This is a genomic window from Novosphingobium sp. (assembly GCF_965214355.1).
GTDB lineage: Bacteria > Pseudomonadota > Alphaproteobacteria > Sphingomonadales > Sphingomonadaceae > Novosphingobium.
On sequence record NZ_CBDCBI010000002.1, the window covers coordinates 2159035 to 2389720 of the forward strand.

203 protein-coding genes, 3 tRNA genes and 1 pseudogene (2 of these 207 running past the window's edge) are annotated in these 230686 nt (G+C 63.7%); 90 read left to right on the forward strand and 117 right to left on the reverse strand.

Annotation, left to right across the window (positions count from 1 at the left end):
- The 8 genes from ACOOE2_RS10225 to lpdA all read left to right on the forward strand — a co-directional run.
- Positions 1-11: the final stretch of an iron-sulfur cluster assembly scaffold protein gene (locus ACOOE2_RS10225; RefSeq protein ID WP_420382904.1), read on the forward strand. The gene continues 430 nt to the left of window position 1, outside the view; only the last 11 of its 441 coding nucleotides appear in the window; its start codon lies off the left edge, out of view; it ends in the stop codon at positions 9-11.
- An 8-nt stretch (positions 12-19) separates the two neighbouring features.
- Positions 20-1069: an alanine racemase gene (locus tag ACOOE2_RS10230; RefSeq protein ID WP_420382905.1), complete on the forward strand. Its 1050-nt coding sequence runs from the start codon at positions 20-22 to the stop codon at positions 1067-1069.
- Positions 1070-1145: 76 nt separating this feature from the next.
- Entirely contained in the window at positions 1146-1700 is a 555-nt protein-coding gene (phaR, locus tag ACOOE2_RS10235) for a polyhydroxyalkanoate synthesis repressor PhaR (RefSeq protein WP_420382906.1), read from the forward strand.
- Between the two features lie 45 nt (positions 1701-1745).
- Positions 1746-3302 (forward strand): aminoacyl--tRNA ligase-related protein, encoded by a 1557-nt coding sequence (locus ACOOE2_RS10240; RefSeq protein ID WP_420382907.1) that lies wholly within the window; start codon positions 1746-1748, stop codon positions 3300-3302.
- A 143-nt stretch (positions 3303-3445) separates the two neighbouring features.
- Positions 3446-4726, forward strand: coding sequence for a M28 family peptidase (locus ACOOE2_RS10245; RefSeq protein WP_420382908.1), 1281 nt, complete (start codon positions 3446-3448; stop codon positions 4724-4726).
- A gap of 265 nt (positions 4727-4991) precedes the next feature.
- Positions 4992-7316, forward strand: coding sequence for a ribonuclease R family protein (locus tag ACOOE2_RS10250; protein ID WP_420382909.1), 2325 nt, complete (start codon positions 4992-4994; stop codon positions 7314-7316).
- Positions 7317-7506: 190 nt separating this feature from the next.
- Positions 7507-8808: a pyruvate dehydrogenase complex dihydrolipoamide acetyltransferase gene (locus ACOOE2_RS10255; RefSeq protein WP_420382910.1), complete on the forward strand. Its 1302-nt coding sequence runs from the start codon at positions 7507-7509 to the stop codon at positions 8806-8808.
- A 133-nt stretch (positions 8809-8941) separates the two neighbouring features.
- Complete coding sequence (gene lpdA, locus ACOOE2_RS10260) at positions 8942-10354, forward strand: dihydrolipoyl dehydrogenase (protein ID WP_420382911.1); 1413 nt, start codon at positions 8942-8944, stop codon at positions 10352-10354.
- 125 nt (positions 10355-10479) lie between these two features.
- Here the strand turns inward: lpdA and ACOOE2_RS10265 are convergent, their stop codons facing one another.
- The 4 genes from ACOOE2_RS10265 to ACOOE2_RS10280 all read right to left on the reverse strand — a co-directional run bounded on the left by ACOOE2_RS10265 (position 10480) and on the right by ACOOE2_RS10280 (position 14046).
- Positions 10480-10893 carry a Spy/CpxP family protein refolding chaperone gene (locus tag ACOOE2_RS10265; RefSeq protein WP_420382912.1) on the reverse strand — a complete coding sequence of 138 codons (414 nt, stop codon included), beginning with the start codon at positions 10891-10893 and terminating at the stop codon, positions 10480-10482.
- 22 nt (positions 10894-10915) lie between these two features.
- Positions 10916-11389 carry a hypothetical protein gene (locus ACOOE2_RS10270; RefSeq protein WP_420382913.1) on the reverse strand — a complete coding sequence of 158 codons (474 nt, stop codon included), beginning with the start codon at positions 11387-11389 and terminating at the stop codon, positions 10916-10918.
- Positions 11390-11591: 202 nt separating this feature from the next.
- On the reverse strand, positions 11592-13784 hold the full coding sequence (locus ACOOE2_RS10275) for an EAL domain-containing protein (RefSeq protein ID WP_420382914.1): 2193 nt from the start codon (positions 13782-13784) through the stop codon (positions 11592-11594).
- 172 nt (positions 13785-13956) lie between these two features.
- A tRNA-Ser gene (locus ACOOE2_RS10280) sits at positions 13957-14046 on the reverse strand.
- Between the two features lie 113 nt (positions 14047-14159).
- Here ACOOE2_RS10280 and ACOOE2_RS10285 point away from each other — a divergent pair.
- From ACOOE2_RS10285 to ACOOE2_RS10325, 9 genes are read left to right on the forward strand one after another with little or no spacing between them, the layout of a single operon-like run.
- A complete protein-coding gene (locus ACOOE2_RS10285; RefSeq protein ID WP_420382915.1) occupies positions 14160-15230 on the forward strand; it encodes a lytic murein transglycosylase in 1071 nt (356 codons plus the stop codon).
- On the forward strand, positions 15214-16239 hold the full coding sequence (locus ACOOE2_RS10290; protein ID WP_420382916.1) for an SPOR domain-containing protein: 1026 nt from the start codon (positions 15214-15216) through the stop codon (positions 16237-16239). Before ACOOE2_RS10285 ends, ACOOE2_RS10290 begins: the two co-directional genes overlap by 17 nt.
- Before the next feature lie 25 nt (positions 16240-16264).
- Entirely contained in the window at positions 16265-17458 is a 1194-nt protein-coding gene (locus tag ACOOE2_RS10295; RefSeq protein ID WP_420382917.1) for a D-alanyl-D-alanine carboxypeptidase family protein, read from the forward strand.
- Positions 17455-18072 (forward strand): dTMP kinase, encoded by a 618-nt coding sequence (tmk, locus tag ACOOE2_RS10300; protein ID WP_420382918.1) that lies wholly within the window; start codon positions 17455-17457, stop codon positions 18070-18072. Before ACOOE2_RS10295 ends, tmk begins: the two co-directional genes overlap by 4 nt.
- Positions 18069-19043 (forward strand): DNA polymerase III subunit delta', encoded by a 975-nt coding sequence (locus tag ACOOE2_RS10305; RefSeq protein WP_420382919.1) that lies wholly within the window; start codon positions 18069-18071, stop codon positions 19041-19043. The genes tmk and ACOOE2_RS10305 overlap by 4 nt, the downstream gene beginning before the upstream one ends.
- 55 nt (positions 19044-19098) lie before the next feature.
- A complete protein-coding gene (gene metG / locus ACOOE2_RS10310; RefSeq protein WP_420382920.1) occupies positions 19099-20682 on the forward strand; it encodes a methionine--tRNA ligase in 1584 nt (527 codons plus the stop codon).
- Complete coding sequence (locus tag ACOOE2_RS10315) at positions 20682-21458, forward strand: TatD family hydrolase (protein ID WP_420382921.1); 777 nt, start codon at positions 20682-20684, stop codon at positions 21456-21458. Before metG ends, ACOOE2_RS10315 begins: the two co-directional genes overlap by 1 nt.
- Positions 21455-22222, forward strand: a complete 768-nt coding sequence (locus tag ACOOE2_RS10320) for an MBL fold metallo-hydrolase (RefSeq protein WP_420382922.1) — start codon at positions 21455-21457, stop codon at positions 22220-22222. Before ACOOE2_RS10315 ends, ACOOE2_RS10320 begins: the two co-directional genes overlap by 4 nt.
- On the forward strand, positions 22219-22428 hold the full coding sequence (locus ACOOE2_RS10325) for a hypothetical protein (protein WP_420382923.1): 210 nt from the start codon (positions 22219-22221) through the stop codon (positions 22426-22428). Before ACOOE2_RS10320 ends, ACOOE2_RS10325 begins: the two co-directional genes overlap by 4 nt.
- Positions 22429-22649: 221 nt before the next feature.
- Here ACOOE2_RS10325 and ACOOE2_RS10330 read toward each other — a convergent pair whose 3' ends face one another.
- The 4 genes from ACOOE2_RS10330 to ACOOE2_RS10345 form a co-directional block, all read right to left on the reverse strand.
- Entirely contained in the window at positions 22650-23129 is a 480-nt protein-coding gene (locus ACOOE2_RS10330; RefSeq protein ID WP_420381024.1) for a hypothetical protein, read from the reverse strand.
- Positions 23126-25258: a tyrosine-type recombinase/integrase gene (locus tag ACOOE2_RS10335; protein ID WP_420381023.1), complete on the reverse strand. Its 2133-nt coding sequence runs from the start codon at positions 25256-25258 to the stop codon at positions 23126-23128. Before ACOOE2_RS10335 ends, ACOOE2_RS10330 begins: the two co-directional genes overlap by 4 nt.
- Positions 25249-26523: a tyrosine-type recombinase/integrase gene (locus ACOOE2_RS10340; RefSeq protein WP_420381022.1), complete on the reverse strand. Its 1275-nt coding sequence runs from the start codon at positions 26521-26523 to the stop codon at positions 25249-25251. Before ACOOE2_RS10340 ends, ACOOE2_RS10335 begins: the two co-directional genes overlap by 10 nt.
- Positions 26524-26698: 175 nt before the next feature.
- Positions 26699-29047, reverse strand: coding sequence for a TonB-dependent receptor (locus ACOOE2_RS10345; protein WP_420382924.1), 2349 nt, complete (start codon positions 29045-29047; stop codon positions 26699-26701).
- A 173-nt stretch (positions 29048-29220) separates the two neighbouring features.
- Between ACOOE2_RS10345 and ACOOE2_RS10350 the strand changes: the two genes are divergently transcribed.
- Together ACOOE2_RS10350 and ACOOE2_RS10355 are read left to right on the forward strand one after the other, a co-directional pair.
- Positions 29221-30147, forward strand: a complete 927-nt coding sequence (locus ACOOE2_RS10350; RefSeq protein ID WP_420382925.1) for a LysR family transcriptional regulator — start codon at positions 29221-29223, stop codon at positions 30145-30147.
- A 403-nt stretch (positions 30148-30550) separates the two neighbouring features.
- Positions 30551-31369, forward strand: coding sequence for a hypothetical protein (locus tag ACOOE2_RS10355; protein WP_420382926.1), 819 nt, complete (start codon positions 30551-30553; stop codon positions 31367-31369).
- Positions 31370-31462: 93 nt separating this feature from the next.
- Here ACOOE2_RS10355 and ACOOE2_RS10360 read toward each other — a convergent pair whose 3' ends face one another.
- The 3 genes from ACOOE2_RS10360 to ACOOE2_RS10370 all read right to left on the reverse strand — a co-directional run bounded on the left by ACOOE2_RS10360 (position 31463) and on the right by ACOOE2_RS10370 (position 33559).
- Complete coding sequence (locus ACOOE2_RS10360; protein ID WP_420382927.1) at positions 31463-32413, reverse strand: haloalkane dehalogenase; 951 nt, start codon at positions 32411-32413, stop codon at positions 31463-31465.
- 59 nt (positions 32414-32472) lie between these two features.
- The gene (locus tag ACOOE2_RS10365) at positions 32473-32673 is read right to left on the reverse strand and encodes a hypothetical protein (RefSeq protein ID WP_420382928.1); all 201 of its coding nucleotides are present in this window, start codon (positions 32671-32673) and stop codon (positions 32473-32475) included.
- Between the two features lie 127 nt (positions 32674-32800).
- Positions 32801-33559 carry a class I SAM-dependent methyltransferase gene (locus tag ACOOE2_RS10370; protein WP_420382929.1) on the reverse strand — a complete coding sequence of 253 codons (759 nt, stop codon included), beginning with the start codon at positions 33557-33559 and terminating at the stop codon, positions 32801-32803.
- Positions 33560-33655: 96 nt separating this feature from the next.
- Here ACOOE2_RS10370 and ACOOE2_RS10375 point away from each other — a divergent pair, with 96 nt between their 5' ends.
- Both ACOOE2_RS10375 and mazG read left to right on the forward strand, forming a co-directional pair.
- Positions 33656-34474, forward strand: coding sequence for a helix-turn-helix transcriptional regulator (locus tag ACOOE2_RS10375; protein ID WP_420382930.1), 819 nt, complete (start codon positions 33656-33658; stop codon positions 34472-34474).
- A 46-nt stretch (positions 34475-34520) separates the two neighbouring features.
- Positions 34521-35306, forward strand: coding sequence for a nucleoside triphosphate pyrophosphohydrolase (gene mazG, locus ACOOE2_RS10380; protein ID WP_420382931.1), 786 nt, complete (start codon positions 34521-34523; stop codon positions 35304-35306).
- Here the strand turns inward: mazG and hflX are convergent.
- The 7 genes from hflX to dusB form a co-directional block, all read right to left on the reverse strand.
- Positions 35295-36635, reverse strand: a complete 1341-nt coding sequence (gene hflX / locus ACOOE2_RS10385; RefSeq protein WP_420382932.1) for a GTPase HflX — start codon at positions 36633-36635, stop codon at positions 35295-35297. The two genes, mazG and hflX, sit on opposite strands and share 12 nt — an antisense overlap.
- 218 nt (positions 36636-36853) lie before the next feature.
- Positions 36854-37489, reverse strand: coding sequence for an RNA chaperone Hfq (gene hfq / locus ACOOE2_RS10390; protein WP_420382933.1), 636 nt, complete (start codon positions 37487-37489; stop codon positions 36854-36856).
- 194 nt (positions 37490-37683) lie between these two features.
- Positions 37684-39075 carry a sigma-54-dependent transcriptional regulator gene (locus ACOOE2_RS10395; RefSeq protein WP_420382934.1) on the reverse strand — a complete coding sequence of 464 codons (1392 nt, stop codon included), beginning with the start codon at positions 39073-39075 and terminating at the stop codon, positions 37684-37686.
- 12 nt (positions 39076-39087) lie between these two features.
- Positions 39088-41322 carry an ATP-binding protein gene (locus ACOOE2_RS10400; RefSeq protein ID WP_420384591.1) on the reverse strand — a complete coding sequence of 745 codons (2235 nt, stop codon included), beginning with the start codon at positions 41320-41322 and terminating at the stop codon, positions 39088-39090.
- 110 nt (positions 41323-41432) lie between these two features.
- Positions 41433-42917 (reverse strand): sigma-54-dependent transcriptional regulator, encoded by a 1485-nt coding sequence (locus tag ACOOE2_RS10405; RefSeq protein ID WP_420382935.1) that lies wholly within the window; start codon positions 42915-42917, stop codon positions 41433-41435.
- Positions 42914-44023, reverse strand: a complete 1110-nt coding sequence (locus ACOOE2_RS10410) for a two-component system sensor histidine kinase NtrB (RefSeq protein WP_420382936.1) — start codon at positions 44021-44023, stop codon at positions 42914-42916. Before ACOOE2_RS10410 ends, ACOOE2_RS10405 begins: the two co-directional genes overlap by 4 nt.
- A 26-nt stretch (positions 44024-44049) precedes the next feature.
- Complete coding sequence (dusB, locus tag ACOOE2_RS10415) at positions 44050-45075, reverse strand: tRNA dihydrouridine synthase DusB (RefSeq protein WP_420382937.1); 1026 nt, start codon at positions 45073-45075, stop codon at positions 44050-44052.
- A gap of 82 nt (positions 45076-45157) precedes the next feature.
- On the opposite strand from dusB, the gene ACOOE2_RS10420 reads away from it, so the two are divergent.
- The 3 genes from ACOOE2_RS10420 to ACOOE2_RS10430 are packed head-to-tail and all read left to right on the forward strand — an operon-like array spanning position 45158 to position 47454.
- Positions 45158-46321: a bifunctional 2-C-methyl-D-erythritol 4-phosphate cytidylyltransferase/2-C-methyl-D-erythritol 2,4-cyclodiphosphate synthase gene (locus ACOOE2_RS10420; RefSeq protein ID WP_420382938.1), complete on the forward strand. Its 1164-nt coding sequence runs from the start codon at positions 45158-45160 to the stop codon at positions 46319-46321.
- Positions 46318-46911: a hypothetical protein gene (locus ACOOE2_RS10425; RefSeq protein WP_420382939.1), complete on the forward strand. Its 594-nt coding sequence runs from the start codon at positions 46318-46320 to the stop codon at positions 46909-46911. The genes ACOOE2_RS10420 and ACOOE2_RS10425 overlap by 4 nt, the downstream gene beginning before the upstream one ends.
- A gap of 15 nt (positions 46912-46926) precedes the next feature.
- On the forward strand, positions 46927-47454 hold the full coding sequence (locus ACOOE2_RS10430) for a CinA family protein (protein WP_420382940.1): 528 nt from the start codon (positions 46927-46929) through the stop codon (positions 47452-47454).
- On the opposite strand, the gene ACOOE2_RS10435 is transcribed toward ACOOE2_RS10430, so the two are convergent.
- Entirely contained in the window at positions 47406-47885 is a 480-nt protein-coding gene (locus tag ACOOE2_RS10435) for a type II toxin-antitoxin system RatA family toxin (protein ID WP_420382941.1), read from the reverse strand. The two genes, ACOOE2_RS10430 and ACOOE2_RS10435, sit on opposite strands and share 49 nt — an antisense overlap.
- A 1-nt stretch (position 47886) precedes the next feature.
- Complete coding sequence (lipA, locus tag ACOOE2_RS10440) at positions 47887-48843, reverse strand: lipoyl synthase (protein WP_420382942.1); 957 nt, start codon at positions 48841-48843, stop codon at positions 47887-47889.
- Between the two features lie 111 nt (positions 48844-48954).
- Here lipA and ACOOE2_RS10445 point away from each other — a divergent pair, with 111 nt between their 5' ends.
- Positions 48955-49608: a carbonic anhydrase gene (locus ACOOE2_RS10445; protein WP_420382943.1), complete on the forward strand. Its 654-nt coding sequence runs from the start codon at positions 48955-48957 to the stop codon at positions 49606-49608.
- Positions 49609-49655: 47 nt separating this feature from the next.
- Here the strand turns inward: ACOOE2_RS10445 and ACOOE2_RS10450 are convergent, their stop codons facing one another.
- Positions 49656-50954, reverse strand: a complete 1299-nt coding sequence (locus tag ACOOE2_RS10450; protein WP_420382944.1) for a hypothetical protein — start codon at positions 50952-50954, stop codon at positions 49656-49658.
- Between the two features lie 381 nt (positions 50955-51335).
- Here ACOOE2_RS10450 and gyrA point away from each other — a divergent pair, with 381 nt between their 5' ends.
- From gyrA to trmFO, 3 genes are read left to right on the forward strand one after another with little or no spacing between them, the layout of a single operon-like run.
- The gene (gyrA, locus tag ACOOE2_RS10455; RefSeq protein ID WP_420382945.1) at positions 51336-54095 is read left to right on the forward strand and encodes a DNA gyrase subunit A; all 2760 of its coding nucleotides are present in this window, start codon (positions 51336-51338) and stop codon (positions 54093-54095) included.
- Positions 54092-54427 (forward strand): DUF952 domain-containing protein, encoded by a 336-nt coding sequence (locus tag ACOOE2_RS10460; protein WP_420382946.1) that lies wholly within the window; start codon positions 54092-54094, stop codon positions 54425-54427. Before gyrA ends, ACOOE2_RS10460 begins: the two co-directional genes overlap by 4 nt.
- 37 nt (positions 54428-54464) lie before the next feature.
- On the forward strand, positions 54465-55799 hold the full coding sequence (gene trmFO, locus ACOOE2_RS10465; protein WP_420382947.1) for a methylenetetrahydrofolate--tRNA-(uracil(54)-C(5))-methyltransferase (FADH(2)-oxidizing) TrmFO: 1335 nt from the start codon (positions 54465-54467) through the stop codon (positions 55797-55799).
- Here trmFO and ACOOE2_RS10470 read toward each other — a convergent pair.
- The 7 genes from ACOOE2_RS10470 to ACOOE2_RS10500 form a co-directional block, all read right to left on the reverse strand.
- Positions 55783-56292: an EF-hand domain-containing protein gene (locus ACOOE2_RS10470; protein WP_420382948.1), complete on the reverse strand. Its 510-nt coding sequence runs from the start codon at positions 56290-56292 to the stop codon at positions 55783-55785. The genes trmFO and ACOOE2_RS10470 overlap by 17 nt on opposite strands.
- Positions 56293-56537: 245 nt before the next feature.
- Positions 56538-57098 (reverse strand): hypothetical protein, encoded by a 561-nt coding sequence (locus ACOOE2_RS10475; RefSeq protein WP_420382949.1) that lies wholly within the window; start codon positions 57096-57098, stop codon positions 56538-56540.
- A gap of 13 nt (positions 57099-57111) precedes the next feature.
- A complete protein-coding gene (locus ACOOE2_RS10480; protein WP_420382950.1) occupies positions 57112-58461 on the reverse strand; it encodes a pyruvate dehydrogenase complex E1 component subunit beta in 1350 nt (449 codons plus the stop codon).
- A gap of 1 nt (position 58462) precedes the next feature.
- A complete protein-coding gene (pdhA, locus tag ACOOE2_RS10485; protein WP_420384592.1) occupies positions 58463-59530 on the reverse strand; it encodes a pyruvate dehydrogenase (acetyl-transferring) E1 component subunit alpha in 1068 nt (355 codons plus the stop codon).
- A 374-nt stretch (positions 59531-59904) separates the two neighbouring features.
- Positions 59905-59981, reverse strand: a tRNA-Arg gene (locus ACOOE2_RS10490).
- Between the two features lie 67 nt (positions 59982-60048).
- A tRNA-Arg gene (locus ACOOE2_RS10495) sits at positions 60049-60125 on the reverse strand.
- 51 nt (positions 60126-60176) lie between these two features.
- On the reverse strand, positions 60177-60611 hold the full coding sequence (locus ACOOE2_RS10500; protein WP_420382951.1) for a (deoxy)nucleoside triphosphate pyrophosphohydrolase: 435 nt from the start codon (positions 60609-60611) through the stop codon (positions 60177-60179).
- Between the two features lie 84 nt (positions 60612-60695).
- On the opposite strand from ACOOE2_RS10500, the gene ACOOE2_RS10505 reads away from it, so the two are divergent.
- Positions 60696-60878, forward strand: coding sequence for a Flp family type IVb pilin (locus ACOOE2_RS10505; protein WP_420382952.1), 183 nt, complete (start codon positions 60696-60698; stop codon positions 60876-60878).
- Between the two features lie 135 nt (positions 60879-61013).
- On the opposite strand, the gene ACOOE2_RS10510 is transcribed toward ACOOE2_RS10505, so the two are convergent.
- The 4 genes from ACOOE2_RS10510 to ACOOE2_RS10525 are packed head-to-tail and all read right to left on the reverse strand — an operon-like array spanning position 61014 to position 65003.
- On the reverse strand, positions 61014-61970 hold the full coding sequence (locus ACOOE2_RS10510) for an acetyl-CoA carboxylase carboxyltransferase subunit alpha (RefSeq protein WP_420382953.1): 957 nt from the start codon (positions 61968-61970) through the stop codon (positions 61014-61016).
- Between the two features lie 32 nt (positions 61971-62002).
- Positions 62003-62911, reverse strand: coding sequence for a tyrosine recombinase (locus ACOOE2_RS10515; RefSeq protein WP_420382954.1), 909 nt, complete (start codon positions 62909-62911; stop codon positions 62003-62005).
- Positions 62911-64821 (reverse strand): hypothetical protein, encoded by a 1911-nt coding sequence (locus tag ACOOE2_RS10520; protein ID WP_420382955.1) that lies wholly within the window; start codon positions 64819-64821, stop codon positions 62911-62913. The genes ACOOE2_RS10515 and ACOOE2_RS10520 overlap by 1 nt, the downstream gene beginning before the upstream one ends.
- Positions 64821-65003 carry a hypothetical protein gene (locus tag ACOOE2_RS10525; RefSeq protein ID WP_420382956.1) on the reverse strand — a complete coding sequence of 61 codons (183 nt, stop codon included), beginning with the start codon at positions 65001-65003 and terminating at the stop codon, positions 64821-64823. The genes ACOOE2_RS10520 and ACOOE2_RS10525 overlap by 1 nt, the downstream gene beginning before the upstream one ends.
- A gap of 99 nt (positions 65004-65102) precedes the next feature.
- On the opposite strand from ACOOE2_RS10525, the gene ACOOE2_RS10530 reads away from it, so the two are divergent.
- Complete coding sequence (locus ACOOE2_RS10530) at positions 65103-65675, forward strand: shikimate kinase (protein ID WP_420382957.1); 573 nt, start codon at positions 65103-65105, stop codon at positions 65673-65675.
- Complete coding sequence (gene aroB / locus ACOOE2_RS10535; protein ID WP_420382958.1) at positions 65666-66790, forward strand: 3-dehydroquinate synthase; 1125 nt, start codon at positions 65666-65668, stop codon at positions 66788-66790. Before ACOOE2_RS10530 ends, aroB begins: the two co-directional genes overlap by 10 nt.
- Positions 66791-66812: 22 nt before the next feature.
- On the opposite strand, the gene ACOOE2_RS10540 is transcribed toward aroB, so the two are convergent.
- From ACOOE2_RS10540 to zwf, 5 genes are all read right to left on the reverse strand, one after another.
- On the reverse strand, positions 66813-67595 hold the full coding sequence (locus ACOOE2_RS10540; RefSeq protein WP_420382959.1) for an enoyl-CoA hydratase-related protein: 783 nt from the start codon (positions 67593-67595) through the stop codon (positions 66813-66815).
- Positions 67596-67666: 71 nt separating this feature from the next.
- Positions 67667-68638: a glucokinase gene (locus ACOOE2_RS10545; protein ID WP_420382960.1), complete on the reverse strand. Its 972-nt coding sequence runs from the start codon at positions 68636-68638 to the stop codon at positions 67667-67669.
- A gap of 25 nt (positions 68639-68663) precedes the next feature.
- Positions 68664-70484, reverse strand: a complete 1821-nt coding sequence (gene edd / locus ACOOE2_RS10550) for a phosphogluconate dehydratase (protein WP_420382961.1) — start codon at positions 70482-70484, stop codon at positions 68664-68666.
- Positions 70484-71104 carry a 6-phosphogluconolactonase gene (locus ACOOE2_RS10555; protein ID WP_420382962.1) on the reverse strand — a complete coding sequence of 207 codons (621 nt, stop codon included), beginning with the start codon at positions 71102-71104 and terminating at the stop codon, positions 70484-70486. The genes edd and ACOOE2_RS10555 overlap by 1 nt, the downstream gene beginning before the upstream one ends.
- Positions 71097-72545 (reverse strand): glucose-6-phosphate dehydrogenase, encoded by a 1449-nt coding sequence (zwf, locus tag ACOOE2_RS10560; RefSeq protein WP_420382963.1) that lies wholly within the window; start codon positions 72543-72545, stop codon positions 71097-71099. The genes ACOOE2_RS10555 and zwf overlap by 8 nt, the downstream gene beginning before the upstream one ends.
- A gap of 242 nt (positions 72546-72787) precedes the next feature.
- Between zwf and ACOOE2_RS10565 the strand changes: the two genes are divergently transcribed.
- From ACOOE2_RS10565 to ACOOE2_RS10575, 3 genes are read left to right on the forward strand one after another with little or no spacing between them, the layout of a single operon-like run.
- Positions 72788-74566: a hypothetical protein gene (locus ACOOE2_RS10565; RefSeq protein WP_420382964.1), complete on the forward strand. Its 1779-nt coding sequence runs from the start codon at positions 72788-72790 to the stop codon at positions 74564-74566.
- Positions 74567-74572: 6 nt separating this feature from the next.
- A complete protein-coding gene (locus tag ACOOE2_RS10570) occupies positions 74573-75514 on the forward strand; it encodes a glycosyltransferase family 2 protein (RefSeq protein WP_420382965.1) in 942 nt (313 codons plus the stop codon).
- 1 nt (position 75515) lies between these two features.
- Complete coding sequence (locus ACOOE2_RS10575; protein WP_420382966.1) at positions 75516-76985, forward strand: oligosaccharide flippase family protein; 1470 nt, start codon at positions 75516-75518, stop codon at positions 76983-76985.
- 23 nt (positions 76986-77008) lie between these two features.
- Here the strand turns inward: ACOOE2_RS10575 and ACOOE2_RS10580 are convergent, their stop codons facing one another.
- The gene (locus tag ACOOE2_RS10580; protein WP_420382967.1) at positions 77009-78136 is read right to left on the reverse strand and encodes a glycosyltransferase family 4 protein; all 1128 of its coding nucleotides are present in this window, start codon (positions 78134-78136) and stop codon (positions 77009-77011) included.
- 50 nt (positions 78137-78186) lie between these two features.
- The gene (locus ACOOE2_RS10585) at positions 78187-79443 is read right to left on the reverse strand and encodes a glycosyltransferase family 2 protein (protein WP_420382968.1); all 1257 of its coding nucleotides are present in this window, start codon (positions 79441-79443) and stop codon (positions 78187-78189) included.
- Between the two features lie 357 nt (positions 79444-79800).
- Here ACOOE2_RS10585 and ACOOE2_RS10590 point away from each other — a divergent pair, with 357 nt between their 5' ends.
- A complete protein-coding gene (locus tag ACOOE2_RS10590) occupies positions 79801-81315 on the forward strand; it encodes a CpaF family protein (RefSeq protein WP_420382969.1) in 1515 nt (504 codons plus the stop codon).
- 88 nt (positions 81316-81403) lie between these two features.
- On the opposite strand, the gene ACOOE2_RS10595 is transcribed toward ACOOE2_RS10590, so the two are convergent.
- The 7 genes from ACOOE2_RS10595 to ACOOE2_RS10625 form a co-directional block, all read right to left on the reverse strand.
- Positions 81404-82114 carry an NAD(P)H-binding protein gene (locus ACOOE2_RS10595; RefSeq protein WP_420382970.1) on the reverse strand — a complete coding sequence of 237 codons (711 nt, stop codon included), beginning with the start codon at positions 82112-82114 and terminating at the stop codon, positions 81404-81406.
- Positions 82107-83279, reverse strand: a complete 1173-nt coding sequence (locus tag ACOOE2_RS10600; RefSeq protein WP_420382971.1) for a deoxyguanosinetriphosphate triphosphohydrolase — start codon at positions 83277-83279, stop codon at positions 82107-82109. Before ACOOE2_RS10600 ends, ACOOE2_RS10595 begins: the two co-directional genes overlap by 8 nt.
- A gap of 9 nt (positions 83280-83288) precedes the next feature.
- A complete protein-coding gene (locus tag ACOOE2_RS10605) occupies positions 83289-84806 on the reverse strand; it encodes an NAD(P)(+) transhydrogenase (Re/Si-specific) subunit beta (protein ID WP_420382972.1) in 1518 nt (505 codons plus the stop codon).
- Positions 84806-85090: a proton-translocating transhydrogenase family protein gene (locus tag ACOOE2_RS10610; RefSeq protein ID WP_420382973.1), complete on the reverse strand. Its 285-nt coding sequence runs from the start codon at positions 85088-85090 to the stop codon at positions 84806-84808. The genes ACOOE2_RS10605 and ACOOE2_RS10610 overlap by 1 nt, the downstream gene beginning before the upstream one ends.
- A 1-nt stretch (position 85091) precedes the next feature.
- Positions 85092-85436, reverse strand: coding sequence for an endonuclease domain-containing protein (locus ACOOE2_RS10615; protein ID WP_420382974.1), 345 nt, complete (start codon positions 85434-85436; stop codon positions 85092-85094).
- A 104-nt stretch (positions 85437-85540) separates the two neighbouring features.
- On the reverse strand, positions 85541-86659 hold the full coding sequence (locus ACOOE2_RS10620; protein ID WP_420384593.1) for an NAD(P) transhydrogenase subunit alpha: 1119 nt from the start codon (positions 86657-86659) through the stop codon (positions 85541-85543).
- A gap of 22 nt (positions 86660-86681) precedes the next feature.
- Positions 86682-86804: an aa3-type cytochrome c oxidase subunit IV gene (locus tag ACOOE2_RS10625; protein WP_420382975.1), complete on the reverse strand. Its 123-nt coding sequence runs from the start codon at positions 86802-86804 to the stop codon at positions 86682-86684.
- 193 nt (positions 86805-86997) lie between these two features.
- Here ACOOE2_RS10625 and ACOOE2_RS10630 point away from each other — a divergent pair, with 193 nt between their 5' ends.
- Positions 86998-88428, forward strand: coding sequence for a sigma-54-dependent transcriptional regulator (locus tag ACOOE2_RS10630; protein ID WP_420382976.1), 1431 nt, complete (start codon positions 86998-87000; stop codon positions 88426-88428).
- Positions 88429-88505: 77 nt separating this feature from the next.
- Here ACOOE2_RS10630 and ACOOE2_RS10635 read toward each other — a convergent pair whose 3' ends face one another.
- The 4 genes from ACOOE2_RS10635 to ACOOE2_RS10650 form a co-directional block, all read right to left on the reverse strand.
- Positions 88506-88889 carry a pentapeptide repeat-containing protein gene (locus ACOOE2_RS10635; protein WP_420382977.1) on the reverse strand — a complete coding sequence of 128 codons (384 nt, stop codon included), beginning with the start codon at positions 88887-88889 and terminating at the stop codon, positions 88506-88508.
- A 24-nt stretch (positions 88890-88913) separates the two neighbouring features.
- Positions 88914-90011: a dihydropteroate synthase gene (gene folP, locus ACOOE2_RS10640; RefSeq protein WP_420382978.1), complete on the reverse strand. Its 1098-nt coding sequence runs from the start codon at positions 90009-90011 to the stop codon at positions 88914-88916.
- A 48-nt stretch (positions 90012-90059) separates the two neighbouring features.
- Positions 90060-91199, reverse strand: a complete 1140-nt coding sequence (locus ACOOE2_RS10645; RefSeq protein ID WP_420382979.1) for a site-specific DNA-methyltransferase — start codon at positions 91197-91199, stop codon at positions 90060-90062.
- Positions 91200-91310: 111 nt separating this feature from the next.
- A complete protein-coding gene (locus ACOOE2_RS10650; protein ID WP_420382980.1) occupies positions 91311-91928 on the reverse strand; it encodes a ribonuclease HII in 618 nt (205 codons plus the stop codon).
- Between the two features lie 65 nt (positions 91929-91993).
- Between ACOOE2_RS10650 and ACOOE2_RS10655 the strand changes: the two genes are divergently transcribed.
- The 9 genes from ACOOE2_RS10655 (at position 91994) to ACOOE2_RS10695 (ending at position 100222) form a co-directional block, all read left to right on the forward strand.
- A complete protein-coding gene (locus tag ACOOE2_RS10655) occupies positions 91994-92674 on the forward strand; it encodes a pyrimidine 5'-nucleotidase (RefSeq protein WP_420382981.1) in 681 nt (226 codons plus the stop codon).
- Between the two features lie 184 nt (positions 92675-92858).
- Positions 92859-93695: a 2,3,4,5-tetrahydropyridine-2,6-dicarboxylate N-succinyltransferase gene (gene dapD / locus ACOOE2_RS10660; RefSeq protein WP_420382982.1), complete on the forward strand. Its 837-nt coding sequence runs from the start codon at positions 92859-92861 to the stop codon at positions 93693-93695.
- Between the two features lie 213 nt (positions 93696-93908).
- On the forward strand, positions 93909-94196 hold the full coding sequence (locus ACOOE2_RS10665) for a hypothetical protein (protein ID WP_420382983.1): 288 nt from the start codon (positions 93909-93911) through the stop codon (positions 94194-94196).
- A gap of 151 nt (positions 94197-94347) precedes the next feature.
- On the forward strand, positions 94348-95541 hold the full coding sequence (crtY, locus tag ACOOE2_RS10670) for a lycopene beta-cyclase CrtY (protein WP_420382984.1): 1194 nt from the start codon (positions 94348-94350) through the stop codon (positions 95539-95541).
- Positions 95542-95605: 64 nt separating this feature from the next.
- The gene (locus ACOOE2_RS10675; RefSeq protein ID WP_420382985.1) at positions 95606-97084 is read left to right on the forward strand and encodes a phytoene desaturase; all 1479 of its coding nucleotides are present in this window, start codon (positions 95606-95608) and stop codon (positions 97082-97084) included.
- The gene (locus ACOOE2_RS10680) at positions 97081-97662 is read left to right on the forward strand and encodes a TIGR00730 family Rossman fold protein (protein ID WP_420382986.1); all 582 of its coding nucleotides are present in this window, start codon (positions 97081-97083) and stop codon (positions 97660-97662) included. Before ACOOE2_RS10675 ends, ACOOE2_RS10680 begins: the two co-directional genes overlap by 4 nt.
- Before the next feature lie 4 nt (positions 97663-97666).
- Positions 97667-98617, forward strand: a complete 951-nt coding sequence (locus tag ACOOE2_RS10685) for a phytoene/squalene synthase family protein (protein WP_420382987.1) — start codon at positions 97667-97669, stop codon at positions 98615-98617.
- 31 nt (positions 98618-98648) lie between these two features.
- Positions 98649-99470 (forward strand): cytochrome b/b6 domain-containing protein, encoded by an 822-nt coding sequence (locus ACOOE2_RS10690; RefSeq protein ID WP_420382988.1) that lies wholly within the window; start codon positions 98649-98651, stop codon positions 99468-99470.
- A gap of 5 nt (positions 99471-99475) precedes the next feature.
- Entirely contained in the window at positions 99476-100222 is a 747-nt protein-coding gene (locus ACOOE2_RS10695) for a molybdopterin-dependent oxidoreductase (protein ID WP_420384594.1), read from the forward strand.
- Between the two features lie 34 nt (positions 100223-100256).
- Here ACOOE2_RS10695 and gorA read toward each other — a convergent pair whose 3' ends face one another.
- On the reverse strand, positions 100257-101615 hold the full coding sequence (gene gorA, locus ACOOE2_RS10700) for a glutathione-disulfide reductase (RefSeq protein ID WP_420382989.1): 1359 nt from the start codon (positions 101613-101615) through the stop codon (positions 100257-100259).
- 63 nt (positions 101616-101678) lie between these two features.
- Positions 101679-103196 carry a glucose-6-phosphate isomerase gene (gene pgi / locus ACOOE2_RS10705; RefSeq protein ID WP_420382990.1) on the reverse strand — a complete coding sequence of 506 codons (1518 nt, stop codon included), beginning with the start codon at positions 103194-103196 and terminating at the stop codon, positions 101679-101681.
- Between the two features lie 323 nt (positions 103197-103519).
- On the opposite strand from pgi, the gene lepB reads away from it, so the two are divergent.
- The 7 genes from lepB (at position 103520) to ACOOE2_RS10740 (ending at position 110923) form a co-directional block, all read left to right on the forward strand.
- Positions 103520-104305, forward strand: coding sequence for a signal peptidase I (gene lepB / locus ACOOE2_RS10710; protein ID WP_420384595.1), 786 nt, complete (start codon positions 103520-103522; stop codon positions 104303-104305).
- The gene (rnc, locus tag ACOOE2_RS10715) at positions 104278-104994 is read left to right on the forward strand and encodes a ribonuclease III (protein WP_420384596.1); all 717 of its coding nucleotides are present in this window, start codon (positions 104278-104280) and stop codon (positions 104992-104994) included. Before lepB ends, rnc begins: the two co-directional genes overlap by 28 nt.
- Positions 104991-105908, forward strand: coding sequence for a GTPase Era (era, locus tag ACOOE2_RS10720; protein ID WP_420382991.1), 918 nt, complete (start codon positions 104991-104993; stop codon positions 105906-105908). Before rnc ends, era begins: the two co-directional genes overlap by 4 nt.
- A gap of 273 nt (positions 105909-106181) precedes the next feature.
- On the forward strand, positions 106182-107636 hold the full coding sequence (locus ACOOE2_RS10725) for a hypothetical protein (protein ID WP_420382992.1): 1455 nt from the start codon (positions 106182-106184) through the stop codon (positions 107634-107636).
- A 55-nt stretch (positions 107637-107691) separates the two neighbouring features.
- The gene (locus ACOOE2_RS10730; protein ID WP_420382993.1) at positions 107692-108117 is read left to right on the forward strand and encodes a GtrA family protein; all 426 of its coding nucleotides are present in this window, start codon (positions 107692-107694) and stop codon (positions 108115-108117) included.
- A gap of 73 nt (positions 108118-108190) precedes the next feature.
- On the forward strand, positions 108191-109255 hold the full coding sequence (locus tag ACOOE2_RS10735) for a glycosyltransferase (RefSeq protein ID WP_420382994.1): 1065 nt from the start codon (positions 108191-108193) through the stop codon (positions 109253-109255).
- A 57-nt stretch (positions 109256-109312) separates the two neighbouring features.
- Positions 109313-110923, forward strand: coding sequence for a hypothetical protein (locus ACOOE2_RS10740; protein ID WP_420382995.1), 1611 nt, complete (start codon positions 109313-109315; stop codon positions 110921-110923).
- 1 nt (position 110924) lies between these two features.
- Here ACOOE2_RS10740 and topA read toward each other — a convergent pair whose 3' ends face one another.
- From topA to plsY, 3 genes are all read right to left on the reverse strand, one after another.
- On the reverse strand, positions 110925-113513 hold the full coding sequence (gene topA, locus ACOOE2_RS10745; RefSeq protein ID WP_420382996.1) for a type I DNA topoisomerase: 2589 nt from the start codon (positions 113511-113513) through the stop codon (positions 110925-110927).
- A 92-nt stretch (positions 113514-113605) separates the two neighbouring features.
- On the reverse strand, positions 113606-114739 hold the full coding sequence (gene dprA / locus ACOOE2_RS10750) for a DNA-processing protein DprA (protein WP_420382997.1): 1134 nt from the start codon (positions 114737-114739) through the stop codon (positions 113606-113608).
- Entirely contained in the window at positions 114736-115341 is a 606-nt protein-coding gene (plsY, locus tag ACOOE2_RS10755; protein ID WP_420382998.1) for a glycerol-3-phosphate 1-O-acyltransferase PlsY, read from the reverse strand. Before plsY ends, dprA begins: the two co-directional genes overlap by 4 nt.
- Before the next feature lie 360 nt (positions 115342-115701).
- Here plsY and murI point away from each other — a divergent pair, with 360 nt between their 5' ends.
- The 3 genes from murI (at position 115702) to ACOOE2_RS10770 (ending at position 121276) form a co-directional block, all read left to right on the forward strand.
- Positions 115702-116502 carry a glutamate racemase gene (murI, locus tag ACOOE2_RS10760; RefSeq protein WP_420384597.1) on the forward strand — a complete coding sequence of 267 codons (801 nt, stop codon included), beginning with the start codon at positions 115702-115704 and terminating at the stop codon, positions 116500-116502.
- A 140-nt stretch (positions 116503-116642) separates the two neighbouring features.
- Complete coding sequence (hemA, locus tag ACOOE2_RS10765; RefSeq protein ID WP_420382999.1) at positions 116643-117863, forward strand: 5-aminolevulinate synthase; 1221 nt, start codon at positions 116643-116645, stop codon at positions 117861-117863.
- A 326-nt stretch (positions 117864-118189) separates the two neighbouring features.
- On the forward strand, positions 118190-121276 hold the full coding sequence (locus ACOOE2_RS10770) for a TonB-dependent receptor domain-containing protein (RefSeq protein ID WP_420383000.1): 3087 nt from the start codon (positions 118190-118192) through the stop codon (positions 121274-121276).
- Positions 121277-121323: 47 nt separating this feature from the next.
- On the opposite strand, the gene katG is transcribed toward ACOOE2_RS10770, so the two are convergent.
- The 5 genes from katG to ACOOE2_RS10795 form a co-directional block, all read right to left on the reverse strand.
- Complete coding sequence (gene katG / locus ACOOE2_RS10775; RefSeq protein WP_420383001.1) at positions 121324-123552, reverse strand: catalase/peroxidase HPI; 2229 nt, start codon at positions 123550-123552, stop codon at positions 121324-121326.
- A 305-nt stretch (positions 123553-123857) separates the two neighbouring features.
- Positions 123858-125069, reverse strand: coding sequence for a type III PLP-dependent enzyme (locus ACOOE2_RS10780; protein ID WP_420383002.1), 1212 nt, complete (start codon positions 125067-125069; stop codon positions 123858-123860).
- A 160-nt stretch (positions 125070-125229) separates the two neighbouring features.
- On the reverse strand, positions 125230-126450 hold the full coding sequence (locus ACOOE2_RS10785) for a serine hydrolase domain-containing protein (protein WP_420383003.1): 1221 nt from the start codon (positions 126448-126450) through the stop codon (positions 125230-125232).
- A 196-nt stretch (positions 126451-126646) separates the two neighbouring features.
- Positions 126647-127828, reverse strand: a complete 1182-nt coding sequence (locus tag ACOOE2_RS10790; RefSeq protein WP_420383004.1) for a carboxynorspermidine decarboxylase — start codon at positions 127826-127828, stop codon at positions 126647-126649.
- The gene (locus ACOOE2_RS10795) at positions 127828-129033 is read right to left on the reverse strand and encodes a saccharopine dehydrogenase family protein (protein ID WP_420383005.1); all 1206 of its coding nucleotides are present in this window, start codon (positions 129031-129033) and stop codon (positions 127828-127830) included. The genes ACOOE2_RS10790 and ACOOE2_RS10795 overlap by 1 nt, the downstream gene beginning before the upstream one ends.
- Positions 129034-129113: 80 nt before the next feature.
- On the opposite strand from ACOOE2_RS10795, the gene ACOOE2_RS10800 reads away from it, so the two are divergent.
- Both ACOOE2_RS10800 and ACOOE2_RS10805 read left to right on the forward strand, forming a co-directional pair.
- Positions 129114-130103: a threonine ammonia-lyase gene (locus tag ACOOE2_RS10800; RefSeq protein WP_420383006.1), complete on the forward strand. Its 990-nt coding sequence runs from the start codon at positions 129114-129116 to the stop codon at positions 130101-130103.
- 282 nt (positions 130104-130385) lie between these two features.
- Entirely contained in the window at positions 130386-130841 is a 456-nt protein-coding gene (locus tag ACOOE2_RS10805) for an MAPEG family protein (RefSeq protein ID WP_420383007.1), read from the forward strand.
- Here the strand turns inward: ACOOE2_RS10805 and ACOOE2_RS10810 are convergent.
- The 7 genes from ACOOE2_RS10810 to ACOOE2_RS10840 form a co-directional block, all read right to left on the reverse strand.
- On the reverse strand, positions 130838-132043 hold the full coding sequence (locus ACOOE2_RS10810; RefSeq protein WP_420383008.1) for a class I SAM-dependent RNA methyltransferase: 1206 nt from the start codon (positions 132041-132043) through the stop codon (positions 130838-130840). The two genes, ACOOE2_RS10805 and ACOOE2_RS10810, sit on opposite strands and share 4 nt — an antisense overlap.
- Positions 132044-132051: 8 nt before the next feature.
- On the reverse strand, positions 132052-133458 hold the full coding sequence (locus ACOOE2_RS10815) for an NAD(P)H-hydrate dehydratase (RefSeq protein WP_420383009.1): 1407 nt from the start codon (positions 133456-133458) through the stop codon (positions 132052-132054).
- Positions 133442-133789, reverse strand: a complete 348-nt coding sequence (locus tag ACOOE2_RS10820) for a hypothetical protein (protein WP_420383010.1) — start codon at positions 133787-133789, stop codon at positions 133442-133444. The genes ACOOE2_RS10815 and ACOOE2_RS10820 overlap by 17 nt, the downstream gene beginning before the upstream one ends.
- A 3-nt stretch (positions 133790-133792) precedes the next feature.
- Entirely contained in the window at positions 133793-135652 is a 1860-nt protein-coding gene (ilvD, locus tag ACOOE2_RS10825; protein WP_420383011.1) for a dihydroxy-acid dehydratase, read from the reverse strand.
- Between the two features lie 42 nt (positions 135653-135694).
- The gene (locus ACOOE2_RS10830; protein WP_420383012.1) at positions 135695-136429 is read right to left on the reverse strand and encodes an N-formylglutamate amidohydrolase; all 735 of its coding nucleotides are present in this window, start codon (positions 136427-136429) and stop codon (positions 135695-135697) included.
- Positions 136426-137289 (reverse strand): 4-(cytidine 5'-diphospho)-2-C-methyl-D-erythritol kinase, encoded by an 864-nt coding sequence (locus ACOOE2_RS10835; protein ID WP_420383013.1) that lies wholly within the window; start codon positions 137287-137289, stop codon positions 136426-136428. The genes ACOOE2_RS10830 and ACOOE2_RS10835 overlap by 4 nt, the downstream gene beginning before the upstream one ends.
- Before the next feature lie 119 nt (positions 137290-137408).
- Positions 137409-139055, reverse strand: coding sequence for an electron transfer flavoprotein-ubiquinone oxidoreductase (locus tag ACOOE2_RS10840; protein ID WP_420383014.1), 1647 nt, complete (start codon positions 139053-139055; stop codon positions 137409-137411).
- Positions 139056-139194: 139 nt separating this feature from the next.
- Here ACOOE2_RS10840 and ACOOE2_RS10845 point away from each other — a divergent pair, with 139 nt between their 5' ends.
- From ACOOE2_RS10845 to ACOOE2_RS10870, 6 genes are all read left to right on the forward strand, one after another.
- A complete protein-coding gene (locus ACOOE2_RS10845; RefSeq protein ID WP_420383015.1) occupies positions 139195-139935 on the forward strand; it encodes a uracil-DNA glycosylase family protein in 741 nt (246 codons plus the stop codon).
- A gap of 94 nt (positions 139936-140029) precedes the next feature.
- Positions 140030-141808, forward strand: coding sequence for a lytic transglycosylase domain-containing protein (locus ACOOE2_RS10850; RefSeq protein ID WP_420383016.1), 1779 nt, complete (start codon positions 140030-140032; stop codon positions 141806-141808).
- Positions 141798-142325: a molybdenum cofactor biosynthesis protein B gene (gene moaB / locus ACOOE2_RS10855; RefSeq protein ID WP_420383017.1), complete on the forward strand. Its 528-nt coding sequence runs from the start codon at positions 141798-141800 to the stop codon at positions 142323-142325. Before ACOOE2_RS10850 ends, moaB begins: the two co-directional genes overlap by 11 nt.
- Positions 142326-142417: 92 nt before the next feature.
- Positions 142418-142741 carry a ribonuclease E inhibitor RraB gene (locus tag ACOOE2_RS10860; RefSeq protein ID WP_420383018.1) on the forward strand — a complete coding sequence of 108 codons (324 nt, stop codon included), beginning with the start codon at positions 142418-142420 and terminating at the stop codon, positions 142739-142741.
- 105 nt (positions 142742-142846) lie between these two features.
- The gene (locus ACOOE2_RS10865) at positions 142847-143143 is read left to right on the forward strand and encodes a hypothetical protein (RefSeq protein ID WP_420383019.1); all 297 of its coding nucleotides are present in this window, start codon (positions 142847-142849) and stop codon (positions 143141-143143) included.
- 38 nt (positions 143144-143181) lie between these two features.
- A complete protein-coding gene (locus ACOOE2_RS10870; RefSeq protein ID WP_420383020.1) occupies positions 143182-144243 on the forward strand; it encodes a PA0069 family radical SAM protein in 1062 nt (353 codons plus the stop codon).
- 186 nt (positions 144244-144429) lie between these two features.
- On the opposite strand, the gene ACOOE2_RS10875 is transcribed toward ACOOE2_RS10870, so the two are convergent.
- The 6 genes from ACOOE2_RS10875 to ACOOE2_RS10900 form a co-directional block, all read right to left on the reverse strand.
- On the reverse strand, positions 144430-146031 hold the full coding sequence (locus ACOOE2_RS10875) for a long-chain fatty acid--CoA ligase (protein ID WP_420384598.1): 1602 nt from the start codon (positions 146029-146031) through the stop codon (positions 144430-144432).
- Positions 146032-146141: 110 nt separating this feature from the next.
- A complete protein-coding gene (gene dnaE, locus ACOOE2_RS10880) occupies positions 146142-149732 on the reverse strand; it encodes a DNA polymerase III subunit alpha (RefSeq protein WP_420383021.1) in 3591 nt (1196 codons plus the stop codon).
- Positions 149733-149936: 204 nt separating this feature from the next.
- On the reverse strand, positions 149937-150425 hold the full coding sequence (locus tag ACOOE2_RS10885) for a glutathione peroxidase (protein WP_420383022.1): 489 nt from the start codon (positions 150423-150425) through the stop codon (positions 149937-149939).
- Between the two features lie 13 nt (positions 150426-150438).
- Positions 150439-151113, reverse strand: coding sequence for an ABC transporter ATP-binding protein (locus tag ACOOE2_RS10890; protein WP_420383023.1), 675 nt, complete (start codon positions 151111-151113; stop codon positions 150439-150441).
- Complete coding sequence (locus ACOOE2_RS10895; RefSeq protein WP_420383024.1) at positions 151106-152347, reverse strand: lipoprotein-releasing ABC transporter permease subunit; 1242 nt, start codon at positions 152345-152347, stop codon at positions 151106-151108. Before ACOOE2_RS10895 ends, ACOOE2_RS10890 begins: the two co-directional genes overlap by 8 nt.
- A gap of 79 nt (positions 152348-152426) precedes the next feature.
- Complete coding sequence (locus tag ACOOE2_RS10900; RefSeq protein WP_420383025.1) at positions 152427-153902, reverse strand: diguanylate cyclase; 1476 nt, start codon at positions 153900-153902, stop codon at positions 152427-152429.
- Positions 153903-154167: 265 nt separating this feature from the next.
- Between ACOOE2_RS10900 and purF the strand changes: the two genes are divergently transcribed.
- From purF to ACOOE2_RS10915, 3 genes are all read left to right on the forward strand, one after another.
- On the forward strand, positions 154168-155631 hold the full coding sequence (purF, locus tag ACOOE2_RS10905; RefSeq protein WP_420383026.1) for an amidophosphoribosyltransferase: 1464 nt from the start codon (positions 154168-154170) through the stop codon (positions 155629-155631).
- On the forward strand, positions 155628-156347 hold the full coding sequence (locus ACOOE2_RS10910; RefSeq protein ID WP_420383027.1) for an SDR family NAD(P)-dependent oxidoreductase: 720 nt from the start codon (positions 155628-155630) through the stop codon (positions 156345-156347). Before purF ends, ACOOE2_RS10910 begins: the two co-directional genes overlap by 4 nt.
- Positions 156348-156461: 114 nt before the next feature.
- Positions 156462-156836: a PilZ domain-containing protein gene (locus ACOOE2_RS10915; RefSeq protein WP_420383028.1), complete on the forward strand. Its 375-nt coding sequence runs from the start codon at positions 156462-156464 to the stop codon at positions 156834-156836.
- A 75-nt stretch (positions 156837-156911) separates the two neighbouring features.
- On the opposite strand, the gene ACOOE2_RS10920 is transcribed toward ACOOE2_RS10915, so the two are convergent.
- The gene (locus ACOOE2_RS10920; RefSeq protein WP_420383029.1) at positions 156912-157886 is read right to left on the reverse strand and encodes a GlxA family transcriptional regulator; all 975 of its coding nucleotides are present in this window, start codon (positions 157884-157886) and stop codon (positions 156912-156914) included.
- Between the two features lie 123 nt (positions 157887-158009).
- On the opposite strand from ACOOE2_RS10920, the gene ACOOE2_RS10925 reads away from it, so the two are divergent.
- Genes ACOOE2_RS10925 through ACOOE2_RS10935 form a run of 3 tightly spaced genes read left to right on the forward strand, consistent with a single transcriptional unit; the run spans position 158010 to position 160417 of the window.
- The gene (locus ACOOE2_RS10925; RefSeq protein ID WP_420383030.1) at positions 158010-158690 is read left to right on the forward strand and encodes an alpha/beta fold hydrolase; all 681 of its coding nucleotides are present in this window, start codon (positions 158010-158012) and stop codon (positions 158688-158690) included.
- Between the two features lie 49 nt (positions 158691-158739).
- Positions 158740-159627 carry an alpha/beta fold hydrolase gene (locus ACOOE2_RS10930; protein WP_420383031.1) on the forward strand — a complete coding sequence of 296 codons (888 nt, stop codon included), beginning with the start codon at positions 158740-158742 and terminating at the stop codon, positions 159625-159627.
- A 31-nt stretch (positions 159628-159658) separates the two neighbouring features.
- Complete coding sequence (locus tag ACOOE2_RS10935) at positions 159659-160417, forward strand: MBL fold metallo-hydrolase (protein ID WP_420383032.1); 759 nt, start codon at positions 159659-159661, stop codon at positions 160415-160417.
- 25 nt (positions 160418-160442) lie between these two features.
- On the opposite strand, the gene ACOOE2_RS10940 is transcribed toward ACOOE2_RS10935, so the two are convergent.
- Genes ACOOE2_RS10940 through ACOOE2_RS10950 form a run of 3 tightly spaced genes read right to left on the reverse strand, consistent with a single transcriptional unit; the run spans position 160443 to position 164780 of the window.
- Positions 160443-161804, reverse strand: coding sequence for a cryptochrome/photolyase family protein (locus tag ACOOE2_RS10940; RefSeq protein WP_420383033.1), 1362 nt, complete (start codon positions 161802-161804; stop codon positions 160443-160445).
- A 54-nt stretch (positions 161805-161858) separates the two neighbouring features.
- Positions 161859-162875 (reverse strand): 2-oxoacid:ferredoxin oxidoreductase subunit beta, encoded by a 1017-nt coding sequence (locus ACOOE2_RS10945; protein WP_420383034.1) that lies wholly within the window; start codon positions 162873-162875, stop codon positions 161859-161861.
- A gap of 12 nt (positions 162876-162887) precedes the next feature.
- Positions 162888-164780, reverse strand: a complete 1893-nt coding sequence (locus tag ACOOE2_RS10950) for a 2-oxoacid:acceptor oxidoreductase subunit alpha (RefSeq protein WP_420383035.1) — start codon at positions 164778-164780, stop codon at positions 162888-162890.
- Between the two features lie 230 nt (positions 164781-165010).
- Between ACOOE2_RS10950 and ACOOE2_RS10955 the strand changes: the two genes are divergently transcribed.
- Positions 165011-165967 carry an alpha/beta hydrolase gene (locus tag ACOOE2_RS10955; RefSeq protein ID WP_420383036.1) on the forward strand — a complete coding sequence of 319 codons (957 nt, stop codon included), beginning with the start codon at positions 165011-165013 and terminating at the stop codon, positions 165965-165967.
- Entirely contained in the window at positions 165968-166486 is a 519-nt protein-coding gene (locus ACOOE2_RS10960; RefSeq protein WP_420383037.1) for an RNA pyrophosphohydrolase, read from the forward strand.
- A 94-nt stretch (positions 166487-166580) separates the two neighbouring features.
- On the opposite strand, the gene ACOOE2_RS10965 is transcribed toward ACOOE2_RS10960, so the two are convergent.
- Complete coding sequence (locus ACOOE2_RS10965; RefSeq protein ID WP_420383038.1) at positions 166581-166940, reverse strand: hypothetical protein; 360 nt, start codon at positions 166938-166940, stop codon at positions 166581-166583.
- A 58-nt stretch (positions 166941-166998) separates the two neighbouring features.
- Between ACOOE2_RS10965 and ACOOE2_RS10970 the strand changes: the two are divergent.
- Positions 166999-167256 (forward strand): annotated as a pseudogene (locus ACOOE2_RS10970) (IS5 family transposase); the annotation flags it as partial.
- Positions 167257-167357: 101 nt separating this feature from the next.
- On the opposite strand, the gene ACOOE2_RS10975 reads toward ACOOE2_RS10970, so the two are convergent.
- The 4 genes from ACOOE2_RS10975 to ACOOE2_RS10990 all read right to left on the reverse strand — a co-directional run bounded on the left by ACOOE2_RS10975 (position 167358) and on the right by ACOOE2_RS10990 (position 172246).
- Positions 167358-167864 (reverse strand): tetratricopeptide repeat protein, encoded by a 507-nt coding sequence (locus ACOOE2_RS10975; protein WP_420383039.1) that lies wholly within the window; start codon positions 167862-167864, stop codon positions 167358-167360.
- An 80-nt stretch (positions 167865-167944) separates the two neighbouring features.
- On the reverse strand, positions 167945-169126 hold the full coding sequence (locus tag ACOOE2_RS10980; RefSeq protein WP_420383040.1) for an RsmB/NOP family class I SAM-dependent RNA methyltransferase: 1182 nt from the start codon (positions 169124-169126) through the stop codon (positions 167945-167947).
- Positions 169127-169144: 18 nt separating this feature from the next.
- A complete protein-coding gene (guaB, locus tag ACOOE2_RS10985) occupies positions 169145-170602 on the reverse strand; it encodes an IMP dehydrogenase (RefSeq protein ID WP_420384599.1) in 1458 nt (485 codons plus the stop codon).
- Between the two features lie 129 nt (positions 170603-170731).
- Positions 170732-172246 (reverse strand): M28 family metallopeptidase, encoded by a 1515-nt coding sequence (locus tag ACOOE2_RS10990; RefSeq protein ID WP_420383041.1) that lies wholly within the window; start codon positions 172244-172246, stop codon positions 170732-170734.
- Between the two features lie 426 nt (positions 172247-172672).
- On the opposite strand from ACOOE2_RS10990, the gene ACOOE2_RS10995 reads away from it, so the two are divergent.
- The gene (locus ACOOE2_RS10995) at positions 172673-173170 is read left to right on the forward strand and encodes a hypothetical protein (protein ID WP_420383042.1); all 498 of its coding nucleotides are present in this window, start codon (positions 172673-172675) and stop codon (positions 173168-173170) included.
- 68 nt (positions 173171-173238) lie between these two features.
- On the opposite strand, the gene sdhA is transcribed toward ACOOE2_RS10995, so the two are convergent.
- Genes sdhA through sdhC form a run of 3 tightly spaced genes read right to left on the reverse strand, consistent with a single transcriptional unit; the run spans position 173239 to position 175901 of the window.
- Complete coding sequence (sdhA, locus tag ACOOE2_RS11000) at positions 173239-175044, reverse strand: succinate dehydrogenase flavoprotein subunit (RefSeq protein WP_420383043.1); 1806 nt, start codon at positions 175042-175044, stop codon at positions 173239-173241.
- Between the two features lie 3 nt (positions 175045-175047).
- Positions 175048-175431: a succinate dehydrogenase, hydrophobic membrane anchor protein gene (gene sdhD, locus ACOOE2_RS11005; RefSeq protein ID WP_420383044.1), complete on the reverse strand. Its 384-nt coding sequence runs from the start codon at positions 175429-175431 to the stop codon at positions 175048-175050.
- Between the two features lie 41 nt (positions 175432-175472).
- Positions 175473-175901: a succinate dehydrogenase, cytochrome b556 subunit gene (gene sdhC / locus ACOOE2_RS11010; RefSeq protein ID WP_420383045.1), complete on the reverse strand. Its 429-nt coding sequence runs from the start codon at positions 175899-175901 to the stop codon at positions 175473-175475.
- Between the two features lie 205 nt (positions 175902-176106).
- On the opposite strand from sdhC, the gene ACOOE2_RS11015 reads away from it, so the two are divergent.
- Entirely contained in the window at positions 176107-177099 is a 993-nt protein-coding gene (locus ACOOE2_RS11015; RefSeq protein ID WP_420383046.1) for a 50S ribosomal protein L11 methyltransferase, read from the forward strand.
- Positions 177100-177169: 70 nt separating this feature from the next.
- Here the strand turns inward: ACOOE2_RS11015 and ACOOE2_RS11020 are convergent, their stop codons facing one another.
- The 5 genes from ACOOE2_RS11020 to ACOOE2_RS11040 form a co-directional block, all read right to left on the reverse strand.
- Positions 177170-177346 (reverse strand): hypothetical protein, encoded by a 177-nt coding sequence (locus ACOOE2_RS11020; RefSeq protein WP_420383047.1) that lies wholly within the window; start codon positions 177344-177346, stop codon positions 177170-177172.
- An 80-nt stretch (positions 177347-177426) separates the two neighbouring features.
- Positions 177427-178128, reverse strand: coding sequence for an SDR family NAD(P)-dependent oxidoreductase (locus ACOOE2_RS11025; RefSeq protein ID WP_420383048.1), 702 nt, complete (start codon positions 178126-178128; stop codon positions 177427-177429).
- Between the two features lie 106 nt (positions 178129-178234).
- Positions 178235-179128, reverse strand: a complete 894-nt coding sequence (locus ACOOE2_RS11030) for a haloalkane dehalogenase (RefSeq protein ID WP_420383049.1) — start codon at positions 179126-179128, stop codon at positions 178235-178237.
- A gap of 39 nt (positions 179129-179167) precedes the next feature.
- A complete protein-coding gene (locus ACOOE2_RS11035) occupies positions 179168-180187 on the reverse strand; it encodes a zinc-dependent alcohol dehydrogenase family protein (protein ID WP_420383050.1) in 1020 nt (339 codons plus the stop codon).
- Between the two features lie 53 nt (positions 180188-180240).
- Positions 180241-180987, reverse strand: a complete 747-nt coding sequence (locus tag ACOOE2_RS11040) for an SDR family oxidoreductase (RefSeq protein ID WP_420383051.1) — start codon at positions 180985-180987, stop codon at positions 180241-180243.
- Positions 180988-181273: 286 nt separating this feature from the next.
- Here ACOOE2_RS11040 and ACOOE2_RS11045 point away from each other — a divergent pair, with 286 nt between their 5' ends.
- Both ACOOE2_RS11045 and blh read left to right on the forward strand, forming a co-directional pair.
- Positions 181274-181993: a TetR/AcrR family transcriptional regulator gene (locus ACOOE2_RS11045; RefSeq protein WP_420383052.1), complete on the forward strand. Its 720-nt coding sequence runs from the start codon at positions 181274-181276 to the stop codon at positions 181991-181993.
- A 79-nt stretch (positions 181994-182072) separates the two neighbouring features.
- Complete coding sequence (blh, locus tag ACOOE2_RS11050) at positions 182073-183398, forward strand: bifunctional sulfur transferase/dioxygenase Blh (protein ID WP_420383053.1); 1326 nt, start codon at positions 182073-182075, stop codon at positions 183396-183398.
- A 49-nt stretch (positions 183399-183447) separates the two neighbouring features.
- Here the strand turns inward: blh and ACOOE2_RS11055 are convergent, their stop codons facing one another.
- The 6 genes from ACOOE2_RS11055 to recN form a co-directional block, all read right to left on the reverse strand.
- Complete coding sequence (locus tag ACOOE2_RS11055; protein WP_420383054.1) at positions 183448-184032, reverse strand: SOUL family heme-binding protein; 585 nt, start codon at positions 184030-184032, stop codon at positions 183448-183450.
- Positions 184033-184109: 77 nt separating this feature from the next.
- Positions 184110-184613, reverse strand: coding sequence for a CinA family protein (locus ACOOE2_RS11060; protein ID WP_420383055.1), 504 nt, complete (start codon positions 184611-184613; stop codon positions 184110-184112).
- Positions 184610-185245, reverse strand: a complete 636-nt coding sequence (locus tag ACOOE2_RS11065) for a LysE family translocator (protein WP_420383056.1) — start codon at positions 185243-185245, stop codon at positions 184610-184612. Before ACOOE2_RS11065 ends, ACOOE2_RS11060 begins: the two co-directional genes overlap by 4 nt.
- A 6-nt stretch (positions 185246-185251) precedes the next feature.
- Positions 185252-187312 (reverse strand): NAD-dependent DNA ligase LigA, encoded by a 2061-nt coding sequence (gene ligA / locus ACOOE2_RS11070; RefSeq protein ID WP_420383057.1) that lies wholly within the window; start codon positions 187310-187312, stop codon positions 185252-185254.
- On the reverse strand, positions 187312-188010 hold the full coding sequence (locus ACOOE2_RS11075; RefSeq protein WP_420383058.1) for a GNAT family N-acetyltransferase: 699 nt from the start codon (positions 188008-188010) through the stop codon (positions 187312-187314). Before ACOOE2_RS11075 ends, ligA begins: the two co-directional genes overlap by 1 nt.
- 17 nt (positions 188011-188027) lie before the next feature.
- Positions 188028-189692 (reverse strand): DNA repair protein RecN, encoded by a 1665-nt coding sequence (recN, locus tag ACOOE2_RS11080; protein ID WP_420383059.1) that lies wholly within the window; start codon positions 189690-189692, stop codon positions 188028-188030.
- Positions 189693-189968: 276 nt separating this feature from the next.
- Between recN and ACOOE2_RS11085 the strand changes: the two genes are divergently transcribed.
- Both ACOOE2_RS11085 and ACOOE2_RS11090 read left to right on the forward strand, forming a co-directional pair.
- Positions 189969-190874 carry a UDP-2,3-diacylglucosamine diphosphatase gene (locus tag ACOOE2_RS11085; RefSeq protein ID WP_420383060.1) on the forward strand — a complete coding sequence of 302 codons (906 nt, stop codon included), beginning with the start codon at positions 189969-189971 and terminating at the stop codon, positions 190872-190874.
- Positions 190871-191941 (forward strand): glycosyltransferase family 4 protein, encoded by a 1071-nt coding sequence (locus ACOOE2_RS11090; protein ID WP_420383061.1) that lies wholly within the window; start codon positions 190871-190873, stop codon positions 191939-191941. The genes ACOOE2_RS11085 and ACOOE2_RS11090 overlap by 4 nt, the downstream gene beginning before the upstream one ends.
- Positions 191942-192169: 228 nt before the next feature.
- Here ACOOE2_RS11090 and ACOOE2_RS11095 read toward each other — a convergent pair whose 3' ends face one another.
- The 7 genes from ACOOE2_RS11095 to ahpC all read right to left on the reverse strand — a co-directional run bounded on the left by ACOOE2_RS11095 (position 192170) and on the right by ahpC (position 199447).
- On the reverse strand, positions 192170-192988 hold the full coding sequence (locus tag ACOOE2_RS11095) for an outer membrane protein assembly factor BamD (protein WP_420383062.1): 819 nt from the start codon (positions 192986-192988) through the stop codon (positions 192170-192172).
- 77 nt (positions 192989-193065) lie between these two features.
- Entirely contained in the window at positions 193066-193518 is a 453-nt protein-coding gene (locus tag ACOOE2_RS11100) for an RrF2 family transcriptional regulator (protein ID WP_420383063.1), read from the reverse strand.
- Positions 193519-193548: 30 nt separating this feature from the next.
- A complete protein-coding gene (locus ACOOE2_RS11105; RefSeq protein WP_420383064.1) occupies positions 193549-194862 on the reverse strand; it encodes a sugar MFS transporter in 1314 nt (437 codons plus the stop codon).
- A gap of 107 nt (positions 194863-194969) precedes the next feature.
- Positions 194970-195350 carry a c-type cytochrome gene (locus tag ACOOE2_RS11110; protein WP_420383065.1) on the reverse strand — a complete coding sequence of 127 codons (381 nt, stop codon included), beginning with the start codon at positions 195348-195350 and terminating at the stop codon, positions 194970-194972.
- A gap of 78 nt (positions 195351-195428) precedes the next feature.
- Positions 195429-196898, reverse strand: coding sequence for an ATP-binding protein (locus ACOOE2_RS11115; protein ID WP_420383066.1), 1470 nt, complete (start codon positions 196896-196898; stop codon positions 195429-195431).
- Positions 196899-196960: 62 nt separating this feature from the next.
- Positions 196961-198517: an alkyl hydroperoxide reductase subunit F gene (ahpF, locus tag ACOOE2_RS11120; RefSeq protein ID WP_420383067.1), complete on the reverse strand. Its 1557-nt coding sequence runs from the start codon at positions 198515-198517 to the stop codon at positions 196961-196963.
- Positions 198518-198883: 366 nt separating this feature from the next.
- Positions 198884-199447, reverse strand: a complete 564-nt coding sequence (gene ahpC, locus ACOOE2_RS11125) for an alkyl hydroperoxide reductase subunit C (RefSeq protein WP_420383068.1) — start codon at positions 199445-199447, stop codon at positions 198884-198886.
- A 306-nt stretch (positions 199448-199753) separates the two neighbouring features.
- Here ahpC and ACOOE2_RS11130 point away from each other — a divergent pair, with 306 nt between their 5' ends.
- From ACOOE2_RS11130 to ACOOE2_RS11150, 5 genes are all read left to right on the forward strand, one after another.
- Entirely contained in the window at positions 199754-200899 is a 1146-nt protein-coding gene (locus tag ACOOE2_RS11130) for an HlyD family secretion protein (RefSeq protein ID WP_420383069.1), read from the forward strand.
- Complete coding sequence (locus tag ACOOE2_RS11135; protein WP_420383070.1) at positions 200896-202506, forward strand: MDR family MFS transporter; 1611 nt, start codon at positions 200896-200898, stop codon at positions 202504-202506. The genes ACOOE2_RS11130 and ACOOE2_RS11135 overlap by 4 nt, the downstream gene beginning before the upstream one ends.
- Positions 202506-203945 carry an efflux transporter outer membrane subunit gene (locus ACOOE2_RS11140; RefSeq protein ID WP_420383071.1) on the forward strand — a complete coding sequence of 480 codons (1440 nt, stop codon included), beginning with the start codon at positions 202506-202508 and terminating at the stop codon, positions 203943-203945. The genes ACOOE2_RS11135 and ACOOE2_RS11140 overlap by 1 nt, the downstream gene beginning before the upstream one ends.
- 111 nt (positions 203946-204056) lie before the next feature.
- Entirely contained in the window at positions 204057-204248 is a 192-nt protein-coding gene (locus ACOOE2_RS11145) for a hypothetical protein (protein WP_420383072.1), read from the forward strand.
- A gap of 40 nt (positions 204249-204288) precedes the next feature.
- The gene (locus tag ACOOE2_RS11150; protein WP_420383073.1) at positions 204289-204981 is read left to right on the forward strand and encodes a helix-turn-helix domain-containing protein; all 693 of its coding nucleotides are present in this window, start codon (positions 204289-204291) and stop codon (positions 204979-204981) included.
- A 73-nt stretch (positions 204982-205054) separates the two neighbouring features.
- On the opposite strand, the gene ACOOE2_RS11155 is transcribed toward ACOOE2_RS11150, so the two are convergent.
- A complete protein-coding gene (locus tag ACOOE2_RS11155) occupies positions 205055-207508 on the reverse strand; it encodes a TonB-dependent receptor (protein WP_420383074.1) in 2454 nt (817 codons plus the stop codon).
- A gap of 361 nt (positions 207509-207869) precedes the next feature.
- Between ACOOE2_RS11155 and ACOOE2_RS11160 the strand changes: the two genes are divergently transcribed.
- Positions 207870-210104, forward strand: a complete 2235-nt coding sequence (locus ACOOE2_RS11160; RefSeq protein ID WP_420383075.1) for an RNA degradosome polyphosphate kinase — start codon at positions 207870-207872, stop codon at positions 210102-210104.
- A gap of 13 nt (positions 210105-210117) precedes the next feature.
- A complete protein-coding gene (locus ACOOE2_RS11165; protein WP_420383076.1) occupies positions 210118-211593 on the forward strand; it encodes an exopolyphosphatase in 1476 nt (491 codons plus the stop codon).
- A gap of 1 nt (position 211594) precedes the next feature.
- On the opposite strand, the gene ACOOE2_RS11170 is transcribed toward ACOOE2_RS11165, so the two are convergent.
- Entirely contained in the window at positions 211595-212887 is a 1293-nt protein-coding gene (locus ACOOE2_RS11170; RefSeq protein ID WP_420383077.1) for a dipeptidase, read from the reverse strand.
- A 170-nt stretch (positions 212888-213057) separates the two neighbouring features.
- Between ACOOE2_RS11170 and ACOOE2_RS11175 the strand changes: the two genes are divergently transcribed.
- Both ACOOE2_RS11175 and ACOOE2_RS11180 read left to right on the forward strand, forming a co-directional pair.
- On the forward strand, positions 213058-213375 hold the full coding sequence (locus ACOOE2_RS11175; protein WP_420383078.1) for a PilZ domain-containing protein: 318 nt from the start codon (positions 213058-213060) through the stop codon (positions 213373-213375).
- Positions 213376-213426: 51 nt separating this feature from the next.
- Complete coding sequence (locus tag ACOOE2_RS11180) at positions 213427-215055, forward strand: NAD(P)/FAD-dependent oxidoreductase (RefSeq protein WP_420383079.1); 1629 nt, start codon at positions 213427-213429, stop codon at positions 215053-215055.
- Positions 215056-215340: 285 nt separating this feature from the next.
- Here ACOOE2_RS11180 and ACOOE2_RS11185 read toward each other — a convergent pair whose 3' ends face one another.
- Positions 215341-216264 carry a LysR family transcriptional regulator gene (locus tag ACOOE2_RS11185; protein WP_420383080.1) on the reverse strand — a complete coding sequence of 308 codons (924 nt, stop codon included), beginning with the start codon at positions 216262-216264 and terminating at the stop codon, positions 215341-215343.
- 177 nt (positions 216265-216441) lie between these two features.
- Between ACOOE2_RS11185 and ACOOE2_RS11190 the strand changes: the two genes are divergently transcribed.
- Together ACOOE2_RS11190 and ACOOE2_RS11195 are read left to right on the forward strand one after the other, a co-directional pair.
- The gene (locus ACOOE2_RS11190; protein WP_420383081.1) at positions 216442-216777 is read left to right on the forward strand and encodes a hypothetical protein; all 336 of its coding nucleotides are present in this window, start codon (positions 216442-216444) and stop codon (positions 216775-216777) included.
- A gap of 86 nt (positions 216778-216863) precedes the next feature.
- The gene (locus tag ACOOE2_RS11195) at positions 216864-217268 is read left to right on the forward strand and encodes a PilZ domain-containing protein (RefSeq protein WP_420383082.1); all 405 of its coding nucleotides are present in this window, start codon (positions 216864-216866) and stop codon (positions 217266-217268) included.
- A 1-nt stretch (position 217269) separates the two neighbouring features.
- On the opposite strand, the gene ACOOE2_RS11200 is transcribed toward ACOOE2_RS11195, so the two are convergent.
- From ACOOE2_RS11200 to ACOOE2_RS11240, 9 genes are all read right to left on the reverse strand, one after another.
- Positions 217270-218673, reverse strand: coding sequence for an MFS transporter (locus tag ACOOE2_RS11200; RefSeq protein ID WP_420383083.1), 1404 nt, complete (start codon positions 218671-218673; stop codon positions 217270-217272).
- A gap of 100 nt (positions 218674-218773) precedes the next feature.
- Positions 218774-219253, reverse strand: coding sequence for a sarcosine oxidase gamma subunit (locus ACOOE2_RS11205; RefSeq protein ID WP_420384600.1), 480 nt, complete (start codon positions 219251-219253; stop codon positions 218774-218776).
- A 1-nt stretch (position 219254) separates the two neighbouring features.
- Complete coding sequence (locus ACOOE2_RS11210) at positions 219255-222116, reverse strand: 2Fe-2S iron-sulfur cluster-binding protein (RefSeq protein ID WP_420383084.1); 2862 nt, start codon at positions 222114-222116, stop codon at positions 219255-219257.
- Positions 222113-222352 carry a sarcosine oxidase subunit delta gene (locus tag ACOOE2_RS11215; protein WP_420383085.1) on the reverse strand — a complete coding sequence of 80 codons (240 nt, stop codon included), beginning with the start codon at positions 222350-222352 and terminating at the stop codon, positions 222113-222115. The genes ACOOE2_RS11210 and ACOOE2_RS11215 overlap by 4 nt, the downstream gene beginning before the upstream one ends.
- An 11-nt stretch (positions 222353-222363) precedes the next feature.
- Positions 222364-223626 carry a sarcosine oxidase subunit beta family protein gene (locus ACOOE2_RS11220; RefSeq protein ID WP_420383086.1) on the reverse strand — a complete coding sequence of 421 codons (1263 nt, stop codon included), beginning with the start codon at positions 223624-223626 and terminating at the stop codon, positions 222364-222366.
- A gap of 3 nt (positions 223627-223629) precedes the next feature.
- Positions 223630-224766 (reverse strand): NAD(P)/FAD-dependent oxidoreductase, encoded by a 1137-nt coding sequence (locus tag ACOOE2_RS11225; RefSeq protein ID WP_420383087.1) that lies wholly within the window; start codon positions 224764-224766, stop codon positions 223630-223632.
- Entirely contained in the window at positions 224763-226301 is a 1539-nt protein-coding gene (locus tag ACOOE2_RS11230) for an FAD-dependent oxidoreductase (RefSeq protein ID WP_420383088.1), read from the reverse strand. The genes ACOOE2_RS11225 and ACOOE2_RS11230 overlap by 4 nt, the downstream gene beginning before the upstream one ends.
- Complete coding sequence (locus ACOOE2_RS11235; protein ID WP_420383089.1) at positions 226298-227557, reverse strand: cystathionine gamma-synthase family protein; 1260 nt, start codon at positions 227555-227557, stop codon at positions 226298-226300. The genes ACOOE2_RS11230 and ACOOE2_RS11235 overlap by 4 nt, the downstream gene beginning before the upstream one ends.
- Complete coding sequence (locus ACOOE2_RS11240) at positions 227547-228779, reverse strand: aromatic ring-hydroxylating oxygenase subunit alpha (RefSeq protein WP_420383090.1); 1233 nt, start codon at positions 228777-228779, stop codon at positions 227547-227549. Before ACOOE2_RS11240 ends, ACOOE2_RS11235 begins: the two co-directional genes overlap by 11 nt.
- Before the next feature lie 207 nt (positions 228780-228986).
- On the opposite strand from ACOOE2_RS11240, the gene ACOOE2_RS11245 reads away from it, so the two are divergent.
- On the forward strand, positions 228987-229934 hold the full coding sequence (locus tag ACOOE2_RS11245) for a LysR family transcriptional regulator (protein WP_420383091.1): 948 nt from the start codon (positions 228987-228989) through the stop codon (positions 229932-229934).
- Between the two features lie 193 nt (positions 229935-230127).
- Here ACOOE2_RS11245 and ACOOE2_RS11250 read toward each other — a convergent pair whose 3' ends face one another.
- Together ACOOE2_RS11250 and glpK are read right to left on the reverse strand one after the other, a co-directional pair.
- Positions 230128-230256, reverse strand: a complete 129-nt coding sequence (locus ACOOE2_RS11250; protein WP_420383092.1) for a hypothetical protein — start codon at positions 230254-230256, stop codon at positions 230128-230130.
- Positions 230257-230306: 50 nt separating this feature from the next.
- Positions 230307-230686, reverse strand: partial view of a glycerol kinase GlpK gene (glpK, locus tag ACOOE2_RS11255; protein ID WP_420383093.1) — the 3' portion only. 1111 nt of this gene lie beyond the right edge of the window; 380 of the gene's 1491 nt are visible here — the last part of the coding sequence; its start codon lies beyond the right edge, outside the window; its stop codon occupies positions 230307-230309.

Sequence of the window (230686 nt, forward strand, 5' to 3'; positions counted from 1 at the left end):
TTTCGGCATAAGGGTGACGATGCGCGTAGATCCGTGCCCGGCCGCGCCCTTGCGCCTGCGCCTGAATGGCGATGCGCTCGCCGGCAACTGGCAGGCGTTGAACCGCATCAGCGGACGCGCGGGCGCCGCCGTAAAGGCCGACGCCTATGGATTGGGCGCCGCGCAAGTCGTGCCGGTGCTGGCGCGCGCGGGATGCCGCGACTGGTTTGTCGCGCACTGGTGCGAAGCGGCCGACATCATGGAGCATGTACCCGCTTCCTCCATCGCGGTGCTGCACGGGCCGCTCGATCATACCGACGTCGCGTTCGCCGTCTCGAGCGGCGTGCGCCCGGTGCTCAATTCGCTGGCGCAGGCGGCACGCTGGATCGCGGGCGGGGGCGGGGTGTGCCATGTGATGGTCGATACCGGGATCAATCGTCTCGGCCTGGCCATGGCAGATCTGGCCGATCCGCTGCTGGCCCGGCTCGATATCGATCTGTGCCTCAGCCACCTGGCCAGCGCGGATGAAGACAGCGCGCAGAATGCCGAGCAACTGGCCCGGTTTGCCGCGGTGCGTGCAGTGGTGCGCGCGCGGCGTTACAGCCTGGCCAACAGCGCCGGCATCGCGCTGGGCGCGGCCTATCATGCCGACCTCACCCGGCCCGGCATCGCGCTGTATGGCGGCATCGTCCGTCCAGAGCTTGCCGGCGTGGTGCGTGCCGTCGCCTCACCGCAAGCGGCCGTCATCCAGGTGCGCGATCTGGCGCCGGGCGACCGGGTCGGGTACAATGGGACATTCGTGGCGCCGCACGCGATGCGCCTTGGGGTCATCGCGCTGGGCTATGCCGACGGATATCTGCGCTGCTGGTCCGATTGCGGCGGGATGGCGCATGGCGGAACGTCCTTGCCCGTCGTCGGGCGCGTGTCGATGGATCTGACCGCGATCGACATTTCTGCTGCGCCGCAAATTCGCGAAGGCGACTGGGTGGCCGTGGACTATGATCTGCCAACTGCAGCCGCAAAATCAGGTTTGTCGCAATACGAGCTGCTCACTCTGCTTCATCGCCGTTTTGCCCGTTCGGCCCTGTAATACGACTTGTGTTGCAATGCACATGCTGCGCCTGCTAATCATGCAGGCAAGGCTAGGGCAAAAGGGGGTTTGAGCGATGGCACATGCGGCAAAAGAGGGCGAGATCGTCATCATCAAGAAATACGCCAACCGGCGTTTGTACAACACCCGCACCAGCAGCTATATCACGCTCGATCACCTGGCCGAGATGGTCAAGGAAAACGTCGAATTTCAGGTGATCGATGCCAAGACCGGCAGCGATCTGACCCACACGATCCTCACCCAGATCATCATGGAGGAAGAGGCGACCGGCACGCAGATGCTGCCGACCAATTTCCTGCGCCAGCTGATCTCGATGTACGGCAATTCGATGCAGGCGCTGTTGCCGGGCTATCTCGACGCCTCGATGGATCATTTCCGCGAAAACCAGGCCAAGCTGCGCAAGGCGATCGAGGAAAGCATCGGCGCCAATCCGCTGGCGCAACTGGCCCAGCGCAACATGGAAATCTTCAAGGCGGCGGCATCGGCGTTCGTGCCGGGCGGCGCGGCGGCTGTGGTGGAAAAAGCCCCGGTCAGCGACCATGACGAACTGGTGAATTTGCGCCAGCAGGTCGAGGATATGCAAAAGAAGCTCGAAAAACTGGTCAAGTAACCAGCGATCTTGCCCGAATCTGCATGTGCCCCTAACCGGGGGCGCATGAGCAATATCAAACACGCGCCGATCAAACACGCTTTGCCGGTCACCCGGACCGAAGACTTCGCCCAATGGTACCAGGCGGTGATCGCCGAAGGTGAGCTTGCCGAGGAATCGGGCGTGCGCGGCTGCATGGTGATCAAGCCGTGGGGCTATGGCATCTGGGAACGCATCCAGAAGCTGATGGACGAACGGATCAAGGATGCCGGCGTCGACAATTGCTATTTCCCGCTGTTCATCCCGCTGTCGTTCTTCACCAGGGAGGCGGAGCATGTCGAAGGCTTTGCCAAGGAAATGGCGGTGGTCACGCACCATCGCCTGATCAGCGATGGCAAGGGCGGGCTGATGCCGGACCCGGAGGCCAAGCTGGAAGAACCGCTGATCGTCCGGCCGACATCCGAAACCGTGATCGGCGCGGCGATGGCGCGCTGGATCCAGTCCTGGCGCGATCTGCCGATGCTGACCAACCAGTGGGCCAATGTCGTGCGCTGGGAAATGCGCACGCGCATGTTTTTGCGCACCAGCGAATTCCTGTGGCAGGAAGGGCATACCGCGCATGCCGATGCCGCAGATGCGATGGTCGAAACGCTGCGCGCGCTGGAGATGTACCGCGAATTTTCCGAAAACGTGCTGGCCATGCCGGTGTTTGCCGGCGCCAAGCCCGAAAACGAACGTTTCCCCGGCGCGGTCGAGACCTATTCGATCGAAGCGATGATGCAGGATGGCAAGGCGCTGCAGGCGGGCACGTCGCATTACCTGGGCACCACGTTCTCCACGGCTGCGGGCATCCGCTATCAGGACAAGCAGGGCCAGCAGGCGCTATGCCACACCACCAGCTGGGGCGTGTCGACCCGGATGATCGGCGGGGTGATCATGACCCACGGTGATGACGACGGGTTGCGCACACCGCCGCAGATCGCGCCGCACCAGATCGTGATCCTGCCGATGCTGCGTGAAAACGATGGCGACGAGGCGTTGCTGGCGTATTGCGAAACCTTGCGCAAGGGCCTGGCCGCGCAGACTGTCTATGGCGAGCGCGTGCGCGTTCTGCTCGACAAGCGCGCAGGCAAGGCGGCCACGAAACGCTGGGCCTGGGTCAAGAAAGGCGTGCCGCTGGTGCTCGAAATCGGCGGGCGGGATGCGGAAAACGGCCAGGTTTCGGTCGTGCGCCGTGACCGCCTGTGGCGCGAAGATGGCAAGGTCAATTTCGTCGGCATGGCGCAGGATGATTTTATCGCCGGCGTCGCTGCGCAGATCGAGGCGTATGGCACCGCGCTGCACGAGCAGGCGATTGCGTATCGTGATGCACGAATTGAACGCGGGATCACCGACCTGGCGGGACTTTCGGCATATTTCGCCGAAGACAAGGCGATGCCGGGCTGGGTCGAAATGGGCTGGTCGCGCCCCACCGGCCCTGCGCTCGATGCGGTGGTCGAACAGTTGAAAGCGCTGAAGCTGACAATCCGCAACACCCCGCTCGGGGCTCCGGCACCGGGCGGCACGTGTGCGTTCACGGGCGAACCGGCGGTAGAAACCATTTACGTCGCCCGGTCGTACTAAACCCCACACCCACGCCCACACCCCTCGTCATCTCGGACTTGGGATGAAGGTGGACATGGGGTGGGGGCGGACTGCCCACCGCTTTGTTTGCACATACCAAACTGCCGCCTTGCCCGTACGCCGGACCGCGTTAGTCTGCCCCGATGAAACACCTCCTCTACACCGCCGTTCTGCTCGCCGCCCCAGCCCTGGCCGCGCCCGCAGACGATGTCTCGCAGGCGCGCCTGAAGGCCAAAGTCGAACGCCTGGCGGCGTTTGGCACGCGCCATACGCTGTCGTCGCAGACCGACCCCAAACGCGGCATCGGCGCCGCGCGGACCTGGGCAGAGGGTGAATTCCGCTCGGCGTGCGGCAACGCGGTCGAGATCGTGAAGCCCGAGACCATGGTCAGCGGCGCGCGTATTCCCCAACCCACGCGTCTGGTCGATGTCGTTGCGATACAGCGCGGCACCCTGCGGCCCGATGAAGTGGTGATCGTCCAGGGCCATATCGACAGCCGCCGCAGCGACGGAATGGATGCCACCGGCGACAGCCCCGGCGCCAATGACGATGGCTCGGGCGTGTCGCTTGTGCTCGAATCCGCGCGGGTCCTGTGTCACAGCCATTTTGCCGGGACGATCGTCTATGCGGTGTTGTCGGGTGAAGAGCAGGGCCTGTACGGCGGCAAACTGCTCGCCGACTATGCCCGGGCGCAGCACTGGACGGTCAAGGCCGTGTTGAACAACGACATCGTCGGCAATTCGATGGGGTCCGACGGCCTGGTCGATGACAGCCACGTCCGCGTATTTTCCGAAGGGCCGCGTGCCAATGCCGATGCCGGGCTGACAAAATCGCAGCGCCTGATGGGCGGCGAAAACGACAGCCCTTCGCGCAATCTTTCGCGCTATATGGCAGGGCTGGCCGAACCGGGGCTGGCCGTGCGACAGGTCTGGCGCGCAGACCGCATGGGGCGCGGCGGCGACCATGCCCCGTTCCAGGAGGCGGGCTATCCCGCGGTGCGCCTGACGGTCGCACTCGAAAACTACGACGCGCAGCACCAGGACCCACGGGTCGAGCGTGGCAAGACCTATGGCGATACGATCGACCGGATGGACCTGGCCTATCTGACGCGCGTCACGCGGCTCAATGTCCGCGCAGCGGCGGCTTTGGCCGCAGCGCCGATGCCGCCTGCGGCCGATATCAAGGGTGCGGTTTCAACGTACACGACACTCGGATGGAAACCGGTGCCGGGGGCCGCGAGTTACGCGATCTGGCGCCGCCGCACCGACGCGCCGATGTGGGAGGAAAAGGTGGTGACCACGACCGCGACCACCGCCGTCCTCGACGGTGTCCGCGCCGACGACTGGTTCTTCGGCGTCAGCGCCATCGCCGCCGACGGCAGCGCCAGTCCGATCGCCTCAGCATTGCCCGGCGGCGGCTTCTAAAAAATCCTCCCCGGAACGGGGAGGGGGACCACGCGAAGCTGTGGTGGAGGGGCGGTGCGGCCGGACGCAACCTCGCCAAGTCGCGCCCCGAACCGGTGCGACGACGCGCGCCTGGCAGCATGAGGCACTGCCCCTCCACCCCCCTGCGGGCGGTCCCCCTCCCCGGAACGGGGAGGATTTCGTCTCGCACACTCCTGGGAATTGCTGACAAGACCAGCACGCCCAAAGGTTGCATTCCCCCCCGCCAAAGCGCATTGCGCAAGCAATGGTCATCCACAACCCAGCAAAGCCGCGCGCCGAAAAGTCGCACCAGGGCATGCCCTCTCGCCAGCAAGTGCTCGACTTCATCGCACAATCCGAAGATAGCGCGGGCAAACGCGAAATCGCGAAGTTTTTCGGACTGAAAGGCACCGAAAAGATCGCGCTGAAAGCGCTGCTTAAAGACATGGCCGAAGAGGGCCTGATCGACGGCAACCGCACCGCGTTTCACCGCATGGGCGGGGTGCCTCGCGTCACGGTGCTTCGCGTCGTTGAAATCGAGGACGGTGATCCGATTGCGGTACCCGACACTTGGGAACCTGACGATGCCACCCCCGCGCCCCGGTTGCGCGTGATCGAAATGCGCGGGCGCGGCGCTGGCCGCGCGCCGAACAAGGACAATATCGCGCTGCGTGTCGGCGATCGCGTGCTGGCGCGCACTGAACAGAATGACCTCGAATGGGTCGCGCATCCGATGAAAAAACTGCCCGCGATGGACGAGCAGGTGCTGGGCGTCGTGGAATTCGATGGCGCAGGCAAAGGCTGGCTCGCCCCGGTGGACAAGCGGGTACGCAGTGCCGTGCCGATTTCGGACCTTGGCGGGGCGGAGGCCGGGCAACTGGTGCTGGCCGAGCCGGCGGGCCGATCACCGCGCGTCGGCGTGCGGGTCACGTCGGTGCTGGGCGATCCGCTGGCGCCGCGCGCGTTCAGCCTGATCGCGATCCACAAGCACGGTATTCCCACCGTGTTTTCGCCCGAGGCGCTCGACGAAGCACAACGCGCGGCACATCTGCCGCTGTCCGAAGACACCCGCGAAGACCTGACGCATCTGCCGATCGTCGCGATCGACCCCAGCGACGCACGCGACCACGATGACGCGATCTGGGCCGAACCCGACGGGCAGGGCGGGTACACCGCCGTCGTGGCGATTGCTGATGTCAGTTTCTATGTCCGCCCCGGTGGTGCGGTCGATCGCGACGCGCGCAAGCGCGGCAATTCGGCGTATTTCCCCGATCGCGTCGTGCCGATGCTGCCCGAAATCCTCAGCGCGGATGTGTGTTCGCTCAAAGTCGGCGCAACGCGCGCGGCGATGGCGTGCCACCTGACGATCGACAGCCAGGGCCGGATGACTGCGTTCCGGTTTGCGCGGGCGCGGGTGCAGATTGCCGAAGTCATTGCCTATGAAGATGCGCAAGGTCGCATCGATGCCGGCAGCGCCGCCCCGCATCTGCAGCATCTGTGGGGTGCATGGCGCCTGCTCGATCGGGCGCGCAAGGATCGTGATCCGCTTGACCTGGATTTGCCCGAGCGCCGCGTCGTGCTCGACGAACGTGGCCGGATTGCCGAAATCGCGTTGCGTGAACGGCTCGACGCGCATCGCGTGGTCGAGGAATTCATGATCACCGCCAATGTCGCCGCCGCCAAGGCGCTGGAGGCAAAAACCGCACCCGTGGTCTATCGCATCCACGAGCCGCCGAGCCGCGAAAAACTGATCGCGCTGAAGGATTACCTGGCGACCTTTGGCAGAAAGCTGGCGATGGGGCAGGTGATCACGCCTGCCATATTCAACCGTATCCTGAAAGACGTAACCGACGAAACCGAAAAGGCGCTGGTGATGGAGGCGGTGCTGCGCAGCCAGACGCAGGCCTATTACGGCCCGCGCAACGCCGGGCATTTCGGGTTGTCACTGGGCAGCTATGCGCATTTCACGTCGCCGATCCGGCGCTATTCGGATCTCCTGGTGCATCGCGCGCTCGTCGATGCCTATGGCCTGCAACAGCCCCGGCCGCCGGCAGATGCCGATGTGCCGGCATCGACCGGTCTGTCCGATCGTGACAGGTCGGACCTGGGCAAGATCAGCGAGGCGATCAGCAACACCGAGCGCCGCGCGATGATCGCCGAGCGCGAAACGACCGACCGCTATGTCGCGGCCTGGCTGTCGGTGCGCGTGGGCGAAGTGTTCGACACGCGCATTACCGGCGTGCAGAAATTCGGCCTGTTTGCCACGATCATCGGGTTGGGCGGCGATGGCCTGGTCCCCGTCTCGACGTTGGGCGCGGAACGGTTTGGCCATGACGAAAAAGGCCAGCGGCTGATCGGCGAGCAGACCGGCGAGACGTTTTCCATCGGCATGATCCTGAAGCTGCGTCTGGCCGAAGCCAATCCGCTGACCGGTGCGCTGAAATTCGAGCCTGTCGAATTGCACGAGGGGGCGAACACGGTCGAGCGACGAGGCGGCTTTGCACCGGCGCCAAGGCGCGAGGGCAACCACATCGTCGGCAAGCGCGGCCGTCCGGGCAATGTACGGCACCAGGGGCGGGGCAAGCGGTAACCACTGAACGGACAAACGTATCGCGCCATGCCGCAATTGCATGCGACTGCCACAGATCAACGCTTGACCTGCACGCGATCGATGGTGAGATGGTGTCGCGCCTGAATCGGTAAGTATTTAACCTTTCGGGTTATATCGCGGAAGTCTAAACGCCAAATTGGCAAATTTTGCACCAGAACGGAATACTGCCATGCCAATCGCCATAAAGATGCCCGCCCTGTCGCCCACCATGGAAGAGGGCACGCTTGCCCGCTGGCTGGTCAAGGCCGGTGATACGGTCAAGTCAGGCGACATCATGGCCGAGATCGAGACCGACAAGGCGACGATGGAATTCGAAGCGGTCGATGAAGGCGTGATTGCGTCGATCGACGTGCCCGAAGGCAGCGAGGGCGTCAAAGTCGGCACCGTGATTGCCATGATGGCCGTTGATGATGAGGCGCCGGCCGCTGCGCCCGTGAAAGCACCCGAGCCTGCGAAGGCACCCGAAAAGGAACAGGCGCCTGCGCCACTGGCAGCAGCGCCAGCGCCAGCACCGGCGTCAGCCGCACCAGCGCCGGTGTCCGCACCAAAGGGCGACCGTGTGATCGCCAGTCCGCTGGCCAAGCGCCTGGCCGCCGCAAAGGGCATCGACCTTGGCACGATCAAGGGCACGGGACCCAATGGCCGCATCGTCAGCGCCGATCTGGATATCGCGCCCGCTGCGAAAACCGCAGCGCCGGTCGCAGCACCCGCAGCCGCAGCGGTCGCCGAGCCCGCCGCAAAGGCCGCGCCGGCACCTGCCGCGGCCATCCCCGACTTCGGCATTCCATTCGAAGCGTCCAAGCTCAACAACATCCGCAAGACCATCGCGCGTCGCCTGACCGAAGCCAAGCAGACGATCCCGCACATCTATCTCACGGTCGACGTCCGGCTTGACGCGCTGCTCAAACTGCGCAGCCAGCTGAACGCCGCGCTGGAAAGCCAGGGCGTCAAGCTGTCGGTCAACGACCTGCTGATCAAGGCGCAGGCCAAGGCGCTGGTGCAGGTGCCCAAGTGCAATGTCAGCTTTGCCGGTGACGAATTGCGCACGTTCAAGCGCGTCGACATCTCGGTCGCGGTTGCCGCGCCCTCGGGCCTGATCACGCCGATCATCGTCGATGCCGGGGCAAAATCGGTTTCGGCGATCGCCGGCGAAATGAAGGCACTTGCCGCAAAAGCGCGCGACGGCAAATTGCAGCCGCACGAATACCAGGGCGGCACCGCCAGCCTGTCGAACCTGGGCATGTTCGGCATCAAGCAGTTCGATGCGGTGATCAATCCGCCGCAGGCGATGATCCTGGCGGTCGGTGCGGGTGAGGCGCGGGCCTATGTGGTCGATGGCGCGCTGGCGATCGCCACGGTGATGTCGGCGACCGGCAGTTTCGACCATCGCGCGATCGACGGGGCCGATGGCGCGGAATTCATGCAGGCGTTCAAGGCGCTGGTCGAAAATCCGCTTGCGCTGATCGCCTGAGCGGGCGGGCGACATTTCGGCAGGCGGCTGATGGTGCACAGGGCAATGACTACCCACATCTGATGCCGCGGCCCGGTTCGCCTTTTCATGAGGGTGACCCGGCACAAGCCAAACCAGACGAAGGAATTTGAGCATGGCTGAAACCTATGACGTGATCGTGCTCGGCTCGGGCCCGGGCGGCTATGTTGCGGCGATCCGCTGCGCGCAGCTGGGCCTCAAAACCGCGATCGTGGAACGCGAAGTGCTGGGCGGGATCTGCCTCAACTGGGGCTGCATCCCGACCAAGGCGCTGTTGCGCTCGGCCGAAGTGTTCCACCAGATGCAGCATGCCAAAGCTTATGGCCTGGCCGCCGACAATGTCCGTGCCGATCTGGGGGCAGTCGTGGCACGCTCGCGCGGCGTGGCCAAGCAGCTGAATCAGGGCGTCACGCATCTGATGAAGAAGAACAAGATTGCCGTGCATATGGGCAATGGCGTCCTGAAGGGCCCCGGCAAGCTTGAAGTAACCGGCGAAAAGGGCGTCGAAGTGTTGAGCGCAAAGCACATCATCGTGTGCACCGGCGCGCGCGCACGCGACCTGCCGTTTGCCAAAGCCGATGGCGAACGGGTGTGGACCTATCGCCACGCGATGACGCCAAAGGAATTGCCGACCAAGCTGCTGGTGATCGGGTCGGGCGCGATCGGGATCGAATTTGCCAGTTTCTACAATGACATGGGTTCGAAGGTCACAGTCGCCGAAATGATGGACCGCGTCGTCCCGGTCGAGGACGCAGACGTGTCGGCGTTTTTGAACAAGGCCCTGGTCAAGCAGGGCATGACCATACTGACCAGCACCGGTGTCGACGGCCTGGAAGTGGGCAAGGACGGCGTGAAGGCGAAAATCAAGGGCAGGGACGGCAAGATCGTCGAAGACACGTTCAGCCATGTGATCGTCGCGGTCGGCGTGATCGCCAACACCGAGAACATCGGGCTCGACACGGTCGGCGTGACGCCCGAGCGCGGGATCATCGCCATCGATGATTATGGCCGGACATCAGCCAAGGGCGTGTGGGCGATCGGCGATGTCACCCCCGGACCGTGGCTGGCGCACAAGGCCAGCCATGAAGGTGTGACCGCGGCCGAGGCGATTGCTGCCGAATTAGGCAACAAGGATGTTCATCCCCATGCGATGGATCGCCGCAATATCCCTGGCTGCACATATTGCCACCCGCAGATTGCCAGCGTCGGCCTGACCGAAGCAAAAGCGAAAGAGGCAGGGTATGAGGTGCGCGCGGGCACGTTCCCGTTCATCGGCAATGGCAAGGCCATTGCGCTTGGCGAGCCGGAGGGTTTCGTCAAGACGGTGTTCGACGCCAAGACGGGCGAACTGCTGGGCGCGCATATGATCGGCGCAGAAGTTACCGAGATCATCCAGGGCTATGTCGTGGGCAAAACGCTGGAAACGACCGAGATCGAGCTGATGCAGACGATCTTTCCACATCCCACGGTCAGCGAGGCGATGCATGAGTCAGTGCTCGCCGCCTATGGCCGGGCGATCCACATCTGAGACCAGAAACGGGAGATCAGAAATTCGCACTGACCTTGCGTCATCCCGGACTTGATCCGGGATTGTGCTTCTTCGTTGCGAAACAAGAAGCACAGTCCCGGATCGAGTCCGGGACTGCCTTTGCATCAATACTGCTGCTGGTTTTCCACCGGGGGCAGGGTGCGCGCGTCGAATATACGCCTCTGGTCCGGCGTCAGACCGGCGTAAAACGCTTTCAGCGCCTGTGACTGGCGTTGCAGATCATCGAGTTCCTGCCGCATTTCCGCCTCGACCAGATCCATCCGGTGCGGGGCATCGAGCGTCCGGAACAGGCTCGATGCCGAACGGCGGCGCGCCTGCGCCTTGTCTGGCGCGTCGGCGCCGCTGCGGTACAATTGCCAGGCGCCTTCCTGCATCGCGGTCAGATGCAGTGCCTGGTGGAGCTGTTCGATTTGCGACGGTCCGCTTGTCTGGCCGCCCTGTTGCCCATAGCCCTGCGCATCCGCCGCGCCGGAGGCCAGCGCGAGGCTGGCCCCCATTGCCAATATGATCATTTTCATAAAATTCTTTCCGGTACGCCTGTCAGCAGCCGTTGGTCATCCAGTGATACTGGTTTTGCCCGGCATCCCACTGCCAGCTGCCACAAGTCTGCGGTGCCGCAGCCTGCGGAGCCTGGGGCGATTGCGAATACTGCATCGGAGGTGCTTCATTCGAGCCGGCATCGTAGGTCGGGTAATAGGGATAGCCATAATAGTCGTACGGATAGCCCCACAGCCACGGGTTTGCATAATAGCCCAGGTACAAGCCGAACGCCGGGCCATAGCCCCAGCCGCGACCGCCATAATACCCGCCGTAGCCGCCGCGATAACCACCCCGATAGCCGCCGCCACGATAGGCGCCGCCTCCGTGAAATCCGCCGCCACCGCCGTGAAAGCCACCGCCGCCGCCGCCATGGAAGCCGCCGCCACCCCCACCGCCGCCGTGCGACGATGCGTTGGCGATCGCAGGGGTCAGGGCGAGCGCCGCGCCTGCCAATATGCTGGTGAGAAGTTTCATTGCTCTGTTCCTTTTCCCATCGGCGCCAGTCAAGCTGATCGTCCCTTCCGGGTCCCTGCCTGACAAATGATGGCAAGAAGGCGGAAAAGGCAAGGAAAAACCTTGCGTTACGGCACCGGTCACAGAGGCCGTTATGCCATATTTACCTGAACGCCGGCTGACCGGGAGGTCAGCGCAGGTCGCAATTTGGCGCTAAATCGTATCAGCTGCGCTTGCGCTGTCCATCGCTGTTCCGTGCGACGACCGAAAACCGGGGCAGGCTGATGATGCCGTTTGCCAGCATGCTCGCCTGTTTGGTCTGAAATTCGTCGGCATTGCGCGGAACGCCCGCGGCCGCGAGGTGATGCGCGAGGAACCGGTGGCGCGTGCACAGCCCGCCGTTGCCGTCGCTGACCAGCTCGCGATCAAACCCCAGCCCCTGGTGGGATTCCCGCGTGCGCACCACGGTCGACAGTTCGAATTGCCCGTCGCCGAGATCGATCATCAGGCGCGTGCCCAGCGGCACGTCGATCAGCCCTTCGATCAGCGCGCCCGATGCCGACAGATTGCGCAGCATGACCGGATAATAGTGGTCTTCGTGGATCACGCCGATTGTGCGGTACATCGCGCGGCGTTCGTGGCGCTGGCGCGCGGGGCCGCTGGCCTCGATCTTCCAGTCGGCGGCGTCCACGTCCTTGAACAGGTCCTCGACCGGTACCGGGCGGCTGTAAAGATACCCCTGAACATGACCGATCTTGAGCTCGCGCACCATGGTTAACTGGTCGAACGATTCCACCCCCTCGGCGATCGTTTCCATGTCGAGCGCCTCGGCCAGGGTGACGATCGCGGCGATGATCGCGCGGTTGCGATCGGCATTGCTGGTGGCGCCGCGCACAAAGCTCTGGTCGATCTTGATCTTGTCGAACGGCGCAGTCTTCAGATAGGCCAGACTGGAATAACCGGTACCAAAATCATCGAGCACGAGCCGCACGCCCAGGCCCTTCAGAGTCTTGAACATGGCATCGGTCGCAGCGGTTTCCTGCAGGAACACGCTTTCGGTGATTTCCAGCTCGAGCCGGTCGGGGTCGAGGCCGGTGGCGTTCAACACCATCGACACCAGTTTGGGAAACGATGGGTCGGCAAACTGGATCGGCGACACATTGACGGCAACGCGGGTGCCGGCAGGCCATTTGATCGCGTCTTCGCACGCCTGGCGCAACACCCATTCGCCGATGCGACAGATCATCTGCGAATCTTCGGCGATCGGGATGAACACGGCGGGCGAAATCAGCCCGCTTTCGGGATGGTTCCAGCGGATCAGCGCTTCGGTGCCGACCACGACCCCGGTTTCGGCCTTGACCAGCGGCTGATACAGCAGCTGAAATTCGCCATTGGCCAGCGCATCGTGCATCGTTTCTTCGAGATGGCGGCGCTGTTCGGCAGTTTCCAGCAATTCGCGCGAATAGAACCGGTAGCGCCCGCGCCCCGAATGCTTGGCCGCATACAGCGCCAGGTCGGCATTGCGCACGATGTCATCAGCGGTTTCACCATCGTAGGGCGAAACCGCGATACCGACGGAAGTGCCGATCGTGCAGCGGTTGGTTTCGATCGTATAGGGCTCCGACAGCGAACTGATGATGCTGCCGGCCAGATCGCCGAGCCGCCCGCGATCATCGACATCGGGCACGATCACCTGGAATTCGTCACCGCCAAGGCGAAAAATACGCTCCCTGTCGCCGACAACCCTGATCAGCCGCTGTGCAACCTGTTTCAGCAGGGCATCGCCGACCGCATGGCCGAGCGTGTCGTTGACCTGCTTGAACCGGTCCAGATCGATCAGCAGGACAGCGCAGGCGCGACGCTGCGGCGCAAATGCGCTGACCGTACGTTCGAGCAGGACACTCATCGCGCGGCGATTGCTCAGCCCGGTCAGTGCATCGGTCGTCGCCATCTGCGACGCTTCCTCGGCATTCTGGCGATCGCTGGTCACATCGAGGATATGCCCGCGAAACCCGTTAAAACCGCTGTCGCCAGTCGCGATCGGCTCGCCCGATATCTGCCAGAAAGTTTCGGTATTGCCGGCGATGCTGCGCGCGATCACGCGTTCGAACTTGCCCTTGCGGGCAAATACGAACGGCATCGTGCGCTGTCCGTCGATTCCGGGTCGCGGGCTGGCAAACAAACCCAGGAAATCCTCGCCCCGGGCATCGTCGTCATGGACCAGCGGGCGCACAAGCCCTGGCGAAAGATACGAAATCCGACCTTCGCCATCGGTCGACCAGAACCCGCCAAGGCCAAGTGTCTCGAACGAGGCAAGCATCTGATCAGCCGCGGCTCCGCGAAGTGTCCTGACCGGCGCGGCTGCGCCCTGCGCATCTGCCATCTGGGTTTTCAGGCGGTTGTAAATACTGCGCACGAGGATCCTGACCGACAGCTTGAGCAATTCAAGGCATCCGAATACGTGCAGCGAGCTTACAATTTGGTAAAATACACCCGATGGCTAACGGTGGATCACGATATCACCCTGGTTTTACGCCATTTTTTACATCCTGCATGCGCGGTTATGGTGCACATCCGGAAACATGAAATGGCGGACAGGGTGGGATTCGAACCCACGGTGAGCTTCCACCCACGGCGGTTTTCAAGACCGCTGCCTTAAACCACTCGGCCACCTGTCCGCACCCGCGATACACGGGGAGGGGGCCGTCGATAGTGCGGCGAAGCACGATGGCAAGTATTTTTCGCCGATGGGGATACACAAGCGGGGTCGCGCTGTGCGACAAGCGCGGCGATGACACGGATATCACGACCCTTGGTGCTGGCGCTGGCGCTTGCTGCCGGATTGGCGCAGACGCCCGGCGCGGCTGTCGCCCAGAGCTACCCTGCGCCAGTTTATGCCGCGCCTGTGCCCGGGCAGGGCGGCTTTTCCGCATTCATGCAAACGCTGGCGGCCCGTGCGCGGGCGCAGGGCGTGCGCGATGCGACGATCCGTGCGGTGGTCGACACGTTGACCTATGATCCCGATGTCGTTCGCCATGATCGCAGCCAGCCCGGCGGCCCGGCCGGATCCAGCCCGCCATTCGCGCCCTATCGGCGGCAGCACGTCGATGCCGGGCGGATAGCCAAGGGCCGCGCGATCTATGCTGCGTCGGGATCGCTGATTTCCGGAATCGAGACGCGCTATGGTGTGCCGGGACCGATCATCCTGGCGATCTGGGGGCATGAAACCAATTACGGCAGCTACACCGGGTCGTACGATCTGCCACGCTCGATCGCGTCGCTGGCGTACGAAGGCCGGCGGCGAGAGCTGTTTTCGCAGGAATTCATCGCGCTGCTGAAAATGATCGACCGGGGCGTGCCTCGGTCGAAACTGGTCGGCAGTTGGGCCGGTGCCTTTGGCAATCCGCAGTTTCTACCCAGCGTCTATCTGCGTGTGGCGCAGGATGCCGATGGCGATGGCTATGCCGATATCTGGTCGAGCCGCGCCGACACGCTGTCATCGATTGCGAATTATTTTCGCGACGCGGGCTGGCGCCGGGGTGAGCCGTGGGGGCTGGGCGTAACGGTTCCGGCCGGCTTCGATCGCACGTCGATCACCACCCGGCTGGTCAGTCCGCGCTGTCCGCAAGTGTTTTTACGCCATTCTCGCTGGCGCACGATTGCCGAATGGCGCGCGGCGGGTCTGATCCCCACGCGCGGAATCTGGCCCGATCCACGCACGCAGGCCACGCTGATCGAGCCCGACGGGCCCGGCAGCCCCGCCTGGCTGCTAACCGGAAATTATCGAGTCATCCTCGATTACAACTGTTCGAACTTCTACGCCCTCTCGGTAGGACTGCTCGCCGATGAAATCAGCCGCTAAAGCACGCCTTGCATTGCTGGCGCCGCTCGCCCTTGGCATCGCCGGCCCCGCGTGCGCCCGCGCGCCGGTTCCCGCCGCAGTTGCGCCCTATGGCCCGGAAGCGGATTACCCGGTGACGATCGGCGATCCGTATGTGATCGGCGGAACGACCTATACCCCGTCGGATACGCTCAATTACGACGCGGTCGGTTATGCCCGCGCCGGCGCCGCAGGATCGGGCATCAGCGGGGCGCATCATACACTACCCTTGCCGTGCTATGTCGAAGTCACCGCGCTCGACACCGGGCATACGATCCTGCTGCGGCTCGACCGGCGCGGGCCGATGGGTGGCAAGCAACTGATCGAACTATCGCCCGATGCCTGGGCGCAACTGGGATTTACCGGCGGCAGCGATGTGCCGGTGCGTGTGCGCCGGGTCAATCCGCCCGAAACAGAGCGCGCACGGTTGCGCACCGGCAGCCGCGCACCTGATCGCATGGAGACGCCGGTTGGCCTGCTGACCGCGCTGCGCCGCAAGCTCGTCGTGGCGACACCCACAGCGCCCGACGAACCGCCATCGGCGCTGCTGACGGGGGCGGGACAGAAACCGATTGCGCGAGGGCTGCCCGTCGCGCCCCAGCCGGTGACGCATGCCATACCGCCGGCAAAGCCCATGCCGCCTGCCATGGTCGCGCCGCTCAAGCCTGCATTGCCGCCGCCTGTTGTTGCCAAACCGGCACCGAAGCCGCCCGAGCCAAAGCCCGCGCCAAAGGTCGAACCGAAACCCGCCGAACCGAAACCCGCCGAGCCGAAACCTGCCGCCGCGGCCCGCATGTCTGTTCAAGTCGCCGCGTTTTCGACCCGGGACCATGCGGAAAAGGCGGCCGCGCAAGTCGGCGGCAAGGTCGAGCCCGCAGGCAAGTTTTGGCGTGTGCGTATTCCGGCAAACGGCGAGGAACAGGCCAAGGCAGCACTGGCGAAGGCGAAACAGGCGGGCTATGCAGGGGCGCTTATCCTTCACCACGATTGAGTGCTGTACCCCGTTGATGCCAAGCATGAATTTTCGCCGTACCGTCCTGGCTCTGGCACTCGCCGGTGGCTGCATGCCCGCCACGGCGCGCACGCATGCGCCCGTCGATCCGACGGTCATGCCCGAAATCACCGCGCCGACCGCGTACATGATCGACGTTGATTCGGGCCGCGTGCTCTATGCGCGCGATGCGCAGCGCCGGTTCGTGCCCGCCTCGCTGACCAAGATCATGACCAGCTATGTCGCGTTCGAATTGATCGCCCAGGGCAAGCTGCGCCTCGACCAGCGGTTCACGATGACGCCCGACACGTTTCGCCAATGGCATGGCGTGGGCAGTACGATGTTCCTGGGCAACAACAGCAGCACGACCGTTGCCGAACTGCTCGACGGCATCGTGACGGTTTCGGCCAATGACGCCTGTGTCGTGCTGGCGCAGGGCATAGCCGGGTCGGTGCCAGGGTTCACCGCTATGATGAACGAGCAGGCCCGGCGCCTGGGCATGCGCAACACCCATTACAACACACCCAATGGCTGGATGGACCAGGGCCAGACTTATGTCTCGGCGCAGGACCTGGCGATCCTTTCAGACGCGCTGATCACGCGCCATGGCGACCTGTACCACCAGTTCTACGGTCACGAGCACGGCAAATTCAACGGCATAGAGCAGAATAATCACAATCCGCTGTATGGCCACGTACCCGGCGCGGACGGGGTTAAGACCGGGTTTACCGGCGAAGCGGGGTACGGTGTCGTCGGCTCGGTGCTCCGCAACGGGCGCCGGGTGATCCTGGTGCTGGGGGGCTATCCGCGCCCAAAGGAACGCGCCGACCAGTCGCGCGAATTTGCCGAATGGTATTTTGCCGCGTGGGATTCGCATCCGATCGCAGCCTCGGGCGTGAAACTGGGCAGCGCGACGGTGCAGGGCGGCACCGCGCGCTCGGTCGACCTGGTCACGCCGCACGCGATTGCCTTGACGGTGCCGCATGGCCAGACCCCGCAGTATACGATGACGATCCGCTACAAGTATCCATTGGTCGCACCGATCGCGATGGGCGAGGAAGTGGCGACGCTGATCGTGCGCGCGCCGGGGCAGCCGATCGAGCATAGGCCGCTGGTGGCGGCGCACGCGGTCGGCACGGGCACGATGTCCGACCGCGTGCGCGATGGCCTGGCCACGCTGGCGCAGCGCTTGCCGGCAGGAATGCGGCCGGCGCTGTGACACGCGGGCGGTTCATCGCGCTCGAAGGCGGCGAGGGCGTCGGTAAATCCACGCAATTACGCCTTCTGGCCGAAGCCTTGCGCACGCGCGGGGTGGCCGTCGTTACCACACGTGAGCCCGGCGGCACGCCCGGTGCCGAAGCGATCCGTGCGATGCTGCTCGATCCGGCGGGCGAGGGCTGGGGCCCGCGCGCCGAGGCGCTGTTGTTTGCCGCCGCGCGCGCGGACCACGTCGATCGCCTGATCGGCCCGGCACTGGCGCGCGGCGACTGGGTGCTGACCGATCGCTACCTGGACTCGAGCCGGGCCTACCAGGGCGGCGGCAGCGGGCTCGACGATGCCCAGATCATGACGCTGCACCGGATCGGCAGCGGCGGATTGCTGCCGGATCGCACGGTGCTGCTGGAATTGGCACCCGACCTGGCGGCGCAGCGACTGGCCGCGCGCGATCTAGGGCAAACCGACCGCATCGGCGGGCGCGACGCCGGGTATCACGCGCGTGTCGCCAGCGCATTCCGCCAATTTGCGCAGGACGATCCTGCGCGATTCGCGCTGGTCGACGCCGATGGAACGCCCGGGGCGGTGCATGCCCGCGTGTTGGCAGCAATCGCGTGACGCCCGAAACGCTGATCGGGCATGACGCGGCGTGGCACGAATGGCACGCCGCGCGATCGAGCAAACGCATGCACCATGCATGGATGCTCACCGGGCTCGAAGGGCTGGGCAAGGCCGGCTTTGCCCGCGCCGCCGCCGCCGAACTTGTGGCCGAGCCGGGCGTGTCGCAGCCACCGACCGATCGCCATCCCGATATCCTGTGGCTGACGCGCCTGCCCGCAAGCGAAGACGACGTGAAAAAGCGCGACGATGGCAAACCCTACGCAACCAAGCGCAATATCAGCGTAGACCAGGTGCGCGCGATGCAGCGGCGTCTGGTCACCCGGCCAACTTTGGGCGCGCGCCGCGCGGTGATCATCGATGCGGCGGATGTCCTGGAAAAATCGTCGGCGAATGCTCTGCTCAAAAGCCTGGAAGAGCCGCCGCAGGGCACGTTTTTTCTGCTGGTCGTGCATCAGCCGGGGCGGCTCTTGCCCACGATCCGTTCGCGGTGTCAGGTCCTGCGGTTTCATCCGCTCGGGCCGGCGGACCTGGGCGCTGCACTCGATAGCGGCGTGCCCGGGCTCGATACCGTGACGCGCGAGGCGGCGATTGCGGTGGGGGCAGGCGCGCCCGGCGCGGCGATTGCCTTTGCCGAGCAGAACCTGGGCCGCGTGTGGCAGATCATGCAGCAGATTGTCGCGCATGGCGATCACGACATGGCGCTGCGCGGTGAATTGTCCGCCGCAATCGGCCAGCGCCCCGATCGCGATCGGCAAATGGCCGCGCTGACCGCTGCGCGCCTGGTGCTGGTCGATGTCATGGGCGATGTCGCCTCGCCGCGCTATCCCGCGCTGGCCGATGCCCATGCGGCGCTGGTCGGCCTGTCGCGTGAGGCGCCGATCTACAACTACGACGCCGGCTTGTTAATGCTGGAAATCGGGGCCTTGCTGGCCAGTGTCGCAAGCGGCCCAATCTCTGGCGTCTCCTGACGGTTTGATTTAGGGAGGGCGCGCAATTCACCCGAACAAGGAAGCACGTGTCGCGATGGGCGAACCGTATTACATCACCACCGCGATTTCGTATCCGAATGGCCGGCCGCATATCGGCCACGCCTATGAAGCGATTGCCGCCGACACCATCACCCGTTTTATGCGCGCGATCGGGCGCGACGCCCGGTTGCAGACCGGCACCGACGAACACGGCCTCAAGATGGCGCAAAAAGCGCGCGAACTGGGAGTCACCGCACGCGCCCTCGCCGACGAAATGTCGCAGCACTTCAAGGATATGTGCGCCGCATTGAACATCCAGTACGATGTGTTCATCCGCACGACCGAACCGCGCCACCACGAGGCCACGCAGGAATTGTGGCGGCGGATGAAGGACAATGGCGACTTGTATCTCGATCGCTACGAAGGCTGGTATTCGGTCCGCGACGAAGCCTATTACGACGAAAGCGAACTGGTCGCCGGCACCGATGGCCACAAGCTGTCCCCGCAAGGCACGCCGGTCGAATGGACCGTCGAGGAAAGCTGGTTTTTCCGCCTGTCGGCTTATGCCGAGCGGCTGACCGCGCTCTATGCCGACCATCCCGAATTCATCCGCCCGGAAAGCCGCCGCAACGAGATTGCGCGCTTTGTCGAAGGCGGTTTGCGCGATCTGTCGGTGTCGCGCACCAGTTTCGACTGGGGCATCAAGGTTCCGACCGACAATGGCGAAAACGACAGCGGTCACGTTATGTACGTATGGGTCGACGCGCTTGCCAATTATCTGACCGGCCTGGGCTGGCCCGGCGAAAACCCCGGAGCGTTCCAACGCTACTGGCCTGCCGATCTGCATCTGATCGGCAAGGACATCATGCGGTTTCACACGGTTTATTGGCCCGCATTTCTGATGAGCGCAGGCCTGCCCGTGCCCAAACAGGTATTCGGCCACGGTTTCCTGCTCAATCGCGGGCAGAAGGAATCCAAATCGCTCGGTAATGTGACAGATCCGATCGAACTGGCAACGCGGTTCGGGGTCGACCCGCTGCGCTATTTCCTGATGCGCGAGGTCGTGTTCGGGCAAGACGGATCGTATTCGCCGGAAGCGATTGCAACGCGGTGCAACGCTGAACTGGCCAACAGCTACGGAAATCTGGTGCAGCGCACATTGTCGATGATATTCAAAAATCTCGGTGGCGAACTTGCGACGTTTTCTAGCGCGCCCGCCGACGACGCACTGTTGGCAATCGTGGCCGAAGCGACCCGCGACGAATTGCCGCGCGAATTCGCCGCGTTGAATTTTTCAGGCGGTATCGAGGCATGGATGCGCGCTGTGTTTGCCTGCAACGCCTACGTCGATGAGCAGGCGCCCTGGGCCTTGCGCAAGACCGATCCGGAACGGATGCGCGCGGTGTTGTACACGCTCTTCATGGCCATCCGCGACCTCACAATCGCGATCGCACCCGTTGTGCCACAAACCGCTGCCAAAGTGCTTGATCAATTGGGAATTCCCGAAGACCAGCGCGCGATTACCGATCTTGCGCGCGCCGACTGGTATATGGCGCGCGTCGCCACCGGCGAACGGCTGAGCGCGCCGGTCGCCGCGTTTCCGCGCATCGAAATTGCCGCAGAAGAGGTCGTGCACTGATGCTGATCGATTCGCATTGCCACCTGAATTACAAGGGCCTGATCGAACAGCAGGGCGAAATCCTGGCGCGCGCGCGTGATCGCGGCGTGCGCGGATTTCTCAACATATCCACGCGGCAGAGCGAATGGGACGCGGTAATCGCGACCGCGCATCGCGAACCCGACGTGTGGGCCAGCGTCGGCATCCATCCGCACGAGGCTGATGGCCACGCCGATCTCGGCGCGGCAGTGTTGAGCGCGGCGACAGCGGACCCGCGCGTGATTGCGATCGGCGAAACCGGGCTCGATTACTACTACGACCATTCCGATCGCGATGTGCAGCAGGCGCTGTTTCGCACGCATATCGGCGTCGCGCGCGAAACGAAGCTGCCGATCATCATCCACACGCGTGATGCCGAAGACGATACGCTGCAAATCCTGACCGACGAAATGGGGAAGGGGGCCTTCCCCGCGCTGATCCACTGTTTTACTGCGACGGCAGAATTTGGCCGCGCGGTGCTCGATCTGGGTCTGACGATTTCGCTGTCGGGCATCGTCACGTTCAAGAATGCCAGGGACTTGGCAGCCTTTGCAGCAGAAATACCTGAGGATCGCGTGCTGGTCGAAACCGATGCGCCGTTCCTGGCGCCGATCCCGCATCGCGGCAAAACCTGCGAACCGGCGTTCGTGGCCGATACACTGGCGCACGTTGCCGCCTTGCGCGGCACCAGCGCCGAGGCTTTGGCCGAAACCACCGGAGCCAATTTCCGAAAACTGTTCTGGAAAGCCGACCTGTGAAACTGACCATGCTGGGTTCGGGCACGTCGACCGGCGTGCCGCGCATCGGCAACGACTGGGGCGACTGCGACCCGACCGAACCGCGCAACCGGCGCACGCGCGTCGCGATCATCGTCGAAGGCGACGATGGTTCGCGCCTGCTGGTCGATACGCCGCCCGATCTGCGCAACCAGCTGCTGACCGCAGACATCGGCCGGATCGACGGCGTGTTGTGGACCCACGACCACGCAGATCACACCCATGGCATCGACGATTTGCGGCCGCTGCGCATGGGCCGCACCGGGCCGATCGCGGCCTATGCGGCGGATGAAACCGTGCGGCGGTTGCGCATGCGGTTCGGGTATGTCTTTGCGGGTGAATTCGGCTATTCGACGATCTGTAATCTTGCAAATCTCGATCGCGTGCGCCTGGTTGCCGGCATGGCAATCAGCCATTGCCAGATGCCGCACGGGCCCGCGCAATCGACTGCGTTCCGCTTTGATCAGGGCGGAAAATCAATCGGTTATGCGACGGACTTCAGCGAAATCACAGCTGAAATGGTCGACTTGTTCTATAAAGTCGATGTGCTCGTCGTCGATGCGCTGCGCCGCGACCCACATCCCACGCACGCCCATCTCGCGATGGCGCTTGAATTGGCCGAAAGCACACGCGCCGGCCACGCAATCCTGACACATCTCGACAAATCAATGGATTATCGCACGCTGTGCGCCGAACTGCCGGCCGGTATCGAATGCGGTTATGACGGACTGGAACGCATGGTATGAGCAGCCTGGCGCAGTTTACCGCCGACGACTGGGTTCGCGTGATCGCGATCCTGATGGTCCTGACGCTGATCCTGGGTCGCGGTGTAACACGTGGTTTTGGCGTGTCGCGCCGATCATGGCCGACGCTGATCTGGATGGCACTGGTCTGGGCCACGATCATCGCGATCGCCGCGCTGGCATTTCAACACTTCCGGCCGGGCGGCTGATCGGCCTGGAGACCATGACCACAAGCCTGTTGCCTAGTTTCATTTAACATATATCAGCACCAGGTCGCGTCTTTTATAGTAATTTCAATCGGTTGATAGCAGAACGTGTGTCAACTGTGTTTCGCCCATAATTTGGACGCCCAAGGGAGTTGGAAGTGCAAGACGCCGCAGGCGGCTCACTTCAAACTCCCTTGAGCGTAACTCGATCGATGCGCGACGGTTTAATCTTCGGCCGGCGGCGGCGGAGCAGGCGCATTTCCCGCCGATACGCGCGTCAGGACGACTGTGTAGAGCTGGTGCCAATGCTCAGCCTTGCCGCGCTCGCGTTCGGCTGTTCGGTCCGCCTTGGCTTTTTCGGCGCGCGCGTCGCGGAGCTCGGTTTCAAGGCGATCGATCTTGTTGCGAAGCGCGGCTTCGATGTGCCGGTATTCCTCGGGCGTTCGCAGCGGGACCTTCTTGCCGTTAATTACTTCGGTTTCCGCACGGGTTTCGACGCGTTCCTCTCCGATCTCGTCGACGAAGTTGTTATAGAGGTATTGGCGGCTGACCTTGGCCTCGCGGGCCACCGACACGAACGTCACGACCTGCTTCGTTTCGCGCAGGCGCATGATGGCATCCTCGACCGCGGCGCGCTTTTCTGCACTGCGGCGGCTGCGGGCATCGTTGAGTGTTGCGATCCGCAGATCGGGTCCCATGGTCATGATTTCGCGTCTTCCCGAGCAGAGGCTGGCTTGTAGCGCTGCTTTTCGCCCTTGTAGTGGCCGTGCTCCTCGATGGAACGGACGATGGTGTCGGTGTTGTGGACAGCGTCTTTGTTCCGCTGCAACCGCTTGCGAGCGATGTCTGCCAAGCGGGTTTGGCCGCCCTCCTCGTAATTCTGGGCTTCCTGCTCGAGCCCTGCGATCGCGACGTAAAGTCCGGCGCGTTCGCCGCGGAAGTGCTCGAGGTCGTCACCATCGGCGCGGAAGAACCGGCAGGTCAGACAGGCATGGGCATGCTCGCACCATTCGCCAAGCTGGCCCGGCAGGGTGCAGGCACCGCCGCAAACCCGTGTGGCCAGCATGGTTTCCTTGCGCAGCAGGAGATCGCCGACGGCCTCGTCGACCTTGCCGGCAATCGTGAAGAACTGCCCGCCGCCTTTGCGCAGCAAGGTGTTCTTTTTGAGGTCGAGGCGCTTGTTGACGTACATCGAGGCCATGTCGGGCGAAGCATGGCCGAGCTCGAACATGATGCTCAGGATGTCGTGCCCTTCGGCTGCCATCTGTGTCCCGCGATGGTGGCGCAGCGGATGCCACGAGAAGTCGAACGGATTGCCTTCGCCATCGACGATCCCGTGCCTGAGGCTCAGCATTCTGAGCTCCTGCAAAGTCCAGTTGTTGCCGAGGAACGATTCCCGTTTCCCATAAAAGACCGGGAACAGGTACTTGGTGGCGTGACCATACCGCGCCCGGATACGATGTTGCTGGGCTTCGATCAGCTCGATCATGGTCCGGTGCGCTGGATCGGTTGCCAGCAAAGGCTTGGTGTTCCAGCGACTGACCTTGTTCTGCCAGAACGTGAACAGCATGAATCGCTTGTCGTGCGGATCGGGCCGCAGGCAGTCGAAGAGCAGGGCATGCAGGTCTTCCGCTCGTGCCCCGGTTGTGATCCCGATCATGAAGATCGCAGGGATGGGCGCGGGCAGTTCATCGAGCCTGGCCACCATGGCGGCCAGGGCCTCGGGAGGCGCCGCCCGGTTGGCGCCTTCACGCGAAGCGTAGAGCCGGTTGCGGGGGTCATCTGGCGCCTGCTTGTAGCGGATGCGCCGTGCCGCGCGCTTGTCGAGCGCAATCCGAGGCCACTGCCCCGGCAGCAATACCGGCGCCGCGCGCAGGAGTTGGACGATATCGGTGTACCAGTTTTTGCCGGCGGTGTGCCGCGTGTTCCCCCAGGCCAGGTAGCGCTCCATCAGCGGCTCGTTGATTTGTCCGGCGGCGGCAATTTCCTGTTCGCACAGGAACCGCGCGAACAGACGCAAGCGCGAGATCAACGTCACCATGGTGGCCGGCGCCAATTCGCCATGCGCGACCTTGTCGAGCAGGAAGCCGCGCATCAGCGGGCGAAGCCACGGCTCGAAGTTCAGCAAGCTGATATAGGTGTCGTTCAACCGCTGCCGATCACGGAAGCGCGTGTCGTCTTCGCTGTAGAGATCGTTGAGCAGGATGATGTCACGGTCATGCATCGGCGCCATCTGCGCCCGGTTGATGATCGCGAAGCGATGGATATCGCCGAACAGCTGTATTTCCGGTGAGCGGTACTGGGTGGTGACGATTTCGCCATCCCGGATCCACTGGCGGGTCTGGCTTTGCCTGCGCTGCCCATAGTTCGTGCCATACCAGGCGGCGTAAAGCGCCAGCACTGCATCGCTGTGCTGGTTCGATTTGCGCGCTCCCGCGTTATCGGATGGCGCGAAGCCCGGGTGAGGGATGTCGGCAAGGCAGGTCGCCTCAAAGTGGCGAAGCAGGTCCGCACCTTCCTCGACGAGATAGCGGATCACCGGGATGCGGCGCTGGAACCAGTGGGCGTCCGCCTTGCGATCGTCGAGCACGGATGCCGCCAGGTACGTCTTGATCTCGTTGGTCAGGACCGGAACCGCAGCGCCAAGCGGCAGGCTTGCATATGTCTGGCTCAACCAGGGATGGCCGAACACCTCTCGCATTACGGCGTCCGACCAGATGGTATTGGTGACGAGGAGGGGGGATATTTCAGCAAGACGCCCTTCAAGCCAGTTGCTGTAGCGATCGGTATCGTGCGGTGTGCCGCCGACTACCGCCAGCGGCGTCATGCCCATCGCAAATCCTTCCCGAGCAGTTCCGCCTCACGAAGTTTCCCAAGTCTTTCATGCACCTCGTTGGGACCTGTGAGATAAAGTCTGCGGATTTCCGAGGCGAACAGGTGCTGGTAGAACGCTGCGGTCGTCTGCGGGCTGGCATGCCCAAGGCGATCAGCCACTTCGAGCAGGCTGTATCCCGCCGCGATCGCTTCGGATGCATGGCTGTGGCGGAACATGTGCCAGCTGAAGGCGATATGGGTGCGCTGCCTCAGCATACCCGCGAGCTTCTGCGCGTAAGACAGGCCCATGGCATGGCCGATGGCGCCGGCTTTGACATTGGCAAAGACATATTCCGCGCCGGCCTCGAACGCCGGCAGATATTCGTTGCTGGTGAGGTAATCGACGTACATGTTCAGCACGTATTCGTGCACCGGCACACCGCGCGTGCGCCCGGATTTCGCGCGGGCCTCATTGGCATTGTCTTCGCGCGGAACGACCCAGATGACCCTTTCGGCAAGATCGATGTCAACGTGGCGCAAGCCCAGCGCTTCACCGATCCTGAGGCCGGTGTTGTAGAGCAGCACAATCAGGAACGCGTCGCGCGCGAGCCCGCAAGCCTCGATTAGCCGCAACACCTCGCCTGGCGTCAATCGCTTCTTGAGCACCTGCTGCTGAACCTTGCCGGGATCGCCTGACAGATAGCGGTCCTTGCGCCGCGTCGTGCGGCGCTGGCTGATATGTTCCAGGAACGGCTTGTAAAGTCGGTGCCCGTCATAAGCCCTGGCAACATCACGGGTGTCGACCGCGAAGTCGTCGGTGCCATTGTAGAAGCGATAAAACGATTTGACCGCGAGCTGGATCTGATTGCGCGTCGATGGCGCCAGAATTCGCGTTTTCTGCTTGTTCAGCAGGATCAGCCGCGGGCTCGGCAATGCATCTTTTCGCCGCGCAAGCCGCCAGGCCAGGAAACTGTCATACAACGCTACCGTGGCTTCACCGATGCCGGCGCCATTGGCGACGATGAAGTTCGCGAAGTCGACAACGTGGCGAACATACGCACGGATCGTGTTCGGCGAAGTGCTGGTTTGTTCGAGATGCACGATCCAGTTACGAAGGCTTTCGACGACATCGCCATCGTCATTCACAACCGTCCACGCCCTGCGACCGCCGGGCATTTCGATGCGTGCAGCCTGCCAAGGCGTTGTGGCGAACGAAGTGGACACGGTCGCAGATACTGTTGAAGGAAACCGGATACCGCAAGCGATTCCCATCACACTGGACACAGATTACATGGACACTCGTGGTGTCGCTATTAACATAATTAATATTATCAAACCCGCGCATTGTAAGCATCGTCGCGCTGATCCCTCCATACCGATGCAGCGCGGTCCCGCGCTCGCGCACGTCATTTCCGACGCACGAACGGCGGATCGGAAATGACGTGCCGGCGAACCTGTTCTAGAATTTCACGCCGACGCGCGCGCCATACGTGCGCGGCGGGCGCAACGATGTCGCGGTGTAAAACGAAAACGGCACAGGTCCCGAATTGGCGATCACTGTCTTGTTGAAGGCATTGTTCAGATACCCGGTTATCGTGATCCGGCTGTCGGCAAAGGCATACGTCACATCGCCATCGACCAGCCAGTATGCTGACTGGTTTTCCGACGGCAGGAATTCGAGCCCGGTCAGGGTGTTGGTCTGGTAATGGCTACGCGCGCCGATCATGAATTTGCTGCCATCGCTCAGCGGGATAGTCTGGCGGGCACCAAGGTTGATTGTCCATTTGGGCGCATAAGGCGGGGTCTGTCCCGAGCAATTGAGCGTATAGTTGGCCGCTGGCGCGCCGACATTGGGGCAAGCCGTGCCATTGCCCTGCCCGCCATTCTGGTTCGGCGTTGCATAGGTAAATGCATCGTATTTTGCATCGAGATACTGAATATCGGCATTCAGCTCGGTGGTCGGCGTCGCCAGGAACCGCGTTTCGATTTCAAAGCCCTTGTAGGACGCGCGGCCGACGTTTTGCGTGCCAAAAACCGCATTCCCTGCAGAATCGAGGATCAGGTGCGTGATCTGCTGGTTGGTATAACGCCAGTAAAACGCCTCGCCATTCAATTGCAACCGGTTGCCCATGAAGCGGTTTTTCGATCCGATCGTCCATGCGTCGATATGTTCGGGCTGGAACACGCCATTGTCCGACGTGAAGTAAAATCCGCCCGATTTGAACCCGGTTTCATAACTGGCATAGGCCAGGTTGCGCGGGCTGATGTCCCAGTCGGCGGCCAGTCGATATGTCACCTTGCCGACACTGTTGTGCAGCGCATTGGCACCGGAGTTGTCGACCGCACTGGGGATGGTCACCGTGCCATCGACGAACGGGTTGAAATTGGGCGGCGGCACGGACGCGGCCAAAGGCATCGCCATGGCATTGGGGCATCCGGGGGTATAAGTCGGGAAATAGCCTGTCTGGCCGGTACATATACGGACCGCGCCTTGCAACGTGCCGTCCAGCGCTTTGGTCTCATGGGTATAACGCGCGCCGGCTGTAAACCGCAGCGCCGGTGTCACAGCATATGTCAGGCGGCCGAACACAGCCTCGCTTTCGTCGCGCTGCCGGTACTGATCCAGGTTTACATTGGATTGCTGATTGACATAAAATTCGGGCACGTCATTGATTTCATGATAATAAAATGCGCCCAGCAGATACCGCAGCGGGTGACTTTCCGATGACGCAAGCCGTGCCTCGAGGCTGGCCTGGCTATCCTTTTCGCGTTGGCGCAGATAAAACCCGGGCGTTTCGCTCAGGAATTGCAAATTGCCTTCGCGATAGGCCGGGACGATCGTCAAGGTGCCAAGGCTGGTGCGCCAGTCGATCGTGCCCGACAGGCCCCAGTAATTGTCATCGAGATGAGGCCGCATGGTCAGCGGCGTAAACGTCGTGCCAAGCGCCGTGTTGGGCTGGTGCGCCATGAACGCCTGGCCCTGCGGCGAGAGGAAACCGTCGCGGCTATCCACGCCGAGTTCTACGGGAGTACCGCCCTGCCCGTTGCCGCGCTGACGGAAAAAGTCGGCGACCAGAGTGATTTTCAGCGTGTCGTCCGGTTCTGCCAGCAGCGACAACCTTCCGCCGCCATCCTTCTGGTCGTCGGTGCCGTCTTTCATATAACCGTCGTGCGAGACATACGTCCCCGCCGCACGCAGCGCGACTTTGTCACCCAGCGGCACATTGATCGCGCCCTCGCCGGTTACCGCATTGTAGTTGCCGTATTCGATCGAGGCATTGCCGCCGAGCTGGCCCAGGATCGGACGCTGGCTCAACACGTTGATCGCGCCGCCGGTCGCATTGCGACCGTACAATGTGCCCTGCGGCCCCTTGAGCACCTCCACCCGGTCGATATCGTAGAAAAAGCCGGATGTGGCCGATGGCCGCCCGACATAGACCCCATCGAAGTTGAAGGCGACAGCGCCATCGGACAAGGCATTTCCGTTGAAATTTCCAACGCCGCGCAGATAGAAGAGATTGTAAGGCCCCGACGCCGGTTGCACTTGCAGCGCCGGAACCAGCGCAGTCAATTCCGCCGGTTTGGAAACCCCCGCAGACACCAGCGCATCACCCGTAACCGCGGTGACCGCCACTGCCGCTCTCTGCAGGTTTTCGGATCGGCGCTGCGCGGTCACAACGATATCGGTCAAACCGGCAGGCGCAGACGCGGGCGCTGCAACCGGCGCGGCCGGATCGGCTTGTGCCTGCGCCGGCGAAGCGCTCAGGATAGCTGCAAGCGCAGTGCTGCGCAGGAATACGAATTTCATAGCGTCCCTCCCCCCATCGGCGGCCATGCGTTTATTGCGCAATATCTCGCCAAGATGGTGTTTTACAAAAAGTCTGATTTTCAAACGTATTTTGGGTATGAACGGGATCGAGGCATTTGAAAAATCATTTAAAGCTATTGCCTACTACTTATAAATCAAATAGCTTATGTGTCATGAGGTTCAAAGGTCTCGATCTCAATCTGATTGTTGCGCTCGACGTCTTGCTGGAATTGCGCAGCGTTTCGCGTGCTGCTGATCGCCTGCACATGAGCCAGCCGGCGATGAGTGCAGCGCTGGGACGGTTGCGCGATTATTTCCATGATCCGATCCTCACCGCGCATGGCAAACGCATGGCCCCGACCGCGCATGCGCTCAGCTTGCGCCCGATGATCACCGCGCTGCTCGCCGATGTCGATGCGATGGTGTCGGCCTCGACCCTGTTCGATCCGGCCATTGCCAACCGGCGCTTCCGGATCGGGACATCGGACTATCTGGCAGCAGTCTTGTTCGCGCGGCTGATCCCGCTGTTGCAGCATATCGCGCCGCAGGTAACGGTCGAGCTCGTTCCGCCATCGGATCGGCTGTCGATCGAATTGAGCCAGGGCGATCTCGATCTGGTGATCACACCGGCCGAATATACCTCGCCCGACCATCCCTGCGAATTCCTGTTTGACGAGCGGCATGTCGTGGTCGGTTGCGCCGCCAATCCAGTGTTTGCGCGGACGATGACCGAACGCGATTTTTTCGACGCAGGGCATGTGGTGGCAGAAATGGGCAATGCCCGGCCAGGATCGTTCGGCGAAAATCGGCTGCGCGAACTTGGCCGGGTCGGGCGGCGGATCGAGGTCCGGGTGTTTTCGTTCCTGCTCGTCCCGGAAATGCTGGTCGGAACAACCCGTCTGGCGCTTATGCACGAACGGCTGGCGCGGGTTTTTGCCGGACGTATTGCCATCGCGCATGTTGCGCCGCCGTTTGATTTTCCGATCATGCGCGAAATGCTGCAATACCATCGTGCGCGCGAGCAGGATGCTGGCCTGCGCTGGCTGATGGACCAGTGCAAGAATATCGTGGAAATCGACAAACCCGATCCAGAACGATAATCTCGATCGTTACCGGGTTGGCGTTGTCCAACGCTTGTCGTGCGGTTTTGGGCCAGCTTGCGATACAGCGGCCGACGCCGTAGCAGCCAGAAAGTTCCCCGGCCCGACCGGGAGCACGGCCCGCGTGTCCGAACCGCGCTTGCCATCGTGCGGCGGTGTAAGGCACCTTTGTATGAGGCATCCGGGTTCTGCGATGTGTTGGCGAAGGTAACAATCCATGGGTACGGGACACACGAGCACAGGTCTGGACGCAGGCGCGGGGCGCGCGCGACTGCTGGCACGCTTGGCCGGCGTGGCGTTATCGGCCTTCGTCCTCAGCTTGCAAACCGGTGCCGTGCAGGCTCGGGCCACACACGGAGCCGGGGCTGCTTCGGCGACCCCGCGAACGCCGGAAGCCAGGGAAGTGTTTGCCGAGCAGATGAGCGGGGCGCCGTCTCCCGACGATCTTGGTTCGACGCTACCGCCGGGAATCACGGCGTCGGCAGTCGCGCGGCTCGTCGTACCGGTCGCCGACACAGGGGCGGTCGGCATGGTCGGCCTGAAGCCGTGGGCAGCGCGGACCGGATCCTTCGTCGCGCTCGTTTGCACAGGCGGCAACGGCCCGAGCAAGGTCAAAGCAGACGGGTGTTCGGGCGGTGGATCTTCCGCACCGCTGCATGCCTATGTCGCGCTTGTCATGATCGATGGCGCGGGGCGACCGAAGCTCGTGGCCCGGCCGATCGAGGTCGAGGCGAATGTGGATTGGGACAGGTCACTGTTACCAAGCCGTCCCGAGGCCGCCGAGGACTCGGTGTCGAACGGCGGACACGCGGCCCCGCCGTCCGCTTATGATCGGCTTGATCTCGCTCCTTACCGGATAGCGCCCGGCGTGACGGCCTTCGGCATCCGCGCGTCATGGTCCGACGGTTACGCGGGCGGGTTTGGCTGGCACAGCGCAACGCTGCTCTATGCAGTGATCGACGGCCAACTACGGCAGGTTCTGGCGGTGCCGACGATCGCGCTGACCTTCCTTGCCGGCGATTGGCATCGCAACGGCATGCGCGACCACGAGATCGAAGACGGTGCAAACGTTATCGTCGTCACTGAAACGCTGAACGCCGGCCACGCTGATGTGATAGTCAGGAGCAGAATCCAAAGGGGCGCGCGATTGTTTCGGTGGGACGCAGCCCGTATGCGTTACAAGGAACTATCCGAGCGCGTTCAGGCACCCAAAAGTCGCTGATACGAGTGTGGGCGATCCGGGTGTGGGCGCTTGGCAGCGCTCGACCTTTCCAGGTTTCGACGACCGGCGCTGCGAGCGATACAGCACAGGCCCTCACCTGCTTTGCAGAAACGCGATCAGCACGCGCGCAAGGTCTTCGCCGCGGTCTTCCTGGACGAAATGGCCCGCGCCGATGACGCGGGTGTGCTGCTGTCCGACGGCTCCGGCGACGCGGCGCTGAAACACGGCCTCCCAACCGATCGTTGCAGGATCGCTATCGCTGAACGCGGTCAGGAACGGACGGTGCCATTGCTCCAGCAACCGCCAGGCCGCACGGTTGGCCTCCAGGCCTTCGGCGGCCTCGTCCACGGGAATGCCGCAGGTTATTTGCAGCACGCCCGATTTGTACCGGGCATCTGGAAATGGCGCATCGTAGGCCGCCAGGATTTCGGGCGACGGCCGGGTCACACAGGCGCCGGCGACCAGTTCTGCGACAGGCAGGTCATCGCTGGTCCGGCAGGTTTCGATCCAGGCAGCGATGCCTGCGCCAGGCCAGTCGGCCACCCCCAATGGCGGCGGGTCGCAGTTCTGCAGCAGCGTATTCGTCGCAAGCACCGCGGCAAACCGATCGGGTTGGGCGGCCAGCACGCGCAGGCCGATCGGCCCGCCCCAATCCTGGCAGACAAGCGTGATCCCTTGCAGATCCAGCCCCTCGACGAACGCTGTCATCCACGCCACAAACCTGTCGAAGCCATACATCGCGCGCGCGACCGGCTTGTCCGACCGGCCAAAGCCGATCATGTCGGGCGCGATGACCCGGTAGCCTGCCGCAACGACGGGCCCAATCATATGCCGATAGAGGTAACTCCAGGTCGGATTGCCATGCAGCATCAACACGATCGGGGCATCGCGCGGCCCCTCGTCGATGTAATGCATGCGAAGCGTGCCCGCCTCCGGATCTTCTATCATCCGATAATGGGGCGCAAAGGCATAGTCCGGCAGCCCCGCGAAACGCTCATCCGGTGTGCGGAGAACGCCGGAGCTATTTTCGTTTTTAACTATCACAACAACTCCGCATATTGCGGTAAAAATCAGTTGTTAATGGCTATTCGCGTATAGTTCAATCAAATAGACTGTTGTACGTCGATATGGCGACATTGCCCGGGACCAGCAAAGTCGCGCAAGGCCGATCGAACCTCATCAATCTTTGCTGCCGCAATCAACAGGTTTTCGCGGTCGAGAATGGACAGGGCCTGGCCCAGCAGATCGAGCACACGCTCGACCGTATCGTTGCCGCCGTCAAACGCTGCCGCATCGAAATGCATTGCCCGGTCCCGTCGCATCGCTTTCTCCTGGCCCGCCAATCACCCCGAAACAGGGTGAATGGCGAGCCAAACAACCGCCAAAATGAGGCCGATTCGCAGGTGTTGACTCCATTCCGGTGCAGCCGCTTCAGCGCGCTTCGATCAGCATTACGTCGATCGTGAACGAACCGTCTGGTTCCAAAGCGAAATGCCGCGCGACTTCATCGCCTGCCATGCCTTGTAAGGCCCGAATGGCCGCGACATGCAGATCGGGCGTGCGCATCCGCGCGGTCCAGGTGGGAAAATCCATGCGCAAACGCGACATTGTCATGGCGGTCACGGCAAACCCCGCTGCACCCAGCATCGCTTGCCATTCGCGAACGGTAAAATCGCGGCCATGCGATGGATCGCGCAACAGTTCCACGGCTTGCAGATGCGTATCGGCGGCCGGTTCGGGCGGAGCGATCACATCGATAAAGACCGCAGGCGCGCGCGGCTTCAGCACGCGGCGCGCTTCGGCCAGGCCCGCCGCCGGGTTGCGCCAGTGATGCAGCGTAAACCGGCACGCAAGCATGTCGCAACTGGCATCGGCCAGCGGCAGCGCCCCCGCCTCTGCGGTCAGCGTGACGATATTGGCCAACCCGCGTCGCGCGGCCTCGGCCGCAACGGCGTGCAGCATATCCTCTGACAAATCGGTTGCGATGACCTGTCCGGCGTGCGGCGCCATCGCATAAGTGACGTGCCCGCCCCCTGCACCCAAGTCGAGCGCGGTGGCTGGCGCACAAAGCCTTGCGATTTCCGCGATCCGCGCCAGATCGGCGCCGGTGGCGTGAACGAGGCTGCTCACATAGTCGGCAGCGACATCGCCGAATTGGTGTCGGATTACGGTATTTTGATCTTGTGTCATCTGCGTGCTTCCCTGCCGTCAATCTCGGTCGACGGCGTGATGCTGGTATAAATACCCTGTTACAATGGACAAACGTATCATGGTATAACCGTACCCATGATGGATCACGAACAGGATGAACACGGCGAACACACTGAACACGCCGGGCAGCAGCGCCGCGAACTGGGTGCATTCGTGCGTGCGCGCCGCGAAAATCTCAGCCCCGACACACCGGGAACGCGCCGCCGCACGCCGGGCCTGCGCCGCGAAGAGCTTGCCGCGCGCGCCGGTATCGGGGCGACCTGGGTGACGTGGATCGAACAGGGCCGCGCCGTGCGGCCATCGGCGGCAACGTTTGCGCGGCTTGCCGATGCCCTCGGGCTGGGGCAGGCGGAACGGGCGTATCTGTTTGCGCTGGCCGCGCGTCACGATCCTGCCGATCTGTCGATGCGGGCCGGTGCTGGCGCGCCGCCCGCCATCGCGGCGATTGTCGCGGCCCTGCCCCACCCCGCCTATGCCATCGATCCCGCCTGGGATGTCATTGTCGCCAATACCGCCGCGCAGCACCTGTTCGCCGGGCTGTTCGATCACCGCAATCCCGGCGTTCCCAATCTGCTGCACTATGTGTTTACCGATCCCGCGGCGCGGGCGCTGTTGCCCGATCATGAAGCGCGGTGCGCGCGCGCGATGGCCGAGTTCCGCCGCGATTACGGTCGGGGCATGCACGATCCACGCGTGCGCAGCGTGGTCGAAGCGTTGCAGGGCAACAGTCCGCTGTTCGCCCGGCTGTGGGCGCAACAGGGCGTTCTGGGGCGCGAAGGCGGCCCGCGCCGGTTCGACCATCCGCAAGACGGCGCGCTGTTTTTTATGCAACATGTGCTTGCCGACGTCGATCGCGGCGATTTTCGCCTGATTGCGCTGATCCCCGCGCAGTGACCCTTCGGTCTTGCCAGCCAAAGCGGAATTGCGCATCACGCGGGGCATGACGTCACTTTCGAATACCCGCGCCATGGACCGGCTGATTGCGATCATGGCGCGACTGCGCGATCCGGTCGGCGGCTGCGAATGGGACCTGGCACAGGATTTTGCCTCGATCGCGCCTTATACGATCGAGGAAGCCTACGAAGTCGCCGACGCGATCACGCGCCAGGACATGCCTGCGCTGCGCGAGGAACTGGGTGATCTGTTGTTGCAGGTCGTGTTCCATGCCCGCATTGCCGAGGATGCGGGCCAATTCGCGTTTGCCGACGTGGCAAACGCGATTTCGGACAAGATGGAAGCGCGTCACCCGCACATTTTCGGCAGCGAAGATCCGGACGGGCAATCACGGCAGGACCGCTGGGAAAACGCCAAGGCCGCCGAACGCGCGGCCAAAGGCGCAACCAGCGCACTCGAAGGCGTAGCGCTGGCCCTGCCCGCCTTGATGCGCGCGGAAAAATTGCAGAAACGCGCAAGCCGTGTCGGGTTTGACTGGCCCGATCCTGCCGGCCCCACCGCCAAGGTTGTCGAAGAAACTGCCGAACTGGCCGCCGCGACGACCGATGCCGAACGCCTCGAGGAAGCCGGTGATTTCCTGTTTGCAGCAGCAAACCTCGTGCGCGCCTATGGCATTGCGCCCGAAGACGCGCTGCGCGCCGCCAATGCAAAATTCGAGCGCCGGTTTCGGGGCATGGAGGCGCTGGCGGGCGGCTCCATCGCGGGCCGCGACCTGGCAGCGCAGGAAGCGTTGTGGCAGGCAGTCAAATCGGACGAAAAATCACAGGCTTGAGAACCGCCCCAGTTCACGCGGCGTAAGGCGGACGCGGATGCGCGAGGCGGGCGCGCCTAGCGAATCCTCGATATCGTGTTCCGACAGGATCTCGCCGTGCGCGTGCAGCCAGGCCAGCTTCTGGCCCTCGGCCATCGGCACGGTGATGTCCAGCGTCTGCGCTTCACCGGTCAGTATGATGCCAACGCGTTCGATCAGCGCATCGACCCCCTCGCCCGTCACCGCCGAGATCGGCACTGCGACGCGGTCGGGCACATGGTGCGCGATCAGATCGGCGCGCATCGCGCGATCGTCGGCGGACAGCATGTCGATCTTGTTCCATGCTTCGATGATCGGCACGCTCGCACCTTCGGCATCGATCACGCCCAGATCGGTCAGGATCATTTCGACTTCGCGCTTCTGCTCGGCGCTGGCGGGATTGGCGACATCGCGCACGTGGATGATCACGTCGGCCGCGGTCACCTCTTCCAGTGTCGCGCGAAACGCCGCGACCAGTTGCGTCGGCAACTCGGAAATGAAACCCACCGTGTCGGACAGGATCGCCTTGTCCACCGCCGGCAGACGGATCGCGCGCATCGTCGGGTCCAGCGTCGCGAACAGCAGGTCTTCGGCCATGACCGTCGCGCCGGTCAGCCGGTTGAACAGCGTCGATTTGCCCGCATTGGTATAGCCGACCAGCGCAATCACCGGCCACGGCGCACGCTGGCGCCGCTCGCGATGCAGCCCGCGCGTCTTGCGCACCTGGTCCAGCTCGCGCCGGATGCGCGCCATCCGGCCACGGATCAGGCGCCTGTCGGCCTCGATCTGCGTTTCGCCGGGGCCGCCCAGAAAGCCGAAGCCACCGCGTTGCCGCTCAAGGTGAGTCCACGACCGCACGAGCCGCCCAGCCTGGTAATCGAGATGCGCCAGTTCGACCTGCATCCGCCCTTCGGCGGTCGCCGCGCGCTCACCGAAAATTTCGAGAATCAGCCCGGTGCGGTCGATCACCTTGCGACGCAATTTGTCTTCGAGATTGCGCTGCTGGATCGCCGACAGCGCACCGTCGACGATCACCAGTTCCGCGCTCGATTGCTCGCACGCGACGGCGATCCGCTCGACCTGGCCTTCGCCGAACAATGTGGCAGGCCGCACCGCACGGATCGGCAGGATAAAGGCATCGGCAATCTCGATGCCGATGGCGCGTGCCAGACCCAGCGCCTCTTCGAGCCGCGATTCGGCATCAAGCGCGTTTTTCTGCCGCATGTCGGGCAGGACCACGAGCGCCTTCGCGCCACGCGTCACTTCGCCCATCAGGTCGTCGGGATTACGTCCAAATTCAAATCCGGTCATCGTCCGGGGGTTAGACTATCGCGGGGTGGGTGGGAACCAAAATCCTCCCCGGCACGGGGAGGGGGACCGCGCGAAGCAGCGGTGGAGGGGCGGTGCCTCATGGCGCTAACCGCGCGATGACGGGCCGTTGGTTCGGGCGATATCGTGAGGGTCTCCCCCGGGGCGAGGCCCCTCCACCACGCTTCGCGTGGTCCCCCTCCCCGTGCCGGGGAGGATTTTTAGACCGTCTCGCCGTCCCAGTCGCCCGAGAGGTCGACATGGCCGGCGGGCTGGATCGTCGAAACCGCGTGCTTGTACGCCAGCTGCACATAGCCTTCGCGCTCGAGCAGCATGCAGAACAAGTCGTACGCAGCGACTTTGCCCTGCAACATCACGCCATTGACCAGGAACATCGTCACTTGCACGCCGGCGTCGCGGACACTCGACAGGAACACTTCCTGCAGCAGGCGTTTCTTGGTGGTCTCGTCACCGCCGGACTGGAAATGCGCGACCGAGAGTTGCTGGCCGGGCATGATCGTGCTGATCGCGTGTTTGTAGACCAGTTGCGACTGGCCATCGCGCCGCAGCAGGATCGAGAAATTGTCGAACCAGGTAACGATGCCCTGCAGCTTGACGCCCTTGACCAGGAACATCGTGACAGGAATCTTGTTTTTGCGCAGATGGTTGAGAAACACATCCTGCAGGTTCTGGCCCTTGCCTCCGGTGGGAATCGCAGAGGGAGCCGCCGTTGGCGCGGCAGCGGGGGCCTTTGCCGGGGCCGCTGACGGTGCGGGCGACTCAGCGTGCGAAGCAGCGTCGATATCCTCATCATCCTTGGCGGAGCGAGGGCGTGCAGACAAAGTGCGACCTGCCATGTTTTGAATCCTTGGCGTTTTATATTGGCTCGATTGCCGGTTTAACGGTCAATTTTCGCGATCTGGCATGGCTTGCGCCGCGCCGGTGAGGGACTCGGACAATACCGGCCTCCTCCCTCGCCGTAAACCCGCCGTTTTGCGTATGCGCCACCTTTGCCCCAAAAACCCGGGTCAATTTGCAGTGATAGCAAGGATCAGCTTGCCTCTTCGTCCTCGTCTTCGCGGCGTTCGACCATGCCGAGCAATTTCAGTTTGCGATGCAAGGCGGAGCGTTCCATCCCGATAAAGCTCGCGGTCTTCGAAATGTTTCCCGAAAACCGGCGGATCTGGACGCGCAGATATTCGCGTTCGAAATTTTCCCGCGCCTCGCGCAAGGGTACACCCATCAGCGATGCGGTGTTGTTGTCGCCTGCCATCGGTGTGGCGATGATTTCGGTGGGCAGCATGTCGCTCTCGATCCGCGCGAGACGTCCGCGCGGGACCAGGATCATCGTGCGCTCGACCACATTGCGCAACTGGCGGACATTGCCCGGCCAGTCATAGCTTTGCAGTGCGGCCATGGCTTCGGATGCGACGCCCGGCGCAGGCAGGCCCTGTTCGGTGGCAAACCGCGCAAAGAAATGGTCGATCAGCGCCGGAATATCCTCGCGCCGGTCGGCCAGTTGCGGGATCGCCACGGGCACGACATTCAGCCGATAGAACAGATCCTCGCGGAAACGGCGCTCGGCAATCTCGTGTTCGAGCGGGCGCGAGCTCGACGATACCACGCGCACATCGACGCGGATCTGGCGAAACCCGCCGACGCGCACGAACGCCTGTTCGGTCAGCACGCGCAGGATCCGCGCCTGGCTCGATGCGGGCATATCGGCCACCTCGTCGAGAAACAGCGTGCCACCATCGGCCATTTCGAGCAGCCCTGCCCGCACCAGCTTGCCGTCGATTTCCTCGCCGAACAGCTCCTGTTCAAACCGTTCGGAGGTGATCCGCGCCGAATTGACCGTGACGAACGGGCGATCGACGCGGTTGCTCCAGCTGTGCAGCAACCGCGCCGCAACTTCCTTGCCCGATCCGGCCGGGCCCGTGATCAACACCCGGCTGCCGGTATGCGCGACGCGTTTCAAGGTGGCACGTACCGTGTTGATCAGCGACGAATTACCGGTAAATTCGTCGGCCATGCCGAAATCGCGACGCAGGCGCGCGTTTTCGCGGCGCAGCTGTTCGGTTTCGGTCGCGCGTTCGACCAGCAGCAGCAGGCGCTCGGCCTCGAACGGTTTTTCGATGAAATCCATCGCGCCGCGGCTGATTGCCGAAACCGCGGTATCGATATTGCCGTGGCCCGAAAATATCACGACCGGCAATTCGGGTTCGCGCTTCTTGATTTCATCGAGCACTTCGAGCCCGTCCATCGGGCTGCCGTGGAGCCAGACGTCGAGCAGCACCAGGCTGGGGCGGCGTTCGTCGATTGCGGCGAGCGCGGCGGTGCTGTCGCCGGCGACGCGGCACATATAGCCTTCGTCGCTCAGCACGCCTGCGACGAGTTCGCGGATGTCGCGTTCATCGTCGACGATCAGGATATCAAGAGCCATCGGGGTAATCCTTCACCGTGCGCTTTGGCGCACGGCCTTTTCGGGGGACGTTGCGCCAGGAGGCGAGGGAGCGGGGCGCAACGCATCAGTCTGATCGGGGTTTTCGTGGGCTTGCGACCGGGCAAAGCGCATCGTGACTTGTGCGCCGCCACCGGAAATCGGTGCAAAGGCCATTTCGCCGCCGTGTTCCTCGACGATCTTGTTGACGATCGCCAGGCCCAGGCCGGTGCCTTTTTCGCGCGTCGTTACATAAGGTTCAAGAATGCGGTCACGCTCTGCGGGCAGGCCGACACCGTTGTCGGCGACGCAGATCGTGATCGATGCCGCATCACTGTCGAGCGACACGGCGATGCGCCCCTTGTAGTCGATGTCTTCCAGCTTGGCGCGCGCCTCGATGGCTTCGATCGCGTTTTTCAGCACATTGGTCATGACCTGGCTGAACTGGTGGCGGTCGGCCTCGAACGGTTCGTTGGTCGATCCGCTGAACGAAAACGCGATGCCATTGTGCGCGACTTCCTGCAGGAAGATCGCCTGGCGCGCGAGTTCGCCGGCATCTTCGGCGCGGAACACCGGTTTGGGCAGGCGCGCGAATTCGGAAAACTCGTCGACCATTTTGCGCAAATCGCCAACCTGGCGAATGATCGTTGCGGTCAATTCCTCGAACAGTTCGGGATCGGTGGTGATCTGGCGCAGATAGCGGCGTTTCAACCGTTCGGTCGCAAGCTGGATCGGGGTCAGCGGGTTCTTGATTTCGTGCGCGATACGCCGGGCAACGTCGGACCAGGCAGCGCGGCGCTGGTCGATCAACTGCCGCGTAATATCTTCGAACGTGACGACGTGTCCATTCGCGTCCTGTGTAACCTTGACTGCCAGAGTCAGCAGGTCGCCGCCCTTGGCATAATGCACCAGGCCGCTGGCGTCGCCGCTGATCACCAGCTGGTGCAGTTGCGGCGCGACGTTCTGCAGTTCGGCGCCGACCAGATCACCGCTGGTGTTTTCGTCGAGCAACTTTTGCGCCGAGCTGTTGATCAGGCGGATCGTGCCCTCGCGATCGATCGAGACGATGCCCGCGGTAATCGATTCGATCACCGCCTCGATAAACGTCCGGCGCACGCCCAGCAGCGTGTTGGCGCTGACCAGCGCCTGGGTCTGGGTCTCAAGCTGCGCGGTCATGCGGTTGAACGCGCGCGCCAGCATCCCGACTTCGTCCGACGCCTTGCCATGCGCGACGCGCATCGCGAAATTGCCGCTGCCGACCTTGCGCGCGGCCACGACCAGCTCGACCAAAGGCGCGACCTGCCGGTCAGCCAGGCGCAAGGCGGCCCACACCGCCAGCATGACCAGCGACAACGATATGCCCAGCAACGCCAGATTGAACCGCACCTGCAACGCACGCGCGCGCCGGGTCAGCATATCATAGGCGCCAAGCACGGATTCGGCGCGTTTCCACTGGCTGAAGGCCAATTGATCGGAATTGCGCGCGACATAAAGATAGATGCCGCGCGCGCGGTCGATCGGTGCGACCGATTCGATTTTTTCGGCCGAGGCGTTGACGACATAAGGCTCGCCCTTGGCCATGCGCTGCAATTCATCGGCGCTCACGCGTTGACGCGTGTCGTTGCGATTGGGGTCGACAATGGCTGCAGTACGCAGATTGCCGTCCTCGCCGCGCTCGATGATCGCAGATTCGTCCAGCTTGCGGCTGATCACCTGCCAGGCATAGCCTTCGCGGAATTCGCGGCTGGCGATCGGCGCCTGGACCAGATAACTGCGCATGTCGCCCGCCATCGCGACGTTTTCCTTGCCCACGTCGCGCAATTTGTCGGCGTAATAGCCTTTGGCCAGACTGTTGGCGTTGTCGAGCATGCCGCGCGAATTGTCGGAAAACCAGAATTCGACGCCCGATTGAAACAGCAGCGAGGCAAAGATCACCACCAGCAGCGTCGGCACCGCCGCGATCATCGAAAACAGCCAGACGAGGCGAACATGCAGCCGGCCGCTGGTGCCCATGCCCGAATGCTTGGCCCGCGCCAGCGCAATGCGCCGGCCCGCAAGCACGACCAGCGTCATCGCCGGGACCAGTGACCCGATCAGCAACGACGTGGTCAGTTTTGCCGGCAACAGCTGATCGCCGGCAGCCTCCGGATTCAATTTGATCCAGCTGAGCGTGACCATCATCACCAGCGAAATGGCGGTAATCGTTTCGAGCAGGAGGAAAACGTTGGCGCGGCGCAGCAAGATCAACAGGCGCCGCCACCAAATGGGCAAACGACGGGCTCGACTGGATCGTTTAGCGGCGATTGGTGCGACCATAGTTGCTGTCTGACAACACCCCTGTTGCCCAAATGCAAGCATTATTACGCCGACTGTGGCTCACCTGCGCCGGGCCGAAAGGGCAATCCGCCGGATAACGCACGAATCGCGGCATCTTCGGGGTGAATGCCCAGTTCCTGCAGCCGTTTGCGCAATGTGTTGCGGTTGATCCCCAGGATCTGTGCGGCACGCAACTGGTTGCCCGCCGTCTGCGCCAGCACATGCAGGAACAGCGGACGCTCGAACATCGCCAGCGCGTCATCGTAGAGCTGCCCGGGCACGCCAGGATTTTCGATCAGCCATTGGCCCAGCACAGCCGCAAGATCGCCAGGCGCTCGCGGCTCGGGCGCGCGGGTTGGCGCCTCACCTGCCAGCATCGGTTCAATCGCGGCCACGTCGATCACATCGTCGCGCGCCATCAAGGCCAGACGATAGATCAGATTGCGCAATTCGCGGACATTGCCGCGCCATGGCTGGCGCGCGAGCAACGCACTGGCGGCGGCAGTCAATTGCCGGCGCGGCAGGCCTTCGTTGGCGGCGCAAGTCAGGAAATGGTGAGACAGCGCGGCGATATCGTCGGCGCGATCGCGCAGCGGCGGCAGTTCGATCGGCACCACGGCCAGGCGATAATACAGGTCTTGGCGAAACGTGCCCGCCGCGATCATCGGCATCAGATCGCGGTTGGTCGCCGCAATAATCCGGCAATCGAGCACGATGTCTTCGGCCCCGCCGACGCGGCGGATGCGCCCAGATTGCAGCGCGCGGAGCAGCCGCGTCTGGGCCTCGATCGGCATGTCGCCGATTTCATCGAGGAACAACGTGCCACCGGCGGCAAGTTCGAATTTGCCAAGATGCCGCGCGGTCGCGCCGGTGAACGCGCCCTTTTCGTGCCCGAACAGCTCGCTTTCGATAAGATCGTGCGGGATCGCGGCGGCGTTGACCGCGACGAACGGTCCGCTGCCGCGGTTGCCAAGCTGGTGGATCGCTTCGGCCACCAGTTCCTTGCCCGTGCCCGATTCGCCCAGGATCAGCACGGTCAGGTCGTTGCGCAGCACGCGTGTGATCATCCGGTATACCGCCTGCATCGGCGCGCTGCGCCCGACCAGCGGCAGACCCGGCGGAATGGGTTCGGCAGTCGGTTCGGGCGCGCGCGCGCGGTCGAGGCCCTGACCGATGCCGTGGTGCACGGCGCCGACCAGTTCATCGAGATCGAAGGGCTTTGGAAAATACTCGAACGCGCCGGTGTCGCTGGCGCGCACCGCGGTATCGAGCGTGTTCTGCGCCGAAAGGATGATCACCGGCAGATGCGGATAGCGCTCGCGCACGGCGGGCAGCGTTTCGATGCCGTCGCCATCGGTCAGCATCACATCGGTCAGCATGATCGCGAATTCGCCGCGCGCGAGCAGGCGATCGCGCCCGGCGATGCTGTCGCTGCACGTGACGACATAGCCCTCTGCGTTCAGCGCAGCGGTAATCACCGTCGCGACCGACACGTCGTCCTCCACCAGCAGGACCGCGCGGGCCGTCATGGCCTTGCCTCTCTACTCGGCGCCGATCCCGCGACGGGCAGATGCAGCCGGAAATGCGTGAGGCCCTTCGCCTCGTCGCGATCATGCGTAACGCGCCCGTTCATATCGCGCACCAGCTTCTGCACGAGCGCCAGGCCCAGCCCCTGCCCGTTTTTCTTGCTCGATACGAACGGTTCGAAAATATGATCGCGCAGCGCAACCGGCACGCCGCCGCCATTGTCACTGACGCGCAATTCAATCGGCAGCCGCAGCGGCTTGCCGCCAGTGGCCTGATGCACCTGAATGCCGCTGGCAAACCGCGTGCGCACGATGATGCGCGGGTTTGGCAGCCCGGCGCAGGCATCGCGGGCGTTGGCCATCAGGTTGAGCAACACTTGCACAAGTTGATCGGGGTTGGCGCTGATCGGAGGCAGGCTGGGGTCGAATTCCTCTTCGACGACCATCCGCGATGCACCCCCTGCGGCCAGGATCGCCTGCGCATGGCGCGACGCCTCGTGCAAGTTGCATTCGGCCTCGGGCTCGGCGCCGCGGCGGCTGAGCGATTGCATCTGGTCGATCAGTTTGGCGATACGATCGACTTCACGCGTGATCAGCCCGGTCAGCGCGCGGTCGGCCTCGCTGGCGGTGCGATCCAGCAATTGCGCGGCGCCGCGAATGCCCGCGAGCGGGTTCTTGATTTCATGCGCCAGCACTTCGGGCGCGCGCAGCACGGCATTGCCCGCACCATCGTCGCCCGCCATGCCCAGGGTCAGCGCCTCGACACCGACGGGTTCCTGCAACACCAGCATCTGCCAGCCCGGAAAATGCGCCACCGGCGCGGTCATCAGGTCGATCGGTCGCGCGGGCTGATCAAGGATCCGCACGAGGGTGCCTCGCGCCACGAGATTGGCCTCACGCTCGCTCAGCCGTTCGACGATCAGCGGTTCCTCGAACACGAACACATCGCGCAACCGGCGCCCGATCAGGCGGCTCGCGCCCTGCCCCGCCAGTTGCTCGCCCGCCGGATTGACCGAGGCGAGCGCCAGATCGGGCGCAAGCAGGAACAGCGCCTGCGGCAGGCTGGCGATCAGGTGCCTGGGTTCGGGGCCACTGCCGCGGTCGGTCATGTCCGCAGGCCAGTCGGACGCAGCGATCATGCCACCAGACGCTCGCCCGCCGGATCGAACCGCCCGTAGAAATCGCCCAGGCTCGCCAGAACAGCGTCGGGATCATCGATGAAATTGACGCGATTGCGAAACTCTGCCGATCCCGTCAGGCCCTTGGTGTACCAACCGAGATGCTTGCGCGCCATATTGACGCCCACGGTCGTGCCGTAGATGCCGAGCATGTCCTGATAATGTTCGACGATCACGTCATACTGTTCGCCGATCGAAGGGTCGCCCAGCACTTCGCCGGTATCGAGCCAATGCATCACCTGGCCCAGAAACCACGGCCGGCCATACGCGCCGCGCCCGATCATCACGCCATCGGCGCCGCTCTGGTCGAGCGCATCGGCCACATCGGCGATGGCGCAGATATCGCCATTGACGATGACCGGGATCGTGACGGCATCCTTGACCCGCCGCACAAAGCGCCAATCGGCCGAACCCTTGTACATCTGATTGCGCGTGCGGCCATGGACCGTGATCATCTGCGCGCCCAGATCCTGCGCGATCCGGGCCAGCTCGGGCGCATTCAGGCTGTCGTGGCACCAGCCCATGCGCATCTTGACCGTTACCGGCACCGACACCGCTTTGACCGTGGCCTCGATCAGCGCGGCCGCGAGCGTGACATCGCGCATCAGCGCCGATCCGGCATCGCCATTGACGACCTTGCGCACCGGACAACCCATGTTGATATCGATGATCGCGGCGCCGCGATCCTGCGACAGGCGTGCGGCATCGGCCATCTGGGCAGGCTCGCACCCGATCAGTTGCATCGACACCGGCTCCTCGATCGGGTCCCAGGCGGCTTTCTGGATCGATTGCCGCGTTTCGCGGATGGCGGCAGGGCTGGCGATCATCTCGGTGACGTTCAGCCCCGAGCCATAGCGGCGGACCATGCGGCGAAACGGCAGGTCGGACACCCCGGTCATCGGGGCAAGCACGACCGGGCAATCGATCCGCACCGGACCGATCGTGATGGGCTTCAACACCGGGCGTTCAACCGTCATGCTCATTCTTGCGTCGCAATCTGCCTAAAAAACAGGCACGCGTTAGCCAATTGCCGCGCGATGGGCAAGTTTGTATGGGGCGCACACGATGGAATTCGCGCCGCACCCAAAAACCGCATTCGCCGCTGTGGTCGTTGCCGCCGGCAAGGGCCTGCGTGCTGGCGGCGGCGTGCCCAAGCAGTTCGCGCCGTGGCGGGGCGTGCCGCTGGTCCGGCACAGCGTCGAGCATCTGCTGGCCGCCGGCGCCACCCCGGTGGTCGTGGCAATCCCCGACGACGGCCGGGCCGTGGCCGAGGCGGCACTCGCCGGGTTGCCGGTAACGCTGGTCGCAGGCGGCCTCATGCGCCAGGATTCGGTGCGCGCAGCACTGGAAACGCTGGCAGAGGCCGGCGATGTGACGCGCGTGCTGATCCACGATGCCGCGCGGCCGGACCTGCCCGCGCATGTGATCACCGCGCTGGTCGCGGCCCTGGATACCGCGCCCGGCGCGATTCCGGTGCTGGCCGTGGTGGATAGCGTCGTGCGCGGAGCCGGGGGTTTTCGCCAGACCGCAGAATCGCGCGACGGCCTGTACCGCGTGCAAACACCGCAGGCCTTCCGCTTTGGCGATATTCTCGCCGCACACCGCGCTTGGGATCAAACGCGCGAGGCCGGCGACGATGCCACTGTCGCGCAATGCGCGGGGCTTGCCATCGCGCTCGTTTCCGGCGACGAGCGCTTGCGCAAAGTCACGTTCGCGCACGACTTTCTGGCAACGGACACCGCACCCGACATGACCACCCGCACCGGCCTTGGCTTTGATGTACACCGTCTGTCAGACGGCGAAGAGCTGTGGCTGTGCGGGGTGAAGATCGATCATCACCAAGGCCTGTCCGGCCACAGCGATGCCGATGTCGCGATCCATGCGCTGGTCGATGCGCTGCTTGGCGCAATCGCGGCGGGCGATATCGGCGATCATTTTCCGCCATCCGATCCGCAATGGCGCGGGGCATCGTCCGACCGCTTTCTGGCGCATGCTGCCGGTCTCGTGCGCGCGCGCGACTTTGCGATCGGCAACGTCGATGTCACGATTATCTGCGAGGCGCCCAGGATCGGGCCGCACAAGACCGCAATGCGCGAAAGGCTGGCCCAGATCATGGACATTGCAACCGACCAGGTGAGCGTCAAGGCCACCACCACCGAACGCCTTGGCCTGACCGGCCGCGGCGAAGGCATCGCGGCGCAGGCCATTGCCACGGTTGTTGCCGCATGACCGTGCTGCGCGCGATGCTTGCGCTGGTCGCGCTTGGCTCTGCCACAGCGGCGCAGGCTGCCAGCGACAGCTGCATGACCCCTGCCGAACTCAACGCGACACTCGTCTATGCCCTGCCCTCGGTGATCGACGCTACCGCCCAGTTCTGCCGGCCCGTCCTGGCGCGCGATGGCTATCTCGCCTCGCAGGGCGCCGGACTGTCCGCGCGCTATCGCATGGGCCAGGCAGGCGCGTGGCCGGTCGCGCGCGCGGCGGTGCTGAAAATTGCCGGCGGCGGCCTGGGCAAATTCGCCGCGCTGCTGCCCGACGGCACGCTGCAGGATATGGCGAGTGGCTATGTCCAGCAATTCGTGGTCCAGGGCGTCCATCCCGGCGATTGCGCCGATATCGAAAGCGCGCTGGCGCTGATGGCGCCACTTCCGCCCGAAAACACCGCAGGGCTGATCGCCCTCGTCGTCCGGCGGGTCGAATCGACCAATTCCGGCAAGACTGTGGTGGCAGGCAAAAAATTACGCTTGCCGTTGTGCCCCATTGCCGTGCCGGGCATTGATAGCACGGATATCACGACGAACCCGCAGCCGGTGCATTGAAGGACCTGAGGTTTCATGGACCATTTGCTTTACGCCGACGTCATTGAACTCGCCGCGCGCGTGATCGCCGCAAACAAGGCGCTGGGGCGTACTGTCGCTGTTGCCGAAAGCTGTACCGGCGGCTTGGTGGCAGCCGCGCTGACCGAAATCGCGGGCAGCTCCGCGGTGTTCGATCGCGGCTACGTCACCTATTCCAATGCTGCAAAGATCGAGATGCTGGGTGTACCGGAGGATCTGATCGACACCTTCGGCGCAGTGTCGGTCGCGGTCGCATGGTCGATGGCGCAAGGAGCGCTGACCCGCTCCGGCTGTGATGTTGCGGTTGCGATTACCGGGATCGCCGGCCCCGATGGCGGATCGGACCAGAAACCGGTCGGTACGGTGGTTTTCGCCTGCGCCGGACACAACCGCGAAGACGAGGATGCGGTCGAGGCCGAAACCAAGCTGTTCGACGGCGACTTCAGCGGGCCCGGCGGCCGGTCCGAAGTACGGCGTCAGGCCGCGCTGGTCGCGCTGGAGCTGCTGATGCCGCCCGGCGCCTGATCTGCGTAAAGCTTCGCCGCGCGGGTTTCGAATGCCGCGACCATCTTGCGAAACGCGCGATCGAGATATTGCCCGGCCAGCCTTTCGAACAGCGCATTGCGAAACGCGAATTCGCACACGAAATCGATACGGCACCCGCCACTGCCATTGGGCGCAAAGACCCACGTGTTCGACAGGCTCTTCATCGGACCATCGAGATAGTCGACCGTTATCGTGCCGGGCCGATCCCTGGTCACTTTGCTGGTGAATTTCTCGCGCAGCGCGCTGAACCCGACCATCATGTCCGCGATCATCACCTGGCCATCGTCCGATTTCACGCGCGTGCCGACGACCCACGGCAAAAATTCGGCGTAGCGCTTCACATCGGCTACCAGGTCGAACATCTGTTCTGGCGACCACACGAGATCGCGCGTTTCGGCAATGCGCGGCATGTCAGGCGGGCGTTTTGGCGGGCGTTTTGGCGGGCTGGGCCAATTGCGCCTTGGCAATCTGGGCTTCGCGCGCGGCGCGCATCTGCGCAAAATCCTCGCCCGCATGATAGCTTGACCGCGTCAGCGGGCTCGCCGCGACCTGCAGGAAGCCTTTCGCCCGCGCGATTGCACCATAAGCCGAAAACGCCTGTGGCGTGACGAATTCGATCACTTTGGTGTGCCTGGGCGTGGGCTGCAGATACTGCCCCATCGTCAGGAAATCGATCCCGGCACTGCGCATGTCGTCCATCACCTGGTGCACTTCGAGCCGGGCCTCGCCCAGCCCGAGCATGACGCCCGATTTGGTGAATATGCGCGGATCGTGCCGCTTGACCTCTTCGAGCAGGCGCAGCGAGGCGTAATACCGCGCACCGGGCCGGATCGTGGGATACAGCCGGGGCACGGTTTCCAGATTGTGGTTGTAGACATCGGGTCCGGCCGCCACGATCGCTTCGACCGCGGGCAGCATCTTGCCGCGAAAGTCGGGCGTCAGGATTTCGATCGTCGTATCCGGCGTCTGATCGCGCAACGCGCGGATCACCTTGACGAATTGCCCCGCGCCGCCATCAGGCAGATCGTCGCGATCGACCGAGGTGATCACGATATGCTGCAGCCCCATGCGCGCTGCCGCCTCGGCGACATGGCCCGGCTCGGTCACATCGACCGCGCGCGGCATCCCGGTCTTTACATTGCAGAACGCACATGCCCGCGTGCAGACATCGCCCAGGATCATCACCGTGGCGTGTTTCTTGGTCCAGCATTCGCCGATATTGGGACACGCCGCCTCTTCGCACACGGTGTTCAGCTTCAGATCGCGCATCAGCTTGCGCGTTTCGTTATAGCCGTGGCTGGTCGGTGCCTTGACCCGGATCCAGTCGGGCTTGCGCTGGCGGACGGGCGCGTTCGTTTGGTCTGTCATGGGTTTCAGATAATCCTTTGCCGCATGAATTGCCAGAGCCCACACGCGCTTGCGCTGGCGGCAAACATTGCCCATTGGAGCGGGCGCTACGCATAACTGGGAGAAACGATCATGGCCGACCCCATCTCGCCCGAACTCGATCATCTGATTGCCGGATATCGCCGCTTCCGCACGCAGGACTGGACCCCGAAACTGGCGCGCTGGCGCGAATTGCGCGACGGACAATCCCCGCAAGTCATGGTAATCGCCTGTTCCGACAGCCGCGTCGATCCCGCGCAAGTGTTCGATACCGATCCGGGCGAAATGTTCGTCGTGCGCAATGTCGCCGCGATGGTGCCCCCGTTCGAAACGACGCCGGGGCGCCATGGCGTATCGGCAGCGCTGGAATTCGCGATCCAGGTGCTCAAGGTCCGGGAAATCGTCGTGCTTGGCCACGGCATGTGCGGCGGCTGCAAGGCGGCGCTCGATCAAAGCCTGCAGGGCACAGAACCTGGCCATGGCGGATTCATCGCCGACTGGATCGCGCTGCTCGACGAAGCGCGCGGGCCGGTCGTCGCACAATACGGCACAACCGGCCACGCGGCCGAACGCGCGATGGAACTGGCAGGCGTGCGCACCAGCCTGGCCAATCTGCGCACATTCCCGTGCGTCGCGCAAAAGGAAGCCGCTGGCAAATTGCGGCTGACCGGGGCATTTTTCGCGATCAGCGACGGCTTGCTGCACGTGATGGACGAGGCGACGGGTGCCTTCAGCCCAGTGGATTGATCACTTATAGATCCCCTCCCCGTCAGGGGAGGGGAACAGGTTGCGGCTTACTTCCCGGCTGATTTCTGATCGGCATAGATCGCCCACAGCCGCGCGATCCCCGTGCGGGTGCCGCCGACTTTGGCCAGGTTCGCCTTGGCGTCGGGGTACTTGCCTTCGTCGATCTGCGCAATCGCCAGGCGAGTCAGGATGCGATCCTTGTCGGCATCGACGCCGCCCTTGCTGAGCGCCAACGTGTACATTTCCTCGGCCTTGGCCGGATCGGCATACGACAGATAGGTATCGCCCGCCGCCGCGGCGACTTTGCCCGATGGCGCTGTTGCCGCTTCCTTGGCCAGGCCGGGCAACGACGCCTTGTCGGCAGCAACGCGCGGGCCGGCCTGCGTCATGACATCCTTGACGAAAGTGTCCGACGCCTTCAGCGCGCCGGTCGAAATGCCCTGCTGGGCAATACGCACGGCTTCACCCGGATAACGGCGGGCATCGACCGCCTGCAGATAGGCGATATATTCCCGTTCGACATATTTGGGGTCAAGCTTCAGTGAACCTGCCTGGTCCATCAAACGGCTGATATCGAGCTCTTCCTGACCGGTAAAATTGGTCGCGCTGTTGCGCACCAACTGTGCCGCACCCAGCCAGTTCAGCGGGGTGGGATAGGCCTGCACCAGCAAGATTGCCCATTCGGTCGATTCGGCGGGCAATTTCGCGCTATAGGCAATGCGGTTGCCCCGGCTGTACCATTCCTCGGGCGCAGGCAGATTGGCGGCCTTGCGCGCAGCGATGGCGGCTTTCAGAGCGTCCAGGCCCTGCTTGGGCTGGCCCGACGACGCATAGGATTCGGCCAGCATCTGCGGCACCGCGTCATCGACCTTGGGGTCCGACATCAGCGGCGACAACGTCTTGATGGCGGTCGGATAATCCTTGCCGGTAAAGGCCATCTGGCCGAGCATAGCGCTGACCGTGCCGACCATGTTGGGCTGCAACTGGCCGCTGTCGAGCATGTTCTGCAAACCCTTGGCGGTCAACGCGGTGTCACCTGTCCAGCCACCGACCTGGCGCTGCCAGTCACCGAAGATCAGGCGGTCGAGCGGCGATTTCACCCCGGCTTCGATCGTGGCCAGTTGCGGCACCAGCGGTTCGGCAGCAGCCTTCAGCTCGGCATCGGAGACTTTGGCGGTTTTCTTGGCCAGAACGTCATTGAACGATTTCTGGAACGGCCCGGCAACTTTGGAGAATTCGGCTGAATTGGTCGCTTTGGGCGCGTCCTTCGCCATGGCGGGTGCCGCAACAGCGATACCCAGCGTTGCCACCACTGCCACAGGTGCCGCCGCGAGCGCAGCGGCCACAACTGGCCGACCGAATGATGCAAATGTACCCCGCATAACCTTGCTCTCCATGTTCGCCCGGGCCGCAGCTTGGCAGAAGGGTCCCCTGCGCGGCCGGTTGTGATGTGTCGTCGTTTGGCGCGGTTTTTGCGCCTTTGCAACGCATTCTGGCTAAGCCCCGTGGACTGAACGCGGATTGAACGGTTCGGAACCAGCGACATGTGGAAAAACGCGGGGTCCGGGCTCGCCGCGACTGGCCTTTGGCGACGCCACGGTCTAGGGCCAAAGGCTTGAACCCGTATGGCAACCATGGCGTGATGACAGTATCGCGACATGAAATCGGTTTGGCGCGACGATAGTGTCGCGGCGGGCCGAATTTGCCCAACAGCGAGAACGCCGCCCGTGAGCGATGAAACCATGATCGATCCGCCCGAACCAACAGGTCAGCCGGAATTTCAGAAGATCGACATCGTTGATGAGATGAAATCCAGCTATCTCGATTACGCGATGAGCGTGATCGTGTCGCGCGCGCTGCCCGATGTGCGCGACGGGCTGAAGCCGGTGCATCGCCGCATCTTGTGGACCAGCCACGAAAACGGATTTACCCCCAACAAGCCCTATCGCAAATCGGCGCGTATCGTCGGCGATTGCATGGGCAAATATCATCCGCACGGCGATTCGGCGATCTATGATGCGCTCGCCCGGATGACGCAGGACTGGTCGATGCGGCTGCCGCTGCTCGACGGCCAGGGCAATTTCGGATCGATGGACCCCGACCCGCCGGCATCGATGCGCTATACCGAAGCGCGCCTGGCCAAAGTCGCCGAAGCGCTGCTCGCCGATATCGAAAAAGACACGGTCGATTTTCAGCCCAATTACGATGGCGCCGAAAACGAACCGCAAGTCCTGCCCGCGCGCTATCCCAACCTGCTGGTCAACGGCGCCGGCGGGATCGCGGTCGGCATGGCAACGAACATCCCGCCGCACAACCTGGGCGAAGTGATCGACGCGTGCTTTGCGTATATGGACGATCCGATGATTTCGATCGACGATCTGATCCGCATCGTGCCGGCCCCTGATTTCCCCACCGCGCCGCTGATCCTGGGCACGCATGGCGCGCGCAAGGCCTATACCGAGGGGCGCGGATCGATCATCATGCGCGCGCGGCATATCGTCGAGGAAACGCGCGGGCGCGGCGATGGCCGGCGTTCGATCGTGCTGACCTCGATCCCCTATCAGGTCGGCAAATCGGGCCTGGTCGAAAAAATCGCCGAAGCCGCCAAGGACAAGCGCATCGAAGGCATCGCGGATATCCGCGACGAATCGAATCGCGAAGGCGTGCGCGTGGTCATCGACCTGAAGCGCGATGCCACGCCCGACGTGGTGCTCAACCAGTTGTGGCGCAACACGCCGGCGCAGTCGAATTTCCCCGCCAACATGCTCGCAATCCGGGGCGGTCGTCCCGAAACGCTGACGCTGAAGGACATCATCGAAAGCTTCGTCCGCTTCCGTGAGGAAGTGATCACGCGGCGCACCAAATTCGAACTGATGAAGGCGCGCGATCGTGCGCATATCTTGCTCGGGCTGGTCATCGCGGTCACCAATCTCGACGAAGTGGTGAAGATCATTCGCGGATCGCCCAACCCCGGCGTTGCGCGCGAAACACTGCTCGCGCGCGAATGGGCGATGGGCGATATCGCGCCCTATATCCGCCTGGTCGAAGCGATCGAAGACGACGCGGTGACCGATGCGGCGACCTATCGCCTGTCCGAAACGCAGGTCCGCGCGATCCTGGAACTGCGCCTCGTCCGCCTGACCGCGCTCGGCCGCGACGAGATCGGCGACGAGCTGGAGATCCTGGCCAAGGCGATCACCGAATACCTGTCGATCCTGGCCGATCGCGTAAAACTGTACGGCGTCATGCGCGACGAATTGATGGCGGTGCGCACGACGTATGCCACGCCGCGCATGTCGGAAATCATGGCGGCCGCCGATGGCATAGAAGACGAAGACCTGATCGAGCGCGAAGACATGGTCGTGACGATCACGCTCGACGGCTATATCAAGCGCACTCCGCTTTCCACGTTCCGCGCACAGGCCCGTGGCGGCAAAGGCCGGTCGGGCATGGCGACCAAGGACGAAGATGCGATCGGCACGATGTTCGTTGCCAGCACGCATACGCCGGTCTTGTTCTTCTCGACCGCAGGCAAAGTCTATCGCCTGAAAGTATGGCGCCTGCCCGAAGGCGGCGCGGTTACGCGCGGCCGCCCGGTGGTCAACCTGTTGCCCGCGCTCGACCAGAACGAAACGATCGCCGCCGTACTCGCGCTGCCCGAAGACGAAACGGAATGGGGCAAGCTCAACGTCATGTTCGCCACCGCGCTGGGCAATGTGCGGCGCAATGCAATGGATGCGTTCGCCAACATCCCGTCGAACGGCAAATACGCGATGCGGTTCGAAGAAGGCGATAACGACCGCCTGATCGGCGTGGCGCTGCTGTCCGACGGCGACGACGTGCTGCTGGCAAGCCGCCAGGGCAAGGCGATCCGCTTCCCCGGCAATGACGTGCGCGAATTCCAGAGCCGGCAATCGACCGGTGTGCGCGGCATGCTGCTCAAGGACGGCGACGAAGTGATTTCGCTGTCGATCCTCCACCGCGTCGGCACGCGCGACCAGGACGAACGCGACGAATACTTGCGCTTCGCCCCGTGGAAAGCCGAACGCGAGGGCGATCCGGCGATGGACGCTGAGCGGTTTGCCGAACTGGCCGAGGCCGAACAGTTCATCCTGACCGTGTGCGCCAATGGCTATGGCAAGCTGTCGTCGGCGTATGAATACCGCCGCACCGGTCGCGGTGGCCAGGGCATCGTCAATATCGACAACATCGAACGCAACGGGCCGGTCGTGGCCAGCTTCCCCACGATCCGCGCCGACCAGCTGATGCTGGTCAGCGATCAGGCCAAGCTGATCCGCCTGCCGCTGACCACGCTACGCGTCATCGGCCGCGGCAGCGCGGGCGTGCGGCTGTTCAATGTGGCCGACAAGGAACATGTGGTCAGCGCCGTGCGGCTTGCCGAAGATGTCGCGGAGGATGCTGCCGAGCCGTCGAGCGGTGAGCTGGCAAGCGATACCCCCGCCGATATCGAGCCAACCGAAGAATGAGCGCAACGACTGCCTACAAAATCCTGACGGCGGAGCAGTGGGCTGCCTGGCAGGCGAGCGGCGTGTTCACCGGCGCGCCGGTCGATCTGGTCGACGGCTACATCCACCTATCGACCGCCGATCAGGTGACCGCGACCGTGGACAAGCATTTCGCAGGGCAAACCGATTTGTTCGTGGTGTCGATCGATCTGCCCCCGCTTGGCGACACAATCCGTTGGGAACGCGCGCGCGGCGGGGCGTTATTCCCCCACGCGTATTCGCCGCTGCCCCTCGCGGTCGCACTGACCGCAATTCCGCTAAGGCGGGACAATGGCGCGGTGGCGCTGGAATAAATTGCCCATTTCCGCCACCGGTGCCAAAACGCAGCTTATGAAACATCAGGTACACATCATCGGCGGCGGCATGGCCGGCACTGAGGCTGCGTGGCAGCTGGCACGGCGCGGGGTGCATGTGCGCCTGTCCGAAATGCGTGGTGGGGGCGATATGTCGCCTGCGCACCAGGGCGCAGGCCTTGCTGAACTGGTCTGTTCAAACTCGTTCCGCTCCGACGATCATGTCAGCAATGCCGTCGGGCTGCTCCACCACGAAATGCGCAATTGCGACAGCCTGATCATGGCTGCCGCCGCCCGCGCGCAAGTGCCGGCAGGATCGGCATTGGCGGTCGATCGCGACGTGTTCTCCGCTGCGGTCGAGGATGCACTGGCCAGCCTGCCCACGCTCGAGGTCGTGCGCGAACGGATCGATACGATACCGCCCGAGGGTCCGGTGATCATCGCCACCGGCCCGCTTACCGCGCCGGCGCTGGCGGGCGCAATCGGTGCGGCGACCGGTGCCGATGCACTGGCATTCTTCGATGCGATTGCGCCGATCGTGCACCACGACAGCATCGATATGGACATCTGCTGGAAAGCCTCGCGCTGGGACAAGGGTGAGGCGGATTACATCAATTGCCCGATGGACCGCGACCAGTACGTCGCGTTTCACGAGGGGCTGATGACGGGCGAAAAGACCGAATTCCGCGAATGGGAGGCCAACACCCCCTATTTCGAAGGGTGCATGCCGATCGAAGTCGCAGCGTCGCGCGGGCTCGATACCTTGCGCTTCGGCCCGATGAAGCCGGTCGGGCTCGACAATCCGCGCACCGGCCGCTGGCCGCATGCGGTCGTGCAATTGCGCCAGGACAACAAGCTGGGCACATTGTGGAATATCGTCGGATTTCAGACCAAGCTCAAACATGCCGAACAGGTCCGGCTGTTTCGCACGATTCCCGGGTTGCAGAATGCCGAATTCGCCCGCCTGGGCGGGCTGCATCGCAACACATTCATTCAGTCGCCCAAAGTGCTCGACCGCCAGTTGCGGCTGCACAACGATCCGCGCGTGCGCTTCGCCGGCCAGATCACGGGGTGCGAAGGCTATGTCGAAAGCGCCGCGATCGGCCTGCTGGCAGGCCTGATGACAGCGGCAGAGCTTGGCGGGCGGCCATGGACCACACCGCCGCGGACCAGTGCGCTCGGCGCGCTGCTCGCGCACGTGACCGGCGATGCCGAAATCGAAACCTATCAGCCGATGAATGTAAACTTCGGGCTGTTCCCGCCGCTCGACGCCTCGGTCAAGAAGAAGCAGCGCAAGGAAGGGTATACCTCGCGCGCCAAGGCCGATCTGGCGCCGTGGTTGACCGATCAGCGGATCACTGCTCCGGCGTAGCCTCGTCCGGTTCGGGCTTTGGCTTGGCGTTGCATTTGCACGACGGCTTGCGCGGCTTGGCCTTGGTTGCGGCAAATTCATCGCGAGTCAGATAGCCGCTGCCGTTCTTGTCGGCCGCCTTGAACTTGTTGATCGCCTTGACCGACCATTCGTCGAACGTCAGCAGATTGTTGCCGTCGACGTCGAGCTTGCGAAATGCGCGCGCCTTGTGCGCCAGCATTTCGGACATCGTGATCTTGTTGTCGTGATTGCGGTCGAGCCGGTCGAAGCGCTTCTGCTCCTTGGTCGCCTCGGGCACACCGGGAAGATCGGGCCCGGTCGCATCGCCCGCATCGGATTCGGGCAAAGGCTCGTCGCTGGCGCCCGCCTTTGGCGTCGCCAGCGCCAGATGCGGGCCCTGCGGCGCATCGGACGCCGCGCGCCCCTGCCACCAGAAAATCCCCGCCGCCACCAGCAACAACGCGCCCAGCGCCCCGATCACGATCCTGTTCATGGTGCCTTGCGTAAGCCCCGGCATGGCGCGTGGCGAGATCAAGATCATGCCGATTTGGCGCGACCGGACATCCTCCCCGGAACGGGGAGGGGGACCACGCGAAGCAGTGGTGGAGGGGCGGTGCCTCATGGGGATCAGGTCGAGTGGGGCGCTGTTGAAACGGCGCGTTTACGCAAGGGTATCGCGTGGGGCACGGCCCCTCCACCACAACTTCGTGTGGTCCCCCTCCCCGTCCCGGGGAGGTTTTAGCGGCCGAGCCAGCCCTTGCGCATGGCGCCAATCATGACGCGCCATGGGGGTTTCTCGCCGGCGTGGTCGAAATGGTCGATGAGCAGGAGCGGGCGCAGTGCGCGGGGCAAGTCTGCACCACGGAAACCGTGACCATGCGCCCAATCGGTCGCCAATGCTGTCAGCGCGGGCGTTTCCGCCACGCCCGCCATCCGCGCCAGCGCCACGATCGCTCCCGCACGTGCCAGATCGAGCGCCGCACCGCCATCTTCGCCCACAACTTGCGCTTCCCAACCATCGACCATCGCGCCAAGCGCCGCGCGTTCGTCATCCCAGGCCACCAATATCGCGAGCAACGGTTCGCCCGCCGGCCGGTCAGCTGCCGGCTCGGCCAGGCGATCACGCCACCACGCCAGGCGCAGCTGGATCATGATCGGCTCGCGCCCGGTCTTCGCCGCATCGGCAAGCCTGCGGTCAAGCGCCAGTAACCCCGTCCACGCCGGGCGCAGCGCGCGCGGCGCATAGGCGATGGCCAGGCGCTCGGGCGGCGTCAGCCATTCGTCCGCAATATCATGCAACGAAGGCGGTGGATTAGCGATTGCAGACCTTGCGCACCGCGTCGGCGATCTTGGCGGCATTGATCAGCGCGATCTTTTCCAGATTGGCGGCATAGGGCAACGGCACATCCTCGTTGCACACGCGCAGCACCGGCGCATCGAGATCGTCGAACCCTTCGTCCATCGCGATCGCGATGATTTCCGACGCGATCGAACACACCGGAAAGCCTTCTTCGGCCACGATCATGCGGTTGGTGCGCGACAGGCTTTCCAGCACGGTGGCCTTGTCGAGCGGGCGCAGCGTGCGCAGATCGACGATTTCGGCGTCGATCCCTTCTTCGGCCAAAGTTGCCGCGGCTTCCAGCGCCATGCCCACGCCGATCGAATAGGTGACGATCGTCACATCCTTGCCAGCCCGCACGATCCGCGCCTTGCCGATCGGCAGGACATTGTCATCGCCATGCGGCACGTCAAAGCTGCGGCCATAGACCAGCTCGTTTTCCAGGAACACCACCGGGTCTTCGCTGCGGATGGCGGCTTTCAGCAGGCCCTTGGCATCGGCGGCATCGTACGGCGCGATCACGATCAGGCCGGGAACCGAGGCGTACCACGGGCCATAGTTCTGGCTGTGCTGCGCGCCAACGCGTGAGGCCGCGCCGTTGGGGCCGCGAAACACGATCGGGCAGCGCATCTGGCCGCCCGACATGTAATTGGTCTTGGCCGCCGAATTGATGATGTGGTCGATCGCCTGCATCGCGAAGTTGAAGGTCATGAATTCGACGATCGGGCGCAGCCCGCCCATCGCGGCGCCGGTACCGATCCCGGCGAAGCCATATTCGGTAATCGGCGTGTCGATTACCCGCCGTTCGCCAAATTCTTCCAGAAGCCCTTGCGTGACCTTGTACGCGCCCTGGTACTGCGCGACTTCCTCGCCCATCACGAAAACGCGATCATCGGCGCGCATTTCCTCGGCCATCGCATCGCGCAGTGCCTCGCGCACAGTGGTGGAAATCATCGCAGTGCCTGCGGGCACTTCGGCGGCGGCAGGCGCAGGCGCCTTTGCCACCGGGGCGGGCTTTTCAACAACGGGTTCCGGTTTCGCGACCGGCTCGGGCGCAGCTGCCGTTACCGGCGCTTCCTCGTCATCGCCTTGCAGCGTTGCGATCACGGTGCCGACCTTAACCCCTTCGGTTCCCGCCGCGATCAACAGTTCGCCGACCACGCCTTCGTCGACGGCTTCGAATTCCATCGTCGCCTTGTCGGTTTCGATCTCGGCGAGAATGTCGCCCGATTTCACCGAATCGCCGGGCTTGACCAGCCATTTGGCAAGCGTGCCTTCCTCCATGGTGGGGGACAGCGCGGGCATTTTGAGATCGATCGCCATATCAGTACGTTTCCACCAGCACGTCGGTGTACAGTTCGGCCGGAGCCGGTTCGGGGGAGTTTTCGGCAAAATCTGCGGCCGCGGCCACGACTGCGCGGATCGACTTGTCGATCTCCTTCATCTTGTCTTCGCTGACGCCGCGCTTCAGCAGTTCCTGCTTTGCCGCCTCGATCGGGTCGTGATGGTCGCGCATGTCCTGCACTTCCTCGCGCGTGCGGTATTTCGCCGGGTCGGACATCGAATGCCCGCGATAGCGATAGGTTTTCAGCTCCATCAACACGGGGCCATTGCCCGCGCGCACGAAATCGAGCGCAACTTCGGTCGCCTGCCGCACTTCGAGCACGTCCATGCCGTTCACATCCATGCCGGGGATGCGGAACGCGGTGCCACGACGATAGAAATGCGTCTCGGCCGAGCCCCGGCTGACCGCAGTGCCCATCGCATAACCGTTGTTTTCAACCACGAAAATGATCGGCAGCTTCCACAGCGCCGCCATGTTGAAGGTTTCGTAGACCTGGCCCTGGTTCGCCGCGCCATCGCCGAAATAAGCGATGCACACGCCGCCATCGCCGCGATACTTGTGGCCGAACGCCAGCCCGGCGCCCAGCGGCACTTGCGCGCCGACGATACCATGGCCGCCATAGAATTTGTGCTCGGTCGAAAACATGTGCATCGAACCGCCCTTGCCGTGCGAGATCCCCGCACCGCGCCCGGTCAGTTCGGCCATGATCACTTTGGGATCGATGCCATAGGCCAGCATGTGCCCGTGGTCGCGATAGCCGGTGATCACGCTGTCGTGCCCGCTTTTCAGCGCCGATTGCACCCCGACTGCGACAGCTTCCTGCCCGATATACAGATGGCAGAACCCACCGATCAACCCGAGGCCATACAATTGCCCGGCGCGTTCCTCGAACCGGCGGATCAGGACCATCTGTTCATAGAATTGGAGCAGCTCGGCGTCGCTCGCCTCGTACTGCCTGTTGTTGGCATGCGCCTGTTGCAGGCTGCGCAGTGCAAACACCGCTTCGTCTTCGCCGGCGATGGTTTCGGCATCGATCACCTGGGCGATGACTGCAGCTTCGCTGGCCGGTTTTGCAGGCGCGTTTGCGGCGCTGGATCGGGGGGCACGGGCCCGCACAGGTTTGGCCAAGGTGAGGAGTTCCTTTTGTGTGGCAACCGCTGACTGGTCCGCACAAGCGCCGATGGCCTGCCGGACGTGTGCCGACGCTATAAGACCAACAAAGCGTGCGGCGCAATGCGCAACAGGCGCGATGCGCGCCTGACGGATAGCTATTCGCGGTATTAACCGCTTTAACCAACAGCCGTAACCTATCAGGCGATAAGGTCAGGCAAATCGTATGTTCTTGCGGCAAACCCCGCAGAGCGTCGCGCATGTAATCAAGCGATGCCAACATCGAACCAGGCTTGTCGATATGCGGGAAATGGTGCGCCCAGAACGATTCGAACGTCCGACCCTCAGATTCGTAGTCTGATGCTCTATCCAGCTGAGCTATGGGCGCAAAAGCCATTTCAGTCTGCCGTGTATCGGGCAGATTTCCCGTCAGGTCTCCCGCTGATACAGGAGAATGGTGCGCCCAGAACGATTCGAACGTCCGACCCTCAGATTCGTAGTCTGATGCTCTATCCAGCTGAGCTATGGGCGCCAGGGAGACGCGCACTTAGGTGGCGCCGCAGGGCTTGGCAAGCCATAATTGTCACTTCGGAATGGCGCGTGACATCCGCGCGACCATCTGCGCCAGGGGTATGTCGAGCGGGGGCATCGGCCGATCGAGCAGACGGTCGGGCGCGCACCACACCACCGCGCCGCCCTCCCGGCTGGCAGCATCGCCTGCCCATACCCGGCACGCATACAGTAGCAGGACGACCGCCCGCCCGTCTTCGCTCGCGGCGAAGCCCAGCGGCGTGCAGTCCCCCGGCGCGACGTCGATGCCCAGCTCCTCGCGCAATTCGCGCGCCAGCGCGGCCAGCGGCCCCTCGCCCGGCTCGACTTTACCGCCCGGAAATTCCCACAGCCCGCCATGGTGCTTTCCGGCGGGGCGTTGCTGCAACAGAACGTGGTCCCGGCGATCGATCAGCGCGGCTGCAACGACGAGCAACGCTGGCCCGGCACAAGGGTGTTCGTCGGCCATAATGCGCTCCACCAAGGGTATTACTAACGAATTGTTAAGCGCGATGGCGTAGGTGAAGACTGTGTTAAAGGATCGGGGACATACGTGCGGAACTTGGCGAGACGGTTGCTGCACGATACGTCCGGGGCGACGGCTGTCGAATACGGCCTGATCATCGGCATAATTTCGTTATCGATCATCGTCGGCATGCAATCATTCACCAATCAGCTGATCATTCTGTACCAGATCGTGAATGGCTATACGACCGACGCCAACAGCAAGCACTGACCTGTTCAGGCCCGGCATCACGATAAGAGTGGTGGCGGCGTAAAGGGCGGAAGCTAGAGCGTGATGACGTTAGATTGACCCACCGTGACGGAGCCGATTTTGGCCCATCGCAGCGTCTTTCGTCGGTCACAATGGCTAAGCACCAATCCGCAAAAACCGGTCTTCTCGCAAGGTCCGCAGCGCAGCCGGTGTCTTGCCTGCCAGCGCATCCAGTTCCTCGCCGATCGCGTGACCCAGCGTCGCCGTCATCGCACCGGGATTGCGATGCGCGCCACCGATCGGTTCCGGCACGATGCGATCGATCACGCCCAGTTGCAGCAGGTCCTGGGCAGTCACTTTCATCGCTTCGGCGGCATCGGCCGCCTTGGCCGATGTGCGCCACAGGATCGACGCACACCCTTCGGGCGAAATCACCGAATACACCGCGTTTTCCAACATCAGCACGCGCTCGGCGCTGGCCAGCGCGACCGCCCCGCCAGAGCCGCCCTCGCCCACGATAGCCGCAACCATCGGCACGCCCAGCGCCAGGCATGCCTGGGTCGATCGCGCGATCGCCTCGGCCTGGCCGCGTTCTTCGGCCTCGACCCCGGGAAATGCGCCCGACGTATCGACCAGCGTGACAACCGGCAGGCCGAACCGGCTCGCCATTTCCATCAGGCGCACCGCCTTGCGGTACCCTTCCGGCTTGCCCATGCCAAAGTTGTGGCGGATCCGGCTTTGCGTATCGTACCCTTTTTCGTGCCCGATCAGCATCACCCGGCGGTCGCCAAGACGCGCAAACCCGCCGACGATCGCGTGATCCTCGCCAAAGGTGCGATCGCCGCCCAACGGCATGAAATCACCGAACGCATGCGCGACATAATCGCGAAAATGCGGGCGCGCCGGATGCCGCGCGACTTGTGTTTTCTGCCACGGTGTCAGATTGCGATAAGTCTGCGCCAGCAGCTCGCCGGCCTTGCCCTCCAGCTTGCGGATCTCTGTGGTGATGTCGAGATTGCCGGCAAAATCTGCCGCCTCGGCGGTTTCGCGCAATTCGGCGATACGCGCCTCGAGCGCGGCAATCGGCTTTTCGAATTCGAGATAGGAAATCATCGGTCCAGCGCTAGGCATCCGCGCGGATTTGGTCAACAGGCAGGTTTTACCGCAACGCCTGCGAGCGGATGCCGCTTGTTGACCAGATCCACCAGTCGCGCGCCATCGACATGCGTATAGATCTGCGTCGTCGCGATATCCGCATGGCCAAGCAATATCTGCAGCACGCGCAAATCTGCCCCGCCCTCCAGCAGATGCGTGGCAAAGGCATGACGCAGCACGTGCGGGCTGACGCGTTCGGGATCGAGCCCCGCGCGCAACGCCAGGTCGCGCAACAGCTGAAACAGGCGAACCCGCGTCAGATGCCCACCGCGCGGCGATGGAAACACATGGCGCCCGCCGGCGGGCCGCATGCGCAGCCAGGTGTTCAGGGCCGCCCGTGCGCGTTCGCCGATCGGCACCATCCGCTGCTGCCCGCCTTTGCCCGTGATCATCAGCAAGGGCGCGTCGCGTGCCACTGCAACCATGGACAGCGAGACCAGCTCGGTCGCGCGCAAACCCGAACCATACAGCATTTCGACCAGCGCCAGCATGCGGATCGCAGCAGAATCGCCGGTCGCGGCATCGGCCTCTGCCGCGGCGAACAGGGCCGCGATATCGGCATGCGATAGCAACCGGGGCAAGGGCCGACGCGGTCGCAACCGTGGCAGAGCGTCGCCCGGATCATCATCCCGGCGGCCATCATCAACCAGAAACGCATAAAACTGCCGCAAAGCCGAAGCCTTGCGTGCCAGGCTCGCCGGCGCCAGCTCCGCCCAGGCCTCGCCCAGGCCCGCCAGCGCCGCACGGTCTGCCCCAACCAGATCGCCGATCAGATCCGCCGCACCGTTCAGATCACGCCGATAAGCGTCAAGGGTGTTGGCAGCCGCACCGCGCTCTGCAGCGAGCATCGCAAGAAAAGCAGCGATCGCGTCCTGGTTGGCCGATCGCGCCGCTGTCATCAGGCGCGCGCAACCGCCTCGGCCGCGATCATCCGCGCCTCTGCATCCAGCCCGACTTCGCGCAGCGCGCCGATGATGTGATACAGATGCATCGGAGTCATCCGGTGCCAGTCAGACCCCTGCATGCCGTAGGCCGCCAGCATCACCACCAGCGCGGAATTGTGCGACCGCGCGGCAGAATCGATCGCATTGCTCCAGCGGCTCTTGCGCTCGATATTGATATCGAGCTTGCCTGCGAAATCCTGCGCGCCCTTTGCATCGATGCGCCCCAGGCCCATCAGCCCGGCAAGCAGCAGCCCCGAACGCAACGTGGCCTCACTGTTGTCGCCCGATTTGAACGAAGACAGCGCGTCGGCGCCCACGGCGGACAATTTTGCCGGCGCGCCAACCGCCAGAATGCCCCACGCCTGGCTGCCCACGGCCACCACCGGCGCCCAGCGCACCGCGTTGTTATCGAGCCCCGCGTTCATCATCGAGGAGATCAACGCCGCGGCATCGCTGTCATACGCCGCAGCCGGCTCGATCCGTGCGGCGGCATACGCGGTCAGCACCTGGCGCGACATCTGCCGCACCGGATCGCTGGCATCGCCCCACAGCGCCTTGATCGCGCTCAACCGGTCGCCGGCATCGGCCGCGACATAGGCATTGTGCAATTGCGTGGCGAGCGGGCCCCAGGTCGTATCCGTCTCGGGCAAGGCAGCGATCTGCGCATACAGATCGACCATCGCCGCGCTCGACAATACGCCCGCGCCCGCGCTTACGTCGGCAGCCGCCGCGCGCGAGCCCAGTCCCAGCATCGGCGCGCGCGTTGCGACCAGCGCATAGCTGGTCCAGTCCTTGCGGCGCAATGTGTCGGGCGGTTCCAGCCCGGTGGCAAATGCCAGGCCCGTGCGCCACGGGGTCATGTCATCGACATCGGCCCATTCGATCGTGACCGCGCGATGCGTGGTGTTGGCGGCGCCTGCGAATTTTTCCGCCAGCAGGATGTCGATCTTGGCCGCCGCACCGCGCCGCATCATGCGATCGAGCTGCGCCAGCGCGGGCGAACCCTCGCTGCCATTGAACGCCAGGCAGATCGAGCGCGACAGATCCCAGTCCCACCCCGGATGCGCCGCCGCGGTCAGCGCGTCGATCGGGCACAGCCCGACCGGATCGGCGGTCGCCAGGTACGTCGCCATCGCGGTGTCTTCGAGCTGGCGGGTGTAAAACCCGCTGTCGACTTCCTGGACGAGCAGCCGTGCCGCATCCGCCTCTCCCATGCGGAGCAGCAGTGCGGAGCGAAGCGCCGCCCAATCCGCGCCGTTCATCCCGACCGGCGTGTCGAGCCGGCTCATCAGCGCGCGGCGCAGCAGGATGTGCCCCCAGCGCGAAACCAGCGGGCCCTGCAGCTTGGTCAGCAGGCCGGCGACATAGTCACCGCTGAGATAATGCGTGGAAATCGACGGCAATCCGCCATCCTGTTCGGCGATCGGACCGACACGATCGAGGCTGCGCTGCGCTTCGGGCGGGATGTCGAATTTGGGCGCAGCGGTCTGCACCAGCTGATCGATCACCCCGCCAGGCAGCTGGTCGATCGGATCGGAAACCTCGGCCCGCGCGGCGGGCGTGGGTGCGCCGGCACCGGCGGTGACTGCGGTGTCTTCGGGCAACAGTGCTCCGCTCGCCAGCGGCGCAGGCGTAGCCCTCACTGGCGCAGCAGCGGCGGTATGCGTCGCTGCGGGGGTCGCTGCGGCACGCGGGGCGGCCGGCGCGCGGGGCGGACGCGGCGGCGGGGTCGGGCGGGTGCGCGGTGCAGCGTGGTCTTCAAAGCCGGGCGGCAACAGCGATTCCTGCGCGGCGAGCACGCCGGTCAGGCCGATCGCAAGCACGAGGCCGATCGCGGTCAACGTCGTCGAACGATGGCGCATCATCATGCTCCGCCTGCGGGCAAGCTGGCCGGATTGACCGGAATTTCCACCATGTGTCCCGGCTGCACGCCGCCTTTGATCCATGCCACCACCACAATTGCCACCATCAACGCGATCACAAAGCCACATGCCAGTGCTATCGCAAGTTTTGCCATACGTGTCTTGCGGACCGGCTTTTTTTCCACGCACCACCTGCTCATTGCGACGCCTGGTCCGCGTCAATGTCTTCGACCTGTTCCGGTCGGCTTGCGCTTGGCCCTAGCCTAGTTATAGCCGGCCCCGCAATGGAGCACGACACCCTCTCTCACGCCGAAATTCAGCGGATCGCGCGGCGGCTCGATCGCACGATCGTGCTGGTGGGCATGATGGGTGTGGGCAAGACCACGGTCGGGCGCAAACTGGCCAGCCTGCTGAGCGTGCCGTTCATCGACGCGGACGAGGAAATCGAACGCGCCGCTCATATGTCGGTCGCCGAAATCTTTGCGCATTATGGCGAGGAGCATTTCCGCGATGGCGAACGCCGCGTGATCGCCCGGCTGGTCGGCGACCAGACGCCTGCGCGCAAAGTGCTGGCGACCGGCGGCGGCGCCTTTGTCGATCCGCTGACGCGCGCGTTGCTGCTTGACCGCTCGGCAACGGTGTGGATCGACACCGATATCGATATCCTGGTCGAACGGGTCGGGCGCAAGGACAGCCGGCCGCTGTTGCGCGGCGGCGATCCGCGCACGATTTTGACGACCCTGCGCGAAGAACGCACGCCGCATTATCGCCATGCGCCGATCCATGTCATCAGCGGCCACCAACCCCACCTGGTGACCGCGCACAAGATCCTGAAAGCAGTCGACGCATGGCTATGACCGCCGAATTTGCCCGTATCGCGGTCGATGTTGCAGGCGCACCGTATGACGTGGTGATCGCGCCCGGTGTGATCGATCGTGCCGGCGAACATGTGCGCCCGTTCGTGCGCAAGGACAGCGTGGCGATCGTCACCGACGCGCATGTTGCCACGCACTGGCAGGCGCGGCTCGATACAGCGCTCGGCGCGGTCGGGCTCACCGGCGTGTGGCTGATCCTGCCGCCGGGCGAAGCGACCAAGTCGTGGACGCATCTGGCGCAGGTGGTCGATTTCCTGATCGCGCACGATGTCGAACGGCGCGACCGGGTGATTGCGCTGGGCGGCGGCGTGATCGGCGATCTGGTCGGCTTTGCCGCCTCGATGGTCAAGCGTGGCTGCGGCTTCATCCAGATCCCGACCACTTTGCTGGCGCAAGTCGATTCGAGCGTCGGGGGCAAGACTGCGATCAACACCGCGGCGGGCAAGAACCTGGTCGGCGCGTTCCACCAGCCCGCGCTGGTGCTGGCCGATCCCGATGCGCTGGACACGCTGCCACTGCGCGAAACACGCGCCGGATATGCCGAAGTGGTCAAATACGGGTTGATCGACGATCCGGACTTTTTTGGCTGGTGCGAAGCGCATGGCGCGAAACTGATCGCGGGCGATGCGCAGGCGCGCGCGCATGCCATCGCGCACAGCGTCGCCGCCAAGGCGCGGATCGTGGCGGCGGACGAAAAAGAGCTTACGGGCGTGCGCGCGCTGCTCAATCTGGGGCATACGTTCGGCCATGCGCTGGAGGCGCAGACCGGGTTTTCCGACCGGTTGCTGCATGGCGAAGGTGTCGGCCTGGGCATGATCCTGGCCGCGCGCTATTCGGTGCGGCGCGGATTGATGGCCGGGCAGGATGCGGAACGGATCGCCGCGCATCTGCAGTCGGTCGGCCTGCCCGTGTCATTGGCTGCGCTGAACATGGCCTGCGACGGCCGCCGGCTGGCCGATCATATGACTCACGACAAGAAAATGGACGCCGGTACCCTGCCCTTCCTGCTGCTGCGCGGCATCGGCCAGACATTCCTGGCCCACGATGTCGACCTGGCCGATGTCGCGGTTTTTCTCGACGCGGAACTGGCGCGCTAAGACCTCCCCGGCCCGGGCAGGATCATTGTCCTGTGAACTGTGCTTTGCGCTTTTCCATGAACGCCTGCACGCCTTCGGCGGCATCGGTGCTGTCGCCGGCCTGGCGCTGGCCTTCGGCTTCCACCATCAGCGCGGTCGCAAGATCGGATTCGAGGGCAAGCGCGATATTCCGGCGCATCGTGCCAATCGCCACGGTCGGTCCGTTGGCCAGCCGCGTGGCCAGTGCGAGCGCTTCATCTGCCAACAGGTCGTCATCGACCGCCTTGTAGATCAAACCCCAGTCCGCCGCCTGCTCCGCGCCGATCCGTTCCCCCAGCATCATCATCTGCGTCGCGCGCGCCTTGCCAACCAGGCGCGCGATGACCCAGCTGGCCCCGCCATCGGGCACCAGCCCGATATTGACGAACGCCTGCAGGAAATACGCGCTTTTGGCCGCGAGAACGAAGTCCCCTGTCAGCGCGAGCGAGCAGCCGATGCCCGCCGCCGCGCCATTGACCGCAACCACGACGGGTACTGCCAGCCGCGCCATTTTCTGGATCAGCGGATTGTACGCTTCGGTCAGCGCCTTGTAACTGCCCGCACCGCCCGCAATGCTGCGTTCGCCCTGCGCCGCCAGATCGGCGCCCGAACAGAACGCGCGGCCCTCTCCGGTCAGCAGCACCGCACGCGCATCGCCGATCTGCGCCAGCGCGTCGCCGATCTCGATCGCCATCGACGGCGGCATGGCGTTCAGCCGGTCGGGGCGATCGAGCACGATCTTGGCAACCGGCCCCATGCGTTCCAGGCGGATGGTTTCGAAACTCACGCGGCGCTCTCCCGTTGTTAATCGTTCAATTAACGCAGCTATCGGCTCACCGGGATTTTCGCAAGCCGGATTCAGCTATCCCGGTTGGCCTGGGCAAAGGCCGCCGCCGCGCCAAACAGGCCCGGCTGCGGATGCGTTATCAGCTTGACCGGCAGTGCGGCCATCGCCCCTTCGAAGCGCCCCTTGGCCTGAAACCGCTGGGCAAAGCCCGAGGCGACCAGCGTGTCGCGGATGCGAAAACCCAGTCCACCGGCCAGCACCAGCGCCTTTGCGCCATGCGCCAAAGCCAGATCACCGGCCACACTGCCCAACGACAGGCAGAACCGATCGACCGCCGCCGCCGCCAGCGGATCGCTGCCATCCATGCCCGCCGCCCATAGCGCCATGTCATCGCGGTGGGTGATCGCATGGCCCTCGATCGTGGCCAGCGTTTCGTAAATATCGACGATGCCGGGCCCGGCGACAACGCGCTCCGCCGACACGCGGCGGTGGCGCTGGCGCAGGCGCGCAAGCAGCTGATCCTCGATGCTATCCAGCGGCGCAAAATCGACATGGCCGCCCTCGGTCGGCTGCACCATATAGCCATGCGCCTGCCGCAGCAGGATCGCGACGCCCAGGCCAGTGCCCGGGCCGACGACGCTGATCGCGCCTTCCTGTGGCAACGGGCTGTCGGGGCCGCTGACGTGAATGAAATGCGCGTCGTCGGCCTGTGCCACTGCATGCGCGACCGCGGCGAAGTCGTTGACCACGATGTAGCGATCCACATCGAGCTTTTCGGTGATCAGCGCGGGGCGGATGATCCAGGGATTGTTGGTGAACCGGATCACCTCGCCGCCCACCGGCCCTGCCACCGACATGGCCACTGCGCGCGGCACCGTACCGCCGTTCTGCCGCGCAAACTCCTGCCACGCCAGTTGAAAGCTCGCATGATCGGCGGTTTTCAGCGTGACCGCCTCGCCGAGATGGGTGACTTTGCCATCGGCAATTTCGGCAATCGCAAAACGGGCATGCGTGCCCCCGACATCGACCGAGACCAGTTGCATCGCATTCACCCTTCGGTTGTTCTCGTTACAAACCCGCTGCCGCCAGCATCGCCGAGCCGCCGCGCTCGGCCGGATCGGCGTAATGGCGCATCAATGCAAACAATTCGCGCCCGACGCCACTGGTCTCTTCGGGTGCCGGCGCGGGCAACCGCAGCGCCCATTCCTGCGCATCCACCAGCGCCTCGATCGCACCCGTCACCGCGCACACACGCATCGTATCGCCATCGCGCAACAGCGCCAGCGCACCGCCGCGCTTCGCCTCGGGCGAGACGTGGATCGCGGCGGGCACTTTGCCCGACGCGCCCGACATCCGGCCATCGGTGACAAGCGCCACGCGAAACCCGCGATCCTGCAACACGCCCAGGATCGGCGTCAGCTTGTGCAATTCGGGCATCCCGTTGGCGGACGGGCCCTGAAACCGCACGACAACGATGACGTCGCATTCCAGCTCGCCCGCCTCGAACGCATCGATCACATGGTCCTGGTCCGAAAACACCCGCACCGGTGCCTCGATTGTCCAGCGCGAGCGATCGACCGCGCTCATCTTGATAGTGGCGCGTCCGATATTGCCTTTCAGCAACCGCAACCCGCCTTCGGCCTGGAACGGCGCAGCCACCGGACGCAACAATGTCTCGTCATGGCTGACCTTTGGCGCCGGCTCCCACCGCAGCGCTTCGCCATCGAGCACCGGTTGCGCCGCGCCGTCGGCCAGCGAGGCGCCGTAAACCGTGCGGATATCGCCATGCGCCAGGCCTTCATTGACCAGTTCGCCGATCACATAGGGCATACCCCCGGCCGCCGCGAACGCGTTTACATCGCCCGCGCCATTGGGATAGACGCTGGCGATCAGCGGGACCGCGCGCGACAATTCGTCCATGTCGTCCCAATCGATCTGGACCCCGGCCGCACGCGCGATCGCGGGCAGATGCAGCACATGGTTGGTCGAACCGCCGGTCGCGAGCAGGCCGACGATCGCGTTGATCAACGCTTTTTCATCGACGCACAGCCCCAGCGGCCGGTAATCGTCGCCGTCCCAGCCGATTTCGGTAATCCGGTGCGTCGCCGCGCGGGTCAGTTCCTGGCGCAATTTCGTGCCCGGCGCGATGAAGCTGGACCCGGGCATATGCAGCCCCATCATCTCCATCATCATCTGGTTGGAATTGGCGGTGCCATAAAACGTGCACGTGCCTGCCGAATGATAGCTTTCGCTCTCGCTCTGCAACAGGTCGTCGCGCCCGACCTTGCCCTCGGCATAAAGCTGCCGGATGCGCACCTTTTCCTTGTTGGGCAGCCCCGAAGGCATCGGCCCTGCCGGCACCAGGATCGTGGGCAGATGGCCAAACCGCAGCGCACCGATCAGCAGGCCGGGCACGATCTTGTCGCAGATGCCCAGCAGCAGCGCGCCTTCGAACATCGCATGGCTGAGGCCGACGACGGCGGCCATCGCGATGGTGTCGCGGCTGAACAGCGACAGCTCCATCGACGCCTGCCCCTGGGTCACGCCGTCGCACATCGCCGGGACGCCGCCGGCGACTTGCGCCGTGGCGCCGACTTCGCGGGCGAACAGCTTGATCTGGTCGGGATAGCGCGCATAGGGCTGATGCGCCGACAGCATGTCGTTGTACGCGGTGACGATGCCGATGTTCATCGCCTTGCCGCCCCGGATCGCGAGCTTGTCATCGCCCGCAGCGGCAAAGCCATGTGCCAGATTGCCACACGACAGTTGCGGACGATTGAGCCCGGTGTCGCGCGCGCGCGCAATCAGATCGAGATAGGCGGCCCGGGTATGCGCCGAACGCGCAACAATGCGATCGGTGACACGCGCGACAATTGGATCAAGCGCCATCATTCGCTCCAGTAAATCGTCACGGGCGGGCCGTCCCCCAGCAGGATTTCGCCGATCGGCATCTCCACGCCCGCCAGTGCCTGTTCGATCAGCGCGCGCTTGCCCGCCCCCGTAACGACCAGGATGATCGCCCTGGTCGCCTTCAGCGCCCGGAAATTGAGCGTCAGGCGGTCGAACGGCGCTTCCTCGGGCAGCGGCACCGGTGTGGTGGCGATCACCGTCGGGCCGGGGCGGATCAGCGCCTTCATCGTCGGAAACAGCGACGAGGTGTGCCCGTCATTGCCCATGCCCAGCCACACCAGATCGAACGGCGCGACCGGCGCGCCTTCGATTAGCCGCTCGAACGTCACGGCCGTGCCGTCCAGCGCAGCCTTGATCTTGGCAAAATTGGACGCGGGATGATCATCGGGCACGCAGCGATCGTCGGTCAGCGCGATCGTCACACCAGACCAGTCGAGATTGCGTTCGTGCAACAGCGCCAGCACTTTGGCCGGAGTGGAACCGCCGGTGAAGGCAAATCGTTTTGCGCCGGGCTTGCGCAATTCGGCCTCGATCCGCGCGGCAACCGCAGCGGCATCGCCGGGCGTTGCCCAAGATACTTTGGCGCTGACTTCAGTCATTCCAGCTTCTCCCGTCGCGTTCGGTCAGCGCGATGGCGGCATTGGGCCCCCAGCCGCCGGCGGCATAGCCCTTGACGTCTTCGTCCCCACTTGCCCAGATTTCGCGGATCGCATCGATCCACGTCCACTGTGCCTCGACTTCGTCGCGGCGCACAAACAGCGTCTGTTCGCCCTCGATCAGATCGAGCAGCAGGCGCTCATACGCGATCCGCCGCCGCGCCTTGGCAAACGCCGTGGTCAGCGACAGATCGAGATTGACCTCGCGCAGCACCACCCCGCCCCGGTCGAGCCCCGGCTCCTTGGCCATGACCTGCAACCGCACGTATTCCTCGGGCTGGAGGCGGATCACCAGCTGGTTGGCGCGCGGCCGCCCGGCGCTCTTGCCAAAGATGTTGTGCGGCACATCCTTGAAATGCACGACGATCTCGCTGCGCCGCTCGGCCAGCCGCTTGCCGTGGCGCAGATAGAACGGCACCCCCTGCCAGCGCCAGTTGTCGACATGCGCCTTGATCGCCACGAACGTCTCGGTTTCCGACGGCTGGTCAAGGTCGTCCAGATAACCGGTCACCGTCTTGCCGTTGACCGCGCCCGCGCGATACTGGCCGCGTACCATTTCCTCGGGCTTTACAGGGCGCAACGCGCGCAACAGCTTGACCTTTTCATCGCGGATCGAAGTCGCATCGTAATGCCCGGGTGGCTCCATCGCGGTCATCGCCAGCAATTGCAGCATATGATTCTGTACCATGTCGCGCAGCGCGCCGGTGTCGTCGTAAAAGCCCTTGCGCCCTTCGAGGCCCACGGTTTCGCTGACCGTAATCTGCACATGGTCGATATGCGCAGCGTTCCACAACGGCTCGAACAGCACATTGCCAAAGCGCAGCGCCATCAGGTTCTGCACGGTTTCCTTGCCCAGGTAATGGTCGATGCGGAAAATCTGCTTCTCCGAAAACCCCGCCGCAACCGCATCGTTGATCCGCGCGCTGCTCGCCAGGTTGTTGCCCAGCGGCTTTTCCAGCCCGATGCGCACCCCGGGATGCGCCAGGCCCGCGTGACGCAGCCCCTTGATCGTCGCCTCGAACAGCGCCGGCGCGGTCGACAGGAATATCGCCAGCCCGCACGAGGTATCGCCCAGCTTCGCAGCGAGCGCAGCAAACCCATCGATGTCCGACGCATCGAGCGGCTGATACTGCAACCGCTCTAGAAACGAGGCCAGCCGCGCCGGATCCTTGCGATCCGCCGGCAGGAATTCATCAAGCGCACTTTGCGTAAACGCCCGAAATCCCGCGTCATCCATCTCGGACCGCGCAGTGCCGACAATGCGCAAATCAGTCGCGATCAGATCGTCTTCATGCAACGCAAACAGCGACGGCAGCAGCATCCGCCGCGACAAATCGCCCGTCGCGCCAAACAGCAGCAGGGCAGAACAGCTTGTCGCGGTCATCGTGCCATCTCCATTGATCCGGGTCACGCCTTAAAGCCGAAAGCGCCTGCATGAAGCATGCATAAGTATGCGGCCCCATAGCTATGCGCAACCTGCGCCGACCTTCCTCGTGTGCAATCACACGTCCCTGGGTCAAATCCTGCGCGCGCGGGCAGGAAGTTTGCTGGTCATTAACGCGGTGCTAACCTTGATTTGCGATTTAACCCATACGAAACGGGTCCGCGCAGATCTTGAGAGGGCTTATGACGACCGTACCGCAGGACCTGATCGCAAAGCCTCGTGAATTCGATATAGCGCCTGATGCACCCTTGCGCGCCGATCTTGCGTCGGCCCTGACAACGGGCGGCCTCATTCGTTTCTTCGTCGGTTCTACGGTCGCCGCCTTTACACTAGCGCTCACATTTCGGCCCTATAGCAACGTTTCGGCGTTTCTCCTTATGCGTCAAGACCGCTGGCTACTACTTGTCGCGCTTGGCCTGATGGCGCTATGCTCCCTGCGATGCCCCGAACGCGGGGATTTTCCGCGCCTGCGGTTGCGTTCGTGGCTGATGGTGGCAGCAGTTCTGGCCGTTGTCACGTCTGCCGGACATTTCCTGATCCTGAGCGATTATGACCTGAGCCGTGATGAGCAATTGGCGTCGTTCGACGCGAGCATTTTCATGAAGGGCCATATTGTTCAGCCTGTTACAGGATTCTGGCGCGACCATTCCGCCGCGCTAAACACGACGTATATGTATCCGGCAGACCATCGCAGGGCGTGGATCTCTGCGTATCTGCCTTTGAATTCGGTGTTTCGTGCACTGTTTGGCTTGGTTGGGCTGCCCTATCTTATCGGTCCGCTTATGACCGTGCTCGGTGGATTTGCCTTGTGGGGCTGTGTCGGCCGGCTGTGGCCATTCGATCATGATGCCAAATTCGTCGCGCTGGTACTTTATGCGGGTTCGGCCCAGATCGTTTTTGCAGGCATGACGAGCTACGCCATGCCCGATCACCTCGCGCTAAATCTTTGCTGGCTGTGGTTGTTCCTACGGAAGACTCGGGCATCGGATTTCGGGGCGCTGGCTGTCGGTTTTTTTGCGACCGGCCTTCATCAACCGTTGATGCACCCGATGTTTGTCGCACCATTCATCGCTTTGCTGTTGTTCGAACGGCGCTGGACTCGTGCGTGTCTGTACATCGTGGCGTATGGCCTGATTTCCGCGTTCTGGCTGTATTGGCCTACCTGGATGGTGTCACTCGTGCAGGAAAGTCCCGATGCGGTTGGCCCTCCCGGCCTTGAATACATGGAGCGCCTTATCGGCGCCGTACGTAATCGGGATCCCATGGGGCTACCCGATATGGTGGCGAATTTTCTACGTTTTATCGCCTGGCAACATCTGTTGCTGGTACCACTCTTGTTGTACGGCATACGCCAATATCGCCAGAACCCGATGATCCTCGCGCTGGCAGGCGGATTGGTGCTGATCGCCGTGTTCATGGCGATCGCTTTGCCGGATCAGGGCCACGGGTTTGGCTACAGGTATTTCCATGGATTGATCGGCAACGCCATTTTGCTCGCGATTTATGGGTGGAAGGCCCTCGATCGGACGGGCGAGCGGCCGGGCCTATGGCGCGCCCTACTGATGCGCACGACTGTGGCGACGGTGGTCGTGCTTATGCCGATCCAGGTCGTGATGGCGCATAATTTTTATGCACCTGCCGCGCTAGTGTCGCGACAGATCGATACGATCAATGCCGATTATGTGGTGATCGGAGGAAAAGATGCGCCATTTGCAAAGGATCTCGTGCTCAATCCGCCGACGCTTTTGCGCAGGCCGATAGGGTTGCTTCGGGAGAAACTTGATGCCGGGTCGATCGCTGCAATTTGCGCCAGCCATCCCTCAGTTGCACTTTTTGGAGACCGTCAATTGATGCCGATTTCCGCCTATTTTGCCTTTGGCGACCCTGTAGCCGAACGGTTCAATCATATTTTTGCTCCGCGTCTTGCCAGCGCAGGTTGCAATGTCGTGCCTGCGGACTGAGCCATAATGACCAAACCTGCACCCACTGCGATGCCATTGCCCCGCGTCGCAGTACTTTTGGCGACGTATAACGGCGCAGATTATCTCCCGGAACAGCTCGAAAGTTTGCGCACTCAACGCGATGTGGCCATAACCCTGCACGCTCGTGATGACGGTTCGACCGACACGACTTGTGCAATCCTGAGACAAACCGCCGCAATCTGGCCAGAGCTGAAAGGTGCGCAGCCGCAGCCTAACCTTGGCGCAGCTTACAGCTTTCTGCAACTGTTACAGACGGCGCCTGACGATGCCGGTTATTACGCATTTTGTGATCAGGACGATGTCTGGTTGCCGGACAAGCTGGCACGTGCGGCCGCGGCTCTGTCCACTGATGAGGGCCCCGCCCTCTATTGCTCCAACCTGACGTGCGTGGCGCGCGACTTGACTGTGATCGGCGTTCCGGCGGCTCATCGCGATGAGCGATTTCTGCACATTCTTTTTGAAAATATTGCAACCGGTTGTACCATCGTACTCAATGCCAAGGCGCGCGCACTGATCAACAGCAAAACGCCCCTGACCGGACTCGTCATGCATGACTGGTGGTGTGCGCTCGTCGTCGCGGCATTGGGGCGCATACATTACGATCCCGAGCCGACGCTGCTGTACCGGCAGCATGGCGCTAATTCAGTTGGTCAGGATCCCACCTGGTTGTCGCAAAGCGCAAGGAACCTGAAGCGTTTTTTGCGCCAGCCTCGGTCATGCTATCCCATTCATGCGCAGGCTGCGGAATTGCTCAGGCTGTTTGGCAGTCGGATGCCCGCACCGGCCAGAGCGGATCTTGAGGCCCTGGTCGCCTCAAAGCGAGGATGGCATGCACGCGTCGCTTACGCCCTGTCTGGTAAAGTCGTGCGCCGCCGCGTTCTTAACGCCGTGTTCGTAAGAGCCTTGATACTGGCGGGCTGGTACTGACATGACGCAGCCGATCCCGCTTGAAACGTCCGTCCGCAAAGCGCTCATCTGGAATTACGGCGTCCACCTGGTGGTTTTTGTCGTCACGTTCGGCAGCACGGTCGTGGTTTCCCGGCTGCTGACCCCTTATGAACTTGGCATTTTCGGCGTCGGGATCGCCATATCCGGCTTATTGAGCACGATCTCGTATTTTGGCGTTGCCAACTATCTGATCCGCGACCACGATCTTTCGGAGCAGACGGTCACGACCGCATTCACCGTCAACGCGCTGCTGTGCCTTCTTGTCGCTACGGCGGTGTGGCTGTTGGGCGCAATCGGGCATTCGGTTTTTGCGGATTCTGCCATTCCTCGGGTCCTTCGACTTATTACGCTGATCCCGGTGTTCCAGATTTTCGAGTTCCTTCCTGCGACCCTGTTGACCCGGGACATGCGGTTTGCATCAACGTCGGTGATGCAATTCGGCAAAGCCGCGGTTAACGCTGCCGTCACGATCGGCTTCGCTCTGGCCGGCTGGCGATATCTCAGCCCTGCAGTCGGAGCGGTAATGGGCGGGTTGTTTGGCGCATTGGGTTACAGTTTAGTGGGACGACGACACCTCGTTTTCAGGCTATCGCTAAAGGGTGCGGGGCAGATCGTCACTTTTGCAGTGCAGATGATCTTTGCCGGCGGGGTATCGATTATCGCGCCGCGCATTGCCGAATTGATCGTTGCCCGCGCGCTCGGGTTGAGCGCACTCGGTCTATATACCCGAGCCTCTGGTCTGGCCGCGATGGTCTGGGATGGCGCTTATGGCTTATCCACCCGGGTAATATTCATAAAAATGTCTGCCGAATTGCGGGAATCGGGATCGCTGACACCTATATTTCTCAAATCGACCAAGATCCTGACAGCGATCATGTGGCCGGCGATGGCTGGCATTGCAGTGCTGTCCGGGCCGATCATAACCGGTCTCTACGGCGCACAATGGAACGGTGCCGCACTGCCGCTGGCACTGATTATGGCGGGTCAGTTCGTGTCAATCGGTTTTGCGATGAACTGGGAATTGTGCGTTCTGTGCAATCGGACCGGTTGGCAGGCGCGTGTCGAAATATTCCGTGCGGCGACGGGACTGATTGCTTTCGCGTTCGGGGCCATGGTCAACCTGCCGTTTGCCGCCGCCAGTCGGGTTGTCGAGGCTATCGTCGGGTTCGTCATTTATCGACCCAGAATGGCGGAGATGGCTATCGCAAATCCTGCAGAATTGAGCATGGCCTATAGAACAAGCCTAATTTTGACGATCGTTGCCATTACGCCCGCCGTCATGGCGATGGCATTTTCAGGTTTGGGCTATAGAGCCGCACCGTGCCGACTGATGGTGGCCGTCATAGTGGGGGCAATATTCTGGCTAATGACGCTCCACCGAACACGGCATCCTCTGTACCAAGAATTGCTGTCTGTAATACGACGCGATCCTGCGCAAGCCGACGCGTAAAAACAGGTTACCGCATGCTTCAGTCAGATCGACCGGGCCGCCAGCATTAAGGATTGTGCGATCATATTCAACGCTTCGCCCATTCGTGCCCAGCTATACGTTGCCATTGCATATTCGGCCATTGCCGCACGATCGAGGTCGTTGTTGTAGACTTGGGTTATCAGCGGTGCAATCCGTTCGGCGCACTCTTCTGGATCTGCCAGGTCGATCGGCACGGCCTGAAGCCAATGGGAGGCGCCAGGATCGGCGGACGCACTGTCGGTACCGCAGACCACCGCCAGGCCACATGCCATGGCTTCCTGAATGACAAGTGGATACCCTTCGCCCACGCTCGGCAGCAAAAGCAGATCCGCACTACGAAATAGCGCACCCATTTCGGACGGCGCAAGCGTATCAACCAACCGCACATTGCCAAGATTCCAGCTGCGGGGATTAATGGGTCCAGAGCCCGCCAGCGCGAATATGACATCGGGACATCGTCCCGCCAGCGCCCTGACAATTGTCAGGCCCTTTTTTTCCACGAACCGGCCAGCAAAAACCACGACCGGACTGTCGCTGGGCAATGCAAATCGCGCGCGATCGGCGGCGCCTGGGTAAAAATAGGCCTGGTCGACGCCATTGAAAATCACCCGCGGGCGCCGCCTGAAACCGACCCCGGCAAACGAACGGCGAACGTTTTCGCTGATGAAAACAACCTGGTCGGCCCGGCGCAGCATCGGTTTGGTCACGATATAGTTGGCCAGCGCCATCGCCTTTCGCATGAACCTGGATGCAAATTCAATACCTGCAATGTGCTGCATCAGGATCACCGGTTTGCGGTGCAAGCGCGCGCCGAGAATGGCCACGATCGAAGTCAGGTAAAGCGCGTCATGGACAATTACGACATCGGACTCGCGCAACGCACGGAACAGGCGAAAGACTGCACTGGGCCCCGGGATCGGCATCGGCAATCCGGTTATGCGCTCTGCCGGATCGATGCAATGCAACGGGAGAGCGGTGATCGCCATTTCGTCCGGAAGCGCATTTGCCAAGCTCGCGGCCCAGACACAAGTGGCGCCCTGCGCGGCAAGCGCGCGGCACACGTGACCGGCAACGCGCTCGATCCCCCCGCCATGGCTTTCATAGAAGTGGGTGATAATCAATATGCGCATACAGACCTAATACTCGCCAGCCCGTCGCCCAGGACTTGAACGATCGCGCATCACGCCGCCTTGGCAAGATGGGGCGTGTGGATCGGTAGAATATTAGCACAGGGCGCGAGTTGAGCATTATGCCCCCCGATCACCGCGAGCAGCAAGCCACCAAGCGCAGTCTGCATGCCGACCACACCGGTTATCACCGAAACAAGCAGCGGCAGCATCGTTGGCAGCGCGGAAAATTGATGAGCGCCCCACCAGAACACGATCGCGATGAACGAGACGATTGCGGCCGCCACCATGGACCCGCCTACCATCAAAGCGCTTTCAAGCGTTAATATTTTTTCCCAACGTCGAAAGACTGACCGCAAGGGACGAAAACCTTGCGCTGCACCGTAAAAATGCGCGGCAAGCGCCATCAATGCAGAAAAATGCCCGGTCGTGATCAGGAATGCGCCCACGATCGACCAACTGACACCAAATGGCGATACACCCGAGGCGATACCCACCGTATACAGCGCAGCGATCAGCAGAATAGCAACCCCCCCGCCCATCATCGATGCTGCTGGCACGCCGAATGCCCAAGTCGGGCTGAGCATGAACAAATACCGCAAGTGGCGCCACCCATCGCGCCATGGGCGCAAATGCGGCGCGCGATCGCGCAAATCGGGCGACAGCGTTGCCGCGACCTGATCGATCCGGAGATCGTTTAGGCTCGCCTTGATAATCATTTCGCTGGCGAATTCCATACCCTGGCCTTGAAGACCGATCGCACAATAGGCGTCTCGGGTGATAGCGCGTAGCCCGCAATGCGCATCCTCGATCGCTGTGCGGAAAAAGAGGTTGAGTAATCCGGTAAGCGCGGGATTGCCGATATATCGGTTTTTCCACGGCATTGCACCCGGCGCGACCCCACCCTTAAAGCGCGATCCTATGCACAAATCGGCACCATCCAGCAACCGGCCAATCATAGCGACGGCATCGATAAAATCGTAACTGCCGTCGCAGTCACCCATAACCAGATACTTTCCGTATGCCTGGTCAAACCCACCGATTATCGCCGCACCATAACCCTTTCGGCTAACACTGACGACGCGTGCGCCAAGCGACATTGCCAGGCTCTGACTGCCATCAGTCGAACCATTGTCTGCAATGACGATTTCGCCGGCTAGCCCGTATACGTGCTCAATCCGTTCAAGCGCGTCGCGTGCGTTACCAATACAATGAGGCAACGCCTGAATTTCGTTAAGACATGGCATGACGATAGAGATATCGAGAGGAAATCTTTCTTCACCAAAGACATTTGCCTGCTGCAATTCCATCACGCCCTCACAAACTTCGCCAAGTCCTTTCTTCTGGATAAGTTGAAATGGTTATCATCCGGTTAGGTTTTCCGGCACCGAGAGCGCTTCGTGCGGTTATTGAGCGGACCGACCCGCGATGACGAGGGCGTGGGCGCTCAGGCAACAGGGCGCAGCTGCGGGTTTTCCAGATCAACGCAGGCTCAATAGGACTGGGAAAGTGTCGCACCGTGGTGATTTTACGAAGCTGCAATAACAAACATTGCCGCATCTTTATCAAATTCTAAGCATTTTTCGGTCTATTGACGGTTATCGAACGACACACTTGCTGACGCGGGTTTCCCGGGCGGCGAGTAAGCAAGCAAACGGGATACGGGCATGAGCGCATTTGGTCGCAAGGCGGGGCAAGGCGGGGGGAGCGCAGCGATGCGGCCTTCGTTCGGCGTGGCCCGGCCGATGAAGGGCAATGAGAGCGCAGCGCCGATGTCTCCATCCGGTGGCGCAGTGCCCTTGCCCGGCAACGACACCCCCGGCGCGTCGTTCGATGCGCTCGATCCGAAAGCGGACGCGCTGGCGCGGCTGGCGGATCGGGCCAACACGGTCGTCGAAAGCCATCATCATGCCGAAGGCTTCGAAGCCTCGGTCCACAAGATCAAGGAGCAGGTGCTGCCGCATCTGCTCGAACGTGTCGATCCGGAAGCGGCGGCGACGCTGACCAAGGAAGAGCTGTCGGAAGAATTCCGCCCGATCATCATGGAAGTGCTGGCCGAGCTGAAAGTCACGCTCAACCGGCGCGAACAGTTCGCGCTGGAAAAGGTGCTGATCGACGAACTGCTGGGGTTCGGGCCGTTGGAAGAGCTGCTCAACGATCCCGACATCACCGACATCATGGTCAACGGGCCAGACCAGACCTACATCGAAAAAAAGGGCAAGCTGACACTCGCGCCGATCCGGTTTCGCGACGAAAGCCACCTGTTCCAGATCGCCCAGCGCATCGTCAACCAGGTCGGCCGCCGCGTCGACCAGACCACGCCGCTGGCCGACGCCCGCCTGAAGGACGGCAGCCGCGTCAACGTGATCGTGCCGCCGCTGTCGCTGCGCGGCACCGCGATCTCGATTCGAAAGTTTTCCGAAAAGCCGATCACGCTCGACATGCTGCGCGATTTCGGCGCGATGAGCGACAAGATGTGTACCGCGCTGAAAATCGCGGGCGCCAGTCGGATGAACATCGTCATCTCGGGCGGTACCGGTTCGGGCAAGACCACGATGCTCAACGCGCTGTCGAAAATGATCGACCCGGGCGAACGCGTGCTGACGATCGAGGACGCGGCCGAACTGCGCCTGCAGCAGCCGCACTGGCTGCCGCTGGAAACACGCCCGCCAAACCTGGAAGGCCAGGGCGCGATCACGATCGGCGATCTGGTCAAGAACGCGCTGCGTATGCGGCCGGACCGGATCATCCTGGGCGAAATTCGTGGCTCGGAATGCTTCGACCTGCTGGCCGCGATGAACACCGGTCACGACGGCTCGATGTGTACGCTTCACGCCAACAGCCCGCGCGAATGCCTCGGCCGTATGGAAAACATGATCCTGATGGGCGACATCAAGATTCCCAAGGAAGCCATCAGCCGCCAGATCGCTGAATCGGTCGACCTGATCGTGCAGGTCAAGCGCCTGCGCGACGGTTCGCGCCGCGTGACCAACATCACCGAAGTGATCGGGATGGAAGGCGACGTGATCGTGACGCAGGAAATCTTCAAGTTCGAATACCTGGACGAAAGCGAAGACGGCAAGATCATCGGCGAATACCGCCCCGCCGGCCTGCGGCCCTATACACTGGAAAAAGCGCGCCAATACGGCTTTGACCAGGCGTTCCTTGAAGCGTGTCTGTAATCTGAAACCTGGGCCCCTCCGTGGGGAGAGGTTCAGCGTCCTGGTGAGGCGAATTCCGCAACACGTCCACCGCGACGACCGGTTCCGTTTATGGAGCTCTATACGTGGCCTTCAGAGTCAGAACGCGACGCGAAAGACTATGGATATCGGCGGGATAATGCACATGTCGCCCGCGCCCTTCCGCGCCTGCCAGCGCCAGGATCGCCGCTGCGACTGCGCGCGCTGGAACCGAACGATATCGCGCCAGACTTCCGCGCAGGAACAGATCGATCAGTGGCGAAAGAATTTGTCCGGCGCGTTCGGCCGGCCGTGAAGGGCCGGTCCGGGGGCCGATCAACATCCCGGGCCGGAGGATGTCGACCCGAGCAAAACCCAGCTTGTTGATCGCCGCTTCGGTCTCGCCTTTGACAGACAGGTAGAAATTGCGCGAGGCCGCATCGGCTCCGGCCGATGACACCAGGATCGCCTGGCGCGCGCCCGCTTCGCGTGCCGCGCGCGCGCAGGCAATCACGAGATCATGATCGACCGCCCGGAACGCTCGGGCGTCGCCGCCTACCGCCTTGATCGTGGTGCCCAGCGCGATCGCCAATGTTGCGGGCCGCGCCCGCACGATGGCGGCGGGCCACTGCGCTGGATCGGCCACAAGCATTTCGAGCCGGGCGCCGGCGGGCATCGCGATTTCGCGCCGCGCCAAGGCCGCCAGCTGCACATCTGCCGTCGCGGTCGCCTCGATCACCGCGCTACCGATCAGGCCGGTTGCACCGACGAGCAGCAGCGGCACCGGTTCGGCGTCAGACATTGCGTAACCCGTCAGGCACGCATCCGGTCACCTGGGTGTACTGGTCGATCGCGAACCGGTCTGTCATTCCGGCGATATAGTCGGCGATCGTGCGCGCCCGCGCGGTTGTATCCTCGCCAAGACGCGCTTGCCAGGACGCCGGCAACAGCGCCGGATCGGCGGCATAAGCGGCATACAGACTGGCGATCACCTCACGCGCCGCGTCGGCCGTCGTGACCTGCACCGGATGGAGATACAGCCTGTCGTACATGAATCGCTTCAGCACGCGCTCCTGGTCCTGCATCTCCGGAGAAAATCCGCACAAGGCGCGACCCGCCGCGCGCACATCGGCCACGCTGGCAACGCCGTTGCCGGCAATCCGCGCGCGTGTTTCGCCCAGCACATCGTTGACCATTACCCCGATCTGCCCGCGTACGAGTTCGCGTAGCAACCGGTCGCGCGGCGCACCGGGATAGCGCGTCTCGATCGCACGCCACTGCGCCGCCAGCGACGGCAGTTCCAGCAGATCGTCAAGCGTCAGGAACCCCGCGCGCAGGCCATCATCGATATCGTGGTTGTCATAGGCGATATCATCGGAAATCGCCGCGACTTGCGCTTCCAGCGACGCATGGCTTGCCAGATCGAGCGGAAACGCGGCATCAAGTTGGGCCAGCGCCCAGGGCAACGGTGCGTTTACCGGCCCATTGTGCTTGGCGAGGCCCTCGAGCATTTCCCAGGTCAGATTGAGCCCGTCGTGTTCGATATACGGGCTTTCGAGCCGCATCAGCACGCGCAACGTGTTCGCATTGTGATCGAACCCGCCGTGGTCGGCCAATGCAGCTTTCAGCGCATCTTCGCCCGCATGGCCAAACGGCGGATGCCCGATATCGTGGGCCAGGCACAGCGCCTCGGTCAGGTCTTCATCAAGCCCGAGCGCACGCGCGATCACCCGCCCGATCTGCGCGACTTCGAGACTGTGCGTCAGCCGTACGCGATAATGATCGCCGTCGGGCGCGACGAACACCTGGGTCTTGTGGCGCAGGCGGCGGAACGCGATCGAATGGATGATGCGGTCGCGGTCGCGCTGGAACACACTGCGCGGCCCCCGTGCGCCGCCGCTTTCCAGGGTGAATTCCCGCCCGCGCGACTGGTCCGGGTCGCTGGCGTAGGGGGCGCGCGATGTCATGTCAAAAAATCAGTGCGCGAGCGCCTTGACGATATCCTCGACCATCTTCTTGGCGTCGGCGAGCAGCATCATCGTCTGGTCCATGTAGAACACATCGTTGTCGACCCCGGCATAGCCGACCCCGCCCATCGAGCGCTTGACGAAGAAGATCGTCTTGGCCTTGTCGACATCAAACACCGGCATGCCGTAGATCGGCGAGGATTTGTCGGTCTTGGCCGCCGGATTGACGACATCGTTGGCGCCGATGATGAACGCGACATCGGCCTGCGCAAATTCGCCGTTGATGTCTTCCAGCTCGAACACTTCGTCATAAGGCACATTGGCCTCGGCCAGCAGCACGTTCATATGCCCGGGCATGCGCCCCGCGACCGGGTGGATCGCGTATTTCACATTGACTCCGCCGGCCTTCAGCTGGTCGCCCATTTCGCGCAGGACATGCTGCGCCTGGCTGACCGCCATGCCGTAGCCGGGGATGATGATAACCGTCTCGGCCTCTTTCATGATATAGGCCGCGTCTTCGGCGCTGCCGCGTTTCCACGGCCGCTGTTCGCGTGCCGGGCCACTGTTGCCGCCGGTATCCGCCCCGAACCCGCCCGCGATCACCGATATGAACGAGCGATTCATCGCCTTGCACATGATGTACGACAGGATCGCGCCCGATGATCCGACCAGCGCGCCGGTGATGATCATCGCGGTGTTGTGCAACGTAAAGCCCATCGCGGCCGCCGCCCAGCCCGAATAGGAATTGAGCATCGACACCACGACCGGCATGTCGGCCCCGCCGATCGGAATGATCAGCAGGAACCCGATGACGAACGCCAGCGCGGTGATCGCGGCGATCACCCACAGCGACTGATCCTGGGTAAAGTACGCAACCAGGCCGGCAATCAGGGCCAACGTGGCCAGATTGATCACATGGCGGCCCGGCAGCATGATCGCCGCGCCGCTCATCTTGCCCGCCAGTTTCAGGAACGCGATGATCGATCCCGAAAACGTGATTGCGCCGATCGCAATGCCCAGGCCCATCTCGATGCAGCTTTGCATGTGCAGATGCACGCCGCCGCCTTGTGCGGCGATGCCATGTGCAAGTTGCGCATAGGCTTCGGTGTAGACCGGCGTTTCAAACGCCGTCGGTGCGTCGGGCACCGGGGCCAGCGCGGCGGCGAGTTCGGCAATGCCGAACGCCTGCGGATTGAGGTACGCCGCCCAGCCCACCAGCACCGCGGCCAGCCCGACGAGCGAATGGAACGCGGCCACCAGCTGCGGCATGTCGGTCATCTTGATCCGCCGCGCGGTCACAAACCCGATGCCCCCGCCGATCGCGATCGCGCCGATGATTTCGGGCAGGCTGGCAAAGTTGTGCGTGACCAGCGTCGTGACGACCGCGATCGTCATGCCGATCATGCCATAGCGATTGCCCGCGCGCGATGTCGCCGGGCTCGACAGCCCGCGCAACGCCATGATGAACAGCACGCCCGCGATCAGATAGGCCAGCGCGACCCAGGCGGATGAAGCCTCGGGCGCCATCACTTCTTGTCCTTCTTTTTATACATCGCCAGCATGCGCTCGGTCACCGCAAACCCGCCGAAGATGTTGACACTGGCCAGCACGATCGCCCCCAGCCCCAGCCATTTCGACACGACCGATCCATCCGCCGCCCCCGCGATCAGCGCGCCGACGACAATCACCGACGAAATCGCATTGGTCACCGCCATAAGCGGCGTGTGCAGCGCCGGCGTCACCGACCAGACCACGTAATACCCGACAAAACAGGCCATCACGAAAATCGACAAAACCGACACAAATTCCATCTTAATCCTCCCCGGCACGGGGAGGGGGACCGCCCGCAGGGTGGTGGAGGGGCAGTGCCCCAAACGCCACGACCTCGGCTGTCACCCCAACCGCGTTTGCAATCACCCGCGCCGCAGCGACCCGCAGAACGCGATATCCGTTATCGTTTATATACTTCGTTCTGATTTGATCCTGCGCCGCCCGACCTTCGATGTCATGCGCAAAGCCGTCGACCTCGACAGCGAAGCGGTGCGACATGCAGCAGAAATCCACCACGTACGGTCCGATTGGATGCTGGCGGCGGAATTTGAGCCCGTTTGGGCGTTGGCGCAGCTGCTGCCACAGCATGTTTTCCGGCAGCGTCATCGCTTTGCGTAGGGTTCTTGCTCTGTATACCGCGGGGCGTTGCGTTTGGGGCAACGCCCCTCCACCACCCTTCGGGCGGTCCCCCTCCCCGTTCCGGGGAGGATTCATTGGGTCAATCTTTCGTGGACTACTTTACCACCCTGGGTCAGGCGGATCGCGGTGCCGATTTCGTCGTCCAGTACCGGGCGCCATGTGTCCTTGTCCCAGAACGCAGCGATGAAATTGTACAGGTTGCGCGAATACAGCGCCGATGTGTCGGCTGGCAATTGCGCGGGCGTGTTGCTGTAGCCGACGATCTTTACCCCGTGCCGCTCGACCACCTGGTCGGGCACCGATCCTTCGACATTGCCGCCTTGGGCCACCGCCAGGTCATAGATCACGCTGCCGGGCTTCATCGTGGCAATCTGCGCATCGGTGATCAAACGCGGCGCAGCGCGGCCGGGGATCAGCGCGGTGGTGATCACGATGTCCTGCTTGGCGATATGGCTGGAGACCAACTCGGCTTGCGCCGTCTGGTATTCGGCGCTCATCTCGGTGGCATAGCCGCCGGCGCCTTCGCCCTCGATGCCTTTGACGCTTTCGACAAAGATCGGCTTGGCGCCCAGCGACTGGATCTGTTCCCTGGTCGCCGAACGCACGTCGGTGGCCGACACTTGCCCGCCCAGGCGACGCGCGGTCGCGATCGCCTGCAACCCGGCAACGCCCACGCCCATCACGAACACCTTGGCCGCGCTGACCGTGCCGGCCGCGGTCATCATCATCGGAAACGCGCGGCCATACAGGTTCGCCGCGATCAGCACCGCCTTGTAACCCGACAGGTTGGCCTGGCTCGACAGGATGTCCATCGATTGCGCGCGGGTTATACGCGGCATGAATTCCATAGCGAGCGCTTCGAAACCGGCAGCGGCATAGGCAGCGACGCGCGGCCTTTGCGCAAACGGATCATGCCCGGCCACGATCCACGCGCCCGGTTTTGCCCCAGCCAACAGGTCGGCATCGGGCCCCTGCACCCCGAACACGATGTCGGCGCCGGCCGCTGCATCGCTTTGCGCGATCCGCGCGCCCGCGGCCGCATAGTCCGCATCGGCAAACGCTGCGGCAACGCCGGCCCCTGCCTCAACTGTCACCGAGGCGCCCAGAGCGATCAGTTTCTTCACCGTCTCGGGCGTTGCCGAAACGCGGGTCTCTCCTGCCGCCCGCTCACGCAGGACGGCGATCACCAAGGGACTGGCCACGCGCTCTCGTTCAGTGAATCAGGAAGATGACGAATGCGACGATCACGACGATCACCGGTACCGAGACTTTGATCATGCTGACAAAGCCTTCGTACGTCGAGCGAGCCGCTTTGATGTCGTTTGCCGGTGTCATGTCGTAACCCCTGATTATCATGCCGTCGTCTGTCGCCGCCGTGCCCCTGCACTTGCGGCACACTACGCTCTAACGAGCCTCACGCACTTGCTCAAGCAGCAACAAACGCGCCAAGGCCCGCTTTGAGGCTTTAATCCGTTTTTCACCCAATCCGCGTATCGCTTGGTTTCCTGAGAAATACGACGGATCGCGAATGTCTGACACCGAAGATCGCCTGCTGATGCTGATCGACGATGAACCGGCCCAGATCCGGCTCGTTTCCGCGCTCGCTGCGCGCGAAGGCTGGCGCACAGTTGTCGCGCGTGATTCGGAAACCGCGATCGCCATGCTCGGCACGCGCCAGGGTATGCGCCTGGGTGCGATCATTCTCGACCAGTGGGTTCCGGGCGACGAAGCCTGTCAGTTGATTTCCGAATTGAAAGCGCGCCGGCCGGCGCTCCCGATCCTGATGCTGACCACGAGCGCCTCGCCGCTGCTCGCGGTCGAGGCCATGCGCGCAGGCGCCACCGATTACCTGATCAAGCCGGTCGCGCCCGATCGCCTGGTCTCTGCGCTGCGCGCTGCGACTGCGCCCGAAATCCAGAGTGCGGACCAGAATTCCGAACTGCACCCGCTCACCGAAAAACTGGGCGCAGCGCTCGATTTTGATTCGATGATCGGCGCGGCGTCGTCATTCCGCACTGCGCTGGCCATTGCCGCCAAGGCTGCGCGCACGCATGCCCACGTTTTGATCGAGGGCGAACATGGCACCGGCAAGGAAATGCTGGTGCGCGCAATGCATGCGGCAAGCCCGCGCGCAAAATTGCCGCTGCGCCTGATCAATGCCGGTGGCATTCCGCCGAACCAGATTGAATCGGTGCTGTTCGGCCATGAAAAAGGCGCATTTGCCGGCGCGTTCGACCGTCATGTGGGCGCGTTGCAGCACGCCGATGGCGGCACGCTGGTGATCGACGAGATCGACCGCCTGCCGCTCAGTGTCCAGGCGCGGCTGATCCAGTTCATCGATCGCGGCGATGTGCAGCCGATCGGGGCGCGGCATTCTTTCCGGCTCGATGTGCGGATGGTGGTGTGCAGCAATGCGCCGCTGAAGGATCTGGTTGAAGGCGGGTTGTTCGACGCAGAATTGCTGGCCAAGCTGGCCACCAACCAGGTGCGTGTGCCTTCGTTGCGCGAGCGACCCGGTGATATTCCAGCACTTGCCCGCCATTTTCTGGCGCGGATCGGCGAACAGCCGGGCTTGCGTCCGCTGGGGATTACCGATGGCGCGCTGGCGCTGCTCGGCGCGTACGACTGGCCGGGCAATGTCCGCCAGTTGCAGGCAACGCTGTTCCGCGCGGCGGTGTTCTGCGACGGCGAAGCCCTGACCGCGCAGGATTTCCCGCGGCTGGCCAACATGGTCGGCGATACGGTGCGGATCCAGCAGCCGATCAGCGATGGCGCGGGTGTGGTGCTGTTCGGGCCCGATGGCAATCTGCGCCCGCTGGAAGATATCGAGGCGGATGTCATCCGCCTGGCGATCGGGCATTACCGGGGCCGCATGACCGAAGTCGCGCGGCGCCTCGGCATCGGACGCTCGACGCTGTACCGCAAGCTGTCGGAACTCGGGATCGACAACGCGGCGTAAGGTGTGGGCGCTAATATAAAGGCGAAAACTGACAACACCCGCATTGGAATTGGGGACAGAGTGGCAACCAGCTACCCCTACCCCTGCTTCGCAGCAATCAGCGCCTGGATGTCATGGCCCATGATCGTCAGGCCCTCGATATTCGCATCGTCGATGACCACGCCGGACAGATTGATGTCCCTGAATTTCGCACGCTGCAGGTTGACGTTCGTAAAGACGGTGTCGGACATGTCGACGTCATCAATCGTCGCATATTGTAGCGTGGACCGTTGCACTGCCGCGCGCTGGGCGTTGATCTGATCGAGTTTCATGCTGGACAGATCGAGATCGGTGAACCGGGCGCGGGTCATCGTAGTGTTCACGAAAGAACCGCCCTCCATGTTCACATCGTCGAATGTCACATCGGCCATCGCGCAGGCCTGAAACACCGTGCCGCGAAAATCTTCGTCATCGATGATCATGGTCTTCTCCGAGGAGTTGGGCCGTCAGTCGGCCATCTGGCTGAAATCGGTAAGCGCCGCATCGCGCAAGCCCCGCCATACCTGCAAGGCCTGCACTGTTTCGGGCACATCATGCACCCGGATCATATGTATGCCGCAACCCGCCGCATGCAAGGCCAGCGCCAGCGAACCCGGCATCCGTTTGTGCGCCGGCACTTCGCCTGCCAGTGCGCCGACCATGCGCTTGCGACTGGCGCCGAACACGATCGGCTGGCCGAGCGCATGAAACAACGGCAGCGCGTTGATGAGCAACAGGTTTTCAGCAAGCGTCTTGCCGAAACCGATACCCGGATCGAGCAGGATCCTGTCCCGCGCGATCCCCGCCGCCAGCGCCGCATCGCGCCGTGCGCGCAAGGCGTCGAACACGTCGAGCACGACATCGCGATAGCTGCCATCGGCGTGAAGGTCGCTGGCATCGCCCGGCGCATGCATCAGCACGACCGGCGCGCCACTTTGCGCAACCAGCGGCGCGGTGCGCGGATCATGGCGCAACGCCGAGACATCGTTGACGATATGCGCCCCCGCCGTCAGCGCGGCGGCTATTACGCTCGCGCGCCGGCTGTCGATCGAGATGGCGACACCGGCCTGCGCCAGCGCCGCGATCACCGGCACCACGCGCTTTTCCTCGTCACCTTCCCACACCGCCGCCGCGCCGGGGCGGGTGGATTCGCCGCCGACATCGATCAGCGCCGCACCGGCTTCGAGCATCGCATGCGCGTGTTCGAGCGCGGCGTCGGGCTTGTCGAGAAATTTGCCGCCATCGGAAAAACTGTCGGGCGTAACATTCAGGACGCCCATCACCAGCGGCTGATCGATGCGCAGCGTGCGCGTGCCGCATACGATCGGCGCATGGACGCGCGCCAGGTCCGCCCATTGCTCTTGCGCCTCGGGCAGCGCGGCAATCGCGCCGGGCACATCGCGCGCGCCAAGCCTTGCGCGCGACACGATGCGCCCGTCCTTGCGCCGGATCAGCGCGAAACGGCTGGCCCAGACCAGCGTTCCGCCCAGGCGGATCGCTGCGCCGTCCTCGCTCTGCGGGCTCTGCGCCAGCGCGATCGGGCGCAGATATACCGTTTCAGTCACAGTGACGCAGTCCGCACATCAACCAGGCCGCACATCCACGTCATCCGCTCAATCCTCGGTCGCAAGCAGGTACAACTGCCGCAACGCGTCGATCGGCTTTACCTCGCCCTCGTGCATCACATGCCAGAATGTCCAGCCGTTGCACGATGGCGCGCCCTGCAGCCGTGCGCCGATACCGTGGATCGACCCCGGCTCGCCGCCGGCATCGATCGAACCATCGGCACGCACTGTTGCAAGATGGCGCCCCTTGCGATCGGCCAATTGCGCGCCCGGCGCTATCCAGCCCGATTCCACCAGCTGGCCAAACGCGACACGCGGCGCGGTCTTGCGGCTCTGCATCGTTTTCAGCGCGGATTCGTCCAGCGGCAGCGCCATCGCGATGCGTTCCTGCGCGACTGCGATGTAGGCAGCTTCGCGTTCGCACCCGATCCAGTTGCGCCCCAGGCGTTTGGCCACGGCCCCCGTGGTACCCGTGCCGAAAAACGGATCGAGCACGACATCGCCGGCATTGGTCGTGGCCAGCAGCACACGATACAACAGCGCCTCCGGCTTTTGTGTCGGGTGGGCTTTTACGCCATCCTTGCGAATGCGTTCCGCGCCCGAGCAGATCGGCAGCACCCAGTCGGAGCGCATCTGCAATTCGTCGTTGAGCGTTTTCATCGCGCGATAGTTGAACGTGTAGCGCGCCTTTTCGCTCTTGGCGGCCCAGATCAGCGTTTCGTGCGCATTGGTAAACCGCGTGCCCTTGAAATTGGGCATCGGGTTCGCCTTGCGCCAGACGATATCGTTGAGGATCCAGAAACCCATGTCCTGCAGCATCGCGCCGACGCGAAAGATGTTGTGATAGCTGCCGATCACCCAGATCGAGCCATCGGGTTTGAGCAGGCGATGCGCCTGCGCCAGCCATTCGCGGGTGAATGCGTCATACGTGGCAAAGCTGGCGAATTTGTCCCAGTCGTTGGTCACGGCATCGACATGGCTGCCGTCGGGGCGCGCCAGATCGCCGCCCAGTTGCAGGTTGTACGGCGGATCGGCAAAGATCATGTCGATCGAAGCGCTGGGCAAGGCACGCATGTTTTCGACGCAATCGCCGCGCAGGATGGCGTTGACCGGCAGCAGCGCCGGCGCGGCCGGAGCCGTTTTGGGCCGTGCGCGGGGTGTCACGCGCTCTTTCAACAGGACTGCCATGACTATCGTCGCCTTTTATCTGCAAGACGCGATTCTGAATCATTGTGGACTCGCCGTCAAGCCTCGACTCGGCAGAAAAGCACGAGTCGTCCGCAATGCGGCAAGGCAGGCTCAGATCAGCAGCGCTTGCCTGACCGGGGCAAAACTGCGGCGATGCAGCGGACACGGGCCATGATCGCGCAGCGCGGCGAGGTGATGGGGTGTGCCATACCCTGCATTGCGCTCCCACCCGTAATGCGGCCAGTCGCGCGCGGCGGCATGCATCAGGGCGTCGCGATGCTGCTTGGCCAGGATCGACGCGGCGCTGATCGCGCGCTCGGTCGCATCGCCGCCGACAATCGCGCGCGCGGGCCATGCCCATTCCGCCACACGGCCCGCCGGGGTCAGATGGCCATCGACGAGCACCAGCGTGACCACACAGGCCCCGCGCGCCTGCACCAGCGACGCTACTGCCAGGGTCATCGCCTTCATCGTCGCGGCAAAGATGTTGATCCGGTCGATTTCCTCGACATCGACCACGCCGATGCCCCAATGACATGACTGGCGGATCAGCGGATCGAGCGAGGCGCGGCGCGCGGCAGACAACACCTTGGAATCGGCGAGACCTTCGGGCGCGCCGGGCCCCAGCACCACCGCGGCGGCAACCACCGGGCCGGCCAGCGGCCCTCGCCCGGCCTCATCGACGCCGATAATCAGGTCCGTTGCGGGTATCGTGGATGGACAGGACATGCCTGACGTCCCTATCGCGGTGGCACACCCCCGATCAACCCCCCTCAACGCCCGAGTCCCCAACCATGCCGTTCGATCCCCATAGCGTCGATTGCTGGATCTTCGATCTCGACAACACGCTCTATCCGTCCAGCGCCAATCTGTTCAGCCAGATCGACGTGCTGATGGGCAAGTTCATCACCGAATTGCTCGGGTGCGACCAAGCAGAGGCACGGCGCATCCAGAAGATGTATTTCCACGATCATGGTACGACGCTGGCCGGGCTGATGCATTTCCATACCGTCGAACCAGCCGAATTCCTGGCCTATGTCCATGACGTCGATATGAGCGTGCTCGATGCGGCGCCGCGCCTGGCCGATCGGTTGCGCGCGCTGCCCGGGCGGCGGCTGATCTTTACCAATGCCGATGCGACGTATGCCACGCGCGCGCTCGACCGGCTGGGCATTGCCGATTGTTTCGAAGGCATCTGGGATATCCAGGCGATGGAATACCGGCCCAAGCCCGAAGCGGGCGCGTATCTGGGCATGATCGACCATTTCGCCATCAACCCGACGCGCGCGGTCTTCATCGAGGATTCGGCCCGCAATCTGCCGCCCGCCAAGCGCCTGGGCATGCAGACTGTGTGGATCGACATGCAGACCGAATGGGGCGAGCAAGCCAAGGATGACAGCACGATCGACGTGAAGATCGACGACATGGCCGCCTGGCTTGATCAGGTGGTGGGCGAACTTGCCCGCAAGCCATAGCTGGGCTAGGCGCGCCGGAAAGCCCCTCCCCTTCAGGGGAGGGGTTGGGGTGGGGCCTCTCGGCTAAATCCGGCGATGCCGGGTGCGCTGCGGTTTCGCCGATAATGCACACTTGGCGAGTGGGGAAAGGCCCCACCCCCAGCCCCTCCCCTTAAGGGGAGGGGGGCAAGAAAAAGGAAATACCATGACCGACCAGCTCGCCAATGCCATCGAAGCCGCCTGGGACAAGCGCGCCGAGGTTACGCCGACAAGTGCGGATGTGCGCGGCGTGGTCGAAACCGCGCTGGGCCTGCTCGATGCGGGCAAGGCGCGCGTTGCGGAAAAGATCGACGGGACATGGGTGGTCAACCAGTGGTTGAAAAAGGCGGTGCTGCTGTCGTTCCGGCTGAATGACAACGCCCTGGTCGAACACGGCGCCGGCGGCGGCCCGGCGTTCGACAAGGTCCCATCCAAATTCGCCGGCTGGGACGAAGCCCGCTTTCGCGACGCCGGCTTTCGCGTGGTGCCCGGCGCGGTTGCGCGCCACGGCGCCTATATCGCCAAGGGTACGGTGCTGATGCCCAGCTTCGTCAACATCGGCGCCTATGTCGATGAAGGCACGATGGTCGACACCTGGGCCACGGTCGGATCGTGCGCACAGATCGGCAGGAACGTGCATATTTCAGGCGGGGTCGGCATCGGCGGCGTGCTCGAACCCTTGCAGGCCGGGCCGGTGATCATCGAAGATGGCGCGTTTATCGGCGCACGGTCGGAAGTGGCCGAAGGTGTGATCGTGGGCGAAGGCGCGGTGCTGTCGATGGGCGTGTTCCTGGGCGCATCGACCAAGATCATCGATCGCGCGACAGGCGAACTGCATATCGGCCGCGTTCCGCCTTATGCCGTGGTCGTGCCTGGCGCGCTGCCCGGCAAGCCGCTGCCCGATGGCGAACCCGGGCCGTCGCTGTATTGCGCGGTGATCGTGAAGACCGTCGATGCACAGACCCGCAGCAAAACCGGCATCAACGAACTCCTGCGCGACTGATCCTCTCCGACATGGGACGGATTTGCTGCGGTTGCACATAAAATTCTCAGGCGCATGATCGGGTTGTCCCCAGATAATACTTACAATTCAGGTGGCATGCATTTTTTGCAATCGCCGTAGCGCGCTTATCATTTGTTCTTTCGCAGATGCAGCATAAACCGGGATTCAGACGGGACGCCAGCGGGTGATCCCACAGGTTCAGGAGTATTCAACATGCTGAAGACCGTATTGATCGCCGCCACGCTGCTCGCTTCCGCCGCGCCTTCGCTCGCTCTGGCGGCAGCCGACGATGCCGGCAAATTCACGAACAAGGGCGTCGACTACAGCTACACGACCGAAGACAAAGGCGGCGACAAGGTCGTTCGCGGGACTGCATATGCCGGCAAGGTGCCGTTCGAACTGCACATCCACAAGAAGACCGTCACCGGCACGTTCAACAACAAGCCTGTCGAATTTGAGCTGAACGACGTGCAGAAGCTTGGCATCAACACCGCCAACTGATCACCGCTTGCGGACCGCTGGTCCAGCCAGAAAACGGGACCCCCGGCGCAGTGCGCGGGGGTCCCTTTTTTTGTGCAGGTGCCAGGCGACAATCGTTTCACTGCCAAAAGGGGCGGTTGCACCGCAGCCGCGTTGCCTCTAACCCCGGCGCATGGCCGCAGAACACCCGGATATCGCGATACTTGGCGGCGGATTGGCGGGCGGGTTGGTTGCGCTGGCCCTGGCGCGCTGGCGCCCCGATCTGTCGGTCATGCTGTTCGAGCGTGACACGACGCTGGGCGGAAATCATGTCTGGTCGTACTTTGCCACCGACCTGCCGCCGGATGGCGAAACGCTGATCGACCCGCTGGTCGATGCGACCTGGACCGGATACGACGTTCACTTTCCCGCCTATACGCGCACTCTGATGACGCCCTATCGCGCAACGACATCGCATCGGCTCGACCTTGTGCTGCGCGACGTTTTGCCCGGCACTGCGATCGTGACGGGCGCACACGTCAGCGCGTGCACGGCGAATTCCGTAACCCTGGCCGATGGGCAGCATTTCACGGCAGGCGCCGTGATCGATGCACGCGGCGTGCGGGACGTGTCGTCGCTGAACGGCGGTTGGCAGAAATTCCTGGGGCAACGGTTGAAACTGGCGCGGCCGCACAAACTGGCGCGGCCAATCGTGATGGACGCGACGGTCGAGCAGATCGACGGCTACCGTTTCGTCTATTGCCTGCCGTTTGCGCGCGACGAAGTCTTTGTCGAAGACACGTATTACTCCGATGACCCTGCGCTGGATCATGGCGCGCTGGCCGGGCGGATTGCCGATTATGCGCGCGCCAAGGGCTGGGATGTGCTGGGCGTGCTGGCGGAAGAACACGGCGTGCTGCCGGTGGTGGCAGGCGGCGATTTCGATCGCCTGCGCGCGGGGGCCGTGCACGGCGTTGCGCTGGCCGGAACGCGCGCCGGTCTGTTTCACCCGCTGACCAGCTATTCGTTGCCCGATGCGCTGCGCTTTGCGCTGGCGCTGGCTCGCTGGCCCGATCTGGGCCGTGCAGATCTTGCGCAGTTTGCCGAGGATTACGCGCGAAGCCATTGGAAACAGGCGTCGTATTATCGAACATTGAGCGCGATGCTGTTTGTCGCAGCCACGCCGGTTGAGCGCTATCGCGTGTTGCAACGATTTTACGGGCTTGCTCCACGGTTGATCGAGCGGTTCTATGCCGGGCAGTCATCTGCCATCGACAAAGTGCGGATTTTGTCCGGGCGTCCACCGGTCCCGATCGGTGCCGCGCTCGGCGTGCTGACCGGCCTTGGGCCGCAGGCTGGCCAATTAAACAACGGGGTTGCGGGATGATGTCACCAGCGCACATGAGTTCGGGCCACATGAATTCGGGCCACATGAATTTGAGTTTGCCGCGATGAAGCGCGCGTGTGTCATCGGCGCCGGGTTCGGCGGCCTCGCGCTGGCGATCCGCCTGCAGTCCGCAGGGATTGCCACCACCGTGATCGAGGCGCGCGACAAGCCCGGCGGGCGTGCCTATTACTGGGAACGCGACGGCTTTACGTTCGATGCCGGCCCGACCGTGATTACCGATCCGGCATGTCTCGAGGAGTTGTGGGCGCTGACCGGGCATCGCCTGGCCGACGATGTCGAACTGATGCCGGTCATGCCATTTTACCGGCTGAACTGGCCCGACGGGACGAATTTCGACTACTCGAACGACATGGTCAGCCTGCGCAGCGAGATCGCGAAGATAAATCCCCGTGATGTCGCAGGTTATGAGGAATTCCTCGACTATTCGGCAGGTGTCTATCAGGAGGGCTACGTCAAGCTGGGGTCGGTTGCGTTTCTCGATTTCGCCAGCATGATCAAGGCGGCGCCGGCGCTGATGCGCTATCAGGCCTGGCGGTCGGTCTATGCCATGGTGTCGAAATACATCGAGAGCGACAAACTGCGCGAGGCCTTCAGTTTTCACACCCTACTCGTCGGTGGCAATCCGATGACGACCAGCGCGATCTATGCGCTGATCCACAAGCTGGAAAAAGACGGCGGGGTGTGGTGGGCGAAAGGCGGCACCAACCGGCTTATCGCGGGAATGGTGCGCCATTTCGAACGGATCGGCGGCGAAGTGCGGATGGGTGATCCGGTCACGTGCATCGAGACGCTCGGCAACCGCGTAACCGGGGTCGTCGCGCAAAGCGGGTGGCAGGCCAATTTCGATGCCGTCGCCTCCAATGGCGATATCGTCCATACCTATCGCGACCTGATGCGCGACAACGCCTCGGCCGCGCGCCGCGCCAAGGCGTTGACGAAAAAGAAATTTTCGCCCAGCCTGTTCGTCGTGCATTTCGGCGTGACCGGCACCTGGCCAGGCATCGCGCACCACATGATCCTGTTCGGCCCGCGCTACAAAGGGCTGCTCGACGATATCTACACTTACGGCGTGCTGCCGCAGGATTTTTCGATCTACCTGCATCACCCCACCGTGACCGATCCGAGCATGGCGCCCGAAGGCATGAGCACATTCTATGCGCTGGTGCCGGTCGCCAATACGGGCAAGCTGCCGGTCGACTGGGCGGAAATCGGGCCTATCCTGGAAAAACGCGTGCTCGATGAAGTCGAACGCCGGCTGATCCCCGACCTGCACAGCCGCATCGTCACAAAATTTCACTACACCCCGGCCGATTTCACCGGCGATCTGTCGGCGCATCTGGGCAGCGCCTTCAGCCTGGAGCCGTTGCTGATGCAAAGCGCGTATTTCCGCGCACACAACCGCGACGAGGCCATCGGCAACATGTACCTGGTCGGTGCCGGCACGCACCCTGGCGCGGGTATTCCGGGCGTTGTCGGCAGCGCCAAGGCGACCGCAAAACTGATGGTCGAGGATCTGGCGTGAAACGGCTCGCGGTCTATTGCGGATCGGCCACGCCGGCAGACGAACGTTACATGATGCTGGCGCACGAAGTCGGTGCGACGCTGGCGCAACGTAACATCGCCCTGGTCTATGGCGGCGGCATGCGCGGATTGATGGGCGCGGTGGCGCAGGGCGCGCTCGATGCCGGGGGTGAAGTGATCGGGATCATCCCGGAGGCGCTGGCGGTCGCGGAAATCGCGCATCCTGGCTGCACCGAGCTGCGTGTCGTAACGGGCATGCACGAGCGCAAGCGTGCATTTGTCGATCTGTCCGACGGCTTCGTTACACTGCCCGGCGGCGTGGGCACGATGGACGAATTGTGGGAAGCGGTCAGCTGGGCGCAACTGGGTTATCACGCCAAACCGGTCGGGCTGCTGAATGCCTACGGGTTTTACGATCACCTGCTGGCGTTCAACGCGCATATGGTCGCAACCGGGTTCGTGCGTAAAAGTCACGCCGGCATCATCCTGGCCGAGACTGAAGTGGGCGCGTTGCTAAAGCGTATGGCTGCGCACGAACCGCATGTGCCGATTTTTGCGATGAACGCTGCGGACCTCTGACCCGATGACGTCGCGAGACCGTCTCGTTACGTCGGCGCAGGCGATGATTGCTGACGGGTCCAAAAGTTTTGCCGCCGCCAGCCGCTTGTTCGATCGCACCACACGCGAACGGGTGTGGCTGCTTTACGCCTGGTGCCGGCGGTGCGACGATCTGATCGATGGGCAGGATCTGGGGGGGGCGCTGGGTGATGTCGAAGACGTCAGGTCACGGCTGGAACAGGTCCGCGCGCTTACCCGCCTGGCGTTGGCGGGCGCGCAAACGGGTGACGTTGCGTTCGACTGCCTGGGTATCGTTGCGGCAGAGACGCGGCTGACGCAGGCGATGGCCGACGCGGTCATCGGCGGCTTTGCGCTGGATGCGAGCGGATGGCGCCCGCAGACCGAGGCCGACATGATGCGCTATTGCTGGCATGTGGCGGGCGCGGTCGGGGTGATGATGGCCGTCGTCATGGGCGTGAGCCCCGACGACACCGAAACGCTGGAACGCGCCTGCGACCTGGGCCTGGCATTTCAACTGGCCAATATCATGCGCGATGTGGCCGAGGATCATGCCGCAGGGCGTTGTTACGTACCGGCCGATTGGCTGGCCGAAGGGGGCATTCCTGCCGACGACCTGCTGAACCCGGCGTACCGTGACGCCCTGGCGGCGATTGCGCAGCGGATGAATGCGCTGGCCGCAGCGCACGAGGCATCGGCACGGATCGGTGCCGCACGGTTGTCGCTGCGCCAGCGCTGGGCGATCCTGTCGGCCGCGGGGATTTATGGCGATATCGCGCGGCAGGTTGCGCGGCGCGGCGGCGCCGCGTGGGACAGCCGCACCGTCGTCAGCAATGCGCGCAAAGCGGGCTGGATCGCACGCGCCCTGGTGCAGACAACACTGCCGATTCCGCACCATTCGCGACGAACCGCCATGGGCCGCCGGTTTTCCATGCCCGATTTTGCCGAGATGGTGTAACCTGTCGGCTGGTTCAGGCGAAATAGGTGCGATGAACGAGCCCTCTCCCCCATCCGACGCCCCATCCGACGCTGTCGTGATCTACCGTACGCGCCTGCCGGTGCGGCTGTGGCACTGGACCAACGCGCTGACGGTATTTGTCATGCTGATGAGCGGGTTGATGATCTTCAACGCGCATCCGCGGCTGTACTGGGGCGCTTATGGCGCGAATTTCGATCATGCCTGGCTGGAAATCGGCAACCACGGCACCGCGGGATATGTGAAGACTGCAGGCCTCGAGATCCCGACAACCGGCGTGCTCGGCTATGCGCAAGGCACCGACGAGGCGTTTCCGCCGCTGGTGACCATCCCGTCACATTATGACCTTTCGGCCGCACGCCGCTGGCACTTTTTCTTCGCTTGGATCCTGGTCGCTGCGTGGTTTGTATTTCTGGTTTACAGCCTGATTTCCAGGCATTTGTGGCACGATCTTGCGCTCACGCGTGAAGAAGCGCGGCCGTCGTCGCTGTGGCGCGATATCAAGGCGCACGCGCGGCTGCATCTGCCACGGGGAGAGGCGGCGCGGCATTACAATCCGTTGCAGAAACTGGCCTATCTTGGCGTGCTGGGCGGCGTGCTTCCGCTGATGGTGCTGACCGGGCTGGCGATGTCCCCCGCGATGGATGCCGCCTGGCCTTGGCTGTTGGTCATGTTTGACGGACGGCAATCGGCGCGGTCGGTGCATTTTCTGTGCGCGGGCGCTGTCGCGCTGTTTATCGCGGGGCATCTGGCGATGGTGCTGCTGGCGGGGCCGATCAATGAATTGCGATCGATGATTACCGGGTGGTATCGCCTGCCGGAGGACGTTTCGTGACGGGTATCATCACGCGCCGCAATGTCCTGGTCGGCGGCGGCGGGCTGCTTTTGGCCGGATGCGACCGTATCGCGGCCTCGCCCACGGTACGCCAGACGCTGACATTGGGCGAGGCTGCGTCGCGCAGCGCGCAACGCTGGCTGATCGGCGACCGGCAGTCGCTCGCGCCCGAATTTACCCGCGCCGACCTGTCGCCGGTCTTCCGCGTCAACGGCTCGGCGCGGCCTTCGGCGGCCGATTATGCCGGGCATCTCGCCAATGGCTTTGCCGACTGGACGCTGGTGCTCGATGGCCTGGTGGCCACGCCGCTGGCGCTGTCGCTGGCGGCGCTGCGTGCGGCGCCTGCGCGCACGCAGATTACCCGGCACGATTGTGTCGAAGGGTGGAGCGCGATCGCGCAATGGACCGGGGTGCCGCTGGGCCTGTTATTGCGCCGCGCCGGGTTGAGCACGCGGGCCCGATACATCGTGTTCCATTGCGCCGACGATCTGTTGGGCAAGCCCTATTACGAGAGCATCGACCTGGTCGATGCGTTTCATCCGCAGACGATCCTGGCGCATACGATGAATGGCACCCCCCTGAGCGTCGGCCATGGCGCGCCCTTGCGGCTGCGCGTCGAGCGCCAGTTGGGGTACAAGCAGGCAAAATATGTGATGCGCATCCAGGCGGTCGATACGCTGGCAGGCATCCATGCGGGCAAAGGCGGGTTCTGGGAAGATAACCACGATTACCAGTGGTACGCGGGGATCTGAACCCGTAGCTTGCGCCCCCCAGACCTCCAGACCTTCAGCGCATCAGCACCAGTTCCTCGGCCATCGACGGATGCAGCGCGACCGTTTCGTCGAAATCCGCCTTGGTCAGTCCGGCCTTGACCGCGATCGCCGCCGCCTGAAGAATTTCGGGCGCGTCGGGGCCGATCATGTGAAGGCCGAGCACCCGGTCGGTCGCGCCATCGACCACCAGTTTGTAATAACCGCGCTCGACGCGTTCGCTGAATATGTTCTTCATCGGGCGGAAATCGCTGGTGTAGACGCGGATTTCGTCATGGTTCTGGCGCGCTTCGGCCTCGGTCAGGCCGACTGCGGCCAGCGGCGGCTGCGTAAACACCGCGCTCGGGATCGCATCGTACGAGATCTTGCGGGTTTTACCGCCGTATTGCCGGTCGGCAAAGGCGTGGCCTTCGCGGATTGCGATCGGAGTCAGCTGCACGCGATCGGTCACATCGCCCACCGCATAGATACTGTCGCACGATGTCCGGCCCTCGCCATCCACGGGGATTTCGCCGCGCGTGCCCAGCTTGATGCCGACGCTGTCGAGCCCCAGGCTCATCGTGTTGGCCTTGCGGCCGATCGCGACCAGCATGACATCGGCGGCGAGTGATTCGCCGCCATCGTTCATATGCACGACCAGGCTGCCGTCGGGCTGTTTCTCGACGCTGTGCGCGGTGGTGTGAAAGCGGTATTCGATGCCGCGTGCGCGCGTGATCGTCATCAGGCGCTCGCGCAGATCGATGTCGTAGGTGCGCAATACATTGTCGGTGCGGTTGATCACCGTTACCTTGCAGCCCAGGGCGTTGAAGATCGAGGCGAATTCCATCGCGATATAGCCCGCGCCCGCGATCACGACATGGCGCGGCAGCGTTTCGAGGTGAAACACTTCGTTCGACGTGATGCAATGTTCGTTGCCCGCAAATTCGGGCATCACCGGCCAGGCGCCGGTGGCGACCAGGATTTTTGCCGCGGTCATGGTCTTGCCCGAATTTTTCAGGCGTACGCTGTTGGGCCCGATGATTTCGGCATGATCGTGGAAATGATCCACCTTATGGCTGTCGAGGGTGTGGGTGTAGGCGCGTTCGATCCTGTCGACATCGCCCAGCACCGCGTCGCGCAATTTGGGCCAGTCGAAAGTTGCGCCTTGCAGAGTCCAGCCATAGTCGCCGGCGTGGCCCAGGTCGTCGGCAAATTGCGACGCGTAGACGAGCAGTTTCTTGGGCACGCAGCCCCGGATCACGCATGTCCCGCCGATGCGGAATTCTTCCGCGACTGCGACCCGCGCGCCGTGCGCCGCGGCGATGCGGCTTGCGCGCACACCGCCCGAGCCGGCGCCGATGACAAACAGGTCATAGTCGAATGCGGATTGCGGCATGGGGGATCCTTTGATTTGCACAGCCGGCATATGGCGTGCGGGTGGCGGATGTACCAGTGCCCGTTATTCGCCGAACCCTGCTGCGGCCAGCAGCGCCTCGGTCGATGCGTCGAAGCCTTTGCCGCCGCCGGTGTCGATCTGCCTGGCGATGGCCTTGCCCAGTTCCACGCCGAACTGGTCGAACGGATTGATCCCCAGCAACGCTGCCGAAACGAACACGCGATGTTCGTGAAACGCGATCAGCGCGCCCAGCGTTGCGGGGTTGAGGTCTTCGGCCAGCATCGTCGCCGATGGACGATTGCCGGGATAGGCGCGCGCGCCGTCATCCGATGCCTTGCCCGCCATCAGCGCCGCGCCTTGCGCAAAACAGTTCGACAGCAGGATCTGGTGATGCACCGGGTCCAGATCGTGCCCAGGGATCTTCACCGCGATGAAATCGACCGGGATCAGATGCGTCCCCTGGTGCAGCAATTGAAACACCGCGTGCTGTGCATCGGTGCCGACCCCGCCCCACGTTACCGGCGCGCTCGGGCGTTCCAGCGGGCGGCCATCGGTGGTCACGCGCTTGCCGTTCGATTCCATTTCGAGCTGCTGCAGATAGCTTGGCAACAGCGACAGCCGCTCGTCATAGGCAAACACCGCGCGCGTCTGGCATCCCAGCGCCTGAGTGTAGATCAGGTCGGTGAAGGCCGCGCGCACGACGATATTGCGCTCGATCGGCGTTTCCAGGAAATGCAGGTCGATCGCCGCCGCGCCGGCCAGGAATTCGGCGAACCCGTCGAACCCGATGGCCAGCGCAATCGGAAACCCGATCGACGACCACAACGAATAGCGCCCGCCTACGCTTTGTGCAAACGGCAGCACGCGGGTGTCATCGACACCCCATTCGACGGCCTTTTCGGGCGCCGCAGTCAGCGCGATTACGCGGCCATAGGCATCATCGACCCCGCCCTGGCGCAACCAGTCGAGCGCCGAGGCGGCGTTGGTCAGCGTTTCGGTGGTGGTGAATGTCTTCGATGCCAGCGCGATCATCGTGGTGGCCGGGTCGCACAGCTTGAACGCCGCCTCCAGCGCACAGCCGTCGATATTGGACACGACATGCACCGCCACCCGCGCGCCATCGCGAGTCAGCGCGTCGATCGCCAGAGCCGGGCCCAATGCCGATCCGCCGATGCCGATATGGATCAGCGATTTCACATCGCCGACCAGCCCTTCATGGATCGCATCGACCAGCGCCTTCATCCGTTCATGCAGCGCTTCGGCTTCGACCACGCTGGCCGCAGCGCCGACGCCGCGTTGCGCGGTGTGTTCGGCCGCCCGCCCTTCGGTGGTGTTGACAGGCTCCCCGTCGAACAATTGCCGGCGTTTTTCGGCAAAGCCCTGTGCGGTGGCCAGGTCGCCCAAAATCGTCTCGGCCGCCTGGTGCAAGTGCGTCTTTGACCAGTCGAAGCGAATCGGACCGCCGGGCAGATCGAGCGTCGTGGCATAGCGATCGAGCCGACCGGACGCTGCAAACAACGCGGCCAGTGTCGGAAATTCGAGTGTTTCCAGCGATTTCCACAGTGCAGCGGCGTCGGTCATTCACAAACTCCTGTCATGTCGTGCTGCGCCTTGTGCCCGACTCGCGCTTTTCCGCCAAGCGCTGCCACCGATCGACCAATGCCGCGTGTGCAGCTATGCGCCGGGAAACGATCGCGCTACTGTGGCTGGACTTGTGACGATGTTGCTTGACGCGGCGCTCCCGGCCCAACATGAGCTCAAAAATGAACGAAACGCCCGAAAATGGTACCCCGATTGGCCCTGGCGAGACTGGATCTGCCACCCCGCCCCCGGGCCGTGTGAGCAACGCAGACCCGGTCGCCGCGATCGCCGCAAAGATCGCGCGCGGCGAAACGCCGGACAAGATGCCGAAGAAAGACGACGAAAACTTCTTCGTTTTCCTGATCAAGCTGGTGCTGATCGTCGGCATTTTCCGCAGCTTCATCTTTTCGCCATTCAACATTCCGTCGGAATCGATGCTGCCCCGGCTCGAAAACGGCGATTACCTGCTCGCGGCCAAGTGGCCCTATGGCTTTTCGAAATACTCGATGCCGTTCAGCCTGCCGCTGATCCCTGGCCGCGTCTTTGCGCATCTGCCCGCACGCGGCGATGTCGCGATCTTCAAGGCGCCTCCCGGCAACGACGTCGATTATATCAAGCGCGTGATCGGCCTGCCCGGCGATACGATCCAGATGAAGGGCGGGGTCCTGTTCATCAACAATGTCGCCGTGCCCAAAGTCAAGCAGCCCGACTTCGTGATCAGGGTTTCGACCAACACCAGTTGCGTCTCGCCCGAATTCGAAGTGCTGGAAAAGGATGGCACGCCGACGTGCCACTATCCGCAATTTCGCGAAACGCTGCCTGAAGGCAAAAGCTACAACGTGCTCGATCTGGGCTATCGCCCGCAGGACGATACGCCGGCGGTAACGATCCCCGCCGATCGCCTGTTCATGATGGGCGACAATCGCGACAATTCGATGGACAGCCGTTTTCCCGCGATGGAAGGCGGTGGCATCGGCCTCGTTCCGGCAGAAAACCTGGTGGGGCGCGCCACGATCGTGATGTGGTCGACCGATGGCGGCGCCAACTGGTTCCTGCCGTGGACCTGGTTTACCGCTGCGCGCTGGAACCGCATCGGGGGCACATTCTGAGCTCCCTTGGCAAACCTGGCGAACTCGATCCTGCCGCGCGTGCCTTTCTTGTCGCGTTGACAGGCGGCGCCCTGGCAAGCGACGCGCTGTGGCGCGAGGCGCTGACCCACGGCTCGCTGGGCGAACCGCGCGATTATCAGCGGCTGGAATTTCTCGGCGATCGCGTGCTCGGCCTGTCGATCGCCGACTGGCTGTTTGCCGATGCGGCCGCCAGCGAGGGCAAGCTGTCGCAGCGGCTGAATGCGCTGGTCAGCCGCGAAACCTGCGCCGAAGTCGCGCGTGCGCTGGACGTGGGCGCGCACATCCGGCTGGGCAAGCAGGCGCGCGATGATGGCGGTGTCCACAGCGACAATATCCTGGGCGACGTGATGGAGGCGCTGATCGGCGCGCTGTTCGTCGAACGCGGATTTGATGCCGCGCGCGACTTCGTGCGCCGCGCCTGGGCCGTGCCGATGGCATCGGGCGCCGGACAGCGCAAGCATCCCAAGGCCGCGTTGCAGGAATGGGCCGCGGGCAATCGCCGCAAGCCGCCGGTCTATACGCTGGTCACGCGCGAAGGCCCCGACCATGCGGCAAAGTTTACGGTTGCCGTCTCGGTCAACGGCGTGGGCGAGAGCACTGCGCGCGGATCGAGCAAGCAGGAGGCGGAAACCGCCGCCGCCAGCGAATTCATGAAGACCTTTGCATGACGGAAATCCCTATTACACCTGAAAATCACACGTGCGGTCTTGTCGCGATCATCGGCGCGCCCAATGCGGGCAAATCGACGCTGGTCAACGCGATCGTCGGACAGAAAGTCGCGATCGTATCGAACAAGGCGCAGACCACGCGCGCGCGGCTGATGGGCATCGCGATCGAGGGCGACGCACAGATCATGCTGGTCGACACGCCCGGGCTGTTCGAACCGCGCCGCCGGCTCGACCGCGCGATGGTCCATGCCGCCTGGGAAGGCGCGCAAGAGGCCGATGCGATCGTGCTGGTCGTCGATGCGCGCAAGAAACGCCGCGAATACCTCGAACCGATCCTGACGTCGCTGGCATCGCGCAAGGAACGCCGCATCCTCGTGCTCAACAAAGTGGACGCCGTGCCCAAGGAGCCCTTGCTGGTCGCGGCGGAGGAATTGAGCGCGGCCGGCGGGTTCGACGAGGTGTTCTTCATCTCGGCGCTGACCGGTGACGGCGTGCCCGAACTGAAAGCGCGGCTCGGCGCGCTGATGCCGAAAGGCCCCTGGCATTATCCCGAGGATCAGGTGTCCGACGCATCCGAACGCCTGCTCGCCACCGAAATCACGCGCGAGCAACTTTACCGCCAGCTCCACGACGAGCTGCCGTATGACAGCGCGGTCCGCCCCGAAAGCTACAAGACCCGGCCCGACGGCTCGGTCGAGATCCACCAGCAGATCGTGATCGCACGCGACAGCCAGCGCCCGATCGTGCTGGGCAAAGGCGGATCGAAGCTCAAGGCCATCGGTGAAGCGGCACGCAAGGAGCTGGCCGGATTGCTTGGATTGCGCGTGCACTTGTTCCTCCACGTCAAAGTCGAGGAAAATTGGGACGAAAGCCGCGAATTGTATGAAGAGATCGGGCTCGACTGGGTTAAGTAAAAAAACTTGACAGGAACGCCGATACCGGGGTCCAAACCCTTGCGCAAATTTCCGCAATTGCATTGCCTGGGGTTGTCCGTTCCTGCCACTCGTACGGTCGGTCAGCCTTGCGTCTTTAATTGTAACAAACGGTTTTTTCGGAAGAAAACACCGCTCCGGATCGTTATGGGCAGGTATCGGGAAAAGCGGAGTTAACGAATGCGGGAATTGACAGGCGCATCATTTGTACCGGCGGCCCAAGGCTTGCCGGACCGCCTGCGTATCGGCTCGTTTGTGATATCTGGCGTCTGGCTTACTTTTCTGCAGTACGCTTCGATCTGCCTCATTTTCCGCCTGATGCTGTTCGGCAACCCGCTAGTGCATGGTGACGAACAGTTCTACTTGCTTGTTGCGGATCGCTGGGCGCATGGCGCGCTGCCGTTCGTCGATATCTGGGACCGCAAGCCCATCGGGCTGTTCATGCTTTACCGCCTGTTTCTGCTGATACCGGGCGACCCCGTGCGGATTTATCAGGTGTTCGGATTGGCCTCGACTGCAGCAACTGCGCTGGTGGTGCAGCGTATGGCGCGCGACATCGCGCCGCGACCGTCAGCCTGGCTCGCCGGGGTTATCTACATTTTCGTGATGCCCGCGTTTTCCTGCGCTTTTGGCCAGGCTCCAGTGTTTTACAACCTGCTGATCGCGCTCGCCGCTATGATGCTCGTCGAAATCTGGAAACGGGCTGAAGCGCCAAATCTGATCGCGCGCGGCATGGGTGTCATGGCTTTGGTCGGCCTTGCGATGCAGATCAAGTACTCGGTCCTGTTCGAAGGCGTGGCGTTCGGTCTGATGCTTCTGGCGCGTGGCTGGGCCGACGTATGGTCATGGCGCCGGCTCGTCTTTGCTGCGCTCGTATGGATGGGCGCTGCGCTTACGCCCACCCTAATCGCTTATGCCTGTTACGCCGCGATCGGGCATGGAACGGAATTTTTTCAAGCCAACTTCCTGTCGATCCTGCAACGCCAGACCGATAGCAGCGGATCGCTGATGCGGCTCGTCACGCAAATCATCGCACTGACGCCTTTCTGGCTGGCGGTGCTCGTCGCACCGCGGGTCATGCCGATGCCGCGACATCGTCATCCCGTTGTGCCAGCCGTCCTGTACACATGGGCCCTGTCCGCATTGATCGGCTATTTCGTATTCGGCACGTGGTATGACCATTATGTCGCGCCGATGCTGACCCCGCTGTGCATCCTGTCGGCGCCGGTACTGGCGCGTTCGATCAAGGCGGAACGCTGGTTTGGTCGCTTGCTGGTCGTGACCACCGCCATTGGCGGGCTCGTAACGATGACCATTCAATTCATTAACCACGGCACAGTGCAACAATTCGACACCCTGACTGGCCTGATCCGCGAGGAAATGCACGGCGGTTGCTTCTATCAGTTCGAAGGTGAGCCGGCGCTGTATCGTAGCGTAGGCGCCTGCATCCCCACCCGTTATGCCTTTCCCACCCATCTCAACACATGGACAGAGGCGAAAGCGATCGGCGTGGACCCCACGCAGGAAGTCGCACGCATCATGCAGAGCCATCCCGATGTCGTCATGACCGGCGAATGGGATGCGGTATATATGTCCAACCACACCACCCGCGCAGAGGTCCACAATTTTCTGGCGCGCGATTATGTGCGCTACGCCGGTTTCCTGTTGGGCGCGCACAAGTTCGGACTTTATCGCCTGAAAAACCGCTGAAATTGTTTCCGTTTTTGTCCCGTTTTGAAAAGATCTTTTCGAGAACATATCGGTAATGTTGTCGATCCAGAAATTCCGAACGAAGCACTCGGCTCTGATTCGCCAGATTTGGCGCTATGGATCAAGCGGATTGTTACTGGCGATATTGTATTCTTTCGTTTATTGGAGGTTGGCAACGCGTTGCGCATGGCCTCCCGAACTGGCGAACCTTGCCGCTTTTCTGATCAATCTCGCTGTCGGATGGGTGCTCCATTCGCGTTGGAGTTTTCAGGGCGATCAGCTGATTTGCGGGGCATGGACGGCGCGGATGCGTTTTGCGGGAATCAACTTGCTCGGCTTGGGCTGCAATGCCTTGTGGGTATGGTTGACGATCGATGTGCTGCACCGGTCGGTTGCCCTTTCCACCGTGCCGATCGTCACGCTGACTCCCGCGATAAATTTCATGCTCAATCGTATGCTGATTTTTAGGACCAAAGTGTAACCTGCAACGCGAAAGCCCCAAACCTTCCACAGTGTTGCTTGTTTGATTTGGGTTTTTATTGGATGATCTGCAAATGCTCGAATTAGACGGAAAACATGACACTGCACGGCAATCCGAGCTAGGCGAGGAATTGAATCGTCGCGACAAATACCACCGTTTTTCGAAAATCCCGATCCTGCTTTACGGAGTATTGTTGTCCACGATTGGAATAACAATGTATCTCGTCGGTGTATTGATGATTTTTCCGCGGTTGTTTTTTGGACTGAATGCAACTTTGCGCGCGGTCAGCGGGTGGATCGTCTGGTATAGTGGTATTCCAACGGTTGCCGGTATTATTTTCATACTGGGCGACCTGCTCATTCTGCTTAATCTCAAGCGCCCGAATATTCCGGTACAATTCAAGGATATGCCAAACCGCCGGGTCACCGTCGCCTTGACCGCGTACAATGACGAAGGCAGCATTGCCGATGCGGTGCGTGATTTCCTGGCCCACTCGCTGGTCAACCGTGTCATCGTGGTGAGCAACAACAGCACTGATGCCACGTTTGAACGCGCGAGCGCAGCAGGAGCCGTAACGATCAATGAACTTGCCCCCGGGTATGGACGCTGCGTGTTCCGCTGCCTGTCAGAGGCGATCCGGTATGATGACACCGACCTGATCGTATTGTGCGAAGGCGACCTGACGTTTCGCGCATACGATATCGAAAAGCTGATCGCCTATGCACCGCATAGCGATGTCGTCAACGGCACACGAACCGTGGAACCCTTGCGGCAGTACCTTACCCAATTGACGACGTTCATGTATTACGGGAATGTCTTCGTCGGCAAACTCCTGGAGGCCAAGCATCTCGGGCGCGGAACGATTACCGACGTCGGCACTACGTATAAATTGTGCTGGAGAGAACCCCTTACCCGCCTGCTGCCCATGCTCGATCCGAGTGTAAATCTCGAATTCAATGCCCATTTTCTTGATACTTTGCTTGGCGAAGGCTTTACGCTCGTTGAATGCCCCATAACCTTTCACCCTCGTGTGGGCGTGAGCAAGGGCGGCAATGTCAACAATTTGCGTGGGCTGCAGGTTGGAATGCGCATGATCTTCGGTATTGTCTGGGGCTGGCGGCGGTTGGGCACGACCTGACGCCCGGCTGGCCTTTCCACATCCGAATATGAGTATACGCGTTGGGATAACCACACAATGTTTTCCGGTCTGGTACGTCAGTTACAATCACGAATTTTTGCCGGAATTGGCCTTTGCGCCGCAACTATGGCGCTGATTGCCGGCACGATCCGGTACTGCGTCCTGAGTTACAACATCGTGCGTTTTCCATATGGGCTGGATTACGGCGAAGGCATTGTGTGGCAGCAGATGCGCTTCATCATGACCGGCCAAGGCTACGCGCCAATCGACAGGTTTCCCGCCATCGTCTTTCATTATCCGCCGCTATACCATGTGACGTCCGCGCTAACCGCCGACGCGCTGCGCATGGATCAGCTTGCAGCCGGGCGCCTCGTATCCGCAATAGCCACGCTGATCACGGTCACGATGATTGCGGTCATCGTCGCCCGATTCGCCAAACGGCCGTCGCTGTCGAGGATTCAGGTCATTTGTGGCATAATGGCGGCGATGATGGCCCTTAACAGCAAGCCATTTTTTGCCTGGGCAACTGTCATGCGCGTGGACATGCTGTGTCTGGCATGGACATTGTGTGGATTGTATTGCGGGATGTGCGCCATTCGATTCCCGCGCCTGGTGCATATTGCCGCAATGTGTTTCGTCGCGGCGATCTTCACCAAGCAAACCGCACTTGCCGCGCCGTTCGCGGTCTTTGCAACGCTGCTCCTCGTTCGCCCGCGTACCGCTTTTGCGGGGATTGCCACCGGCCTTGTGCTGGCGCTTGCAACGCTGGCGTTGCTCGAAATACACACCAATGGCGGGTTTTTGCACCACATCGTGCTGTATAATCTGAACCGGTTTCGCTTGAAATCGGGTTTCATGCTAGTGACGCAGCTGGGCGAACACGTCGCTTACATCAGCGCAGCAATCGCAGTCGCCATTGTTCATTTCCGCTCGACGATAAAAGGCGGCTCGATCGCTACGATCCCCGAACGCTTGCGCGACGATCCGGATAACGCTCGCGCGGTCATGCTTGGTCTTTATCTTGTCGCAACCACAGCCATGCTGGCACTCGTTTTCAAATCCGGCGCATCCTACAATTATTTTCTTGAATGGATCTGCGTGCTGGCAATCTACGCTGGTCTGATCCTGGTTGATCTGGTCTCGTGGATTTTGACGCCCGACCAAACGCGACGGCCGGCACTTGCGCTGGTGTTATTGCCCTGGCTGATATGCCTGCAGGCGGTTTTGCTTTATGCGATGCTGGATCCTGATTATGATCAGAAATCGCCGCATTCCGCCAAACTCGAGCAGATCGTATCTTTGGTGCGCGATGCGCAGCATCCGGTCATATCGGACGACATGGTCGCAATTCTGCGCGGCGGAAAATCCGTGCAGTGGGAGCCATCAATTTTTGCCGAATTGGCAAGCGAAGGCATATGGCCGGAAGCGCCGTTTCTATCCATGATTCAGCAGCACCATTTCGCATTTTTCATCACCGAAGGTCGTCATGGTGACGGTGGCGGGTACGACGCGCGCTACACGCCGACCGTCGATAATTATCTAAACAGATACTATCCTGAAAACTGCCGGATTGCCGAATTTTACCTGAGATTTCCGGATTACAAAACAGAAGATGGCGCTGTTTACAAAAACATCGCCAAGAAAATCTGCGAACCTTCTGACCGATAACTCAATCTGCGGTCACTTTCCTGGATTTGGCCGCAGCTTTCTTCGCGGGCGCCTTCCTGGCCGCGGGCTTTTTTGCGGCCGCCGCTTTCTTGGCCGGTGCCTTCTTGCGTCCGCCCTTGGCCGGCGCAGCAGCGGCGCGTGCATCGATCAACGCGGCGGCTTCTTCGGGGGTCAACGCTTCGGGGGTCTTGTCCTTGGGCAGCGTGGCGTTGGTCGTGCCATCGGTGACATAGGCGCCGTATCGCCCTGCCATAACCTTCATTTCGGTGCCCGACACCGGATGCGGCCCCAGCACCTTCAACGGTTCGGTGCCCGCACGTCCGCCGCGCGCACCGGCACCGGTCGCCGCTTCGGCGAGTTTGACAACCGCGGCGTTCATACCGGTTTCGAACACTTCCGCGGTGGCACGCAGCCGGGCATATTTGCCTTCATGCGCCAGATAAGGGCCATAGCGGCCGATCGAGGCCATGATCGGCTTGCCGCTTTCGGGATGCGTGCCCACTTCGCGTGGCAGCGACAGCAGCTTCAGCGCCCATTCCAGATCGAGTTCGCCGATATCCTTGGGGATCGACGCGCGCTTGGCGTCCTTGCCGTCGCCCAGTTGCACATAAGGCCCGAAGCGCCCGGTGCGGCGCACGACTTCCATGTCGTGCACCGGATCGCGTCCGAGGACGACGTCATCGTTCGCGCCCGCATCGCCATCGACGCCGCCGCCTTGCGCGAATTTGCGCGTGAACTTGCACTCGGGGTAGTTCGAGCACGCGACGAACGCGCCATATTTGCCGCCGCGCAGCGCCAGGTGCCCGCCGACGCATTTGGGACATATGCGCGGATCGGTGCCATCTTCGCGCGGCGGAAACAGGTAATCGGCCAGGAACACGTCGAGCTCGGCGGTCACCTCGCTCGGCTTGCGCTCCATGACTTCGTCGGATTTCGGTTTGAAATCGCGCCAGAACGCAGCGAGCACGTCGCGCCAGACCGCCCGGCCGCCCGAAACGTCATCGAGTTCTTCTTCCATCCCGGCCGTGAAATCGTACGCGACGTAGCGATCGAAAAAGCGTTCGAGAAACGCGGTCAACAACCGGCCCGATTCCTCGGCAAAGAACCGGTTCTTTTCGGTCCGCACATAATTGCGGTCCTTCAGCACCTGCAAGGTCGACGCATATGTCGACGGCCGGCCGATGCCGAGCTCTTCCAGGCGCTTGACCAGCGAGGCCTCGGAATAGCGCGGCGGCGGCTGGGTGAAATGCTGCGTGGCCTCGACACTGCGCTTGGCGGGCAGATCGCCCTTGGCCATCGCCGGCAGCAGGCCGCTGTCATCATCGTCGCCATCGGGCTTCTGGTCGCGGCCTTCTTCATAGACCGCCAGGAACCCGGCGAATTTCACGACCTGGCCGGTCGCGCGCAATTCATGTTTGCCCGTGCCTTCGCGCAAGGTGACCGTCGTGCGTTCCAGATTGGCAGACGCCATCTGGCTCGACAGCGCACGTTTCCACACCAGGTCATACAGCCGCGCCTCGTCGCCCGATCCGAAATGGTCGCGCGCAAATTCGGTCGGGCGGATTGCCTCGTGCGCTTCCTGCGCGTTCTTCGCCTTGGTTTCGTAATGACGCGGCTTGTCGGGCAGGTAGTGCCCGTTGAACCTGTCCGAAATGACCTTGCGCGCGTCCGAAATCGCCGACGGGTCCATCTGCACGCCGTCGGTGCGCATATAGGTGATCGCGCCGGCTTCATATAGCGTCTGCGCCACGCGCATCGTGTGGCTGGCCGAAAAACCGAGCTTGCGTGCGGCCTCCTGCTGGATCGTCGAGGTCGTGAACGGCGGCTGCGGATGGCGCCGCGTCGGCTTGGTCTCGACATCCTCGACGCGGAATGTCGCGGCCTCGACCGTATCCTTGGCGCGCATCGCCGCGCCTTCATCGCCCAGCGACAGGCGTTCGAGTTTCTGCCCGTCGAAACGGACCAGGCGCGCAGCAAAGGCGGTGCCCGCATGCTCCAGGCGCGCCAGCACCGACCAGTATTCCTGGCTACGGAACGCTTCGATCTCGCGCTCGCGCTCGACGATCAGGCGTAGCGATACCGATTGCACGCGGCCCGCCGACTTGGCGCCGGGCAGCTTGCGCCACAGCACCGGCGACAGCGTGAAGCCGAACAGGTAATCGAGTGCGCGGCGCGCCAGATAGGCATCGATCAGATCCTGATCGAGTTCGCGCGGGGCGGCCATCGCGGCCAGAACGGTCGGCTTCGTGATCGCGTTGAACGTCACGCGCGACACATTCTTGGGCAGCGCGCGGCGCTTGGTCAGCAATTCGCGGACGTGCCACGAAATCGCCTCACCCTCGCGGTCGGGGTCGGTCGCCAGGATCAGCGCTTCGGCGCCTTTGGCCGCGTCGGAGATTTCCTTGATGCGCGACGCCTTGTCGGCATAGGGCTCCCAATCCATCGCGAAGTCTTCGTCGGGGCGCACCGAGCCATCCTTGACCGGCAAGTCGCGGACATGACCATACGAGGCGAGCACTTTGTAGCCGGGCCCGAGATACTTCTCGATCGTTTTGGCTTTGGCCGGGGATTCGACGATGACCAGTTTCATGGGATGACGCAGAGTCCTGAAATTCGAAATGGGCCCGATCTGGGGCGGCTTACGTGTACGTACGCGAGGGTGGGGAAACCCCAGCCCCCCCGTCAAGCGGAACTTGGAGGTATCAAACTGACCCGGCCGCCCGCATGACGTTCCAGTCGTCCGGCAAGTTCCAGGTCGAGCAGCGCGTCCGCCACCGCACCAGGCGTCGCGCCGCTTTGACGGATCAATTCGTCGATGGCAACCGGCGCAACACCAACCAAACCCGCAATCCGGTCCACCACGCCGGCGCTGTCGGCGTCGCCCGCCAGGTATTCGGACAAGGCGCCATCGCGGAATGTCGATCGCGCGGTGCCCTCGAACGTGTCGACCAGTTCGGCAATGTCATCGGCGCTCTGGACCAGAATGGCGCCTTCGCGGATCAGGTGATTGCATCCGTGCGACCGCGCGTCGAGCGGCGAACCAGGCACCGCCATCACTTCGCGCCCATATTCGGCGGCGAGCCGCGCCGTGATCAGCGATCCCGATTTGATCGCCGCCTCGACCACGACTGTCCCGGCGGCAAGCCCGGCAATGATCCGGTTGCGCGACGGGAAATGGCGCGCCTGCGGCTCGGTCCCGGGTGGCATTTCGGCGACCAGCAGGCCCTGGGCCGCAATCCGGTCCTGCAACGCGGCGTGTTCGGGGGGATAGACCACATCGATCCCGCCGGCGATCACCGCGATCGTGCCCCCGTCGCCGGCCATGCCGTGCAGCGCGCCGGTATGTGCCGCGGCATCGATGCCGCGCGCCAGGCCCGACACCACGACAAACCCGCGCGATGCGAGGCCCGCGGCAAAATCACGCGCCAGACGCACCGCGCCCGCAGAGGCATTGCGCGCGCCGACCATCGCCACGCCGGGCTGATCAAACAAGGCCAGGTTGCCGCGTACGGTCAGGACGGGCGGCGGAGTATCCACCGCCAGCAGAGTCAGCGGGTATTCTGCTTCGTCGTGGAACACGTGTTGCGCATGGCTGCGCGCCGCTGCCTCGAATTCGGCTTCGATCCTGGCAGCGTCTGCCAGGACATATCCGCGCGCGCCCCCGCCCCGCCTTGCCAGATCGGGCAACGCGGGCAATGCCGCCAGCGCGCTGCCGAACCGGCGCAGCAGATGGTAATACGTGACCGGGCCGACATTGGGCGATCGCAACAGCCGGACCCGCGCCAATCGTTCCGCTGGATCGAGCGGCGGCGTCATGCGCGCGATGTGCCGACGCGCGGCTCGGTTCCGGCGCGCAGCCGCGCGATATTCGCCTTGTGCAGCCACAGCACCAGCAGCGCGAGCGGCGCCAGCACTTGCGCATAATCGAGATGCCCCAGCACCAGCGCGGTAATCGGCGCCGAAACCGCCGCCGCCATCCCGGCAAGCGAGGACACCCGCGAGACATACAGCAGCCCCAGCCACACCAGCGCGTAGACCAGCCCGATCGGCCAGGCCAGTGCGACCGCCACGCCCATCAGCGTCGCCACGCCCTTGCCCCCGCGAAACCGCAGCCACACCGGATAGCAATGCCCGATGATCGCGGCCGCCGCCGCCGCGCTTTCGGACCCCGGCCAGACATGTCGCGCGATCAGCACCGCTGCTGCGCCCTTGGCCATGTCGAGCAGCAATGTTGCCGCCGCCAGCCCCTTGCGCCCGGTACGCAGCACATTCGTCGCGCCGATATTGCCCGACCCGATCGTGCGCAGATCGCCAGCCCCGGTGATCCGCGTGAGGATCAGCCCGAACGGGATCGAGCCGAGTGCATAGCCGATCACGACCGCGTAAAGCACATCGCGCAACGGATCGCCGATCATCATACCTGCCCGCCCTCTGGTTCTCGCGCGGCTTAGCCAACCAGCACGACAAAGGGGAGCGCAAAAATCGCGAGAAAGGGGATATTGTGCAGATGCCAGTTTCTCCGCCTCGGGCTGGCTCCATAAGCGCTGGCATGAGTCAATCTTGCGCTGCATTTGCTTGCAAATACCACGTCATCCCGGGCTTGACCCGGGATTGTGCTTTCTTCGCCCCACACACAACAGCGCCAAAGAAAGCGGGATCCCGGGTCAAGCCCGGGAAGACGAGAGGTGTTTGTGTTCACCGGAGGTTTTGAATTGGCGAGAGATTTCGCCCGTTCAGGTATCGACGTTTGCGTCGCCACGCGCCATATCGCTGCGCATATGAGCGGCGCTGCATCCAAACCCATCCTGATGTTCGACTCCGGCGTTGGCGGCCTGTCGGTGCTGGCGGCATTGCGCGCGGTGCTGCCGGCGGCGCCGGTGATCTATGTCGCCGACAATGCCGGGCTGCCGTATGGCGGCAAATCCGAGGCGGAGATTGCTGCGCGCGTGTCGGGCCTGCTCGGCCGCATGACCGAGCGGCTGCGCCCGCGGCTGGTGTGCATTGCGTGCAACACCGCATCGACGATCGCGCTGGCCGCGGTGCGCGACGTGCTGGAAGTGCCGATCGTGGGCACCGTGCCCGCGATCAAGCCGGCCGCCGCGATGACACGGACCGGCGTGATCGGCCTGCTCGGCACCGAAGCCACGATCCGCCAGGGGTATGTCGACCGGTTGGAGGCGCAATTTGCCGCAGACAAGATCCTGTTGCGTCATGGTGTGCCCGACCTGGTAACCATGGCCGAGGCCCACTTGCGCGGGCGGCCCGTTGATCCGGCCGCCGCCATGCGCGCCGCCGATGGCTTGCGCGCAATGCCCGGAGGCGAGCGTATCGACACTGTGGTGCTCGCCTGCACGCATTTCCCGCTGATTGCGGACCAGCTTGGCATGGCGTTTGGCCCCGGCGTGCGGTTTATCGATGGTGCAGCCGGGATTGCGCAGCGGATCGTGTCGCTGACCCAGGGACAGGCGTTCGAACGCACGGAGCCAGACCTTGCGCTGTTTACGCGCGACGAGCCCGATCTGACCGACCTGGCCCCTGCCCTGGCGGCCGCCGGACTGCACCGTACTGCCGTTTTCTGAGCGCGTTGGAGTGCCCTCAAAAGCGGTTGGCAAATCTGTAATAACAGGGGTAAAGCATCGGCGCCGCCACGCCTGATGGGTTTTTTGGACGGCGATATCGGACCACTGGCGCGCAAGACGGTGGGACAAAGGAGCGGCGGGTGAATTACGAAGAGGTTTTTGACTCCGCGATCGACCGGCTCCATTCCGAAGGCCGTTACCGGGTTTTCATCGATATCCTGCGCAACAAGGGCGCCTATCCCAATGCACGGTGCTTTGCCGGGCACAACGGGCCAAAGCCGATCACCGTGTGGTGTTCCAACGATTACCTCGCGATGGGCCAGCATCCCAAGGTGATCGCCGCGATGGAGGAAGCGCTGCACGATGTCGGCGCGGGTTCCGGCGGCACGCGCAATATCGGCGGCAACACGCATTACCATATCGATCTGGAAACCGAGCTGGCCGACCTGCATGGCAAGGAAGCCGCGCTGCTGTTCACATCGGGCTATGTTTCCAACGACGCCACGCTGTCGACACTGGCCAAGGTCCTGCCCGGCTGCGTGATATTTTCGGACGAACTGAACCACGCCTCGATGATCGCGGGCATCCGCAATTCGGGCGCGGAAAAGAAAGTGTTTCGTCACAACGATGTCGAACACCTTGAGGCGCTGCTGGCCGAAACCGACCCGGCGGTGCCCAAGCTGATCGCGTTTGAAAGCGTCTATTCGATGGATGCCGACATCGCGCCGATCCACGCGATCTGTGACCTGGCGGAAAAGTACAACGCGCTGACCTATATCGACGAAGTGCATGCCGTGGGCATGTACGGCGCGCGCGGCGGCGGCATTTCCGAACGCGACGAAGCCGCACACCGCATCGATATCATCGAAGGCACGCTGGGCAAGGCGTTTGGCGTGATGGGCGGCTATATCGCCGCCGACCGCCGGATTGTCGATGTGATCCGCTCGTATGCGCCAGGCTTTATCTTCACGACATCGCTGTCGCCGGTGCTGGTCGCAGGCGTGCTTGCCGCCGTGCGCCACCTGAAGGCATCGAGCGTGGAGCGCGAGGCGCAGCAGGAGGCTGCCGCCACGCTCAAGTCGCTGTTTGCGCAGGCGCACCTGCCCGTGATGCCGTCGACCACGCATATCGTGCCGCTGATGGTCGGCGACCCGGTGCGCGCCAAGAAAGTCAGCGACATCCTGCTGGCCGAATACGGCGTTTATGTGCAGCCGATCAATTTCCCGACCGTGCCGCGCGGCACCGAACGCCTGCGCTTTACACCGGGCCCGCAGCATACCCGCGCGATGATGGTCGAACTGACCAATGCGCTGACCGAAATCTGGCAGCGGCTCGAACTGGAAAAGCGCCGGGCGGCCTGATTTTTCGTCGGACGTTCAGCATCGCGACACTTTTGATGTCAGCCAGTTGCGAATCGTCGGGCCATATTTGATGCTCGATGGCCCGATCCGATACAAACCGGGTACGTACAAACCGGCCCGGTTTTATTTGCGTCAGACCGTGGCAAGCACGCAACACCCCGAAATAATAGAGGAAAACCGGCGCTTCGGCGTTCGCAGGATCTTTACCAAATCCCGTGCAAACCTGCGTTCGTCACCGGGCGGATACAACTGCCCGACAAATCTGTTGCGCTTGGAACAAAATGACATTGTTGTGCGACCAAGTGAAAAAACAAGGGGGTCACCGCATGCGATCAATCAACAGCAAGAGCCGGCCATTGCGGCTGGCCGTCTCGACACTGGCCATGGCGTGCGCTTTGCCGGGGATCGTGCATGCGCAATCCGTACCCGACATCAACACGCCGGCCGGCACCAAGGCCGATGAAAAAGTCAATGACGCGATCATCGTCACCGGTACGCGCCTGTCGCGCAAAGTGTCGGACACCCCGGTCAACGCGATCACCGGTTCCCAGATCACCACCCAGGGATATACCAACGTCGGTCAGGCGCTGACCGATCTGCCGATGTTCGGCGTCCCCGCCAACAGCCCGGCCGCCACTCAGGGTTCGTTCGGCGCCGGCCAGACGTTCCTCAACCTCTACAACCTCGGGGCGCAGCACACGTTGACGCTGGTCAACGGCCAGCGGTTTGTCAACGGGGCGAACTCGTCGATCTTCAGCTCGGTACCGGCCGGCAGCCCGGTCGACGTGAGCGCGATCGCGCCGGCGTTGATCGATCATATCGATGTCGTGTCGGTCGGGGGCGCGCCGATCTATGGTTCGGATGCGATCGCGGGCACCGTCAACTTTGTCCTGAAGAAGAATTTCGAGGGGATCGACCTCACCGCAAACCAGGGCATTTCGCAAAAGGGCGATGGCCAGGATTACAACTTCTCGCTGTTGCTCGGCAAGAACTTTGCCGGCGGGCGCGGCAATATCACCTTGAACGTCTATTACGACAACCAGGCCGGCGTGACGACCGGCGCCCGTTATGTCACGAGCGCAAACGCGCCGTTTCTGGGCCAGACAAACCAGGTCACGGGTCCTCAGAACATCGCGTATTTCGGTGGCAGCCGGTTTGCCGTCGTATCGAACACGGGCATCCCGAGCGCGATCGACAACCTGCCGTTTCCCGGCGGATCGCCCGGCGGCGCTCAGGACCCGTTTTTTGGCGCACCCTACCAGTCGATCGTCAATGCCGCGGGCCAAAGCCTGTTTTTCAACCAGGCGGGCAAGCTCGTGCCGTTTCAGCACGGCACGATCGTGGGCGATTATGAAGACGAAGCGGGCGGCGACGGTTTCAAGACAGCCGATTATGGCAACCTGATCAGCCAGAGCCACCGCCTGCAGGCGACTTTGCTCACCCACTTCGATATCAGCGATCACTTCCGCATCCATGGCGAAGCCTGGCTGAGCCGTGATGTTTCCAGCAATACCGCAGAGCAGACCCTGTACAACACCGCGCTGTTTTCGGGCCCTGGCGGTGCCGGCATTTCATACGGCAACTACGCGTTGTCGAGCAGCAACCCCTACCTGAGTGCGGCAGACCAGGCGACGATCAAGGCCAACCTGGTTGCCGCCGGCCAGGATCCCGGCACATTCTACCTCGCGCGCGCCAACACCGATCTTTATCAGGGTCAATTTTCCACCCGGGGTGATCTGGCGCGGTTTGTCGGCGGGGTCGATGGCGATTTCAAGGTCGGGACGCATACCTTTACGTGGGAAGGCACGATCAACTACGGCCAGACCAAAACCAAAACCTCGCAACCGGGCATTGTTTTCCAGAACGAATTGAATGCGCTCGACGCCGTTCAGGGCGCGAATGGCATCCAGTGCGCAGCCGGCTATGCAAATGCGCCAATTGCCACGCAAAGCAGCACCTGTTCGCCGCTTAATGTGTTCGGGACGGGTCATGCCAGCGCGGCTGCGTTGGCCTATATCACCGCCAACGCATCTTCGAACCAGGTCAACAAGCAGCTCGACGGTGTGGTCGATATCAAGGGCGATATTGCGCACCTGCCCGGTGGCGATCTCAAAGTCGTGCTGGGTGCGGAAGTCCGCCGGGAAAGCCAGGCTTTCGATCCGGGGTACTTCTTCGAGAGCGGCGTAAGCCAGTCTGCCCCGATGTCACCGGTTTCGGGTTCGTATCATACGCACGAAGCATTTGGTGAACTCAGCATTCCGCTGGTCGGGGAATCGATGAATGTTCCGCTGATCAGCAGTCTGAACGCCCACGGCGCGGCGCGTTACACTGACAACTCGACCAATGGCGGGTTCTGGTCTTACACCGGCGGCGGCGACTATTCGCCAATCCCCAGCCTGACCTTCCGCGGTAATTACACCCGCTCGTTCCGCCAGCCATCGGTTACCGAACTCTTTGCGCCGAGCGGTACTACTTTTGAGGCCGGCAATGATCCGTGCGATCCACGCTTCATCAACGGCGGCTCCAATCCCGCTGTCCGCGCTGCAAACTGCACCGCAGCAGGCGTGGGCCCTGGCGCGATGATCAACGGCCAACCATTTTCGTCATCGATCGTTTCCGCGACAGCGCAGGGTCTTGCCGGTGGCAACCTCCATCTCCAGAACGAACTCGCCAAGAGCTGGACGGTCGGTGGCGGATGGAAGCCGACATTCATTCGCGGCCTGTCGCTGACCGCCGACTATATCCATATCAATATTCAGAACGAGATCCTGCAGCCCGGCGTCGGGCCCGATATGCAGGCGTGCTATGACTCGCCTAGCTATCCCAATTCGCCATTCTGCAGCACGTTCGTGCGCGATCCGAATACGAAGCAGATCACCTCGTTTAACGACAACTTTATCAACATCGGTTCGCAGACCTATCGCGCGGTCCAGGCCAATGCGAATTATCACTTCCCGTTTACCCCGTTCGGCATTGGCCGCGACGACAACGGAACGATGAATATCGCTGTTAACTACCTGCATGAAATCAAGAACCAGTATCAGGTCGGTAATGGCAGCCTTCAGTACAACCATGATGCCATTGGCGAACCGGCGGACGCAGTGACTACGCAGATCACCTGGCTGACCAAGAAGTTCGACTGGTCATGGACAGTGATCTATGACGGCCCTACCGTCGTCAATCCGAATGCTGCGGCGAAGGACTATGAATACTACAAGGTCAGCGCATACTGGATGGCCAACACCTCGGTCGGCATCAACGTCACCGACCATTTCACCATCCGGGCGATCGTCAACAACATCCTCGGCCTGGGCGTCACCCATGCCGGGCCGATCCCCGAATTCAGCACCAACAAGGAATACGATGCTGTTTTCGGCCGCTCGTTCCGCATCAGCGCAAACGTAAAGTTCTGATCCAAAAAGCCCCTCCCCGTATCGGGAGGGGCTTTTTTCGTTTGCGTTCAGAACCGGTCGGCGTTCATCACCTTGGTCCAGGCCTTGGCGAAGTCGCGCACAAACTGTTCGCGGCCATCGTTCGAGGCATAGGCTTCAGATACTGCGCGCAATTCCGAATTGGAGCCGAACACCAGGTCGACCGGGGTTGCGGTCCATTTCATCGCGCCACTGGTGCGGTCGTGGCCTTCGTACAGGGCCGTGCTGCCGTTTGCCTTTTTCCACACAGTGCCCATATCGAGCAGGTTGACGAAGAAATCGTTCGTCAGGACGCCGGGCCGGCTGGTGAATTCGCCCGCGTGCGATCCGCCGGCATTGGCATCGAGCACGCGCAGGCCGCCCACGAGCGCGGTCATTTCGGGTACGGTCAGGCCGAGCAGGTTGGCCCTGTCGATCAGCGCAGGCGCGGGCGCGAGATAGCTGTCGGCGGTGTAGTAGTTGCGGAAACCATCGGCCTTTGGCTCCAGCACGGTGAAGGACGCGACATCGGTCTGGTCCTGCGCTGCATCGACCCGGCCGGGTGTAAACGGCAGGGCCAAAGTCACGCCGGCCTTCGACGCCGCCTGGCTGACCGCCGCGTTGCCTGCCAGGACGATCACATCGGCCAGGCTAACCTGCTTGCCGCCAACGGCATGGCGATTGAAGTCGGTGCGGATCTTTTCCAGCACCGTCAGCACTTTGTTCAGTTCGGCCGGATCGTTGACCGCCCAGTCCTTTTCCGGGGCAAGCCGGATGCGCGCGCCGTTGACGCCGCCACGCATGTCCGTTCCACGATAGGTCGACGCTGCCGCCCAGGCCGTGCGGATTAGTTGCGGGCGGGTCAGGCCGCTGTCCAGCACTTTGGTTTCGATGGCTGCGGCATCGGTCATGTCGATCAACGCATGGGTTTCGACCGGCAACGGATCCTGCCACGAAAACGACTGCTGCGGAACTTCGCTGCCGATGTACCGCGTCTTTGGTCCCATGTCGCGATGCGTCAGCTTGAACCAGGCGCGTGCAAACGCATCGGCGAACTGCTGCGGATCCTTCTGGAAGCGCAGCGCGATCGCACGAAATGCCGGGTCTTCCTTGACCGCGATGTCGGTGGTGAACATCATCGGCGCGTGGTGCTTCGACGCGTCGAAAGCATCGGGAACGATCTGGACATCGGCCGCGTTCTTCGGTGCCCATTGTCCTGCACCGGCCGGGCTCTTGGTCCTGACCCAGTCATACGCGAACAGATTGTCGAGATATTGCGTGGTGAACGTGATCGGGCTGGCCGACCACGCGCCTTCCAGACCGCTGGTCACGGCATCGGCGCCGACACCGGTGCCGCAATTGTTTTTCCAGCCGGTGCCTTGCGCCTCGATCGGAGCGGCGGCGGGTGCTGCGCCGACGCATGTCGCGGGATGCGCGCCATGGGCTTTGCCGAATGTGTGGCCACCAGCGATCAGGGCGACGATTTCCTCGTCGTTCATTGCCATCCGCCCGAATGCCTGACGAATGTCATACGCGGCCGAAATCGGGTCGGCGTTGGCATTGGGGCCTTCAGGGTTCACATAGATCAGACCCATCTGCACAGCGGCGAGCGGCCCCTTCAGATTGCGGTGCGGATCTTCACGGTTGCCATCGGCGGCCATCCACTTTCGTTCCGTACCCCAATAGACCACGTCGGGCTGCCACGAATCAGCGCGGCCACCGCCAAAACCAAGCGTCTTGAAACCCATCTGTTCCAGCGCGACATTGCCTGTCAGCACCATCAGATCGCCCCACGACAGACGCCGGCCATATTTCTGCTTGATCGGCCAGAGCAGGCGGCGCGCCTTGTCGAGGTTGGCGTTGTCGGGCCAGGAATTCAGCGGTTCGAACCGCTGTTCGCCACCCGCGCCGCCGCCACGACCATCGATCGTGCGATAGGTGCCGGCGCTGTGCCAGGCCATACGGATGAAGAACGGGCCGTAATTGCCATAATCGGCCGGCCACCAGGGCTGCGACGTCGTCAGGACTTTGGCGATATCGGCTTTGACCGCCTTGAGATCGAGCGTGACGAAAGCCTTGGCATAGTCGAAATCGGGGCCGTAGGGATTGGCGACGGCTTCGTTCTGGCGAAGCGCGCCCAGGTCGAGGCGGTCAGGCCACCAATCGACACTGTTGGTCGGTTTGTCCGGCGTGGCAACCAATGTGGCCTCGGCCGCATGTCCTGCCATGGGCACTGCAAATGCCAGCGCAAGCGCCAGCGCGGAAAGGGAAGATCGCATTTCAACATCCTCATCATCAGGTTCGGGCACCCCTTCTTCGGCCGCACACTTGCCCCTGCCGGAAACGCGGGTTCACAACCGCGCCGGATCAATTGCAGGAATACACGACCTGACGAAACGGCTGCCCTTGCCGCATCGATGTCCGATACGACCATAAGGGGTCAGCACCAGACAGGGTGGGGGTGCACCGCACCGAACGAAAGGCAAAATGGATTTGTCTGGTTACAATGATCGACCAAGCCGATCACCAAACAAAAAGGGCCCCGCCGAATGGCGAGGCCCTTGCTTAACTCGAGACAATCAAATCAGCGCAGCGACACCACATTATCGCTGACGCGCGGATCGCGACGGTTGCCGCGATACTGGCTCGACATCGGTTCATCGCCGACTTCGTGCACGGCCGTGTCGCCAAAACCGTTGAACGCGGTCTTCATTGCTGCGCCATAAGCGCCGAGCATGCCGATTTCGATATAGTCGCCGGCGCGGATGTCGGCAGGCAGTTCGAACGGGCCGGCCATGAAATCCATGTCGTCGCACGTCGGGCCATAAAAGCTGAACGCCACGGTTTCGGACACACCGTTCTGGTCGCGCAACAGGTTGACGGGGAAACGCCAGCCGACATGGCACGCATCGAACAGCGCGCCATAGGCGCCGTCGTTGATATACAGCTCGTTGTCGCGCCGGCGTTCGACCTGCACGATCATCGAATTGTATTCCGCCGACAATGCACGGCCCGGTTCGCACCACAATTCGGCCGAATACGACACCGGCAGCGATTCATAAGTGCGATCGATCAGCGCGAAGAAATCTTCGAGCGGGGGCGGTTCCATGCCGGGATAGATCGACGGAAAGCCGCCGCCGACATCGATGATGTCGACTGTGACCGACGCATCGACAATCGCCGCACGCACCTTTTCCAGCGCCTGCACATAGGCAAACGGCGTCATCGCCTGGCTGCCGACATGGAAGCAGATGCCCAGGCTGTCGGCCAGCTGACGCGTGGCCTGCAGCAACTCGCGCGCATCGCCCAGTTCGCAGCCGAATTTTGCCGCGAGGCTCAATTCCGAATATTCGGACGAGACACGCAGGCGCACGCACAGCGTCAGGTCGGTCGGCTCGACACCGCCGTTGGCACGGGTCGTGGCAGCGCGGATCTTGTCCAGTTCCTCGATCGAATCGAGGCTGAACGTGCGCACGCCCTGGTCGCGATAGGCCTCGACAATGGCGCCGGGGGATTTGACCGGATGCATGAAGCACAGCACTGCGTCGGGCAGCAGCCCGCGCACCAGGCGCGCCTCGACGATCGAGGCCACATCGTAATGCGTGACGCCGCTGTCCCACAGCACCTGGATCAGGTCGGGCGACGGGTTGGCCTTGACGGCATAGAGGGTCTTGCCCGGAAACTTCTCGACGAAGAAACGGGCGGCACGCGCGGCGGCGTGCGGGCGATTGAGAATGACAGGTTGTTCCGGCGCGGCTGCGCGGACTACGGCCAAAGCATCGGGATAATGGTGCAACTCAAGGGACCCCCAAAACAAATTTGTTGAACAAAGCTGCCTTGCGGTTTGGAAGTCCCCATGGGGCAGCGAGGGGTGTAAATAGGGTCTTTCCCCCCGTATTCAAGTGGAAAACGATGCAAATCTGATAAGTGTCAAAAAACTGAAATATTCTTGTCTTTTATTCGCGCAAATGACGCCCGATCGCCTGCCACATGGGTATCGAAATCGGGTCGTTTCCCGCGTTTCCGGCAACCGGGTGCGACCCGAACCGCGCGATCACCAGATCCGACTTCGGCGCCACCCACAGCGCCTGGCCATGGATGCCGCGCGCCGTGAATGCCGCATCATCGCCATGGCTGTGCCACCACTGGTTGCCATAGCTCCATCCCGGCAGCGACGGATAGGCGGCCGCGTCGAACTGGTCCGGCCGGCCGCCCTGGCGGATCGTATCGATTGCGGCCGCAGGGATTACGCCCTGCCCGCCTCTCCGCAGCGCCTCGCCGAACCGGGCCAGGTCCTCCAGCCGCAGGCACAGCCCCGCGCCGGCAAACGGCGTGCCGATCGCATCGACCATTACATCCGCGTCGTGGAGGCCCAACGGTTGCCAGATGCGTTCGGACAAGTTGGTCGCAAACGATTTGCCGGTGATCCGGCTGATGACCCAGTTAAGCACATCGGTGTTGCAGGTCCGGTATTTGAACGCCTGTCCATGCTCGCCAGCGGCTTTAACGGTTGTGAGGAAGGTCGCGATGTCGTGCGGACCGTCGTAGCCAGGTGGTGGCGGCGTAAAGCCCGCAGAAATGGCGAGCCCGCCGATGCCGGAGCTCGAATCGGTGTAATCCTCGCTGAAATCGACTGCGGTGGTCATGTCCATGACCTGCCGCACGGTGGCGTTGCCGAACCCGCTTGCATCCAGTTCGGGGACATAGGCACTGACCGGCGCCGCAGGGTCGAGCCGCCCTTCCGCAATCAGCGCAGCCGCCAGTGTCCCGACAAAGCTTTTGGTGACGGAAAACGCGATGTGCCGGGTTTCGGGGCCGGTCACGCCGAACCAGCGTTCGTAGATGACGGTGCCGTTGTGGACGATCATCGCGCCGTCGGCGTATGTGCCGAGCAGGCCCTGATCCAGCGTCATCGCTGTGTCGCTGTTCAGGGGGTTGAACAGCAATTGGCCCAGGGTTTCGTCGATCGCGCGCGGCAAAGCCAGCGCATTGCCGCCGGCGATGCGCGCGGTCGGCATCAGGTCGCGGTAATGCGAAAATGCCCAGCGGGTTTTGGGAAAGCGCCAGTGATCGGTGTTGCGCCACAGGACCTGTTTTTCTGGCGGCGGGGGCGAGCCCTGCATCCAGCCCATGGTGACCGGGTCGCTGGCGATGGCGTCAGGGGTGGATTCGGTCACGGCGTTTCTCCCGGGTTCGTGGGAATCCGCGTAGCGCCTGATGCGGCGCAGACGTCACGGTTCCCCTTCCCCATCGTCGTCCCGGACTTGATCCGGGACAAGGCTTCTTTTTGGCACAACCGTGGAAAGCAGGGAGAAGCACAATCCCGGATCTGGTCCGGGATGACGTGGTTTTTCGGTGGCGGGAGTGCGTTGCCTACGACAGGCGGTCGCGGAAATCCTCATAGCTGAAGCTGCGCACGCGCTCGAGCGCGTCGGTTTCGCTGTCCCACAGCCAGATCGACGGCAGCGGGACACCGTTGAATGTCGTGGTCTTGACCATCGAATAATGCGCCTGATCCAGAAACGCGAACCGCGCCCCTGCCTCGCACACCACCGGCAGGCGATAATCGCCGATCACATCGCCGGCCAGGCATGACGGCCCGCCCAGACGTACCGGCGCGTCGGCGGCATCGTCGCCGCGTTCTCCCAACATTGCGGGGCGATACGGCGCCTCGATCACATCGGGCATATGGCATGTCGCCGAAATATCGGTGATCGCCAGCGGCATGCCGTTGTCGTGCGTATCGAGGACGGTGCCCACGAGGATGCCTGCATCGAGCGCGACCGCTTCGCCCGGCTCCATATAAATCTCGCACCCCGTCTCGGCTTTGACCGATTTCAGAAATTCGACCAGATCGTCGCGCTGATAATCGGCGCGTGTCACATGATGACCGCCGCCGAAATTCAGCCATGTCAGCCGATCGAAATACGGCGCCAGACGCGGTTTGATCGCCGCCCAGGTTTCGCACAACGGGGCAAAATCCTGCTCGCACAGTGTGTGAAAATGGATGCCGTCGACGCCATCGAGATGTTGAGGGGCCAATTGGTCGATCGGAAAGCCCAGCCGCGAATGCGGCGCGCACGGGTCATAGCGCGGCACTTCGCCGGTCGCGTGCAGCGGATTGATGCGCAGGCCCACATCGAAGCTGTCGCCCCGCACGCGCGCCGCCGCCAGCACATCGGCAAACCGTGCGATCTGCCCTGGCGAATTGAAAATGATGTGGTCTGAAATGCGCGCGATCTCGGGGAGATCAGCCGCCTTGTATGCCGCGCAATAGGTCGCAATCTCGCCCGGGTAATGCTCGGCGGCCAGCTTCGCTTCCCACAGGCCAGACGTACATACGCCATCGAGATGGCGCGCAATCAGCGGCGCCACGCGCCACATGCTGAACGCCTTCAGCGCGGCAAGCAGCTTGATCCCGCTGCGGTCGCGAATATCGGCGAGCACACCCAGATTGCGCCGCAACACCGCCGCATCGACGACAAACGCCGGGCTGTCGACCCGCGACAGATCGAAATGCGCAAATGCGCCCGGATCGCCAGCCCGCGTTTCCATCAGAACGCCAGCGGTCCGTCGAGTTCCTTGACCTGCCACGGCAGGCCGTGGTCATTGAGCATCGCCATGAACGGATCGGGATCCATCTGTTCCATGTTGAACACCCCTGCCCCGCCCCACACGCCCTGCACCAGCAGCGCCGCGCCTATCATCGCGGGCACGCCGGTGGTATAGCTGACCGCCTGATTGCCGGTTTCTTCGTACGCATCTTCGTGGTCGCAGATGTTGTAGATGTAGAATGTCTTTTCAACGCCATCCTTGGTGCCGGTGGCAATATCGCCGATATTGGTCTTGCCCTTGGTCGTCGGGCCCAGCGAGGCCGGCTCGGGCAGCACGGCCTTGAGGAATTGCAGCGGAATGATTTCCTTGCCCTCGTAGATCACCGGATCGATCCGCGTCATGCCGACATTCTGCAGCACGGTCAGATGCGTGATATAGGCATCGCCAAACGTCATCCAGAACCGCGCGCGTTCCATCTCGGGGATGAATTTCGCCAAGCTTTCCAGCTCTTCGTGGTACATCATGTACATGTTTTTCGGGCCGACCGCTTCGAAGTCGAAGCTCTGCTTCGTGCTGAGCGGCGGGGTCTCGACAAAGGCGCCACTTTCCCAGTGGCGCGCGGGCGCAGTCACTTCGCGGATGTTGATTTCCGGGTTGAAATTGGTCGCGAACGCCTGACCATGGTCGCCGCCGTTGCAATCGAGAATGTCGAGCGTGCGGATGGTGTCGAGCTTGTGCTTCTTCAGCCACATCGCAAACACGCTGGTCACGCCCGGGTCGAAGCCCGATCCCAACAGCGCGGTCAGGCCGGCAGCGCGGAACCGTTCCTGGTAATCCCACTGCCACTGGTATTCGAACTTGGCCTGGTCGCGCGGTTCGTAGTTGGCGGTGTCCATGTAGTTGACGCCGGCCGCCAGGCACGCGTCCATGATGTTGAGATCCTGGTACGGCAGCGCCAGATTGACCACGAGCACCGGCTTGATCTCGTGCAGCAGCGCGGTCGTCGCGGCGACATCGTCGGCGTCGATCTGGTACGTGGCAATGTCGATGCCCGTGCGCATCAACACCGAGGCGGCGATCGCATCGCATTTCGATTTTGTCCGGCTGGCCAGCGCGATTTCGCCGAAAATGCCGGGATTGAAGGCCATCTTGTGGACAGCGACCGAACCGACGCCGCCAGCGCCGATGACAAGAACTTTGGCCATGGGGATTCTCCCGATAATCGAAATGGGGTTGTGCAGATCGGCGCACGAGGCGCAATGGACGGGGCATTTAGGATATCATGATGACAAACCCAAGTCCCCATTCCGATTGTCGTAAACCAACGCGCGAGGGCGTGGTGCGAGCGGCGGGCAAAATCGCTGCGCTGCTGCCCCCAACGCCGGTGTTGCCGCTGGTTTTGCCATCTGGTGCGACGGTGTGGTGCAAGGCGGAAAGCTTGCAGCCGGTGGGCGCGTTCAAGATTCGCGGCGCATGGCATAGATTGACCGACCTGAGCGCGCAGGAACGCGGACGCGGAGTCGTTGCGGTGTCGAGCGGCAACCATGCGCAGGGCGTGGCGTGGGCGGCGGCGCGGCTGGGGATTGCGGCGGTGATCGTGATGCCGTCCGATGCGCCAGCGGTAAAGCTGGACGCCACGCGCGCACTGGGTGCCGAGGTGGTGCTGTATGACCGGCGACGGGAATCGCGAGAGGCGATTGCCGGCGATCTGATCGCCCGATCGGGCGCGATCCTGGTGCATGCGTTTGGCGATCCGTGGGTGATCGAGGGCCAGGGCAGTGCCGGCATCGAACTGGTCGCACAGATGATCGCACGCGCCGGCGGGCCGCCGACGCGGATCGTGGCGCCTTGTGGCGGCGGCGGCCTGGCCGCAGGACTTGCGCTCGCATGCCCCGATGTCGATGTCGTGCTGGTGGAGCCCGAGCATTGGGACGATGTCACGCGCAGCCTGGCGGCGGGGCAGATCGTCGGGGTCGCACCCGATGCGCCGGCCACGGCGTGCGACGCGTTGCAGACGATGGCGACGTTCCCGATCAACTTTGCCGTCATGCAGGAGCGCAACGTTACGGGTGTGGTGGTGACGGAAAAGGAAATTCGCGCGGCGCAAAGATTAGCGTTTTCGGCGTTACGGCTGGTGGTCGAGCCTGGCGGTGCGGCGGCATTGGCAGCGCTGGTTGCCGGTAAAGTGCCGAGTGATGGGCGGACGGCGGTTGTGTTATCGGGGGGGAATGTTGATCCGGCCGCGTTCGCGCGGGTGCTGTCGGGCGAGGACTGAGGCGTTACGAGGCGTACAGACCAAGCCCAATCAAACCAACACTCAACTCGCGCATCACCCCGGGCTTGATCCGGGGTCCCGCTGCCATTTGCGCAACGTTGCGACGTGGCGGGACGTTAACCCCTCGTACGAACCGCAGCGCAAAAGGAAGCACAATCCCGGGTCAAGCCCGGGATGACGCGGGGGGGGGCGGGGGGGGGGTGGGATTTTGTCTGTCCGTATTGGGTGGATTGACATCCAAACCGCGCCTGCGCCACTTGACCATCCGATTAAGCACAGGTGATGGCGATGAATGACCCGATGCGCGCGGCGATGCTGGCGCCGGCTGCACTGCTGGTGCTGTGGTCGATGGTCATGCTGGTGTGGATGCTGGTCACGCGGATCCGGGCGATGGGTGGCCTCGCTGCGTTGCGCAAGGCACCGGCTGGTGGACGCGGGGCTGCGCTCGATCGGCTTTTGCCCGACCGCGTCAACTGGAAGGCGCACAATTTCATCAATCTGGCCGAGCAACCGACGCTGTTCTATGCGGCCTCGGTGATCCTGGCCCTGACCGGGGCGGAGCGGATCGATGTGGTCTTCGCCGCGCTGTATGTTGCCCTGCGCATCGTGCATTCGTTGTGGCAGGCGCTGGTCAATCGCATCGCGGTGCGGTTCGGATTGTTCATCGCCTATTCGTCGTGCCTGATGGTGCTGGCGATCCGTGCGGTCGCGTCGTGCCTGGCGGGTGCGCTCGCCTAATCGCGGACGAAAAAGCTGGCCAGTTCGACATGGGTCGACCAGCGGAACTGACCGATCGCGCGCAAGCCTGCCAGGCGATAGCCGCCGGCGATAAGATGCGCGGCATCGCGTGCCCAGCTCGCCGGGTTGCAGCTGACATAGACCACGCGCCCCACTTTGGACGCGGCGATCTGTTCGATCTGTTCGCGCGCGCCCGCACGGGGAGGGTCGAGCAGCACCGCGCCGAAGCGGTCGAGTTCTTCGGGACGCAGCGGGTTGCGAAACAGATCGCGGTGCAGGCAATGGACCGCGCGCCCGCGCATCCGCGCCGCCGACTGGCAGGCGAGATGCGCATCGCGTGCGCCCTCGACCGCCAGCACTTTCGCGCCGGTTTCGGCAAAGGCAAAGGCGAATGTGCCAAGGCCCGAAAACAGATCTGCGACAGCCTTTGCGCCAGCCAGCCATTCGCGTGCAAGGCCCGTAAGTGCGGCTTCACCATCGACGGTCGCCTGCAGGAACGCGCCGGGCGGAAGGCCCACCGGTGTACCGTGAAACGTGATCGTGACCGGCTCGGGTTCCCAGGTCGTTTCGGGGCCCAGGCCGTTGTCGAGCGTCAGCCGGGCCAACGCATTGTCGCGCGCGAAATCGAGCAGCGCCTCGGTTGCAGCCAGACCTTTCGCTTCGTAACCGGTCAGGGACAACGCCACGCCCTGGTCGACCAGGGTCATGTCGACTTCGACCGACAATTTGCGATCGGCGCGCGCGCTGAACAGATCGCGCAGCGGGGCCACCAGCGCAAACAGCGCGGGCGCCATCACTTCGCATTGGCGCAAGTCGATGATCTTGTGCGAACCCTGTTCGCGAAAGCCGATGACCACGCGCATGCCGACCGCCTGGGCATGCAGCGACACGCGCCGCCGCGCACCGGGCGGTGAGATGTGCGCAAGGGGCACTTCGCCGGGATCGAACCCCTGCCCCAATGCTGCGCCCGCCACGCGTTCGGTCACATAGGCCTGCAATGCGCGGTCCGACAGATGCTGCAACTGGCACGAGCCGCACACTGGAAAATGGCGGCACACCGGGTCGGCATGGTCTGGGCCGAAAGTCAGGCTGCCATCGGCCTCGATCGTATCCCCCGGCGCAGCCAGTGCCATGTAGCGACCATCGGCAGTGGCGCCATCGCCTTTGGCGGCGACGCGCACGATAAGTCCGGAATGTGTCACGCTATCTGTCATAAAGCGCCCCGTACGGCCAAACGTACCGCGTCTGCAAGGTCGCTGGCGGCAAAGGCCGGCCCGGCGATCTGTGCCGCCTGCCCGTGCAGCCATACGCCTTCGGCCGCGGCGCGCAGCGCATCCTTCGAAACCGCCAGGCGGCTTGCCACGATGCCGGCCAGCACATCGCCGGTGCCTGCGACCGATAGCCAGGTCGAGGCACGCGGCGCGATGATCAGCCGGCCATCGGGCGCGGCGATCACCGTGTCGGGCCCCTTGGCCACGACGACGGCGCCGCTCGCCGCTGCCAGTTTCAGCGCGCGGTCGCGTTTCAGGCCATCGCCGCGCAAGCCGAATGCGCGTTCGAGCGCCGCCAGTTCGCCTTCGTGCGGGGTCAGGATCGTGACCGCGCCGATGATCCGGCCCGAGCGCAGCAGCATCAGCGCATCGGCATCGACGACAGTCGGGAACCCTGCCGCCAATGCGGCATGCAGCCGTTCGCGCGCGATGCCGTCGCGCCCCAGGCCGGGACCGACCAGCACCGCGGCAATCCGTTTATCGGCCAGCACCTGCTCCGGGCGGTCATGCGACACCACCAGATCATGCGGCACCGGGCCCGGATCGGCACCCGCAATCAGCCGCAGATAACCAGCGCCGGCGTGCCGTGCCGCAAACGCCGACAGCAATGTGGCGCCGGGCATCGCCCCGCCGACGATTGTCAGCAATCCGCGCCTGTATTTGTGCGCATCGGGCGCGGGCGTGCCAAGATGCGGGGCCTGCAACAGGTGCGCCGCATCGGGCATGGCCGCGCAACCGATATCCACGAGCCGCACATCGCCCATCAGCGGCGCAGACGGCATGGCAAAATGCGCGTGCTTCCACGCGCCGAGCGCAATCGTCAGATCGAATTGCGGCATTTCGGGATTGAGCGCTACGCCGCTGTCGGCATCGACGCCGCTGGGCACGTCGATCGCGATGCAGTGGTGATGGCGTTCGCATAGCCCGGCCAACAGCGCGAACACTTCGCTATCGATCGGGCGGGTCAGACCGCTGCCGAACAGGCAATCGACCAGAACGTCAGCGCGCGGCAGCGTTGCGGGCGTGCCATCGATGATTTCGCCGCCGTACGCCGCGCGTGCGGCCGATGCCGCGCCGGTTTTCGGCGGCAGCGGCGCAATCACGCACACCGGCACGGCCAGCGCCCGCAAGTATTGCGCGATGACATAGCCATCGCCGCCGTTGTTGCCCGGCCCGCACAACACCGTGACCTTGCGCGTGGCGGCTATGCGATCGACATAAGCACCGGCGCCGCGACCGGCCAGGTCCATCAGGCTTGCGACACTGGCGCCGCGCGCGATCAGCGCCGCCTCCGCCGCGCGCATCTGGACGACGGTCAGAACCTGGGTGTTATTTCCCTGCCGCATCCGGCTTCACTTTGGCCGGAAAGCGATAGCGATCCTGGCCCACCGCGACTTCGAGCATGCCATCGGCGATCCACGCGACGTGCGCGTCTTCCATGCCGTCGGCTGCGACCACGCCGCGGCCGTCATCGACTTTGCGAAACCGGCGGAACGCGCCGCCCGGTTCGTGGACGATCAGCATCGCGCCCGCCTGTTCGACCTCGCACTGCGGCGCGAACGCGGTCGCGCCGCCCAGCGCGCAATCGATCTTGCGCATGTCCGGCTCGGGATCACCCTTTGGCCGCCCGCAACCGGCGAGCAGCACAAGGGCGATCAGGGCCGGCGCCTTGCGCACCGTTCAGCGGTATTTCTTCAATTGCGCCAGATCGCGCACGGCCCCGCGCGATGCACTGGTCGCGAGCGCGGCATAGGCCTGCAAGGCGACCGAAATCTTGCGCGGACGCGGCTTGGCCGGCATCCAGGCCTCGTCGCCCCTGTCATCCATCTCCGCGCGGCGCGTGGCCAGAACATCGTCGCCGACATTGAGCTCGATCGTGCGATTGGGGATATCGATATGAATCTGATCGCCGTTTTCGACAAGACCGATCGTGCCGCCTTCGGCAGCTTCCGGCGATGCATGCCCGATCGACAGGCCCGATGTGCCGCCAGAAAACCGGCCATCGGTAATCAGCGCGCAGGATTTGCCGAGGCCCTTCGACTTCAGATAGCTGGTCGGGTACAGCATTTCCTGCATCCCGGGTCCGCCGCGTGGGCCTTCGTAGCGGATGACGACAACGTCGCCGGCCTTGACCTGGCCGGTCAGAATGCCGGTAACCGCCGCGTCCTGGCTTTCGAACACGACTGCGGGGCCAGTAAACACCAGGCTGCCATCGTCCACGCCCGCCGTTTTCACGATGCAGCCGTCGCGCGCGATATTGCCGTACAGCACGGCCAGACCGCCATCCTTTGAAAACGCATGTTCGACATCGCGGATCACCCCATCGGTGCGATCGGTATCGAGCTCTTTCCAGCGGCGGTTCTGGCTGAACGCCACTTGTGTCGGCACGCCGCCCGGCGCCGCGCGGTAAAACTCTTTTGCAGACGCCGACGTCGTGCGCCCGATATCCCAATGCGTCAGCGCATCGCCCATCGTACGGCTGTGCACGGTCGGCAGGTCGGCCTTGATCAACCCGCCGCGTTCCAGTTCGCCGACGATCGCCATGATTCCGCCCGCGCGGTGGACATCCTCCATATGCACGTCGGATTTGGCCGGCGCGACTTTCGACAGGCACGGTACGCCGCGCGACAGGCGATCGATATCGGCCATCGTAAAATCGATCTCGCCCTCATGCGCGGCGGCGAGCAGATGAAGCACGGTGTTGGTCGATCCGCCCATAGCGATATCGACGCTCATCGCGTTTTCAAACGCTGCGAAGCTGGCGATCGTGCGCGGCAGCGCGGTGGCATCGTCTTGCTCGTACCAGCGCTTGGCCAGATCGACGATCGTGCGTCCCGCCTCGCGGAACAGCCGCTCGCGATCCGCGTGCGTGGCCAGCACCGAGCCATTGCCCGGCAGGCTGAGGCCCAGCGCTTCGGTCAGGCAGTTCATCGAATTTGCGGTAAACATCCCGCTGCACGAACCGCATGTGGGGCACGCCGACCGCTCGATCGTCGCCACTTCCTCGTCGGTGTAGCTCTCGTCGGCGGCGGCAACCATCGCATCGACCAGATCGAGCGCGGTTTCCTTGCCGCGCAGCATGACCTTGCCGGCCTCCATCGGGCCGCCCGACACGAACACCACCGGGATATTGATGCGCAGCGCGGCCATCAGCATGCCGGGCGTAATCTTGTCGCAGTTGGAGATGCACACCATCGCGTCGGCGCAATGGGCATTGACCATGTATTCGACGCTGTCGGCGATCAGGTCGCGGCTGGGCAGCGAATACAACATGCCGTCGTGGCCCATCGCAATGCCGTCGTCGACCGCGATCGTGTTGAATTCCTTGGCCACGCCGCCCGCCAGCGCGATTTCCCCCGCAACCAGTTGGCCCAGGTCTTTCAGATGCACATGCCCCGGCACGAATTGCGTAAACGAATTGACCACCGCGATGATCGGCTTGCCGAAATCGGCATCGGTCATTCCCGTTGCGCGCCACAGGCCGCGTGCGCCGGCCATATTTCGGCCGTGGGTGGTGGTGCGCGAACGATAGGGGGGCATTGCAAACGACTCCGGGGGATTTGGCGGGGTAGACCGCGCGCCCTAGCCCAGCGCAGCATGCATGGAAAGCACCTGTCTACACAGGTGTTCCATGCGATCGGCCCATTGCGCCTGCCCGGCCGCATCGCCGATCAGATCCTGGCGGATTTCGACGCCGATATACAAGATGCCGTGCGCTTCGGCATGGCGGTCCATGGTGGCGTTGAGTTCGGTGCCTGAATAAGGCTGCTGGTCGCCGACGACGAGGCCGGGTTCGCGCCCCAGCACATCGAGCGCGAGCGCGGCGCCGCGCCGGTCCTGGTTGTAGAGGATGCCGATGTGCCAGGGGCGTTGTTCATCCGGGCGGCTCTGCAGCCTTGGCGTGAAGCTGTGCAGCGAGAGGATCAGCGACGGTTTCATCGTGGCGACCAGATCGGCCAGCGCAGTGTGATAGGGGCGGTAGAACTGCGTCAGGCGTTGTTCGTAGCCGTTTGCGTCGAGCGCGTTGCCGGGAATGGGGTGGCCGTCGCTGATGCCGGGTGCGACTTTGGGGCCTTCGTCGCGGTTGTAATCGCAGACGAGGCGGCTGACATTGCCGAGAAATGCGGCGACGCCGGGGCGCTGGACCAGTATGCGCGAGATCGCGGCGACGCCGATGTCGATGGCGATATGTTCGTTCAGCAGCGCGGGATCGATGCCGAGGTCGATGCCATCGGGGACGCGCGCGGAGGCGTGGTCGGCCTCGATCAGAATACCGCCGGGGGTGGTGTCGCCGATACGTTCGTAGGCTTCATTCATCGCAACACTCCGCTCAAGGCCCACCAGCCCGGTTGCCGAGCAGCTATACGTGCTCCGGCAGCGTCGCATTCCTGTACGTCGCCATACAATGCGTAACATGTCGCACCTGAACCGGACATGCGCACCGTCTGCGCCCCGGTCTGCTGCAACTCTGCCAGAACCGCGCCGATTTCGGGTACCAGCGCGATCGCTGGCGCTTCCAGGTCGTTGCGTGCTGCGCGCCAGGCGGCCGGATCGAGCGGTCCGCGATCGACACCGTCCCAGGCGCGAAATACCGGCCCGGTCGGGCATGCGACGCGGGGGTTCACCAGCAACACCGATGTGCCTGCCAGGCCTGGCAGATCGATATCGGTCAACCGGTCGCCGACGCCGGTGCCGAAACAGGTGCGCGAGGCGATGCAGGCCGGGACGTCTGCGCCCAGGTGCGCCAGATCGGCAACCGCGCCATCCGCACCCCAGATCCGCCGCGCAAGGCGGATGGCAGCCCCGGCGTCGGCCGAACCGCCGCCAATGCCCGATGAGATGGGCAGGCGCTTGTCGAGTGTGAACGCCAGGGGCGGTGATCTATCGTCTGCCAAGGCCTTTGCGGCGCGCAGGACAAGATTATCGCCCTCGCCCGCAAGATCGCCCGCGAACGGCCCGGTAATCTGCAACGAGAACGCAGCGGCCGGGACGGCGCAAAGCACATCGCCGGAATCGACGAACGCGAACAGCGTTTCGAGATCGTGATACCCATCCGCCCGCCGGCTGCGCACATGCAACGCCAGGTTGATCTTGGCGTAACCGATTTCGAAATCCTCCCCGGCACGGGGAGGGGGACCATCCGCAGGATGGTGGAGGGGCAGTTCCTCATGGTGCATCATTCGATCCATCGCGCTTGGGGGCCCGCCGTTGGGCGCATCAATCGATCCGATTCCGATGGGGCGCCGCCCCTCCACCACGGCTTCGCGTGGTCCCCCTCCCCGTTCCGGGGAGGACTTTACATGTTCGGATAATTGGGGCCGCCGCCGCCCTCGGGGGTGACCCAGGTGATGTTCTGGGTCTTGTCCTTGATGTCGCAGGTCTTGCAGTGCACGCAGTTCTGCGCGTTGATCTGCAAGTGCGGGTTGCCTTCTTCCACGCCGACGAACTCGTACACCCCGGCCGGGCAATACTTCGCCTCCGGCCCGGCATAGAGCCGCAGGTTGATCTTCACCGGCACTTCGGGATCGGCCAGCACCAGGTGGCACGGCTGGTCCTCGGCGTGGTTGGTGTACGAATAGGCCACATTGGTGAGGCGGTCGAAGGTCAGCACGCCGTCGGCCTTGGGATAGACGATCGGGCGGTACAGGTCCGCGCGCTGGGTTGCTTCGGCATCGGTGTGGTGGCGCATTGCCTTGAACGGATTGACCTTGAGCACGCGCGCCCACATGTCGGACCCGGCCAGCACCGTACCCAGCGAGCCGCCGAATTTGGCGATAAGGGGCTGGGCATTCTGGACCAGTTTCAATTCCTTGGCGATCCAGCTTTCGCGCACGGCGGTGTCGTATTCGTTCAGCGCGTCATGTTCGCGCCCGGCGGCGATCGCGGCGCCGATCGCTTCGGCCGCGAGCATCCCCGATTTCATTGCGGTGTGGGTGCCCTTGATGCGTGGCACGTTCACAAAGCCCGCGCTGCACCCGATCAGTGCGCCGCCCGGGAACGCCAGGTGCGGCACCGACTGCCACCCGCCTTCGTTGATCGCGCGCGCGCCATACGAAACGCGGCGGCCGCCTTTCAGGATCGCGGCGATTTCTGGATGCAGTTTCCAGCGCTGGAATTCCTCGTACGGATAGACGTATGGATTGGCGTAATCGAGCGCGGTCACGAAACCCAGCGCGACCTGGTTATTGGCCTGGTGATACAGGAACCCGCCGCCCCACGAATCGCTTTCCGACAGCGGCCAGCCCTGCGTGTGGATCACACGGCCGGGCACATGGTTTTCGGGATCGATATCCCACAGTTCCTTGATGCCGATGCCGTAGACCTGCGGCTGGCAATCGCGTTCCAGGTCGAAATGCGCCTTCAGCCGCTTGGTCAGCGAACCGCGCGCGCCTTCGGCAAACAGCGTGTATTTGGCATGCAGTTCCATGCCGGGCTGGTAATCGGCCTTTTTCTCGCCGTCCTTGCCAATACCCATGTCGCCGGTGGCCACGCCCATCACCGCGCCGCTGTCGTCGAACAGCACTTCGGCGGCGGCAAACCCCGGAAAAATCTCGACGCCAAGCTCGCTTGCCTGTTCGGCCAGCCAGCGGCACAAGTTGCCCAGCGACCCGGTGTAATTGCCGTGGTTCGACATGAACGGAGGCATCGGCCAATGCGGCAGCGCGACTTTGCCGCCGCGCGACATTACCCAGTGCCAGTTGTCGGTGACGGGAACGTCGGCCAGCGAGCAGCCCTGGTCGCGCCATTCGGGCAGCAGTTCGTCGAGCGCACGCGGATCGACCACCGCGCCCGACAGGATGTGCGCGCCGATCTCGGAGCCTTTTTCAAGGATGCACACCGAAAGGTCGGCATTGACCTGCTTCAGCCGGATCGCAGCACCCAGCCCCGCCGGGCCGCCACCCACGATGACCACGTCATAGGCCATCGATTCCCGTTCGCTCATTGCCGCTCCGTTTCCGCCGTAACCGTGTGATTGCCGATTGTTCGCTTGAAATGTCGTGATTGCCTTGAAAGCTGTCTCGACCAACGTCAATACCGCTTACATGGTTCCACCGATTTCGCAATTCTCCCCGAATCCGGGCATGCCCGCGGCGTTGACCGCGCCAGCGATTGCCCGGGCGATCGATGCCGCGCTGGCATGGTGGCGCGATGCCGGGGTCGCTGATGATTTCGATGACACGCCCCGCGACTGGCTGGCCGCGGCGAGCGCAAAAACCCCCGCAAAGCCCGCGCCCGCAGTGGCAAAGCCGGAGCCGGAACGCGCTGCAATCGGCGGTGGCCCGGGCGTGTGGCCCGCCGATCTTGCCGCTTTTTCATCATGGTGGTTGACGGATCCGGCGCTTGGCGAATTGGGCGCTGCGCGTATTGCGCCAGCAGGACCCGCATCGCCCGCGCTGATGGTGGTGGTGCCGATGCCCGAGGCGCAGGACGATGAAACGCTGCTGTCGGGGCCGGCCGGGCGCCTGCTCGATGCGTTTCTGGCTGCCGCCGGGTTGCGCCGCGATGCGGTCTATTGCGCCGCAGCATGCCCGGCGCGAATCGCCGCGCCCGACTGGGCCGCGTTGGCAGAACAGGGGCTGGGCCAACTGCTGGCCCATCATGTCGCGCTGGTTCAGCCGCAACGGCTGCTGATATTCGGCCAAAGCGGAATTTCGACGCTGCTGGGCAACGGCTCAACGAATAAGCCGATGCTTTTACCTTTCGTCAACCATACTGGCGGCATGGTTCCGACGTTAACCGCTTATGATCTCGAAGCGATCGTGGCACGTCCGGCATTAAAAGCCGCGCTGTGGAATCGCTGGCTCGACTGGATGCCGGCTTGAAGCGACAGATGCGGATGCGATTGGAAATTCTGGTGGGGCTCAAGTTTGTGAAACCGCTTTCGACGATATGTGCTACCGCGCGAGCCACTGGCGCATGACCATCTCGCGCCGCATTGCAGCATGGGGCTGCGCGCTGACCGCTGTGCTGGGCTGCGGCCTTGCCCTGCCTGCGCATGCCAGCTCGGCCGCCGCCGAATATTTTCGCAACCGGGCCGACCGCACCGCCGTGCCCACGCTGCTGACGCAGGACGACCGCGCGTATTACCGCCAGATCTTTGCCGCCCTGGCCCGGCAGGACTGGACCGGCGCGCGCACCTTGCTCGACCAGCGGACCGATGGCCCGCTGCATTCGGTTGCGCGGGCCCAGATGTTTCTCGCTGCCGGATCACCGCGCGTCGAATTGCAGCCGTTGACCGACCTGATCACCGCCGCGCCCGATCTGCCCTGGTCCGATGCGCTCGCGCGGCTGGCGATCAAGCGCGGCGCGACCTCCCTGCCCGCCACACTGCCCGACGCGCAGCAGCTGTTTGCCCAGCCCGCAATGGCGCGCCGGGCAAAGCCGCATCACACTGCCGACGGCACGATGCCCGACAGCGTGGCGAGCGCGATCGAGGCGCGGATCAAGGCCGATGACCCGACCGGCGCCCGTGTGCTGCTCGACGGCATCGATGCAACATTGTCGAGCGATGCGCGCGCCGAATGGCGCCAGAAAATCGGCTGGGCATTCTATATCAACAACGACGATGTGACCGCGCGCACCGTCGCGCTGTCTGCCTTTGATGGCGGCAGCGGGCCCTGGGTGGCAGAGGCGATGTGGACCGCGGGTCTCGCCGCCTGGCGATCGGCGGACTATCCGGGAGCGGCGGGATGTTTTGCCCGGGCCGCAGGCATGTCGCAAAACCCCGAACTGTCGTCGGCGGGCAATTTCTGGGTCGCGCGCGCATGGATGCGTGCGCACCAGCCCGAAAAAGTCGTTCCCGCGCTGCGCGCTGCGGCGGGCACGCACGACACATTGTATGGCATGCTGGCTGCCGAAGCGTTGGGGCTGCGTGAAACAGCGGCCGCGGCGGCGCCCGATTTCAGCAACGACGACTGGCAGAAATTGCGCACGGTGGGCAATGTCCGCCTGGTGGTGCAGCTGGCCGAAATCGGCGCCGATGGCCTGGCCGATCAGGTGCTGCGCTATCAGGCGCGCAATGGCGATCCCACGCTGTATGCGCCGCTGTCGCGCCTCGCGCGCGACCTGGGGCTGCCGGCCACGCAATTGTGGATGGCCAGCAACGCACCCGCCGGCGCGCATGCCGACGAAGCCGCACGGTTCCCGGCGCCCAAATGGGTTCCGGCCAATGGCTGGAAAGTCGATCCCGCGCTGCTGTTTGCACACACATTGCAGGAATCCAATTTCCGCACCGAAATCACCAGCCCCGCCGGCGCGCGCGGGCTGATGCAGGTCCTGCCCGGCACCGCGCGCCTGCTGGTGCGCTATGATCCGGCGATGAGCGGCCGCGACACGCAGCTGGAACTGCCCGATGTCAACCTGGCGTTCGGACAGGCCTATCTGGCCATGTTGCGCGACAAGCCGGCGACCCAGGGCCTGCTGCCCAAAGTCATCGCCGCGTACAACGCCGGGCCGATGCCGGTCGATCGCTGGAATGCCCAGATCAAGGATCATGGCGATCCGCTGCTGTGGATGGAATCGATCCCTTATTGGGAGACGCGCGGTTATGTTTCGGCGGTGATGCGCAATTACTGGATGTACGAACGCCAGGCAGGTGGTCCGTCGGAGAGCCGGCTCGGGCTGGTCCAGGGCATGTGGCCGAAATTCCCGGGTCTTGGCGGCGCGGAAAACGTCAGGCTCGCGCGTGGCGATTGACCTGACGCGCGCATTCAAGCCGATTGCCATCGCCCTGCTCACCGTGTCCGACACGCGCGGGCCCGACCAGGACACTTCGGGCGACATTCTGGCCGAACGCATCCGCGCCAAGGGCCATATGCTGGTCACGCGCGCGATCGAGAAAGACGACGCGCTGCGCATCGCGGCGCGGCTGAACAACTGGGTCGATGATCGCACGATCGACGCGGTGATCATCACCGGCGGCACGGGCCTTACCGGCCGCGATGTCACGCCCGAGGCGCTCGACCGGATCAAGACCCGCGACATACCCGGATTTGGCGAGCTGTTCCGCTGGATCAGCTACGAAACGATCGGCACTTCGACGATTCAATCGCGCGCCTGCGCGGTGGTGGCGCGCGGCACATACATCTTTGCCTTGCCCGGATCGAACGGCGCGGTAAAGGACGGGTGGGATCGGATCCTCGACGAACAGCTCGACAGCCGCAATCGGCCCTGCAACTTCGTCGAACTGATGCCGCGCCTTACCGAAACATAACGCGCGCCGCAGCATTTGTTGCATAGGCGCAAAACTGTCAAAATTGCGCGCTACCGTCTTGCGCAATTCCCTTTTTCATTAAGGCAAACCTCATGGCCCTGCTCGAAGAAAACATCGCCTATCTCAAGGATTTCGCCAGCGACGGGCTCGACCTGACCGTGGTGCGCGCAGTCGAATTCGCCCATGTCTTCCCCAGCGAAGCCGAAGCGGAAGCCTTTGCCAAGGCCGCTGCCGGCGATGGCGTCGACGTCGACGTGCTGGAACCGGAAGACGAAGTCGATCCGTGGGAAGTCGCGGTCACGATCGAACTGGTGCCCACCGCAGGCGCCATCACCGATATCGAGATCCGCCTGGAGACGCTGGCGCAGGGCTTCAACGGCGAATCCGACGGCTGGGGCCTGTACGACGACGAATAAGTGTTTCTCCAATAGCCCATCCCCGCCCCTCGCCTGAGGGGCGGGGCTTAAAAAAGACGGAACTTCGCGCGGTCCCAGCTGTTATCCGCCATACAGGAGGACGTCATGACAGATTATCGCGACCCGGCCGTGCGGGATGAGCCCAATACAGTCTACGTTGACCGCCCGGTCTACGTCGAGCGCAAGCGTCGCGGTGGCTCGCTTCTCGGCGCCATCCTCCTTCTGGCGATCGTTATTGTCGTCGTGCTGTTCGCAACCGGATTCTGGACGGCCAATGTCACGCCGGGTTCGTTGCCGAGCGTTTCGGTACAATCCAAGGAAATCGTTGTCGGCACCAAGCAGCAGACGGTCAACGTTCCAACGATCGGCGTGGAAGACAAGCCTTCCGCTCCGGCAAACTGATGCTTGCATAATCGTTCCTGATATGTTCCACTCTGCCGATGACGAAACTCACCGGCAGAGGGACAACACTGAATTCGACCAGCACGCGCTTTGACCTGCCCGTGCGCGAAGCGGACGGCGATTGGCTGGATGATCGCGACGCGATCGACGGGCCTCCCGCCAGGTTGAAAACGACCGTAACGGAGCTGGCGGCCAAGACGATCATCAGTCGCAACACATCGCCCGACGTGCCGTTCGACCGGTCGATCAACAGCTACAACGGCTGCGAACACGGCTGCATCTATTGCTTTGCCAGGCCCAGCCACGCGTATCATGACCTTTCGCCCGGTATCGATTTTGAAACCCGGCTGTTTGCGAAACCCGATGCCGCGCGGCTGTTGCGGCGCGAGCTGGCGGCGAGGACATACACGCCCGCGCCGATCGCCATGGGCACCAACACCGACCCCTATCAGCCGATCGAGCGGCAATACCGCCTGACCCGTCAGATCCTGGAAGTGTGCGCCGAAATGCGCCATCCGGTAACGATCACCACGAAATCTGCGCGCGTGTGCGAGGATATCGACCTGCTGCGACAGATGGCGCGCGACAACCTGGTTGCAGTGCAGATTTCGGTCACGTCGCTCGACGCACGACTATCGGCAACACTCGAACCGCGCGCATCGACGCCGGCAAAACGGCTGGCGGCAATCGCGCAGCTGGCCGACGCGGGCGTGCATGTCGGGGTTAATGTATCGCCGGTCATTCCCGCGATCACCGACAGCGACCTGGAAGCGATCCTGATGCGCGCCGGCGCTGCGGGCGCGGTTTCGGCCAGCTGGATCCTGATCCGCCTGCCGCACGAAGTCGCGCCGCTGTTTCGCGCCTGGCTGCAGACCCACTTCCCCGATCGTGCCGACAAGGTGATGGCGACGATCCAGGCGATGCGCGGGGGCAAGGATTACGATCCCGCCTTTTTCGCCCGCATGAAGCCGCAAGGCGTCTGGGCCGACCTGATCCGCACCCGCTTCCGCCTCGCCCGCGAACGCGCGGGCATCCCGCAAAAACGCGCGGTGCTCGATTGCAGCGGGTTCAGGCCGCCAGGACAACTCAGCCTCTTCTAAAATCCTCCCCGGCACGGGGAGGGGGACCGCCCGCAGGGTGGTGGAGGGGCGGCGCGGCCGGACGCTACCCCTCGGCGTTGGACTGCTACGCTCGCAGGCTTGGCGCAACATACCACGCGGGGCGCCATGAGGCACCGCCCCTCCCCCACGGCTTCGCGTGGTTCCCCTCCCCGTCCCGGGGAGGATTTAAGCGCGCCAGCGGTAATCCCGAAACGTGTCGCGCAAATCCTTCTTGCTGATCTTGCCCGTTCCGGTGTGTGGCAGCGCATCGACGAAGGCGATCTCGTCCGGCACCCACCATTTCGCAACAATGCCGCCCAGATATGCGCGCAATTCCGGCTCATCGACCGCCGCATCAGGCTTGCGCACCACGACCAGCAGCGGGCGTTCTTCCCATTTGGGATGATGGATCCCGATTGCCGCTGCTTCGGCCACGCCGGGATGGCCGACAGCCGCATTTTCCAGCTCGACCGAGCTGATCCATTCGCCGCCCGACTTGATGACATCCTTGGTACGGTCGGTCAGCTGCAGATTGCCATCGGGGTGGATCACCGCGACGTCGCCGGTGTCGAACCAGCCGTCGGCGCCAACAGCATCGCGTTCGGCGCGGAAATAGCGTTTGATGACCCACGGCCCACGCACTTGCAGCGCGCCGGCGGTCTTGCCGTCACGCGGCAATACCAACGCCGGATCATCGAGCGCGACGCAGCGCAATTCAACCCCATAGGCCGGCCGACCCTGCAGCGCCATCACCGCCACCTGGTCCTCGAAAGCCAGATCGTCCCAATCTGCCGATTGCGCCCCGGTTGTGCCCACTGGCGACGTTTCGGTCATGCCCCACAAATGCGCCACGCGGATGCCGGCGCGCATGAACCGTTCGATCATCGATCGTGGCATGGCCGATCCGCCGCACAAGACCTGGCGCAAACTGGCCGGGATCGGTTTGCCGGCCAGGTCGAGATGCTGCAGCATGCCGGACCAGGCCGTCGGTACGCCCGCCGATGCCGTCACCTGTTCGCGGTCGAACAGATCACACAGCACCGCCGCGTCGTTGACCGCCGAATAGACGAGTTTCGACCCCGCCGCCGCACCTGCCCAGGGCAGGCCCCAACTCGCGGCATGAAACATCGGCACGATCGGCATCATTACCGTTCGCGCATCAAGCCCGAACACCGCTGGCATGATGCAGGTCATGGCATGCAGCACGGTCGAGCGGTGCTCGTACAACACACCCTTGGGATTGCCCGTGGTGCCGCTGGTGTAGCACAGCATGCAGGCATCGCGCTCGTCGCCATCGGCCCATCCGGCATTGCCGTCATGCGGCGCGATCCAGTCTTCGAAATGTTGCGCCGGCAGCCCGCTGTCGAAACAGATGTAATGCTCGATGGTCGGCCAGCGCGGCTTCATCCGCTCGACCACGGCCGCCCATTGCAGATCGAACAGCAGCACGCGATCTTGCGCATGGTTGACGATGTAATCCAGTTGATCGTCGAACAGCCGCGGATTGATCGTGTGCAGAATGCCGCCTGCGCCAATCGCGCCGTACCAGCTGACCAGATGACGGTGGTGGTTCATCGCCAGCGTCGCCACGCGGTCGCCGGGCGTCAGGCCGAACGCGCGCAAAGCCTGGGTCATGCGCAGCGCATCGTGGCGTATGCCGGCCCAGTTCGTGCGCGTTTCGGTGCCGTTGCACCAGTGCGACACGATCTCGCGCGTCCCGTGTTCGCGCGCTGCATGGTCGATCAAGGTGGTAACGCGCAGGCTCCAGTCCTGCATCCCGCCCAGCATTTTGCTCTCCATGGTCTCGTTGGGACTCTTGTGGTCCGGTTTTGCTTGGAGGGCAAATGCTTCAACCAACCGCGTCATTCCCGCGTCCGCGCGAATGACGAAAGTACGCCTTACTCCACCAACCTCAGATGCCGGTCTGCCTTCGCTGTCAGCATCACGTTGGCAAGGCCTTCGATCGGGATCAAGCGCTCGATCATTTCGCTGTCGAGCCGGAAATCCTGGCCCAGCAGCACCCACGGCTCGCGCCTGTCGCCCGTGCGCAAATGCACGCGCACTTCGCCGCGCGCGTCAACGCCGCGCGGCAACAGCATCGCCAGTTCGCCCACTGCCTCGGGCCGCAGGATTTCGCATTGCAGGACCATTTTCGCCGCGCTGGTCACTTGCGACAGCGGCCGCGCGCCGCGGATCGTCACGCGCGGCTGGTCATCCGCATTGGGTCTGTCGATTTCGACATTGAGCAGCACGCAAGTGCCGTCGCGCGCCCATTGCACAAACGGATCGACCAGGCTTTCCTCGAAGCACGAGGCGGAAAACAACCCGCTGGCGTCGGAAAAATCGGCCATGACAAAGTCCTTGCCACGCTTAGTCTTGCGCTTCTGCACCCCCTCGACCATCGCCGCCATCACCGCCGCCGTGCGCCCGGCGGCCGTGCCGCCCGCTGCGGTCAGGCTGGAAAAACTGCGCGCGCCATTGGCGACAGCGATCGCGCGGTATTCCCCGACCGGATGCGCGGCAAAATAGAACCCGAAATTGTCGCGCTCGGCGGCCATCTGCTCGGCGCGGGTCCATGGTTTGGTCTCGGTCAGGCGCGTCGCCTGTTGCGCATGATCGTCCCCGCCAAACAGACCGCCCTGCCCCGATGTGCGCGACCGCACCGCTTCATCGGCAACCGCCATCAGCAATTCGGCATTGGCGATCAGTTGCGCGCGATTGGTCTCCAGCCCGTCGAGCGCGCCACCGGCGGCCAATGCCTCCAACTGGCGCCGGTTCATCGCGCCGGCGGGCAAGCGGCGGAACATGTCGTCGATCGACTGGAACGGGCCGTTCGCCTCGCGCTCGGCCACGATCGCATCCATCGCCTTTTCACCCACGTTTCGCAGCCCTGCCAGCGCATAGCGCACGGCATAGGATTCCTCAGTCTGCTCGACAGTAAATTCCGCCTCCGACCGGTTGATATCGGGGCCGGCCAGCGCGACGCCATTGCGGCGCATGTCATCGACATACACATTCAGCTTTTCCGACTGATGCATGTCGAAACACATCGATGCGGCGTAGAATTCATGCGGATAGTGCGTTTTCATCCACGCGGTCTGATACGCGAGCAACGCATAAGCCGCAGCGTGGCTCTTGTTGAAACCGTACCCGGCGAACTTGTCGATCAGGTCGAACAGCTCGTTGGCTTTGGGCGCTTCGATCTGCGACACGGTCAGGCACCCGGCGACGAACCGCCCGCGCTGCTGGTCCATCTCGGCCTGGACTTTCTTCCCCATCGCACGGCGCAGCAGGTCGGCATCGCCGAGCGAATAGCCCGCCAGGATCTGCGCGGCCTGCATCACCTGTTCCTGATAAACGAAAATGCCATAGGTTTCGGCCAGGATGCCCGCCAGCTTGGCATGGGGATATTCGATCGCCTCCAGCCCGTTCTTGCGCCGGCCGAACAGCGGGATGTTGTCCATCGGGCCCGGGCGGTACAACGACACGAGCGCGATGATATCGCCGAACGCGGTGGGCTTTACCGCTGCCAGCGTGCGCCGCATGCCTTCGGATTCGAGCTGGAACACACCGACCGTATCGCCTGACTGCAGCAACCGATAGACCGCCTCGTCATCCCAGGCCAGCGTCAGCAGATCGATCGTGATGCCGCGCCGTATCAGCAGATCGACCGCCTTGCGCAGCACCGACAGGGTCTTGAGCCCGAGAAAGTCGAATTTGACGAGGCCGGCGTCCTCGACATGTTTCATGTCGTATTGCGTGACCGGCATGTCGGACCGCGGATCGCGATACAGCGGCACAAGCTGCGCCAGCGGCCGGTCGCCGATCACCACGCCCGCCGCATGGGTCGAGCTGTTGCGCGGCAGGCCTTCGAGCTGCATCGCCAGGTCGATCAGGCGGCGCACTTCGGGATCGTTGTCGTATTCGCGGCGCAGTTCGAGCACACCGTTGAGCGCGCGCGGCAGCGGCCACGGGTCGGTCGGGTGGTTGGGGATCATCTTGCACAGCCGGTCGACCTGGCCATAGCTCATCTGCAGGATGCGACCGGTATCGCGCAGCACCGCGCGCGCCTTCAGCTTGCCGAACGTGATGATCTGCGCAACGTGGTCTTCGCCATATTTGGCCTGGACATAGCGGATGACTTCGCCGCGCCGGGTTTCGCAGAAGTCGATGTCGAAGTCGGGCATCGACACGCGTTCGGGGTTGAGGAAGCGTTCGAACAGCAGCCCGAGCCGGATCGGATCGAGATCGGTAATCGTCAGCGACCACGCGACGAGCGAGCCTGCGCCCGATCCACGTCCCGGGCCGACCGGAATGCCCTGGTCCTTGGCCCATTTGATGAAATCGGCAACAATCAGGAAGTAACCGCCAAAACCCATGCGGTTGATGACATCGACTTCGAATTCGATGCGCGCGCGGTATTCGATGACTTCACCCCAGATCCCGGCAGCCTCGAGCGCGGGATAATCCGCCGCCACGGGATCGACATCGGGGCCCGACGTCAGGATCCGCGCCAGCTCCTCATGCGTTTCGGCAGGGTAATAGGGCTCCATCCGCCGCAGCAGACCCACGCGGCTGTCGGTGCCGCACATCCGCGCCTCGCCCTCCTGGTCGCCGGCCAGGCTGGGCAGGATTGGGGCGCGCTTGGGTGGCATCACCGCGCAGCGCTGCGCGATCACGAGCGTGTTGGCGATCGCTTCGGGCAGATCGGCAAACAGCTCGGCCATGACGGCCGCAGGCTTGATCCACCATTCGGTGCTTGAGCGCGGACGGTCCACGCGATCGACATGCGTGCCGCTGGCAATACACAGCATCGCGTCGTGCGCCGGGTAGAAACTGTGCTCGGCAAAGCAGGCCGGGTTGGTCGCGACCAGCGGCCAGTCGCGCGCATAGGCCAGGTCGATCAGCGCCGCTTCGGCGCTGTCTTCGGCCGCATCGCCGCGCCGGGCAAGCTCGATATAGAACCGCTCCGGGAACAGCGTGGCCAGCGTGTCGGCATAGGCCTCGCCCGCTGTCACCTGGCCCTCGGCCAGCAGGCGCGTCACCGCGCCCTCGCCCGCGCCGGTCAGGCAGATCAACCCGTCGCAATGGCCGGTCAGGTCCTCGATGCGGACATGCGCGGCAAATTCCAGCGGGCGACCGAGATGCGCCAGGCTGGCGAGGTGGCACAAGTTGTCGAAGCCGGTTGCGTCCTGCGCATACAGCGCGATCCAGTCGATTGTCGGCGCCGATTGCTGCCCCGGCAGCGCCGATCCGCCGCGTTCGGGCCGCGCCACGGCCAGCATCGTGCCGATAATCGGCTGCACAGCGGCATCCTTGCACGCCTTGGCAAACGCGACCGAGCCGTACAGCCCGTTGCGATCGGTAATCGCCACCGCCGGAAACCCGCGCTCTGCCGCCGTCTTGGCGATGGCCTTGGGGTCGACCGCGCCATCGAGCAGCGTGTAGGACGAATAGATGCGAAGCGGGACGAACGGGGCGTGGGGCATGCAGGGTATATAGGGTAACGCAGCGGGGAACGGGAGGTACAACGACCAGTTATCACCACACGTTTCTGCCCCCCTCCCCTTCAGGGGAGGGGCCGGGGGTGGGGCCTCTCGGCTACAATCCCACGTCGCGATGGTGCCATAAGCGTTGGCGCGTGGGGCGCGGCCCCACCCCAACCCCTCCCCTGAAGGGGAGGGGCTTTCTGGTCAGAGCAGTTTCGCGATGTCTTTCGCGATCGTTGCCGGCTTGTCGAGTGGCGCGTAGCGGGCGACGACCTTGCCGTCCCGGCCGATCAGAAACTTTGTGAAATTCCATTTGATTCCGGTGGTGCCGACAATGCCCGGCGCCTCGGATTTCATCCATTTGTACAGCGGGGTGGTCGCATCGCCGTTGACATCGATCTTGGCAAACAGCGGAAAGCTGACTCCGAAATTGACCTTGCAAAAGCTGTCGATCTCTTCGGCGCTGCCCGGTTCCTGCCCGCCGAACTGGTTGCACGGAAACGCCAGCACTTCAAAGCCTTGCGCTCCATATTGCTGCCACAGCGCCTCGAGCCCGTCATATTGCGGCGTAAACCCGCATTTCGATGCGGTGTTGACCACCAGCAGCACTTTGCCGAGCTTGTCGGCGAGCGAGACATTCTCGCCATTGGGCAATGTCGCGGTGAAATCGGCGATCGTGTGCGGCTGCGCCATGGTTTTTATCCCTTTATTCGAGCACGCCCTCATGCAGGCGCAAAACCCGGTCCATACGCAAGGCCAGGCGTTCGTTGTGCGTTGCGATCAGCGCCGAACTGCCCTGCCGGCGCACCAGGCGCAGCAATTCGTCGAGCACGCGGTCGGCCGTGGCTTCATCGAGATTGCCGGTGGGCTCGTCCGCCAGCACCAGCGACGGGCGATTGGCGAGCGCGCGCGCCACGGCGACGCGCTGTTGCTCGCCGCCCGAAAGCTGGCTGGGCCGATGATCGAGCCGGTGGCCCAGCCCCAGCGTTTCAAGCAGGTCGCGCGCCAGTTTGTTGGCATCGGCCTTGGCGACGCCGGCAATCATCTGCGGCAGCACGACATTTTCCGATGCGGTAAAGTCGGGCAGCAGGTGGTGAAACTGATAGACGAAACCGATATGATCGCGGCGCAGCGCGGTGCGCGCATCGCCCGACAGACGCGAGGCATCGGTGCCGGCGATCTCGATCGTGCCCTGGAACCCGCCTTCGAGCAGGCCGATCGCCTGCAGCATCGTCGATTTGCCCGACCCCGATGGCCCGAGCAGCGCGACGACTTCGCCGGGCTGAATGGCGAGATGCACACCGCGCAGCACCTCGATCGCAACACCGCCCTGGTGGAACGTGCGGCGCAGATCGACGAGACGGACGACCGGATCACTCATACCGCAGCACCTGCACCGGATCGGTACTCGCCGCACGGATCGCCGGGTACAGCGTGGCGAGGAAGCTGAGCAGCAGCGACATGCCGCAGATCACCGCGATCTCGACCGGATCGACCCGGCTCGGCAGATCGGTCAGGAACCGGATCGAAGGGTCCCACAGGTTCTGACCCGTCAGCCATTCGACGGCATGCACCATCGGCTGACGGAAATAGAGAAAGATCAGCCCGATACACAGGCCGGCGCCGGTGCCGACCGCGCCGATCAGCGAGCCGATCACCACGAAGATCCGCACCATGGAGCGCCGCGTCGCGCCCATCGTGCGCAGGATCGCGATATCGCGCGACTTGGCGCGCACCAGCATGATCAGCGATGACAGGATGTTGAACACCGCGACCAGCACGATGATCGACAGCACGACAAACATCGCCACGCGCTCAACCGCCAGCGCCTGGAACAGGCTGGCGTTGAGCGTTTTCCAGTCGCTCAGCACCGCCTTGCCCACCAGCGACGCCTTGATCGGCGCCAGCGTCGCGCCGACAGTGTCGGGATCGGTGGTCGTGACTTCGATCATGCCGATCGAATCGCCGCTCAGCAGCAGCGTTTGCGCGTCGGCAATCGGCATGACGACGAACGCATTGTCGTAATCATAGACGCCGATCTCGAATATGGCGGCGACGCGATAGCCGATCTGGCGCGGCACGGTGCCGAACGGCGTCGAGCGCCCGGCGGGATTGATGATCGTGATCGTATCGCCGACCTGCACACCCAGGTTTTCCGCCAGCCGCGATCCGATCGCGACCTGGCCGGCGCCGGGCTGGATATCCTTGAACGAGCCGGCGGTTTTCTTGGGCGCGAGCCGCGCCAGATCGCCCTGGGTGTTGCCGCGCGCGATAATCGCCTCGACCCGGCCGTTGAACGTCGCCAGCAGCGGCTGTTCGATCAGCGGCGAGGCGCGCGTGACGCCCGGCGTGGCCTCGAGCTTCTTTACCAGCCCCTGCCAGTCTTCGAGCCGGCCGCCATAGGCATTGATCACCGCATGGCCGTTGAGCCCGACGATCTTGTCCATCAGTTCGGCGCGAAACCCGTTCATCACGCTCATCACGATGACCAGCGCGGCAACGCCGAGCATGACCGCAACCAGGCTGATGCCGGCCACCAGCGCGATGAACGCCTCGCTACGGCCCGGCAGGATGTAGCGCCGGGCAATTGTCCATTCAAAAGGTGTCAGGAGCAAACGAGGCGTCACTTTCAAGCGTTGCCGGGGGGTCGCCTGCCTCTACGAGCTACGGCGGCGCGTGGCAATACGATAGGTGTTACGCCGCCATGGCCAGTCGGCTTCGTCCGGCGGCCTTTGCCGCATACAGCGCCTCATCGGCGCGCGACATCGCGGCATTTGCATCGGCGCCGATCACCGCGATGCCGCTGCTGATCGTCACGCAGACGGTGCCAGTCGGTACGGCCATCGTCGTTGCGGCAAGCCGGTCGACCAGCCGTTGCACCACCAGGCACGCCTGGTCCATCGGCACGTTGCGCAGCAGCACGGCAAATTCCTCGCCGCCGATACGCGCAACGACGTCGCTGCTGCGGAACGAAGAGCGCGCAATTTCGGCAAATTGCGCAAGCACACTGTCACCTGCGGCATGGCCAAAACGATCGTTGACCTGTTTGAAATGGTCGAGATCGATCATCGCGAGGCATGCGGCTTCGTCATCCGGGCCCAACGCATGCAACGCATCGAAGAATGCGCGGCGGTTGGGCAGCCCGGTCAGCGGATCAGTCAGCGCGGCGCGGCGCAATTCGTCGATCAGATCGTCGTTGCGTTGCGACACGGCCCGGAAATGCGCGGCGCTTCGGCTTAGCCGGTCGACTTCCAGTCGCCGGCGTGCGCGGTCTGCGACCACCGGCAGCGAACAGCATACGACCAGCCCGGCATACAACAGCGCCATTTCCAACCGGTCTCCCGCCGCGTCCAGCCCCGACGCGAGCGGCCCCAACCCCGCGACAGACATGGGCGCGGCGATCGTCGTGACGAGCAGCGGCATCGCCGTTGCGACCAGCGCGTCAACCCAGATCGCAGCAAACACCGCAAACAGCAGCGGCACAAGCAGCGTCCAGCGCGCATCCTGCAGAAACACGCTCGCGCACACGACCACCATCGTGGCGAAGATCAGAACCGCGATCGCCGCCTTGTGGCGTTCGGCAAACGGCGCACTGAGTGCATCGCCATCGCGCCGCCGGTCGAACACGATCCCGCGCAGCGCTGCCATCCGGCTGGTTATGGTCATGCCGAATGGCAGGATCGCGCCCAGCCCCACGCCGTGCCCCAGCATCCAGCTCTGCAAGCCAGGCCCGAACGCCATGCCTTTGGCAAAATGGGCCACGGTCGCGGCGGCCAGGCCGCTACCCAGCGGAATGACGATCATGATGCCAAGCGCGAACACGGCAATCTTGGTAAACGTGGCAACGGTCCAGGTGCTCTTGAAGATCCGCTGCGCCAGCAGCGCGGCGGCGATCGCTTCGCCGATGGAGGCCGCAGCGAGGACCGGCGCAATCGTCCAGCCGATGCCGAAACAGCCCGATGCCACGATGTGCGCGACCGCGCATGCGGTAATGCCCGCGCGCCAGCGCCTGCGATCGGCCGCGATCAACCAGGCTGCCAGGATGGCGCTCGACAGCCAGACCATCGCGAACCCGCCGTTGAGCCGCACGAACGCACTGGCAAAGACCGCCCCGCCGAAATAGAGCACGGCGACCAGGACGGTTCCGAAATGATTACGTACATTTCCCATGTGCGCATTAGCCATGATTGCAGTAAATTTTAACCTAACGACCGCGCGGAAAATCCATGGCATTTTGGCAAGGAGCGGGCGCAGGCCGCGTGCTTTTGCCGTATCCGGTCAACGGTCCGGGCCAGGTCAGCGCCAGCGCAGTGTCATCATGCCGCCATATGAGCGATTGGCGCCCCTTGCGTTTCGTCGCAAACGAGGCCACATGGCGCCCGGATTGCACAGACCTTTGGTGCTTGCGGATCAATCCCGGACCCATGACACGCCCATGACCATACCCGACGCATTTTACGATGAAAACGGCGACAAGCTGCATGAAGAATGCGGCGTGTTCGGGGTGCTCGGCCTCGACGACGCCTCTGCGTTGACCGCGCTGGGACTGCACGCGCTGCAGCATCGCGGGCAGGAAGCGGTGGGCATCACCAGTTTCGACGGGATCGAATTCTATACGCGGCGCGGCAATGGCCATGTCGCGGCGAATTTTTCGTCGAGCGAGGCGCTGAGCGAACTGCCCGGCAACATGGCGGTCGGCCATGTCCGCTATTCGACGACCGGCGGCGCAGGCCTGCGCAATGTGCAGCCGCTCTATGCCGATCTGGCGTCCGGCGGGTTTGCCATCGCGCACAACGGCAACATTTCGAACGCGATGACGCTGCGCCGCGATCTGGTTACCAAAGGCGCGATCTTTCAATCGACCAGCGACACCGAAGTCATCATCCATCTGGTCGCGACGAGCCGGTACCCCACGCTGCTCGACCGCTTTACCGATGCGCTGCGGCTGGTCGAGGGTGCCTATTCGCTGATCTGTACCACGCCCGAAGGCATGATCGCGTGCCGCGATCCGCTCGGCATCCGGCCGCTGGTCATGGGCAAGCTGGGCGATGCGATCATCTTTGCCAGCGAAACCGTCGCGCTCGATGTGGTCAGCGCCGAATTCGTGCGCGAGATCGAGCCGGGCGAGCTGGTTCAGGTGAGCATGGACGGCCAGATCACGTCGCACCGCCCGTTCCGCAATGCGCGGTCACGGATGTGCATTTTCGAACACGTCTATTTCAGCCGCCCCGACTCGATCATCGGCGGGCGCTCGGTCTATCAGGTGCGCAAGGCGATCGGCGAACAGCTCGCGATCGAGGCGTCGATCGATGCCGACCTGGTCATTCCCGTGCCCGACAGCGGCACGCCGGCCGCGCTGGGCTATGCGCAGCAATCGGGCATTCCGTTCGAACTGGGCATCATCCGCTCGCATTACGTCGGCCGCACGTTCATTCAGCCGTCGGACGGCAAGCGCCATGCCGATGTGAAGCGCAAGCACAACGCCAATCGCGCATTGGTAGCGGGCAAGCGCATCGTGCTGATCGACGATTCGATCGTGCGCGGCACGACCTCGCTGAAAATCGTGCAGATGATGCGCGAGGCCGGCGCGAGCGAAGTCCATTTCCGTGTTGCCAGCCCGCCGACCGAACATTCCTGCTTTTATGGCGTCGATACGCCCGAGCGGTCGAAACTGCTCGCCGCGCGGATGGATGTAGAGGAAATGGCCCGGTTCATCCAAGCGGACAGTCTGGCATTCGTGTCGATCGACGGATTGTACCGCGCGGTCGGTGAAGCGCAGCGCAATGCCGCACGGCCGCAGTATTGCGATGCGTGCTTCAGCGGCGATTATCCCACGCGGCTCACCGATCTTGGCGACCGCGAAGCCGCCGTGCGCGGACTGGCGACTGTCGACGAATGACTGGCGCTCTGACAGGCAAAGTCGCGCTGGTGACCGGCGCGAGCCGGGGCATCGGCGCCGCAACCGCGCAGGCGCTGGCTGCGGCCGGCGCGCATGTCATTCTCGTCGCGCGGACGGCGCGCGATCTGGAAACGGTCGAGCAGGCGATCTTCGACGCCGGCGGATCGGCAACGATCGCGCCGTGCGACCTGGCCGAGCCTGACGCGATTTCGCGGCTGGCAACGGCGCTGGTGGGCCGCTGGAGCGCGCTCGACATCATGGTGATCAATGCCGCAGTCCTGCCTGTGCTGACCCCTGTATGGCAGATCGAGCCGCGCGATCTCAATCGCGGACTGTTGCTCAACGTCGCTGCGACCCAGGCGCTGATCGCCAGTTTTCACGCCATGCTGCGCAAAAGCGCCGGCGCGCGGATCGTCGGCGTGACCAGCAGCGTTGGCGCCCAGGCGCGCGCGTATTGGGGCGCCTATGGTGCATCGAAAGCGGCATTCGACAATCTGCTCGACGCCTATGCGCAGGAAGTGCGCGGGATTTCCGACATCCGCGTGGCGATCGTCGATCCCGGCGCGACCCGCACCGCGATGCGTGCCAAGGCCTATCCCGGCGAAGACCCGGCCAGCGTGAAATCGCCGGACATCGTGGCCGCACGGATTGCCGCGCTGGTGGCTGAGGATTTCGCCAGTCCGCATCGCGAACGTATCGAAACACCGGCGAATTGATGTGGTATCAGGCTGATTAACCAGCCTGGCTGACCTGCGGTTAACACCGCACTGGCAGAAATACGGACTTCCGAGCGCACCGCCCGTGATCGGGCAGACAATCGGGGTCGGTTTATGAACAACACCACCTGGAACGATAGCCGGTTTGGTCCGGGCAGCTACGAACACGCTTCGCAAGAGGACCGCAGCACGCCGCGCATGCGTGTGCATTTCGGCGCCTCGGTGCGCCCCTCCGGCGTGCGCGGATTTCAAACGATCGTGCGCGACCTGTCGCTGGGCGGCTATACCGCCGTGTCACCCGCACGGCTGGATGTGCACAACTTCTGCTGGCTGGCAATTCCGGGATTTCCGGCAATGCAGGGCGAAGTGATCTGGTGGGACGCTGGCCTGTTCGGCGTCGCGTTCGGGACGCTGCTCGACCTGTCGACATTCAACGCGATCATCGCATACCAGCGCAGCGGATCGGGGGCGGATGATCTGGTGGTTTAGAGCGTGACGCTCTGAGCTGTCACCTCCTGGTGATCCGGATCAATTGCGGTAGCCACGAAACCCATTGCTGACAGATCATCGGCTCCCGTTTGTTGGCGTGGCGCGACTGCGACGGCGCAGGGCTTGCGGCGGATGGCCATAGATCCTCAGGCACACGCGGCGCATGCGCTCCATGTCGCCAAAGCCGACCTGCAGCGCGATCTGGTCGAGCGGCTCGGTCGTGTTTTCGATCTGCGGCAACGCTGCCTCGCAGCGCAGGCGTTCGACCGCGCGCGCCGGGGTTTCGCCGGTTTCGGCAGTGAACTGACGCGCGAACTGACGCGGGCTGATCCGCACGACTTCGGCCAGTTGCTCGACCGACAGCTTTTCGCGCAAGTGTGTCCGCGCATACGCCAGCGCATCGCGGATGCGTCCCGGCCTGGGCTCCAGCTCGAGCAGCGTCGAGAACTGCGACTGGCCGCCGCTGCGCCGGTGATAGACGACGAGATCGCGCGCAATCGCTTTCGACGTGGCGCTGCCGCAATCTTCCTCGATCATCGCCAGTGCGAGGTCGATGCCGGCGGTGATCCCGGCCGAAGTCCAGACTTCGTCCTCGCGCACGAAGATACGATCTGCATCGACCTTGATCGACGGATAGCGCTGCTGGAGTTCGCCCGCGCAGCGCCAGTGGGTCGTCGCCCGTCGCCCGGCCAGCACCCCCGCCGCGGCGAGCAGAAAAGCGCCGGTGCAGACGCTGGCGACGCGGCGCGCGCGCGGCGCCCACGCGCGGATAAGCTCAGCGGTTTGGGACTGATCGTCGAGGATTGCCGGGCTCTGCGCACCGACCACGATCAGCGTGTCGAGATGGCCGAGCGTGGCCGGTGCGACAGTGGCGATCGTCACGCCCGCCGCGCCCGACACCAGCCCCCCGGCGGCCGAGACGATATGCACGTCGTACCGGGCCTCGTGAAAATCACTGGCCAGCGCGAACGCGCACAACGGTCCGCCAAGATCGAGCAGCTCGAAACCGGGAAATACGAGAAACCAGATGGCGCGGCCGTATGTCGGCATGTCAGGACCTTCGTTTTGGCAGAATGTGTTGGATATATGTCATTTCTGACATCGCGCATCGGACATATACAGGCTCCATCGCAACGCTTGGCCGCTGGGGCCATACAGTGATGGAGACAGACGATGACTGCAATTTCAAACGTGATCCTGGTGCACGGCGCATGGGCGGACGGTTCGAGCTGGGCCAAGGTTATCCCGCTGCTGTCCGCAAAGGGCTTCAACGTGACCGCAGTGCAGCTGCCGCTGAGCAGCTTCGAGGCGGACGTCGCCACGGTGCGCCGCGCCATTGCGCTGGCCGAAGGCGAAATCGTGCTGGTCGGCCACAGCTACGCCGGCGCGGTGATCGGTGAGGCGGGCAACGACGCCAAGGTGGTGCGTATGGTCTATGTGGATGCCTTCGCACCAGACGCTGGTGAATCCGCTGGTTCGCTGATGGCGCAGTTCGAGGCGGCACCCATCGGCGCCGAGCTGCGCCCCGATGCCGAGGGCTTCCTCAGCCTGACCCGCACCGGCGTGTTCGAATTGTTCGCGCAGGACCTGGATGACGCCGAAAAGGCTGTCATCCACGCCACCCAGGGCCCGGTCAACGGCGCCGCGCTTGGCGGCACCCTGACTGCCGCAGCATGGCGCACGCGCCCGACGTTCTACCTGATCGGCGATGACGACCACGCCATTCCCGCCGTCGAGCAGGCGCGTATGGCCGCGCGGATGAACGCCACCGTCGCGCATGTTGCCGCCAGCCATGTGCCGATGTTGTCGCAGCCCGGCGTGGTGGCCGACTTCATCGCCACCGCCGCTGCGTGACCAGCCGGGGCGGCGTGCGCGCCGCCCCATTGCGCGAAAGGACACGGTCATGAGGATCAAGGCCAACGGCGTGGAACTCCATGTCGAGCAACAGGGCGCTGGCACGCCGGCGCTGGTATTCCTGCACTATTGGGGCGGATCGGCGCGAACGTGGCGGCATGTGAGCGACCTGCTCGCACCCGAGTTTCGTACCATTGCGCTCGACCAGCGCGGCTGGGGGCGGTCGGATGCGCCCGCGCACGGCTACACGCTCGCCGATCTGGCCGCAGACGCGCAGGCGGTGATCGCAGCGCTTGCGCCCGAGCGCTACATTCTCGTCGGCCATTCGATGGGCGGCAAGGTCGCGCAACTGATCGCCGCGCGCCGCCCGGCGGGCCTGATCGGACTGGCGCTCGTCGCGCCGTCGCCCCCCTCGCCGCTAGGGCTGCCGCTGTCCGTGCGAGAGGGCATGGTCGCCGCCTATGACACGCGCGAAAGCATCGTCGCGACAGTGGCGCAAGTGCTTGCCCCGGGCGGGCTGGCGCCAGAGGATCTGGCCGGCGTCATCAGCGACAGCCTCTCCGGCGCACCAGCGGCACGGGCGGCGTGGCCGATGGTCACCAGCCAGGAGGACATTACCGCCGACGTGGCCCGCATCGCGGTGCCGACGATCGTCCTGTCCGGCACGGACGACCGGGTCGATCCGCCAGACATCCTGCGCCGTGAATTGCTCGCGCGGATACCGCAGGCACGGTTGCACGAACTGCCTCATGCCGGGCACTTGCTGCCGCTCGAGGCGCCGGCCGCCGTCGCGCGCCTGCTGCGAGCGTTTGCCTTGTCGCTGGGCGACGACGACCTGACCACCACCGCCGCGCAGGGCACCGGACCGAACTGCGCGTGGTGCGGCATCGCCCGCAGCGCCGTGGCGCAGGCTCGGCTCGACCAGCAGAGCGCATAGCCCTCCCACACGCAAGCGAATGGATTGTCCCATGTCGCCTTTACAGATCATCCGCATCCCGATCCTGCCGTTCGGCATCGTAAACGCCCATCTGATCCGGGGTGAGGCGGGCTGCATTCTTGTCGATGCCGGTATCCCCGGTTCGGAGCGCAAGATAGGCCGCGCGCTCGCGCGCCATGGGCTGACCTTCGGCGATATCCGGCTGATCGTCATCACCCATGCCCATACCGATCACGCCGGCAGCGCCGCGCGGTTGCGCCAGCTTTCTGGCGCGCCGATCCTGGCGCATAGCGGCGATGCCGATTTCTACAGCCGCCGGCGGCCGATGAGCTATTGCCCGACGGGCCCGGTCGGCCGGCTGTTCTTCAGGACGCCGCTGCCGCACCAGCCTTACGAGGGCTTCGTCCCGGATATGATGATGCACGATAGCGAGCAGGTGAACCTTTCCGCGTTCGGAGTCGCTGGGACCGTGCGTCATACCGCCGGGCACACCGCCGGGTCGATTTCTGTCGAACTCGCCTCGCGCGATGCGCTGGTTGGCGATCTGGTGGCGTCGGGTATCCTTATCGGCGGTCTTGCGCGGATCGGTCATGCCATTCGCCCCCCGTTCGAGGATGATCCGGCAAAGGTGGCCTTCGAACTGGAACGATTGGTGCAAAATGGCGCCGAGCGCTTTTACCTCGGCCACGGTGGTCCACTCGGTGCAAGCGAAGTGCTGCGCCATGCCAACGCGCTCGCGGCGTTAACTTCGGCTCAAGGCGCGGAAGGCGATTGCGGGCACGCGCATTAAAACGGCGCGTCTGCGACTGATGGGTTCAAGCCTGTTTCATCATCGCGTGCGCGGCAAGCGCCCTCGTCCGCGCTTCGACATGGCCGATAATCTGCTCGGGATACGCCTTGGGCCGCACCTTTGGATCATGGATATCATCGTCCGACAAATTCGCCAGTTCAGGTACCCAGCGCCGGATATACCCCGCGGCATCGAACTTTGGCGACTGGGTCAGCGGCGCCATGATCCGCACGAACATGTTTGAATCGACGCCCGATCCCGCGGTCCATTGCCAGTTGACCGCATTCGATCCGTGGTCGGCATCCACCAGCGTATCCCAGAACCAGCGCTCGCCTTCGCGCCAGTCGATCAGCAGGTGCTTGATCAGGAAACTGGCGGTGATCATCCGCACACGGTTATGCATCCACCCCGTGGCCCACAGCTGGCGCATGCCGGCATCGACTATGGGATACCCCGTCTGGCCCTTCTGCCATGCTGCCAGCCCCTTGGCATCATCGCGCCAGGGCAGATGATCGAACGCTTCGCGCGCATTCCTGACGGCATAATCGGGCATCTGCACGGTGATGTTGGCGGCATAATCGCGCCAGCCCAGCTCGCCCAGGAACACGTCGACCGATCCGCCGGCATCCTTCACCGCATGCCAGACGGCCGCAACCGACACTTCGCCCCAATGCAGATGCGGCGACAGCATCGACGTACCATCGACCGAAGGCAGGTTGCGCGTTTCACTGTACCGTTTAGCGTGATCGGTAAAATCATCGAGCCGATCGGCAGCGCCGGTTTCACCCGGGGTCCAGGTTTTGCGAAAGCCGCCCGCCCAGTCGGGCTTGCTTGGCAACAAGCCCCATCCGTCCAGCTTGTCGCTATCCGGCCAGAACTTGGGCTTGGTCAGATGCTTGGGCGCAGCGACCGGCTTATGCGGCGGCATATGCTGGACCAGCGCGCGCCAGAACGGGGTGTAGATCTTGTACGGGGTGCCGCTGCCGGTCAGCAGCGACCCGGGCGGCACCAGATATTGTCCCTCGTGCAGCACCAAATCAAAGTTTTTGGCCACCGCGCGTTCGGCCATGCGCCACCACGGCTCGGCATGCGCCATGGCATGCACCCGCCGCGCGCCGGTTTCGCGCCGCACAGCGCCCAGCGCCTCATGCGCCTTGCCCCGGCGCAGCACCAGCTGCGAGCCGATCTTGCGCAGATCCGCATCGAGGCTGGCCAGGCTGTGATGCAGCCACCAGCGCGACGCTGCGCCCATCGCACGATGGCGCGGGGTTTCGTCATCGAGCACATAGACCGGAATGACTGCGCCCTCGGCCGCCGCAGCAGCGAAAGCCGGCTGATCGGCAAGCCGCAAATCCTGGCGCAGCCAGACGATAACAGGATCAGTCATGGCGCCCTTCTGCCCGCCGCCGGTTCCGCCGCGACCTGCCTTTTCGGGCAATGATCAGCCCGGAACGGTCCACGTCTGGCCCTTCGCCAGCAGTTTGCCAAGATCCGCGCTCTTGCCCGCGCGCGCTTTCTGGTCCTGACCGAGCAATTCGCCTTCGTAGGTCGGGCGCGGATCGTCGTAAATCACGCCCAGCGCCATCGGAAATGGCCCGAACGGCATTTCGATCAGCATGTGCGCGACTGCGCGATTGGTCACGTTGTGGACGATCACGCCCGCACCGCGCCAGTCGCCATCGACGACATCGACCACTTTCAACGTCAGCGTAGCGGTATCGAGCCCAATCCCCCGGGTGCCCTTGGCAAACAGCAGCGGTTCGCCATGGCGCGCCCACACCTGGTTCGCATCGGCGACCGGCTTGGCGATGAAATCGTCAAAGCGGTCCTTGTTGTACACGATGCAGTTCTGGAAAATCTCGACGAAGGCCGCGCCCTGGTGCGCATGTGCGGCCTTGATCACCGATGCCAGATCCTTCGACACGTCGTACGACCGCGCGATGAACCGGCCGCCTGCGCCAAGCGCAAACGCGCATGGCGACGCCGGCCGATCGACCGAGCCCATCGGCGAGGTCGGCGAAAACGTGCCCTCGCGGCTGGTCGGCGAGAACTGGCCTTTGGTCAGGCCGTAGATCTCGTTGTTGAACAGCAGGATCTGCGTGTTCACATTGCGGCGCAGGATGTGCATCAGGTGGTTGCCGCCGATCGACAGCCCGTCGCCATCGCCGGTGATCAGCCAGACATCGAGTTCCGGGTTGGCCAGCTTGATGCCGGTCGCGAACGCCGGCGCGCGGCCGTGGATCGTGTGAAAGCCATAGCTTTCGATGTAATACGGAAACCGGCTGGAACAGCCGATACCCGAGACGAACACCGTCTTCGACGGATCGGCGCCGAGATCGGGCAGCGTGCGCTGCACCGCTTTCAGGATGGCATAGTCGCCGCAACCGGGGCACCAGCGCACTTCCTGGTCGGTTTCCCAGTCTTTCAGGGTCGTCTTGATCGGGGTCAGGTCGTTCATCGCAATCGTCCTTCAGGCCGCCAGGATTTGTTCAATCGCCGCTTCGATTTCGGCAATCGTAAACGGCTGGCCGCTGGTCTTGTTGAGCGGGCGTGCATCGATCAGGAACTGGTCGCGCAGCACGGTCTTGAATTGGCCGGTGTTCATTTCGGGCACCAGCACGCGGTCATACCCGGCGAGCAACTCGCCCAGGTTTTCGGGCAGAGGCCAGATATAGCGGACATGCACGTGGCTGACATCGAGCCCGCGCCGGCGCGCGCGGCGCACCGCCTGGTGGATCGGGCCAAATGTGCTGCCCCAACCGACCAGCACCAGCTTGCCGCTCGCCTCGCCCAGCGTCACCTCCTGCGGCGGGATACTTTTCGCAATACCGTCGATCTTGGCCTTGCGCAGATCGGTCATCGTCTGGTGGCTGGCGGGCGAATAGTCGATCGCGCCCGTGGTGGGGTTCTTCTCGATCCCGCCGATGCGATGCATCAGCCCGGGTGTGCCCGCCTTGATCCAGGGCCGCGCACCGCGTTCGTTGCGCGCAAACGGCAGGACGGTGCCGTCAGGACCGTTGGGTTCCTCCAGAAACGTCGCGGGGAACGGCAGATAGCTGGCCGGATCGGGCACTTTCCACGGCTCGGCCGCATTGGCGATATAACCATCGGTCAACAGCATGACCGGGGTCATGTACTGCGTCGCGACACGGCACGCCTCGATCGCGCAATCGAACGCATCGCTCGGGGACCGCGCCGCGATCACCGGAATCGACGCATCGCCATTGCGGCCATAGACCGCCTGATACAGATCCGACTGCTCGGTCTTGGTCGGCAGCCCGGTCGATGGCCCGCCACGCTGCGAATTGACGATCACCAGCGGCAGTTCGGTCATCACCGCCAGCCCGATCGCCTCGGTCTTGAGCGCGATGCCCGGGCCCGACGATGACGTCACGCCCAGATGCCCGGCATACGATGCACCGATCGCCGAAGCGATCGCGGCGATTTCATCCTCTGCCTGGAATGTGGTGACGCCGAATTCCTTCAGCTTGACCAGATTATGCAGGATCGAGGATGCCGGCGTGATCGGATACCCGCCGAAAAACAACGGCAATTCGGCCAGCTGCGCGCCGGCGACCAGGCCATAGCTGATCGATTCGGCGCCGGTGACGGTGCGATACAGGCCCGGCTCGCTTTCGACAGGCGCGATCCGCACCTGCCGCAACGGACCCGACAGTTCGGCGGTTTCGCCATAGGCATGCCCGGCATTCAGCGCGGCGACATTGGCATCGGCGAGCGTCGAGTTCTTGGCGAACTTGGTGCGCAGCCAGTCGATCAGCGGGCCGCGCTCACGGTCGAACATCCACAGCGCCAGCCCCAGCGTCCACATGTTCTTGCAGCGCAGTGCTTCCTTGTTGCCAAGGCCGAACGGCTTGACCGCCTCGAGCGTGAGCGCAGAAATATCGAAGCCCAGCAGTTGCCATTTGTGCAGGCTGCCGTCTTCGAGCGGGTTGACCGTATACTTGGCCTTTTCCAGATTGCGTTTATTGAATTCGCCGCTGTCGGCAATGATCAACCCGCCGGGCTTCAGCGCGTCGAGGTTGACCTTGAGCGCAGCGGGATTCATCGCGATCAGCACATCTGGCTGATCACCTGCGGTTTCGATATCGGTCGATCCGAAATTGATCTGAAACGCCGAAACGCCGAACAGCGTGCCCTGCGGCGCGCGGATCTCGGCCGGAAAATCGGGGAACGTCGCCAGATCGTTGCCCGCCAGCGCCGTCGACAGCGTAAACTGTCCGCCGGTCAGTTGCATGCCGTCGCCGCTGTCGCCGGCAAACCGCACCACAACGGCATCGGGCGCCGCCGCGTTTTCTTTCCCACCGGTCAGGGCGTCGGGCCCGCCGAAAACTGCAGTAGCCATCGTATTCCTCGCTTGGCGGACCGGTCAGCAGGCCGATCGCCGTTCGTCAACGTGCGTGTGATCCCCGCGCCTAACGACGGGCAGGGTCAAGCGCAAAAAAGAAAATCTGCGTCACGTCATACCACGGCGCCATGGCCGCGCTTGATAATGATGGCGGGCTCTAGTCAAGACGCACTTGCGCATTTACCGTTCGAAAATTGCACAGCATAGCCACGAGGATTGCGGGCATCATGGCAGACGAAACCGCCACAGGCGTGACCATAAGGCCCGACGTGAAGGGTTTTCTCGATTACCTGAACGCCGCTGGCACGCCGCCGATGAGCACACTTACCCCGGCCATGGCGCGCCAGGAGTTTTTGATGATGAGCAGCGTGGCCGAGCGCGCGCCGCTGGATCTGCCGGTGATCCGCGATCTGGTCGCGCCCGGACCCGCCGGCGACATCGGGTTGCGCCTGTATGATTCGCGCGACACGCGCGCGCCGGGCCCGGCCGTCGTGTTCTTTCACGGTGGCGGTTTCGTCATCGGCGATCTGGCCACGCACCAGGCGTTCTGCACCGAGATTGCCAGCGCGCTCGATCTGCCGGTCATTGCGGTCGATTACCGGCTCGCGCCCGAGCACCCGTTTCCCGCCGCACCCGATGATTGCGAGGCCGCCGCGCGCTGGATCGCGACCAGCCCCGACGCGATCGGTCGCACGATCACGGGCCTGATCCCGATGGGCGACTCGGCAGGCGGGAACCTGGCGATCGTCGTGACGCAGGCGCTGGGGGCACGGCCCGCTGCCGTCCCCGTCATCCTGCAGGTGCCGCTGTATCCGCTGACCGACGACCGGCCCGACCACGCATCGTACCGGCAGTTTTGCGAGGGGTTCATGCTGAATGCCGACAGCATGGCGTGGTTTACGCGGTGCTATGCGGCCACACCCGGGGACCCGCGTGCCTATCCCTTGTATAATGACCATGCGCATACCCCGCCGACCGTGCTAGTCACCGCAGGGCTCGATCCGATCCGCGACAGCGGGCGGGTTTATGGCGCCGAACTGATCCTTGCGGGCGTGAACGTCACATTTCTGGAATTTGCCGGAACCATCCACGGCTTTGCACAATTGCGCAAAGCGATCCCGAGCGCTTACGACGATAGTTTCACAATTTTTGCCGCTATCAAACGGCACCTGGAACATGGCTAGATGACGATAGATCCCGCGACCCTTCCCTATCGCCCCTGCGTCGGCATCATGCTGGTCAACGCCCAGGGCAAAGTCTTTGTCGGGCAGCGTATCGACACACGCGAACGCGCGGCGCGTGGCGAGGCTGCGACTGGGGAAGGCGATGCCTGGCAGATGCCGCAGGGCGGCATCGATGATGGCGAAGACGTACGGCCAGCGGGTTTGCGCGAACTGTTCGAGGAAACCGGCGTGACCGCCGACCTGGTGCAGATCATCGCCGAAACCCAAGACGAGGTGTTCTACGACCTGCCGCCCGAATTGCTCGGCCGGCTGTGGAAAGGGCGCTTTCGCGGTCAGCGCCAGAAATGGCTGCTGTTGCGCTTTACCGGCGACGACCGTCAGGTAAACCTGAATGCCTATGATCCGCCCGAATTCGCCGAATGGAAATGGGTCGATCCCGAAGAACTGCCCGACCTGATCGTGCCGTTCAAACGCCGCGTCTATCGCCAGGTGCTTGACGAGTTTCGCCCGCTGTTGTGATCATGGCAGCGGTGTAAACAGGCATTACCGGCGCAACGCAACCATGCTCCCGCAACGGGACGATGCTCGGTCGAGAACCCATAAATGGGGAATGTCAGAGGAACTCGTGAAGAGGCGCTGCGGGCATTTCGTCAGCGCTGGAAGCCAGAAGAGTAGCTGATTTGCCTTTGACATGGTGGAGCTCAAGGTAGCCTCGGTCGGCTCCGTCCTCGATGACACGAGCGCCATCAAGGACACATAGGAAGCCGAAAGTGGCGGCATGGGCGGCTTGCGCAATGGCGTATTCGACATGCGCGCGTTCGTCAGGGGAAAGCGCGCGAAACCAGGCTGACCTGCGCTTTCTATCTTCAGAAAGGTTGCGGCCAGTTGGGCTTTCAATCTGCGAGATCGTTCCGCTCGTAGCGGGCTCAACCACTGTTTGACGCACGAGATCAATGAAGGCCGCTTGTTCCATAGCAACAGACTACTGCAATTCGAAACGACTGGGCAACTACTGCAATCTGTGATTCAGTATCACCATGAGCCGATACGACCTGACCGACTTCGAGTGGCGTGTGATCGAACCGTTGTTGCCCAATAAGCCGCGAGGCGTTCCCCGCGTTGATGACCGTCGCGTGTTGAACGGCATCTTCTGGGTTCTGCGATCCGGTGCGCCGTGGCGCGACCTGCCTGAGCGCTATGGCCCGCGCACCACTTGCTACAACCGTTTCGTGCGATGGCGGAAGGCCGGGGTGTGGGATCGGATGATGGACTCCATCATCAAGCATTTCCGCAGGGTCGCAACCCGCTACGACAAGCTGGCAGAAAACTTCCTCGCCATGGTCCAACTCGCGTCAATGCGACTGTGGCTGCGCGTCTATGAGTCTACGACCTAGTTGTCCTGCACCACCGGCGCGGGCTTGACCGCTTGCGCCGATACGACTTTGGGCGCGGGTCCTTTGGCGATGGCATCCGCCAGGATGCGGCTTTCGGCGCAGCCTTTGCCGCACAGGCCGTCAAGCCGAGCCAGATTGGCGCGCGCCTTTTCCAGCGCGCCTTTTTCCGCCATCGCACCGCCTTCGCCGCCGATCGCGTCCAGATCGTTGGGATCACGTTCAAGCGCGACGCGGTAATAATGGATGGCCTTGCCCTGAAGTCCAGCCTTGCGCGCGGCATCGCCCAGCGCGACCAGCGTGCCGGTATAGCCCGGATCGACGGCCAGCGCGGATTCAAATTCGTCCGTCGCCATCGTCACATCGCCATGCGCCAGCGCGGCGCGGCCGCTCGCCAACAGTTCGCCGGCACGCGGATCGATCGGGTCTGCGACCTTGGCCTGGCCCATGCTGCCGGTGACGGCGAGCGCGAGCGAGAGAGCCAGCGCAGCGGGGTAATAACGCATCAGCAAATCCCTGAAAGAACCGGGCACCGCTCCGGCAGAAACCGTATGTGGGTGCCCGGATTGCATAATTCCATCGATTATCATGGTGCAACCAGGTTTGCGAAGAAAAACCCGTCGGTATCGTCGTGCCCCGGCGTCAGCCTCCATCCGGCGCCGCGCCGGCGCCCGATCGGCGCGGCGATCGGCACCGCCCGCCACCCGTGATGGCGCGCCACAAACGCGGCGATCGCATCGGGCCCTTCGGCATCGAGCAACGAACACGTGATGAACGTGATCCGGCCGCCCGGACGCACCAGCCCCGCCGCCAGATCCAGCACTTGCGCCTGCATCCGCACGTAGCGCGCAATCACCGCCGGGCTCAGCCGCCAGCGTGCCTCCGGGTTGCGCCGCCACGTGCCGGTGCCGGTACACGGCGCATCGACCAGCACCGCATCGACCTGCCCCATCACATCGCGCAGCGCCTGCCATTCGCGGCCGCCATCGAGCAGCCGGGTTTCAACCGTCGCGCCCGCACGGGCCGCGCGCGCGGGCAGGCGCGACAGGCGCGTGCGATCGATGTCGCAGGCTATCAGGCGGCCGCCGTTATTCATCGCTGCGGCAAGTGCGAGCGTCTTGCCCCCCGCACCGGCGCACAGATCGACCACGGTTTCACCGGCGCGCGCCGCGATGATCCCGCACGCGATCTGGCTGCCGGCATCCTGCACTTCGAACAGGCCCTGCGCAAAGGCGGGCCATGCTTCGGCCTGCGTGCCGGGCGGCAGGCGAAGGGCATCGGGCGACGGACCGGGCTCGGCCGCAACCGGCAATTGCGCGATCAGATCATCGCACGTGATGCGCAAGCGATTGGCGCGAATATCGAGCGGCGCGCGGGTCAGCAGCGCCGCAAGCTCTGCCTCATCATGCCCGCTGTGCATCAATTCAGTCATAAGCCAGTCAGGTGCGATACCTGCTTGCGCCGGAACTTCATCGGGCGCAATCGGCGCGGGGCCATAGTGCGACCCGTCGAACAGCACCGCGACCGCCGGATCATCCGCCGCCACGCGCAACATCGCCATGCGGCCATTGCCGGGGATGTCGCCACACGCGCGGATCGCGTGCCACACCAGCTCGCGAATTGCGCGGCGGTCTTTCGATCCGACAAAGCGCCGCGTGCGAAACCAGTCGGCAGCAAGGCGATCGGCGCTGGCGCCCTGCCCCCGAGCCGCCAGGATCACCGCATCGAGCAGGTCGATCGCCGCCTGGGCGCGCGCTGGCGGCGTCATCGATTAGCGCCCAAAGTCCTAGCGGGTCGGGTAATTGGGTGCCTCGCGCGTGATCGTCACGTCATGGACATGGCTTTCGCTCAACCCCGCATTGGTGATCCGCACGAATTTCGCATTGGCTTTCAGGTCAGGAATCGTCGCCGAACCGGTATAGCCCATCGCCGCCTTGATCCCGCCGACCAGCTGGTGGACCACGTCCTTGGCCGGGCCCTTGTACGGCACCTGGCCCTCGATCCCTTCGGGAACGAGCTTCATCTGATCCTTGATATCCTGCTGAAAATAGCGATCGGCCGATCCGCGCGCCATCGCGCCGACCGATCCCATGCCGCGATAGCTCTTGTACGAGCGGCCCTGATAGAGGAACGTCTCGCCCGGCGCTTCCTCGGTGCCGGCCAGCAGCGACCCGATCATGATCGTGCTCGCGCCGGCGGCAAGCGCCTTGGCCGCATCGCCCGATGTGCGCAGACCGCCATCGGCGATGATCGGCACGCCAGATTTCTCGGCTTCCTCTGCGCATTCCATGACCGCGGTCAATTGCGGCACGCCGACGCCCGCGACCACGCGCGTGGTGCAGATCGATCCTGGCCCGATCCCGACTTTTACCGCATCGGCGCCGGCATCGACCAGCGCGCGTGTTGCTTCGGCCGTGGCGACATTGCCCGCGATCACCTGCACCGCGTTCGACAGTTTCTTCACCGCCTCGACCGCACGCGCGACTTGCGCATTGTGGCCATGCGCGGTGTCGATGACGATCACATCGCATTCCGCATCGATCAGCGCGCGTGTGCGCTCCATTCCCTTTTCGCCGACCGTGGTCGCGGCGGCAACGCGCAGGCGCCCTGCCGAATCCTTGGTCGCGCTGGGGTAATTGACCGCTTTTTCGATATCCTTGACCGTGATCAGCCCGATGCAGCGATAGGCATCGTCGACCACCAGCAGTTTTTCGATCCGGCGGTGATGCAACAGCCGCCGCGCTTCGTCGCCGCTGGTGCCCAGCGGCACCGTCGCCAGGTTTTCATGCGTCATCAGCTCGCGCACCGGCTGCATCAGATCAGCGGCAAAGCGCACGTCGCGGTTGGTCAGGATGCCGACCAGACGCCCCGACGCCTCGACCACCGGGATGCCGCTGATCTTGTGATGGCGCATCAGCGCCTGCGCCGAGCCGAGCGTCGCATCGGGCGTGATCGTGATCGGGTTGACCACCATGCCGCTTTCGAACCGTTTGACCGCGCGCACCGCAGCGCACTGCTCCTCGATCGACAGATTGCGATGCAGCACCCCGATCCCGCCCAATTGCGCCATGACGATCGCCATGTCGGCCTCGGTCACGGTGTCCATCGCTGCGGACAGCACCGGAATGTTGAGCGGGATCCCGCGCGTCAGCAGCGTGCGCGTGTCGGCCTGGCTGGGCAACAGATCCGACGCCCCCGGGCGCAACAGCACATCGTCATATGTCAGGCCGAGGGGGATATCGATCACGGGAAGCCACTTTCTGCGGGGGTAGATTCGTGGCGGACCATGTAACCAAGCCGGCCATATCTGGCCAGCGCGATTTTGCGCCGCGCCGATCCGCCCACCACGATGAGGCAATATCGGGCTGGCTGCTCAGCGCGTTGCGCTGTCCAGTCGCGGCACAGGGGGCCCGGGAAAACGATGCACATCGGCAAAGTATCGCGCCAGTTCGACTTGCAGCGCAACATCTTCGCCCATGCCGCCATATTCGACGCGCGCGGGGATATCGGTGGGCCGATGATAGCGCTCGTCCATGAATTTTTCGAGCCGCGCGGTGTCGGAATAGGCGCTGGAGACCATGACGGCGGGCACGTCGTGTTCGATGAATGCCCACCCGTCCTGCCGGCGGACAAAGGCATTGGCGGCATTGCCGCTGACCGTCTTGCGGCGCATGGCCTTCAACACCACGGCGATGCTGTCATCAAGATCGGTCATCCCCGCGCCGATCACGCTGACCGGCAAGCCCGTCCCGACCAGCCCGGTCGAATCGACATTGAGCACCGCCATGATGGCATCGAGCGGCAACGGCGGATTTTCGGTAAAGGCCTGCGCGCCGAGCAAACCCAGTTCTTCGCCGGTGGTGGCGAGGAAATAGATATCGCGGTCGAGCGGACGGCCGTGTGACAGGATGCGCGCGGTTTCGGTGATCACCGCCAGGCCGCTGGCATTGTCGACTGCGCCGTTGCAGATCAGGTGTTCGGCCGGCGGATCGGCACAGCGCCCGAAATGATCCCAATGCGCCACGATCACGACAGCACCCAGGTCGTGGCGCCGCCCTTCCAGCTTGCCGATCAGGTTGTGCGTATGAATGCGCGTTTCGCGCCCCGTCGCCTCCAGCGTGCCGTTGATGCCGATCAGGCGCGGGGGCGATCCGGACGCAGCGCGCAATCCATCCAGTTTGCCGGTGCCCGCAGCATCGAGCAGCGCTTCGGCGACTTGCGGCGTGACATAGGCCTGCAGATCGCCGCCCAGTTTTTGCCCGGCCAGGGCATACCCGGGCCGGCGGCGGCGCGCCGCCACATCCTCCAGCTTGCGCGGGCCGTCGAGCACGGTGATGACCGCAGCCGCCCCTGCATCGAGCAGGCGACCGGCGCGGTCATCGGGCCCGGCGGGCTCGGCGCCGGGCTTGTCCGGCTTGGCGCTGTTTGCCGACTGGCTGTCGAGGATCAGAGCGATCCGCCCGGCCAGTTCGGTGCGCGCGGTGTCGGGATTGGTATCCCTTGCGACATACAACAGCGGCGCATCCTCGATCAGGCTGCGCAGGCCCGACGTGACGACGAACACGCCATCGGGATCGGTCGCGATGCGGCGATGGCCGCGCTGAAACGTCGCGCGGCTGGACTGCGGAACGCGCTCGACCAGCTCGACCGGGGCAAACCAGGCGTTGCCGGGGTCGTTGGTGCCGCTGGCCAGGCCGATATCGAACCATTCGCGCGCCAGATAGCGCAATGTCCTGGTTTCGCCGTCAGTGCCCGGCTCGCGCCCAGCGTATTCATCGCTGGCCAGGACTTCGACATGCCGGCGCAGCGTTGCCTCAAGCGCAAGATCACGCGGTGCAACCGACGGCGGTGCTGCGCGCGCACCGCTCAGCAGGACGACCAGCAGCACGGCGACGACAGCACGCGCGCGGGGCCGCCTGGCCCTATGCGCTTGCCCCCACCTGTGCCCAAACTGCATCGGCCGATCCTGTTGCCCTGCATCCGCGCTGTTCCGCCGCATTTGCCGTGTCGCGAATGCCGCGCGGATTCGCGGCCTGTCTCCACCTGCCTGTCAAATGGTGCGTTTGGGCGCAAGCATCCTTTTGCCAAAGGCGTGGTCAATTGGCGGATTCGCGGCGGGGTAGTCCAACGACGGCACAGATTATCGCGGGTTGAAGCTGTTGCGAGCGCGAGCCGTCCGGTTGCGCGCAGCGAGGCGCTTGTATCGTGCGCCTTGGCACTTTTGGGAGACTTGTGTATTGTCACGTTCATGAAACACGCAACAAACTGTTTTTCGCCACCGCGCGGGGCTCAACGCTCAATCTCGGCAATCTTATTGGCCGGTACGCTCGCGCTGATCACTCCGGCCATGGCTCCGGCACAGACCGCAGTTGCGCCAAGACCGGTGACCGCGCGCGACGTGGCGATCGCCCCGGTGGATGAATTCAACCTGCGCAAGCACACGTATGCCGAAGAGCTCGTGCAGGCAAAGGCGCACCCCTATACCCTGCCGAATGGCGGATCATGCGCCGCGCTGAACAAGGAAGTCGTCCTGCTGAACGGCTCACTCGGGCCCGACATCGACGAAGCGGCCAAAGCGACCGACGAGGAAAAGCGGTCGCAGGCAGCAGGCGGCACCGCGCGCTCGGTGGTCAGTGGCCTGATCCCGTTTGGCGGGATCATCCGCACCATCAGCGGCGCCGCTGCCGAAGAACACCGGCGCGAGCTGTATCTTTACGCCGGATCGGTCCGCCGCGCGTATCTGAAGGGCTATGCCCGCGCGCGCGGCTGCAAGATTGCCCGCTATGTCGCGCCGCCGGAAAAGAAGAAGTAACGCTGCGACATGTCACACAAAAAAGCCGGGGCGAATGCCCCGGCTTTTTTTGGTCATGCAGGCTCGTGTCAGTACACGCGCGCCTTGGGCTTGATGTACGTCGCATCGTCGGTCAGCGTGTATTCGTGGACCGGCCGGTAATCGATCCGGACGCCGCCGCCCTGCCCGCCCCAGCCATCGAACCAGGCGACGGTGTGCTTCATCCAGTTCGCGTCGTCGCGATTGGGGAAATCCTCGTGGGCGTGCGCGCCACGGCTTTCCTTGCGATTGTTCGCGCTGTGCATCGTTACAGCCGCCTGCGAAATCAGGTTGTCGAGTTCCAGCGTTTCGACCAGATCCGAATTCCAGATCAGCGAACGATCGGTCACACCGACATCCTGCAGCCTGGCATATGTCGCGGTCAGCTTTTCGACGCCCTCGGCCATCAGCTCGTCGGTGCGGAACACCGCCGCATGCGTGCTCATCGCGCGCTGCATTTCGCCGCGAATTTGCGCCGTCGGCGTGCCGCCCGCGGCATTGCGGAAGTGGTCGAGCCGTGACAGCGCCAGGTCGGCGCTATCGGCGGGCAACGCTGCATGCGCGGTGCCCGGCTTGATGAGTTCCTTCAGGCGCAAGCCGGTGGCACGGCCGAACACGACCAGATCGATCAACGAATTCGATCCCAGGCGATTGGCCCCGTGCACCGATACGCACGCCGCCTCACCCACGGCAAACAGCCCCGGCACGACGACTTCGGTGTCGCCATCGGCGCCCACGGTCATCACTTCGCCGTGGTAGTTGGCCGGGATGCCACCCATGTTGTAATGCACGGTAGGCACGACCGGCAGCGGCTGCCGAGTAAGATCGACCCCCGCAAAGACCTTGCCGCTTTCGGTAATACCCGGCAGGCGCTCGGCCAGGATCTTGGGATCGATATGGTCGAGATGCAGGAAAATATGGTCCTTGTGCGGACCGACGCCGCGCCCTTCGCGGATTTCCAGCGCCATCGATCGCGACACGACGTCGCGGCTGGCCAGGTCCTTGGCCGACGGCGCGTATCGCTCCATGAAGCGTTCGCCTTCGGAATTGGTCAGATAGCCGCCTTCGCCGCGCGCGCCTTCGGTGATCAGCACGCCCGCGCCGTAAATGCCGGTCGGGTGGAACTGCACGAATTCCATATCCTGCAACGGCAGGCCGGCGCGCAGGACCATGCCGCCGCCGTCGCCGGTGCAGGTGTGCGCCGATGTCGCGGTGAAATAACTGCGGCCGTAACCGCCCGTCGCCAGCACGACCGCGTGGCCGCGAAAGCGATGGATCGATCCGTCATCCATGCAAAGCGCGATCACGCCCCGGCACTTGCCGTCTTCCATGATCAGGTCGATCGCGAAATATTCGATGAAGAAGTCGGCATCGTATTTCAGCGACTGCTGATACAATGCGTGCAGCATCGCGTGGCCGGTGCGATCCGCCGCGGCGCATGTGCGCTGCACCGGCGGGCCTTCGCCCATGTTCTGCATATGGCCGCCGAACGGGCGCTGATAGATCGTGCCATCGGCGTTGCGGCTGAACGGCACGCCCGCGTGCTCCAGCTCGTAGACTGCAGCGGGCGCCTCGCGCACCATGTATTCGATCGCGTCCTGGTCGCCCAGCCAGTCCGACCCCTTGACGGTGTCGTACATGTGCCACTGCCAGTGGTCGGGGGTGTTGTTGGCAAGCGACGCGGCGATGCCGCCTTGCGCAGCAACGGTGTGCGAGCGGGTCGGAAACACCTTGGTGATACACGCGGTGCGCAGGCCAGCCTGGGCCGAGCCCATTGTGGCGCGCAGGCCCGAACCGCCGGCGCCGACAACCACGACGTCATAGGTATGGTCGATGATCTTGTATGCGGCAGTCATGGCTCAAGCGCCTCCCAGGGCAATACGGATGACGCAGACGATGCCGAACGCCGATGCCGCGACAGGCACGAAGTTGATCAGCAGCCAGCTGGCGATGCGCCCGCCTTCGCCATGGACGTAATCCTCGAGCATCTCCTGCACGCCGAGGCGCGCGTGATAGACGGTGTTGAGCAGGATCAGCACCATCGCAGTCGCCGCCACCGGCTGCGCCAGCCAGGCATGCACCGTTGCGTAATCATAGCTGTTCAACAGCGCCAGGCTGATCATCAGATAGGGGATCAGCACAAGATTGCCGATGCCGGTCAGGCGCTTGGCAAGAAAGTGATGCGCCCCGCGATGGCTGGAACCCAGCCCGCGCACGCGACCGATGGAAGTACCGTTACCCATTGTATCCTCTTATATCTGACTGTGCTGGTGCGCCGACAGGATCAGCGCGGCATCAACAGGAAGGCCCAGAACAGGGCAGTGGCGATAACCGAAAAAACCATCGTCAAGACCGACCAGCGCGCGTTTGCATCCAGTTCATACCCCGCGCCGATATCCAGCACGAGATGGCGCACCCCGCTGGCGAGATGCTGAAAGAACGCCCACGTCAGCCCGATGAGCACGACTTTGCCCAGAAGCGAGGTAAACACCGACAGCGAACTGGCGGTACCGGTCCAGACATAGGCGATGAATGTCTGATAGCTGTGCTCGCCACCCGCGATCGCACCGATCCACCACAGCAACAGGCCCAGCCCCGCAAACGCCATGCCGTTGCCGGTGACCCGGTGCAGGATCGACACCAGCATCGCCGGGCCCCAGCGCCAGATCTGAAGATGCGGCGAAAGTGGCCGGTTGCTGTTTGCCTGCGCCATGCAAAACTCCTTAAAAATCCGATGGCCGCACGCCTGCGCCGCGACCAGATCGATGCCCCGGCCAAACGCGCATGCGGCAGGAACGTCAAGTACGATTCGTATTAGTGATTATGTTGCAGTGCGCAACCTGTGCCGGGGGGCATCGTGGACGGGCGGCATCCCGGCGCGGGTTGCGACCCTGGCCCTGTATGTCTAAGGCCCGGCGATGACCGAACAATCACCCGCCGAACACCCAGGTGACGACGCCTGGAAAGTCACCTTCCTCGCCCCGCGCCTGGCGATCGAGGCGGCGCTTGTCGCGCACGAGGACGCGTATGACTGGGATCACGACATCGTGATCGCGGGCAGCGAGATCGATCCTGCGCGCCCAGAGGAATGGCAGCTGGAAGCATGGCTGGCGCGAAAGCCGTCGCGCGCCGACCTGGCCGCGATGCGCGCGCTGTTTGGCGGCAACGCGCCCAAATCACAAATCGAACACCTGCCGCCGACCGACTGGATCACGCTGAGCCAGGCGGGTATCGAGCCGATCCGCGAAGGGCCGTTCCACGTCCACACCCCGGAACATGCGCCCAGCGCGGAACCCGGCGTGCGCAACTTCGTGATCCCGGCCAGTCAGGCGTTCGGCACCGGGCAACACGCAACGACCGCCGGATGCCTGGCGATGCTGACCACGATGAAGCGATCGGGCGTGGTCGTGCGCAATATCGCCGATATCGGCACCGGCACCGGGCTGCTGGCATTCGCCGGGCTGCACCTGTGGCCCGCGTCGCGCGCCATCGCGAGCGATATCGACCCCGTCTGCGGGCCGGTGGTGGCGCTGAACGCCGATGCCAATGGCGTGCGGCTGGGCGATGGCGTGGGCCGCATGGCGATGGTGATCGCGCCCGGGCTCGATCATTCGCTGCTGCGCGCGAGCGCGCCGTATGACCTGCTGATCGCCAATATCCTGGCCGGGCCGCTGACCGAACTGGCCCCGGAATTCGCAGCGGCCGTCGCGCCGGGCGGGCATATCGTGCTATCGGGATTGCTGACCACGCAGGAACCGGCGGTGCGCGCTGCCTATGCGCGCGCCGGGTTGCGCCTGGCCGCGCGGATGACGCGCGGCGACTGGTCGATCCTGTGGTTGCGGCGGCGGAGTTTTGGCGGTTCGCGGTCGAGCCGGGTTGGTGCTTTACCGGAATGGTCGAAGCGGTGGTAGTCGGCGAGCGGTTCTACCCAAATCCCGATATGCCGTACTCAGCTGCAGCTCAATTCATGAGCAAGTCAGATCAGGTGCGCTGTCGCAATTCCTCTTTGAGTTGCGCTACCACCCGTTCCAGGCGTTCAATGCGATTGAGGGGGTAGTCGCTAACGTAGTCGAGCGATTCCAGGAAAGCGCCGGCAACTGCCAGGGCACTGCGAAATTTGCCCGGTGCTGGTATGAGATTGTTCGCTGTGTGTGTCATCGAAAAGTTCCTTTTTTGAAACTGGATCAGGGTGTCGGTGGTGCGGGCCGCGTCAGTCGGCGCCGTTTGGGGACGCGCTGCTAGAACCGCTCTGTCCATGGCCGAAGGTCGATTTCGTGAGACCATGCGTTCCTGGGCTGGACGAGGACGTCGATGTAAGTCTGGGCGATTGCGTCTGGATCGAGCGTACTGTCAGGCTGATCGCTCGGCTCTGGCCGGCGCGCTGAGCGGACCCTGCCGTCTATGTTGAAATGCGCGACGTGGATCCCCTTTGGCCCCAGTTCTCGTGCCGCGCTTTGAGCGAGCCCGCGCATGCCGAACTTTCCAATCGCGAATGCTGCCGATTGGGCGAAGCCCTTTGCGCCGGCACTCGCGCCGGTAAAGAATATCGCGCCATACCCTTTTGGCTCCATGCGTTTGGCAGCCTGCTGGGCAGCCAGAAAGGCTCCGAATGCGCTGACCGCGATGGCCTTCTCCACCGCGGCGGGATCGACGTTCGCCAGCGGGCCGGGTACGCGCGCGCTGGCGTTGTAGATCACGACATCAGGTACCGCGACCTGGCGCTCCATATCGAGGAACAGCTGCGCCATCTGGTCAGGTTGCGTGGCATCCACGGCAAAGGCGGCGCCGCCCGTTTCCTGCGCCAGCGCCTGCAGCTTGTCTGCATTGCGCGCTGCCAGGCCGACTTGCAGGCCGTGTTGCGACAGGCGCCGCGCGAGCGAAGCGCTGATCCCCGGCCCTGCGCCGATGATCAAGGCAGTGCGATAAGCTAAAGTGGACATGGCATTCTCCTAAATTGATGTGAAAGCAGCAGTTGCAGTGTCCTGGATAAGTCGCGTCCAATGGCGACCGCCGAACTTTGCCAGGCTCATGCAATCAGTGGCGATGTCAGGCGATGTCCCGCAGCCGACGGACGAAGGCGGCAACGCCCGGTGCGACGGTTTCTGGATCGTCTTCAGGAATGAAATGATCACCCTGCACCTGAATTTCCTCCTGATTGGCGAAGGTCCGGACGAACGCGACCTGGTTGGGGTTTTGGTCGATGACGCCCGGCGTCGCGTGGAAATAGAGCTTGGGAACAGGCGTCGTCGCCAACCACTGCGAATATGCGCTCACCGCTTCGACCACGTCGGCCGGCTCGCCCGCGATGGGAAGCTGGCGTGGCCAGCTCAGGGTAGGCCGGCGATCTTCGCCCGGGTTCAGGAACGGACGGCGATATTCGGTCTTTGCGGCATCGGAAAGCGGCCGGCCCATTCCCAAAAGCAACTGCTCCACGAAGATATTGTCCTGCAGGACCATGGTGTCGCCAGCGGGTGAACGCAGCGCCTGGAATGCCGGACGGACGTTTTCGCCGAAGTCGGCCCATTCGAGCGGCATCACGATCGATTCCATATAGGCAATGCCCTGGACCCGATCGGAGTGCTTGCTCATGTAGTCGAAGGCGAGCGCCGAACCCCAGTCATGGATGACGAAGATGATTTTGTCGCCAAGACCCAGCTTGTCCCACAGTGCATGGATATAGCTGCGCTGTTCGGCAAAGCTGTAGCTGCCCGGTCCGGAATTCGGCAGTTTGTCCGAATCCCCCTGGCCAACCAGATCGGCGGCGATCAGCCGTCCCATACCCTGGACTGCCGGCATGATGTTGCGCCAGAGATAGGACGAGGTCGGATTGCCGTGCGAAAAGACAATGGCGTCGCCTTCGCCCTCGTCAATATAGGCCATGCGCTGACCATTGACGGTCATGAACTTCTTCTCGGCGAAGGGTGCATCTGTCAGTTGCATCGTCGTATCCTTGAAACTTGAGAGGTTTTCGGCGTCGCTTTAGTCGAGCCGAACGACAATTTTTCCAAAGGTCGCTGGGTCCTGAAGCTTGGCCAAGGCATCCTTGGCCTGCTCGAACCCGAACACCTGCGCGATGACCGGCTTGAGCCTTAGTGTGGCGATCGTGCGTGCCATCGCTTCTGCCATGTGAACCGGCCCGACCCCCGATCCTTGAAGCCGGATCTTGTTGAAGAGAATCGGCGAGGTATCGATCGGCTCGTTGAATCCGGTCAGAAGCCCGATCAGGCTCACGAGCCCCCCGGATCGCACGGATTTGAGTGACTTCGGCAGCGTGCCGGTGCCGCCGACTTCGATCACCTGATCGACGCCCTGGCCGTTTGTCAGGCGCAGGACTTCCTGATCCCAATCCGGGGTCTCCTTGTAGTTGATAACGTCCGAGACGCCCAAAGACCGAAGGCGCTCTGCTTTGGCATGGCTTGAGGTCGTCGCGATCACCCGCAATCCGCTGGCCAGTGCGAACTGAATCGCGAACAGCGACACACCGCCGGTGCCCAGCGTGAGCACGGTTGCCCCGGAGGCCGAGCGCGGCGTGGACTCCATGACGGCGTTCCAGGCTGTCAGGGCAGCAACGGGAAGAGTCGATGCCTCTTCGTAACTGAGGTGATCCGGAACGCGAATGACCCCGGATTCGGGAAGCGTCACGAGTTCGGCCAGCATTCCGTCGAGCGGGCCGCCCAGGCCGTGAAGTTCGGCATCGGCAGGAAATTGTCCGTTCTGCCAGTGCTGATAATAGGAACCGAAAACGCGGTCGCCGACGCCCCAGCGCGTTACGCCCGCACCCAGCGCGACAATTTCTCCCGCGCCATCAGAGACCGGGATCACATTCGCTTTTGGCGGAATGGGAAAATATCCACTGGCCACCATCAGGTCCCGGGTGTTCAATGACACGGCTTTCACACGGATCAAGACCTCGCCGGGACCGGGCGTGGGATCGGGAAGATCGACCAGAGTCCAACTGTCCAGACCTTTGCCGGTTTCGATGATATTGAACGCTTTCATCACGTGTCTCCTTGTCAGCTTTGGCGTCATTTGCCGTAACGGGTATTGGCGGGTCAGAGTTGCGACTGACCCCCATCGACCGGAAGCTCGGCGCCGGTCGTGTAGGTCGCGTCGAATGCAAGGAAGAGGACGGCTTTGGCGACCTCCTCCGATGTCCCTAAGCGTTTCATCGGATTGGCTTCGCTCATCTGCCCGGTCAGCTGGGCCGCCATGTCCTTGTCGGGAAACGACTTGGTCCAGCTTGGCGTGTCGATAGGGCCGGGAGAGACCGCGTTGACGCGGATCCCCCGAGGAGCCAGTTCGACGGCGAAAGTCCGTGCAAGGGATCGCACTGCGGCCTTGGTCGCTCCAGCAGCAGCCAGCATCGGCATTCCCTTGACGTTCGAGATCGCAGTCGTGAGGACGACCGAACCGCCCCGGTCGATCAAGGGCGCGAGCTTTTGAACGGCAAAGAACGATCCCTTTGCGTTCACGGCGAACACGTCGTCGTACATGGCCTCGGTGGTGTGCTCGAAAGGCGCAAAGACCGCGATCCCTGCATTGACGAAGAGCAGGTCGAACGTTTCGAACTCTGCCCTGGCCCGAGCGGCGAGGGCGTCGATATCTGTCAGCGACCCCGCATCGCTCGAAACCACAAGCGCGCCATCTCCCAGATAGGTCTGCGCCGCTTCAAGGCCGCCTGCCGAGCGACTCGTTACCAGCACGCGTGCACCGCCATCGACCAGCATTTTCGCTGTCGCGAGGCCGATGCCACTGGTGCCGCCGATGATGACGACCTTTTTACCTTCGTAACGAGCCATGCGAATTCTCCTGATCGGCGTTGTCGGCGTCCGGCTTTTTCGAACTACATCGTACATAAATGTGCGCCGCGAGTCGGTCAAGGCATTTTTGAACTGTTTGTTTTAAATTTCTACCAGGTCATTTGCTCGATAATCCCGCGCGAATATCGCTAGCGGTCCAAACCGCCATGACCGGTGCGATGCAATCCCGCATCCGCAAGCGTATTTACGCGGCGCGAACTGCCCCGGGCGCTGGTTGAAACCTGACTGATTGCTTCATGCGCCTGCTTGCCGCGAAGCGCCGGTCATGCCCGATCCACAAGGAGACAGCCTGGGCTTGCTATTTCAAACTGTTCGGTTATATAAAGCCAAGCAACAGTTACCCAAGGATCACGACTCGATGGCACCAACTATCACCCGCTCGCGCGGTCGGCCGCGCAGCTTCGATGAAATCGAGGCCTTGGAAAACGCAATCCGCATTTTCCGGTCGAAGGGCTATGACGGCGTGACGATCGACGATCTTGTCGGCGCGATGGGCGTAGGCCGGCCGAGCCTTTATTCGATCTTCGGAGACAAACGGGCAATATTCTTGCGCGCGATCAGGGTGTACGCAGAGCAGTACGGCGCGCTTGCCGCAAAGGCACTCTTTTCGCCGCAGACTGTGCACGCGGCGCTTGCCGGTTTCCTGCGAAACGTTGTCGAAAATGCGACCGCGGAAGGATCGGCGCCGGGGTGTCTCGTCGTGTGCGTCGCGCCGCTCGTGGACGATGCAGAAGTCCGCCAGTTCGTGCAGGACGTCGCGGCTTCTGGCGCGGCACAGCTCGAACGCCGCTTTCGCGACGGAGTGAGCGCGGGCGAGTTGCCGTCTGACTTTCCCGCATCCGCGCGCGCGATGCAGGTCATGGACCTTGCTCGCGGCCTGACCATGCGGGCGCAGATGGGAGCGCCGCGCAAGACGCTTCTCAAGGACGCCGAGGAAGCGGCACGCTTTGCCCTTCTGCCGCTGGGTGAAACACCCGCGTTGTAAAGGTGATGCTGCCTGGCGCTGACGCCGATCCGTCCGCTGGCGCACACGATATGATCCATAATGTCACGAGGTAACAATCATGCATATCATCAGGATCAATGACCGTCTGTCGGTCAGCGCCCAGCCCGATCCGGCGTCTTTCGCTACGTTCGCAACGCAAGGGTACAAAGCCCTTATCAACGTCCGCCCGGACGGCGAGGAACCCGGTCAGCCGGGTAATGCCGCCGAGCAGGCTGCGGCATCCGCTTCCGGGCTGTCTTACAGCTTCATACCGGTTGCGGGATCGAGGATCACCGAAGCCGATATCGCCGCCTTCCAGGACGCGTTCGGCAGCGCCAAGGGTCCGGTGCTGGCCCATTGCAAAAGCGGCGCACGCGCGCTGACGCTCTATGTTCTGGGTGAAGTGCGCGAGGGCCGCATGCAGCGCGACGAGGTCGAAGTCCTTGGCAGGAACCACGGCTTCGATCTTTCCGCCGCCGTCCGCTGGCTGGATGCCGACGCCGCCCGGGTTCCCAAGGTCAAGGCCTGGTTCGATGTACGAACGTCGAGTGTCCAATATATTGTCATCGATCCAGCGAGCAAACACTGCGTCATCATCGATCCGGTGCTCGACTTCGACGAAAAATCGGGCGCAACCGGCACGATGAACGCCGACGCCATCCTGGCTTATGTCGCGGCAGAGGGTCTGACGGTCGCGTGGATTCTCGACACGCATCCCCACGCCGATCATTTCTCGGCGGCGCAATATCTCAAGGGCAAGACTGGCGCACCGACCGCGACGAGCGACCATGTCACCGATGTGCAGGCGCTGTGGAAAGACATTTATAACGAGCCCGAGATCGCGACCGATGGCTCGCAATGGGACCGGCTGTTTGCCGACGGTGAGACGTTCAAAGTCGGCTCGATCGAAGGGCGTGTCCTGTTGTCGCCGGGCCATACGCTGTCTTCGATCACCTATCTGGTCGGCGATGCTGCTTTCATCCACGACACGATGTTCATGCCGGATGGGGGCACCGCTCGCGCCGATTTTCCCGGCGGCAGTGCGAAAGTGCTGTGGGGATCGATCCAGCAGATTTTGGCGTTGCCGGATGAAACGCGCCTGTTCACCGGCCATGACTACCAGCCGGGCGGCCGTCATCCACGCTGGGAAAGCACGGTGGCCGAGCAAAGGCGGATCAATTTGCATGTCGCGGGCACCGACGAGGCTGGTTTCGTTGCCCAGCGCGAGGCTCGCGACCTGACATTGTCCATGCCAAAGCTTCTGCTGCACGCGCTGCAGGTCAATATTCGCGGCGGGCGCCTGCCGGCACGGGAAAACGATGGCAGGCGCTACCTCAAGTTCCCTCTCGATGCGCTAGAGGGATCGACATCAGACTTCCGGGGCCAGGGGTTGGGCGGCCTTTGACGCGCGCATCACAAGCGCAGGCTTATGATGGCGACGCCCGCGGAGCCCGTTATCCCACCGGGATCATTACCTCGTTGCGCCGAAACGGCGGCGCGACGAACGGCGAATTGTAGACGGCGGTCACGGCATCGCCGGTCGCCTTGAGGCCCTGCCCGCTCAGCCACTCGCGCAGGCGCGCCTCCTGTTCGGCGACCTGGGGGCCGCTGCTCAGGCCGGTGAAACGCACCACCGCCATGCGGCGCGCGGGGAGTTTGGCGGCAGTGACGCCGTCGGGCATGGGCGGGAGGGTCGCGGCGGTGAAACGCGCGGGCATTACGAAGCGGGTACGCCAGGCCGACCCCACGCTGTCCGAAAGCACAGGGGCGGTCATCTTGATCTTTTCCTGCTTGTTGCCGAAGATATAGCCCGCAAGCCGCTGAAATCCTGTGCTCAGCGCAACGCTCCGTTCCCCGGGGACGGCGGTTTGCGCCACGAGTACGGGGGGATAGTCGCGCAGTTCGAACGCGCCGTCTTTCGCGACGACAGTATAGGCAGGCTGTTCGAGATTGTGTTCATACGCGCCCAACACGCCGTTCGCGAGCGTTGCGAGGCCAAGCCCGAGGGCGCCCCAGCCGACAATCTTCTGCGTCTTCATGTCCCGCTCCCATTTCCAAGTCCGTGTAGATCAACAACAATCCGACCATGACCCGGCGGACGCTTGGCCACCGTCAATCAATGCGCCGCGTTGGCAACCGTTCCGGCCAGCAACGTCAACGCACCGGCGGCAAAGGCCATCATGTTTGAAAGACGATCCTCGCTTCCGGTCCGCACTGTGATCGCGGCGCGCAGCCCATCGGGCCCGACCACCCCGATCGCGCTGGTCCCCGATGGCACGCCGAGCGGATGGACCCCGGGCCCGGCTGCGCCGGTTTCGGCAAGGCCCCAGTCGGCATCATAGCGCGCCCGGATCAGGTTGGCCTGCGCCAGCGCGTACTCTTCGGTTGCTGACGTCAGCCCGCGCAACGAGCCCGGCTCATGCGCCAGAATCAGCCTGCGGCCCTTTAGCGTATAGATGATGCCGCCGCCGCTGTAGAACCGCGATGCGCCCGGCATCGCCAGCAAACCGGCCGACATCAGCCCACCGGTCGCGCCATCGACCACCGCCAGCGTTTGTCCCCGCGCGACCAGCAAGCCGCCGGCCCTTGCGCCGACGGCGGCCAGATCTTCCAGAGTCACGCGCGTGCGCCCGCGATGGCCAGGCCGAACGCCACGAACACGCCGCCCGTCACCCGGTTGAACAGCCGCCGTCGTCCCGGCCGACGCAACCATAGCGCCAATCCACGCCCGCCGAGCGCATAGACAAAATACCACGAGAATTCGATCGCCCCGAACGTGGCGACCATGATCGCAAACTGGCCGCCCTTGGGCTGCGCCGGATCGATGAACAGCGGCAGGAACGCGGCGGCGAACAGCAGCGCCTTGGGATTGCTGATGCTGACGGCAAACGCCGTGCGCAGCAGCCGCCAGCGCGACGGGCCCGCATCGGCGCGCGCTGCCGCTGTCTCGGCGATATCCTGTTCGGCGACAGGGGCGGTCCAGGCCTTGTACCCCAGGAACACGAGATACGCCGCGCCTGCCAGCTTCAGCACCGTAAACGCCGCCGGGATCGCAACCAGCAATGCGGTCAGGCCCATTGCCGACGCGCTCAGCAGGCACACGATCGCGCAAAAACAGCCGACCATTGCAATGATCGCGCGCGCCAGGCCGAATTCGATACTGCGCGTCATCACATGCAGCATATTGGGCCCGGGCGAACCAGAGATGAAGAAGACCGTCGCCACAAACAGCCACCAGGTGTGCAATGCCATGGTATCTTACCCCTGTTCCTGGCCAGCATTTCGCACGATTTCGGCCCATTGGGCTTCGTCGATCACCTTGATGTCCAGCGCCGCCGCCTGCTTCAACTTTGACCCCGCGCCGGGGCCTGCCACGACCAGGTCAGTCTTGGCCGACACCGATCCTGCGGTGCGGGCGCCCAGTGCCTCGGCCTGCGCCTTGGCCTCGTCGCGGCTCATCGTCTCGAGCTTGCCGGTAAATACCACCGTCTTGCCCGCGACCGCGCTGGCCCGCGTTTCCACCACATAATCGGGCGGGGTCAATTCAGCCAGCAGATCATCCCACACCGCGCAATTGTGTGCCTCGTGAAAAAACTCGCCCAGCGCCTCGACCACCACCGGGCCGACGCCGTCGATCCCCAGCAAGTCCGCACGCGCTTCGGCGTCACCCCCATGCGCGCGTTGCGCACAGTCGCGCACGGCGGGTAACGTAACGAAGCGTTTCAACAGATCGCGCGCGGTGACCGCCCCGACGTGGCGAATGCCGAGCCCGAACAGCAGCCGCGCGGCATCGGGCGTGCGGCGCGCGGCGATGGCGGACAGCAGGTTGTCGACCGACTTTTCCTTCCACCCCTCGCGCCCGATAATGTCGTTACGTCGCGCTTTCAGGCGGAAGATGTCGGCGGGGCTTTCCAGCCAGCCCAGTGCAAAGAATTCCGCGATCGTCTTGTCGCCCAGCCCCTCGATATCGAGCGCGCCGCGGCTGACGAAATGGCGCAGGCGCTCGGTACGTTGCGCCGGGCAGACCAGTCCGCCGGTGCATCGCACATCGACTTCACCCTCTTCGGCAACCGCCTCAGAGTGGCATTGCGGGCAGTGATCGGGGAATGCGAACGGCGCGCCGGGTTCGTCGCGGGTCAGGTTCTCGACGACTTGCGGGATCACATCGCCGGCGCGTTGCAGGACCACCCGGTCGCCCACACGCACGCCAAGTCGCGCGATCTCATCGCGGTTGTGCAACGTTACGTTCGTCACCGTTACGCCGCCGACCAGCACCGGGCGCAAGCGGCCGACCGGCGTCAGCTTCCCCGTGCGGCCGACCTGTATATCGATCGCCTCGACGACAGTCTCGGCGCGCTCGGCGGGGAATTTGTGCGCCATGCCCCAGCGCGGCGATTTGGCGACAAAGCCCAGGCGGTCCTGCCAGTCGAGCCGATCGACCTTGTACACCACGCCGTCGATATCATACGGCAAGTCCGGCCGGCGCGCCTGAATATCACGGTAGTGCGCGACCATATCTTCGACCGAAAGACAGCGCACCAGCAGCGGCGAGACCGGTAGGCCCCAGCGGGCGATCGCCGCCATCACGCCAAACTGCGTGCCGGCCGGCAGACTGCTGTGCGCGCCCCAGCCATGCGCGAGGAATTGCAGCGGACGGGCGGCCGTCACGCTCGCATCCTTTTGCCGCAACGATCCGGCGGCAGCATTGCGCGGATTGGCAAACAGTTTGTCGCCCTTGGCCGCCTGCGCCACGTTGAGCGCGGCGAATGCGGCATGGCTCATATAGACTTCGCCGCGGACCTCGAAGACGTCGGGCGCTTCGCCGGTCAGCGCTTGCGGGATATCCGCGATATGCGCCACATTGGGCGTAACATCCTCGCCCACCTGCCCGTCGCCGCGTGTTGCGGCGCGCACCAGGCGGCCCTTTACATAGCGCAGCGAACACGACAGCCCGTCGATCTTGTCCTCGGCGGTCATCGCGAGTTCGGCCTCGGCCGGCAGCGCCAGGAACCGGCGCACGCGCGCGGCGAATTCGGCGACTTCCTCGTCCGTGAACGCGTTGTCGAGGCTCATCATCCGCACGTCGTGGCGGACTTTCGACAGCGGCGAAGTGCTGATGTCGTTGCCGACCTTGCGGCTCGGGCTGTCGGCGCGGACCAGGTGCGGAAACTCCGCCTCGATCTCGGTGTTTCGCCGCAACAAAGCGTCGTATTCGAAATCGGTAATCTCGGGCGTATCGAGCGTATGGTACAGCCGGTCGTGATACGCGATCTGGCGCGCGAGGCGCATCAGTTCATTGGCGGCTTCTGCTTCGGTCATCACGCCTTTCCCAGGATTGTCACGACACGCTGGCTGCGCTCCACAAAGCCGATCGCGCGGTACAGCGCAATGGCGCCGTCATTGTCGGCATAGCTGTGCAGAAACGTGGTCAGCCCGCGCGCACGATGCCCGGCCATGACATGACAGATCAGCTTTCGCGCCAGCCCCTGCCCCCGAAACGCGGGATCGGTGCAGACGCCGCTGACTTCAACCAGGCCCGGCCCCGGACGCAAGCGCTCGCCAGCCATCGCGATCAGGCGGCCTTCGTGACGCAAGCCGTAGAACGGTCCGTAACGCCAGGTCAGCGGGCCCCATGGGCCGGGGCGAGTGGCCAAGGCGAGCGCGGTCATGTCGGGGACATCGGTTTCGCCGAGCAGGATGAACGTCTGATCCGGGTCGGGTTCTGCGTAACGTTGCGCCACCATCTGCGTTAGAACGGCGGTTTTGCGCACAATCGTGCCGGGGGGAGAAACACCATTGTCCTCGACCGTCCAGATCTCGTCGTCGTGGTCGCGCAACAGGCCGGCCAGCGCAGCGTCGTGGCCGGGTGCGGCGGCGGCGAACGGGCCGTAGCCGGGGTTGATCCGCCAGGCTGCGGGCGATCCCTGCGCCAGCGCGGATTGCGGGCCGGTCAGCGCGAACCAGGCTGGGCGGTCGAGATACTGGGCAAGCGTGTCGTGCATGGTAGGTGCCATCATGTTGGCGCCCTGCCCGATCAGGCCTGTTCGAGCAAGCGGTCTGCCTGGGCGCGGGCCTCGGGCGTGATTTCGGCGCCAGACAGCATGCGCGCGATTTCTTCCTGGCGGCCGGCCGCATTCAGCAACGCGACCGACGTGCGCGTCACAATGCCTTCGCTCGATTTGGCGATGAGGAAATGATTCGTGCCGCGCGCCGCCACTTGCGGGCTGTGCGTAACGGCCAGCAACTGCCCACCGCCCGCCAGACGGTGCAGCCGTTCGCCGATCGCGCTGGCGACGGCGCCGCCGACACCACGATCGATCTCGTCGAAAATCACCGTCGCCGCGCCGCCCTGTTCGGCCAGCGCGACTTTGAGCGCGAGGATGAAGCGCGACAATTCGCCGCCCGACGCGATCTTGCCCAGGGGCGCAAACGCGCTGCCGGGATTGGTGGAAATCAGGAATTCAATGGCATCGACGCCGTTGGGCCCCCAGCGATCGTCGGGTAACCGTACGACCGCTGTACGAAACCGTGCCGCGTCGAGCTTGAGCGGCGCCAGTTCGGCCGCAACCGCGGTGTCGAGCCGCCGCGCAGCTTCGGCACGCAGCACGGACAGCGCCTCGGCCTTGGCCTGGTAATCGAGCGCCGCGTCGTGGCTTGCGCGTTCGAGCCGCGCGATATCGGCATCGCCGCCCACGATCGCGTCGAGCGCAGCGCGCATGTCGAGCATTTTGGCGGGCAGATCGTCGGCGGCACAGGCGTGTTTGCGTGCGGCCGCGCGCAGTTCGAACAGGCGCGTTTCGATCCGGTCGAGCAGCAGCGGATCATGCGTCAACGCATCCATCGCCGCGCCGAGCAGGTCTTCGGCCTCCCCCGCCTCGATCACCGCACGGTCGAGCGCGGCCAGCGCTTCGGCCAGCAGCGGATGCTCGGTCGCAATCCGGTCGAGCCGCCGCGCCGCGCTGCGCATGCCCGCCAGCGCCGAATCCGAACCCTCCCACAGCACCTGCAACGCCACCAGATCGGCCGACAGCCGTTCACCCTTCTGCATGTCGGCGCGCTGTGCGGCCAATTCGGCCTCTTCGCCCACCACCGGTTCCAGTTTGGTCAATTCGGCCAGATGCGCAGTCAGCAGCTCTTCGTCCGCGCGCGCGGCAGCGACAAGCGCACGCGCCTGTTCCAGTTCGGCGCCGGTTCGGCTCCAGCGTTGCCACGCCTGGGTTACGGCGCCGGTATCGGCTTGCGCGTAACGATCGAGCAGCGCGCGATGCCCGCGCGCGTTGACCAGCCCGCGATCATCGTGCTGGCCATGCAGCTCGACCAGATACCGCGACAGCTCGCGCAGCAGCGCGACACCGACCGGCTGGTCGTTGATGAATGCGCGGCTGCCGCCATCGGCGCGCACCCGGCGCTTGATGATCAGGGCCTCGCCCGGCTCGATCTCGATTTCCGCCTCGGTCAATGCGGTGCGTATCGCATCGGGCAGCGTTGCAAATTCGAAAGTCGCAGTCACACTCGCCAGATCGGTGCCGGCACGCACCAGCCCGGTATCGGCGCGATCGCCCAGCACCAGCCCCAGCGAATCGAGCAAAATCGATTTGCCCGCGCCCGTTTCGCCGGTCAGCACGCCCAGCCCTGCGGCAAAGCCGAGATCGAGCGCCTCGATCAGGACAACGTTGCGGATGGCGAGCGAAGTCAGCATTGGCCCCGTCATACCCAAGACTTGGGCTGTCGTCACGCTTTGTTCTCATTTTGTATGCTGGCACAACGCGCGGAGGAGCGTCTTTGCAGTTGGTTCCGGCGCGTGCCCGGGGCAGCGGGCCGGCACCGGCTTCCCGGCTCGAAAGTGGCGGCCAGGCCAACAGTGCAACATTTCAGTCACGTTACACAGTGCCACAAGAACGAAACGTGATTGTGACAATGATTCGCCTCATGATCAGCGGCCGGCGTGGCTGCTCACCATGAAAGGGCAAGCCCGATGGCCAAGCGCGCGCTTCCAACCGCAAAAGACCCATTAATAAATTGGGCAACCTCGATCCCGGCGTGGCTCGATCTGCCCGAGCCGCGCGGCTTTCGGCCAAAGCGCAAATTGCGCACAGTGTGGATTTCGGACCTGCATCTGGGCACGCGCGGCTGCAACGCGGCGATGCTGCTCGATTTTCTCGCCTCGATCGAATGCGAGACGCTGTATCTCGTCGGCGACATCGTCGACGGCTGGCGCCTGTCCAAGGGCTGGTACTGGCCCGATGCGCATAACGAAGTCGTCCGCCGCGTCTTGAAAATGGCCCATCGCGGCACCCGGGTGGTGCTGATCGCGGGCAACCACGATGAAATGCTGCGGCCATATGCGGGCATGAGCTTCGGCGGGGTCGAGCTGGCGCTCGATGCGATCCACACCACCGCCGATGGCCGGCGCCTGCTGGTCACGCATGGCGACGGGTTCGATGGCGTCGTGCTCTATGCCCGCTGGCTCGCGTTTGCGGGCGACCAGGCGTACGAATTCCTGCTGCGCACCAATCGCTGGGTCAACATGATCCGCCGCCAGTTCAAGCTGCCGTACTGGTCGCTGTCGGCGTACATGAAAAAGCGCGTGAAGAACGCCGTGCAATTCGTCTGCGATTTCGAGGAAGCGGTCGCGCATGCGGCGCGCGACATGGGTGTCGATGGCGTGGTTTGCGGGCATATCCATTGCGCCGAAATCCGCCAGATCGGCGGCGTGACGTATTATAACGACGGCGACTGGGTAGAAAGCTGCACCGCGCTGATCGAGGATGCGCATGGCACGATGTCGCTGGTGCACTGGGCCGACGAAATCGCAAAGCAGCCGGGCGCGCCGGTCGCGGCGGAAACCGAAACCGCCATCCGCGAAACGACGGGAGCATGAGGCTCGCGATCTGCACCGATGCCTGGCATCCGCAAGTCAATGGCGTCGTCCGCACGCTGTCCACCACGGTCGACCTGCTGATGCAGCGCGGCCACGAAGTCGAACTGATCACGCCCTCGCAGTTCTTTACCTTTGCTCTGCCCGGGTATGATGAAATCCGCCTGGCGATGGTGCCGCGTTTCGGCACGCGGCGCACATTGCACGCGTTTGCGCCCGATATCGTGCATATCGCGACCGAGGGCCCGATCGGATGGAGCGCGCGTGGCTGGTGCAAGGCCAACAATGTGCCGTTCACCAGCGCATTTCACACACGCTTTCCCGATTATGCCGCAGTGCGCACCGGGCTGTCTCCGTCGCATTTCTGGCCGTTGATGCGCCGGTTTCATGGCCCGAGCGAAGCGGTGCTGGTCTCCACCCCCAGCCTGGCGCGCGAACTGGCCACATTCGGCATAAACCATACCAGGATGTGGTCGCGCGGCATCGACAACACGCAGTTTCATCCGTGCCACACGCCCCATCCGGCATTGGCCGACCTGCCCCGCCCGATCATGCTCAATGTCGGACGCGTGGCGATCGAAAAAAACCTGACGGCATTTCTCGATGCCGACGTGCGCGGCACGAAAGTCGTGGTCGGCAATGGCCCGGATCTCGAAGCGCTGCGCGCGAAGTATCCCGATGCGGTGTTCCCGGGCGGATTGTCGGGCGCCGAACTGGCCAGCGCCTATTGCGCTGCCGATGTGTTCGTGTTTCCGAGCAAGACCGATACGTTCGGGCTGGTCATGATCGAAGCCATGGCCTGCGGCGTGCCGGTCGCGGCCTATCCCGTGCCCGGCCCGATCGACATCGTCGGGCCTGACGGTCGCGGGCCCGATAACGCGCTGCCGATGCAGGTCGGCGCGCTCGACGAGGATCTGGGCGTGGCAATTACCCGCGCGCTGCGCTGCGAGCGCATGGGTGCGGCAGTCTATGGCGCCAGCTATTCGTGGGACGCGGCGACGGATCAGTTCGTTCGTGCGATCAGCGAGGCGCTGGGTCGGCGCAAGGCGCGACTGCGCGTCGCAGCGTGAGTGGCCATATTTGATCCGATCCGGCATGTAGGCCAAGCCCAAAAGGTCGCAATCGCGACTGCGCACCAGTCCCGCCCCACACGTCGCCCCGGACTTGATCCGGGGTCAGGCTGCTTTCTCTTCGCTACGCCGGCGCAGAAAAAGCCCGGTCCCGGATCAAGTCCGGGACGACAATCGAGGGGGAGTAAGCGGTCGCAGGGCTTCCCGGCCTATCGACCGTAACCGCAATCAGCTCGCCTTGGTGTTCGGCGCCTTGTTGTTCATCAGGCGGAACGCCCGTTCGTACCATTCGCTGCCGGGGTAGTTGGCCCCCAGCACCGCGGCATTCTTTTGCGCTTCGGCCGGGATACCCAGCGCGAGATAGCATTCGACGAGGCGGTATAGCGCCTCGGGCGTATGGCTGGTCGCCTGATAGCGATCGATCACCACGCGAAATCGGATCGTGCCGGCCAGCAATTTGCCGCTGTGCTGATAGAACCGGCCGATTTCCATCTCCTTGCCCGCGAGGTGATCGTTGACAAGGTCGATCTTCAGCTTGGCGTCGGTCGCATACTGGGTCGCGGGATACCGGCGGATCACTTCGGTCAGCGCATCGAGCGCCTGCTTGGTGTCCTTCTGGTCGCGCTGCACATCGCTGATCTGTTCGTAATAGCACAGCGCGATAAGGTAATAGGCATAAGGCGCATCCTTGTTGCCGGGGTGAACCGACAGGAATTTCTGCGCCGACTGGACCGATTTCGTATAGTCGCGCGCCACGTAATAGCTGAACGCGCTCATCAGTTCGGCGCGGCGGGCCCAGGGCGAATAAGGATGCTGGCGTTCGACTTCGTCGAACAGCGCGGCGGCCTGCTTGGCATCGCCGGCATCGAGCCGCGCGCGCGCGGCGATGTACAGCGTATCGACATCGCGCGCGACATAGGCGACGTCCTTTTTCGGCTTGCCCGACCCCCCGCAACCGGCAAGGCCAATCGACAAAGTGGCGAGCGCAAGGATCGGCAGGCCCAATGAACGGCGGAGCGGATGGCGGGCAAATGTGTCAAGCGTCATGGCGCTCGTATAACCAGCGACCGCACGCTCGCCAAGTGCCGTTCGGTAACCGGCGGAACAATTCGGCCGGACGCCGGTCAGATATGCGTGTGCGCATTCATCTGGTCGAACGGCGGGACGAGCGAAATCGCATCGGCCAGCGTGATCCGGTCGAGAATTGCGGCGGTTTCGTCGCGCAGCTGCAGCATCAGCCCGCGCAATCGGCAGTCTTTTTCGGGCAGGCAGTTCGCGCAGGTTTCGTGCGCATTGCGGCTGGCGCAGGGCACCAGCGCCAGGCTGCCGCGCGACAGGCGAATGATATCGCCATAGCGCACATCGACCGGCGGCACCGCCAGTTCATAGCCGCCGTCGCGCCCGCGCTGCGACACGACCACGCCTTCGCGCGCCATTTCGGACAGGATCACGGTCAGGAATTTGCGCGGGATGTTCTGCGCCTCGGCAATCGCATCGAGCCGCACCGACCCCTGGCCAAATGTGTCGGCAAGATGCTGCAGGGCCCGGATGGTGTAGCGCGTTTTTTGCGATAGCATCGGTTTATACTGGGCAGTTGCGCATGGATGTCAACTGAACGGGCGCATTTGTGCAGGCACTGCGCGGCGGCGCGCAAAAAATCCGAACGCCGCTATGATCACATAACACAGCGCCGGGACGAGCAGCGCAATTTCCAGGCTGCCTGAAACATCGGCCACTGTCCCTGTCAACGGCGGCACGATCGCCCCGCCCACGATCGCGACACACAGCACGCCCGACCCGTCGGCCGCACGATCGCCCAGGCCTTCGCTGGCAAGCGTAAAGATCGTGGGAAACATGATCGAATTCATCAGCCCGATCGCCAGCATGCTGGCAGCAGCAATGCCCCCGGTCGACTGCGTGGTGATCGCAATCATCGCCAGCGCGCCCACGGCCATGACCGCCAGCACCTTGCCCGGATCGATCACGCGCATCACGGCCGATCCGATCAGCCGCCCGGCCAGCATTCCGCCCCAGTAGAACGGCAGCAATTTGCCCGCCGATTGTTCATCGAGCCCCAGCACATGCGGCTGGCGCATGTAATTGACGGTCATCGACCCGACCGCGACTTCGGCCCCGACATAGAGAAAGATGCACAAGGCGCCGAACCCGAACCGCGGCTGCAACAGCAAGTCGAAGCTCTTGAGCACAGAGCCGTGGTCGTGGTGTTCGCCTTTCAGCCGGTTGCGATTGGCGTAGACGACCGCCGCAACCACGGCCAGCGCGATGGCCAGACCGAGATAGGAATGGACTACCGCAGTAGTCGCCGCCGAACGATAGGCATCGAGCGCGGCGCCGGTCAGATCGCTCGCCTTTTCATGCGCAAGCGTGCCGAGCATCAGGATCGCGCCCACATAGGGAAACACCGTCGTGCCGACCGAATTGAACGCCTGCGCAAAGGTCAGCCGGCTGGGCGCAGTGCGCGCCGGGCCGAGCAGCGAAATCAGCGGGTTGGTCACGACCTGCACGATCGTGACCCCGCTCGCCAGCACGAACAGCGCCAGCAGAAACAGAATGAAGCTGGCGTTGCTCGATGCCGGGATGAACAACAGGCACCCTGCCATCATCATCAGCAAGCCATAGGACGCGCCGCGCATATACCCGACACGCTTGACCAGGGCGGCCCCCGGGATACCGATGATCGCATAAGCTGCGAAAAACGCAGTCTGGACCAGCATCGCCTGGCCGTAATTGAGCGTGAACAGATCCTTCAGCTTCGGGATGATCACGTCGTTGAGCGAGGTGATGCCGCCGAAGATGAAAAATAGCGCCAGAACAAAGCCCTGCAGGCCCGGCGCGTTGATGTGGTCGTCATGCGCGGTCAGGACGTCGCTGGTGGTTTCGGCAGGTGGAGCAATCGCCATCGGGGTCCTTGGTGTCGCCGGACTGGAGCACGGTGATCACGAAAAGACTTGGGCGAGCGGCGGAAGGATGTAAACCCGCAATTCCCCTTCGCAACAGGGCGTGTCTATCAGTGCGCGGCTGCTTCCAGATAGGCGATCAGATCGGCACGGTCTTTTGCATCGGAAATGCCGGCGAATGGCATGCGCGTGCCCGGCACGTATTTGGTCGGCGAAGCGATGAACATGTCGAGATTGGCCGGCGACCAGGCAATCCCCTTGGCCACCATCGCGGGCGAATACGAATATCCGGGCATCGATCCGGACTTGCGACCGACGATGCCTTTCAGCGAGGGCCCGAGAACCGTGCGCCCGGTGTTCAGATCGTGGCATGCGGCGCAGCGCGCAAACACGACCTTGCCATGCGCGGCGTCGGCGGCATTGGCACTGGCCGAAACCCCGGCGATGGAAACCAGCGCGGCAGACCCGAGCAGGACGTTGGAAAAGGTCATCGTAAGGCTCCCCTGTAGACATTGGCGGATTAGCTGCCCGCGGCTTTCGCGGCGCTGAATGGCGCGCGCGCCTGATGTTCAGACTGGCTGGGTCAGCAAGCCGAGTGCGGGAATGCCGACCGAGCGGCGGCCTCCGTAGTCGGTGCGCACCACGATCAGCCCCTGCTTTTCAAGATGATCGAGCAGGCGGCGGATGCGGCCCGACGAGCGCGTGCCATAGACCGTGGCCAGCCGGTCATCATCGGGGCACGGCGCGCCTGCGCTTGCCGCGACGGCCAGCACCATCAGCGGCGCGAGCAGATCGTCGGGCACATCGCGGCCCAGCGCGACCACCGCGCGCCATTGCGGTGCGGTGTCGTCGCCTATCCCCGCGATCGCCATCGCAAACCGGCGGCGGAATGCGGGCAGATCGATGCCCGGCGAGATCCGCGCCATGCGGCAGCGCACGGTGAAATCCTGGTATAGCTGCGCCGGGGGCTGAAACGTGCAGTCGGGCTCCGCCACCATCTCTTCCAGGATCGCCGCAACGGTGGCGGCATCTTCCTCGGCGGCAAACAGGCTGGGTTCGGCCGGCGGCTCGACCGTAACGCCCGGTGGCCCGGTTTCGGCGATCTGCTCGATCAGGTCGCTGGCATCCGGCGCAGGCGTGTCGTCGGCGGCGGCAGCGTGGCGGATCGGCTCTTCGGCCTCATCGCGCAACAGCGTGTCCATCACCCCGCCTGCCATATCGGGCAAAGGCATCAGGCCCTGGATAACGTTGCGCGCAACGGTTTCGACTTCGGCGATCCGCACCGACACCGGGCGCCGGGATATCGCCGGGCCAAGGCCGAGGAAATGCCCGCGCTCCAGATCGCGGATCGCTTCGGCCTGGCGCCGCTCCATGCCCAGCAGATCGGCCGCGCGCGCCATGTCGATATCGAGGAACGTGCGCCCCATCAGGAAATTCGACGCTTCGGCGGCAACGTTCTTGGCCAGTTTCGCCAGCCGCTGTGTCGCGATCACGCCCGCCAGCCCGCGTTTGCGCCCCCGGCACATCAGGTTGGTCATCGCGCCCAGCGACAGCCGGCGGATTTCATCGGACACATCGCCGGCGGCGGCCGGCGCAAACATCTGCGCCTCGTCCACCACGACCAGCACCGGGTACCATTCATCGCGCGGAGCATCGAACAGCGTGTTCAGGAACACCGCCGCGCAGCGCATCTGCGCTTCCAGATCGAGGCCGTCGAGCGCCAGCACGACCGAGGCACGATGCGTGCGGATACGCGCCGCCAGCCGCACGATCTCTGCCTGGTCATAGGCCGCCCCGTCGATCACGACATGGCCATAGCGTTCGGACAGCGTGACGAAATCGCCTTCCGGGTCGATCACCACCTGCTGCACCAGTTGCGCGCTCTGTTCCAGCAGGCGGCGCAGCAGATGCGATTTGCCCGAGCCCGAATTGCCCTGCACCAGCAGGCGCGTGGCAAGCAATTCCTCGACATCGATGCGGATCGGCGCGCCGGCCCGGTCGGCCCCGATAACGATGGTCTGTTTTGGGGCGGCGCTCACACTCGCGTGCTTTATAGCGCCGGGACAGAGGGGCAAGCCCCCTGCCCGGCCCTATCCACGGCCTAGTGGCGGATCAGGTAATCGAACGCCGACAACGCCGCCTTGCTGCCCTCACCCATCGCGATCACGATCTGCTTGTACGGCACGGTCGTCACATCGCCCGCAGCAAACACACCGTGGATGTTGGTCTCACCCCGCGCATCGATCTCGATTTCGCCGCGATTGCTCAGCGCGACCGAGCCTTTCAGCCATTCGGTATTGGGCACCAGGCCGATCTGGACGAAGATGCCATCGAGATCGAGCGTGTGATCCTCCCCGGTTTCACGATGGCGATAGACCAGCCCGGTGACCTTGTCGCCGTTGCCGACGACTTCGGTGCTCATCGCCGAGACTTCGATCGTCACATTGGGCAGGCTGCGCAACTTGGACTGGAGCACGGCGTCGGCACGCAACTGGCTGTCGAATTCGATCAGTGTCACATGCGCGACGATCCCGGCAAGGTCGATCGCCGCCTCGACACCCGAATTGCCACCGCCGATAACGGCCACGCGCTTGCCCTTGTACAGCGGGCCATCGCAATGCGGGCAATAGGCGACACCGCGATTGCGGTATTCCTCTTCGCCGGGCACGCCCATCTGGCGCCAGCGCGCGCCGGTCGACAGGATGACGGTCTTTGCGCGCAGGCTGGCGCCACCTTCGAGTTCGATCGTGGCCAGGCCATCTCCGTTGGCAGGCGACAGTTTGATGGCCTTTTGCAGGTTGATCACATCGACGTCATAGTCCTTGACGTGCTGTTCCAGGTGCGAGACCAGTTTGGGCCCTTCGGTCTTCGACACCGAAATGAAATTTTCGATGCCCATCGTGTCGAGCACTTGCCCGCCGAAGCGTTCGGCGACCACGCCGGTGCGGATGCCCTTGCGCGCGGCATAGATCGCCGCGGCGGCGCCCGCCGGGCCGCCACCGACGACGAGCACGTCGAACGGCGCCATTGCCGCAATCTTTTCGGCCGCACGCGCTGTCGATCCGGTGTCGAGCTTGGCGACGATCTGCGCCAGGTCCATGCGGCCCTGGCCAAATGGTTCACCGTTGAGGAAGATCGTCGGAACCGCCATGATCTTGCGGGTATCGACTTCGCCCTGGAACAGCGCGCCGTCGATCGCGACATGGCTGGCATTCGGATTGAGTGCCGCGATCATGTTCAGCGCCTGCACCACGTCGGGGCAGTTCTGGCAGGTCAGCGAGAAAAATGTCTCGAACTGCAGCGGTCCGTCGAGCCCCCGCGCCTGGTCGAGCAAATCCGCCTCTTCCTTGGGCGGGTGACCGCCAACATGCAGCAGCGCGAGGATCAGCGAGGTAAATTCGTGGCCCAGCGGCAAACCGGCGAACGTCACCCGGGCGGTTTCACCGGTGCCGCCGATCGTGAAACTGGGCCGCCGCGCATCGCTGCCATCGAAACGCGCGGTGACTTTGTCGGACGCCGCGACGATTTCGGTCAGCAGCGCGCGGGTGTCGGCGGATTTGCTGTCGTCACCCAGGCTTGCCACCAGCTCGATCGGCCGGCGCAGATTGCCAAGGTATGCTTTCAGCTGGGCGGTGGTGGCGGCGTCGAGAAGTGACATGGCGGTTACTCTTGTGAGGGAACTTGAGGTTGGCGATAAGATATATATTCAGGTTGGTGGGGCGCACCCTGCCTTCGCCCTGCACCCCCCTCGTCGTCGTCCCGGACCTGATCCGGGACTGTGCTTCTTCTTCGTGCGCGACGTGTGAAAAGAAGCACAATCCCGGATCAAGTCCGGTATGACGGGTGGGGTAGGTGTTGCGCGTTTGCGGCGAACCAGGGCGCAGATGCGCAGTCGCGACCGCCGGACGGTCTACGCAAGCGCTAAAATATGCGAAAAAACCTGGCGGCGGCCAATATGGTATAACCGCCGCCGGGACCTATCGGAGCGTTCGCGTGAGGGAACCGCGAACGCTCCGATCAGCAATCAGATCTTGCCGACGAGATCGAACGAAGGCGACAGCGTTTCGCCGCCTTCTTCCCAGTTGGCCGGGCACACCTGGCCTGGATGTTCACGCCAGTACTTGGCGGCCTTGATCTTGCGCAGCAGTTCGGCGGCATTGCGGCCCACACCCTCGGGCGTGATTTCAACCAGCTGGATCGTGCCGTCGGGATCGACCACGAACGTGCCGCGATCGGCCAGGCCGACGCCTTCGCGCAGGATGCCGAAATTGTTCGACAGTGCGTGGTTCTGATCGCCCAGCATGTAATAGTCGATCTTGCCGATTGCCGGCGAGCTGTCGTGCCATGCCTTGTGGCTGAAATGGGTGTCGGTCGAGACGCTGAACACTTCGACGCCCATCTTCTGCAGTTCGGGATAGATGCCGGCCAGGTCTTCAAGCTCGGTCGGACACACGAACGTGAAATCGGCCGGGTAGAAGAAGAACACCGCCCACTTGTCGGCAATGTCGCTCTGGGTGATGTCGACGAAACGGCCCTGGTGATAGGCGGTGTTCGCAAACGATTTTATGGGGGTGCCGACGATTGACATGATCGGGGTAGGTCCTTTTGGGATGACCCTGGCGGGCCGGTGGAAAAACGATGGTGGGGAAATAGCCACGACCCGCTCGCAAAGCCAATGAGCAATTCCGCCCATATTGATCTAGTTTCTCGATCAGTGCGCCATGTCGCAACCCTCCTCCATTGCATATTATGCAATCGCAGGATCCTTCGTTGCACTTGAAATCACATCTCGCTTTGTCCACTTACGAAAACAGAACGAAAGTGTTCCATTAATCCGGATATGCTATAACCGCATTCGAACGACACATTCGCCATCGCACCACCAGGATACCCGATGACCGCCCAGACCGACACATTGCCGCCCGAAACCGCGTCCCCGACTGTCGGAAACCCCGTTCGCCGGCGCCTGTTGCGCAGTGCGGCGACGATCGCGCTGATCCTGGGCATCGCCGTCGGGATCTACGAATACATCGGCTACATCAACCACGGCCAGTATGTGCAATCGACCGACGATGCGAACATCAAGGCCGATGGCGTGACGATCAGTTCGAAACTGGCAGGCTACGTCCGTACTGTCGCCGTGGCTGACAACCAGCCGGTCAAGGCGGGCCAGTTGCTGGTCGATGTCGATCCGACCGATTACCGGATCAAGCTGCAACAGCTGACCGCGCAGCAAGATGTCGCAAAGTCGGGCCTCGCCACGACCCATGCCGGCATTACCGAAGCCAAGGCCGGCGTGGCCCAGGCGCGCGCCGCGATCGTCAATGCCCAGCGCGATCTGGCGTATTATACCGGCGAAGTCGCGCGCTATCGTCCGCTCGTTGCCGACGGGGCCGAACCGAAGCAGACGCTCGACCAGATGGCATCGAACCGCGACAAGGCGGCCGCCACGGTTGCTTCGCAACAGGCCGCGCTTGCCGCCGCCAATGGCAAGCTCGAATCGGCGCGCGCGCAGCTTGGCCAGACCAGAGCCCAGATCGAAGCGGCCACCGCGCAATCCAATGCAGCACGCACCGATCTGAATACGACGCGCCTGGTCGCGCCGATCAACGGCCAGGTCGCATCGTCGTCGGTGCGCGTCGGGCAATATGTCCAGCCTGGCCAGCGCCTGATGACGGTCGTGCCCGTTCAGGCGATCTATATCGAAGCCAATTACAAGGAAACCCAGATCGGCCTGATGCGCCCGGGCCAGCCCGCGACGATCGATGTCGATGCCTTGCCCGGCGTGGAATTCCATGGCGTGGTCGAAAGCATTACCCCGGGCACGGGCGCCACATTTTCGCTGATCCCACCGCAGAACGCGACCGGCAACTTTACCAAGATCGTGCAGCGCGTGCCCGTGCGCATCCGCATCGAGGCCGGGCCCGAGGCGCGCCGCGTGCTCGTGCCGGGCCTGTCGCTGCGCGTAGAGATCGACACGCTGTCTGCACGCGGCGCGATCCACCAGATCCGCAACGAGGAAAAGCAGAACGGCCAATGAGTTCCGCCATTCCCACAGCGCCAGATGCCATCCCCGACGATGTCATTGCCGCCGCGATGCCGGACGGGTTGCGCAAACCGCAGAATGCCGACCTGACCGCCTGGCTGGCAGTCGTGGCCGGTGCGGTTGGCGCGCTGATGGCGACGCTCGACATTTCGATCGTCAATTCGGCGCTGCCGACGATCCAGGGCGAAATCGGCGCTTCGTCGACTGAGGGCACCTGGATCGCGACATCGTACCTGGTGTCCGAAATCATCATCATTCCGCTGACCGGCTGGCTGGAACGCGTGTTCGGCCTGAAACGGTTCCTGCTGGTGATGGCGACGCTGTTCACGCTGTTTTCGATCGAATGCGGGTTGTCGACGACGCTGACCCAGATGATCATCGGCCGCGTCGGCCAGGGCTTTACCGGCGGGGCGATGATCCCGACCGGCATGACGATCATCGCCACGCGCCTGCCCCGCCATCAACAGCCGATCGGCACCGCGCTGTTCGGCTCGACCCTGATCATGGGCCCGGTGATGGGGCCGCTGGTCGGCGGCTGGCTGACCGAAAACTACAGCTGGCACTATGCGTTCTTCATCAACATCCCGGTGTGCCTGATGCTGGTCGCATTCCTGATCATCGGCCTGAAATCGGCGCCGATGAAGCTCGACGAACTGCGCCAGGCCGACATCCTGGGCATCCTGGGCATGGGCGCCGGGCTCGGCGGGCTGACCGTCGTGCTGGAGGAAGGCAACCGCGAACAGTGGTTCGATTCGATGCTGATCTGGCGCCTGACCGCGGTGACGATCGTCGGCTTCATCATGATCGGGCTGGGGCAGATCTATGCCAAGCGCCCGGTGGTCAAGCTGGCGCTGTTGCGCAACCGGACATTTGCCGCAGTGTTCGTGCTGGGCCTGGTGCTCGGCGCGGTGCTGTACGGCACGTCTTATGTCATTCCGCAATTCCTCGCGGCGATCGCCGGGTACAACGCGCAGCAGGCGGGATCGATCGTGTTCCTGTCCGGCATTCCTGCCGGATTGATGATGCCGATGTTTCCGATCCTGGTCGCGCGGATCGATCTGCGCGTCGCGATCTTTTTCGGCCTGATGGTCATGATGGGCTCATGCTGGCTCGATACCTCGCTGACCGCGGCATCGGACGGTTCGGATTTCTTCCTGTCGCAACTGATGCGCGGGCTGGGTCAGGCGTTTTCGATGCTGTTTCTCAACCAGGCGGCGATTGCCAGCGTGCAACCCGACGAGGCGGGCGATGCGTCGGGGCTGTTCAACGCCGCGCGCAACCTTGGCGGATCGATCTCGCTCGCGCTGCTGGCGACCTTGCAGGAAAAGCGGCTCGAATTCCACCACTGGCGGCTGTTCGAAGCGATCCCGGCCAATGGCACCGCCGTCCAGACCTGGCTGCAGGGCCAGACCAACGGCGTCGGCTATGACGCCACGCTCGGCGCGCTGCAATCGATCAACGCCACCGTCATGCGCGAGGCGCTGGTGTTGAGTTATACCGACGAATTCGTGGCACTGGTGTTTGCAATCGCCCTTGCCGCCCCGCTGATACTGCTCCTGCGCCCGCTGCAAAAGGGCCACCACAAGATGGCGATGCATTGATGTCCGTTCTGCTCCGTTCCGCCCGCCTGTGCGTCCTGCCGTCGCTGGCGCTGATCGCCGGCTGCACCACTGTCGGCCCGAACTGGCATGGCGCGCCCGCGGTTGCGCCCGATGCCGCCGCGCGTGGCAGCTTTGTCCGCGCGCCGGGCGTCGCCACTGCGGCGCAGCCCGATGCGCAGTGGTGGACAGTGTTCGGCGATCCCGCGCTTGATGACCTGATCACCCGCGCTCTGGCCGGATCGCCCGACATCGCCGCCGCAAAGGCGCGCATCGACCAGTCGCGCGCCACGCTGTCGAGCGCGAAAGCCGCGCTGTTGCCCAGCGCGTCGGTCGGTGTGCTCGCGGCCGAAGCGGACTTGCCCGGCGCGATCCTCAATCGCAATGGCCGCCTGTCGGAACAGGTCTATGCCGACAATATCCAGGCTTCGTGGGAAATCGACCTGTTCGGCGGCAGCGCGCGCAAGATCGAGGCTGCGCGCTATCGTTCGGCCAATGCCGCCGCCTCGGCGCAAGACGTAGCGGTCACGCTGTCGGCCGAAATCGCGCGCGATTATGTGATGTTGCGCGCACAACAGGCGATCGCCGCCGTGCTGGTGCAGCAGGTCGATTATGACACGCGTTTGTTGTCGGCCGCGCAGGACCGGTTTGCACGCGGCACCGTCGCGCAACAGACCGTCGACACCGCGCATTCGGCCCTGGCGCAAAGCCAGAGCGACCTGGCCGATACGCATGTCCAGATCACGGTGCTGGCCGATCAGCTGGCGGTGCTGTCCGGGCGTGAACCCGGCGCGCTCGATGCGTTGATTGCGACGCCGGGCGCGGTGCCGCTGGCGCCGGCCAATGTCGCCGTAGGCGATCCGGCACGGCTGTTGCGCCACCGCCCCGATATCCGCATGGCCGAAAGCCAGCTGGCAGCCGCCAACGCCGACCTGGGCGCGCGGATCGCGGACAAGTTCCCCTCGATCAGCTTTACCGGCATCCTGGGACTCGGCGGTACGAACATCGGCGAAGCGTTTCAGCCCAGCAGCCTGATCGCGCTGCTGTTGCCGCAGCTGAAATGGAACCTGCTCGACGGCGGCCGCGCCAAAGCGGCCGAGCGCGGCGCACGCGGCGCGCTCGCCGAAGCGGAGGCGAATTACCGATCGAAAGTGCTCGGTGCCTTGCAGGATGCGGAAAATTCGCTGACGCGGTTCGGCGGGCAGCGGATCACCCTGGCCAAGGCGATCGAGCAGCATGACGCCGCGCTGCACATGGCGACCTTGCAGGGCAAGCGCGCCGACGGCGGCACATTGTCGCGCGCCGAGGCGCTCTCGGCGCAGCGCCAGGCGCTGCACATCCAGCTCAATACGCTGTCGGCAACAGCGCAACTGACCACCGATTTCATCGCCGTCGAAAAGTCGCTGGGGCTTGGCTGGGAAGCCCAGGAACCGCGCAAATGAGCCGTGCGCGTTCCATTTATACCGTCTTGACCATGCCCAAAATTCGGGCACACTGGCCATCTAGAAAGCCAATAAGGTGGATAGGTGAGACGGATGAGCTGGGTATCAAGCATGGGACGGCGCTTTTTGCACGCCTATACCGAAGGGCTGGTCATGACCTGCCCGCTGCATCGCGCAGAAATGTTTTTCAACGGCCAGGACCAGCCGGGCACGCAGCCTGCGGCAATCGACAAGTCGCAGGATAATGTCCAGGCCACCCTCCGACCCGAATTCTCGGGAGCCTACAGCAACGTCAGACACTGACGGGAACGAATTGGGCCCGGTCATCACGGACGCCCAACCTGTGGATCTGGGCGAGTTCGAGGCTGCCAAATTCGATGCCAAATTCGATGATTGCCTTGCCGCTGCGTTCGTCCGGCGCGGCCGGCCATCGGTTGCCGAGGCCGAGGCCCTGTCGGGCCGTATCCTGGATGCCAGCTGGGACGTGCTGCTGACGGCCGGTTTCGAGGGTTTTACCTTCGATCGCGTTGCGCGCCACGCGCACATCGGCAAGGCGACAATCTATTCACGCTTTCCGGGCAAACGCGAACTGATGCGCGCGCTGCTGGCGCGGCGGATCGTCATACGCAGCGATTTTTTCAAGTCGGCTGGTCACGACCTGGCGGTCGAGGATGCGTTCTGCCTGCGCGCGGCCAACACGATGAAAGGCCTGTTCTCGCCCGACGGCGCGCTGATGGAGCGGCTGATCGACTGGCTGGAACAGGAAACCGGCGAAGGCCAGCCCATGCGCGCCCAGGCCTATCGCGATGCGATCGAATCGATCGGCGAATCGCTGGCCGACAGCTGCAGGCTCGGCGCGCGGGCAAGCAACGGGGTCGAGCCCGCATTCGCCGCGCGCCTGTGGATCGAGGGCCTGATCGGCCATGCCAAGCTCGCCCATACAGAGGGCGCATCGTCGCCCGATGAAATCGAACGCTGGGCGGCGGACTATACGCGGTTCTACTTTGCCGGGCTGCGCGCAATGGTTGCGGGGTGAAATCGCCCGCAAGACGCCTCCCAACCTCGCCCTGCTCGTCATCCCGGGCTTGGAGTCAGGAGATCGCGTCCACTTACAAAACAAACCGCGCGGTCACGCCATACGTACGCGGATCGCCCAGCTGCCCGACGATCAGCCCGGTGCTGCCCGGGCCCACCAGCAACTGCTGATAATACCCGACATTGAACGCATTGCGCACCCAGCCGTAAATGTCGAACCCGTGTTCGGTGCGGAACCCCGCGCGCACATTGGTCAGCGTATAGCCATTGACCCAGGTATAGGCCGATGGCGAAGGGTTCGACGAAAACGACGAGCGATAATTGCCATCGACACCGGCATAGATCTCACCGGCATGGTTCAGCAATGTCACCGGTAGATTGGCTTCACCGCCGAACGACAGCGCCAGTTTCGAAATACCGGGCAGGCGTTGCCCCGAAATGTCGCACGACACCGGGCTGAGGCCCGGAACACCTGCCGGTGCCGCAGTCTGCCCGGCCGCGACGGCCGTGCCGCCAGACAGCTCTGGCGGGCATGGCGCGGCGGGAAAGCGGATGTATTTGGCGTCGTTGTACGCCCCGTTGAAATAGGCGTTGAACCTCGGGCTCGGGCGCAACGTGATGTCCCACTCGGCGCCCTGCACCCGCACGAACGGCGCGCTGTCGACATACCCGCGCAGCGCGCTCTGCTGGCCATTGTTGACCAGCGCCTGGTAATTGTGGATCTCCGTACGGAACGCATCGGCATTGATGGTCAGGCGCCGGCCCCACCACTGCGTCTTGATCCCGACCTCGAAATGGTCCTCGTTTTCGGGTTTGATCGAGGCGAATTGCAGCAGCGGCGCACCGTTGGCCGCCGCCGGAACGCCGTTGAGATTGATCCCGCCCGATTTGAACGTGTGGGCATACGAAGCATACCCGTGAATATCGCGGTTGAACGCATAGCTGGCGGTCACATCGTACGACACGTTCCACGCGCTGTAGATCGCGTTGAAATTTTCCGGCGCCAGTTGCGACAGCTGTGACAATTGCGCTGAAGTATTGACGGCAGGGGCAGTGGCGAACTGCACCGGAGCGCCCGCAGCGTTTGTCACGACCGAGCTGTAGTAGCCGTTCTTGTAATCGTAGTTCACTCTGACGCCGGGCTGGATCGAAAACGAGTCGGTCGGTTTCCAGGTCAGCTGGCCATACAGCGCAACACTGTCATTGCGCAGCCCGATGCTGTTGGTCGACGACAACCCATCGAGGCAATTGGTGTTATAGCAATTGGTTGGGCTGGCAGATGGCGCCAGCAACCACTTGCTTGCGGCCGAGCCCTGGACTTGTGACCCCTCGGTGCGCACGACCTGGTCGAACCCGAACAGCCCGACCGTAAAGTCGAGCGTCTTGCCTTCGTGCGTCAGGCGCAATTCCTGCGAAACCTGGTGCTGTTGCGACGGGTTCTGCGACACCGTGGTCACCGGCAAGCCGGTATAATCGCGGTCGTTCGAAGGGTCCCAGTGCCAGAACCGCCACGCCGTGACCGACGTCACCGTGCCGATGCCGGTATCGACCACGGCTTTCAGCGACACACCGCCGACTTCGTTCAACGCGCGCAGCGGCGTATCGAGATCGGCGATCCGCGCAAACGGATTGGTGCTGGGCGGCGTATAGCCTGCCGTCTGCGCCAGCGCGTTGAACTGCCGGTTCTGCGCACGCTGGGTTTCTCCGACGCGGACATAGACAAACCCGCAGCAATCGGGGTTCTGGCGGTTGTAATCGGCCGCCAGCGTGATCCGGACCGAATCGCTGGGCTTCCACAGGATCTGCCCGCGACCGCCGATATTGTTCTGCCCGTTGATCTCCTTGCCGGTATGGGCGTTCAGCACATTGCCGTCGCGGTTGGTCGACGAAATCGCCAGGCGCACCGCGACCTTGTCGCTCAGCGGGCCCGACACCGCGCCCTTGAACTGATAGAAGCCCTCGTTGCCGACCGACGCTTCACCGCGCGCGGTAAAATCGAACGACGGCGGGCGCGTTGTGATATTGATCGCACCCGCAGTCGTGTTCTTGCCATACAGCGTGCCCTGCGGCCCGCGCAGCACTTCGACCCGCTCGACATCGAGGAAATCGAACGTCGCCGAGGCCGGCCGCGCATAATAGACGTCATCGACATAGACCCCGACGCCCGGCTCAATACCATCGTTGGTCAGGCCCAGCGTCGCGCCCAGCCCGCGAATGTTGAGCGAGGTGTTGCGCGGGTTTTGCGAATAGAACTGCAACGTCGGGGTCAATTGCTGCACCCGGTCGATATTGAACGCACCGGTCCGGTCGATATGCGCCGCATCGAGCACCGACAGCGAAATCGGCACCGCCTGCGACGTTTCGGCGCGATGGCGCGCAGTCACCAGGATGATGCCGTCATCGGCGTCGGCGCTCGTGGTTGCCGCAGGCGGCACGGAAGGCGCCGCAGCGGGCGCAGCCGCCAGGGCGGGGTGTGCCGCGATCAACGCAAGCGGCGCAGCAGCAGTCAGCAAGAGGCGCAAAGACATGAACATAATCCCCGAACAGATGATTATCGGCAACCCCTGGCAATCGTGATCGCGCCGGGCGCCTCATGCGCCGGCGTGTCAGGTCAAGGCGCCGACGCGCCCGTGCTGGTATCAAGATCGCCATGCCAAGCCCCCGTTACCCGGACCGGCTCGACGAAGCCCATCTTATACTCTACTTAAAAAGTAGAAATAGTAGGAGTTCTTTTCGCGGCGAAAGCCAGCCTATCATCGGCACGGAACGACGCCGGAACGGTGGTTCCCGGCCGATGTTGTGACATAGCAACCATCCCGCTTGCCAGCACGGTGCACCCGCGTGCAAAGACACTGAGAAGTGTAACAATGGAGTCACACAAGCGCGATCATGGCCGTTATCCCGCACGTCTTTCCGCATATCTCCGCGCTCGATCACACCGGTTCGCTGATCGAGCCAGGCGCGCACACCCATGCCGCCGATCTGGCCGAGCTACCCGCCGACCGGTTCTTCAACCGCGAGCTCAGCTGGCTGCTGTTCAACCGCCGCGTGCTGGCCGAGGCGCAGAACCCCGATTATCCGCTGCTCGAACGGCTGCGCTTCCTGTCGATTTCGGGCAGCAATCTCGATGAATTCATCATGGTCCGCGTGGCGGGCCTGGCCGCGCAAGTGCGCAACCAGATCGACGAAAAATCGCTCGATGGTCAATCCGCGGGTCAGCAGTTGCAGGATCTGCACGGCGCGATCTGCAATCTGGTCGAGGCGCAATATGCGATTTTCACCGAGCTGACCGCGCTGCTTGACGAACAGGGCGTGCGCCTGATCACCGATCGTCGCCTGACCAAGCCGGAAAGCGATTTCCTCGCCGACTATTTCGAAACGCATGTGTTACCCGCGCTCACGCCGCAGGCGATCGACCCGGCGCATCCGTTTCCGTTCATTGCCAACCAGGGCAGCGGCATCCTGTTTTCGCTGGTGCGCGTCGCCGATGCCGCGGCGGTCAACGAAATGGTGCTGATCCCGCCAGCGATGCCGCGCTATGTCCGCTTGCCCAGTGACCCCCTGCAAAACCAGCCGGCGACGTGGATCGCAATCGAGGAACTGATCAAGCGCAAGGCCGCGCGGATGTTCCCGGGGTTTCGCATCCACGGCAGCGGCATGTTCCGCGTGCTGCGCGACAGCGATATCGAAATCGAGGAAGATGCCGAGGACCTGGTGCGCTATTTCCGCACCGCGATCCAGCGGCGCCGGCGCGGGCGGGTGATCGTGCTGTCGCTCGAAGCCAATTTCGACGCCGGTGCCGAAGCGATGTTGCGCCAGCAGATGCGGCTCGACTACGCGCTGATCATCTCGTCGCGCGGGCCGCTGTCGATGTCGGGTCTGTCGGCGCTGATCGATGACGAGCGCCCCGACCTGAAGTTCGAACCCTATACGCCGCGCTATCCCGAGCGCATCCTGGAACACAATGGCGACTGCTTTGCCGCGATGCGCGAAAAGGACATCGTGGTCCAGCATCCGTTCGAAAGCTTCGACGTGGTCGTCGATTTTCTGCGCCAGGCCGCATCCGACCCCGATGTCGTGGCGATCAAGCAGACGCTGTATCGCGCCGGCAAGCAATCGGCCGTGATTGCGGCGCTGATCGCGGCTGCTGAATCGGGCAAATCGGTCACCGCCGTGGTCGAGCTGAAGGCGCGTTTCGACGAGGAGCAGAACCTGCACTGGGCCAGCCAGCTCGAGCGCGCCGGGGTGCAGGTCATCTACGGCTTCGTCGACTGGAAAACCCACGCCAAAGTGTCGATGGTCGTGCGCCGCGAAGGCGATGGCTATCGCACGTATTGCCACTTCGGCACGGGCAATTACCACCCGCTGACCGCGCGCATCTATACCGACATGTCGTTCTTCACCGCCGATCCGCGCTTTGGCCGCGATGCCGGGCTGCTGTTCAATTTCATCACCGGCTATATCGAGCCGCGCGGTACCGAAATGCTGGCGATTTCGCCCGGCGGCGTGCGCTCTCGGCTATATGAATGCATCGATCGCGAGATCGCGTTTGTCCGCGCGGGCAAGCCCGGCACGATCTGGGCCAAATTGAACGCGCTGACCGATCCCGACCTGATCGACCGATTGTATCTGGCAGCGCGCGCAGGCGTGTCGATCAGCCTGGTCGTGCGCGGCATCTGCTGCCTGCGCCCCGGCGTGCCCGGGCTGTCGGATACGATCTCGGTCAAATCGGTGATCGGGCGGTTTCTCGAACACAGCCGGATCTGGGCGTTCGGCAATGGCGGCGCGATGCCCAACCGGCGCGCGCGCGTCTACATCTCCTCTGCCGACGGCATGAGCCGCAATCTCGATCGCCGGGTCGAAGTACTGGTGCCGATCCGCAACGGTACCGTGCACGATCAGGTGCTCGACCAGGTGATGCTGGCCAATCTGCTTGACACCGAGCAGAGCTGGCAGCTTGACAGTTCGGGCAATTCGCATCGCGTCGCACCGGGTTCGCAACCCTTCAACCTGCATCGGTATTTCATGACCAACCCTTCGCTATCGGGTCGCGGCGCCGCCCTGACCAAAGGACGCAAAGTGCCCAAACTGGCGCTGCGTCGCGGCGGCGCGACGGCCAAGTGAACCTGAAACGATCATGACCCCGTCAGACCGCCGCGCGCCGCGCATTCCGATGCGCGCGATCATCGACATCGGATCGAACACCGTCCGCCTGGTCATCTATGGTGGCCCGGTGCGTGCGCCTGCTGTGCTCCACAACGAAAAAGTCACTGCGCGGCTGGGCAAAGGCGTCGCGGAAAACGGCCTGCTGGGTCCGCGGGCCAGTGCGGCCGCCCTCGCCGCGCTCGCCCGCTATCGCGCGCTGCTTCTGCTGCGCGGCGTCGACCGCGTCGATGTCGTGGCGACTGCTGCGGTGCGCGATGCCGGCAATGGTCAGGCGTTTCTCGACAAAGTGACCGAAATGGGCTTTGCGCCCCGGCTGCTGAGCGGTGAGCAGGAGGCCGAAACCAGCGCGCACGGCGTGCTCGGCGCTTTTCCCGGTGCGCGTGGTATCGTCGGCGATCTGGGCGGGGGCAGCCTGGAACTGGTCGATATCGACGGTGCATCCTGCCGCCACGGCACGTCGATGCCGCTGGGCACCTTGCGACTGGCGGCACTGCGTGCGGGCGGCGATCGCAAATTCGGCGAAGCCATCGCGCGGATGCTGCGAAATGCAGCCTGGACCGCAGAGCCGGGCGCGACGCTGTATCTGGTCGGCGGATCGCTGCGCGCGTTTGCGCGCTATGCGATGGCCCGGCTCGATTGGGCGATCGATGATCCGCACGGGTTCGAGATCGATGCCCCGAGCGCGCTGCGCCTGGCCAAGACGCTGGTCCACCGGCGTCCCGAATTGCTGGTGCCGCTGGCGGGGATTTCGACCGGGCGCATGAACAGCCTGCCTGATACCGCCGCGCTGCTGGCCGTGCTGATCCGCCGGCTGAACCCTGCCAGGCTGGTGTTTTCGTCATGGGGCCTGCGCGAAGGCGTGCTGGTCGAGGATATGCCGGCAGGCATCCGCACGCAGGATCCGCTGGTCGCGGGCATGTCGGCCTTCGTGCAGGAACAGGGCATTCCCCCGCAGATCGCGGCCATGGTCGCCGGCTGGACCGTCGCGGCGAGCCCGCCCTCGGGCATCGAGCGGCGCGAACGGCTGCGGCTCGCCACGACCATGCTGTGCCTGGCCGCATCGACCGTCGAGCCCAACCTGCGCGGCGATATCGCGCGCGACTGGGCCCTGCGCAAACGCTGGGTCGGCGCCGGAACGACCGAACGCGTGATGCTGGCGGTGGCGATGTTGGCACATGCCGGCCGGCTCGACGTGCCACCGCAGCTGGCCGCGCTGGTCAGCCCGGAATCGCTGCGCGAGGCACAGGCCTGGGGGCTGTCGACCCGCCTGTGCCGCCGGTTCAGCACGTGCGCGCCGCAAGGGCTGTCGGGCAGCAGCCTGACCGTGGCCAACGACCGCCTGGTGCTGACGGTGCAGCCGGCGCTGAAGGCGCTGGTCAACGACGGGGTCGAACGCGACCTGAAAGCCCTGGGCGCCCATCTCGGGCTCAAGACGCACGTCCGCTAGACTAGGGTTTTTGGTCCGGCGAACGAAGGCTCGCCGCCTCGACCTCGGCCGCACCCAACACCCGCAACACATTGCCCGACCACACTTTGGCAACGTCCTCGCGGCTGTATCCGGCTTTCAGCAACAGCTCGGTCACTTTGGGCAACGCCGCCACATCTTCCATGCCCGCCACCCCGCCGCCGCCATCCCAGTCGGCGCCGATGCCGACATGATCGACGCCTGCAACTTTCAGCGCGTGCAGCAGGTTGGCCGAGAAATCGGCAAAGGTTGGCCCGTCGACCACCGGATGGGCGGCCATGATCGCGCGCCGTTCGGCCAGCATCGCGGCTTGTTCGCCGGCAGTCAGCACGCGTCCCTCGGGATACCTGGCCATCATCGCCTTCATCGCCGCCTCGCGCGCAGGGTCGGGCTTTTCGGCCTTGATGTAGACGGTGTTGACCTGGATCACCCCGCCCTGTGCCGCCAGCGCACGCAGATGTGCGTCATCGATATTGCGCGGATGGTCGAAAATCGCGCGGCATCCCGAATGCGTCAGGATGATCGGCGCCTTTGACAGCGCCAGCGCATCGTCGAGCGCTCCATCCGAACTGTGCGACAGATCGGCGACCACGCCCAGCCGGTTCATTTCAGCGAGCAGCGCCTTGCCCGCGGGGCTCAGGCCGTGCCATTGCGGTTTGTCCGTCGAGCTGTCGGCGAACTGGTTGTTGCGAAAATGCGCAAAGCCCGAGATCCGCACGCCCATCGCGTAAAACGCGTCGAGCATCGTCACATCGTCACCCAGCGGCCAGGCGTTTTCAATCGACAGAAACACCACCAGCTTGCCGCCGGCGGCAATGCGCGGCGCATCGGCCGCCTTGTCGGCCAGCGCAAACACTGCGGGATGCGCGGCGACCATTTCGCGAATTTCCACCCCGCGCATGATCGCGGCCGAGCGCGCGGCGCGCGTCGCCTGCGGTGTCAGCGGTCCTTGCGGCGTATAGATCGCCCAGAACCCGCCATCGAGGTGGCCCTGCTTCATGCGCGGCACATCGACCTGGCTGAAATCACGCGCGGGATCATGGCGGTCCATGATCGACCAGCCCGGGACATGCAGGAATTCGGGCGTATCGAGATGCGTGTCGAGCGTCAGCAACGACCGGTGCACGCGCATCGCCTCTGCCGAAACGAGCGGCGCGGGCGCAACCGCGTGCCTGACCGGCCGGGCGCGAGCAAGCCCGGCGTCAAACCCGCAGACGAGCCCGACAGACAATAGCGCGATGCGGAGCGAGCGGCTCTGGCGTGATTGGCGAAACATCATGGCATCCCCCTGGCCCGGCGACAGGCGCACAATCTTGTCGCGGTCTTGTTGCCGTAAACCAAGGCCTTTTTTTCGCCGCGTTGTTAACCTGACTCTATCGAACATTAAGGTATTCTGCATTATCGCCGCCGATGTCTCGATAACAGACTGCAAAAAGCTGCCCATCCATGAACGCACCCGGTTCCTATCCCACCCATCCCGGCCGCTTGCGCCGTTCCGAACGGCTCGGTCTGCATGCGAACGTGCAATACCGCCGGTCGACTGTGCGCATGGCCGGGGTGACGCTCGATCTGTCGTGCCATGGCGTGCGGCTGGCCGCGATCGAACGCATGCGCGTGGGCGAAGTGCTGTGGATCACGCTGCCCGGCCTGCCGCCACGCCGCGCGGCGGTCAAATGGGTCGACAAATTCGATGTCGGATGTGAATTCGACGTGGCACTGCACCCCGCGGTGTTCGACCGGATCGCTGCGGGCGAAATGGACTGAGCGACCGATCCGGGCTTCCCCCCGGCATGCACGCCGGTTAGGGACAATGCGATGTTGCGCCTGACCGAACTCAAACTGCCGATCGACCACGGCCCCGACGATCTCGAGGCCGCGATCTGCGCGCGGTTGCAGATTGCGCGCAGTGCCCTCGTCCGGTTTGCCCTGGCCAAGCGCGGCAATGATGCGCGCCGCAAAAGCAATATCCAGCTGGTCTATGCGGTCGATGCGACGGTGCAGGACGAAGCCGCCGTGCTGGCGCACTGTGCCGGGGACAAGGATGTGCGCCCTTCGCCCGACACCGGCTATCGCTTTCCGGTCGTGGCGCCGGTGGATTGGCAGGGCCCCCGCCCGGTCGTGATCGGCGCCGGCCCGTGCGGGCTGATGGCGGCGCTGATCCTGGCGCAAATGGGGCTGAAGCCGATCGTGATCGAGCGCGGCAAGGCCGTGCGCGAACGCACCCGCGACACCTGGGGCCTGTGGCGCCGCGCAGTGCTGCACGCGGAATCCAATGTGCAGTTTGGCGAAGGCGGCGCAGGCACGTTTTCCGACGGCAAATTGTACAGCCGGATCAAGGACCCCCGGCACCTGGGCCGCAAGGTCCTGGTCGAATTCGTCAAGGCCGGCGCGCCCGACGACATCTTGTGGGAGGCGCATCCGCATATCGGCACATTCCGCCTAGTCACGATGGTGATGAGCATCCGCGCCACGATCGAGGCGCTGGGCGGTGAATACCGCTTTGAAACGCGGGTCGAGGATTTCGAGATCGCGCGCGATTCGCACGGCGCACAAGCCTTGACCGCGCTGCATCTGTCGGACGGAACGCGTCTGGCCGCGGACCACGTGATCATGGCGGTCGGCCATTCGGCGCGCGACACGTTCCAGGTGCTCCACGATCGCGGCGTGCATGTCGAGGCCAAGCCGTTTGCGATCGGCGTGCGGATCGAACATCCGCAAAGCTGGATCGATACCGCCCGCTATGGCCCATTTGCGGGAAACAAGCTGCTGGGCCCGGCCGCTTATGCGACATCCCATGCATGCCGGACCGGGCGCACGGTCTACAGCTTCTGCATGTGTCCGGGCGGTAAGGTCGTCGCGGCGACCAGCGAGGAAGGCCGCGTCGTCACCAACGGCATGAGCCAGCATTCGCGCGCCGAATTCAACGCCAATTCGGGCCTGGTCGTCGATATCGACCCTGCCCGCGACTATCCCGGCGGCCCGCTTGCAGGCATCGCGTTCCAGCGCAAGTGGGAAAGCCTGGCCTTCACGGCCGGCGGCAGCGATTACCATGCGCCCGGCCAGAAAGTGGGCGATCTGGTCGCCGGCCGGGCATCGTCGGGCGCATTCGGCAGCGTGGTGCCGTCGTACCAGCCCGGCGTGCGACTGACCGATCTGGGCCAGTGCCTGCCCGATTACGCAATCGCCTCGATCCGCGAGGCGCTGCCGGTGTTCGGCCGCCAGATCCCCGGATACGACCATCCCGACGTGATCATGACCGGCGTCGAGACACGTACATCATCGCCGGTGCGCATCCGGCGCGGGGCGGATCTGCAAAGTGTGAATACGGCGGGGCTGTATCCGGCCGGCGAAGGCGCCGGATATGCCGGCGGGATCTTGTCCGCCGCGGTCGATGGCATCCGCGTTGCCGAGGCGCTGGCGTTGCGGTTGCTGACCCCAGCTTAGCCTCTTGCAGTTTTTGCAACCAGCTTTCCGCCTTTCGCACTTGCACAATAACCGGCGCGGGCCCATTTGAAACTCGCCTTTCAGGCATCCTCTCCCAAACTTTCAAAGGCCGACCGGGCAACCGGTCGGCTCTTTTTTTGCCCTCGCGCCCTACAAACCACACTACACCCCCACGTCATCCCGGGCTTGACCCGGGATCCCGCTTTCCTCCGGGCCGCCCGCGCTATCGCCTGCGCGAAAAGACGAAGGGGATGGGTGGGATTTCGTCGCCTATTCAAAAATACGCTAAAGCCCGACGCGCGCCACATCATCGTGGCGCCCGAGCTCCACAAACTGATCGCGCAACCACGAGGCCGCCGGCCCCGGCGGCGCGTCGGTCCGCCAGATCGCCGACAACCCATACCGGCCGCCGCTGTGATCGGGCAGATTCAGCCGCACCAGCGCGCCCGCGGCAAGATCGCCCGCCACCATCGGCAGCGGCATGCTGCCCCAGCCCACGCCTTCGCGCAGCAGCGCGTGTTTTGCGGACAGATCGGCCAGGCGCCAGGTCTTGCGGCTGATCACGCCGAAATCGCGCCCCTCGGTCAGGCGCGAGCGGTCCGACAAGACGAGCTGCACATGATCGCGCGCATGGCCCGGCGGGATCGCGCCGATCTGCGCCAGCGGATGATCGGGCGCCGCCACTGGCACCATCAGCGTCGATCCCGCCGCAACCGAATTCAGCCCCTCGACGCCCAGCGCCAATGGTCCGGATACGCCGATGATCGCGGTGCCATCACGCACCAGCCCGGTGATCGCGCCCAGCGCCTCCACATGCAGGCGCAATTGGACGGTGGGAAACGTCTCGGCAAAATCGTGCAGTACCCGGCCCAGCCGTTCGGCCGACAGCATGACATCGACCGCCAGATCGACCTCGGCCTCCAGCCCGCCCAGCAACCCTTTGACTTTGGCGCGCAGGCCGTCGACGCCCGCCGCGATCGCACGGACCTCTGCCAGCAGCGCACGCCCCGCCACGGTCAGTTGCGGCTTTCGCGTGCCTTCACGCTCGAACAGCACCAGGCCCAGCTGCACCTCCAGATTCGACATGCCATAGCTGATCACCGACACCGCGCGCCCCAGCTGGCGTCCGGCACCGGCAAAGCTGCCGGTATCGACGATCGCCAGAAAGATGCGCAGCTGGTCGAATGTCGGTGTACCCGGGTTGTTCATTGGCGCTGGTCTCCGTGCCGAACAGGCATGCGCCATATCGGCACTTGCGTAAGACAGCTAATGCAAACGTTCAGGAAAATGAAACGTACCGTTGCAACTTATAGGGGTATTGTCATGGGTCCGATGGGGCCATGACGCACTTGCAACCTGCTCCACCCATAAAAAAGACCCCTCGCCATGGCCATCCGCAACGCGCGTCCCGCAACAATCCCTGCCCTGCCCGCACTGACATCGGGCGAATGGCGCGATGTCCAGGCTGCGTTGCGACAGGTGCAGGGCGCCGGTTGCGCGCGTGGCGAGCGTCCCGGTCCGTTTGTGCGCGGCTTTGCGAAAATCAGCCAGTTTGTCTCGCATCGTCCGGCCCGGTCGGTGCCCGCAGAGTTGCAGCCGGTGCGCGATTTCCTGTGTGAAAGCGCGCGTCATGGTCCGGCAATCGATGCACTGGCCGAACGGCTGCACGATCGCGGGTTTTCCGATGCGCAGATTGCCGCTCTTTCCTTCATTGCCGGCTAGGCCAGCAAGACTCCCTTTACCCCGTTCGCGTATATCGAGATCCGCGCCGGACTATGTCGGCCGCGGATTTTGACAGGACGTGCCGCATGTCGTTTATCAACCGCGAACTGTTTTCCGGCACGCCGCTGCGCGATACCCGGCGCGCGCGCCTGGTGCGCGGCACACTGCGTTTTGCCAGCGGCACACGAATCCCCATCGTCATCCGCAATCTGTCCGAGCGGGGCCTTGGCATTTCGTGCCGTACCGCGCCCCCGCAAGTGGGTGAGGCCGTGGTGGTGACATTGCCCGGTTCGGCCGAGCTCGACGGCATCGTCCGCTGGACCCAGGATACGACCTGCGGAATCGAATTGACTGGCCTTGTCGACGCCGAAGAAATCGCCGCAGCGTTGCAACGCGAACAGGCGCGGTTGCTGGAAAAAAGCGACTGGACCGTCAGCACGCTGCACCGCATCCACGCCCCGCGCGAAACGGGGCCAAGGCGGCGGATTTGAATCAGCTTTGCTTCGCGCCCCGCACAACGGCCAGCTGTGCGTCAATTTTCTTCGTCGCATACCAGTAATGCCATGCGGCCCAGAATCCGGTCGGCGCCAGGATCATCAGCGCCAGCCGTAACGAGGCGGCGTCGCCGCCTTTGACGCCGCCGAAATAATCCGACGCCATGCCGACAAACATCGGCGCGATCACCAGGTTGCAGATATTGGCCGCCAGCAGCGTGACGGCCGAGACCATCGCGCGCAAATGCGGCTGCACAAGATTGTTGAGCAGGCCAAAGCACGGCCCGATGTAGAAATACATCGCGGGCACCATCACCCACAGGCACACTTTGGTAATCGCCAGGTTGTGCGTCCAGAAAATGAAGAACGACGGGATCGTGGTGAGCCCGACGATCAGCGCCATCAGGTGCAGCACCCGCTTGGGATTGGCCATCATCGGCGTCGCCAGGAACAGGCTGGTGCCCACCGTCGCCAGGCTGCCGGCAATCAATTGCATCGGCCCGAGCATTGCGCCCGCCTCACCCGTGGTCATGTGATAGGTGCGTTGCAGATACGTCGGCATCCACCACATCAGGCCCCATCCCCACAATGCGGTCAGCGCGCTGCCCACGATCAGATGCATTGTCGCGGGCTGCCTGAGAATGATCAACAAGTCGGCGAACATCTGCCGGAGGATGGCCCAAAGGCCGCTGAACTGCGGGACTTCGGCTTCTTCAACGGGCGCCGCAGCCGGCGCATTGCCGTCGCTCATCACGCCGCGTTTGGGTTCGCGCAATGTCGTGAACACGATGATGCCCATGACCACGCCGGGCACGCCCATCGCCAGGAACGCGGTGCGCCAGTCGAACGCATCGGCGATCCGGCCGGCGATATCCTGCCCCAGCCAGGCGCCAAGGCACGCACCAAGCGCCCAGATCGTCAGCACCGCCGTCTGATGCCGCGGCCGGAAATAATCCGCCAGCATCGATGTCGAGGGCGGCGTCCCCCCGCTTTCGCCGACACCGACCAGCACGCGCGCGCCAAGCATCTGGAAAAACGTGCGCGACAATCCGGTCAGTACGGTCATCGCCGACCAGATCACCAACGAAGCGGCCAGGATATTGCGGCGGCTGTAGCGATCCGCCAGCCACGAAATCGGAATGCCCGCAGTGACATAAAACAGCGCGAGCCCGACTCCGCTCAGCACCGCAACGCCGGTATCAGTCAGATGCAGGTCGAGCTTCATCGATTCCATCAGCGTGCTGATCACATAACGATCGGCGATATTGAGCGCGTAGATCAGGCTGAGCACCAGCAGCACATACCATTGCCGCGCAGATGCCTCGGCAAACACCGACCCGCCGAACAGCCTCCCGGTGCCGACCGGCGTCTCTGCCAGGGATAGGCCTTTATCTTGCGCCATGCTTCGCTGTCTCCCTCTGGACGGTCTGTTTGCCAGATCGCGACCTCACCCAAACCCAGTGCCTATAGCGGCGATAACCCCGTGACCAGATGCCGGGCGATTACCCGTGCATTCCTTGTTGCCAGCCCAAATGCTGCCCCAAATGCTCCCAATGCGCGAGCACGTGCCCGGCATAGCTGGCCGGAACGAAAACCTCGCATGTATTCTCGGCCACCACATGCAGCACGCATGGCGCATGGCACAGCGCAGTCATCGCGACCGATCCTGGCCCAAACGCCGGTGTTTCCGCATCGAACAGCCCGCTCTGCATGATCAGATCGCGCCAGTCGCGCGTCAGCCGCACGCGCCGCCATCCGCCGGCATTGGGCGTAACCACGCCGCGCCCGGCGAGCACGGCGGTCACATCGGCCGCGACGAACGCGCCATCGAGCCACCACCGCTTCGGCCCGACGCGCAGGATCATCCCGCCGGCGGTGGACAGTGCGCGGCCCGGCGCGGGAAGCGCGATATCGCCGAGATACGCATCGCGCGCATCCCACAGATCGAGCGACAGCAGTGTTTCGGCAGGGGTAACGACCATGTCAGTCACGATAGCGCGCCCCTTCGGCATCATAGAACACCGGCGCACCGATCTTGACCGGCACCGTCTGTTTGCGCGTCGGCGACCAGGCATATAGCGTCTCGCCATGCCGCGCCTCGCCATCGACCAGCAGGCCCAGGCCGATGCCGCCGTCCCCGGCGACGCGCGGCGCGGCCGTAGTGACATGCCCGACAGGTTCTTCGCCCTCGCGCGCGACCAGCATCGCGCCTTCGGGAATTTGCGCGCCGTTCAGCGAGGTCACGCCGATCAATTGCCGGCGGCCTGCCGTGTCGGCCATCGAAGGCCGGGTCAGTCCCTGCCAGCCGATATATCCGCCTGCCTTGCGCAGCATGCCGCCCAGACCCAGATCCGACGGAATAGCACGCCCGTCGGCCTCTGCGCCGATCACCACATGGCCTTTTTCCACGCGCAGATGGTCCATGGCATCCAGGCCATAGACCCCGCCGCCCAGGCTCTGCGCGGCTTCTAGCAGGGCAGCGAACACGACAGGCGCTTGATGGCCCGGCACATGCACTTCGAACGCGCGCTCGCCGCTGTAACTCGCCGCCAGCACACGCACGCCAATCCCGGCGATCGTCGCCGGCATCAATCCCATATGCACCGGCGCCGGCGCGCCGATCAGATCGGCCAGCATGACCGCCGATTTCGGACCGGCCAGCGCGATGCCCGCCCAATGCTCGCTCAGATTGATCGCCGCGACTTGTGGCCCGCCCAGCAGCACATCGGTGACATACGTCAGATGCCGCGCCATCCGCGCCGCGCCGCCGCTCGAACTGGTCAGCAGCCAGCGATCCTCGGAAAGCCGCCACAGCGTGCCGTCGTCCATCACGATGCCGTCTTCGCGGCACATCACGGTATAGCGCCCGCGCCCGATCGCCAGCTTTGCCTGCGGTGTGGCGCACACGGCATTGACCAGTTTCAGCGCATCGGGCCCGGCAATCTCGAATTTGCCCAGGCTCGACACATCGACCAGCCCGACGCTGGCGCGCACCATCCGCGCCTCGCGCAGGCTCGCCGTGCCCAGGCTTTCACCGGGCACGGGATACGCGCGCGGCCGCATCCACGCGCCGGCCGGCACCCACAAGGCGCCCAGCGCGTCGTGGGCCGCGGCCAGCGGCAAGCGGCGGATCGGCGCGGCGTGTTCGTCGCGCATCGGGCCGGCAAAGGCGCCCAATGTCACCGGCGTATAGGGCGGGCGGAATGTCGTCAGCCCGGCCTCGGGCAGCGGCAGCCCGCGCACATCGGCAATCTGCGCCAGCGCAACCATCGCGCCCAGCTTGCCCTGATCGGTGCCCATGCCCAGTGTCGTATAGCGCTTGGTGTGTTCGACCGAGACATAGCCTTCGCGCTGCGCCAGCGCGATATCGCCGGTGGTCACATCGTTCTGGAAATCGACGAACGCCTTGCCCTTTGCCTCACCGCGCCAGATCGGCCCCGGCGACGCCGGCCCGTTCGGACCCAGCGGATCGTCGATCAAGGCGTGGGGCAGGATGGCCGACAAATCGTGCTCACCCGCCGCCGCGCCGATCGTGATCTGGTTCTGCCGCCCCGCGCCAGGCATGAACGCGCCGCGCGCCGCATCGTAATCGAGCGCACCGCCCGCCATGCGATGCAAGTGCAACACCGGGCTCATTCCACCCGATACCGCCAGGCAATCGGCGGTAAACTTCTGGATATTGCCGCCGATCGACGCCTCGACACCGGTCAATGCATTCTGGCGCTTCAATCCGCGCAAAGGCCGCGCATCGGCAAATACCGGAAATCTCGCCCGCGCCGCCGCCACGATCGCGCCGTCGGGTGCCGCCCGACTGTCGAGGATCGCGACGATGTCCACACCCACGCCCGCCAGCGCAAAGGCGGTGCGATAGGCCTCGTCATGGCTGGTCGCGATCACCGCACGCGCGCCGGGCGCAACGCCGTGGCGCAGCGCGAGTGCGCGCGCCGCGCTCGCCAGCATCACGCCAGGCACGTCGTTTTCGGCAAACACCAGCGGCCGTTCGAGCGCGCCTGTCGCCAGGATCACTTCGCCGCACCGGATATTCCACAGCACCTGGGCCGGATCGCCGCCGGTTTGGCCCGGCTCGACCCGCCGCTCCACGGCAGTCACGAAATTGTCGTCCCAATGCCCGGTCGCGGTCGTGCGCATCAGCACACGGCCGCCGGCCGCGCGGATGCGCGCAACGACTTGCGCGCCCCATGGTGCGCCGGCCGTGCCATCGATCGTCACGGTTTCGCGCAGCAGACTGCCACCCGGCACGGCATCCTGCTCGACCAGAATAACGCGCTTGCCCGCGTCTGCCGCACCAAGCGCCGCCGCCAGCCCGGCGGGCCCTGCGCCCACCACCAGCAGATCGCAAAACGCGGCGCGGTGGCCATAGCGGTCGGGATCGGGCCCCTGCGGCGGCTTGCCCAATCCTGCCGCCCGGCGAATGAACCCCTCGTAAAACATCCAGAGCCTCGGCGGGCCGAAGAACGTCTTGTAGTAGAATCCGGCGGGCAACATCGGCGACAGCAGCGAATTGACCACGCCGACATCGAACTTCAGCGATGGCCACACGTTCTGGCTGGTCGCGACCAGGCCCTCGTACAGGAACACATCGCTGACACGCACATTCGGCTCGGTGTGCAGGCCGGTCCCGACAGTGACGAGCGCGGACGGTTCTTCGACGCCCATCGCGACGACACCGCGCGGGCGGTGGTATTTGAAACTGCGCGCGATCAGCTTGACGCCATTGGCGACCAGCGCGGCGGCAAGGGTATCACCCGCCTGTCCCACATAGCGTTTGCCGTCGAACGTAAACGCGATCTGACTGGCGGAAATGCCCGAACCGTCGCGCCTCATAGCGGCACCACGTCGCTGATCGCGTGGGTCATCCGGTCGCGCGTCAGGCGGAGCCACTGGCCACACATATGGCTCCAGATTTCCTGATCTTCGCCGCGCAGATTGGCGCGTGAAAACAACGCCGTCATCGCGACATCTGCGGCATCGTCGAGCTGCACGACGCTGTCGACGCTGCGTTCATACGCGAATTCTTCCTGATTGCGCGGCCCGCAATGGGGGCATGGGATCTGTAGCATGTCTGGCCCCCTCAGCGGTTCTGCGGCATCGGGCCGGCGCCGAGTTCATCGATCGTGCGGCCCGCGGCAAAGCGGGCGAGATCGAACGGCGCGGCGATCGGATGGCTTTCGCCAGTGGCGAGCAGATGCGCGTACAGCTTGCCCGATCCGGGCGTCGCCTTGAACCCGCCGTAACACCAGCCACCATTCAGATAGAGGCCATCGAGCGGGGTGTTGCCGATGATCGGCGACCCGTCGAAACTCATGTCGGTCACGCCCGCCCACGAGCGGACCATGCGCAGCCGCGACAGCGCGGGCATCAGCGCGATTGCCTGGACGATCGAATCTTCCAGCCGCACCGGCGCGCCGCGCTGGGCGTAGCTGGGAAAGAAATCGGGATCGCCGCCGCCGACCATGCCGCCCTTGTCGCTCTGCGAAAAATAGCAGTGCAGCGATTGCGACATGACCACGGTATCGACCATCGGCTTGACCGGTTCGGTCACCCAGGCCTGCAAGGTGTGCGCCTCGATCGGCAGTTTGAGCCCTGCCATCCCCGCCACGGTGCCGCTGTTGCCGGCAACGCAGATCCCGGTGCGCCCGGCCGCAATATTGCCGCGCGTGGTGGTAACGCCGGTCACGCGATTGCCCTCGCGCAGGAACCCGGTCACTTCGCAGTTCTCGATGATATCGACGCCCAGATTGTCGGCCGCGCGGGCATACCCCCACGCGACCGCATCATGGCGCGCGGTCCCGCCGCGCCGCTGGATCAGCCCCCCCGCAATCGGCCAGCGCGCATCGCGGCGCATGTCGAGCAACGGCAGCAGCTTTGCCACCGCATCGCGGTCGATCAGGTCGGCATCGATGCCCATCGCGATCAACGCGTCGCCGCGCTCGGCCAGCTTCGCCATATCGGCATCGCTGTGCCCGAGGAACAGCGCGCCGCGCGGCGAAAACATCACATTGTAATTGAGCTCGTCCGACAGTCCGTGCCACAGCTTCAGCGAGTATTCGAGCAGGCGCTGCAATTGCGGCTGGCGATAATTGGAACGCACGATCGTCGTGTTGCGCCCGGTGTTGCCGCCGCCGATGTAGGATTTTTCAAGCACGGCGATCCGCTTGATCCCGTGTTCCTTCGCCAGGTAATAGGCCGTCGCCAGGCCATGCCCGCCGCCGCCGATCAGGATCACATCGTACGGGCCGTTCGGCTCGCCCGCGCGCCAGGCGCGACCCCAATGACGATGCCCGCCGAGCGCGCCGCGCAACAGCCCAAGCGCAGAATACCGGCCTGCTCCCATGATTTACGCGGCCTCCAGCGGCAACCAGCCCTGTGTTTCACGCCAGTCGGGCGCCAGGTTGTCAAACCGCGCCAGACCCAGTTTCGAAATCTCGGCAAACGAGCACTGCCCGTCGACCACAAGATCGCGCACCGCGTGCCCGGTCGCAGGCGACAGGCCGAACCCGACGCCCGACATCGAAGCAACCGTGACGTTACCGACACGATCGATCGCGGGGCGCCCATCGGGGGTGTTTTCGATGATTCCGGCCCACGAGCGGATCACATTCAGATGCGCCGCCTTGGGAAACAGTTCGGCAACGCGCCGGGCCAGGTTGCGCGACAGCGGCGTCGTCGGGCGGGCGCGCACGCCTTCGGGGCTGGTGTCGATCCATTCGTGCGGGCCGCCGCCGAACGCGAGATTGCCGCGCATCGTCTGCCGCCCATACAAGCCGTTGCCATCCACGCCGCCGTATTTCATCAGCGGCGCCGGCTCGGTCACGATCATTTCCGCACGCGCCGCCACCAGCGGCACATGAATGCCCAGCGGTTCGAGCAGCGCCATGATCTGCGGTCCAGCCGCCACGACCAGCGATCCGCATGTGAACGAACCCTGCGGCGTCGTCACGCCAGTAACTGTGCCGCCCGAGCTGTCGATCGTCAGCACCGGGCAATGCTGGATGATCCGCCCGCCCAGGTCCTGCAGCGCCCAGGCATAAGCCTGCACCGTGCGTTGCGGATTGGCATGGCCGCCAAAACGATAGTGAATGCCGCCCAGGCAATTGTCGCCCGCGATCGGCACCAGTTCGCGCGCCTGCTGCGGATCGAGCCGATCGACACGGTAACCCATTTCATCGCACATGCCGGCGATGAAATGATAATGGTCGAGATTGTGCTGGTTGGTCGCGATGATCACGCGCTCGGGCGAATGTTCGGTCGGATAGCCAAGCAATTCGTCCATCATCGGCCATAGCCGCTGTTCTTCGAGGAACAGCGGGCTCTGGTAATGGCTGCAACCGCCGCCGTTGCGGCTCGAGGCCTCCGCACCAACGACACCCTTGTCGAGCACGAGCACGCGCAAACCGTCGCGCGCCAGCCACCAGGCCGATGACAGCCCGGTTACGCCGCCGCCGACCACGATCACATCATAATGCGTGCTCACAGGTGTCCGCTCCCCTGAATTTCGGCCATTTTGCGCGCCTCTTCGGGCGTGCCGATGTCCTTGTAGGGAATCCATTGCGAGCGGATGCCGAACCAGACGTCCCATCCGGCGGTCATCGCCGCCGATTCCTGCCAGTCGGCCATCACATTCAGCGGCACCGGACGCACCGGCACGCGCCAGTTGCCGCGCGGCGCGGATTTGGGCGGCAGGTTGGCGGCCATCGCCAGCAGCAACGACACCTGTTCGCGGCAGCGCCGGCCCTGGCACACGCCCATGCCCGCGCGGGTCAGGCGCTTGACCTGCTCGGCATCGGGCGGTCCGTCCTCGAGCAGCGTGCCAAGCGAGCGTTTGCAAATCGCCTCACCGCGTTCGAGATACTTGGGCGGCTGCACCCCGATCAGATCGGCGCGCGTCACGTCCTCGCACTGGCAGACCATCGTGGTGTCAGGGCTGGTCGCGACAAAGGCCCGCAACCAGTCGTTACGATACGCCATGCGGTCGAATTCGTCGGCGTGCGCAGGCAACCTGGTAGTTTCGCCCAGCGCCAGCGCCATAACGTTACGACCCTGTTCCAGCGCAGCGTCCCGCGATCCTGTCAGCCCTGTCACCGCGCCTGCCAGCCAGATACCGGGCAGGATCTCGCCCGCGCCGCCCGGAATGACCGCGCCGCCGCGCAGCGGTTCGGTCGTTACGTTGGCACCGGCGACTTCGGCGAGTTCGATTGCAGGTACGGCATCGACTGCCATGATCACCGTGTCACACACGATCGTGCTCTCCACACCGTGCGCATCGGCCACGATCAGCGCCTCGACGCCGTCGATCCCGCCCTCGGCACGGATCACGCGGTGGCCGGTCAGCACAGTGGTGCCGTCAATCGCGGTTTGCGTAACGTCACGCACCTCGATCACCGCCGCAACCGCAATGCCGCGCGCCTGCGCCAGGGCCGCCGTGTTGCGCGCGAGTTCGCCCGAGCCCAGGATAACGACCCGTTGCCCCGCAAACGCATCATAACGCGTTACCAGCGCGTCGAACGCCAGCGCGCCCATCACGCCCGGCTGATCCCATCCGGCAAAGCCCAGTGCACAATCGCGCGCGCCGGTCGCCAGCACCAGCGTATCGAATGCGAGCGTCGTGGCCGCCGTGCCATCGGACAGCCCCAGCATCGCGCGCGGCATCGCGCTGCTCGCCTCACGGTTGCGCCACAAGCCCCAGGCCGTCGTGCCCAGTCGCACATCGACCCCGGCCTCGAAACAATCGGAGATCAGCGGCTCGTTTTCGACCAGCGTTTCGATCAGGCGCTCGGGCGATTGCAACGCCGCCGTTGCCCGGCCCCCAAACCACAGCGGCACATCGGTACCCGCCAGCGCCGCCGCCACCGGATTTTCATCGATCAGCAAAACCTGGCGCCCGGCCTTCGCCGCCGCCAGCGCCGCGCCAAGGCCCGCTGGCCCGGCGCCGACAACGACCACAGCGACCGTTTCATCGGGCGCGGGAATTTTTCCGTCGATCGCAAAGGCATCATGAATGCGGGTCATACGTGCTCCAAGGCCTGGGCAAAGTCGGCGATCAAATCATCGGGGTGTTCCATCCCCACCGAAAGCCGGATCGTGCCATCGGTAATGCCGCCGGCGGCGCGCACGTGCGCCGGGACGCTGTAATGCGTGGTCGTGGCCGAATGGCAGGCGAGCGTTTCGGAGCCGCCCAGGCTGACGGCCTGCTTGACGAGCCGCAAGCTGTCGAGCAGCGCGAACGCCTCGGCCTGCCCGCCGTGCAGATGCAGCGAGAATGTCGATCCCGCGCCCTGGCACTGTCGGTCATAGACAGCGCGCTGGGGCGTACCGTCTGCAAGGAACCCCAGAAAGGTAATACCGGCGACTTTGGGATGATCGCGCAGGAACGTCGCGACCGCGACGGCATTCGACATCGCCCGCTGCGAGCGCACCGCAACGCTTTCCAGCGAGCGCAGCACGAGCCAGCAGGTAAACGGATCGCAATGGCTGCCCAGCGTCGTGCGCAGTTGCAGCAGCGGCGCGATCACGTCGGCGCGCCCGCTGATCCCGCCGGACAACAGATCGCTGTGCCCGCCGCAATATTTGGTCAGCGACGTCATCGTCAGATCGACGCCGAGCTCGACCGGACGCTGCGCAAACGGCGCAAGAAATGTGTTGTCGCAGACAACAAGCGGCCGCTTGCCCGTGCGCGCACCGATTTCATCGGCAATCGCCACGACCAGCGCGATATCGGTCAGCGCCGCAGTCGGATTGGCCGGCGTTTCGATCACGATCAGCGCCAGCGGACCCTTGCCCAGCGCAAGCTCGGCCTGCGCGCGGATATGCGCGCCGTCGCAACCATCGACGATCGGCAGGGTATGCGTGCCGAATTGCGGCATCAACCCGTTGTACAGTCCCTCGGTGCCGCCATAGATCGGCCGGCTCATCAGCACGCTGTCACCAGGGCGCACATAGGCCAGCGCAATCGCGCTGTGCGCCGCCATGCCCGAGGCAAACACTGCCGCGCGCTCGGCGCCATCAATCGCGGCCAGCCGGGTTTCGAGCATCGCCAGGTTGGGATGCGACAGGCGCGAATAGATGTAGTTCGGCTGCCCGGCCATGGGGCCGGTGCCCAGGAAATACGCCTCGTGAATGTCGCGCGCCTGGCTGGCGCTTTCGTAGACGAAGGTCGACGTCAGGTAGACCGGCGGCTTGGCCGCGCCGCTGGCGCTGGCCGGGTCATACCCCGCCATGATCGCCAGCGTTTCGGGATGAAAATTCGCATCGGCATCATGCGGCATGCAAACGACCCTTGGTTCCCAACTTGCCGTCAATATAGGCCGACGCCTTGTTGCAGTACCAGTCCACAAACCGCAGCACGAGAATTTCCGCCTCGGGCGAATATGGCCCTGGCACATAGCCCCGGCTGTCGACGCCATCCTGGTTGTTTTCGGCCAGGTCACGGTCCTGGATATTGGTCGAATGCCACGGTTCGTTGATCGTGGCGGGATCGTAATCGACGCCAGCGACCGCATCCTTGTGCACCAGCCATTTGGCCGTCACCAGCGTCTCGCGCGGGGTCAGCGGCATCGCACTGAAGAAAAACAGCATTTCGCCCGTGGCATGGGCAAAACTGTGCGGCTCCAGCGCCCAGCGCAGCGAACCGATATCGCCGCCGCCCGGCTTGCACATCAGCACTTTCGACGCCGGCTGCCCGTCCATCGTCATCGACAGCATGCCGGGATTGAGCGGAAAGCGCACCGCCTGCCACCAGTCTTCGCCGATCGGCCCGCTGGGCAGCGCCAGTTCAACCATGCGTTCGTCGAAAATCCGCGCGAATTCGGCACCGTTGTAATCGAAATAGGCGCCGCTGCCGACCGGGAACGTTTTCGACAGTTCGGGGTGCGACGCCTGGCAATGATAGCATTCGCGCCCGTTTTCGAGCACGAGTTTCCAGTTCGCCTTTTCCAGCAGCACTTCGGAATAGGCGACTTTGGCATTTTCAAGATCGTGCGGCGCCAGCACTTCGGTCATCTCGGCGCGAAACTGCTCGAAAGCCGGCGGATTGTCGGCCAGGCAGATGTAGATCACGCCGGCGACCACTTCGGTGCGCACCGGCCGCAGCCCATGATCGCTCTTGTCGAAATCGTCGGGCATGCGCGCCGCGCTCATCAGCGAGCCATCGAGGTTGTAGGTCCACTTGTGATACGGGCACACGATGCGCGGGCTTTTGCCCTGGCCTTCCTTGCACAGCACTGCGCCGCGATGGCGGCACGAATTGTGAAAACCCCGGATCACCCCGTCGCGCCCGCGCACGATCAGGATCGGCCATGGCCCGACCTTGATCGAGGTATAGGCGCCCGGCTCGCTGACTTCGCAAGTGAATCCGGCCATTAGCCAAGACTGCGCATAAATCGCTTCAAGATCGAACGCAAACACCGCAGGATCATTGTACAACCCCTGCGGCAGGCTGTGGCCCGGCAGCCGGCTATCGAGTTCGCCCCTGATCTTTGCAAGATCCACGTGTCGTCTTCCTTTGTGATGCGGCCCGCGCCCAAGCGCATGGTATCGGCGGTTCGATCGCATGCCGGGGCGCGATGCCGCTAATCCCAATATGTCATGGCCGTATGTGATTTTCTGGTCGCGCCCCTGCGTATGTTGCGCAGCGTCGGTTTGAGTGCATAGTCGGCGGGCATTCACAAGGGAGGCACCACGATCGCAAACACCCGTTTGATCAACCGGCGCTGGCTACCGCTGAACGCGTTGCGCGCCTTCGAGGCGGTGGGCCGTCACCTCAGCTTTACCGCAGGCGCGCAGGCGCTGACGGTGTCGCAAAGCGCGATGAGCCGCCATGTCTCGAGCCTGGAAGACCTGATCGGCAAACCGCTGTTCGACCGCTCGGCCAACGGCCTGCGGCTGACGCCGGCGGGCGAGATCCTGCTGCCGGTGGTGGCCAAATGCCTCGACCGGCTGGAAGAAACGATCAACACCGTGCGCAACCATGACAGCGAGAGCCCGGCACTGCGCCTGCATATTCCGCCATCGCTACTGTACCAGACCGCGCTGCCGCTGCTCCACGGGTTTCGCCGCGATCATCCCGAGATCCGCATCGATGTCACCACCTCGAACGGTATCGGCACGCCCGCGGGCAATATCGACATGGCGATCGTGTTCGACCGGCCGAGCGTCGATGACCGCGTGACCGATCTGTTGTGGATGGTCCGCGTGGCGCCGCTGTGCTCGCCAGAAACCTGGCGCGGGCATGAGGACAAATCGCTGGAAGCTTTCTTGCGGGCGTCGGAATTGCTGCATGTCAGGATCGACGACGAACCGCGCGGCCTGCGCTGGAGCACATATGCCGATCAGCAGCGGATGCACATCGACACCAGTGGCGGGCTGGCGTTCGACACGGCATATTCGGCGGTGCGTTACGCCATCGGCGCGACCGGCGTGTTGCTGACCGATATCGACATGTTCGCCGACGAAATCGCGGCAGGCAACCTGATCATGCCCTACGCCAATATCGCCGCCGACGGCTTTGGCTATTATCTGAAAACCCACGCCGAAGACCTGTCTGACCCGAAAATCTTCCTGCTGCGCGACCGGATCATCAGCCATTTTTCGCGCGGCGGACTGACGCCAGCCGAAGACGTGCAACAGATGGCACCGGGCGGCTAAATCCTCCCCGGCACGGGGAGGGGGACCACGCGAAGCAGTGGTGGAGGGGCGGTGCCTCCGGGCGCTCGCTCGCCGCAACGCGCTACGGCGCAAACGACGATGGCGCGATCGGGCGAGGTTTGCGTCCAGCCGCACCGCCCCTCCACCACCCTGCGGGCGGTCCCCCTCCCCGCCCCGGGGAGGATTAAACATTTCAGCTGTTCTGCGCCTGGCCGGTCGGTTCGACGCGGACGGCGTCGAAACCGGCAAACATCGATACCACAGCCAGACCCAGCGCCAGCGCGGCGATGACGAGGCCGACCTGAATGTAGCGTTTTTTCATTATTGTCCCGCCCCCAATCCTGCATCTGCGTGAACCGGGGGCAGCCCGAATCATCGCTTGGTCAGTGTTCGCGAAACTGCATCCTGCCACTGTGCGACGAGTTTGGCCCGGCGTGACGCATCCATTGCCGGGGCAAATTGTGCACCGCGGCGCCAGGTCTGGCTCAACGCGTCGAGGCCGCCCCACACGCCGACCGCAAGCCCTGCATGAAACGCCGCGCCAAGCGCGGTTGTTTCGACATGTTCGGGCCGTTCCACCGGTGTATCTAGCAGATCGGCGAGGAACTGGCACAGCCAGTCATTGGCCGCCATGCCGCCATCCACGCGCAGCGTCGGTGGCCAGTTTGCGCCATCGGCGACCATCGTCACGGCCAGATCGCGCGTCTGGAACCCGACCGCCTCCAGCGCGGCGCGCGCCAGGTGCGCCTGCG

Excerpts from the sequence above, each read along its gene's own strand:
- ACOOE2_RS11195 (WP_420383082.1), top strand. The coding sequence starts at position 216,864 with ATGTCGTTTATCAACCGCGAACTGTTTTCCGGCACGCCGCTGCGCGAT.
- ACOOE2_RS10570 (WP_420382965.1), top strand. The coding sequence starts at position 74,573 with ATGACCAAACCTGCACCCACTGCGATGCCATTGCCCCGCGTCGCAGTA.
- ACOOE2_RS10460 (WP_420382946.1), top strand. The coding sequence starts at position 54,092 with ATGAGCGCAACGACTGCCTACAAAATCCTGACGGCGGAGCAGTGGGCT.
- ACOOE2_RS11230 (WP_420383088.1), bottom strand. The coding sequence starts at position 226,301 with ATGACCCGCATTCATGATGCCTTTGCGATCGACGGAAAAATTCCCGCG.
- ACOOE2_RS10770 (WP_420383000.1), top strand. The coding sequence starts at position 118,190 with ATGCGATCAATCAACAGCAAGAGCCGGCCATTGCGGCTGGCCGTCTCG.
- ACOOE2_RS11170 (WP_420383077.1), bottom strand. The coding sequence starts at position 212,887 with ATGTTTCGCCAATCACGCCAGAGCCGCTCGCTCCGCATCGCGCTATTG.
- ACOOE2_RS10590 (WP_420382969.1), top strand. The coding sequence starts at position 79,801 with ATGAGCGCATTTGGTCGCAAGGCGGGGCAAGGCGGGGGGAGCGCAGCG.
- ACOOE2_RS11185 (WP_420383080.1), bottom strand. The coding sequence starts at position 216,264 with ATGAACAACCCGGGTACACCGACATTCGACCAGCTGCGCATCTTTCTG.
- ACOOE2_RS10965 (WP_420383038.1), bottom strand. The coding sequence starts at position 166,940 with ATGGAACAAGCGGCCTTCATTGATCTCGTGCGTCAAACAGTGGTTGAG.
- ACOOE2_RS10345 (WP_420382924.1), bottom strand. The coding sequence starts at position 29,047 with ATGAAATTCGTATTCCTGCGCAGCACTGCGCTTGCAGCTATCCTGAGC.
- ACOOE2_RS10925 (WP_420383030.1), top strand. The coding sequence starts at position 158,010 with ATGACTGCAATTTCAAACGTGATCCTGGTGCACGGCGCATGGGCGGAC.
- ACOOE2_RS10835 (WP_420383013.1), bottom strand. The coding sequence starts at position 137,289 with ATGCACCATGAGGAACTGCCCCTCCACCATCCTGCGGATGGTCCCCCT.
- ACOOE2_RS10335 (WP_420381023.1), bottom strand. The coding sequence starts at position 25,258 with ATGGGCATGACGCCGCTGGCGGTAGTCGGCGGCACACCGCACGATACC.
- ACOOE2_RS11215 (WP_420383085.1), bottom strand. The coding sequence starts at position 222,352 with ATGCTACAGATCCCATGCCCCCATTGCGGGCCGCGCAATCAGGAAGAA.
- ahpC (WP_420383068.1), bottom strand. The coding sequence starts at position 199,447 with ATGTCAATCGTCGGCACCCCCATAAAATCGTTTGCGAACACCGCCTAT.
- sdhC (WP_420383045.1), bottom strand. The coding sequence starts at position 175,901 with ATGGCGCAGGCAAACAGCAACCGGCCACTTTCGCCGCATCTTCAGATC.
- ACOOE2_RS11130 (WP_420383069.1), top strand. The coding sequence starts at position 199,754 with ATGACCGCCCAGACCGACACATTGCCGCCCGAAACCGCGTCCCCGACT.
- ACOOE2_RS11025 (WP_420383048.1), bottom strand. The coding sequence starts at position 178,128 with ATGTCCACTTTAGCTTATCGCACTGCCTTGATCATCGGCGCAGGGCCG.
- ACOOE2_RS10610 (WP_420382973.1), bottom strand. The coding sequence starts at position 85,090 with ATGGAATTTGTGTCGGTTTTGTCGATTTTCGTGATGGCCTGTTTTGTC.
- ACOOE2_RS11035 (WP_420383050.1), bottom strand. The coding sequence starts at position 180,187 with ATGAAAGCGTTCAATATCATCGAAACCGGCAAAGGTCTGGACAGTTGG.
- ACOOE2_RS10930 (WP_420383031.1), top strand. The coding sequence starts at position 158,740 with ATGAGGATCAAGGCCAACGGCGTGGAACTCCATGTCGAGCAACAGGGC.
- ACOOE2_RS10650 (WP_420382980.1), bottom strand. The coding sequence starts at position 91,928 with ATGTCCTGTCCATCCACGATACCCGCAACGGACCTGATTATCGGCGTC.
- ACOOE2_RS10425 (WP_420382939.1), top strand. The coding sequence starts at position 46,318 with ATGACCGTGCTGCGCGCGATGCTTGCGCTGGTCGCGCTTGGCTCTGCC.
- ACOOE2_RS10510 (WP_420382953.1), bottom strand. The coding sequence starts at position 61,970 with ATGATTTCCTATCTCGAATTCGAAAAGCCGATTGCCGCGCTCGAGGCG.
- ACOOE2_RS10960 (WP_420383037.1), top strand. The coding sequence starts at position 165,968 with ATGACGATAGATCCCGCGACCCTTCCCTATCGCCCCTGCGTCGGCATC.
- dusB (WP_420382937.1), bottom strand. The coding sequence starts at position 45,075 with ATGAGCATGACGGTTGAACGCCCGGTGTTGAAGCCCATCACGATCGGT.
- ACOOE2_RS10470 (WP_420382948.1), bottom strand. The coding sequence starts at position 56,292 with ATGAACAGGATCGTGATCGGGGCGCTGGGCGCGTTGTTGCTGGTGGCG.
- ACOOE2_RS10370 (WP_420382929.1), bottom strand. The coding sequence starts at position 33,559 with ATGACACAAGATCAAAATACCGTAATCCGACACCAATTCGGCGATGTC.
- ACOOE2_RS10675 (WP_420382985.1), top strand. The coding sequence starts at position 95,606 with ATGAAGCGCGCGTGTGTCATCGGCGCCGGGTTCGGCGGCCTCGCGCTG.
- ACOOE2_RS10800 (WP_420383006.1), top strand. The coding sequence starts at position 129,114 with ATGACAAACCCAAGTCCCCATTCCGATTGTCGTAAACCAACGCGCGAG.
- ilvD (WP_420383011.1), bottom strand. The coding sequence starts at position 135,652 with ATGCCCCCCTATCGTTCGCGCACCACCACCCACGGCCGAAATATGGCC.
- sdhA (WP_420383043.1), bottom strand. The coding sequence starts at position 175,044 with ATGACTGCCGCATACAAGATCATCGACCATACCTATGACGTCGTGGTT.
- ACOOE2_RS10245 (WP_420382908.1), top strand. The coding sequence starts at position 3,446 with ATGAAACACCTCCTCTACACCGCCGTTCTGCTCGCCGCCCCAGCCCTG.
- ACOOE2_RS10565 (WP_420382964.1), top strand. The coding sequence starts at position 72,788 with ATGACGACCGTACCGCAGGACCTGATCGCAAAGCCTCGTGAATTCGAT.
- ACOOE2_RS10900 (WP_420383025.1), bottom strand. The coding sequence starts at position 153,902 with ATGGGAAATGTACGTAATCATTTCGGAACCGTCCTGGTCGCCGTGCTC.
- ACOOE2_RS10290 (WP_420382916.1), top strand. The coding sequence starts at position 15,214 with ATGAAATCAGCCGCTAAAGCACGCCTTGCATTGCTGGCGCCGCTCGCC.
- topA (WP_420382996.1), bottom strand. The coding sequence starts at position 113,513 with ATGAAACTGGTCATCGTCGAATCCCCGGCCAAAGCCAAAACGATCGAG.
- ACOOE2_RS10805 (WP_420383007.1), top strand. The coding sequence starts at position 130,386 with ATGGCGATGAATGACCCGATGCGCGCGGCGATGCTGGCGCCGGCTGCA.
- ACOOE2_RS10375 (WP_420382930.1), top strand. The coding sequence starts at position 33,656 with ATGATGGATCACGAACAGGATGAACACGGCGAACACACTGAACACGCC.
- ACOOE2_RS10575 (WP_420382966.1), top strand. The coding sequence starts at position 75,516 with ATGACGCAGCCGATCCCGCTTGAAACGTCCGTCCGCAAAGCGCTCATC.
- phaR (WP_420382906.1), top strand. The coding sequence starts at position 1,146 with ATGGCACATGCGGCAAAAGAGGGCGAGATCGTCATCATCAAGAAATAC.
- ACOOE2_RS10795 (WP_420383005.1), bottom strand. The coding sequence starts at position 129,033 with ATGGCCAAAGTTCTTGTCATCGGCGCTGGCGGCGTCGGTTCGGTCGCT.
- sdhD (WP_420383044.1), bottom strand. The coding sequence starts at position 175,431 with ATGGGTAACGGTACTTCCATCGGTCGCGTGCGCGGGCTGGGTTCCAGC.
- ACOOE2_RS11040 (WP_420383051.1), bottom strand. The coding sequence starts at position 180,987 with ATGGCTCGTTACGAAGGTAAAAAGGTCGTCATCATCGGCGGCACCAGT.
- ACOOE2_RS11105 (WP_420383064.1), bottom strand. The coding sequence starts at position 194,862 with ATGGCGATTGCTCCACCTGCCGAAACCACCAGCGACGTCCTGACCGCG.
- ACOOE2_RS10645 (WP_420382979.1), bottom strand. The coding sequence starts at position 91,199 with ATGGCAGTCCTGTTGAAAGAGCGCGTGACACCCCGCGCACGGCCCAAA.
- recN (WP_420383059.1), bottom strand. The coding sequence starts at position 189,692 with ATGCTGACTTCGCTCGCCATCCGCAACGTTGTCCTGATCGAGGCGCTC.
- ACOOE2_RS10870 (WP_420383020.1), top strand. The coding sequence starts at position 143,182 with ATGACGAAACTCACCGGCAGAGGGACAACACTGAATTCGACCAGCACG.
- ACOOE2_RS10635 (WP_420382977.1), bottom strand. The coding sequence starts at position 88,889 with ATGATCATCGATGACGAAGATTTTCGCGGCACGGTGTTTCAGGCCTGC.
- ACOOE2_RS11145 (WP_420383072.1), top strand. The coding sequence starts at position 204,057 with ATGGGACGGCGCTTTTTGCACGCCTATACCGAAGGGCTGGTCATGACC.
- ACOOE2_RS11085 (WP_420383060.1), top strand. The coding sequence starts at position 189,969 with ATGGCCAAGCGCGCGCTTCCAACCGCAAAAGACCCATTAATAAATTGG.
- ACOOE2_RS11065 (WP_420383056.1), bottom strand. The coding sequence starts at position 185,245 with ATGGCATTGCACACCTGGTGGCTGTTTGTGGCGACGGTCTTCTTCATC.
- ACOOE2_RS11140 (WP_420383071.1), top strand. The coding sequence starts at position 202,506 with ATGTCCGTTCTGCTCCGTTCCGCCCGCCTGTGCGTCCTGCCGTCGCTG.
- ACOOE2_RS10690 (WP_420382988.1), top strand. The coding sequence starts at position 98,649 with ATGAACGAGCCCTCTCCCCCATCCGACGCCCCATCCGACGCTGTCGTG.
- ACOOE2_RS10885 (WP_420383022.1), bottom strand. The coding sequence starts at position 150,425 with ATGGCGCAGCCGCACACGATCGCCGATTTCACCGCGACATTGCCCAAT.
- ACOOE2_RS10265 (WP_420382912.1), bottom strand. The coding sequence starts at position 10,893 with ATGAAAATGATCATATTGGCAATGGGGGCCAGCCTCGCGCTGGCCTCC.
- ACOOE2_RS10410 (WP_420382936.1), bottom strand. The coding sequence starts at position 44,023 with ATGACCGACCGCGGCAGTGGCCCCGAACCCAGGCACCTGATCGCCAGC.
- ACOOE2_RS10480 (WP_420382950.1), bottom strand. The coding sequence starts at position 58,461 with ATGGCGATCGATCTCAAAATGCCCGCGCTGTCCCCCACCATGGAGGAA.
- ACOOE2_RS10250 (WP_420382909.1), top strand. The coding sequence starts at position 4,992 with ATGGTCATCCACAACCCAGCAAAGCCGCGCGCCGAAAAGTCGCACCAG.
- trmFO (WP_420382947.1), top strand. The coding sequence starts at position 54,465 with ATGAAACATCAGGTACACATCATCGGCGGCGGCATGGCCGGCACTGAG.
- ACOOE2_RS11155 (WP_420383074.1), bottom strand. The coding sequence starts at position 207,508 with ATGTCTTTGCGCCTCTTGCTGACTGCTGCTGCGCCGCTTGCGTTGATC.
- ACOOE2_RS10730 (WP_420382993.1), top strand. The coding sequence starts at position 107,692 with ATGTTGTCGATCCAGAAATTCCGAACGAAGCACTCGGCTCTGATTCGC.
- purF (WP_420383026.1), top strand. The coding sequence starts at position 154,168 with ATGACCATACCCGACGCATTTTACGATGAAAACGGCGACAAGCTGCAT.
- ACOOE2_RS10420 (WP_420382938.1), top strand. The coding sequence starts at position 45,158 with ATGGAATTCGCGCCGCACCCAAAAACCGCATTCGCCGCTGTGGTCGTT.
- ACOOE2_RS10595 (WP_420382970.1), bottom strand. The coding sequence starts at position 82,114 with ATGTCTGACGCCGAACCGGTGCCGCTGCTGCTCGTCGGTGCAACCGGC.
- lpdA (WP_420382911.1), top strand. The coding sequence starts at position 8,942 with ATGGCTGAAACCTATGACGTGATCGTGCTCGGCTCGGGCCCGGGCGGC.
- zwf (WP_420382963.1), bottom strand. The coding sequence starts at position 72,545 with ATGACCGCGACAAGCTGTTCTGCCCTGCTGCTGTTTGGCGCGACGGGC.
- era (WP_420382991.1), top strand. The coding sequence starts at position 104,991 with ATGACGGAAATCCCTATTACACCTGAAAATCACACGTGCGGTCTTGTC.
- ACOOE2_RS11220 (WP_420383086.1), bottom strand. The coding sequence starts at position 223,626 with ATGGGAGCAGGCCGGTATTCTGCGCTTGGGCTGTTGCGCGGCGCGCTC.
- katG (WP_420383001.1), bottom strand. The coding sequence starts at position 123,552 with ATGCGATCTTCCCTTTCCGCGCTGGCGCTTGCGCTGGCATTTGCAGTG.
- ACOOE2_RS10605 (WP_420382972.1), bottom strand. The coding sequence starts at position 84,806 with ATGGCGCCCGAGGCTTCATCCGCCTGGGTCGCGCTGGCCTATCTGATC.
- ACOOE2_RS10915 (WP_420383028.1), top strand. The coding sequence starts at position 156,462 with ATGAACAACACCACCTGGAACGATAGCCGGTTTGGTCCGGGCAGCTAC.
- ACOOE2_RS10315 (WP_420382921.1), top strand. The coding sequence starts at position 20,682 with ATGCTGATCGATTCGCATTGCCACCTGAATTACAAGGGCCTGATCGAA.
- ACOOE2_RS11190 (WP_420383081.1), top strand. The coding sequence starts at position 216,442 with ATGGCCATCCGCAACGCGCGTCCCGCAACAATCCCTGCCCTGCCCGCA.
- ACOOE2_RS11135 (WP_420383070.1), top strand. The coding sequence starts at position 200,896 with ATGAGTTCCGCCATTCCCACAGCGCCAGATGCCATCCCCGACGATGTC.
- ACOOE2_RS11235 (WP_420383089.1), bottom strand. The coding sequence starts at position 227,557 with ATGCCGCATGATGCCGATGCGAATTTTCATCCCGAAACGCTGGCGATC.
- ACOOE2_RS10655 (WP_420382981.1), top strand. The coding sequence starts at position 91,994 with ATGCCGTTCGATCCCCATAGCGTCGATTGCTGGATCTTCGATCTCGAC.
- ACOOE2_RS10585 (WP_420382968.1), bottom strand. The coding sequence starts at position 79,443 with ATGGAATTGCAGCAGGCAAATGTCTTTGGTGAAGAAAGATTTCCTCTC.
- ACOOE2_RS10365 (WP_420382928.1), bottom strand. The coding sequence starts at position 32,673 with ATGCATTTCGATGCGGCAGCGTTTGACGGCGGCAACGATACGGTCGAG.
- ACOOE2_RS11100 (WP_420383063.1), bottom strand. The coding sequence starts at position 193,518 with ATGCTATCGCAAAAAACGCGCTACACCATCCGGGCCCTGCAGCATCTT.
- ACOOE2_RS11210 (WP_420383084.1), bottom strand. The coding sequence starts at position 222,116 with ATGAGGCGCGACGGTTCGGGCATTTCCGCCAGTCAGATCGCGTTTACG.
- ACOOE2_RS10910 (WP_420383027.1), top strand. The coding sequence starts at position 155,628 with ATGACTGGCGCTCTGACAGGCAAAGTCGCGCTGGTGACCGGCGCGAGC.
- gorA (WP_420382989.1), bottom strand. The coding sequence starts at position 101,615 with ATGCCGCAATCCGCATTCGACTATGACCTGTTTGTCATCGGCGCCGGC.
- hfq (WP_420382933.1), bottom strand. The coding sequence starts at position 37,489 with ATGGCAGGTCGCACTTTGTCTGCACGCCCTCGCTCCGCCAAGGATGAT.
- ACOOE2_RS11090 (WP_420383061.1), top strand. The coding sequence starts at position 190,871 with ATGAGGCTCGCGATCTGCACCGATGCCTGGCATCCGCAAGTCAATGGC.
- ACOOE2_RS10330 (WP_420381024.1), bottom strand. The coding sequence starts at position 23,129 with ATGACCATGGGACCCGATCTGCGGATCGCAACACTCAACGATGCCCGC.
- ACOOE2_RS10860 (WP_420383018.1), top strand. The coding sequence starts at position 142,418 with ATGGCCCTGCTCGAAGAAAACATCGCCTATCTCAAGGATTTCGCCAGC.
- ACOOE2_RS10920 (WP_420383029.1), bottom strand. The coding sequence starts at position 157,886 with ATGCCGACATACGGCCGCGCCATCTGGTTTCTCGTATTTCCCGGTTTC.
- ACOOE2_RS11045 (WP_420383052.1), top strand. The coding sequence starts at position 181,274 with ATGCCCGATCCACAAGGAGACAGCCTGGGCTTGCTATTTCAAACTGTT.
- ACOOE2_RS11110 (WP_420383065.1), bottom strand. The coding sequence starts at position 195,350 with ATGACCTTTTCCAACGTCCTGCTCGGGTCTGCCGCGCTGGTTTCCATC.
- edd (WP_420382961.1), bottom strand. The coding sequence starts at position 70,484 with ATGGCGCTTGATCCAATTGTCGCGCGTGTCACCGATCGCATTGTTGCG.
- ACOOE2_RS11160 (WP_420383075.1), top strand. The coding sequence starts at position 207,870 with ATGGCCGTTATCCCGCACGTCTTTCCGCATATCTCCGCGCTCGATCAC.
- ACOOE2_RS10830 (WP_420383012.1), bottom strand. The coding sequence starts at position 136,429 with ATGAATGAAGCCTACGAACGTATCGGCGACACCACCCCCGGCGGTATT.
- ACOOE2_RS10255 (WP_420382910.1), top strand. The coding sequence starts at position 7,507 with ATGCCAATCGCCATAAAGATGCCCGCCCTGTCGCCCACCATGGAAGAG.
- lipA (WP_420382942.1), bottom strand. The coding sequence starts at position 48,843 with ATGACAGACCAAACGAACGCGCCCGTCCGCCAGCGCAAGCCCGACTGG.
- murI (WP_420384597.1), top strand. The coding sequence starts at position 115,702 with ATGAGCGGCGCTGCATCCAAACCCATCCTGATGTTCGACTCCGGCGTT.
- ACOOE2_RS10945 (WP_420383034.1), bottom strand. The coding sequence starts at position 162,875 with ATGAACGACCTGACCCCGATCAAGACGACCCTGAAAGACTGGGAAACC.
- ACOOE2_RS10975 (WP_420383039.1), bottom strand. The coding sequence starts at position 167,864 with ATGCGTTATTACCCCGCTGCGCTGGCTCTCTCGCTCGCGCTCGCCGTC.
- ACOOE2_RS10295 (WP_420382917.1), top strand. The coding sequence starts at position 16,265 with ATGAATTTTCGCCGTACCGTCCTGGCTCTGGCACTCGCCGGTGGCTGC.
- ACOOE2_RS10865 (WP_420383019.1), top strand. The coding sequence starts at position 142,847 with ATGACAGATTATCGCGACCCGGCCGTGCGGGATGAGCCCAATACAGTC.
- lepB (WP_420384595.1), top strand. The coding sequence starts at position 103,520 with ATGCCGAAGAAAGACGACGAAAACTTCTTCGTTTTCCTGATCAAGCTG.
- dnaE (WP_420383021.1), bottom strand. The coding sequence starts at position 149,732 with ATGCCCCACGCCCCGTTCGTCCCGCTTCGCATCTATTCGTCCTACACG.
- ACOOE2_RS10520 (WP_420382955.1), bottom strand. The coding sequence starts at position 64,821 with ATGATGCGCCATCGTTCGACGACGTTGACCGCGATCGGCCTCGTGCTT.
- ACOOE2_RS10285 (WP_420382915.1), top strand. The coding sequence starts at position 14,160 with ATGACACGGATATCACGACCCTTGGTGCTGGCGCTGGCGCTTGCTGCC.
- ACOOE2_RS10350 (WP_420382925.1), top strand. The coding sequence starts at position 29,221 with ATGAGGTTCAAAGGTCTCGATCTCAATCTGATTGTTGCGCTCGACGTC.
- ACOOE2_RS10230 (WP_420382905.1), top strand. The coding sequence starts at position 20 with ATGCGCGTAGATCCGTGCCCGGCCGCGCCCTTGCGCCTGCGCCTGAAT.
- ACOOE2_RS10555 (WP_420382962.1), bottom strand. The coding sequence starts at position 71,104 with ATGACTGAAGTCAGCGCCAAAGTATCTTGGGCAACGCCCGGCGATGCC.
- ligA (WP_420383057.1), bottom strand. The coding sequence starts at position 187,312 with ATGACCGAAGCAGAAGCCGCCAATGAACTGATGCGCCTCGCGCGCCAG.
- ACOOE2_RS11095 (WP_420383062.1), bottom strand. The coding sequence starts at position 192,988 with ATGACGCTTGACACATTTGCCCGCCATCCGCTCCGCCGTTCATTGGGC.
- ACOOE2_RS11055 (WP_420383054.1), bottom strand. The coding sequence starts at position 184,032 with ATGAAGACGCAGAAGATTGTCGGCTGGGGCGCCCTCGGGCTTGGCCTC.
- ACOOE2_RS10840 (WP_420383014.1), bottom strand. The coding sequence starts at position 139,055 with ATGAGCGAACGGGAATCGATGGCCTATGACGTGGTCATCGTGGGTGGC.
- blh (WP_420383053.1), top strand. The coding sequence starts at position 182,073 with ATGCATATCATCAGGATCAATGACCGTCTGTCGGTCAGCGCCCAGCCC.
- ACOOE2_RS10600 (WP_420382971.1), bottom strand. The coding sequence starts at position 83,279 with ATGACATCGCGCGCCCCCTACGCCAGCGACCCGGACCAGTCGCGCGGG.
- ACOOE2_RS10735 (WP_420382994.1), top strand. The coding sequence starts at position 108,191 with ATGCTCGAATTAGACGGAAAACATGACACTGCACGGCAATCCGAGCTA.
- ACOOE2_RS10955 (WP_420383036.1), top strand. The coding sequence starts at position 165,011 with ATGGCAGACGAAACCGCCACAGGCGTGACCATAAGGCCCGACGTGAAG.
- hflX (WP_420382932.1), bottom strand. The coding sequence starts at position 36,635 with ATGACCGGATTTGAATTTGGACGTAATCCCGACGACCTGATGGGCGAA.
- ACOOE2_RS10530 (WP_420382957.1), top strand. The coding sequence starts at position 65,103 with ATGGAGCACGACACCCTCTCTCACGCCGAAATTCAGCGGATCGCGCGG.
- dapD (WP_420382982.1), top strand. The coding sequence starts at position 92,859 with ATGACCGACCAGCTCGCCAATGCCATCGAAGCCGCCTGGGACAAGCGC.
- ACOOE2_RS10325 (WP_420382923.1), top strand. The coding sequence starts at position 22,219 with ATGAGCAGCCTGGCGCAGTTTACCGCCGACGACTGGGTTCGCGTGATC.
- ACOOE2_RS10850 (WP_420383016.1), top strand. The coding sequence starts at position 140,030 with ATGACCATCTCGCGCCGCATTGCAGCATGGGGCTGCGCGCTGACCGCT.
- ahpF (WP_420383067.1), bottom strand. The coding sequence starts at position 198,517 with ATGTCACTTCTCGACGCCGCCACCACCGCCCAGCTGAAAGCATACCTT.
- ACOOE2_RS11165 (WP_420383076.1), top strand. The coding sequence starts at position 210,118 with ATGACCCCGTCAGACCGCCGCGCGCCGCGCATTCCGATGCGCGCGATC.
- ACOOE2_RS10685 (WP_420382987.1), top strand. The coding sequence starts at position 97,667 with ATGACGTCGCGAGACCGTCTCGTTACGTCGGCGCAGGCGATGATTGCT.
- ACOOE2_RS11200 (WP_420383083.1), bottom strand. The coding sequence starts at position 218,673 with ATGGCGCAAGATAAAGGCCTATCCCTGGCAGAGACGCCGGTCGGCACC.
- ACOOE2_RS10405 (WP_420382935.1), bottom strand. The coding sequence starts at position 42,917 with ATGACGGCCCGCGCGGTCCTGCTGGTGGAGGACGACGTGTCGGTCGCG.
- ACOOE2_RS10890 (WP_420383023.1), bottom strand. The coding sequence starts at position 151,113 with ATGAGTGATCCGGTCGTCCGTCTCGTCGATCTGCGCCGCACGTTCCAC.
- ACOOE2_RS10545 (WP_420382960.1), bottom strand. The coding sequence starts at position 68,638 with ATGCAACTGGTCTCGGTCGATGTCGGGGGCACGCATGCCCGTTTTGCG.
- ACOOE2_RS10240 (WP_420382907.1), top strand. The coding sequence starts at position 1,746 with ATGAGCAATATCAAACACGCGCCGATCAAACACGCTTTGCCGGTCACC.
- ACOOE2_RS10615 (WP_420382974.1), bottom strand. The coding sequence starts at position 85,436 with ATGACGCTGCCGGAAAACATGCTGTGGCAGCAGCTGCGCCAACGCCCA.
- ACOOE2_RS10500 (WP_420382951.1), bottom strand. The coding sequence starts at position 60,611 with ATGGCCGACGAACACCCTTGTGCCGGGCCAGCGTTGCTCGTCGTTGCA.
- ACOOE2_RS10270 (WP_420382913.1), bottom strand. The coding sequence starts at position 11,389 with ATGAAACTTCTCACCAGCATATTGGCAGGCGCGGCGCTCGCCCTGACC.
- pgi (WP_420382990.1), bottom strand. The coding sequence starts at position 103,196 with ATGACCGACGCCGCTGCACTGTGGAAATCGCTGGAAACACTCGAATTT.
- metG (WP_420382920.1), top strand. The coding sequence starts at position 19,099 with ATGGGCGAACCGTATTACATCACCACCGCGATTTCGTATCCGAATGGC.
- ACOOE2_RS10430 (WP_420382940.1), top strand. The coding sequence starts at position 46,927 with ATGGACCATTTGCTTTACGCCGACGTCATTGAACTCGCCGCGCGCGTG.
- ACOOE2_RS10940 (WP_420383033.1), bottom strand. The coding sequence starts at position 161,804 with ATGACTGATCCTGTTATCGTCTGGCTGCGCCAGGATTTGCGGCTTGCC.
- ACOOE2_RS10875 (WP_420384598.1), bottom strand. The coding sequence starts at position 146,031 with ATGCTGGGCGGGATGCAGGACTGGAGCCTGCGCGTTACCACCTTGATC.
- ACOOE2_RS10435 (WP_420382941.1), bottom strand. The coding sequence starts at position 47,885 with ATGCCGCGCATTGCCGAAACGCGCGATCTCGTGTGGTCGCCAGAACAG.
- aroB (WP_420382958.1), top strand. The coding sequence starts at position 65,666 with ATGGCTATGACCGCCGAATTTGCCCGTATCGCGGTCGATGTTGCAGGC.
- ACOOE2_RS10815 (WP_420383009.1), bottom strand. The coding sequence starts at position 133,458 with ATGCGGCAGGGAAATAACACCCAGGTTCTGACCGTCGTCCAGATGCGC.
- dprA (WP_420382997.1), bottom strand. The coding sequence starts at position 114,739 with ATGACGCCGCCGCTCGATCCAGCGGAACGATTGGCGCGGGTCCGGCTG.
- ACOOE2_RS11075 (WP_420383058.1), bottom strand. The coding sequence starts at position 188,010 with ATGATGGCACCTACCATGCACGACACGCTTGCCCAGTATCTCGACCGC.
- ACOOE2_RS10625 (WP_420382975.1), bottom strand. The coding sequence starts at position 86,804 with ATGACACCGGCAAACGACATCAAAGCGGCTCGCTCGACGTACGAAGGC.
- ACOOE2_RS11030 (WP_420383049.1), bottom strand. The coding sequence starts at position 179,128 with ATGCAACTGACAGATGCACCCTTCGCCGAGAAGAAGTTCATGACCGTC.
- ACOOE2_RS10740 (WP_420382995.1), top strand. The coding sequence starts at position 109,313 with ATGTTTTCCGGTCTGGTACGTCAGTTACAATCACGAATTTTTGCCGGA.
- ACOOE2_RS11175 (WP_420383078.1), top strand. The coding sequence starts at position 213,058 with ATGAACGCACCCGGTTCCTATCCCACCCATCCCGGCCGCTTGCGCCGT.
- ACOOE2_RS10950 (WP_420383035.1), bottom strand. The coding sequence starts at position 164,780 with ATGGCTACTGCAGTTTTCGGCGGGCCCGACGCCCTGACCGGTGGGAAA.
- ACOOE2_RS10580 (WP_420382967.1), bottom strand. The coding sequence starts at position 78,136 with ATGCGCATATTGATTATCACCCACTTCTATGAAAGCCATGGCGGGGGG.
- ACOOE2_RS11020 (WP_420383047.1), bottom strand. The coding sequence starts at position 177,346 with ATGACACACACAGCGAACAATCTCATACCAGCACCGGGCAAATTTCGC.
- plsY (WP_420382998.1), bottom strand. The coding sequence starts at position 115,341 with ATGATGATCGGCGATCCGTTGCGCGATGTGCTTTACGCGGTCGTGATC.
- ACOOE2_RS11205 (WP_420384600.1), bottom strand. The coding sequence starts at position 219,253 with ATGGTCGTTACCCCTGCCGAAACACTGCTGTCGCTCGATCTGTGGGAT.
- ACOOE2_RS10515 (WP_420382954.1), bottom strand. The coding sequence starts at position 62,911 with ATGACAGCGGCGCGATCGGCCAACCAGGACGCGATCGCTGCTTTTCTT.
- ACOOE2_RS11180 (WP_420383079.1), top strand. The coding sequence starts at position 213,427 with ATGTTGCGCCTGACCGAACTCAAACTGCCGATCGACCACGGCCCCGAC.
- mazG (WP_420382931.1), top strand. The coding sequence starts at position 34,521 with ATGACGTCACTTTCGAATACCCGCGCCATGGACCGGCTGATTGCGATC.
- ACOOE2_RS10980 (WP_420383040.1), bottom strand. The coding sequence starts at position 169,126 with ATGACGCCGCCAGCGCGCGCCCAGGCGGCGATCGACCTGCTCGATGCG.
- ACOOE2_RS10845 (WP_420383015.1), top strand. The coding sequence starts at position 139,195 with ATGCCCGCGGCGTTGACCGCGCCAGCGATTGCCCGGGCGATCGATGCC.
- ACOOE2_RS10790 (WP_420383004.1), bottom strand. The coding sequence starts at position 127,828 with ATGGAAACGCGGGCTGGCGATCCGGGCGCATTTGCGCATTTCGATCTG.
- ACOOE2_RS11250 (WP_420383092.1), bottom strand. The coding sequence starts at position 230,256 with ATGAAAAAACGCTACATTCAGGTCGGCCTCGTCATCGCCGCGCTGGCG.
- ACOOE2_RS10665 (WP_420382983.1), top strand. The coding sequence starts at position 93,909 with ATGCTGAAGACCGTATTGATCGCCGCCACGCTGCTCGCTTCCGCCGCG.
- ACOOE2_RS10630 (WP_420382976.1), top strand. The coding sequence starts at position 86,998 with ATGTCTGACACCGAAGATCGCCTGCTGATGCTGATCGACGATGAACCG.
- ACOOE2_RS10445 (WP_420382943.1), top strand. The coding sequence starts at position 48,955 with ATGGCCGACCCCATCTCGCCCGAACTCGATCATCTGATTGCCGGATAT.
- crtY (WP_420382984.1), top strand. The coding sequence starts at position 94,348 with ATGGCCGCAGAACACCCGGATATCGCGATACTTGGCGGCGGATTGGCG.
- ACOOE2_RS10935 (WP_420383032.1), top strand. The coding sequence starts at position 159,659 with ATGTCGCCTTTACAGATCATCCGCATCCCGATCCTGCCGTTCGGCATC.
- ACOOE2_RS10395 (WP_420382934.1), bottom strand. The coding sequence starts at position 39,075 with ATGGCTCTTGATATCCTGATCGTCGACGATGAACGCGACATCCGCGAA.
- ACOOE2_RS11015 (WP_420383046.1), top strand. The coding sequence starts at position 176,107 with ATGACCGAACAATCACCCGCCGAACACCCAGGTGACGACGCCTGGAAA.